This is a genomic window from Devosia sp. Z6_126, from assembly GCF_058133495.1.
In genome coordinates this window covers 1-178,294 of sequence record NZ_JBYUNO010000005.1, presented here as the reverse complement: position 1 = coordinate 178,294, position 178,294 = coordinate 1, and the positions used below count along the sequence as shown (strand labels likewise).

At 61.5% G+C, this 178,294-nt stretch carries 160 protein-coding genes, 6 pseudogenes and 1 riboswitch; of the genes and pseudogenes, 78 read left to right on the top strand and 88 right to left on the bottom strand.

Translation table 11 applies throughout. The features are described 5' to 3' along the window. Positions 1-153: 153 nt before the first annotated feature. On the bottom strand, positions 154-363 hold the full coding sequence (locus AC3YOG_RS19145; RefSeq protein WP_489936240.1) for a hypothetical protein: 210 nt from the start codon (positions 361-363) through the stop codon (positions 154-156). A gap of 822 nt (positions 364-1,185) precedes the next feature. On the opposite strand from AC3YOG_RS19145, the gene AC3YOG_RS19140 reads away from it, so the two are divergent. Together AC3YOG_RS19140 and AC3YOG_RS19135 are read left to right on the top strand one after the other, a co-directional pair. After that, complete coding sequence (locus AC3YOG_RS19140) at positions 1,186-1,917, top strand: alpha/beta fold hydrolase (protein ID WP_489936239.1); 732 nt, start codon at positions 1,186-1,188, stop codon at positions 1,915-1,917. Continuing rightward, positions 1,910-3,586 carry an ATP-binding protein gene (locus AC3YOG_RS19135; RefSeq protein WP_489936238.1) on the top strand — a complete coding sequence of 559 codons (1,677 nt, stop codon included), beginning with the start codon at positions 1,910-1,912 and terminating at the stop codon, positions 3,584-3,586. Before AC3YOG_RS19140 ends, AC3YOG_RS19135 begins: the two co-directional genes overlap by 8 nt. A 490-nt stretch (positions 3,587-4,076) precedes the next feature. On the opposite strand, the gene AC3YOG_RS19130 is transcribed toward AC3YOG_RS19135, so the two are convergent. Then, positions 4,077-4,331 (bottom strand): hypothetical protein, encoded by a 255-nt coding sequence (locus AC3YOG_RS19130; protein ID WP_489936237.1) that lies wholly within the window; start codon positions 4,329-4,331, stop codon positions 4,077-4,079. 623 nt (positions 4,332-4,954) lie between these two features. Between AC3YOG_RS19130 and AC3YOG_RS19125 the strand changes: the two genes are divergently transcribed. Together AC3YOG_RS19125 and trhA are read left to right on the top strand one after the other, a co-directional pair. Beyond that, positions 4,955-5,965: a sensor histidine kinase gene (locus AC3YOG_RS19125; RefSeq protein ID WP_489936236.1), complete on the top strand. Its 1,011-nt coding sequence runs from the start codon at positions 4,955-4,957 to the stop codon at positions 5,963-5,965. An 84-nt stretch (positions 5,966-6,049) separates the two neighbouring features. Next, positions 6,050-6,724 (top strand): PAQR family membrane homeostasis protein TrhA, encoded by a 675-nt coding sequence (trhA, locus tag AC3YOG_RS19120; RefSeq protein WP_489936235.1) that lies wholly within the window; start codon positions 6,050-6,052, stop codon positions 6,722-6,724. 725 nt (positions 6,725-7,449) lie between these two features. Here trhA and AC3YOG_RS19115 read toward each other — a convergent pair. The 5 genes from AC3YOG_RS19115 to AC3YOG_RS19095 form a co-directional block, all read right to left on the bottom strand. After that, on the bottom strand, positions 7,450-7,905 hold the full coding sequence (locus AC3YOG_RS19115; RefSeq protein ID WP_489936234.1) for a hypothetical protein: 456 nt from the start codon (positions 7,903-7,905) through the stop codon (positions 7,450-7,452). Further along, the gene (locus tag AC3YOG_RS19110; protein WP_489936233.1) at positions 7,902-8,291 is read right to left on the bottom strand and encodes a hypothetical protein; all 390 of its coding nucleotides are present in this window, start codon (positions 8,289-8,291) and stop codon (positions 7,902-7,904) included. Before AC3YOG_RS19110 ends, AC3YOG_RS19115 begins: the two co-directional genes overlap by 4 nt. A 156-nt stretch (positions 8,292-8,447) precedes the next feature. Next, on the bottom strand, positions 8,448-9,071 hold the full coding sequence (locus tag AC3YOG_RS19105; protein ID WP_489936232.1) for a hypothetical protein: 624 nt from the start codon (positions 9,069-9,071) through the stop codon (positions 8,448-8,450). A 513-nt stretch (positions 9,072-9,584) separates the two neighbouring features. Next, on the bottom strand, positions 9,585-10,712 hold the full coding sequence (locus AC3YOG_RS19100; RefSeq protein WP_489936231.1) for an amidohydrolase family protein: 1,128 nt from the start codon (positions 10,710-10,712) through the stop codon (positions 9,585-9,587). Positions 10,713-11,446: 734 nt separating this feature from the next. Then, positions 11,447-11,809, bottom strand: coding sequence for a winged helix-turn-helix transcriptional regulator (locus AC3YOG_RS19095; protein ID WP_489936230.1), 363 nt, complete (start codon positions 11,807-11,809; stop codon positions 11,447-11,449). Between the two features lie 125 nt (positions 11,810-11,934). On the opposite strand from AC3YOG_RS19095, the gene AC3YOG_RS19090 reads away from it, so the two are divergent. Beyond that, positions 11,935-12,876 carry an alpha/beta hydrolase family protein gene (locus AC3YOG_RS19090; RefSeq protein ID WP_489936229.1) on the top strand — a complete coding sequence of 314 codons (942 nt, stop codon included), beginning with the start codon at positions 11,935-11,937 and terminating at the stop codon, positions 12,874-12,876. Between the two features lie 274 nt (positions 12,877-13,150). On the opposite strand, the gene AC3YOG_RS19085 is transcribed toward AC3YOG_RS19090, so the two are convergent. Both AC3YOG_RS19085 and AC3YOG_RS19080 read right to left on the bottom strand, forming a co-directional pair. Next, a complete protein-coding gene (locus AC3YOG_RS19085) occupies positions 13,151-13,459 on the bottom strand; it encodes a hypothetical protein (RefSeq protein WP_489936228.1) in 309 nt (102 codons plus the stop codon). Between the two features lie 473 nt (positions 13,460-13,932). Beyond that, complete coding sequence (locus AC3YOG_RS19080; RefSeq protein WP_172122127.1) at positions 13,933-14,898, bottom strand: aldo/keto reductase; 966 nt, start codon at positions 14,896-14,898, stop codon at positions 13,933-13,935. Positions 14,899-15,030: 132 nt separating this feature from the next. On the opposite strand from AC3YOG_RS19080, the gene AC3YOG_RS19075 reads away from it, so the two are divergent. Next, positions 15,031-15,909 (top strand): AraC family transcriptional regulator, encoded by an 879-nt coding sequence (locus AC3YOG_RS19075; protein WP_173088661.1) that lies wholly within the window; start codon positions 15,031-15,033, stop codon positions 15,907-15,909. A 53-nt stretch (positions 15,910-15,962) separates the two neighbouring features. Here the strand turns inward: AC3YOG_RS19075 and AC3YOG_RS19070 are convergent, their stop codons facing one another. The 4 genes from AC3YOG_RS19070 to AC3YOG_RS19055 all read right to left on the bottom strand — a co-directional run bounded on the left by AC3YOG_RS19070 (position 15,963) and on the right by AC3YOG_RS19055 (position 20,162). Continuing rightward, positions 15,963-17,165 carry an MFS transporter gene (locus tag AC3YOG_RS19070; protein ID WP_489936227.1) on the bottom strand — a complete coding sequence of 401 codons (1,203 nt, stop codon included), beginning with the start codon at positions 17,163-17,165 and terminating at the stop codon, positions 15,963-15,965. Between the two features lie 4 nt (positions 17,166-17,169). Next, complete coding sequence (locus AC3YOG_RS19065) at positions 17,170-18,207, bottom strand: alcohol dehydrogenase catalytic domain-containing protein (RefSeq protein ID WP_489936226.1); 1,038 nt, start codon at positions 18,205-18,207, stop codon at positions 17,170-17,172. A gap of 233 nt (positions 18,208-18,440) precedes the next feature. Continuing rightward, a complete protein-coding gene (locus AC3YOG_RS19060; protein WP_172122119.1) occupies positions 18,441-18,914 on the bottom strand; it encodes a nuclear transport factor 2 family protein in 474 nt (157 codons plus the stop codon). Positions 18,915-19,574: 660 nt separating this feature from the next. Then, positions 19,575-20,162 carry a TetR/AcrR family transcriptional regulator gene (locus AC3YOG_RS19055; RefSeq protein WP_173088655.1) on the bottom strand — a complete coding sequence of 196 codons (588 nt, stop codon included), beginning with the start codon at positions 20,160-20,162 and terminating at the stop codon, positions 19,575-19,577. Between the two features lie 159 nt (positions 20,163-20,321). Here AC3YOG_RS19055 and AC3YOG_RS19050 point away from each other — a divergent pair, with 159 nt between their 5' ends. After that, on the top strand, positions 20,322-20,873 hold the full coding sequence (locus AC3YOG_RS19050) for a DUF1993 domain-containing protein (protein ID WP_489936225.1): 552 nt from the start codon (positions 20,322-20,324) through the stop codon (positions 20,871-20,873). Positions 20,874-21,385: 512 nt separating this feature from the next. Here the strand turns inward: AC3YOG_RS19050 and AC3YOG_RS19045 are convergent. From AC3YOG_RS19045 to AC3YOG_RS19035, 3 genes are read right to left on the bottom strand one after another with little or no spacing between them, the layout of a single operon-like run. After that, positions 21,386-22,624: an alkene reductase gene (locus AC3YOG_RS19045; RefSeq protein WP_489936224.1), complete on the bottom strand. Its 1,239-nt coding sequence runs from the start codon at positions 22,622-22,624 to the stop codon at positions 21,386-21,388. Further along, complete coding sequence (locus AC3YOG_RS19040) at positions 22,621-23,904, bottom strand: epoxide hydrolase family protein (protein WP_172122115.1); 1,284 nt, start codon at positions 23,902-23,904, stop codon at positions 22,621-22,623. The genes AC3YOG_RS19045 and AC3YOG_RS19040 overlap by 4 nt, the downstream gene beginning before the upstream one ends. Before the next feature lie 49 nt (positions 23,905-23,953). After that, on the bottom strand, positions 23,954-24,709 hold the full coding sequence (locus AC3YOG_RS19035; protein ID WP_172122113.1) for an SDR family NAD(P)-dependent oxidoreductase: 756 nt from the start codon (positions 24,707-24,709) through the stop codon (positions 23,954-23,956). 92 nt (positions 24,710-24,801) lie between these two features. On the opposite strand from AC3YOG_RS19035, the gene AC3YOG_RS19030 reads away from it, so the two are divergent. Continuing rightward, positions 24,802-25,710 carry a LysR family transcriptional regulator gene (locus AC3YOG_RS19030; protein WP_172122111.1) on the top strand — a complete coding sequence of 303 codons (909 nt, stop codon included), beginning with the start codon at positions 24,802-24,804 and terminating at the stop codon, positions 25,708-25,710. A gap of 353 nt (positions 25,711-26,063) precedes the next feature. On the opposite strand, the gene AC3YOG_RS19025 is transcribed toward AC3YOG_RS19030, so the two are convergent. Beyond that, positions 26,064-26,771 (bottom strand): RES family NAD+ phosphorylase, encoded by a 708-nt coding sequence (locus tag AC3YOG_RS19025; RefSeq protein WP_489936223.1) that lies wholly within the window; start codon positions 26,769-26,771, stop codon positions 26,064-26,066. After that, the gene (locus tag AC3YOG_RS19020; RefSeq protein ID WP_489936222.1) at positions 26,772-27,200 is read right to left on the bottom strand and encodes an antitoxin Xre-like helix-turn-helix domain-containing protein; all 429 of its coding nucleotides are present in this window, start codon (positions 27,198-27,200) and stop codon (positions 26,772-26,774) included. A 312-nt stretch (positions 27,201-27,512) separates the two neighbouring features. Between AC3YOG_RS19020 and AC3YOG_RS19015 the strand changes: the two genes are divergently transcribed. Both AC3YOG_RS19015 and AC3YOG_RS19010 read left to right on the top strand, forming a co-directional pair. Next, positions 27,513-27,953 carry a thermonuclease family protein gene (locus AC3YOG_RS19015; RefSeq protein ID WP_489936221.1) on the top strand — a complete coding sequence of 147 codons (441 nt, stop codon included), beginning with the start codon at positions 27,513-27,515 and terminating at the stop codon, positions 27,951-27,953. Then, a complete protein-coding gene (locus AC3YOG_RS19010) occupies positions 27,944-28,114 on the top strand; it encodes a hypothetical protein (RefSeq protein ID WP_489936220.1) in 171 nt (56 codons plus the stop codon). Before AC3YOG_RS19015 ends, AC3YOG_RS19010 begins: the two co-directional genes overlap by 10 nt. Positions 28,115-28,171: 57 nt before the next feature. Here the strand turns inward: AC3YOG_RS19010 and AC3YOG_RS19005 are convergent, their stop codons facing one another. Then, on the bottom strand, positions 28,172-28,351 hold the full coding sequence (locus tag AC3YOG_RS19005; protein WP_489936219.1) for a hypothetical protein: 180 nt from the start codon (positions 28,349-28,351) through the stop codon (positions 28,172-28,174). 738 nt (positions 28,352-29,089) lie between these two features. Here AC3YOG_RS19005 and AC3YOG_RS19000 point away from each other — a divergent pair. The 7 genes and pseudogenes from AC3YOG_RS19000 to AC3YOG_RS18970 all read left to right on the top strand — a co-directional run bounded on the left by AC3YOG_RS19000 (position 29,090) and on the right by AC3YOG_RS18970 (position 35,143). Beyond that, entirely contained in the window at positions 29,090-30,676 is a 1,587-nt protein-coding gene (locus AC3YOG_RS19000) for an amidohydrolase (RefSeq protein ID WP_489936218.1), read from the top strand. Between the two features lie 57 nt (positions 30,677-30,733). After that, positions 30,734-31,258 (top strand): ZrgA family zinc uptake protein, encoded by a 525-nt coding sequence (locus AC3YOG_RS18995; protein WP_489936217.1) that lies wholly within the window; start codon positions 30,734-30,736, stop codon positions 31,256-31,258. 6 nt (positions 31,259-31,264) lie between these two features. After that, complete coding sequence (locus AC3YOG_RS18990; protein WP_489936216.1) at positions 31,265-31,972, top strand: ATP-binding cassette domain-containing protein; 708 nt, start codon at positions 31,265-31,267, stop codon at positions 31,970-31,972. Next, a complete protein-coding gene (locus AC3YOG_RS18985; protein WP_489936215.1) occupies positions 31,969-33,228 on the top strand; it encodes an ABC transporter permease in 1,260 nt (419 codons plus the stop codon). Before AC3YOG_RS18990 ends, AC3YOG_RS18985 begins: the two co-directional genes overlap by 4 nt. A gap of 9 nt (positions 33,229-33,237) precedes the next feature. Next, positions 33,238-33,789 carry a DUF3299 domain-containing protein gene (locus AC3YOG_RS18980; protein ID WP_489936214.1) on the top strand — a complete coding sequence of 184 codons (552 nt, stop codon included), beginning with the start codon at positions 33,238-33,240 and terminating at the stop codon, positions 33,787-33,789. Positions 33,790-34,032: 243 nt separating this feature from the next. Further along, positions 34,033-34,929, top strand: a pseudogene (locus AC3YOG_RS18975) (IS91 family transposase); the annotation flags it as partial. Then, on the top strand, positions 34,916-35,143 hold the full coding sequence (locus tag AC3YOG_RS18970) for a hypothetical protein (RefSeq protein WP_489936213.1): 228 nt from the start codon (positions 34,916-34,918) through the stop codon (positions 35,141-35,143). The pseudogene AC3YOG_RS18975 and the gene AC3YOG_RS18970, both read left to right, overlap by 14 nt. A gap of 156 nt (positions 35,144-35,299) precedes the next feature. Here the strand turns inward: AC3YOG_RS18970 and AC3YOG_RS18965 are convergent, their stop codons facing one another. From AC3YOG_RS18965 to AC3YOG_RS18950, 4 genes are read right to left on the bottom strand one after another with little or no spacing between them, the layout of a single operon-like run. Next, on the bottom strand, positions 35,300-36,298 hold the full coding sequence (locus AC3YOG_RS18965) for an MsnO8 family LLM class oxidoreductase (RefSeq protein WP_489936212.1): 999 nt from the start codon (positions 36,296-36,298) through the stop codon (positions 35,300-35,302). 46 nt (positions 36,299-36,344) lie between these two features. Next, positions 36,345-37,304 (bottom strand): ABC transporter substrate-binding protein, encoded by a 960-nt coding sequence (locus AC3YOG_RS18960; RefSeq protein WP_489936211.1) that lies wholly within the window; start codon positions 37,302-37,304, stop codon positions 36,345-36,347. Beyond that, a complete protein-coding gene (locus AC3YOG_RS18955) occupies positions 37,288-38,058 on the bottom strand; it encodes an ABC transporter ATP-binding protein (RefSeq protein ID WP_489936210.1) in 771 nt (256 codons plus the stop codon). Before AC3YOG_RS18955 ends, AC3YOG_RS18960 begins: the two co-directional genes overlap by 17 nt. After that, positions 38,051-38,815, bottom strand: coding sequence for an ABC transporter permease (locus AC3YOG_RS18950; protein ID WP_489936209.1), 765 nt, complete (start codon positions 38,813-38,815; stop codon positions 38,051-38,053). The genes AC3YOG_RS18955 and AC3YOG_RS18950 overlap by 8 nt, the downstream gene beginning before the upstream one ends. A 524-nt stretch (positions 38,816-39,339) precedes the next feature. On the opposite strand from AC3YOG_RS18950, the gene AC3YOG_RS18945 reads away from it, so the two are divergent. Genes AC3YOG_RS18945 through AC3YOG_RS18935 form a run of 3 tightly spaced genes read left to right on the top strand, consistent with a single transcriptional unit; the run spans position 39,340 to position 41,366 of the window. After that, on the top strand, positions 39,340-39,747 hold the full coding sequence (locus AC3YOG_RS18945; protein ID WP_489936208.1) for a TlpA family protein disulfide reductase: 408 nt from the start codon (positions 39,340-39,342) through the stop codon (positions 39,745-39,747). A 3-nt stretch (positions 39,748-39,750) separates the two neighbouring features. Then, positions 39,751-40,467: a cytochrome c biogenesis CcdA family protein gene (locus AC3YOG_RS18940; protein ID WP_489936207.1), complete on the top strand. Its 717-nt coding sequence runs from the start codon at positions 39,751-39,753 to the stop codon at positions 40,465-40,467. 20 nt (positions 40,468-40,487) lie between these two features. Beyond that, positions 40,488-41,366 carry a sulfurtransferase gene (locus AC3YOG_RS18935; RefSeq protein WP_489936206.1) on the top strand — a complete coding sequence of 293 codons (879 nt, stop codon included), beginning with the start codon at positions 40,488-40,490 and terminating at the stop codon, positions 41,364-41,366. 467 nt (positions 41,367-41,833) lie between these two features. Here AC3YOG_RS18935 and AC3YOG_RS18930 read toward each other — a convergent pair. The 4 genes and pseudogenes from AC3YOG_RS18930 to AC3YOG_RS18915 all read right to left on the bottom strand — a co-directional run bounded on the left by AC3YOG_RS18930 (position 41,834) and on the right by AC3YOG_RS18915 (position 46,413). Continuing rightward, positions 41,834-42,249: pseudogene (locus AC3YOG_RS18930) on the bottom strand (RrF2 family transcriptional regulator). A gap of 335 nt (positions 42,250-42,584) precedes the next feature. Further along, positions 42,585-44,009 carry a sensor histidine kinase gene (locus AC3YOG_RS18925; protein ID WP_489936205.1) on the bottom strand — a complete coding sequence of 475 codons (1,425 nt, stop codon included), beginning with the start codon at positions 44,007-44,009 and terminating at the stop codon, positions 42,585-42,587. Continuing rightward, positions 44,006-45,199, bottom strand: coding sequence for an alkene reductase (locus tag AC3YOG_RS18920; protein WP_489936204.1), 1,194 nt, complete (start codon positions 45,197-45,199; stop codon positions 44,006-44,008). The genes AC3YOG_RS18925 and AC3YOG_RS18920 overlap by 4 nt, the downstream gene beginning before the upstream one ends. Before the next feature lie 155 nt (positions 45,200-45,354). Beyond that, a complete protein-coding gene (locus AC3YOG_RS18915) occupies positions 45,355-46,413 on the bottom strand; it encodes an alpha/beta fold hydrolase (RefSeq protein WP_489936203.1) in 1,059 nt (352 codons plus the stop codon). A gap of 124 nt (positions 46,414-46,537) precedes the next feature. On the opposite strand from AC3YOG_RS18915, the gene AC3YOG_RS18910 reads away from it, so the two are divergent. After that, entirely contained in the window at positions 46,538-47,437 is a 900-nt protein-coding gene (locus AC3YOG_RS18910; RefSeq protein ID WP_489936202.1) for a LysR family transcriptional regulator, read from the top strand. Positions 47,438-47,767: 330 nt separating this feature from the next. On the opposite strand, the gene AC3YOG_RS18905 is transcribed toward AC3YOG_RS18910, so the two are convergent. Continuing rightward, on the bottom strand, positions 47,768-48,682 hold the full coding sequence (locus tag AC3YOG_RS18905) for a LysR family transcriptional regulator (protein ID WP_127753291.1): 915 nt from the start codon (positions 48,680-48,682) through the stop codon (positions 47,768-47,770). A gap of 118 nt (positions 48,683-48,800) precedes the next feature. On the opposite strand from AC3YOG_RS18905, the gene atzF reads away from it, so the two are divergent. The 12 genes from atzF to AC3YOG_RS18845 all read left to right on the top strand — a co-directional run bounded on the left by atzF (position 48,801) and on the right by AC3YOG_RS18845 (position 61,320). Next, positions 48,801-50,672, top strand: a complete 1,872-nt coding sequence (gene atzF, locus AC3YOG_RS18900; RefSeq protein ID WP_489936201.1) for an allophanate hydrolase — start codon at positions 48,801-48,803, stop codon at positions 50,670-50,672. After that, positions 50,669-51,631, top strand: a complete 963-nt coding sequence (locus AC3YOG_RS18895) for an ABC transporter substrate-binding protein (RefSeq protein WP_127753293.1) — start codon at positions 50,669-50,671, stop codon at positions 51,629-51,631. The genes atzF and AC3YOG_RS18895 overlap by 4 nt, the downstream gene beginning before the upstream one ends. A 3-nt stretch (positions 51,632-51,634) precedes the next feature. Beyond that, on the top strand, positions 51,635-52,486 hold the full coding sequence (locus tag AC3YOG_RS18890) for an ABC transporter permease (RefSeq protein WP_489936200.1): 852 nt from the start codon (positions 51,635-51,637) through the stop codon (positions 52,484-52,486). Beyond that, complete coding sequence (locus AC3YOG_RS18885; RefSeq protein WP_127753295.1) at positions 52,479-53,258, top strand: ABC transporter ATP-binding protein; 780 nt, start codon at positions 52,479-52,481, stop codon at positions 53,256-53,258. Before AC3YOG_RS18890 ends, AC3YOG_RS18885 begins: the two co-directional genes overlap by 8 nt. A gap of 47 nt (positions 53,259-53,305) precedes the next feature. Then, on the top strand, positions 53,306-54,118 hold the full coding sequence (locus AC3YOG_RS18880; protein ID WP_489936199.1) for an alpha/beta hydrolase: 813 nt from the start codon (positions 53,306-53,308) through the stop codon (positions 54,116-54,118). A 35-nt stretch (positions 54,119-54,153) separates the two neighbouring features. Beyond that, on the top strand, positions 54,154-55,143 hold the full coding sequence (locus tag AC3YOG_RS18875) for an asparaginase (protein WP_489936198.1): 990 nt from the start codon (positions 54,154-54,156) through the stop codon (positions 55,141-55,143). Between the two features lie 10 nt (positions 55,144-55,153). After that, complete coding sequence (locus AC3YOG_RS18870; protein ID WP_489936197.1) at positions 55,154-56,062, top strand: polysaccharide deacetylase family protein; 909 nt, start codon at positions 55,154-55,156, stop codon at positions 56,060-56,062. Between the two features lie 1,131 nt (positions 56,063-57,193). Then, a complete protein-coding gene (locus AC3YOG_RS18865; RefSeq protein WP_489936196.1) occupies positions 57,194-58,144 on the top strand; it encodes a S1C family serine protease in 951 nt (316 codons plus the stop codon). A gap of 18 nt (positions 58,145-58,162) precedes the next feature. Beyond that, entirely contained in the window at positions 58,163-59,179 is a 1,017-nt protein-coding gene (locus AC3YOG_RS18860) for an AAA family ATPase (RefSeq protein ID WP_248305142.1), read from the top strand. Further along, positions 59,154-60,071, top strand: coding sequence for a DUF58 domain-containing protein (locus AC3YOG_RS18855; protein ID WP_489936195.1), 918 nt, complete (start codon positions 59,154-59,156; stop codon positions 60,069-60,071). Before AC3YOG_RS18860 ends, AC3YOG_RS18855 begins: the two co-directional genes overlap by 26 nt. Further along, the gene (locus AC3YOG_RS18850; protein WP_489936194.1) at positions 60,068-61,141 is read left to right on the top strand and encodes a VWA domain-containing protein; all 1,074 of its coding nucleotides are present in this window, start codon (positions 60,068-60,070) and stop codon (positions 61,139-61,141) included. Before AC3YOG_RS18855 ends, AC3YOG_RS18850 begins: the two co-directional genes overlap by 4 nt. 44 nt (positions 61,142-61,185) lie before the next feature. Continuing rightward, on the top strand, positions 61,186-61,320 hold the full coding sequence (locus AC3YOG_RS18845) for a hypothetical protein (protein WP_489936193.1): 135 nt from the start codon (positions 61,186-61,188) through the stop codon (positions 61,318-61,320). A gap of 493 nt (positions 61,321-61,813) precedes the next feature. Here AC3YOG_RS18845 and AC3YOG_RS18840 read toward each other — a convergent pair whose 3' ends face one another. Both AC3YOG_RS18840 and AC3YOG_RS18835 read right to left on the bottom strand, forming a co-directional pair. Beyond that, positions 61,814-62,161 carry a transposase gene (locus tag AC3YOG_RS18840; protein ID WP_489936251.1) on the bottom strand — a complete coding sequence of 116 codons (348 nt, stop codon included), beginning with the start codon at positions 62,159-62,161 and terminating at the stop codon, positions 61,814-61,816. Positions 62,162-62,409: 248 nt separating this feature from the next. Next, entirely contained in the window at positions 62,410-63,444 is a 1,035-nt protein-coding gene (locus AC3YOG_RS18835) for a family 43 glycosylhydrolase (protein ID WP_489936192.1), read from the bottom strand. Positions 63,445-64,012: 568 nt separating this feature from the next. Here AC3YOG_RS18835 and AC3YOG_RS18830 point away from each other — a divergent pair. The 4 genes from AC3YOG_RS18830 (at position 64,013) to AC3YOG_RS18815 (ending at position 68,368) form a co-directional block, all read left to right on the top strand. Further along, positions 64,013-65,098 carry an ABC transporter ATP-binding protein gene (locus AC3YOG_RS18830; protein WP_489936191.1) on the top strand — a complete coding sequence of 362 codons (1,086 nt, stop codon included), beginning with the start codon at positions 64,013-64,015 and terminating at the stop codon, positions 65,096-65,098. Positions 65,099-65,262: 164 nt separating this feature from the next. Next, complete coding sequence (locus AC3YOG_RS18825) at positions 65,263-66,540, top strand: type 2 periplasmic-binding domain-containing protein (protein ID WP_489936190.1); 1,278 nt, start codon at positions 65,263-65,265, stop codon at positions 66,538-66,540. Positions 66,541-66,602: 62 nt separating this feature from the next. Then, complete coding sequence (locus tag AC3YOG_RS18820; RefSeq protein WP_489936189.1) at positions 66,603-67,481, top strand: carbohydrate ABC transporter permease; 879 nt, start codon at positions 66,603-66,605, stop codon at positions 67,479-67,481. Positions 67,482-67,507: 26 nt separating this feature from the next. Beyond that, positions 67,508-68,368 (top strand): carbohydrate ABC transporter permease, encoded by an 861-nt coding sequence (locus AC3YOG_RS18815; RefSeq protein WP_489936250.1) that lies wholly within the window; start codon positions 67,508-67,510, stop codon positions 68,366-68,368. A 584-nt stretch (positions 68,369-68,952) separates the two neighbouring features. On the opposite strand, the gene AC3YOG_RS18810 is transcribed toward AC3YOG_RS18815, so the two are convergent. Beyond that, the gene (locus tag AC3YOG_RS18810) at positions 68,953-69,114 is read right to left on the bottom strand and encodes a phosphotransferase (RefSeq protein ID WP_172125475.1); all 162 of its coding nucleotides are present in this window, start codon (positions 69,112-69,114) and stop codon (positions 68,953-68,955) included. Positions 69,115-69,441: 327 nt separating this feature from the next. Here AC3YOG_RS18810 and solA point away from each other — a divergent pair, with 327 nt between their 5' ends. Further along, the gene (solA, locus tag AC3YOG_RS18805; protein ID WP_489936188.1) at positions 69,442-70,569 is read left to right on the top strand and encodes an N-methyl-L-tryptophan oxidase; all 1,128 of its coding nucleotides are present in this window, start codon (positions 69,442-69,444) and stop codon (positions 70,567-70,569) included. A 232-nt stretch (positions 70,570-70,801) separates the two neighbouring features. Here solA and AC3YOG_RS18800 read toward each other — a convergent pair whose 3' ends face one another. Beyond that, a complete protein-coding gene (locus AC3YOG_RS18800; protein WP_489936187.1) occupies positions 70,802-71,764 on the bottom strand; it encodes an aldo/keto reductase in 963 nt (320 codons plus the stop codon). A gap of 193 nt (positions 71,765-71,957) precedes the next feature. Here AC3YOG_RS18800 and AC3YOG_RS18795 point away from each other — a divergent pair. Beyond that, a pseudogene (locus AC3YOG_RS18795) lies at positions 71,958-72,797 on the top strand (gamma-glutamyltransferase); the annotation flags it as partial. 13 nt (positions 72,798-72,810) lie between these two features. On the opposite strand, the gene AC3YOG_RS18790 reads toward AC3YOG_RS18795, so the two are convergent. The 4 genes from AC3YOG_RS18790 to AC3YOG_RS18775 form a co-directional block, all read right to left on the bottom strand. Beyond that, positions 72,811-73,101 carry a hypothetical protein gene (locus tag AC3YOG_RS18790; RefSeq protein ID WP_127754397.1) on the bottom strand — a complete coding sequence of 97 codons (291 nt, stop codon included), beginning with the start codon at positions 73,099-73,101 and terminating at the stop codon, positions 72,811-72,813. A 211-nt stretch (positions 73,102-73,312) separates the two neighbouring features. After that, entirely contained in the window at positions 73,313-73,408 is a 96-nt protein-coding gene (cydX, locus tag AC3YOG_RS18785; protein ID WP_127754398.1) for a cytochrome bd-I oxidase subunit CydX, read from the bottom strand. Between the two features lie 12 nt (positions 73,409-73,420). Next, a complete protein-coding gene (gene cydB / locus AC3YOG_RS18780) occupies positions 73,421-74,569 on the bottom strand; it encodes a cytochrome d ubiquinol oxidase subunit II (protein ID WP_172125826.1) in 1,149 nt (382 codons plus the stop codon). Next, entirely contained in the window at positions 74,570-76,165 is a 1,596-nt protein-coding gene (locus tag AC3YOG_RS18775; RefSeq protein ID WP_489936249.1) for a cytochrome ubiquinol oxidase subunit I, read from the bottom strand. Between the two features lie 143 nt (positions 76,166-76,308). Here AC3YOG_RS18775 and cydD point away from each other — a divergent pair, with 143 nt between their 5' ends. Genes cydD through AC3YOG_RS18760 form a run of 3 tightly spaced genes read left to right on the top strand, consistent with a single transcriptional unit; the run spans position 76,309 to position 80,211 of the window. Further along, a complete protein-coding gene (gene cydD, locus AC3YOG_RS18770; protein ID WP_489936186.1) occupies positions 76,309-78,066 on the top strand; it encodes a thiol reductant ABC exporter subunit CydD in 1,758 nt (585 codons plus the stop codon). Then, positions 78,063-79,754 carry a thiol reductant ABC exporter subunit CydC gene (gene cydC, locus AC3YOG_RS18765; protein WP_489936185.1) on the top strand — a complete coding sequence of 564 codons (1,692 nt, stop codon included), beginning with the start codon at positions 78,063-78,065 and terminating at the stop codon, positions 79,752-79,754. Before cydD ends, cydC begins: the two co-directional genes overlap by 4 nt. Further along, positions 79,747-80,211, top strand: coding sequence for a hemerythrin domain-containing protein (locus tag AC3YOG_RS18760; protein ID WP_489936184.1), 465 nt, complete (start codon positions 79,747-79,749; stop codon positions 80,209-80,211). The genes cydC and AC3YOG_RS18760 overlap by 8 nt, the downstream gene beginning before the upstream one ends. A 40-nt stretch (positions 80,212-80,251) precedes the next feature. Here the strand turns inward: AC3YOG_RS18760 and AC3YOG_RS18755 are convergent, their stop codons facing one another. From AC3YOG_RS18755 to AC3YOG_RS18715, 9 genes are all read right to left on the bottom strand, one after another. Continuing rightward, positions 80,252-80,944: a response regulator gene (locus tag AC3YOG_RS18755; RefSeq protein WP_489936183.1), complete on the bottom strand. Its 693-nt coding sequence runs from the start codon at positions 80,942-80,944 to the stop codon at positions 80,252-80,254. Continuing rightward, positions 80,941-83,622: a DUF4118 domain-containing protein gene (locus AC3YOG_RS18750; RefSeq protein ID WP_489936182.1), complete on the bottom strand. Its 2,682-nt coding sequence runs from the start codon at positions 83,620-83,622 to the stop codon at positions 80,941-80,943. Before AC3YOG_RS18750 ends, AC3YOG_RS18755 begins: the two co-directional genes overlap by 4 nt. A 7-nt stretch (positions 83,623-83,629) precedes the next feature. Continuing rightward, complete coding sequence (gene kdpC, locus AC3YOG_RS18745) at positions 83,630-84,226, bottom strand: potassium-transporting ATPase subunit KdpC (RefSeq protein ID WP_489936181.1); 597 nt, start codon at positions 84,224-84,226, stop codon at positions 83,630-83,632. A 16-nt stretch (positions 84,227-84,242) separates the two neighbouring features. Next, positions 84,243-86,306, bottom strand: coding sequence for a potassium-transporting ATPase subunit KdpB (kdpB, locus tag AC3YOG_RS18740; protein WP_489936180.1), 2,064 nt, complete (start codon positions 86,304-86,306; stop codon positions 84,243-84,245). Between the two features lie 11 nt (positions 86,307-86,317). Next, complete coding sequence (kdpA, locus tag AC3YOG_RS18735) at positions 86,318-88,027, bottom strand: potassium-transporting ATPase subunit KdpA (RefSeq protein WP_489936179.1); 1,710 nt, start codon at positions 88,025-88,027, stop codon at positions 86,318-86,320. A gap of 304 nt (positions 88,028-88,331) precedes the next feature. After that, complete coding sequence (locus tag AC3YOG_RS18730; protein ID WP_489936178.1) at positions 88,332-88,508, bottom strand: hypothetical protein; 177 nt, start codon at positions 88,506-88,508, stop codon at positions 88,332-88,334. Next, positions 88,508-89,521, bottom strand: coding sequence for a GNAT family N-acetyltransferase (locus tag AC3YOG_RS18725; RefSeq protein WP_489936177.1), 1,014 nt, complete (start codon positions 89,519-89,521; stop codon positions 88,508-88,510). Before AC3YOG_RS18725 ends, AC3YOG_RS18730 begins: the two co-directional genes overlap by 1 nt. 54 nt (positions 89,522-89,575) lie before the next feature. Continuing rightward, a complete protein-coding gene (locus AC3YOG_RS18720) occupies positions 89,576-89,728 on the bottom strand; it encodes a hypothetical protein (protein WP_172125808.1) in 153 nt (50 codons plus the stop codon). Positions 89,729-89,923: 195 nt separating this feature from the next. Further along, positions 89,924-91,849, bottom strand: a complete 1,926-nt coding sequence (locus AC3YOG_RS18715; RefSeq protein WP_489936176.1) for a putative bifunctional diguanylate cyclase/phosphodiesterase — start codon at positions 91,847-91,849, stop codon at positions 89,924-89,926. Between the two features lie 719 nt (positions 91,850-92,568). On the opposite strand from AC3YOG_RS18715, the gene AC3YOG_RS18710 reads away from it, so the two are divergent. After that, positions 92,569-93,264: a L,D-transpeptidase gene (locus tag AC3YOG_RS18710; protein ID WP_489936175.1), complete on the top strand. Its 696-nt coding sequence runs from the start codon at positions 92,569-92,571 to the stop codon at positions 93,262-93,264. Positions 93,265-93,291: 27 nt separating this feature from the next. Here AC3YOG_RS18710 and AC3YOG_RS18705 read toward each other — a convergent pair whose 3' ends face one another. From AC3YOG_RS18705 to AC3YOG_RS18695, 3 genes are all read right to left on the bottom strand, one after another. Next, a complete protein-coding gene (locus AC3YOG_RS18705) occupies positions 93,292-93,714 on the bottom strand; it encodes a DMT family transporter (protein ID WP_489936174.1) in 423 nt (140 codons plus the stop codon). After that, positions 93,711-94,208: a DMT family transporter gene (locus tag AC3YOG_RS18700; RefSeq protein ID WP_127754413.1), complete on the bottom strand. Its 498-nt coding sequence runs from the start codon at positions 94,206-94,208 to the stop codon at positions 93,711-93,713. Before AC3YOG_RS18700 ends, AC3YOG_RS18705 begins: the two co-directional genes overlap by 4 nt. A gap of 208 nt (positions 94,209-94,416) precedes the next feature. Next, complete coding sequence (locus tag AC3YOG_RS18695) at positions 94,417-95,046, bottom strand: nuclear transport factor 2 family protein (RefSeq protein ID WP_206524648.1); 630 nt, start codon at positions 95,044-95,046, stop codon at positions 94,417-94,419. A gap of 462 nt (positions 95,047-95,508) precedes the next feature. Here AC3YOG_RS18695 and AC3YOG_RS18690 point away from each other — a divergent pair, with 462 nt between their 5' ends. From AC3YOG_RS18690 to AC3YOG_RS18665, 6 genes are all read left to right on the top strand, one after another. Further along, entirely contained in the window at positions 95,509-95,997 is a 489-nt protein-coding gene (locus AC3YOG_RS18690) for a winged helix DNA-binding protein (protein WP_489936248.1), read from the top strand. Between the two features lie 14 nt (positions 95,998-96,011). Then, positions 96,012-97,844, top strand: a complete 1,833-nt coding sequence (locus AC3YOG_RS18685) for an ABC transporter ATP-binding protein (protein WP_489936247.1) — start codon at positions 96,012-96,014, stop codon at positions 97,842-97,844. 29 nt (positions 97,845-97,873) lie between these two features. Then, the gene (locus AC3YOG_RS18680) at positions 97,874-99,409 is read left to right on the top strand and encodes an ABC transporter substrate-binding protein (protein WP_489936173.1); all 1,536 of its coding nucleotides are present in this window, start codon (positions 97,874-97,876) and stop codon (positions 99,407-99,409) included. Between the two features lie 69 nt (positions 99,410-99,478). Continuing rightward, complete coding sequence (locus AC3YOG_RS18675) at positions 99,479-100,402, top strand: ABC transporter permease (RefSeq protein WP_489890784.1); 924 nt, start codon at positions 99,479-99,481, stop codon at positions 100,400-100,402. Positions 100,403-100,460: 58 nt separating this feature from the next. Next, positions 100,461-101,264, top strand: coding sequence for an ABC transporter permease (locus tag AC3YOG_RS18670; RefSeq protein WP_489936246.1), 804 nt, complete (start codon positions 100,461-100,463; stop codon positions 101,262-101,264). Further along, on the top strand, positions 101,261-102,991 hold the full coding sequence (locus tag AC3YOG_RS18665; RefSeq protein WP_489936172.1) for a M14 family metallopeptidase: 1,731 nt from the start codon (positions 101,261-101,263) through the stop codon (positions 102,989-102,991). The genes AC3YOG_RS18670 and AC3YOG_RS18665 overlap by 4 nt, the downstream gene beginning before the upstream one ends. Before the next feature lie 55 nt (positions 102,992-103,046). Here AC3YOG_RS18665 and AC3YOG_RS18660 read toward each other — a convergent pair whose 3' ends face one another. After that, positions 103,047-103,730 carry a GntR family transcriptional regulator gene (locus tag AC3YOG_RS18660; RefSeq protein ID WP_489936171.1) on the bottom strand — a complete coding sequence of 228 codons (684 nt, stop codon included), beginning with the start codon at positions 103,728-103,730 and terminating at the stop codon, positions 103,047-103,049. Between the two features lie 207 nt (positions 103,731-103,937). On the opposite strand from AC3YOG_RS18660, the gene AC3YOG_RS18655 reads away from it, so the two are divergent. The 5 genes from AC3YOG_RS18655 (at position 103,938) to AC3YOG_RS18635 (ending at position 108,372) form a co-directional block, all read left to right on the top strand. Then, positions 103,938-105,389 (top strand): aldehyde dehydrogenase family protein, encoded by a 1,452-nt coding sequence (locus AC3YOG_RS18655; protein WP_489936245.1) that lies wholly within the window; start codon positions 103,938-103,940, stop codon positions 105,387-105,389. A gap of 104 nt (positions 105,390-105,493) precedes the next feature. Next, positions 105,494-106,453, top strand: a complete 960-nt coding sequence (locus AC3YOG_RS18650; protein ID WP_172125792.1) for a substrate-binding domain-containing protein — start codon at positions 105,494-105,496, stop codon at positions 106,451-106,453. A gap of 130 nt (positions 106,454-106,583) precedes the next feature. Continuing rightward, entirely contained in the window at positions 106,584-107,528 is a 945-nt protein-coding gene (locus tag AC3YOG_RS18645; RefSeq protein ID WP_489936244.1) for an ABC transporter permease, read from the top strand. Further along, complete coding sequence (locus AC3YOG_RS18640) at positions 107,525-108,253, top strand: ATP-binding cassette domain-containing protein (RefSeq protein ID WP_489936170.1); 729 nt, start codon at positions 107,525-107,527, stop codon at positions 108,251-108,253. Before AC3YOG_RS18645 ends, AC3YOG_RS18640 begins: the two co-directional genes overlap by 4 nt. Beyond that, entirely contained in the window at positions 108,250-108,372 is a 123-nt protein-coding gene (locus AC3YOG_RS18635; RefSeq protein WP_489936169.1) for a hypothetical protein, read from the top strand. Before AC3YOG_RS18640 ends, AC3YOG_RS18635 begins: the two co-directional genes overlap by 4 nt. Before the next feature lie 11 nt (positions 108,373-108,383). On the opposite strand, the gene AC3YOG_RS18630 is transcribed toward AC3YOG_RS18635, so the two are convergent. Next, complete coding sequence (locus AC3YOG_RS18630; protein WP_489936168.1) at positions 108,384-109,172, bottom strand: SDR family NAD(P)-dependent oxidoreductase; 789 nt, start codon at positions 109,170-109,172, stop codon at positions 108,384-108,386. A gap of 95 nt (positions 109,173-109,267) precedes the next feature. Between AC3YOG_RS18630 and AC3YOG_RS18625 the strand changes: the two genes are divergently transcribed. Next, the gene (locus tag AC3YOG_RS18625; RefSeq protein WP_489936167.1) at positions 109,268-110,161 is read left to right on the top strand and encodes a LysR family transcriptional regulator; all 894 of its coding nucleotides are present in this window, start codon (positions 109,268-109,270) and stop codon (positions 110,159-110,161) included. A 156-nt stretch (positions 110,162-110,317) separates the two neighbouring features. Here the strand turns inward: AC3YOG_RS18625 and AC3YOG_RS18620 are convergent, their stop codons facing one another. Then, the gene (locus AC3YOG_RS18620) at positions 110,318-111,439 is read right to left on the bottom strand and encodes an alkene reductase (RefSeq protein ID WP_489936166.1); all 1,122 of its coding nucleotides are present in this window, start codon (positions 111,437-111,439) and stop codon (positions 110,318-110,320) included. A 152-nt stretch (positions 111,440-111,591) separates the two neighbouring features. Between AC3YOG_RS18620 and AC3YOG_RS18615 the strand changes: the two genes are divergently transcribed. The 3 genes from AC3YOG_RS18615 (at position 111,592) to AC3YOG_RS18605 (ending at position 113,463) form a co-directional block, all read left to right on the top strand. After that, on the top strand, positions 111,592-111,951 hold the full coding sequence (locus AC3YOG_RS18615) for a winged helix-turn-helix transcriptional regulator (protein WP_127754427.1): 360 nt from the start codon (positions 111,592-111,594) through the stop codon (positions 111,949-111,951). A 223-nt stretch (positions 111,952-112,174) separates the two neighbouring features. After that, positions 112,175-112,873, top strand: coding sequence for a guanitoxin biosynthesis heme-dependent pre-guanitoxin N-hydroxylase GntA (gntA, locus tag AC3YOG_RS18610; protein WP_489890775.1), 699 nt, complete (start codon positions 112,175-112,177; stop codon positions 112,871-112,873). After that, positions 112,873-113,463, top strand: coding sequence for a DUF1989 domain-containing protein (locus AC3YOG_RS18605; RefSeq protein WP_127754429.1), 591 nt, complete (start codon positions 112,873-112,875; stop codon positions 113,461-113,463). The genes gntA and AC3YOG_RS18605 overlap by 1 nt, the downstream gene beginning before the upstream one ends. 32 nt (positions 113,464-113,495) lie before the next feature. Here the strand turns inward: AC3YOG_RS18605 and AC3YOG_RS18600 are convergent, their stop codons facing one another. Next, on the bottom strand, positions 113,496-113,954 hold the full coding sequence (locus AC3YOG_RS18600) for an NUDIX hydrolase (RefSeq protein WP_127754430.1): 459 nt from the start codon (positions 113,952-113,954) through the stop codon (positions 113,496-113,498). A gap of 27 nt (positions 113,955-113,981) precedes the next feature. Here AC3YOG_RS18600 and AC3YOG_RS18595 point away from each other — a divergent pair, with 27 nt between their 5' ends. Continuing rightward, positions 113,982-114,263: a M20/M25/M40 family metallo-hydrolase gene (locus AC3YOG_RS18595; RefSeq protein WP_489936165.1), complete on the top strand. Its 282-nt coding sequence runs from the start codon at positions 113,982-113,984 to the stop codon at positions 114,261-114,263. On the opposite strand, the gene AC3YOG_RS18590 is transcribed toward AC3YOG_RS18595, so the two are convergent. Further along, on the bottom strand, positions 114,257-115,195 hold the full coding sequence (locus AC3YOG_RS18590; RefSeq protein WP_489936164.1) for an aminoglycoside phosphotransferase family protein: 939 nt from the start codon (positions 115,193-115,195) through the stop codon (positions 114,257-114,259). The two genes, AC3YOG_RS18595 and AC3YOG_RS18590, sit on opposite strands and share 7 nt — an antisense overlap. 427 nt (positions 115,196-115,622) lie before the next feature. Between AC3YOG_RS18590 and AC3YOG_RS18585 the strand changes: the two genes are divergently transcribed. Next, positions 115,623-116,849 carry a PQQ-dependent sugar dehydrogenase gene (locus AC3YOG_RS18585; RefSeq protein ID WP_489936163.1) on the top strand — a complete coding sequence of 409 codons (1,227 nt, stop codon included), beginning with the start codon at positions 115,623-115,625 and terminating at the stop codon, positions 116,847-116,849. Between the two features lie 325 nt (positions 116,850-117,174). On the opposite strand, the gene AC3YOG_RS18580 is transcribed toward AC3YOG_RS18585, so the two are convergent. The 6 genes from AC3YOG_RS18580 to AC3YOG_RS18555 form a co-directional block, all read right to left on the bottom strand. Next, positions 117,175-118,221 carry an Ldh family oxidoreductase gene (locus AC3YOG_RS18580; protein ID WP_489936162.1) on the bottom strand — a complete coding sequence of 349 codons (1,047 nt, stop codon included), beginning with the start codon at positions 118,219-118,221 and terminating at the stop codon, positions 117,175-117,177. A gap of 7 nt (positions 118,222-118,228) precedes the next feature. Then, a complete protein-coding gene (locus AC3YOG_RS18575; RefSeq protein WP_489936161.1) occupies positions 118,229-118,957 on the bottom strand; it encodes an SDR family oxidoreductase in 729 nt (242 codons plus the stop codon). Then, entirely contained in the window at positions 118,954-119,634 is a 681-nt protein-coding gene (locus AC3YOG_RS18570; RefSeq protein WP_489936160.1) for a GntR family transcriptional regulator, read from the bottom strand. Before AC3YOG_RS18570 ends, AC3YOG_RS18575 begins: the two co-directional genes overlap by 4 nt. Before the next feature lie 81 nt (positions 119,635-119,715). Next, positions 119,716-120,996: a TRAP transporter large permease gene (locus AC3YOG_RS18565; RefSeq protein ID WP_489936159.1), complete on the bottom strand. Its 1,281-nt coding sequence runs from the start codon at positions 120,994-120,996 to the stop codon at positions 119,716-119,718. Positions 120,997-121,005: 9 nt separating this feature from the next. After that, a complete protein-coding gene (locus AC3YOG_RS18560; RefSeq protein WP_489936158.1) occupies positions 121,006-121,494 on the bottom strand; it encodes a TRAP transporter small permease in 489 nt (162 codons plus the stop codon). A 22-nt stretch (positions 121,495-121,516) separates the two neighbouring features. After that, entirely contained in the window at positions 121,517-122,506 is a 990-nt protein-coding gene (locus AC3YOG_RS18555) for a C4-dicarboxylate TRAP transporter substrate-binding protein (protein ID WP_489936157.1), read from the bottom strand. Between the two features lie 242 nt (positions 122,507-122,748). Here AC3YOG_RS18555 and AC3YOG_RS18550 point away from each other — a divergent pair, with 242 nt between their 5' ends. Then, positions 122,749-123,597, top strand: coding sequence for a sugar phosphate isomerase/epimerase family protein (locus tag AC3YOG_RS18550; RefSeq protein WP_489936156.1), 849 nt, complete (start codon positions 122,749-122,751; stop codon positions 123,595-123,597). 319 nt (positions 123,598-123,916) lie between these two features. On the opposite strand, the gene AC3YOG_RS18545 is transcribed toward AC3YOG_RS18550, so the two are convergent. The 8 genes from AC3YOG_RS18545 to AC3YOG_RS18510 form a co-directional block, all read right to left on the bottom strand. After that, complete coding sequence (locus tag AC3YOG_RS18545; RefSeq protein WP_489936155.1) at positions 123,917-124,114, bottom strand: LysR substrate-binding domain-containing protein; 198 nt, start codon at positions 124,112-124,114, stop codon at positions 123,917-123,919. A 489-nt stretch (positions 124,115-124,603) separates the two neighbouring features. After that, positions 124,604-126,190 (bottom strand): ABC transporter substrate-binding protein, encoded by a 1,587-nt coding sequence (locus AC3YOG_RS18540; protein WP_489936154.1) that lies wholly within the window; start codon positions 126,188-126,190, stop codon positions 124,604-124,606. A 101-nt stretch (positions 126,191-126,291) separates the two neighbouring features. Beyond that, positions 126,292-127,053: an ABC transporter ATP-binding protein gene (locus AC3YOG_RS18535; RefSeq protein ID WP_489936153.1), complete on the bottom strand. Its 762-nt coding sequence runs from the start codon at positions 127,051-127,053 to the stop codon at positions 126,292-126,294. Next, positions 127,041-127,877: an ABC transporter ATP-binding protein gene (locus tag AC3YOG_RS18530; protein ID WP_489936152.1), complete on the bottom strand. Its 837-nt coding sequence runs from the start codon at positions 127,875-127,877 to the stop codon at positions 127,041-127,043. Before AC3YOG_RS18530 ends, AC3YOG_RS18535 begins: the two co-directional genes overlap by 13 nt. Further along, entirely contained in the window at positions 127,867-128,775 is a 909-nt protein-coding gene (nikC, locus tag AC3YOG_RS18525; RefSeq protein WP_489936151.1) for a nickel transporter permease, read from the bottom strand. The genes AC3YOG_RS18530 and nikC overlap by 11 nt, the downstream gene beginning before the upstream one ends. Continuing rightward, a complete protein-coding gene (locus tag AC3YOG_RS18520; protein ID WP_489936243.1) occupies positions 128,772-129,788 on the bottom strand; it encodes an ABC transporter permease in 1,017 nt (338 codons plus the stop codon). Before AC3YOG_RS18520 ends, nikC begins: the two co-directional genes overlap by 4 nt. A 659-nt stretch (positions 129,789-130,447) precedes the next feature. Next, a complete protein-coding gene (locus AC3YOG_RS18515) occupies positions 130,448-130,654 on the bottom strand; it encodes a DUF6538 domain-containing protein (RefSeq protein ID WP_489936242.1) in 207 nt (68 codons plus the stop codon). A gap of 40 nt (positions 130,655-130,694) precedes the next feature. Further along, positions 130,695-131,579 (bottom strand): hypothetical protein, encoded by an 885-nt coding sequence (locus AC3YOG_RS18510; protein WP_489936150.1) that lies wholly within the window; start codon positions 131,577-131,579, stop codon positions 130,695-130,697. 667 nt (positions 131,580-132,246) lie between these two features. Further along, positions 132,247-132,425: riboswitch (cobalamin riboswitch) on the top strand. Positions 132,426-132,466: 41 nt separating this feature from the next. Here AC3YOG_RS18510 and bluB point away from each other — a divergent pair. Both bluB and AC3YOG_RS18500 read left to right on the top strand, forming a co-directional pair. Next, positions 132,467-133,165, top strand: coding sequence for a 5,6-dimethylbenzimidazole synthase (gene bluB, locus AC3YOG_RS18505; protein ID WP_489936149.1), 699 nt, complete (start codon positions 132,467-132,469; stop codon positions 133,163-133,165). A 316-nt stretch (positions 133,166-133,481) separates the two neighbouring features. Next, positions 133,482-134,651 carry a diguanylate cyclase domain-containing protein gene (locus AC3YOG_RS18500; protein ID WP_489936148.1) on the top strand — a complete coding sequence of 390 codons (1,170 nt, stop codon included), beginning with the start codon at positions 133,482-133,484 and terminating at the stop codon, positions 134,649-134,651. 821 nt (positions 134,652-135,472) lie between these two features. Here the strand turns inward: AC3YOG_RS18500 and AC3YOG_RS18495 are convergent. The 5 genes and pseudogenes from AC3YOG_RS18495 to AC3YOG_RS18475 form a co-directional block, all read right to left on the bottom strand. Then, positions 135,473-136,602 (bottom strand): annotated as a pseudogene (locus tag AC3YOG_RS18495) (iron-containing alcohol dehydrogenase). A gap of 128 nt (positions 136,603-136,730) precedes the next feature. Continuing rightward, positions 136,731-137,726: an AraD1 family protein gene (araD1, locus tag AC3YOG_RS18490; RefSeq protein WP_489936147.1), complete on the bottom strand. Its 996-nt coding sequence runs from the start codon at positions 137,724-137,726 to the stop codon at positions 136,731-136,733. 87 nt (positions 137,727-137,813) lie between these two features. Next, entirely contained in the window at positions 137,814-138,803 is a 990-nt protein-coding gene (locus AC3YOG_RS18485) for a TRAP transporter substrate-binding protein (RefSeq protein ID WP_489936146.1), read from the bottom strand. Between the two features lie 24 nt (positions 138,804-138,827). Beyond that, positions 138,828-140,105, bottom strand: a complete 1,278-nt coding sequence (locus tag AC3YOG_RS18480; protein ID WP_489936145.1) for a TRAP transporter large permease — start codon at positions 140,103-140,105, stop codon at positions 138,828-138,830. Continuing rightward, positions 140,102-140,614, bottom strand: coding sequence for a TRAP transporter small permease (locus AC3YOG_RS18475; RefSeq protein ID WP_489936144.1), 513 nt, complete (start codon positions 140,612-140,614; stop codon positions 140,102-140,104). The genes AC3YOG_RS18480 and AC3YOG_RS18475 overlap by 4 nt, the downstream gene beginning before the upstream one ends. Before the next feature lie 139 nt (positions 140,615-140,753). On the opposite strand from AC3YOG_RS18475, the gene AC3YOG_RS18470 reads away from it, so the two are divergent. Beyond that, complete coding sequence (locus AC3YOG_RS18470) at positions 140,754-141,722, top strand: LysR substrate-binding domain-containing protein (protein ID WP_489936143.1); 969 nt, start codon at positions 140,754-140,756, stop codon at positions 141,720-141,722. Between the two features lie 320 nt (positions 141,723-142,042). On the opposite strand, the gene AC3YOG_RS18465 is transcribed toward AC3YOG_RS18470, so the two are convergent. Next, positions 142,043-142,651: an NAD(P)-dependent oxidoreductase gene (locus AC3YOG_RS18465; RefSeq protein WP_172122601.1), complete on the bottom strand. Its 609-nt coding sequence runs from the start codon at positions 142,649-142,651 to the stop codon at positions 142,043-142,045. A gap of 56 nt (positions 142,652-142,707) precedes the next feature. Here AC3YOG_RS18465 and AC3YOG_RS18460 point away from each other — a divergent pair, with 56 nt between their 5' ends. The 5 genes from AC3YOG_RS18460 to AC3YOG_RS18440 all read left to right on the top strand — a co-directional run bounded on the left by AC3YOG_RS18460 (position 142,708) and on the right by AC3YOG_RS18440 (position 149,040). Beyond that, the gene (locus tag AC3YOG_RS18460) at positions 142,708-143,130 is read left to right on the top strand and encodes a winged helix-turn-helix transcriptional regulator (RefSeq protein WP_489936142.1); all 423 of its coding nucleotides are present in this window, start codon (positions 142,708-142,710) and stop codon (positions 143,128-143,130) included. A gap of 449 nt (positions 143,131-143,579) precedes the next feature. Then, a complete protein-coding gene (locus AC3YOG_RS18455; RefSeq protein ID WP_489936141.1) occupies positions 143,580-144,647 on the top strand; it encodes an HlyD family secretion protein in 1,068 nt (355 codons plus the stop codon). Continuing rightward, positions 144,644-147,403, top strand: a complete 2,760-nt coding sequence (gene rbbA / locus AC3YOG_RS18450; protein ID WP_489936140.1) for a ribosome-associated ATPase/putative transporter RbbA — start codon at positions 144,644-144,646, stop codon at positions 147,401-147,403. Before AC3YOG_RS18455 ends, rbbA begins: the two co-directional genes overlap by 4 nt. Beyond that, on the top strand, positions 147,400-148,509 hold the full coding sequence (locus AC3YOG_RS18445) for an ABC transporter permease (RefSeq protein WP_489936139.1): 1,110 nt from the start codon (positions 147,400-147,402) through the stop codon (positions 148,507-148,509). The genes rbbA and AC3YOG_RS18445 overlap by 4 nt, the downstream gene beginning before the upstream one ends. 204 nt (positions 148,510-148,713) lie before the next feature. Next, positions 148,714-149,040, top strand: coding sequence for a site-specific integrase (locus tag AC3YOG_RS18440; protein ID WP_489936138.1), 327 nt, complete (start codon positions 148,714-148,716; stop codon positions 149,038-149,040). A gap of 148 nt (positions 149,041-149,188) precedes the next feature. Here the strand turns inward: AC3YOG_RS18440 and AC3YOG_RS18435 are convergent, their stop codons facing one another. From AC3YOG_RS18435 to AC3YOG_RS18370, 14 genes and pseudogenes are all read right to left on the bottom strand, one after another. After that, positions 149,189-151,144, bottom strand: a complete 1,956-nt coding sequence (locus AC3YOG_RS18435; RefSeq protein WP_489936137.1) for an AAA family ATPase — start codon at positions 151,142-151,144, stop codon at positions 149,189-149,191. Positions 151,145-151,246: 102 nt separating this feature from the next. Then, complete coding sequence (locus tag AC3YOG_RS18430) at positions 151,247-152,416, bottom strand: DUF4357 domain-containing protein (protein ID WP_489936136.1); 1,170 nt, start codon at positions 152,414-152,416, stop codon at positions 151,247-151,249. A 512-nt stretch (positions 152,417-152,928) separates the two neighbouring features. Continuing rightward, on the bottom strand, positions 152,929-153,186 hold the full coding sequence (locus tag AC3YOG_RS18425) for a ribbon-helix-helix domain-containing protein (protein ID WP_489936135.1): 258 nt from the start codon (positions 153,184-153,186) through the stop codon (positions 152,929-152,931). After that, the gene (locus AC3YOG_RS18420) at positions 153,183-153,830 is read right to left on the bottom strand and encodes an AAA family ATPase (RefSeq protein ID WP_489936134.1); all 648 of its coding nucleotides are present in this window, start codon (positions 153,828-153,830) and stop codon (positions 153,183-153,185) included. Before AC3YOG_RS18420 ends, AC3YOG_RS18425 begins: the two co-directional genes overlap by 4 nt. Positions 153,831-153,951: 121 nt before the next feature. Continuing rightward, entirely contained in the window at positions 153,952-155,427 is a 1,476-nt protein-coding gene (locus tag AC3YOG_RS18415; RefSeq protein ID WP_489936133.1) for a hypothetical protein, read from the bottom strand. 739 nt (positions 155,428-156,166) lie between these two features. Then, positions 156,167-156,421 carry a four-helix bundle copper-binding protein gene (locus AC3YOG_RS18410; RefSeq protein ID WP_489936132.1) on the bottom strand — a complete coding sequence of 85 codons (255 nt, stop codon included), beginning with the start codon at positions 156,419-156,421 and terminating at the stop codon, positions 156,167-156,169. A gap of 219 nt (positions 156,422-156,640) precedes the next feature. Then, positions 156,641-157,057 (bottom strand): annotated as a pseudogene (locus tag AC3YOG_RS18405) (SDR family oxidoreductase); the annotation flags it as partial. A gap of 12 nt (positions 157,058-157,069) precedes the next feature. Continuing rightward, the gene (locus AC3YOG_RS18400; protein WP_489936131.1) at positions 157,070-157,216 is read right to left on the bottom strand and encodes a hypothetical protein; all 147 of its coding nucleotides are present in this window, start codon (positions 157,214-157,216) and stop codon (positions 157,070-157,072) included. A 345-nt stretch (positions 157,217-157,561) separates the two neighbouring features. Continuing rightward, positions 157,562-159,484: an ABC transporter substrate-binding protein gene (locus tag AC3YOG_RS18395; RefSeq protein ID WP_489936130.1), complete on the bottom strand. Its 1,923-nt coding sequence runs from the start codon at positions 159,482-159,484 to the stop codon at positions 157,562-157,564. A gap of 13 nt (positions 159,485-159,497) precedes the next feature. Then, entirely contained in the window at positions 159,498-160,400 is a 903-nt protein-coding gene (locus tag AC3YOG_RS18390) for an ABC transporter ATP-binding protein (protein ID WP_127754385.1), read from the bottom strand. Continuing rightward, positions 160,397-161,221 (bottom strand): ABC transporter ATP-binding protein, encoded by an 825-nt coding sequence (locus tag AC3YOG_RS18385; protein WP_489891217.1) that lies wholly within the window; start codon positions 161,219-161,221, stop codon positions 160,397-160,399. The genes AC3YOG_RS18390 and AC3YOG_RS18385 overlap by 4 nt, the downstream gene beginning before the upstream one ends. Continuing rightward, the gene (locus AC3YOG_RS18380; RefSeq protein ID WP_127754387.1) at positions 161,218-162,057 is read right to left on the bottom strand and encodes an ABC transporter permease; all 840 of its coding nucleotides are present in this window, start codon (positions 162,055-162,057) and stop codon (positions 161,218-161,220) included. The genes AC3YOG_RS18385 and AC3YOG_RS18380 overlap by 4 nt, the downstream gene beginning before the upstream one ends. A 4-nt stretch (positions 162,058-162,061) precedes the next feature. After that, positions 162,062-163,060, bottom strand: coding sequence for an ABC transporter permease (locus AC3YOG_RS18375; protein WP_127754388.1), 999 nt, complete (start codon positions 163,058-163,060; stop codon positions 162,062-162,064). A 3-nt stretch (positions 163,061-163,063) separates the two neighbouring features. Further along, entirely contained in the window at positions 163,064-164,179 is a 1,116-nt protein-coding gene (locus AC3YOG_RS18370) for a glycoside hydrolase family 172 protein (RefSeq protein ID WP_489936129.1), read from the bottom strand. 335 nt (positions 164,180-164,514) lie between these two features. Between AC3YOG_RS18370 and AC3YOG_RS18365 the strand changes: the two genes are divergently transcribed. Continuing rightward, complete coding sequence (locus AC3YOG_RS18365) at positions 164,515-165,519, top strand: LacI family DNA-binding transcriptional regulator (RefSeq protein ID WP_489936128.1); 1,005 nt, start codon at positions 164,515-164,517, stop codon at positions 165,517-165,519. A 204-nt stretch (positions 165,520-165,723) separates the two neighbouring features. On the opposite strand, the pseudogene AC3YOG_RS18360 reads toward AC3YOG_RS18365, so the two are convergent. Further along, a pseudogene (locus AC3YOG_RS18360) lies at positions 165,724-167,162 on the bottom strand (IS1182 family transposase). Positions 167,163-167,491: 329 nt separating this feature from the next. On the opposite strand from AC3YOG_RS18360, the gene AC3YOG_RS18355 reads away from it, so the two are divergent. The 8 genes from AC3YOG_RS18355 to AC3YOG_RS18320 form a co-directional block, all read left to right on the top strand. Then, positions 167,492-168,571 carry an ABC transporter ATP-binding protein gene (locus AC3YOG_RS18355; RefSeq protein ID WP_172124665.1) on the top strand — a complete coding sequence of 360 codons (1,080 nt, stop codon included), beginning with the start codon at positions 167,492-167,494 and terminating at the stop codon, positions 168,569-168,571. Between the two features lie 10 nt (positions 168,572-168,581). Next, positions 168,582-169,652, top strand: coding sequence for an ABC transporter ATP-binding protein (locus AC3YOG_RS18350; protein WP_172124667.1), 1,071 nt, complete (start codon positions 168,582-168,584; stop codon positions 169,650-169,652). Then, the gene (locus AC3YOG_RS18345; RefSeq protein WP_489936127.1) at positions 169,653-170,525 is read left to right on the top strand and encodes a carbohydrate ABC transporter permease; all 873 of its coding nucleotides are present in this window, start codon (positions 169,653-169,655) and stop codon (positions 170,523-170,525) included. Beyond that, positions 170,522-171,409, top strand: coding sequence for a carbohydrate ABC transporter permease (locus AC3YOG_RS18340; RefSeq protein WP_489936126.1), 888 nt, complete (start codon positions 170,522-170,524; stop codon positions 171,407-171,409). Before AC3YOG_RS18345 ends, AC3YOG_RS18340 begins: the two co-directional genes overlap by 4 nt. A gap of 10 nt (positions 171,410-171,419) precedes the next feature. Continuing rightward, a complete protein-coding gene (locus AC3YOG_RS18335) occupies positions 171,420-171,701 on the top strand; it encodes a DUF2160 domain-containing protein (RefSeq protein ID WP_489936125.1) in 282 nt (93 codons plus the stop codon). Positions 171,702-171,779: 78 nt separating this feature from the next. Further along, positions 171,780-173,525: an ABC transporter substrate-binding protein gene (locus tag AC3YOG_RS18330; RefSeq protein WP_489936124.1), complete on the top strand. Its 1,746-nt coding sequence runs from the start codon at positions 171,780-171,782 to the stop codon at positions 173,523-173,525. A gap of 659 nt (positions 173,526-174,184) precedes the next feature. After that, on the top strand, positions 174,185-176,563 hold the full coding sequence (locus AC3YOG_RS18325; protein WP_489936241.1) for a penicillin acylase family protein: 2,379 nt from the start codon (positions 174,185-174,187) through the stop codon (positions 176,561-176,563). Positions 176,564-176,785: 222 nt separating this feature from the next. Next, positions 176,786-178,294, top strand: a 1,509-nt coding sequence (locus tag AC3YOG_RS18320) for a sensor histidine kinase (protein WP_489936123.1), incomplete at its 3' end; no start/stop codon positions are given.

The following is a 178,294-nucleotide window of genomic DNA, read 5'->3' as shown; positions in this document are numbered from 1 at the left end:
GTATTGGGCGGTGCGCACCTGCTCAACCAAGTTGACTGCCATAGCGAAGAGCTTTCGCCATTCAGATGATCTACCCGACTTCGGTTTTAATGTTTCAGGAGAATATGCGATAGCTTTCGCCGCTCCAATCGGCAAATTCTTGAGCCGTTGCCCTCAAGGCGTCTTCTCTTCCGAAACACCGTGTGCCGCTGCAAATTGCAGTTGTCCATCCAAAGGGACTTCGCTGAGGAAGGAAGACACCTGCCCGGGGTACTTTTTGGCTAGATCGAGGTCAGTGAGGGCATGCGCCAGCTCGTCCCCAGTCAGCTGGTCGCTATAGGGCGCATTCACGATGGATAGGACGTAGGCAAACTTCTTGCTCATGGTGCAGGGCAAGATAGTGGTTCGTGGCGCAATAATCTAGTTGCCCAGCGGTGCAAGAATGACCGGGTTTTCGCCCTGAAACTCCGTTTGCCAGTAAAATCATCAATCTATGGTGTGTTAACGGCTACCGCCGGCATCTGTGTGATGGCCGGGGCACACTTTGCGCGACTCCGGACCACAACTTTGCGCGACAGATTCCCATCGCTCCAATGTGGTGGAATAACAAAGGGATGCCGGGTACCCCAGGGCAGAACTTTGCGAAGTTCACCAGTAACGATGTGGTTTCCTGGACAGTTTCCACATTAGGCCCGCCTGTTTCCGCATCCTGGGGTGCACACTTTTCACATTATGAGATGCGCCCAAAGATTTGAGACGTCCGTTAGGTTGAACGAAAGGACGCAACAGTTCCGCTCTCAACATTGAGCGTAAAGAAAAACCCCGGAAACCGGGGTTTTTCATTTTGTAAGTTCAGACCTATCTCCGGGGTGAAACCGACGCGGTTTCGCGTGACGTTGAGCAGGAACGACTACCATGGGGTGGGTTTCAGACCGACGGCTTTCGGACGTATAGCTCGGGTTAGCGGACGTTCGGTGTGCCCGTTGCATGGCAACATTGAAGCTTCATACGGCTGAGCTTCTGCGCTTGAAGCCCTTGCGGTGCAATCTTGATCGGCCGTTAAAGGAAGTGCGATGAGGCACTCAGGTGACGACGGAGCTCCTACCTGTTATCAGGACGATGCATCAGTAGAGGTGCTGGAGGTTGCACGTGTCCGCACTCACTCGAAACAACGTGTCGGTTAGAGGGTCAGGTAAGCGGCCCATCATGTTCGCACATGGCTTCGGCTGTGATCAGAACATGTGGCGGTTCGTGGCTCCCGAGTTCGAAAACGATTTCAAAATCGTCCTGTTCGATCATGTGGGTGCCGGTGGTTCCGATCTCTCGGCCTATTCCCGCGACAAGTACGCTCACCTCAGCGGGTATGCTCAGGACGTTCTGGACATCTGCGACGAACTTGACCTTGAAGACGTAACTTTCGTTGGTCACTCCGTAAGCAGCATGATCGGCGCACTCGCGGCCAAGCAGCGGCCTGAGCTGTTTGCTAATCTGGTGATGGTGGGGCCGTCCCCGCGATACATAAACGATGATGGGTACGTTGGTGGCTTTGCAGCCGAACAAATCGAAGAGCTCCTAGCATTTCTCGATTCCAACCACATGGGCTGGTCCCAAGCGATGGCACCCACCATTATGGGGAACTCCGAAAGGCCCGAACTTGGTGAAGAGTTGACCAACAGCTTCTGCCGTACAGATCCAGAAATCGCCAAGCACTTCGCCCGTACCACATTTACTTCCGACAACCGCGCCGATCTCGACGGCCTGACCACTCGTACGCTGATACTGCAGTGCAGCGAAGACGTGATTGCGCCACAGGAAGTGGGAGAGTACGTGCACGCCAAAATCCCAAACAGCCAACTGGTGGTTCTCAAGGCAACGGGTCACTGTCCAAATCTGAGTGCCCCTGCAGAGACCATAGAGGCGATCCGCGCCTTTGTCTGAAATCCTGCACTATCCGGATGAGCGTCAGCTTGCCGAATATATCGACTTCTTCGACCATGCTCCGTGCGGATATATCGTGGCTGGAGAGGGCGGCCGTATCGAGCGGGTCAATACGACGTTGGCAGAATGGATTGGCACGCCTGCCGATGAGCTAATCGGCAGACGCTTCCAGGACCTGCTCAATATCGCAGGCAAGATCTATTACGAAACCCACTTTGCGCCGCTGCTGCGCATGCAAGGGTACTTCAACGAGGTGGCGCTTGATCTGGCCATACCAAGCGGGGGCATCATGCCTGTGCTGGTGAACGCCAGGGAAAGTCGAGACGTTGACGGGAATGTCCAATCCCTGCGAATTTCGCTGTTCAATGCTACTGATAGGCGTCGATATGAGCGTGAACTGCTCCAGGCCAGAGGCGATCTGGAGCGAGCCAACGCTGCTCTTGCAGATCTCAATAGCGATCTCGAGCATCGAGTAGCAGAAGCACTCGCCCAAAGGATCGAAGCGGAAGAAAAGCTTCGGCAGGCGCAGAAGATGGAAGCCATTGGCCAGCTCACCGGGGGCGTGGCGCACGACTTCAACAATCTTTTGACGGTCATCATGGGCGGGCTGGATACCGTCGGACGGTATGCTTTGCAGCTCGCCGAAGACGAACCACGTAGAAGGATCGAACGCGCACAAAAGATGGCGATGCTCGGAGCGCAACGAGCGGCATCGCTTACAGCACGCCTCCTCGCATTCTCGCGGCGGCAGCCCCTGGACCCAAAGCCTCTCAACATCACACAGCTCATCCGAGAGACGTCAGACCTGCTCCAGCGAACCCTCGGTGAAACAATCGCATTGGAGTCGGTTGAATATGCTGGTTTGTGGCCGGCACTGGTTGATGTGTCGGAGCTCTCCAACGCCCTTGTCAACCTGGCGGTGAACGCTCGCGATGCTATGCCTTCTGGTGGGAGGCTGACCATTGAGACCAGCAACATCTATCTCGATGAGAGCTACCTAGCACCGTTTGATGAGCCGATCCCGCCAGGCCAGTACGTTTTGGTCGCGGTCTCCGACACCGGTACGGGAATGGACAAGGACACACTGTCCAGGGTCTTCGAGCCGTTCTTCACGACCAAGGAAGTGGGCAAGGGAACGGGCTTGGGACTCAGCCAGGTCTATGGCTTCGCGCGCCAGTCAGGCGGGCACATCCGCATTTACAGCGAGTTAGGCAACGGCACGACGGTCAAGCTCTACCTCCCGCGCGCTCAAGTCTCGGAAGATGCTCGTCCAGTGATGGATACGGCTATCAATCTGGGTGGACATGAGTCCATCCTGGTCTGCGAGGACGAGCCGGCCCTAAGGGCGTTTTGCGTCGAAGCGTTGAGAGACCACGGGTACCACGTGATCGAAGCGGGTGACGGACATGAAGCGCTTGAACGCCTTCGCGCTCACCCCACAACCGGTCTGCTTTTCACCGACGTTGTGTTGCCCAATGGGATGAACGGTCGCCACTTGGCCAACGCAGCGCGCGAAGCTGTCCCAGGTATCAGGGTTCTTTTCACCACCGGATACACCCGAAACGCCATTGTTCACCACGGTCGGCTTGATCCGGGAGTGGTCCTGCTTTCCAAGCCATACACAGTGCAGGCGATGCTGGCTAAAGTCCGATCGACGCTGGACAGCTAGTTGCGACATAACAAATCTGACCGCCTGTGGCTTTTCTCTCGCCTGTCTCGGGCTGTTGCTGACTTGCGCAGCGCTGCTCCGGACAATCTGTTTGTTGAACCTGGCTTGGCTGCTACGCGGTGGTCTGCGGACTGGCGGCTTACCATCAGCAAGTGACCAATTGCACGTCGGATCAGTCTGCTTACCGCAGGGTGCGGCGTACATGGTAACCACCTGCCGCCTGAGCGCCTCTGGTGCGGCCACGGCTACTGTGAAGCGGGAGCTTCACTTGCCGCAGGTGTTCATCCAACACGAACCCCCGCTAAAGTTCCGATGAACGTTTTGCGCTGGGACGCCGTTCCGGCGCAGATCCAGGCCAAGGGACAGCCGAGCTGCTTCCTCAGGTGAGCCCGCACTCTGGATGAACTCCGTGGCGGCACCCTCAGCCGGGGCACAATCCACAACTCGGTACTTCCGGCTCAAGGGCCTATTTCTCCCTCGTCAGGCTCAATTAGTTCACTTCTGGCAGGTCGCCGTGGCGGAATACGATGGTTCGCTCCGCCACCTCACCACCGGCAGCGTGTGTCGGTTGTGTCCACGCAATCACCGCCAGATAGGATCGCACCAGCTGCTCGGCGGCGTTGTACGCCGCTGCTTCATTCCGCATCTCACGGGGCGCGAACGCCGGCACCATCTTGCCCGCCTCGTCTTCTCGGAAGGCCTGTAGCAAAACCAGCTTTGACGAGGTGGGTTTTTTCGTATCCATGAGGCGTTCTATCGTAAACCGCTGCGAAGTAGCGAAGAACAGGACATTCTCAACAGCGTACGCAAACGCGGTGCTCGGGTGCACGTGGCCAGGCGCCAGCCCTAGCTACGGATCCGAGGGTTTCTTGTTTGGACTGGGAGGCGTCTTGGCTGGCTCCTCAACCGGGGTTGCATCGGCATCGCTACCTGGCTCGACGTCGGCGAGGGCGGGGTCGGGTTTCTTCTTCTCTGTGTCCTTCGGAGAATTGGGCATGGCTGACCTCATCTGAAACAGAACCAATCCGCGCTGCAGGTAGTTCGTTCCCCTGGGTCACTATGAGCCGGACGCCGGCGCGACGGCAAGGTTTCTGCGACCAATTCGACCCTGGTCTAGTTCCCGGTCGGGCCAGCTTGGCCCTATCGTGCCCCGCACTGCTCGAGGCACCCGGCACCTTCACGCAGGATATTCTTTGGCATTCCAGTCCGGCACACGCCACGCATCCATTCGAGGCGCACGGGCTGGATCGCATCTCGAGGTTAATGAGCAGCGTTTCGGGGGCGCTCCGATTCGAGCTCTTTACGATGATGCTGCCTATCCCTTAGAACGCGCGAACTGAGTTGGGCCCTGAAGGTGTCAGAAGCAATATGAGTGAAGCCGTCGAGAAGTCGAGTTCGCTCCTGCGGAATGCTAAGAATCTCGCACGCGCTGTAGACGCTGCTGGAATTGCCCTCTGGTCGTGGAACGTTGATAGCGACGCGCTCACCATGGACGATCACGCCTACGATCTATGGGGTTTGGGGAGGGGCGCCCAGGTCACGTTCGAGGATCTATCCGCCCATATCCACCCTGCTGACCGGGATCGGGTCCGAGCTGCCTTCACCGCTACACGGGCAATACTCGGCCCCTATGAGATCGATTTCCGCATCATGGTTGGTGAGGAGCTTCGCTGGATCTCGGCCCGTGGCAAGGGGGACGATGAGGGTATCGTCGAGCGCCTCATGTTCGGTGTTTTTCTGGATGTGACGGGCCGCAAACAGGCCGAAGAAGGGCGAGAACTCCTTGCCGGCGAAATGAGTCATCGCGTCAAGAACCTGCTGGCCATTGCCACCGGTCTGACTGCGATCACCTCCCGATCCACGTCCACCGTCACCGACATGGCGCGTGAGCTGACGCAGCGACTGACAGCCCTGGGACGAGCCCATGATCTTGTTCGTCCATTGCCCGGTCAGACCGAGGCCGCGGCAGCTTTGCTCGGCGATCTGCTTTCCGTGCTGCTCGCGCCCTATGACGACCTAGGGGCCTTCAGTGGGCGCATCCGAGTCTCGGTGCCTCGCATGATCGTGGGCGAAAGCGCAACGACCACACTCGCATTGATCGTGCACGAACTGGCAACGAACTCCCTCAAGTACGGCGCGCTCTCAACATCGACCGGTATGATCGATGTTTCCTGCTCGGCCAGAGACGAAGCGGTAACGGTGGTCTGGACGGAGCGCGGAGGTCCTGAGGTGGTACCGACCAGCGTCCCAAAAGGGTACGGCACCAAACTCGTCGAGCGCAGCATCACCAATGCGCTACGCGGGTCCATCCACTATGCATGGGAGGAAGATGGTCTCATCGTCACCCTAAAAATCGATCCCGCCCGCCTGGCAGCCTGAGCGTCGGTCAGTTGGTTAAAAGGTGCGATCGTTTTTGTTACGCATTCTGTAGAACCCGCGTGCCCCGCCTCCTATATACGGCAAATGGAAAACACAAACCGAGGCCGTCTGGAAGCCCGCCCGCATTATCCCAGCGTTCAGGCGCGCTCCGCGGATCTGTTTGTACATTTGCTGGGTCTCGGCCTGGCCCTCCTTGGCGGCGCCATCCTGCTTTGGATGGGCATCCAGGATCCAGCCCCTGGCAGGCTTGCGGTCATCGCGATCTATTCGCTTGGCGCGGTATGCATGTTCGGGTTCTCCACCGCGTACAACTTCGCGCCGGCTGAATGGAAGCCCGTGCTGCGCCGGCTCGACCATGTCGGCATCTTCCTGATGATCGCAGCCACTTATACGCCGTTCACCGCGTATTTGCTGTCCGGAGCCTGGGCCTGGTCGCTGACCACGACCCTGTGGGTGCTGGCCGGCGTGGGAATTGCCGGCAAGATCTTCCTGCCGCCGATCAGCCAGAAGGTCTGGGTGCCCATCTACCTGGGCTTGGCGTGGATCGGCGCCATCGCAGCAATCCCTCTTGCCGCGATAACCTCCGGGGTGGTGCTGTGGCTCCTGGCACTTGGCGGCGTTTTCTATTCAGCCGGTGTTCTCTTTTACGCCAACAAGCGCCTGCAGTTCGCCAAAGCAATCTGGCACGGCCATGTCGTGGCCGCGGCCGCGACGCACTGGGCAGCCGTGCTGGTGGGACTGTTTGTGGCACACTCCTGATAGCAGTTCCCCCAATCCGACTGGCGCAGCGTTGAGGACGGGACGCTGGGCTTTGGCAGTATTATAAGCGCTGCAGGTCCGCTCCGGGTCCAGATGTCGATAACGGGGCGGGAAGACCGTACGCTGCTAGCTCTGGAACAAAGCAAAGGCCAGCGGTTCTGCGCCTTTATGCAAGCAGCCGGAGCGAAGCCGTCTGCTGAAGTTGATCGCGAACGGCCTAATTCCAATCACCCAGATATACGACCGGCGGAACCACGAAGGTCGACCACAATGAAGCGCTACTCCCACTGCTTATTTCTGGGACCCTGGGCAACGTACGGCGCCCACCCCTTCATCGGTCTAAGTGGCGATAAAAGAGGCTATAGGCCCCCATGTCGGAGCTGAAGAGGTATCGTCCGTCGGTCCAAACCATGGCGTACCGCCGTCATCTCGGACGATCAGCAAAATGACTAGTGGCTCGATCGCGGCTTAGCTGCAGCAACGCGCTACTTCGCGGCAAGGCAGTGACGTCGGCTTTCAGGCCGCTGAACGAAGAGCGTGAACGGCAGAAAAGGGGTCGTTAGCAGCGCCCTACCCCACTTCGTATTGGGGTGGATTGCAGCTGGTCCGCTTCTGGCAATGGTGGAGCTGAACCGGACATTATTCGGCTTGGCCAGTCTATATCGCCATGGACATAAATAATGATCAGGGCCTAGCCGCACTAGGATCCCGAATGACCCCGTGCCCTACGCCAGAAAACCAATAAAGCGACCGGAGACGGCCGCGAGCACCCATAAAATCAATGAAAGTATCGCCAAGCCCTTGCGAAGCATTGATGCGAGGCGGTCTGCCAGCAAAGTGTAGAAAGTAGCATTGACGATCGCTGCGATCACAAGAGCGAGCTTCACGAGAAAGGCGGGGTTGCTAGCGTACTCCAGGGGTCGCACAGAAAACAACAAGCCTCCCGTGACAACCGCAGCGAGGAGGGCCATGCCAGTTATAGGCCTAACAATGTCCAAGACGAGCCTCATGGGCAACGCCTGGCCCAGGCCCAGGATCCGCAGGTCCATCAGAGCCGCGCAGGTCACCAAGGCCCCAATCGCCAGGATATGAGCTGCATTTACGATGGGGTAGGCAATAAAGGAACCGCGCAAAAAGGTCGCTAGATCTGACGCTTCAAGCAGCGCGAACAGTTCCGTCAAAGTCCCTGTGCTCGGCTGGGATAGAGGTCATAGGGCTGGCCGCCAATAATGATCCGGACCGCTTTCATGCGCGTTTCATTGGGATCGGCCGATCTGTTGCCGATCGCTATCACCTCAGTGCCTGGAGGCGCGACGTCCTCTGTGAACCCAGCCGCAACGGTCGGCCCGGGTGGTGCGAGTTCAACCCGCCAGATGGTTCCTTCAACATCGACGTCCAAAGTCCCATGAGGATTGCCGACATAGGTGGCGGTGATCACGCCTTCAATCTGAAAAAATCCGTCGGCTGTCCAAGACCAGCCGTGGTGAGCCAGCGACGGCGCGATCTGTGCTCCGACAAGAGCTATAGCGGCGCACAAAATCTTCACGACATGAAATACTCGAAGCATTAGGGTCTCCTCCTAACCACTCTGCGCACTGAGAAGCGGTTGTACCTGCGTTGCCTTGCCGAAGGCATGCTGACGTTCGTATGACGCTGACTGCTCCTCTGCCGGACCGAGAACCAAGCACCGCGGCAGCTTCCTGCCGCAGTGCCGATGGCAAACTCAGTCTGCCTTGAAACAATAGAAATACCCGTTGCCGCCAGTTCCAATCAGCGCGTCCTGACCGCAGCCCCGCGACGGATGAGCCGCGTTCCAGGAGGTGCCGGTAGGCAGGGTCTCCGGCCCCGCCCGATCATGGTGGCCGACCATTGCAGCGCCCTCGCCGCTCATGGTCCAGTCGCCACAGGTGTTCCCTGCCGACAGGGTCCCGTCGGCATTGGAACCCGTAAGGATATCATGTTGGTTCGGTTCCTCCCCGCGCCCACTGATTGGCTCGCCTGATTCAGTCAGCGCGGAAGCCTTGGTGATATTGTTGCTGTCACTGTGCAGCTCATCAAGGCTGTTAGCGACAACCTCGCCGGCTGCATTCGACCATGGACCCGAGCCAATCCGATCCCTGGCGTTGATGCCATCCGCACTGAGGTACGCGCGCCACTCTCCGCCGGAAGCTCCAGCGGCTTCCGCAAGCTGCAGACAGTGCGCGTCCGCGCCTTCCAGCCCCCCGAGGTTGGCTCCGTCACCCATGCCGACACTTGTAACGAAAAAGCTCATAGCATCCTGCGCAAACGCCGCAGGTGTGCCTGTCAGAATTAGTGCTGCAGATGCAGCCAAAACCACCGGCCTCATACTCAGTCCTCCGCGTCCCACCGTCGTGAACCTGGTGACCATACTCCAAAAGCAACACCGCATGAATAGTCCTACACGGTGAGACCTGCTGCCGGCTCTTTCTAGCAATCCTTAGTCAGAGCCAGCCGAGAGACAGCCACTACCGCCCTTGAACGCACTGACGGTGCCAGTTATCGTGGTGAATGTAGCCCGGGCCAATGGCAGAGACTTCAAGTGCGCTGGTGCCGAGTGTACGTTTCTGCACTGCTGGTCATCCTCATGCTTCGGGGATGGGTGGGCTAAACCTCTCAAGTGTCACGGCTTCAAACTCAGGCCCGTCGCGAACACCGGTTTCCAAGGCGTCAGTAGCGGCCATCTGGTCACGCGTGAGTTCGAGGTTGAAGACCGGCGATGCGGGCAGGTCTCGCCGATTTCGGGATGACTGAACGGCCCTGCTGCCCGTTGGGGCACCAAACCAACGCAAAAGCGTCTACAAGGTGGGGAAACTATACATTCATTGGCTAGGCCCCTGAGTTAAACTTCGATCCCAAACAATCTTTCGGCGTTTCGAAACGCGATCTTCTCCTTGTCGTCCCGAGGAAGATTCACCGCCCGAAACCAGTCGGTTGCGTGTTTCATGTTCACGAACGGATAGTCAGTTGCGAACATCAATCGATCCACGCTGATGTATTTCAACAGGAGATCGAGCAGTTCATCCTGGAAGAATGCGCTGGTCGTAAACCAAAAATTGTCCTGGAAATACTGCTCGAATGGCTTGTTGAGGCTACCCCGCGTGACCTGGCCCATCTTTTCTGCGATGCGCTTGTAAAAGAACGGCAGACCCTCACCCATGTGGCCGATGATGATCTGGAGATCGGGATATCTATCGAACACGCCGGAAGTGACCATCCGGAGACATTGCGTTACGACTTCCTGATGCCAGCCATATGCTGAGTTACTAAGAACCTGGTCCTGGTAATTCGCCTGATATTCGGGCCGCATATTGCTGTAGTAAATCTGGAACACTTCGTCAGGTGCCAGGCCTGGATGGATGTATATCGGCACAGCAAGGTTTTGGGCACGCGCCAGCAAGGGCTCGAAATCAGGATGATCGAGGAATTTCTTGCCGATGATTCCGTTGGTGAGGCAGCCAAGAAAGCCATCTTCCTCAACCGTGCGTTCAAGTTCGTCCGCTGCGGCTTCCGGTTCCTGCAACGGCAGGGTCGCGAATGCCTGAAACCTGCCGCGATAGGTAGCCATCGGGCCATCAACAAGCAGCTTGTTGAGGCGATACGCAAAATCGATGCCTTCCTGCCCCGGGATATTCTGCACACCTGGCGTGTGGGCGGAGAGAATCTGAACATTGATCCCCGCCTGATCCATTGCGGCGATGCGGCGCGGCCCGATCTCGGCGAGACCCGTATCCTCGAGGAACAGCCTGTTGTTCAGCGCCATCAGCTCATGGGTGGAAAATGTCTCTTCGGTACCGATAAATGGCAGGTCCTGATCTCGCAGCGCGATGTCCGAAATCTCTGCCGCGGCGGAGTGGGCGGCAATGGCTGGCGCGGACAATCCGGAACCAACACCAGCTGCAGCCGCGCCGCTCAAAATGCTGCGGCGTCCCGTCACCAGGCTCTTGGGCATCCGTTCGATCGGTGTCATGACCGTCCTGCTCCGATGCTGTGTTGCGTAAGGCGTGCAGGAGCATCACCGTTACGCTGTTGAAGCCCCCTCCGACCTCGTCGGCGGTACCTCCCTATGAGTGACTATAATTGCTCGAGGGTGGTGGGACATTGCCAATTGGCAACTGGTGAGACGATCCTAGTGATGGGGAACGCAAGTTATTGGTACGCTGGTGCGTGCACTATCGCTGCAAGTGGACGAGATCGGGCTGCGAGCTTGGGACAGGAGAGCATGGCAATGGCTGGAACATTGCCCCATATCGCGTCCACTGTTGGCTCCTCCTAGCGATGACGAGCTAATCCGGCTTGGCGAAGGTGGTCAGGGCTGCGGCGCCTGGAGGATCGACGGTGGCCGTCAGATACGTTCTTGAGGCGCCGGCTCTTATCGCGGTATCGCCGATCGACAGCGCGTTCGAGACGATCGAGAAGAAAGGTCCGCTTTTCGGCGGCCTACGTGTGACGATAAACGGCGAAGATGGGGTCGCCAGCGGTCCCCTGCCCCATTTCGCCAGTGGGGTGGTAAGCCGACGGGCAGCTTTTCGGCCAGAAGGCCTGACAAGCTGCCGCTCGATTATGCCTCATTCCTGGTTTCAACGGGAAGAAGAAGGCCCTCTTAGATGATATCGGCTGCAACAGCGCGTCCCGATCGCAAGAGGGGCGCGGTCCCAAGTGCCCGGCATGTAAGGACGCATTGCCGCCGAGGGGAATACCGCGTCATCGGGCGTTGTCGTAGCTGGCCCGCCTGTCGCGAATGAATTCCCGATGTTCAATGGCCCAAACAGCAAGATGCCGTGCGGTTTGAGCCAGGGACATTCCCGCGGCGCTTAGCGAATATTGCACCTGTGGCGGCGTGGTGTTGCGCACTGCCCGATGAACCAGTCCGTCACGTTCCAAGGCCTTTAGCGTCCGGGTTAGCATCTGCTGCGAAATTCCCGGCACCTGCCGCTTGATGCTGTTGAAGCGTTCCGGGCCGCGGCTTAGCAGCACCACAATCTGAACTGTCCACTTGTCACCAATCCGTGCGAGCACGTCCCCCACGCCGGCGCAGTTCGGAAGTTCGTCGAGCACATCAGTCATAACTGTAGGACCTGGTCACAAGAAAATGCGTTCTTGGAGCAGCATAAGAAGTCACATATCCTTAGCAAGTCTATAAATTAGACCTGACGCTCACGGATTGCGGGTCGAGGTAAAAGGAAGTTTGCATGATTGGCATTTCGACCCCCCGTGAAGCCAACATGGATGCGCCAATGCCTGTAGCGTCGGTCCGGGCACTGCGGTTGCAGTCTCCCGGCCGAGGTGAGGACCTGCAGTTGCGTGTGTCTGCACCGGTTGTCGGTAGTGACTTGCCTGTGATCCTGTTTTCACATGGCTTTGGGTCGTCCATGGACGCCTATGGGCCTCTGGCGGACTATTGGGCGGCACATGGCTTTGTCGTAATTCAGCCGACCTACCTCGATTCACGACGGCTCGGACTGGCACTTGAAGATGAATCGCAGCACTCGATCTGGCGCATCCGTGTGCATGACGCGAAGCGCATCCTCGACCATCTCGACCAGATCGAGCGAGGGTTGCCCGGCCTTGCCGGAAGGGTCGACCGCACCAATGTTGCGGCTGCAGGCCATTCTTTTGGCGGCCAGACAACGAGCATGCTGCTTGGCGCCCGCATGTTGGCGGGCGGTCTCGACGAGGACATGTTTGATCCGCGGATCAAGGCGGGCGTCCTGTTGGCATCAGCGGGTAGGGGCGGAGATGATCTAAGCGAGATTGGACGAGCCATCACGCCTTACCTCCACACCAGCTTTGACCACATGATCACGCCTACGCTCGTCGTCGCAGGTGATGCGGATCATTCCGCATTGACAACCCGGGGGCCCGATTGGTTCTACGAACCTTATCAGCTTGCCCCTGGGAGTAAGACGCTTCTCAACGTTTTCGGCGGCGAGCACATGCTGGGCGGCATTTCCGGCTACGCAGTTACAGAAACTACTGATGAATGCCCCGAACGTGTGGCGCTCATCCAGAAGGTCACCTTGGCCTATCTACGCCAGCAATTGCTCGGCGACGAGAAGGCGTGGTCCAGCATTTGCGCAGCTCTTAGTCACGACCCTGTCCCCAAGGGCCGTCTTACGACCAAGTTGAGTTGATGAGCAGGTAAGCGGAGCGGTACGTCCCAGAGGCTCTACAAAGGTGCGCTCCTCAGCGATGTGGCAGCTTGTCGCCTAGCGTGCGGCCACAAGCTGGGTGCCGTGAGCCAGATGATCCCCAGCCATCCATGGCTCGTCCTCAGGGGGCAGGCCCCGCCCATAGCACAATCTCAAGACGGCCGGGCGACATGTCCCACATTTGCATCAGCACACCCTGCATTTCACCGAGGCAGCATGCAGGAGTGATGTCCCCTGCATGCTGACATAGCCGGAACTAATGGGAGATACTCGCCGGAGCACTGTTCCGGGTCTCCATTACCGCCCCAGAGCTGAGAGGCTGAAGTGTGTCCTTGTCGAGGAGGAGGAAAGAGCCGTGTCCATCGGCGCCGCGCACGTCAACCCGAATGGCTTCGCCCCATTGCTCCACCGCGTCAGCATCAATGCCCCGGTGAGCCAGGCTCGTGATAACGCTGGACGCAGAACGCCCATGGACTTCCTGCTCCTCTTCCGTCAACGACTGCGCGGCCAAGGCACTTACGGGGAGCAGGGTCACTGCAGCTGCGAGGAGAGCTGTCGTCACCATGACTATGCTCCCGTTCTTGACCGTCTCGGCCGTCCGCCCGCTCGATTGCGCATAGGCCCCGGAAGCGCTTGGGGCGATGCACCCGATTGCCGAAATCTCTGGATCATTCGAAGTAAGTCTAAGTTTTGGCATGACAATTCCTTCTATCTCGAAGGCATTATAGCTAGGACGTTGGTGTCGCCGTTGCGTGCCGAAAACTCTCGGATGCCTGCCTATTCCTCTTGATCTCGCCGATCGATCGTGGTGGCTGGACACTGCTGCGGTGTGGCGAAACAGCGACCAAGAAAGCCGTTGTTCAAAGCCGCAGGCACTGAGCACCCAACCCTGAGCCGCTGCAACGAGCAGGCGCCCCGAGGCGGCAGCCGCGTGTCTCGCTTGTAAGCATTCGGAAACAAGTGGCCAAGCCGACGCGGATTGCTCGGCGGGATCGATTGGCATCCCTTTGGTGATCAAGCCACCAAAGGGACGACGCATCATTTCCACTCAGGGATCATGCTCGGCATGGCGTAGCGGGCGCCAGCAGCGCCCTCGGGCAGGATTGCCGTGATCCGGGCCAGATCTTCTGCCGTCAGCTGGACCGCAGCCGAGCCGATGTTCTCCGCTAGGCGTTCCTTGCGGCGCGTGCCCGGGATGGGAACGATGTCGTGCCCTTGCGCCAGCAGCCAGGCGAGAGCCAGTTGCGACACGGTAACGCCCTTTGACGTGGCCAGCGCCGTGAGCTGCTCGACCGCAGCCTTGTTCTTCTCGAAATTGCCAGGCTGCCAACGCGGATCGCTGCGTCGCAGGTCGTTCTCGGCATAATCTGCAGCCGGCTTGACCTCGCCCGTGAGGAAACCGCGACCAAGGGGAGAATAGGGCACAAAGCCGATGCCCAGTTCGCGCAAGGTGGGGAACAACGCCTCAACCTCCCGTTCGAACACCGAATATTCGGTCTGCAGCACGGCCACCGGCTGCACGGCATGGGCGCGACGGATGGTTTCGGGCCCCGCTTCGCTCAGGCCGAAATACTTCACCTTGCCGGCAATGATCAGGTCTTTGACCACGCCGGCCACGTCCTCGATCGGCACATTGGGATCGACCCGGTGCTGGTACATTATGTCGATGTGGTCCACACCCAGATTGCGCAGGCTCCTGTCGGTAAGCTCGCGGATGAAGTCGGGACGGCTGTCGATCCCCCAATCCTCGGTGAAGCCGAACTTGGAGGCAATCACGATCTCGTCGCGAAATCCTTTGACGGCGCGGCCGACAATCTTTTCATTCTCGCCCCAACCGTACACGGCGGCCGTATCGAAAAAGGTGACGCCCCGGTCAAAAGCATAGCGGATTGTCTCGATGCCCTGGGCTTCATCGCTGTCCCCATAGGCAATGGAGACGCCCATGGCGCCATAGCCGATTGCCGAAACTTCCGGACCATTCAAACCGAGTTTACGCTTTTCCATGACAATTCTTCCATCTTGCAGGCCTCATAGCTACGGCCTTGGCCTCACCACTGCGTGCCGAAAACTCCTGAATGCTTGCCTATTCCTCCTGATGCGTTGCGGTAGGCCGCTTGCCGGGACTAGTATCGCGAGATGAGCACCACCACAGACTTGAAGCGCCTGATCCGGCCATACGCCCTGCAACCCAAGACGGCGACGTCGATCGCCCGGCTGGAAATCATGCGGCTGGACCATCCCACGGATTTGCAGCCGGTGATTTACGAGCCTGCTGTTTGTCTCGTGCTGCAGGGTGCAAAACGGGCCGTAATCGGCGAAAAGGTCTTGGCTTATGGCGAAGGCGATTACTTCATCGCCGCAGCCGAGGTAGCAGCGCTTGGCCGGATTTCGGCAGCGACGCCGGATGAGCCTTATCTGGCTCTCACCCTGCTGCTCGAGCCGCAGGTGATCGCCGGCGTGCTGCTGGACTTGCCGAAAGGGATCGAGCCCCCGGTTTCGTCCGGGTTCTACACCAGCACGGCAGACAGCAAGCTGCTCGATGCCTGGCTGCGGCTGGTGAGTGTGCTCGAGCGACCCGACGAGGCCGCAGTGCTGGCCCCCATGATCGAGCGGGAAATCCTGTTCCGGCTGCTGCAGGGCCCGAGTGGCGTTCTGCTGCGCCAGATTGCTGGGAGCGACAACCGGCTATCCAGCATCCGCAAGGCAATGGCCTGGCTGCGCCAACACTACGCTGAGCCGGTCAGGGTCGAGCAACTTGCCGGTATTGCCGGGATGAGCCCATCCGTGTTCCACAAGCACTTTAAGGATGTGACGGCGCTGTCCCCCATCCAGTACCAAAAGCAGATCCGACTGCACGAGGCGCGCCGGCAACTGTCGCAGGCACCGGTGGACGCAGCCGGTGTGGCCTTTTCCATTGGCTATGAAAGCGCCTCCCAGTTCAGCCGAGAATACAAACGCTTGTTCGGTGCCTCACCCGTGCAAGATGCCAAACAATTGCAGAGCCTAATCGGTTAGGAAGTCGTTGGATCGCCATCAAATCCTCTAGTCAGCCCGTTGATACCCTCCAATTACCGGCCATCCGCGGGGTCAGAGGTCTTGTCGCCGCGCGAGCCGGCAAGGAAAGTCAGGGCGGCCGCGAGCGCGAGCAAACTCCCCGCAGTAAAGGCGCTGTTAATACCGTTGCCATCTACAAGAACGCCGCCAGTGAATGCGCCTAGCGCCAGAGCAACTTGGAACACAGTAACCATCATCGCCGAGCCAATCTCGAAACGCTCTGGCGCGGCCGCATAGAGCCAAAGTTGCACGCCTAATGGTACACCGCCAAATGCGAGACCCCACAGCGTTACAAATGCGATGGCGGCCAAACTGTGCCCGCCAAAAAGCATAGCCAGGAACAGGGCGACAGACAGCAACAGCATGACGCCCGCAAACCCCACGCGCAAACTCTGATCCAGCGCCTTTTCAGCTGCGAAAGTGCCCAGCAGTCCGGCCACACCATATGCCGCAAGGACGCCGCTGAGCATTGACGGGCTCAGGGCTACAACCTGCTTCAAGAACGGCTCAAGGTAGGTGTAGGCTGCAAAATGTCCGGTAACGATCAAGGCCGTCGCCAGCAACCCGATCCGCGCCTGGCGCACCGCAAACAGGGCGAAGATGTCACCCACCCTCACCACCCGGGTTGCTGGAAGCTTGGGCAGGAGCAAGGCCTGGCCGATCAGGGCGGCAACCGATAATACCGCCGTCGCCAGGAACGCCGAGCGCCACCCCGCCCATTCACCAATCAGCGCGCCGGCGGGAACACCGGCCACTGTCGCGACCGAGATGGAGGCAATGATAATTGCCGTCGCACGTCCGCCGGCGGACTCCGTGACAAGCCGCCTCCCGATCGCCGCTGAAAAGGTCCAAAACCCTCCAATACATAGCCCCAACAACACGCGGCCCAGCAGCATGACAGCGAAAGACGGCGCTAAGACTGCCACCACGTTGCTCAGAACAATCAGCGCGGTCAGCACCACAACAAAGATCCGGCGATCGATTGATCCTGCGGCAACTGTTAACACGGGGGCGGCAATTGCCGCCGCGATGCCGGGAACGGTCACCATCAAACCGGCAGATCCCTCGGAAACCCCCATGTCCGACGCTATGGCGCTCAACAGGCCAATAGGCAGGAACTCCGTCGTTACCATAGCAAATGCGCCGATGGCGATGGAGGCAACAGCAAGCCAAGGGCGAATTGATGGGCGATCCCCGATTGTGCTCGAGCTTGTCATCGGATCAATGCCCCCGACCAGCGTTATGCTTGGAAGTCAGCAGGACCGTGCCGAGCTTGCCCGAGCGTTCAGCTTCGCTGACAGCTAAGCCCACCTGGGCGAGATCATACTCAGCTGCGACTCTGAACAAGCTAGGGGCGTTCCGCGCCAAGCCCATCGCGAGGGCCAGGTCGGAAGCGCGCACTTCGTCGGGCAAATTGCTCCATCGTCCAACGGATACGCCAGTGATCGTTATGCCCCCTGCGGAGAAGGCAAGCGCAGGCACACGGATCGGCTCCCCGGAAAGGTCGCCATAGGAAATGACCGTGCCGCCATCCATGCCCGAAATGACTGTACTCAAAACGTCTCCGCCGACAGGATCAAGTACCATGCGGATGGGCCGGCGATCAGCGATTGTGCGCAACTCTTCCTGCCATTCTGGATTTTCGGTGCTCGCCATTGGCATACCGGCGAAATCGCCTTCGACCGCTGCCATGCTGATGTGGGAGCGGACCAAGCCGACAGGAAAGTAGCCCTTGTTCAGCAAAAGAGAGGCGGTAAGCTTTGCGACTTGAGATCTGGCGGCTGTCAGAACAACTGCGTCGCCTTGCTTAAGGCCAGTTTCCTCGGCAGCGCGCACGATCATGGCTGCAGTCAGCGGATTAACATGCAGTTGGGCGGCCGTCTCCGCAGCGATGTCGTCTGGGACCAGCGTAACAAAGCGGGCGGGAACCAAGACCTTCTCGCTCCAGGCGCCGCGCGCCGGGAAAAAGGCGACTCGCGCACCTGGCACAAGGCCGCTGGACGGGCTCACCTCCGGACCAATCGCCTCGATGGTTCCGGTCCCCTCAAAGCCAATCTGCGCGCCGGCCGGTCCAACCGGCGTTATGTTGCCGCGTGACCGGTAAAGCCCCCGAACGCCGATTAGATCTCCCGGACGAACGGGACGATGCGTAGCTCGAACCAGGACTTCTCCGTTTCCTGGCTCAGGTAATTCTGGCCTGTCCGTTAGTTGCAGCACGTCGGCCGGTTCGCCATAGCGGTAGTAGATGATGCTTTGCATGATATGCCTCAGCGCAATGATGGAATGCCAGTAAGAAGCTGCTCGGTAACAAAGGTGGGGGTTGGTCGGGCGCCGCGAAGTGCCTGCCTCGACGGCTTCGTTCCAGTAGATCAGCCTGGAATAGGTACGATTGCCCCCCAGAGCCTGAGCGGCCGGTACATTTCTCTAGGATAGACGCCGAGTGCCGCCGGAAGGTCCAGCATCTGCCTGTAAGGGCGCCGGCAATGCCGGGGTCAATTGTTGGCGGGAGCGGCGGGTTCTTTCGTTCTGCGGACGGTGTCGCCCCAATGGAACCTCGCCCGGTCACTGCTGGTGAAGTCCGGGTCTACATAGACATGGACGCGCTTGATAAGCAGGTCATCGAACACGAACACGTTGCAGAAGCGGCCTTCTGAGCGCTCCGGGTTCGGCCAAACCTTCCCATCCTTCGTTGTGCCTCCCTCGTAACCTTCCACGACGACGTAATCGCCACTGGTGATGAAGTTCAGGCGATCGAAGTCATGTTTGATAGTCGCAATCTCGGTCATGAGACCCGCGGCACTTTCCGCGACAGCAGCCTTGCCGTAGCCCACGCCAAACTTGGGAAAATAGAGCTGAACGTCGTCGCTCATCAGGTCGAGAACTGCGGGATCGCCGGCGTCCACCCTCCGGAAGTACTCAGTTGTTATTTCGATGCGTTGGGCGGTCAGTGCATCAGGCTGGTTCATTGTGGTTCCCATGTTTTTGCGAGTTAGCTGCGGCTACTTCGACCCACCAGAAGAATACCGTTCGGTAGGGTATCGATCAGTACTGAAATTGCATTTAGGTGTCAATGCCGCTCGTCCGCCCTCTTCTCGCGGCAGCCCCGAAGCAAAGCTTTCAGTTTTGCGTACGACAGCCGATAAACCTCTGGCCCCTTGTCACGGCTGGCGTGACCGCATTCTGGTCCGATGCAGCACAGCTGCTTCGTCTGGCCGATCGTTGACCATCGCGACGGTCCGGTGTCCGGTCGATATGCCCCCCAGTTCAACAACATCGATGCGGTGCATGAGGCGGTCTTGCGAGGCATGAAGGCCGTTCCACGCCAGTCTCCGCCACATTGCTGATCGAAGGCTCCCTCTTATGAGAAACCATCTCGACTGCCCGGACGGTTAGATGCTTTGCCCGTCGAGCGAATCTCTCTCGCCGGTGGTCCGCTTCTTGGTCGGTTGCCAAGGCATCTTCAGGAGCAGAAGTCCGATCCCCTACGTCCGCAGGCAAAGAATGGACGAGGGGCTGGATCGGCTTTCACCCGCCACCCACGGCCTCCAGAGCTGCATCGTTCCGGAGCGTGCCCGAAGTGACTCGCTGAAAATCTCGGCTCCAGAGCTTCAAATTGGCAGGCTTGCTCAGGCTTTGGTCGGCCAAGTTGTCAACACGTGGTCGATAACCAGATCGAGAGCACTTCTTTCAACCCCAGCCTTCGCCTGCACGGCCATGCCTTGGGTGACGATCATCACGAAGCGTGCCAGCGCGGCACAGTCAGCCGATGCCGGCAAGTCGCCTTCCGCACTTGCTCGCTCGAGTCGCTTACACAGAGCTGCCTCGTTGGCCGAGCGCCGGCGGATCAGTTCTTGCCGTACGGGTTCGTTCTGGTCCGAGCAGGCAAGAGCGCCGTTAACCCCGAGGCAGCCTGGATGCACTTCATACCGGGTCTGCTGCTCGGCTGAACCACGCAGAATGCGTTCCACCACCTTAAAGGAACTCGGCTCTGACAGCGCCTCGGTGATGAAAGACAGATATTCAGCTTCGTAGCGGTCGAGCGCCTGAAGGAACAGTGCTTGCTTGTTTCCGAATGCCGCGTAGAGACCGGGGCGGGCCACCCCGGTTGCGGCAGTCAGGTCTTCAAAAGAGGTGCCTTCGTAGCCCTTTTGCCAGAAAACACCCAACGCGGCTTCGAGCGCGTCGTTTACGTCGTACTGCTTGTGCCGGCCCATGGTCCGTCCCCTTCTTGCTCAGCTACGGCCATCATCTGCAGTTGACGACCGCTGCCCACATACTATACCGACCGTTATTGTACTTCTTGGTATTGAAATTGGCTAGCACCTTGATGCGAGGCCAATCGCAGAAGGCACTAGCGCAAGGATGAGGAAACCATGAACGATAGCCCGCTCGGCATGTATGAGGCCTCCGTGCCGCTGTTCCTTGGCGGCTTCCGAACCCTTTCCGGCCTGCTCACGAAGGCCAACGAGTACGTCGCGTCCGGCCGCATTGCAGAGCACGATCTCATCGAATCGCGGCTTGCGCCGGACATGGACCCGTTGCGTAGCCAAATCCAACGCGCGAGCGACACCGCCAAGGGATGCGCCATGCGGCTTGCCGGCCGGGACGTGCCGAGCATCCCGGACGATGAGACGACGTTGCAGGACCTTCAGGATCGCGTGGGAAAAACGCGGGCGCTGCTGCTTTCCCTGTCCCCGGGCGATTTCGCTGACAGCCATGCCCGCTCGATCAAGATCAACATGCGCCGCCGTTGGGTCACGTTTGATGGCCGGGACTACCTGCTGGAATTCGCGCTGCCAAACTTCTTTTTCCACGTCACAACCGCCTACGCGATCTTGCGTCACAACGGGCTAAAGATCGGCAAGCTCGATTACCTTGCGGATGTCCGCGAGCGCTGGCACAGCCAGCGAAACTCGGGCGCGTAACCTTCCCGCGCGCGCTTGGGCGCATTGGCAACCAGGTTCCACCGCAATCCCTTTGGGTGCGGGGAGCCGGTTTGAATGCGGACCGTCTCGGCCGCACGCCTACCCCCGCCCCGCGCGCCGGCCAATGCCCGCGTTGGATCGCGGCCCAAGATACAGGAAGGGGTGGTAAGCGGTCGGCTGGCTCTGGGCCAGAGGCCACCGGAAAGCAGCCGCAGGACGCTAACTTGCGGGACAATGAGACACCAGAGATCGAGCGCGCTGGGTGCTTGCAACGGCCTGTGATGCGCGGCTACGCTCGACTTCAGCTTGTATTAGGTAACACCGCGCCTTGAAGGTGATCGCCAAAGGGTCGTTGAAGCGTCCCCGAGTAGACTGTGGCGACGCTTAGATGCACGCTTGATGCTAGGAGTCATGGGAGATTGTCAGTCCGATGGCGGTCAATGCTTATGACTTCCTCTGATTGCTCCACTACCGCACTGCGCTAGTGTAGCAATGGTGTTGGTAATGGCGGTTTAGCTGGCGAGCTCAAGAAGAGGATAGTCGGTGTAACCGCGGGCGCCCTCGCCGAAGAAAGTCGTCGGGTCGGGAGTATTGAAGGCCGCTCCAACGCGTAGGCGCTCCACCAGGTCGGGATTGGCGAGGAAAGGCACTCCGAACGCAACAAGGTCCGCATGTCCGGCGGACAGGACTGCATCGCCCTTCGCCCGGTCAAAGCCGCCATTGACGACCAGCGTGCCCCGGAACACAGAACGGAATGTCTCAGCAACATTCCCAATCTCAACGGGCCCCGCGTCATAGGCGGCCTCGTTTGGCTCGGTGAGATGAAGATATCCAACCCCTAGGCGATCGAGTTCGCGCACGGCATAGCTAAAAGTCTCGCGCTTATTGCTGTCGTGCATGCCGTAGAGCACGGAAGAGGGAGACAGCCGAACGCCCACTCGTTCCGCCGACCAGGCCGCTATCATAGCCTCGGCCGTTTCCAGTAGGAGCCGGGCACGACCAGCGATGGACCCGCCCCAGCTATCGGTTCGGTGGTTAGATCCGTCCTGCAAAAACTGGTCCTGCAGGTAGCCATTGGCCCCATGCAGCTCGACACCGTCAAAGCCAGCCTCGCGAGCGTTGTGTGTGGCCTGCGCGAAATCCTCGATGATGGCGGGTAATTCAGTCGCGTGCAGTTCGCGTGGCTTGGGGAAATCTACCCTTCCGCGGGGCAGGAAGAAATTGCCAGACGCGGCGACCGGCGAAGGCCCGACAGGTAGTTCGCCTCCGCGGATTTCCGGGTGGGAGACACGGCCAGCATGCCAGATCTGGTTGTAGATCCGACCTCCCGCAGCGTGAACCGCATCGGTGACTTTACGCCAGCCGGCAATCTGGTCATCGCGATGGATGCCAGGGGCCCGAATGATCCCATGCGCTTGATCGGAGACCTGCGTGCATTCGGTGATGTTCAGTCCGGCACTGGCGCGCTGAACATAATAGTCGATCATCAACTCAGTGGGGACGCCGTTTTCCATTGCTCGGGTCCGAGTCATGGGGGCCATGACAATGCGGTTGGGCAGGTGCAGCCCGTTGAAGTCGTAGGGCGTGAATAGACTTGTCATTGTCTGTAGTCCTTGGTTCAGGTCAAGCATGGTGTTGCCGCCGCCGTCCGCGACGATGGCGTGGCCGGTGAAGAAATCGCTTTGGGAGAGGCGAGGAAGAAGACGATGCTGACGAGGTCCTGGGGGACCTCGTCGGACTTCAATCCTCAACGAATGATCCTGAACGCCTTGCGAAGTTCATCCGTGAATAGGGCCGGCTGCTCGAAAGCCGCGAAGTGGCCACCATGTTCTACCTCGTTCCAATAAAACAGGTTCGGCCACATCTGCTCCGCCCAGGATCTTGGCGCGCGCCAGATTTCACGTGGGAACACGGTTGCGGCCATTGGCAGCTCGATTCTGCCGAAATTGAAATCCGGTCCCGTGGGCGCATTCTCCCAATACGTGCGTCCAGAGGAGGCCGCTGTATTCGTGAACCAGTATAACGAAATGTCATCCAGCATCTCGTCGAGGGTGAGCGCGTCTTCCGGGTTTCCTCGATTGTCGGTCCAGGCATGGAATTTTTCGTAGATCCACATCGCTTGGCCGACCGGACTGTCAGCCAGGGCATAAGCGACCGTCTGTGGCCTCGTGCCTTCAAGGTGGAAATAGCCCGAACCATCACCCTTGAAGGCTGCAATGGCGTCCAGAGCGGTTTTCTCGACAGGCGTAGGATTGGTCCGGGGCATGTTATCATGGACAAATTGCCAATTCACATGTGCGGCCACCAAGCCTTGCGGTCTCTGGTTGGCAAGAAAATGCGTTACTGCGGCACCCCAGTCACCACCCTGCGCCACCCAACGGTCATACCCTAACCGTTGCATCAGAGTTGCCCAAGCACCTGCGGTGCGCGGGATGTTCCAGCCTGTTTCGCTTGGTTTATCCGAGAAGCCATAGCCGGGCTGCGAGGGGATGACGAGATGGAAGGCGTCCTCTGCTCTGCCGCCATGAGCCGTAGGATTGGTCAGCGGATCAATGACTTTGAGGAATTCGATAAACGACCCTGGCCAACCATGCGTCATGACCATAGGCAGGGCGCTTGCGTGCTTTGAACGCACGTGCAGAAAATGAATCCCAAGGCCGTCGATATTTGTCCTAAACTGGGGAAGCGCGTTGATTTTCCGCTCGAACCTTCGCCAGTCATAACCGCTGGCCCAGTATTCGACGAGTTCGCGTGCTTTAATTAATGGTACACCTTGGGACCAATCTGCCACCGTCTCCTTGTCGGGGAACCGTGTCCGAGCGAGCCGTGCCCTAAGATCAGAGATGCTAGACTCCGGCACATCGACCTTAAATGGTGTTACGGCCTCCGTAGCGGGGGGTAGCGCCATCTCGGCACGCGCTTCCAATGCCAGCGCCGCTCCCAGTGCAATAGCTGCCGGCGCCGCTGCCGCGTGCCTGAGAAAATTCCTGCGTGATGATCGAATAGCGTCGTTCGGAATATCGTTTCTCATAGTCTTATCCAAGGTTGGCATTAAGGGCAGGTAGATTGTCACACCCATGCTAGATCTGGGCGCTGCCACCGTCGGCGAAGAGCTCAGCGCCGGTTACGTAGCTGGAATCGTCTGACGCCAGGAACAGGGCGGCAGCCGCGATTTCGTCGGCTTCGCCGACCCGACCCATCGGAATGGTCGTGGCGAGGTAATCGAGAAGGCCCTGCTGCTGCACGGCATCGGGACCGGCAAGGTCGACGAGCCCGGGGGTGCGGGTAGCGCCTGGGCTGATCGTGTTGATGCGAATGCCGCGATCCTTGAGATCCAGGATCCAACTGCGGGAGAGGTTGCGAACGGCGGCCTTGGATGCGCTGTACACACTGAAAGCGGCAGTCCCCTTGCTACCGGTGCTCGAACCGGTCAGGATCACCGAAGCACGCTCGCTCAATAGCGGAAGGGCCTTCTGTACCGTGAACAGAACGCCCTTCACGTTCCGTTCGAACGTCGCGTCAAATTCGGCCTCCGTAATAGCGCCGAGCGGCTGCATTCCGCCGCCCCCAGCATTGGCGAACAGCACGTCGAGCCGGCCCTTCTCGTCCGAGATCACCCGGAAGAGGCGATCGAGATCGTCGAGTTTTGTGGAATCCGCGTTGATGCCACGGGCATTCGTACCGATCGCCGCCACGGTATCGTCCAGCGCCTGCTGCTGGCGTCCGGTGACGAACACGTAGGCGCCTTCCGCCGCGAAGCGCTTCGCTGTCGCTAGCCCAATGCCCCTTGTGCCGCCCGTAACCAGGGCGACCTTCCCTTCAAGTCTTCCAGTCATTTCAGTTCTCCTTGGTTGGATGGCAATGAGATATGGACGTGCGCGTGCATTCGAAATAGAAACGAATGCAAAGCATCGTTTCAGGAATGGTGATGTCCAAGCTGCCCGATCTCGAAGGCTTGGCGATCTTCGCTAAGGTCGCAGAGGAGCGTTCCTTCGCCCGCGCAGCGCGACTCATGGGACTATCGGTGGCCACGGTTTCCCGTTCCGTCGGCCGCCTGGAAGACCGGCTGGGAACCCGATTGTTCAACCGAACCTCGCGCCAGCTAGCCCTGACCGATATGGGAGCGAGCCTCGCGGCCCGGGCTAGCGCGATCTACGCCGACGCGGAGGCAGCCGAGAACCTTGTACTCGAACAGTCGAGCCAGCCTCGCGGTCTGGTCCGGCTGGCGATCCCCATGTCGTTCGGTTTGCGCTGGGTGACACCGCTGCTGCCTGCATTCTTTCGTCAGTATCCCGACGTCTCGATCGATCTCCATTTGAGCGACGCGGTGGTGGATATCGTGGGCGAAGGGTTCGACGCGGCATTGCGGATCGCCGTCCTGCCCGATTCCTCATTGGTCGCGCGGCATCTGGCCGATATCGGCGGGGCGGTAGTTGCCGCCCCCGCCTATCTCGAAACGCGTCGGCTGCCAGAGCGACCGGCCGACCTGGAGCCGGCGGACTGCCTCGGCTATGCGTATCGCCCTCGACAGGACGTGTGGCGTTTCCGCAGCCAGGCAGGCGAGGAGGAGTCGGTCACGCCGGCCGGCAAGCTGCGGGTCACAAACGTCGATGCGCTCCTCCCCATGGTGCTTGACGGTCAAGGCATCGCGGAACTGCCCGCCTTCATCGCCGATCCATACCTGGCGGAAGGGCGCCTCGTGGCCCTGGTACCCGGGTGGACATTGCCCCGGGGGGCGCTGTATTTCGTCACCCCTTCGGCCCGCGCTCGACCGGCTAAGGTCAGCGCTTTGCTGGAGTTTCTCGCCGCTCAGCTGTCACGACCGGTTTGGTCGTAGCTGCAGCAGGCTAATGCGCTCGCGCGCAGCCAGAACGAGACAAGGAAGCGCAGTTCTGGCGGGGCCTTCATCAAGAAGGCGACGGAGCCCGCCCGATATTCCCGCGTGGTGGCTTGGTACCAGCCGCTGCGCGCCAATCTCAATAGGGCCGGCATTGGCGGGTCTGCTGCTGGACGAAAGCGGAGGCCCGCTGATCGCTTGCCTCGCCTTTCTCCAGGCCAAGGTAGCGGAGAAGAACTGGCAATGGCAGCTTTCCGGATAGCCGCACGCCACTACGAACGGCAGAAACGGGGGTCGGTTGCGGCCGGACGGCAACGCGCCCCTGCCCTGCCTCCGTCCAACCATCCAACTGATCAGTGTCGAAGCGATCCCAGCGGCCCTTCGATCATTAGTCCTGGATCGCCCTTCCAAATCATGCGGTAGACCGCGCCCTGGTGAACGGACTGAACGGCGGCCGGGCGCAGGGCGACAATGCAGGTACCACCCGGGTGGCGTATGGATGGGTAGATGATGCCGTTGAGGCCAGTGGCCCGGGCGCGCTCCGCGAGCGCGTTGCCGACCGGGTAGGCTTGAACCGTGTCCGGACCGAGCGCAGGATGGTCGGGTACCTGCCTAAGGTCGAGGAACTCGCCGGCAAGGCTACAAAACAACTCGGCGTATTCGACAGTAGCGTGGTATTCCCCCGCGTCTGCCAGCATGTTGGTCAGGTGATATCCGACTTCGCTGATGCAGGTGGCGACATCCAGAGCGGCATACCAGGCACCCCGCTCGGCGCCGTTGAAGCGGTTCGGCTGCTGCGGCTTGGCATAAGCAAAGGACGCGTTGATAAAGTGCGCATGCGGCACGTCATAAACGAGCTCGTTGGCGGCAAGTCCGGCGATGCCCCGATCCTGCGCCATTAAGCGACTGCTCGTCGCGCCCTCGATCTCGGACAGCACGGCGAGATCATCCTCGTTGTCGACGAGAGGAGCCAACACGGCAGCACGCAGCCGCGCCGTTGTTACCAGCCGAACCGCCCTGGGAAAGGCTTCGGTGACGACCGGCACACCGCCAATCGTCAATCACAGTCCCCCGCGGACGGCGTCCACATAGCGGCGCACCTCGAGCATTTGCGGAATCCCGCCCTTGAGCATGGATTCTATCGGGCTCAACCCGGAAAACAGCGGCGCCTTATTGACCAACCAGGGCCAGCGATCGGCCATATCATCCGCGAACAAGAGATGCAGCCCCTTGTAGATACCGACCAGGGCGGAAATGCGCGTGAGCTGATCTTGGCTGAGGGACTTGTCCTTGCCCTCCTGCTTCATGCGCTCCCAGGTGCTCGTGGACACACCAAGCAGCGCCGCCGCCTGTTCACCCTTGAGACCCCACTCTTGGACGAGACGCTTGTAGGCTTTCAGGGCAACCTTCGACAACCGTGCGCGGTCACTGTCGGCCGAGAAGTCCTGCCGGTTGGGCATCGTCGGCATTGGAACATCGATCTGCAACACTCCGACCTCCATCATCTGATGATCAATAACTAACCATGTGATGGCCGTTTGTCCACAGATCAAGCTCTGGGCTTGCCATCAACCAAGGCAACCCCGTTCCTCTGAGGCAACATGCAACCGAAGTTGCTCTGCTGCGGCTCACCGGCGAGCCTAAGCCGAGACTGCAGCAGCACCGGCAGTTAAGGCAGAGGTGACACTATCGACCTTGTCGCCTCGTTCGGACCGGCCTGGAGATTAGGCCTTCGGTCGTGGGCTTGCTGCAAGGGTGATGGAGGCATTCAGCCGGTGTCGGGTCCCTGGAGTACAACTATAATGAAGCGCACTACACTGTTGACCGCCGTTACGGCCCTTCTGCTCAGCTCTTTGCCGGCCAGTGCTCAGCAGCAGGCACAGCCGCAGCTCAGCATGTGCGGCAATCAGCGAAACACCCCTACCAAGACATGCCTGGTGGATGGCGACACGTTATGGCTCCAAGGCGAGAACATCCGGCTCAAGGACTTCGACACGCCAGAGCCGCAAAGCAGCATCTGCGGCGGCGCCAGAGAAGTTGCTCTCGCTCACAAAGCAAGCGCCCGCATGCTAAAGCTGCTCAACAGCAACGACTGGACCATCGAACGCTTTGGGCTGGACAGCACCCGCAGCAAGCGCCGGCTGGCCACCATCAGGATAGACGGTCGTGATGTGGGTGATATCCTGATCGAGGAGCAGCTGGCGCGGTCCTGGCCGAACGGCAAAGAGTGGTGGTGCAACTGATGCGCGTATCGAGCATACCGAGGCGTAAACCGGATCTGCTGGACCAGGTGGAAGAGGCCATTGGGCCCGCCATCGTGGTCGAGGTTGAGGACCAGACATGGTCACGCCACTTCCTCAATGAGTTGGATCGCAAGGTAGATGAACTGGCCAAGCGGAAGTGAGCCCGGATGTTTGAGATTTGCTGGGAAATCGTCTCACGACTTACTCTCCTCCAAACCTTACTTCCCCTGACGGATGGTCTCGACTGCCCGCCAGTGGAGCAGCAGGCTGAGTGCGGCAGCGGGTACGAGGGCCCAGAGCGGAGCACCCGCCGTGACTGCTGACACGCTGCTCCCAAGCAGCGCCACGGCCAGGCCGTTGAGGTACTGGGCTTGAGCACGTTTGACTTCTTGTGACATGTTCACCTCCTGTTTGGAGGAAGAGTAACGCTGTTGCGAGTGCCGGGGATAAGCAGAGCAAGGGTGTCTCTGCCTCCGCTTTGATGCTGCCGAAAGCTGCCCATCGGCATTGCGCCCCTTTTCGGACGTTCACCCTGTCGGAACAGAGTCCTGAAAGCTGCCGTTCCAGCTACCCTTAGGAACGTCTCGTGGAGCGGTTCTCCGGACAAGCTGCGCTTGAAGAGTAGACGCACCGTTCTTACGAAGCCTGGAACGTCCCAACTTCTGGCATACGGGCGTATATTGCTGCCTCGCTTGATGCTCTCCATCTGTACCTTGCTTTCGGGGCCAGCGAGACGCTTAAAAGCGCGCTGCCCAGGATGTACGAGGGGGTGGTTTCCAAGCAGATTGGTCGGCTAGGACCTCATGGCGAGCACCAGTACCACTGGAGACGCGGCGCGCTTTCACGGCTGAAAATCAATCCCGTTAAAGGTCGGCAATTCCATGTTCTGGTCCATCTCGGTGGTCCGGTGAAGGAGTGAGCTGGGAGATCGGTTACCGTGTAACTGGCTGTCGCTGTGCCAGCACTCATGCGGCCAACCTTTGCGCGAATTTTGATCACTTCACGACTATGCCTCTAATTTGGACATTGATCGTTGACAAGTGAGGACCATGGCTTAGGCTGAAATAAAGCCTTCACGCCATCTCGATCCTAACAGGATCCGGCGCTGTCAGGCTTTCAGGAAACGGAGAGGAAGAATGACGCGCTTAGGTTCGCTTGCAGCCCTATTGCTGATAACGACCGCACCACTTGCAAACGCCCAGGATGTCGACGCCCTTAAGGCGCAGCTCGGTGAGTTGGTCGATGGCAAGGCAAAGCTCACGCAGGAGATCGTCGACTCGGTCTTCAGCTTCGCCGAAGTGGGGTTCCACGAAACCGAAACCATGCGCTACTTGACCGAGATGCTCGAGGCGGAAGGCTTTGAGATAGAGACGGGCATCGGCGGCATGCCGACGGCGTGGGTGGCGACCTGGAGCAACGGCGAGGGGCCGGCGATCTCCTTCAATTCCGACGTCGATGGCCTGCCCGGCCAATCCCAGAAGCCCGGCGTTTTGGCCCGTCAGCCCCTGGTGCAAGATGGCGACGGACATGGCGAAGGTCACAATACGGGCATCGCCGTCAGCGTTGTCGGCGCTCTGGCGACGAAGGAGTTCATGGAGAGCGAGGGCATTACCGGAACGCTGCAGATCTGGCCCGGGATCGCCGAGGAAGCCCTGGCGGCCAAGCAGTGGTTCGTCAAGGCCGGCATTCTCGACGATATCGACGTCGTCATTTCCAACCACGTCGGCAATGGGCTCAGCACCTCCTGGGGCCAGTCCAATTCAATGTCGATGATTTCGGCCGAATTCAGCTTTACAGGCGTTTCCGCCCACGGCGCGGTCAGCCCCTGGTCGGGTCGGTCTGCGCTCGACGCCGTGGAACTGATGAATGCGGGCTGGAACTTCCGCCGCGAGCATCTCCATCCTGATCAGCGTTCGCATTATGTGATCAGCAATGGCGGCCTGCAGCCCAATATCGTGCCGGACAATGCCAGCGTCTGGTACTATTTCCGCAACACCTCCCCGGATGCTGCCGTGGAAATGCTCGAGATCGCCGACGGCATCGCCGAGGGCGCGACACTGATGACCGGCACTTCCTATGAGCGCCGCATTCTGGGCTCCGCCTGGCCCTCACATGGCAATGAAGCACTCGCCAAGGCCATGTACGAAAACATCAAGTCCGTCGGCATGCCGGAGTGGAGCGAGGACGACCAGGCCTATGCCAAGGCCGTCCAGGAAGCGATCGGCGCCGCAACCATTGGCCTTCGCACCGAGATCGGCGACCTCGCCGGCCCCGTCGAAAAGGTCGGCTCCGGCCCCTCGGACGACATTGGCGCGGTGATGTGGACCAAGCCGACGGTGCGTCTGAGCTACCCCGCCAACATCGCCGGCACCATTACCCACAACTGGCAGGCTGCGCTCGCCGTAGCGACCCCCATCGCGCACAAGGGCGCTTTGGCCGGCGCCAAGGTAACCGCCCTCACCGCCCTCGATATCCTGACCGATCCGGAACTGGTCGAGGCGGCCGAAACCTATTTCACCGACGTGCAGACCAAGGACCTCAAGTACTACCCCTTCGAAAGCGAAACCGACGTCCCCTCGACCCACCTCAATGCCGAGACGGACGCACGCAATCGGCCCCGTCAGGCCGAGTTCTACTATGATCCGAGCCAGCACGAGACCTATCTCGACCAGCTCGGCATTGACTATCCGCAGCTCGAAGTGCCTGCACCGGCCACCAATTGACACTGCCGCCGGGGAGGAAACTCTCCGGCGCCACTTCGATCTCTATTGGGTAGACTGATGGTTGACTTGAACTGCCGCCTGCTCCTGCCTCTCGCCTTGGTGCTTGTCTCTGCATCGGCTCTATCAGCGCAACCACGCCACGCCGAGGCGCACGTGCACGGCACGGGGCACCTCATGATGGTGGTCGACGGCAGCACGGTCTCGATCGAGTTGACCATTCCCGGGTCGGACATTGTTGGCTTCGAGCGACAGGCGACGACGCCAGAGGAGCAATCGTCTGTCGAAAACGCCATCGCGACGCTGTCACAGCCAACCGGCCTCTTTGCGTTCACGCCTGACACCGCTTGCACAGTGAAAGCTGCCGCCGCTGAGTTCGGCGCGCACGACGACCATGACCATGCTGAGTTCACAGCCAGCTACGCTCTCGATTGCCCCGGGCTCGCTGCTGGAAATGTTGAACTCCGTACCGGCCTCTTCGATCAGTTCAACAGGGCTGAGGCGTTCAACGTGGATGGCCTGGTGGACGGTGTTGCACTATCCGGCACCCTCACCCGCCAGCAACCCGCCATGACCCTGCGTTAGGCGGCCATGGCGCAGTCCCCAGCCATATCGCTCAGCGGCATGCAATTTGCCTGGCAGGGACGCACGGGCTTCGCCCTTGCCGTCGATACATTCACCATGGCCCCTGGCGAGAGACTGCTGCTGGTCGCGCCGAGCGGCACCGGCAAGTCGACGCTCATCGGCCTCATTGCCGGAATCACACGCCCGGAAAAAGGGAGCGTATGCGTCCTCGGAACCGATCTTACCCGCCTTTCGCAATGGCGGCGGGATCGCTTCCGGGCCGAGCATATTGGCCTCATCTTTCAAAGCCTCAATCTCGTTTCCTATCTGACGGCGCTGGAAAATATCCTGCTGCCGCTGTCCTTCGCCCCAGCGCGCCTCAAGCGGGCCGGAGGCGTTGAAGGGGCTCGGACGCAGGCGCTGCAGATGCTCGATGCCATTGGATTGCCATCGGCCGAGGTCGCAGGGTTGCGCGCGAGCCAGCTTAGCCTTGGCCAGCAGCAGCGCGTTGCCGCGCTGCGGGCGCTGATCGGCGCGCCCGATCTCATCGTTGCGGATGAGCCGACTTCTGCGCTCGACCGCGATCGACAGGCCGCGTTCCTCCAGATGCTTCAGGCTCAGCTCGAAGGCACTGGGTCATCGCTGCTGATGGTCAGCCACGATCCAAGCCTGCCAGGGTTTGATCGCGTGGTGGCGCTGGCCGATTTTGCTCGAGCCAGCAGGGCGCTGGCATGATCATTCTTCGCCTCGCCCTTAAAAGTCTCCTGAACCGGCTCGCCCTCGTCACGCTGACGACGCTGTGCATTGCCCTGTCGGTTGGCCTCGTGGTCAGCGTCGAAAAGGTGCGGGACGGGGCGCGCGCCAGTTTTGCCGGCACAGTTTCCGGCGTCGACCTCATCGTCGGGGCGCGCAGTGGCAATGTGCAGCTGATGCTCTACGCCGTCTTCCGCATCGGCGACGCGGCCAACAATCTCACCTGGGAAACCTACTCGACGATCGCCGAACGGCCGGATGTGGACTGGATCATTCCTTTGTCGCTTGGCGATTCCCACCGCGGCTACCGTGTCGTCGGTACGGATCAAAGCTACTTCGAACATTTCCGCTATCGCGATGACCAGTCGCTCCGCTTCGGTGCTGGCGCCCCGTTCGACGATCTGTTTGATGTCGTGCTGGGGGTCACGGTCTCCGAAGATCTCGGCTACGAGATCGGCGACGTCCTGGTGCTCAATCACGGGCTGGGCAGCATCGGTCTAGCAGAGCATGGCGACCTGCCTTTCCGCGTCTCGGGCATTCTCGAACGAACCGGCACCCCCGTCGACAAGGCTTTGCATGTGAGCCTGTCGGCCATAGAAGCCATCCATGTCGATTGGCAGTCCGGCGGCGTTCCTGTCGGCGAGCGCACCGGAGCTGATGCCGTGCGGGCCATGGACCTGACCCCGCAATCGGTCACCGCGGCCCTCGTCAGATTGACCTCGCCGATTGCCACCTTCACCGCGCAGCGCGACCTCAACCAGTACCGCGAGGAGCCGATCAGCGCCGTTATCCCGGGATTGTCGCTTCTCGAACTCTGGTCGGTCGTCGAGATCGTGGAGGCCGCGTTGCGCCTCGTCGCGGCGTTGATGGTCGTCGCAGCGCTTGCTGGCATGATCGCCACGTTGTTGGCGCTGCTCAACGATCGGCGACGAGAGATCGCCATTCTGCGCGCTGTTGGTGCTGGCCCATGGCACGTCGTGGGACTGCTTGTCAGCGAGGCGACGTTGATCGGCACGACCGGCGCGCTTCTGGGTGTCGTCGCGGCCTATGCGAGCATGGCCCTCGCGGCGCCCTGGATCGAGGGCACATTCGGACTTGCCCTCGATATTGCCGCACCGGGTTCAGTCGATGGGCTGATCGTGTTGGCGGTGGCAGCGACCTCCGCCGTGGCTGGGCTCGTTCCAGCTTATTTTGCATACAGGAAATCGCTTGCCGATGGCATAGCGGTCCAGAGTTGAGAGGCAATCATGCAGCGCAGGACTTTCCTTCTTTCCGGAGCAGCCATGATGGCGGCCCTGCCTGCAGCTGCGGCCCAGGATATCGTCGATCTGGGCTGGGTTGAACTCCTGCCAGGCGGTGGCGATGTCGCTCGCCCCGTGCCGCTTCAGGAGCATGACGAAGGCCGAAACGCCCTGCTGGTCAATGACGGCGACGTACCGATCCGTGAAGACCTGAGCGGGCTCCGGGTCCGCATGGTTGGCTATGTGACCCCGATGGGCTTTGCTCCTGGCTCACGCAGCATGCGCGTCGACACATTTCTCCTCGCACCCTTCACCGGCGCCTGTGTGCACGTGCCGCCGCCCCCAGCCAACCAGCTTGTGCTCGGGCACTTCCCCGAAGGGATCGAACTGGCGACAAGGCTCTCGCTCGATCCCGTGATGATTGTCGGCGTCCTGACCGCCCAGAAAGCAAATGTGGATGTGACCGTTGCCGGCTACCAGGTTGCGGTCGAAAGCATGGAGTACGTTTCTGACGAGCGGTCGAGCAACATGGACAAATACGTCTGGGGAGCGAACTGAACCGGAACGGCAGCTTACGGTTTCGGTCGAGCAGCATTGCGCCCCATGCACGAACCCGCTTCGCGGGAGGGGTGCACGCGGGTGGTAGCGGGTGATATTTTGGGCCTTTGAGCGGAGGGCGGTTGCGATCTGAGCCTGGAGTTTCTTTCAACGAGAGGAACTTTCCATGGCGATCTTATCGACCGACGCTCCCGCCACGCCGCTTCGCCAACGCATGCAGCAGGACATGCTGATGCGCGGTCAGCTGAGATCGCCGACATCGCCTTCCACAACAAGGCGGAGGTCTACGATCTGCTGTTCAGGGCGGCGTCCGAGACCATGCTGACGATCGCCGCAGACCCGAAGCACCTGGGCGCTCGCATCGGCATCACCGCCGTGCTCCACACGTGGGGTTCGGCCATGACCCACCATCCACACATCCACATGATCGTTCCCGGCGGCGGCATTGCCCCGGATGGTCGGTGGATCTCCTCGCGACCGGCCTTCCTGCTGCCAGTGCGGGTGCTGGGTGCGCTGTTCCGGCGCTTGTTCCTGACTCGGCTGCTTGAGCTCTACGATGCCGGACGGCTCGCGTTCCTCGGCAGGCTGGCCGGCCTGAGCAATCGCCGGACCTTCGTCCGTCACCTCGCACCAGTCCGAAGAAAACGTTGGGTGGTCTACGCCAAGCCGCCCTTCGCCGGGCCTGAAGCCGTCCTTGCTTATCTCTCCCGCTACACCCATCGCGTGGCAATCTCGAATAGCCGTCTCCTCGGGTTCGACGGAGCCGAAGTGACCTTGTGCTACAAGGATTATCGCCGCAACGGCACCGACCGGCAGCAGGTCATGACCCTGGCCGCCGACGAGTTCATCCGCCGCTTCCTGCTGCACGTCCTGCCGCGGGGCTTCCACCGCATCCGGCACTATGGCCTGCTCGCCGGCTCCGCCCGCAAGCATTGCCTCGCCCGGGCCCGCGATATGCTGGGGGTGGCACCAGCGCCGGACGAGCCGGCGGCCGAGGAAAACGCCTGGGATCAGCGTGCGCCGTGTCCCTGTTGCGGCGGCATTATGGTGATCATCGAGACCTTCGCGACCTGGAGCCAGCCACGGGCGCCGCCGACCGGACGACCAACAACCCGGGAGACCGTCCATGACCCGGCATGATCCGCTTGTTCAAACGGCTGCGCCACATCGTGGGCCGACGGGATGGTTCGCGCTCGGCGCCTCAGCGACCATCATCATGCACGCCAATCTGATCGAAACCACCGCCGCTGACGCACAAGTGCAGCTCGAACGACGTCCACCTGCCGGCCCCGCCACGTTATACGCTGTGATTAGCGATCAGAACTCGGTCACGCCAAAACGGAAAACCCCATAGCGCAGCATATGCGGACCGCGGGTTCCTGCATGGGTGGCTTTGTGACGCCAAACGGCATCCCAAACCCTTCACCATGTCGGCCGTTCAGCAAACCTGCCCTACTCCCTAAAAGCGGCCGTCGTCCTGTGCTGCTGCATACCGTGGTAGCATCTGAGCTCACGAAAAGACCTGCGCCACATCGTGGTAATGGGACAGCCGTCTTTCGGGGTCTGGCAGGACGTCCTGCAGCATGATCTCGTCGGCGCCGCAGGCCTCGGCCATGCGCAGGAGGCGCCCTCGCAAATCTGCCAAGGCGCAGATGGTGTACATTGGCCAGTCGCCCGTTTCGGCGGGCCACACTCCGCCCGCCAGTTCGACTACTTCATCAACGCTCGGCAGCCTTTGGGGCATGATGTTGAAGCGCCGGCGCTGCTGGAACGCCCAGCGCATTGGCATGGCCAGTTTCTCGGCTTCCGCAAGAGTTGGGGCCGAGGTGACGCGCAGTGCGAGAAAGAGCTTGGGCGCCGGGGGCAGACCGGGGCGCGGCGATGGGCGAAACGCCTTGCGGTATGCCGCTGCTGCGGCTTGCGCCTCTTCGGGTCGGTGGAAGGCCGACAAGGCCAGCGGCAGGCCCAGCGTGCCGGCGCGCTCGGCCGAGGTCTGACCAACGGCCATGATCCACGGTAGCGGCGGCGCCTCGTCGGGCATGACCTTGAGCGGCGCAAAGGGGTGATCGGCAGGAAGATCAGCAAACAAGTGGCCGAGCACTTCCTCGACTTTCGCGGCTTGATCATGCGCCGGCTTTTGGGTGCGGTCCGGCTGCAAGGCCAGATCGGGCAGCGGCCCGGACACCGATTGCCCAAGCCCCAGATCGATACGCCCCGGTGCCAGCGCAGCAAGGGTCTTGGCGCTTTCGGCAATCTTGTAGGGGCTGTAATTGTTCAGCAGAACGCCGCCCACACCGACACGGATGCGGCTGGTCGCCTGCGCCAGGGCGAGCGCCATCACGATGGGATCAACGCAGGCCTCGTAAGGCACTGCATGGTGCTCCACGAGCCAATGGCGCTCAAAGCCCAGCTGCTCCAATGTCTGGGACAGCCTGATGGACTGGCGGATGGCCTCGCCCCCAGTGCTGCCGGGGGCAATCTGGACCTGGTCGAGGAGCGAAAGTTTCATGGGGCACCAAGATTGGAGGGGCGCCAGAGAGCGCCCCTCAGGGTGTTTACTGGATGGCAAAGGCCGAGGGCTCGATCAGGTCTTCGCGGATGTCGATGCGGCTGCCGGCTTCCAGCATGCCAGCCTCGATCATGAACTCTTGGTCGGCTTCCAAATTGGCGACATCCTCATCGGTCATGTGCGGGTCGAAATCGTACCAGCCAAGCTGCTTGGTCGCTTCCTCGACGCTGATGCCCTGATCCTCGGCCGCCATGGCGATTGCCGCTTCTGGCTCATCGCGCAGGAAAGCCAGCGCTTCCAGATGCGCCTTGAAGTAAGCGGCCACGTAGTCTGGATGCGCCTGGGCAAAGGCCTTGCTGGTGCCGATCACGGTCGTGGGCGCGATCAGCCCCTCGCCATCAACGATGACATGACCGCCAGCTGCTTCCACCTGCGTGGCGTTGGCGCCGGCCAAGGTTACGGCGTCGACCTGGCCGGCGAGGAGAGCGGCGCGGGCCGTCGGCAGGTCCATGTTGATATATTCCACATCATCGAGGGTCATCCCCTCGGCGGCCAGGGCCGCGGCCAGAAGCTGGTTGAGCACAGTACCCTTGGGCCCCGCGACCTTCTTGCCCGCCAAGGAAGCAATGTCGGTTGGTCCGCCTGCAGCGGCCATGATGAAATAGGCCTTGGGGGAGCGGGCATAGGCGCCGATGACGGCCACGTCAGCACCATTGGCGCGCGCGAGAATGGCCGAGGTGCCGCCGAGCACTGAAGCAATCTGCAACTCGCCCGCGGCAATGGCCTGGGTCTGGGCGGCGCCTGAAGTGATCTCGGGATGGGTAAGGGTCACGCTTAGTTCCGCGAAAGCGGCATCGAGCATGCCCTGCTTACGCATCACGATGGAGGGTACGTTGAAGGGCGCGGTCACATAGGACACCGCGACCTCTTCGGACTGCCCGGCCACGGGCGCAAATGCCGCGAGCGCGACTGCGGCGGCGAGTGCCAATTTAGTCAGTTGGTTCATGGAGTTCTCCACTTCTAGGGCCTGCCGCGGCGGGAATGCGCGTTGCAGGGAAAAACCGGGAAAAAAGCTGCTGGCGCGCGCTCTCGATCTCCGCGCCGCTGACCGGGCGCGGATACGCAGCAGCGAGCTTGAGATCGAGTGCGACCTGACCCTCTTCCAGCACCAGAATGGTGCGGCCCAGCCGAATGGCTTCCTCGATGTCGTGGGTCACGAAGACGATGGTCGAGCCGGTCGTTTGCCAGATCCGGATCAGCTCGTCCTGCATCTGCTTGCGGGTAAAGGCGTCCAACGCCCCAAATGGCTCGTCCATCAGCAGCAGCTTGGGGCGGCTGACCAGTGCCCTGGCAATGGCAACGCGCTGCGCCATGCCCCCGGAAAGCTTGTCGGGCCGCAGGTCGGCAGCGTCAGCCAGGCCGACCATGGCCAAAGCGCTGTCCACCCGCTGGCGCGTTTCGGACCTGTCGAGACGATGCGCCAACAGAAAGCCGGCGTTTTGCGCTACCGTTAGCCAAGGCATCAGCCTTGGTTCCTGAAACACCACACCAATAGCCGAGCGGTCACCATCGAGCGCACCATGCTCGGGAGTTTCCAGACCAGCCAGGAGCCGAAGCAGGGTGGACTTGCCGCAACCCGATCGCCCCAAAATGACGTGGAATTCGCCGCTCTCCAGCTTCAGGTCGAGCTTGCGCAGCACTTCCCGGCGGCCGCCAGTGGGCAGATCATAACCGTGCCGCACCTGATGGAAGCTAAGCATTGCCCAGTTCCACTTCGTTGCGCATCCAGGGAGCGATGGATCGGAGCAGCAGTTTGAGGCCGGTGTCGACCAGGATACCGATGACGCCGATGGTCAGCACGCCCACAAGGACGATGTCCGTACGCGCCAGATCCTGCGCATCGAGGATCATGTAGCCCAGCCCTGCCGAGGAGGCGATCAGTTCGGCGCCAACCAGCGCCCGCCAGCCGTAACCCAGGCCCACCCGCAGGCCGATCACGGCCGAGGGCAGCGCCGCTGGCAGCACGATGCGCCAAAGCAACTCCAGTTGGCTGAAACGGGCGGCGCGCCCCACTTCGATCAGCTTGGGATCAACCTGGGAAAAGCCGCCGCGAACGCCCAGAAAGATCGGAAAAAAGCAGGCGAGCATGATGATGCCCACCTTCTGGGTCTCGCCGATGCCCAGCCAGAGCATGGTCAGGGGCACCAAGGCGAGCGGCGGTATTTGCCGCAAGAATTCCAGTGGGCCATCCAGCACGACCGCGAGGGGTCGCAAGGTCACCATGATCAGCGTGAGCGAGAAGGCAAGCAGCACGGCGAAGAGGTACCCGATCCCCACGCGGCTCATCGAGATCAGGATATGGTCGAAGAGCTTGCCGCTGTTGATCAACGAAACGAAGGCAGACCAGACGCGCCAGGGCGGCGGCAAAAGGAAGGCATTCACGGTCCCGGTCACCGACACCGCCGACCATGCGAGAAGTATGACGATGAAGCCTGATAGGGGATAAAACTTTGACATGGCCGCTCTTTAGGAGAGCGTCATATACCTGACTATTTTTATCCACAATCATTGCTTGCGCGCTAAAGTGCCGCACAATCCTCTTTGAAGATTGGTCTGGAATAGGGTCGTAGCTGATGGGCAGGAGTGCGCCCATTCCAGCCATTTAGGATTAGGGCGTGAGTTCTTGAAAGCTGCCGTGCCGATTTATGCTCCGGAAATGCGTGGTAGCGAGTTGGGTGAAGGTGGATAACTGAGGCCGCACCAGTGACGTTGAAGCCACACTGCGCCGATTAAGGGAGCCGAGGCTGGTCGATGGTTTGGTGACTGCATCGGCCTCACACAGGAGGAGTATTGCACTAGCCACAGCAATTTGCTCCCACATGCGCTGTCGGCGTCCGCTCAGCACCATCCGGATCAGGCTTCTGGCCTTTGCGGTGCTTGTCGAATGATCTTCCCCTTTGGAAGCGCAAGTGAGGACGTTGTGGCTCGAAAACGGGGCGGCCGACCAGCTAGTCTAGCAACCTAGTAGAGACTAGGTCCCCATGCTCCGACGCGCTTTCCTCCTTGCATCCCTTGCCGGTACAGCCGGCCTCGTTACCACCAGGGCTTTCGGCCAGGCGGAGGAGCTAGCTGCCGATGCGGTGGCATTCGAGTCTCTAGAGCAGGTAAAGGCCTTCGCCGCGCAGCGGCCTACCATCGTGTACTTCCATGCGGAGTGGTGCCCCACGTGCCAGGCAACCATGGTGCAGTTTCAGGCGCGCTGGCCAGAAGTGCAGCCCGGCATCATGCTGGTCTTGGCCGACTACGACAAGGAGACCGAACTCAAGACGCTGTTCGGGGTCACCTACCAGAACACCTATGTCCAGGTTGGTTCCGAGGGCGAAAAGCTGCAGATATGGAACGGCGGCGGCATCGAGGCACTGAACAGCCGGCCGATCTTTCCTTCCTGATCGATGACCATTCTCCTCGCCTTTGTCGCCGGTCTTGTGACCGTGCTGTCGCCCTGCGTCCTGCCGCTGCTGCCGGTCATTCTGGCATCAGCGGTGCAGGAAGGGCGCTGGCGCCCCTTCGGGGTGCTGCTCGGCTTCGTGCTGAGCTTTGCCGCCATCACCCTGCTGCTCGCAACGCTGGTGTCCTCGCTCGGTCTTCATCCGGACGCGATGCGGCTGTTGAGCGGCATCATCCTGCTGGTCTGCGGCGTGTTCCTTGCCGTCCCGCAACTCAGCCACTGGTTCGAAATGCGCACCGGTTCGGTGGCGGCGCTGTCGACGCGCTTTCCCGACCATGGCGGCTTCTGGGGCGGGTTCGTGCTCGGCGCGGGGCTGGGTCTTGCATGGACGCCATGCGTCGGCCCCATCATGGCCTCGGTGATCACCCTGGCGCTCAATCAAACCGTCACCGGCAGCGCGGTGCTGGTGACGCTCGCCTGCGCACTGGGCACCGCCATACCGATGTCGGCGGTGATCTTCGGCGGCCGGGCGCTGGTCAAGCGCGTCGGCTTCATCCAGCGCCATACCACCCTGATCCGCGTGCTCTTCGGCGTGCTGCTGATCCTTGCGGCGATGCTGATCCTCACCGGCTTCGACCGCACCATCCAGACCTGGCTGCTGGTCACCTTCCCGCAATGGGAAGGGGCCCTTGTCGGCTGGGAACCCCAAACCACCCTCTGATCCCACCCAAGGAGACTGCCATGCGTATCAATCACACCCTGCGCGTCGGGCTTGCGGCCCTGCTGCTCTCGACCGTTGCGCTCACCAGCGCCAACGCCGTTACCCTCCCGGCCGTGTTCGCCGGCGGCGAAGTCGGCCAGGGCATCTATATCGATGCCGGGTATGCGGCGGGCCTGGCCGGCCAGCCCGGGGTCAAGATCATCGACATCCGTGCACCCGAAGCCTATGCGGCGGGCCACATCGAAGGCGCCATCAACATTCCGCTCACCTCGATCAGCATCGAGGCCAATGGCCTACGCAACCAGGTGCCGGAGCGGCCGGTGCTGGAATCGATCTTCTCGGCTGCCGGCCTCACCTATGACGACACGCTGGTGCTCGTCGGCGACGACCTGCCGGGTCGCAGCTACATCGCCTTCGACCAGTCTGGCTTCGAGAACATCCACATCGTCGAGGGCGGCATTGCCAGCTGGTCCGGTCCGCTGACCCAGGTTGCGGCACTCGTCACCCCCACCACCTTCGTGCTTGATCGCGCCAAGGCCGAAATCGTCGACAAGGCCTATGTGCTGTCCAAGCTCAACACTCCCGGTGTCGTCATTATCGACAGCCGCGGTGCGGACGACTTCAAGGCCGGCTCCATCCCGGGTTCGGTCAACATCCCGATCCACGTCTCCCACCAGGGGGCCGAGCTGTTCGAACCTGAGGCGCTGGTCGCAGCGCTCAACGCGCTCGGCATTTCCAAGGATGACGAGATCATCACCACCTGCGGTTCAGGCAATGTGGCCTCCAACCAGCTCGCCGCCCTGCGCGACCTCGGCTACACCAACATCAAGCTCTATGACGGCAGCTGGGGCGAGTGGGGCAGCGACCCCGCAACCCCCAAGGCAGTCGCCTCAAACTAAGATCATGAGAGCGGCTTTGCGGCCGCTCTTGTCCCACGCGGGCTGAGGCGAAGGTCCATGCTATTGCCGCGCGTATTCTCCAAATTGGGTGATTACCGACTTTTGCTACTTCGGTTCAGAGCAATGGGGCGAACTGGCCCGCCTGCCTCGCGAATTCCTGCTTCGCGCCCCATTCTGGTCCTTCAGACTGAAATTCACAATTCCCAGAAGCTGCCGTATACCTGCGGCTTAGCTCGTCGCCATTTCGGTGGTTTGCAACGTGAGGCTCTCGGCAGACGCGAAGCGCCTTCGATCTTCGGGAACACCTTTCGGTAGGGCTCGGATCCGTGTAGCGTCCTCTGCAACCGATCTGGTCTACTGCCGAACCGTAGCATCTCACGTGCCATGTCCATGCGGAGCCGCTGAACTCAAGAGAGCCCGCCACAGGTCAGATGACCACAAGCATCGGCTGCTCCTCCGGAAACTCCCTATCCAACGGCCAAGTCAACGACAAGGTTAGCGAGGGTGACTTTGGCTAGGTAGGAAGTGAACGCCTCCGAAGCACTTTCTAGCCCCTGCTGCAATGACTTGTTTGCTGATCGTTCCAGGCGGCACGAAGGACTGTCGATCGTTGGGCCAAGGGCGAACAAGGTAGGCTCGCCCAGCGCCTGATACACATCCAGAAGGCTTATCTGGTCAAGCGGAAGCGCAATGCCCACCCGCCACCATGGCCCTTGGCAGCGGTTACCAGACCAGCCTTCCGCAGATCTCCCATGGTGCGGCGCACTACGCCCGGATTGATGCCGAGCAATCCGGCTATCACGTCGGATGACAAAGGCTCTTGCCGCCCATTCATATGAAGAAGGACATGCAGCATCCTGGAGAGGCGGCTGTCTTGACGCATAGGACAGCCGGGTTCGCGGCAACCGCCTGGTCCACGACCTTGGTTGGTCCCCGACGCAGCCCGCGATTACCGAATGGATCGCCCACCACATGCGCCGCAACCCAGCAGCGCTCTAAGCCCCACCGCCCTCCTGGGTCAGGCTCGAGTGCTTCGGCGAGGGGCCTGTATCGTTCAGCCAAGGCTGATCGATAACCAAACCCCAAGGGGTTCAACCCGGCCTGATGGTGCCCTTCACCTGTGCGTGGCCGTTCAAGGACCGGCAGAACTGCTCGACTGTCCTAGGGTGAACAGATCTTCCGCTTGGGAAATGTTGCGGGGCACCAGATCCGCGTTGATCAGGCGCTCTGTGCAACCTGAGTGGGGATAACGGGAAGCGATATCTCGAACAGCGCACCGCCTCCGGGAGCGTCACCTACGGTGATTTTCCCTTTGTGCCTTAGCACAATATCCTTGACGAGGTTCAGGCCAAGTCCCGCTCCTTGGTCCAGCGGAACGACGCGGCAGAACGGCTCGAAAATTGCCTCCCTGTTTTCAACCGCTATGCCCGGTCCTGTGTCAGCGACCGTCAGCGAACCTTTGCGGCATACCGCCACCCGGATGTTCGTTTTCCGACCGCCATGGATAACGGCATTCTGGATCAGATTGATCAGGGCCCGCGAGAGCGAGGCCGCGTCCGCGGCGACAGTGACGCTCTCGACCTCGGCATCAAAGGAGATCTCATCGCCTGCTGCAATGGCGAGAGGGGCCATGTCGGCCGTGACTTGCGCCGCCAGGTCAACGAGATCCACCGGCTGCAAGATTGTAAGGTCAGCGTCGAAACGCTCCAGATCAAGCAATTGATTGGCCAGATTGGCCAGGCGCGCCACATCCAGCATCAGTCGGCTGCGCTGCTCATCGTGCGGCAGTAATTCGATACGCGTCTGCAAGATCGCCACTGGCGTTCGCAGTTCATGTGCCGCATCGGCCAGAAACCGTTGCCGGCGCTCAATGCCGTCATCAAGGCGCTGCAAGGCAGCATTCACAGCACGCACCAGCGAATGCAATTCATCGGGCACATGTTGGAAGGAGAGACGCATGCCGCGCCGGGCAATGTCGATCTGTTCAGCTTCTGCTGCCGCCTTGTTTACACCCCGGAACTGCAGCCTCACGATGAGGGGAATGACCAGAAAGGACACTGCAGTTAGCAGTGCCAGCAGTTGCAAGTACATCGGGCCGCCGGCGGCTGCAAACACTGCCCGGAGCGGTGTATCCGGTCCCCCGGCGGTTGCCACCCAAAGCAAACCTGCGGGGCTGTCCTGGCGCCGCACGATCGTGGCGGGCTGCCCCGGAACATCCATGTCGCCGATGTCGGCCGAATGCAACCGGGTGAGACCGGCAATCAATGGCGCCATCCATTCAGGGATGTCGCCCATCTGGACCGAGGTGCCGTTTGCATCGGCAGCGTAAAACCACATTCCAGGGTATTCAGCCGTCAATCGGATAAGATCCTCGCTGGGGACCAGATCCAGTTGACCGGGCCCCCGGCGCTGGACAGACTCAGCAAAGGACTGGATGACACTGTCATCCAGCCCTTGCTCTGAACTCATCAAGTTCGTCATCGGGATCGATGCAGCAAAGGTGAATGCGACCGACGCGATGGCTTGCACCAGGACCAGGTAAATGGTCAGCCTTGCGCGCAGGGAACCCAATCGCCAGATCATCAAGATGTCGCTCGCACGGCGCGCTGAGACACGGTTCGTCCCGAGCGCCGAACCGCTCATGTCCGCGAACTGCTTGAGGTCGCGCCAGCACCAGAAGAACCGGCCGTCGACCAGCCCTCGGAACAGCGCTGAGCGTCTCGATAGGCCGGGTAGTCGAGATATCCACGCAAGCCTCCCTGATAATAGGTATCGTGACTGGCTACCTCCAGCGGCCAGCCATGCCGAAGACGTGCTGGCAGGTCCGGATTGGCGATGAAAGCTTGGCCAAACCCGGCCAGGTCGATTACACCCTCGCCAATCAATCGGTCCGCCCGCTCGCGCGTCATGCCGCCAGCGAGGATAAGCGCCGTCTTCCCCATATACGGCCGCCACAATCCGAGCATCCGCTGGATGAGATCGCTCGTCGGCTCCATGCGGTCCGGTAGGTTCCACAGGCCGGTCTGGTCCATGACATGGACATAGGCGAGTCTGCGCTCACCCAGCCACTCGCCCAACGCGAGGAAGAGCTCCTCGGTGTCTGCGAACTGGCTGCCGCCGTTGACGATACCCCAGGGTGACAGGCGGATGCCGACACGTAGCGCTCCGATCGCAGCGGCGACCGCATCCACCGTCTCGAGGACGAAGCGCACGCGGTTCTCGATCGAGCCGCCGTATCGATCCGTTCGCGTGTTGATGTCGGGATTCAGGAACTGGTCGAGCAGATACCCGTTGGCGCCATGAAGTTCGACGCCATCGAAACCCGCGTCGATCGCACGGCGTGCTGCCTGAGCGAAGTCAGAGACAACGCGACCGACCTCCTCGGTGAGCAAGGCGCGGGGCGCGCCAGTACGAACGAAGCCTGGCACCCCGTCCTCGCCGAACCCGAATGCCATGGCATCCGCGCGAAGGTCAGACGGCCCGATGGGATCACGCCCGCCGTGCTGGATCGACGGGTGTGACACGCGCCCTACATGCCACAATTGCGCGAACATGCGTCCGCCGACGGCGCGCACCGAGTCGGTCACCAGCCGCCAGCCGGCAACCTGTTCCGGCGTAAAGATTCCGGGATTGTAGAGATAGCCCTGGCCTTCGTTCGACACGGGCGTGCCTTCGCTGACGATGAGGCCCGCCGTCGCACGTTGCGTGTAATAAAGGGCGGTATGGACATCCGCGATGTCCTCTGGACTCCGGGATCGCGTCATCGGAGCCATGACGATGCGGTTGGGCAGGGAAAGGTCGGCAAGGTTGAAGGGTGAGAATAGATCAGTCATTTGAGGGATCTCTAATGATTTGAAATCGGGTGTGCCGTCGCAGACAACCCAGGCAGCGCGGCATCCCGGCAGGCCGTCTGGGCTGGTGAATGAAAGGCAGAAGGTGCAAGCGGCGCTGACCGCGCTTAAAGGCGAGACTTCAGCGCACGCCTCGGTCATTCCCGCACGAAGCTGCGAATCTGATCGACGGCGAACTCAGGCTGCTCTATGGGAATGAAGTGGCCGCTGTTCTTCACTTCGACCAGGCGGAAGTCTGTGGCCTGCTTGCTCATGATCGGCAGCCAGCTCATGCCGGTATGGGTCGCCCCGAGCCCGAGAACCGGCATCGTCACCGGCTCATAGGCACGCCGTTCGCGGATGTCTTGGGGCCATGCGCGATACCACGCATGCCCAGCCCTGATGCGATCGGTGCTGGAGTAGCGGTCGCCGAACACCGCCAGATCAAGCGGCGTGATGCTGGCGTTGTCGTAAGACAGGTAGCTGTATAGATTCGCGATGTAGTCGCGCATGCCGTTGCCAGCGAGCAGCCGCTCCGCCAGTGGCCCGACATTATGGAAGGCGAACCACCAGGGATAGGGCGGATGCGACGCATCGACCTTGGGTCCAAAAGACCCTTCCGCCGGGAGCATCGTAAAGGTGAGCCAACTGTCGTCAGGGTGCGGCACATCCAGGAGGACCACTTTCCTTGTCGCCTCGGGATGGTTCGCCGCAAAAGAGAAGGCAACCATGGCGCCGATGTCGTGACCGACGATGTTGACCTGGTCATGACCCAGTTGCCGCACGAGCTGGTAGATATCCTCCTGCATCGTTTTCTTGTCGTAGCCGCCCGGCATCACCTGTGAGCTGCCCATGCCACGGATGTCGACCGCGATGACCGTGAAGTCGCGCGCGAGCAGAGGCATCATCTTGTGGTAGGCCCACCAGGTCTCCGGGTGGCCGGGAACTAGAACCAGCGGCGGTCCCTCGCCCCCGGTCACATAATGCAACCGGACACCGTTGGCGGTGGCGTAGGCGCTGCGGAATCCTGGCAAGCGCTTTACCAATGCTTCGTCGGATGTGTCGAACTGGCCCTGCGGTACGAACTGCAACGGCGGCTGATCGGCGGAATAGGGCTGGGAATGTGCCGGAACGACGAGAGCCGAAGCCATTATTAGACCGACGGCACCGGCCAGACCTAGCCGCTTGATCGCATTGAGGTCGGGAAATTGAATCATTTTTTGCTTATCCTTTCAGTGTTGCCGCCATCTCCGGAATGGCTTGGCAAGGCCGCAGTATAGATGCATGATGGTCCGCAATAAGCCCATACAGCATCCAAATAGTCCGGAGTAGCAGTCCGCAATGGCGCCTCTTGTTGATAGCTTCCTGTCCCTGCAGGCCTTCGTTCACGCGGCCGAACTGCGCAGCTTCAAGCTCGCGGGGCAACAAATGGGGCTGTCATCGTCCGGCATCGGTAAGTCGATGCGTAAGCTGGAAGAGCAACTGGGGGTCAGGCTGTTCCATCGCACCACCCGATCGATCACCCTCACCGAGGAGGGGCAGATGTTCCTCGAGCGGAGCCGGCGCGTGCTGGCGGAGATGGAGGGCGCCCAGGTCGATTTAGCCCGCTCCGCAGAGGCTCCGCGTGGCCGGCTCAAGGTGAGCCTGCCGGTGGCGAATTTCCTGTTCACGCCAATCATCAGCGCCTTCATGCAGGTATATCCCGAGGTGATCCTTGAAATCGACTTCAACGACCGCATCGTCGACGTCATCGAAGAGGGCTTCGACGTTGTACTGCGATCAGGTGAGCTGACTGACAGTCGTCTCCAGCACAAGCGGCTTGGTCACTTCGAATGGCGGATCGTCGCGGCGCCTTCCTACTTCGATCGCGCCGGAAAGCCTGCGTCGGTGACCGACCTAGTCGGTCATATCTGCCTGCGTCACCGCTTTCCCCACACAGGCAAGCTCGAACCCTGGCCGCTGGCCGCGCACCATGCGGACGTGAATGTCCCGGTCTCGCTGGCGACCACGATGGTGGATTCGCTGCTGATCCTGGCTGACGAGGGTGCGGGCATCGCCGCGCTCCCGAATTTTCTCGTCGAGCGACGGTTGGCCGATGGCAGGTTGGTCGAGATTTTCCCCGGATGCCTTGACGGCCGTGTCAGTTTCTCGCTGCTATGGCCGGGTAGTCGCTATCCGCTGCCCAAGGTGCGCGCCTTCGTTGACTTCTTCGCAGGGCGGCTCGCGCCGTCGTTGAGCTGATCTATGGCTTCGTGCACCCGATTTCCCAAAATACTTTGCGCGACGGAAGCGGTCGCGAACTGAACCGCCCCGGTTTGCCGGAGGCCGTGTGGTTTAAGTTATGCGGCCATGACCCATTCTTCCAGCATGCCGTAGTAGCGTTTTTCGGCTTCTGCCGGCGGGAAGTTGCCGATTGTCTCCAGCAGCCGGCGATTGTTGAACCAGTCGAATTTGCGGTCGAATCTCCCACGCGCGGTGTGAGCCGTCCGCGGAATAGCGGCATGGTGGCAGTTTTCGGCAACGCCGTCGCCAAGAGCAGACGGTCCGCTATCGGCCCCGCTTTAGACAAGCTTAGTCAGGTCGTCTCCTGCCGCCGTATCGCGTGTGCAGGCTACCTGAAATCTGGTCGACGAACTTGGAGGCAGCGACGGACAGCGATCGTCCCCGCAACTGGCCCAGCACCAATTGGGTCAGCGGCATGTCCCGGTGATCGATCTCGCGCGCCACAAGGTTGCTGTTTCCCTGAGGGATGCCCGGCCGTATCTGAAAGGAAATGACCTGCTCGCTTCCAGCATAGCTGCGCAGGACCTCGAATGAGTCGGACTCGACCACGGTATTGACCGGCAAGGCGGCGCGAACAATGGCGCCCTGCAACAGGTGCCGGATGGCCAGCGAAGGGCCGGGCATTGCGATTGGATATTGGAGGCATTCCCGCAATCGCAGGGTCCGGGCCGCGGCCAGGGGATGGTCCTTACTCATCAGGGCGCATAGCGGCTGGTGGATAACCAGCAGCGGCTGGAACTCTGGCGCCGGCGGCGGGGCGATCACCAGCGCGACATCGGCCTCGAAGGCGGTAACCGCTTCGACGGCGTGGATATGGTCGCGTACCAGCACCGAAAAAGAGACGAGCGCGTGCTGCGCCCGATAGACCGCAATTTCGTGGGGGATGAGATCGTGGGCGAAGGCCTGGCTGGAAGCGATGGTCACATGACCGCGGCGGATCCCTGAAAGATCAGCGATCTGCGAGCGCAACCGCTCGAAATCGGAGAGCTGCGCCCGGATGTGGCGCACGACCAGTTCGCCGGCCGCATTGAGCCGCATGCCTTGCGGCATGCGCTCGAAAACGGGCGTGCCCAGTTCGGCCTCGAAGTCCTGGATGCGGCGGGTCAAAGCCGATGGCGTGATTGACAGGCGCTCGGCGCTTCGGCGGATCGAGCCGCTGCCGGCCACATCGTCAATGCATTGCAGTGTCTTGAGGTGCTTCATCTGGATTCGCCTTTGACGTCGCGTTGACGATTACGCAACATGGCGGTCGGAAAATAGCAATAGACGGCAACGGCATGGGCGCTACGGTAGGGTCAGCAAACCGACAGGGACCGCCGCCTTGACCAGTCTCGCAACATCTTCACTTGCGGCTTTTTCTGAAATCTCTGAACAGGTTGCCGCGTACCGCGCCGGTCGCGACGTCTTCCGCGATCTCGATGCCACCCTTGACGCCGTAGAAGCCGAAGGGCTTCCCGTTTGGATTTCCGTGATGCCGCGCCACCAGGCGCATACATTGCTGGCAGCGGCAAAGGCTCGGCTCGATGCCGGCGCGTACATGCCGCTGTTCGGCATCCCGTTCGGGGTCAAGGACAACATTGATGTTGCGGGTCTCGAGACCACCGCCGGGTGCCCGCAGTTCGCCTATAAGCCCCAGGCATCCGCTTTCGTGGTCGACCGCCTGATCGAGGCCGGGGCGATCCCCGTTGGCAAGACCAATCTCGACCAATTCGCGACCGGGCTGAATGGGACGCGGTCGCCTTTTGGCATTCCGTCCTGCGCCTTCGACGCAGGCTATGTATCCGGCGGCTCGAGCTCAGGTTCGGCAGTCGCGGTTGCCAAAGGCTTGGTGCCCTTTGCGCTGGGTACCGATACGGCCGGATCAGGGCGGGTGCCGGCCGGTTTCAACAATATTGTGGGCCTGAAGCCGAGCAAGGGTCTGATCAGCACCCGGGGTGTGCTGCCGGCATGCCGCACGGTGGACTGCGTATCGATCCTGGCCTGCACGGCGCAAGATGCACTGAGCGTCCTGCACGTGGTAGCGGTGCCCGATGGCCAGGATGCCTATTCCCGGACGAGCAGCCAAGCCCTGACGGCCACCAGCGTGAACGGCTTCCGCTTTGGTATATTGAACATGACCGTTCGGGCGCGATGCGCGCAGGATGTGGTGGCGCGATATGAGGCCGCCATCGCCAGCCTCGAAGGTCTGGGCGGGGCGCCGGTCATGATCGACTACGCGCCATTCGAGGAAGCCGCCTCGCTGCTCTATGCCGGCCCTTGGGTCGCCGAGCGCTACGCTGCGATCAGCGACTTTGCCCAGAGCCAGCCTGAGAGCATTCATCCCGTCGTACGCGAGATCGTGACATCGGGCACCCAGTATTCCGCAGTCGATGCCTTCACCGCGCAATACCGCCTGGCGGACCTGGCGCTGAAGGTCCGCACGGCGCTGGACAATGTCGATTTTCTGCTGGTCCCCACGGCGCCCGAGCACCCGACGATCGATGACATGCTGGCTGCCCCGGTGGCCCTGAATTCCAAACTAGGCCTATTCACCAATTTCGTGAACCTGCTGGACATGGCGGCAATCTCCGTTCCGTTCGGCCGGGGCGACAAGGGGCTGCCTGTCGGCGTCACCCTTATTGGCCCGCAGTTCAGCGACGGCATGCTTGCCACAATGGGCGACCGTCTCCAGCGCACCGATCCCGCGGCAAGGCTCGGCGCCGGCTCGACCGCTCTCACGCAGTCCAGCGCTGTCGTTCCTGTGATCAACGAGCAGGAAAGCATTCGCCTCGCGGTTGTGGGCGCGCATCTGCAGGGCCAGCCGCTCAACAAGCAGCTGACCGAGCGCGGCGCGAGACTGATCCTCACCACGCGCACGGCAAACGGCTACAGCCTCTATGCGCTGCCAAATTCGACGCCCGCCAAGCCAGGCCTGTCGCGCGATGGCGGGCCTGGCGGTATTGAAATCGAGCTCTGGGACGTGCCGGCGCGGGAATTCGGCAGCTTCGTTGCCGCCATTCCCAGCCCGCTCGGCATCGGCTCGGTGGAGACCGAGGACGGCGAGGTGGTCAAGGGCTTCATCTGTGAACACTACGCCCTCGCCGGTGCCGAGAACATTACTGCATATGGCGGCTGGCGAGGCTATCTCGCAGCCAGCTCGGCCAGTCAGAACAACCCCACAACCGCCTTTGCCGCCCAGGAGTACAGGCTATGATGAACAGACGCAAATTTCTCGCGACTACCGCCGCCAGTGCCGTTGCCACCGCCCTCATGCCCATGCCCTTCGTGCGGGCACAATCGGAGACGGTGATCAAGATGGGCGCGCTCAAGCTCATCCATTCCATCGCGCCGCACTTCTACGACCAGTTCACCCCAGCCGGCTACAAGGTCGAGGTCATTCCCTTCGAAAGCCCAACCGAGGGCAAGAACGCCGTCGTCACCAAGTCGGTCGATTTCGGCATGTTCGGCATTGCGGCCGCAACGCTGGGTGCAGCGGCAGGCGAGCCGATCGTCGTCATCGGCGGCGCCTGCAACAAGGGTATGGGTGTGGTGGCTGGCAAGGACAGCCCCATTGCGAGCATCGCCGACCTCAAGGGCATGCGGGTGGCGATCTGGCCCGGCTCGACACAGGAGGTTTTCATCCTCGAGCGCCTGCGCATGGAGGGGCTCTCGATCACCGACATTACCCCGGTGCGCATCTCGTTCAGCGAAATGCACCTGGCGCTGGCGCGTGGCGACATCGACGCCTATGTCGGCGCCGAGCCGGCGCCGGGCGTCAGCCTGGCCTCGGGCGTTGGCAAGATCGTCGAATATCCCTATGGCACCGAGATGGGCGCGCTCAACATGATCTTCGGCGCCCATAGCGATACGCTCGCCGAACGCCCCGAATTGGCCAGTGTCATTCTCGACATTCATCGTCAGGCCTCCGAATACGCCATGGCCAACCCCGAGGCGATGGTCGAAATGGCGGTCATGAAGCTGGGGCAGCAGCGCGACGCCATCGAGCTGTCGGCACCCAATGTCGAGCTGACCTGGTATTTTGGCGAGACCGAACTGAACCAGTCCAAGATCTACGCCCAGCACATGGTCGAACTTAACCAGATACAGGCGCTCCCCGATTTTGAGACGCTTTTTGACACTCGCTTCGTCGAGGAACTCAAGCAGAAGGTCTAAGCCATGAGCATTGCGGCCGACCGGACCACCACCCCGCCCGCCGCTGCGGCAACTCGGAGGCAATCTGCCTTCGAGGGGTCCCGGCTCCGCGGACCCGCTTTGGCGTTGATCCTGCCACTGCTGCTGCTGGCGGCCTGGCACCTGGCAACGACAGGCGAGGGCTATAGTCTCATTCCCCCGCCCTCGGCGGTGGCGATCGCCTTCTATGACCTGGCCGTCGGGGGCGTGCGCAATGACCTGTTCAGCGGCACGCTGCTGAATCACGTCATTGCCTCGGTGTCCCGTGTCTATGGTGGCTTCTTCCTCGCCGTCATCGTCGCGCTGCCGCTTGGGCTGATGATCGGCCGCATCCCGACGGTACGGCAGATGTTCGACCCCATGCTGCAGATCCTGCGGCCGATACCAGTGACAGCCTGGCTGCCCCTAGCCATGATCATTTTCGGTATCGGGCCGACCTCGGCAATCTTCCTCGTCTTCCTAGGCGCCTTCTATCCGATCCTGATCAATACCGTGTTCGGCGTGCGCTCCGTCGAGTTGCGGCTGTTCGAGGCGGCCAGCATGCTCGGCTGCACCCCATCGGCCCAATTCACCAAGGTGGTGCTGCCGGCGGCTCTGCCGGCGATCTTCACCGGCCTGCGCCTGGGGCTCGGCTTTGCCTGGATGATCATCGTCATCGGCGAAATGACCGGTGTCTCGGTCGGACTGGGCGCCATCATCATGGAAGCGCGCCAGCTGTCGCGCACTGAGATCGTCATCTGCGGCATGATTGCGATCGGCGTGGCCGGTTTTATTTCCGACCGCATCATCCTGATGATCGGCCGCAAGCTTTTGTCCTGGAGTCCCAACCATGTCTAGCGCGACCCCTCCCATTCTTTCGCTGCGCAATGTCGGCAAGACCTTTGACGTGCAGGGCCGTCGCATCGAGGCGCTGCGGGACGCCAATCTGGACGTGATGCGCGGCGAGTTCGTCTGCCTCATCGGGGCCTCGGGCTGCGGCAAGTCGACCCTGCTGCGCATCGTGGCCGGCTTTGAGAGCGCCACCAGCGGCGAGGCGCTGATGTGGGGCAGGCCGATCAAGGGGCCGGACCCCACGCGCGGCATGGTGTTCCAGGATTATGGGCTGTTTCCCTGGCTCACGGTGCGCGACAATATCGGCTTCGGTCCCGCCTCGCGCGGCCGGCCCAGAAAGGAAATCAAGGAGACTGTCGATCATTTCATCGATCTGGTCGGGCTCGCCCGCTTTGCCGATGTCTATCCGCACCAGTTGTCGGGTGGCATGAAGCAGCGCGTGGCCATCGCCCGCGTGCTGGCCAATCAGGCCGAAATGGTGCTGATGGACGAGCCCTTCGGGGCGCTGGACGCCATGACGCGTGAACGGCTGCAGGACGAACTGCTTGAGCTGTGGGAGCGCACCAAGCTGACGGTGCTGTTCGTGACCCACTCCATCGAGGAGGCCATCGTGCTGTCCAACCGGGTCATCGTTATGAGCGCCGGGCCAGGCCGCATCGACAGCGACATCGCCATAGACCTGCAACGCCCCCGCGACGTTGCCGGAGCCGAGTTCAACGCCTTGCGCCGCTCGCTGGCGGGCAACCTGCATAGCCACCACGCCAAGGTTGCGGCGTGACCTCGAGCAGAACGGCATTGCAGGCGGCGCCACCGCTATGGCGGGACATGGACAGAGCCGAACTGGACCGCGCCTATGACAATACCGGCGCGGTCAGCACCAGTGCGGCGATGCTGGCGGACTGGACCCGGCGGAGTGTAGCGCTTCAGGCCCGGCTGCCCGAGCTGATTGGCCTGCCCTACGGTCCGCGCCAGCGCAATAGAATGGACGTCTTCCGCTCCGGCGCTGCCCATGCGCCGCTGCTGGTCTTCATCCATGGCGGCTATTGGCAGCGCAATTCCAAGGATGTGTTTTCCTGTATGGCCGAAGGCGTATTGGCGGCGGGCATCGATGTGGCGGTGCCCGGCTATACGCTGGCGCCGGCCGCGGGCCTCGGCCAGATCATGGACGAAATTGCCGCGGCGCTTGCCTGGCTGCGCCAGGAAGGCCCGGCCCGGGGCCTTGCGACCGGACGGTTGATCGTCTCGGGATGGTCGGCCGGCGGGCAACTGGCAGCGAGCGCCATGGCGCTGCCGCAGGTCGATGCGGGACTGGCCATTTCGGGCATATTCGATCTGGAGCCGATCCGGCTGGGCACGCTCAATGACAAACTGGGCCTGACCCCTGCCGAGGTGCAGCAGCTGAGCCCCGTCCACACCATCCCGTCGCGGGCAGGGCGGCTGGTGATGGCCTATGGCACGGCTGAATTGCCCGAGCTGCAGCGCCAATCGGTTGATTACGCGCAGGCCTGGCATTCGGCGGGCCATAACGGCACTCTGCTGCCCGTGGCAGGGGACGACCACTTCTCCATACTGGAGCAACTGGCGCAACCTGGTGGCGCCCTTGCCAAACAGGTGGTCAAGTTGGCCAGACGGGCCTGATAGGGCGCGGACTGCATGAAACGAAGGACGGAACTTTGACTAATGCCAGTTTGCCGCGCGTCCATGTGATCGTCCTGGGCGGCACCATCACCATGATGCCCGAGCCACAGGGCGGGATCGTGCCGGCGCTGGACGGGGCCATGCTGATCGCCGCGGTGCCGCGGCTGCCCGATATTGCCGCGATCACCGTGGAGACGCCGTTTCTGGTGCCGGGCGCGTCGCTGAGCTTTGCCCAGCTGCGGCAGGTGTCGCAGCTCATTGCTGCGGCCATTGCCTCGGGCGCGCAGGGCGTGGTGGTGGTCCAGGGCACCGACACGATCGATGAAACCGCCTTTTTGCTGGGTCTGGCACATTCCGCAGACGCGCCGCTAGTAATCACGGGGGCCATGCGCGGCGCCGCTGCGCCGGGTGCTGACGGCCCGGCAAACCTGCTCGCCGCAATCAGCGTTGCCGCCGCCGAGACGGCCCGGAGACTGGGCGCCCTGGTGGTGCTCAACGACGAAATCCACGCCGCCGCGCTGGTTGAAAAATCGCACAAGGGCCTGCCATCGGCCTTTACCAGCCCCTCGGCTGGACCGCTCGGCGCGGTGATCGAAGAGCACGTGCGCATCCTGCTCCGACCGCAGCGCCCTGATGCGCTCGGCGTGATGCCGGAATTGGCGCGGGTCGCGATGCTCAAGCCGGGCCTGGGCGATGAGGGCGATCTCATCGAGGCGGTCGCCGCGCTTGGCTATGGCGGCCTCGTTGTCGAGGGCATGGGCGCTGGGCATGTGCCGGCGGCGCTGCTGCCAGGCTTGGCAGTGCTACCAGCGACCCTGCCCATCGTACTGGCGTCGCGCGTGCCGGCCGGTCCGGTTTTCGAGAACACCTATGGCTTTGCCGGTTCCGAGCGCGACCTGATCGCCCGGGGGCTCATTCCCGCCGGCCTGCTCAGTGCCCCCAAGGCGCGACTGTTGTTGGCTTTCCTTGTGGCGCAGGGGCGCGACCGCGCCGCCGTCGCCCAAATTTTCCGCCACTATGCCTGAGACCAAAGCCATGACCGAACCTGTCATCGACCCCGCCATCATCCGTGGCCGCCTCGACTATTCCCCCATCGTAGACCGGCCCAAGCTGCGCCTGCCCAGGGGGGAGCGCATCGCCGTCTGGACCATTGTCAATGTCGAGAACTGGTCGCCCGCCGACCCCATGCCGCGGGCGGTGCTGCCGCCACCCATGGGACAGCCGCTGCTGCCCGATGTGCCGAACTGGGCCTGGCATGAATATGGCATGCGGGTGGGCTTCTGGCGGCTTCTTGAGGTGCTGGGCAGGCGCAATCTGCGCGCCAGCTTTGCCGTCAACGGTTCGGCCTGCACTGTCTACGAAGCAGCCTGCCGCGCCGCGCATGCAGCGGGCTGGGATTTCATCGGCCACGGCTTCGTGCAGCGGCCGATGCACCGCGTCGAAGACCAGGCCAAGGCCATCAGCGACACCATTGCGGCGATCACGGCCTTGACCGGCGCGCCGCCGCGCGGTTGGGAAAGTCCGGGGCTGACCGAAACCCTCGACACGCTCGATCTGCTGGCGGACGCGGGCATCGAATATGTCTGTGACTGGTGCCTCGATGATCAGCCCGTGACGCTCAAGACCACATCGGGCCCAATTACCTCGGTGCCCTACACAGTCGAGATCAACGATGTGGTTATGTCCGCGGTGCAGGGGCACCGCTCCGACGAGATCTACAAACGCGGCGTCGACCAGTTCGACCGGCTCTATCTCGAGGGAAGCGAGAATCCAAGGGTGATGGCCATTTCCATCCACCCCTATCTGACCGGGGCGCCGCACCGCATCAAATATCTCGAGATGCTCTACGACTATATTCTCGGCCACGAGGGGGTGGCGATGCTGACGGGCTCAGAAATTCTCGACTGGTTCAAGACCCAAAATACAAGCGACCAATTACCTTAGGGGTCACAGGCAGGTACCTCGCGCACTTAGCGCTATCGCCCGCAGTTCGACGCCGGAGTAACTGACGTGACTGTCAGATATTCCCTCAGTTGAGACGAAAGCAGCCATTCCGCTTCCGGCCCCATATCTGCCGTACGCAGATCCAGCCCAACTTATCTCGACCAAAACCAACAATGGTGCCTGCCCCAGATCTTGACCATTGGCCACCAGCATGGTCCAAGTGGCCAAGTTGGCCACTGGCAGCATCAATGCTTTCAGTGACTTACGGGTAACATCGACTTTTGCTGGGAATCCAGGTTCCCCAGCCAGTCCCTCAGCAAAACTGTTTGTTCCCGGCAAGTTAGCGCCGGCGCCGCCGGCCCAATTGTGTGGATTACCCCAGTTTGGCCACCGAACTGCCATCGGACACGATTCGGTTTGCGGATTTGCAGGGGAGCAATGTTCGCAGCCAAAGCTGTCGTTCCGGTCAGTTGGGGAGCCTGCATCGACATGCGCACCGGACACTACACGCGCCTGAAAGGTCGCGTGACCTACTTCCGCCGGAAGGTACCTAAGTTCCTCCAGGTAAGGCTTGCATCTACAGAGATCTGTTACAGACTTGGGGTCATCTTCAGCCTGCCCCCCATAAAACCCAGAAAGCTGCCAGGGAGGACCGGCAGCTTTGATCGCGTACTTGGAGAAGAGCACCTCCGGATCGGAGCGGACTTCTAGCCTAAAGCAAGCCCCGGTCAGACGCCCTGGTAGACCCAGCGATTAGTTGGAGTGAAGCCAACGCTCATCTGCCTCGGTGTTTGCAGTCCACCATCATCTCCCGATCATCCTGCTGTGGTTCAAAAGTCCGCTGCACGGCTCGGCCTGGCTGCGCTATCTGGGGTTCCTTGCCTTCACCGGCGCCTCCTCCAGGATCGGGCTTTCAAGCGGTGCGAACTACGCAGTAACCATTCACGAGGACGCCGGAGCGCACGTTTTTGAGAGAGGGTTCCATTCGGAGCGGGGAAGGCTAGGCTTGAGGGGTTAAGCAGCTGCCGGGCGCCTCCTGCGCCCGCTCAACGGGAGTGTCCCGGGGTGAAGCGACGACCGGTTTATATCGGATCGAACAAGGCGCGCACGGGCCAGCAGCCGGGCCCTGCTATGGCCACACGCCCGCTTCCCCATGCAGCTACGCCTGTTGCCCAAGAACCTAGCTTCTCCCACCGCGCGCGCCAGCACCTGCACCGGATCTACAACCAGCATCAAGGCAAGGTGCTGGTGCTGTCCTCGGTGCTCCTCGCCCTCTTGCTGGCGGGGCTTTACGAAGTGTTGCGTCCCCCCGGCCAGAACCTGAGCCAGGGCGACATCAACGACGCCGTGAACTTCGCCCTCGACGAGCGGGGACGGCCTCCTTCTATCGCTTCCCAGGCTTATGCTGCCATCATCCCGTCGGTGGTGCGGGTCAATGGCTATGATCCGGCTGCGGGTGAAGAACCGGGGGCGCCTGCCCAAGGCAGGGGGCCGCCGGCAGCCGAACTGCCCCAATCGGGGGAGATCGAAGAAGATTTCCATGAAGAGTTCACCGCCGTCGGCAGCGGCGTCGTCATCGACGGCCAGGGCACCATCCTGACCAATTTGCATGTGGTGCGCGCCGCCAAGCGGCTGCGGGTGTCGTTCTTTGATGGCACCGAAGCCGATGCCACGATCATTGGCGCCCGACCCGAACTCGACCTTGCCATCATCCGCCCCAGCGTGCTGCCCGATGACCTGCTCCCGGCAACGCTTGGCTCGAGCAGCAGTCTGCGCCCGGGGGACGATGTTGTGGCTGTCGGCTTTCCTTTCGGCATCGGGCCTTCCGCCTCGGCCGGCGTAGTGTCGGGCCTGCTGCGCATGCTCGAGCGGGAAGGCGAAAGCACAATGCGCAACCTGATCCAGTTCGATGCCGCCGCTAATCCCGGCAATTCGGGCGGCCCGCTGGTCAATGCCGATGGCGAGGTCGTCGGCATCGTCACCGCCATCCTCAATCCCTCGGGGCTGCGCACTTTTGCCGGCATCGCCTTTGCCGCCACCATCGAGGAAGCCGGGGGCGCCGTCGAAGAGTCACCGCTTTAGCCAGGAACGGAAGCACCCATGGACGATCCAATCGAGACCCCGACGCCAGCCGCTTCCCTGATGGAGCAGGTGCTCTATGAAGTCAAAAAGGTCGTGGTCGGGCAGGACCACTTCCTTGAGCGCGTGTTGATCGCCCTTCTGGCCAAGGGCCACCTCCTGGTCGAGGGGGTCCCGGGCCTCGCCAAGACACTGACGGTCAACACCCTGGCCCATGCGATCCAGGGGCAGTTCAAGCGCATCCAGTTCACGCCCGACCTGGTGCCTGCGGACCTGGTCGGCACCCGCATCTACAACAACAAGGATGGCGAGTTCACCACCTCGCTGGGGCCGGTGTTCTGCAATCTGCTGCTCGCGGACGAAATCAACCGGGCCCCCGCCAAGGTGCAGAGTGCCCTTCTCGAAGTGATGCAGGAACGGCAGGTCACCATTGCCGGCCAAAGCCACCGGGTGCCCGAGCCCTTCGTCGTGATGGCGACGCAAAACCCCATCGAAACGGAAGGAACCTACCCGCTGCCCGAAGCGCAGGTGGACCGCTTCATGATGAAGGTGCTGGTCGGCTATCCCTCCGAGGAAGAAGAATTCGTGATCGTCTCGCGCGTAACCGGGGTGATGCAGACCGTGGCTAAAGTGGCGACCACCGAGCAACTCATTGCCCTTCAGGCGCGGGCGCGGCAGCTTTACGTCGATCCGACGCTGATCCAGTTCGTGGTGCGGCTGGTTGCAGCCACCCGCAACCCCGAACTGGTCGGGCTCAAGGACCTGCAGCGCCTGATCACCTATGGCGCGAGCCCGCGGGCCAGCATCAACATGATTGAAGCCGGACGAGCGCTCGCCTTCCTGAGGGGCCGCGAGTATGTCTTGCCCCAGGATGTGATCGACGTGGCGGCCGATGTCATGCGCCACCGCATTGTCCTGTCCTATGAAGCGCTCTCGGAATCCATCGGTCCCGACGGGATCATCAACCAGATCCTTCGGGCCGTCCCGGCACCCGAACAACCCCTGCAAACCCATGCCCGCCTCGCCTCGGCAAGCTGAAGCGCTGCTCCAGCGCGTGGAATGGACCGTGGTGCGCCGCCTCGATGGCGCATTGCAGGGCAATTACCGCACGCTGTTCCGCGGCGCCGGCCTCGACTTCGCGGATTTGCGCGAATACCAAGCCCACGACGATTTCCGCCACATCGATTGGAATGTCACCGCGCGTACCCAGGTCCCCCATGTGCGCATCTTCCACGAGGATCGCGAGGTGACCGCCTGGTTTCTCCTCGATCTCAGCCCCTCGGTGGATTTCGGCTCGGGCGACACCAACAAGCGGCAGGTACTGGCCGAATTCACAGCCGCGCTCGCGCGGATATTCGTGCATCACGGCAACAAGGTGGGCGCCATTCTGTTTGATGGCGTCGACGAGCTCATCGTTCCCGCCCGCGGCGGCCGCCGCCATCTGCTGCATCTGATCGACAAGGTGCTCAGCCATCCCCGGCGCCTGCGCGCACCCCAGACCAATCTTGGTGGCTTTTTCCACCGCGCCGGCTCGGCGCTCAAACGCCGGTCCATCGTCTTTGCCGTATCTGACTTTGTGTCGCTTCCCGGCTGGCAATCCTCTCTTGGCGCGCTCGCGCGCCGCCACGAAGCCGTTGCCGTCCGGCTGGTCGATCCCCTCGAACAGGCACTGCCCGATCTGGGTTTGCTGGCCATTGAAGACGCCGAAACGGGCGAGCAGTTGCTCGTCGACACGGGCGACCGGACCTTCAGGGATCGGTTCAGCGCGCTGGCCAGGCAATGGGAAGAAGAGATCGTCGCCGGCTTCACCCAGGCTGGTGTCGATGCGCTTGAACTCTCGACGGCCGACGATCTGGCCGACGCGATCCTCAGATTCGTCACCATGCGCCGGATCAGCGCCAGTGGCGCCATAGCAGGAGCAACGGCATGACCTTTCTCTGGCCCGATATGCTCTGGTTGTTGCTGCTCCTGCCGCTGCTGGTGGGCGCCTATGTCTGGATCCTGCGCCGCCGCAAGAAAACGGCCCTGCGCTATGCCAATCTACCGCTCATCCGGCAGGCGCTCGGCAAGGGGCCCGGCTGGCGCCGCCATGTGCCACCGGCGCTGTTGCTGCTTGCCGTTGGCGTGCTGGTGCTGGCCGTGGCGCGCCCGGCGGCGGTGGTTACTCTGCCCAGTTCCCGCTCCACGGTGATCCTGGCGATTGACACCTCCGGCTCCATGCGCGCCACTGATATGTCGCCCTCGCGCATTGCTGCCGCGCAGGAAGCGGCCAAGGCCTTCATCACCAGCCAGCCCATGGATGTGGAGATCGGCATCGTGGCCTTTGCCGCTTCTGCCGTCCTGATGCAGGCGCCCACGCTCGACCGGGAACTGCTCACGGCCGCCGTCGATGGCTTTGACCTGCGGCGCGGCACTGCCGTTGGCGCGGGCGTGATCACGGCGCTTTCCACCATCTTTCCCGACCGCTCCTTTGAGATCGAAGGCTATGATCCGCGCGATCAGCTGGGGATGCGAAGCGGTGGCGTGGCGCCCCAGACCGGCCGTTCGCTGGACAATGCCGAGCCGGAGCCAGAACAGGCCGAGCATGTGCCGGTGGAGCCGGGATCCTACCAGAATGCGGTCATCATCCTGCTGACGGACGGCGCGACGACAACCGGCCCCGATCCCCTCGCGGCGGGCAAACTGGCAGCGGATCACGGCGTGCGGATCTATACGGTAGGCTTTGGCTCGACCGGCGGCGAAGTGGTCGATTTCGGCGGCCGCTTCATGCGCGCCATGCTCGATGCACCAACCCTGCAGGCCATCGCCGCTACCACGGAAGGTGAATATTTCGAAGCGCAGTCCGCCGAGGACTTGTCGGAGGTTTACGGAACGCTGGCGACCCGCCTGATCGAGGAAAAAAAGCTCACCGAAATCGCTTTCCTCTTCGCCGGCCTCGGCGCCCTCCTCACCCTCGCCGCCGCTGGCCTGTCCATGCTCTGGCTTGGGCGCATAGCCTGATCTTTGGCGCGAGCTCTGCGGGCAAAGCTTGGGGTCCCGAGTGTGTGGTCGGGGCGCCCTCGCTCGTGATGGAGCGCGGCACCATCGTTGAGCAGGGCACACATGATGAGCTGCTGGCCAAGGAAGCCGCCTACGCCAAGTTCTACAACGCCCAGTTCCCGGCGCAACCTATAGATTAGTCGATAGTTCGCCACTGGCGCGCCCGATTAGCGTAACAAGGCGACGTTCGCCTGCTGGGAACGTCTTACGGAACCGTACCGAAAGGGACCACGTAAGCTTTGCCATAACCCTTGCAGTCGAGCTGGCTTAGCAGCCTGTATGCTGTGGACCCACTCCCTGCCCTTGTGCCTCACGGCCTGCATCGACAGGAACGGGATGGAAGGGAGACGGGCAGCTTTTGGCAGATCAAAGTAGAAAGCAGTTGTTCATCGATCCTTGGAGGCCGCGTGCCTTGCACAGCCCGGAAGATCGCGCCAAAATGGCATAATGGAGACGAACGCGCCGAAAGTCAGACCTGCCGAGCGAAAGGATTTTCCCGCCCTTTTCGAACTGTACCAACATCTTATACCGGACCATGAGAAACCGGCACTGACATTGGCGCACGATGTCTTCGAGCAGTTCCACGCATATATTGGTGTAGTTCTTCTCCTGGGTGTTCACCGCACGCAATCGTCACCCGTCAATGGCCACCATGCTGCCGCCCACCAGGCCAAGAGCGCGGCAGACGGCAACAAAGCGCTGACGCGCCATCTGGATCGCGCTGGCATTGTCATGGCGGAAGCCAGCTATGGTCTTGAAGTCTGGCGCCAGCTTGCCGGTCAAACACATCACCTCGATATTGCGGCCGGCCTCGCGCTCCAACTTCCGGCTCGAGGTCAGCTGATGCAGATATTTATAGACGTAAAGCTTGAGCATCGTGCCCGGCGCGTAACCGGGTCTGCCGGGTCTGCCGGTCGCTGCTGGTTGCACGCGCTCGAAGCCGAGTTCGGCCAGATCGAGTTCATCGACGAAAGCATCGATGATGCGAATCGAATTGTCAGGAGCGACATAATCCTCTAGGCAGGCCGGCAGAAAGCTCGCTGGTCACGGTCTTCAAGGAAACGTCCCATCTGGCCCCCCGAAGCAGTGCCAGATCATAGCATCATCAGGAGTATTCACACAGCGTCGGGGCGGCACCTACCGCTGGTGACGTCACCAGAATCGTTTCTCTCACGGCCGCTTCGGCCGAAGAAGAAATTTACCAAGGCGCCAGCTGAGCGCCCTCGATTTTACTGAGACCGTTCGGAGAAGCTGAGGCTCCAACCGGGGTCGGCACCGTAGGAGACGTCGGGTACCCAGCGGAAGGTGCCGACGAACCATTCGCGGGCGGCCCAGAAGTTGTCCGGGGTCTTCATCGCGGGGACGCCGTGGTAGAGGAATGCAACAGCGGCACCTGCGTTGGTGGCCTCCGAAGGGCTGCCATGGGGCAGGACAAAGGTGTGGTGACCGACGCCCTTTGCTTCTCTGGCCAGGGTTCCGTTTTCGGCGAGGGTCTCCGGGTTTGCGCCGAACAGGCATCCGGCGGGCTCTTCCCAAGTGTGGGGGTCAAGTGGGTTGCCGTGGGCCTTGAGGCGCAGATCGGAAATACAGTAATCGGCTCCCCAAGAGCCGTTGGCCGAATAGACGATGTGCAGCTGACCAGCCGGATCAATGATGGGTTGCGGGCCTTCGTTGATCGAGGGAGTGTCGCCGGCAATGTTCTCGTAAGCTCGATCTGGTGAGGAGATCGTTGCTCGAGGGGATTGCACTTGGCCCCGTTCACTCATCGGCGCCAGAAAGATGTCTTGCTGCACATCGGTGTCACCTTGCCAGCCCGACCAGACGTAGTAATTGGCGCCCCCATAGGCGAACGGCAGGCCGTCAATCGACCATCTATCCTCCGGGAGCGCGATCTCGACCGCATGGCTGTAGCCAGCGAAGGGGTCGCTAGATCGGATGACAAACATGCGATGGTCGCTGCCGATCCCGGCGGCGAAGTGCACTTCGTATTGGCCGCCCCAGAAGACCATTTCCGGAGCCCAGACTTCACCGAGACGTTCACGATCACTCCAGATGCGCACTGGTTTTGCTTCCGCGAGTGCGGCAAGACTGGGCGCGGTGCGCACCAGCAGGGTGCGGCCAGCACGCGACTCGACCGAGACGAAACCGTCTTCGGTTCGAATGACGCTGGGGTCGGCGCCATTAATGCCCAAGGGATATGAAGAGACGGACGCGGTAAGGCCCCACACCATGACCGATGCCGTTAGGGATCGCTTGAGTGTCACTATAAGCTCCAGCCGGCGGGTAGCAGGTTTGTTTGGGCCAAACCTGAACTGATCACGATGATAGGTTTTTGCTAGCCGAAGCCTACCCCCTTTGACCAAAATCCTAAAAGCTGCCGTTCCGGTTGGCAGCTAAGGATCGGCACTTGGCGGAAAGGCCAGGCCGGCCACCAGCAGTGTTGCAACCAACAGCGATCTGCGCACCGCGATGCCGGTGGGCGAATTTCCCATCCAGCATCGTTGCATCGGCAAGACGTTCCGGCCAGCGCAGGACCAGCATGAACCCGGCATCAGCCTAGTCTTGCGCGAGGGCAGTATCTGGCAGGGCCGGTCTTTCCTGGGCTCTGTGCGACGGAGCGGCGGGCGTTCCGGGCGGGCTCATCCATGATCTGTCGACTTCCAACGGGTGCCTACCGTCGGCCGCTGCACCACGTCGGCCCTCAATAGCTCTTCAATTAAGCGACTATGGGATTGACTGCGAAAACTTTGCGCTGATTACTATCGTCAGTGTTGGCGAGCGACCGCAGAGTTGCCGCCGCGCGTTCGGGCCCCGCCCGGCAGAGGAGAAACCATGTCCGATATTGTCCTCAACGAGGTCAGCAAGTCCTTTGGGGCGGTGAACATCCTCGAAAGGGTGTCCATGCACATCCACTCGGGCGAGTTCATCGTCTTTCTGGGACCATCTGGCTGCGGCAAGTCCACCTTGCTGCGCATGATTGCGGGCCTTGAATCTGTCAACAAGGGCGAGATCTTCATTGGCGGCCAGCGGGTCGACCAGCTGCCACCCAATGAGCGCGGCGTCGCCATGGTGTTCCAGAACTATGCGCTTTATCCGCACATGACCGTGCGGGACAACATGTCCTTCGGACTGCAGAACATCGGCGCGCCCCGGGATGAGATCACCCGCCGCGTGGACGACGCCGCGCGCATGCTGGAAATCACGCCATTGCTGGATCGCAAGCCGGCCCAGCTCTCGGGCGGGCAGCGCCAGCGCGTCGCCATTGGCCGCGCCATCGTGCGCGATCCCAAGGCCTTCCTGCTCGACGAGCCGCTCTCGAACCTTGATGCCGGGCTGCGCGTGCGCACGCGCCTCGAACTCGCGCAGCTGCACAATCGCATCAAGGCCACGATGATCTTTGTCACCCACGACCAGACCGAAGCCATGACCCTGGCGACGCGGATCGTCGTCATGAACAATCGCGGGATCGAGCAGATCGGCTCGCCCATGGAGGTGTATTCGCGACCCGCCACCCGGTTTGTCGCCAGCTTTGTCGGCTCCCCCGCCATGAACTTTCTTCCCGTGAGCGCCCTCAGCGATCAGGGGGGACGCGCCAGCGTCAGCTTTGGCGGGCAGAACAGGCTCGATACGGCCGTTCCCATGAGCGGCCTTGCCGGACAGCAATACACGCTCGGCATCCGGGCGGAATCGGCTCGCATCACCGGTGAGCAAGGGGGCATCGAGGCCGTGGTGGACGTGGTGGAGCGCCTGGGAGAGCGCACGCTGGTTTATGCGCGCCTTGCCGACGGTGCACCCATCGTCGCGGAAGACGAAGGCCTCAGCCGGGTCAATGCCGGCGACAAGGTCCGCATCGCCCTCGACGGCGGTTCCGCCATTTTGTTTGACGAGACCGGAAAGGCTTTTCACGCCGCTGCCTGAGGAGGAGGCGGTCAATTTGGGGCGCGGGCTGCGCTGCAGCATCGGCGCCCCGAAACAAGAATTCAGCACCGCCTGGCGGTGATCTGAACGCAGGCGCGGCCCGCTTCGCCGGCGAGCTGTAAGGCCAAAAATGGCGCTGGGTTGAAACCCAAGGGAGGTTGCAAGTGAAGAATCTATTGAAGATCGCAATGCTGTCGACAGCGCTGCTGTCGGTTGGCGCTGTCCAGGCGCAGGAACCCGTCGTGTGGTGGGACTTCCTGGCCGGCGGCGACGGCGTGCGCATGAAGTCGCTGATCGAGCGGTTCAACGAGGAACATGCCGGCGAGATCACCATCGAGCCCACCACCCTGGAATGGGGCACCCCGTTCTACTCCAAGGTGCAGACCTCCGCGGCCGTTGGCGAAGGCCCGGACGTGATGACCTATCATCTCTCGCGCGTGCCGCTCGGGGCGGAATCGGGCGCTGTGGCGGAGCTGAGCACCGAAGATCTCGCCAGCGTCGGGCTCACCGCCGACGCATTCCAGGCTGCCAACTGGGAGGCCGGCCAGGCCGATGGCAAGCAATATGCCGTGCCTTTCGACATCCACTCCATCATCCTTTACTACAACAAGGACAAGCTGGCTGAAGCGGGCCTCTTGGGCGAAGACGGCAAGCCGATCGGGCTTGATGGCGTCGAGAACTTCACCGCGGCACTCGAGAAGCTTAAGCCCGGCTCGCAATATGCCGTTTCGCTGCAGACCTCGGGCGACGGCACGCCATGGCGCGTGTTTTATTCCCTGTTTGGCCAGCAGGACGGCGTGTTCCTGGCCGAAGACGGCACTTTCTTCCCTGAGGACAGCATCCCAAAAGCCGTCGAGGCGGTCGAGACCATGGCTGGCTGGGTCGAGGGCGGCTATGCACCGGCGCTGACCGAATATGAAGGCTCGGTGGCCCTGTTCACCACCGGGGATGCGGCTCTCCATATCAACGGCGTGTGGGAAGTGCCGACCCTGACCGACCTTGCCGCCAAGGGTGAGCTCGGCTTTGAATGGGGCGCCGTGGCCCTGCCGACCTTCTTTGACCACCCCGCCACCTGGGCTGACTCGCACGCCTTTGCCATCCCCAACAATGTCGGCAAGGAAATGACGCCCGAAAAGAAGGCGGCCGTGCTCGAAGTCATCTCCTGGATGAACGAGAACTCGCTCGCCTGGGCCGATGCCGGTCACATCCCGGCCTTCAACGCGACGCGCGAAAGCGAAGAATTCAAGACCATGGAGCCCAATGCGACCTATTCGATCCTGGCCGAAACGGCCGTGTTCGATCCCAGGTCGACCCTGGCTGGCGTGGCATCGCCCGTTTACGACGCCGTTGCCAACTATATCAGCCCCGCCATGAACGGTGAAATGGACGCGCAGGACGCCATCGACGAGATGAAGGCGGACCTGCAGGACCAGGCCGAATAAGCCATCAAGACCCATGGTCCGGCGGCCCGAGCCGCCGGATCACCTCCTAGGGTGAGAGCACGATGATCAGGAACCAACACCGCGAATGGACGATCGCTTTTCTTCTCGTCCTGCCGTTCTTGCTGACATACGGCGTGTTGTTCCTGTGGCCGACCATCCAGATGGTGCAGCTCAGCTTCACTGACGCGCCGCTGATTGGGCCCGGCGAATGGGTGGGCCTGGAAAACTACTTCGAGATGTTCGATGACCGGCGCTTTTGGACAGCGTTCAACAACACGGCCTATTTCGTTGTCCTGACGGTCATTCCCAACACCTTGATCGGGCTGGCGATCGCCATGATGGTGTCGCGCCTCAAGGGCTGGCAGCAGAGCCTGATCCTGGCCATGTTCTTTTTGCCCTATATCCTGCCGGTTTCGGTGGTCTACCGGATCTGGAACTGGATGTTCAACGTGCAGTTCGGCATCCTGCAATATCCCATCAGTGCCATTGCGGGGGAGCGCATCAACGTGTTCCGCACCCAATGGATGTTCATGCCGGCCGTGGCGCTGGTGACCATTTGGTGGACCTGCGGGTTCAATATCCTGCTGTTCCTGGCGGGGCTACGCTCTATTTCGAGCGACATCTACGAGGCTGCCGCGCTCGACAACGCCAATCGCTGGACGATTTTCCGCAAGATCACCTGGCCGCTGATCTGGCCCGTGACCGCGCTGGTGTTGACCATTCAGCTGATCCTGCAGCTCAAGATCTTCGATCAGGTCTATCTGTTCGTGCAGGGCGGGCGACCCGATCCATCCATGGTGATGGTGCAGTATATCTACACCCAGGCCTTTCAGAAAAATCAGGGTGGCTATGCCGCGGCCATTTCAGTGGCGCTGTTCGTGATCGTTATCGTGTTTTCCGCCCTGCAGTTCCGGGTGCTGCGGATCCGAGGTGAAAAATGACCATCGCACAGCAACAGGCGCCCGTGATGGCGTCCGCGCAAGCCGGGCGCGTCAAGACGGCACGGGCATTGGACATTGGGGCATTGGTTTTGACCCTCGTGACCGTCGTCTTCGCCATTGTCTGGGCATTCCCGATCTATTGGGCCCTGATAACCACGCTCAAGCCCGAGTCACAGGTCGTCGGCAAAAGCCTGGAGTTTCTTCCCCGCACCTGGACGATCGACGCCTATTGGCATGTGCTGGTGAATACCCAGATCGGGCGGTGGTACCTCAATTCGCTGGTGACTTCGGCGGCGGTCACGGTGCTGACGCTGGCGATCAGTGCGACAACTGCCTACGCCCTGTCGCAACTGAGGTTCCCCGGTCGCAAGCTGATCTACTACACGATCCTCGGCAGCTTCATGATACCGGTCGCCGCCCTGATCGTGAACCATTTCATCCTGATGGCGCAGTTCGGCCTGATCAACAATTGGCTGGGCGTGATCTTGCCGCAGCTGATCCACCCGGTGGTAATCATTGTCTACAAGAACTTCTTTGACTCCGTGCCCAAGGAGTTCCGGGAAGCGGCCAAGATGGACTCCGCCAGCGAATGGCGGATTTTCAGCCGCATCTACCTGCCCATGAACTGGGGGGTCACGACGGCCCTGGCGATCGTCACCTTTATCGGCGCCTGGAACAACTTCCTCTGGCCATTCCTAGCGGTCTCGAAACCCGACATGATGAACGTCGCGGTCGGCATCACCCAGGTCAACGATGCTTTCGGCGTGCAATATGCGCGCGAACTGGCCGGCGCCATTCTGGCGGCCTTGCTGGTAGCGGTACTGTATCTGATCTTCCAGCGCCGGGTGACGCAGGCAATCATGCTCTCGGCGGGCATCAAGGGCTGACTATAGCTCGGCCTGTCGGTCGTTTCGGCACGATCGCCTTGACTACGGATCCGCGGCCACACGCAGCGGCAATTGCCCTAGTGCGAGTCCGTCTTTTCTTTGGAACTCGCAAGAAAGCATGGCCCCCCGGTCAGAATAAAACAGCGAACACCTACCCTTTTCAAATACAACGATGAAATTGCTGAGCCGCATAGATCGGCGCCCAGTGCCCTCCTTGAACACCCTTGGCCGGCAGTGATCGGGTCGGTTCCTGCCTGGCGGCACAGCGCCCATTCCGGCCATTCAAAGTGCCTAACCAAGATCCTAAAAGCCGCCAGTCCGGTTCGCCGCCCCCGAACGTCTCTTCCGGAGCCGGAACAATGTTTAGCAACCAGGACAAGCACCTCGGCCAAGCGGCTGGCTGGGCCTAGTCGAGTGTGGGCTAAAGAAGCAGTCCCACCTTGAAAGCGTCTGTCGTGATTGACGGCAGAGTGCTTCATCCTTGCCACATCGATAGTAGCTCAGTGCGATAACGGCGCCTAAGGGCCCAGCCCTGCGAGCGCAGCCAATCGCGGTCATCAAGATTGAGCCTGTCCCGGAGCACGTCACGAGCCGCAGGGGCGACCCAGAACCATGCTGCCGCGTAGTCGGCGGCAGGATCGCCCACGGCGGATAGCCCCCAAATCGAGCACACCCGGCAAAGCACCACCTCGGACGATCAGGTTGTCAGCCTTGAGGTCACCGTGCAGCCAAACTGCCCGCCCCATAAACTCTGCGTGCAGACCTCGTCCGAAAGAGCATGCGCGCGTCGGGCGTCTATTTCGTCGGCGACAATGTCAACTCAAGTACCCGATGAGCACGCCCGGACGAGGACCGCAACTGCAAAAAACCGGGTCGCCGGGATTGCTGCTGAGGCGGCCGCGCCTGACCGACCCGGGATGTTTCCAAACGGCTGAGTAGAATAAACTGGGGAATGTCCCGGCTAGCCATATGCTAGTTAGGGCAACTCATTTTATTGCGCAGGCACGACTTCTTCCTGCTAGGTCTTAAGCTCGGCCCCGGCAGTCCAATTCAGCTATTTTGGAGCCTAGGCCATGTATGATGTTATCATTATCGGCCTCGGCGCCATGGGCAGCGCGGCGGTCGCCGAAATCGCGGCCCGCGGGCACAAAGTGCTTGGTCTCGAGGCGTTCCAGCCGGCGCATAAGCTCAGCTCTTCGCACGGCGACAGCCGTATCATCCGGCTCGGTTACCATGAGGACCCAGCCTATGTGCCGCTGCTACAGCGCGCTTATCGCAACTGGGCCCGCATGGAACGCCGGCTCCAAACCAACCTCCTGAGCAAGGTCGGCGTGTTGCAGATCGGCAAGCCGGGCAGCGACCTGATCGGGGGCATGTTGGCCTCCTGCGCAGAATACGGCCTCGCGCACGAGATTCTGGATCAGGCTGAAATGGCCGACCGCTATCCGGGCTATCGGCTGGCTGGGGACGAAATTGGCGTCTTCGATCCAGAAGGGGGTTATATTCGTCCCGAAGCCGCCATTTGGGGCAATCTCAAGCTGGCAACCGCCGATGGGGCCCATATCCATATCGGCGAGCGCATCACCAGCATCGAGCGAGGGGCAACGATTATGGTTCGCTCGCCCCAAGCGAGCTACGAAACGCGCAAGGTCATCGTTGCCACCGGCGCTTGGATATCGGAACTGGTCCCGGAGCTTGCGGCCCGCGCCGCGCCAATCAAGCAGGTCGTCGCCTGGTATCAGCCGGGCGATGGCTTTCTCGCCCAACCCAACAGAATGCCCTGCTTCCTCAGCGATGAAGGCGAAGACGGCACCTGGTTTGGTTTCCCGCAAATCGGCGTTGATGGCGTCAAGATCGGCAAGCACTGCCATTTTTTCGAGCCAATCGATCCAGACCAGGCCAATCCGGCCGTCACTCACGCGGACATGGATCTCCTCGACGCCTTCGCCGCACGCCGAATGCCGGAGGTCGCAACCACACGGATCAAAGCGGTCACCTGCCGCTACACCATGCTTCCGGGCGAAAATTTCCTCATCGACCTTCTGCCAGCCGATCCTCGCGTTATCGTGTGCTCCGCCTGCTCCGGCCACGGGTTCAAATTCGCCAGTGTCATTGGAGAAATCCTTGCCGATCTGGCGCTGGATGGCGGCACCACCCTGCCCATAGCGCCCTTCACGTTCGACCGGCACATGGTGGGGTAAAGCCTCCTACCCTGAGGAGGAGGTGACGTTTCTCGGAAGCATGAACCAGAGTGGCAGCTTTCCAGTACTGCACTGCACCGCACTGATTTGCTTTACGTCTGCAACCGGGGGCAAGCTGCCGAGCAGAAAAGCGCCCCCCTTCTTGGTCATTTTCGAGAGCTGCAGCTGGCACACAAAAGGGGACATAGACGTATTGCCGCCGAGTAGAGCGGATCAGGGCAATACCCAAGCTCTAGATCACCGCCGCCCTGGGCCGATAAGCCCCTTCCAGCTCCGCGACGTCTTCCGTGCTGAGCTTCAGCGCCAGTGCCGCAACGGCGTCGTCCAGGTGATGCGGTTTGGACGCGCCGATGATGGGCGCAGTGACGACGGGGTTTTGCAGAACCCAGGCGAGAGCGACCTGAGACATGGCGACGCCGTGGCGCTGGGCGACGCTCTGAACGGCGTCTACGATGCCATGGTCCATTTCGGCAGTGTCGCCATAGACTTTGGGAATGACATTGTCCGTCCCTGAGCGACCGGTGACCTGGCCCCATGGTCGGGTGAGCAGCCCCCTGCCCTGCGGGCTCCAGGGAATGACGCCAACGCCCTGATCCGCGCAAAGCGGCAGCATCTCACGCTCTTCCTCGCGGTAGAGGAGGCTTAGCTGGTTCTGCATCGAGACGAACGGCGTCCAGCCGTTCATTTTGGCGACATACTGGGCCTTGGAAAATTGCCAGGCCGACATGGATGAGGCTCCGATATAGGTGGCCTTTCCCGAGCGCACGGCGTCGTGCAGCGCCTCCATCGTCTCTTCAATGGGGGTGTCATTGTCCCAGCGGTGGATCTGATACAAGTCGACGTAATCGGTCTGGAGGCGGGTAAGTGACGCATCGATCTCACGCATGATTGCCCGGCGTGACAGTCCGGTGGCGTTGGCATCGGTTCGACGGGTTGCGCCGTTGACCTTAGTGGCAAGGACCACGTCCTCCCGTCGCACAAAGTCCTTCAACGCGCGCCCCAGGATTTCCTCGGAACTGCCGTCGGAATAAACGTTTGCCGTATCGAAAAAGGTGATGCCGAGGTCAAGCGCTTGGCGGATAAAGGGACGACTTTGGTCCTCAGGCAGCGTCCATGGGTGGTTCCCCTGGTCAGGTGCCCCATAGGTCATGCAGCCGAGGCAGAGCCGCGAGACTTTGAGACCGCTAGTGCCCATTCGCTTGTGGTCCAAAGTCGCTCTCCCGATACTTGTGTTTGGTCCAGGCAAGGGTAAGGCTTAGTGGCGCCGGATGTATAGGACTATTCAGCGGGCCAGCGTGGTCCGCCTTCCAAGGACACGGTTGTTTCGGGACAGAACCAGCTTAGAATGGCGGAACATGCGCTTGGCGCCGCGCAGCGGCGGATGAGAGTACCGGGGGTTGCAGCTCCTTGCGCCGCCAGCGCCCACACAGGGTCTGACGACACTGGGCATCATGGGCATTCTCTCCCATTTTGATTTCTCGTCCATTGCCGAGGACAGCGCCGAGCATGTTCACCTGGTGGTGGAGGCGGTCAAACATGCCTTTCTCGATCGCCACATGATCGCCGATCCAGATAGCTGCGATGTCGATTTCGTTGCCATGCTCGATCCGGCGCGACTTCGCGCCAAGGCGGAGACTATCGGCAATCGCGCCATGGCCTGGCCGCAGGTTTTTGCCCCCGCCGACACTGTTTATTTCGCGGCGACCGACCATGAGGGTCGCTGTGCCTCGGTGCTCCAGAGCATCTACTTTGATTGGGGAAGTGGGGTGGTTGCCGGTGATACCGGCATTCTCTGGCAGAACCGGGGGGCGGCGTTCGATCCCGATCCCAGCCACATCAACGGCTTTCGACCCGGTAAGCGACCCTTTTACACCCTCAATCCGGGCATCGCTTTGCGCAACGGCAAGCCAGGCTTGCTTTATGGGACCCAAGGGGCGGACGGGCAGCCGCAAACGCTCGCCATGCTGCTCACGCGCCTCATTGATTACGGCAGACGGCCAGCCGAAGCGTTGGCGGGGGGGAGGTTCTTGCTGGGACGGACATTTTCGGACAGCCGCGACACGCTTAAACTTGAAGGTCAGTTCCCACCATCAGTTCACCAAGAACTCGCAAGGCGCGGCCACGAAGTGGCGCCGATCCCCGTGTTGAGCCCACTATCAGGACAGGCCGGCGCGATTGCCATCGACATCGATGGCTCGCTCGATGGAGGTCACGATCCCAGGGGGTGAGAGGTTTGGAGAGCTAGAAGATGCCGACGGCCAGTTGTGCCCAGATGGCAAGAAGAGCAATGAGCGCTAAGCTTGTGCCCATTAATCGTGCGCGGACAGTTTGAACCGCTCTGAAAAGAACTTCGATTGCAGCCCAAGCTGCCGCCAATAGGCCCGCTGCTGCAAAGAAATCCTCGGCGCCCCAGTTCACTTCGCCAGACACTTGCGTGGCTACGGCCGGGAGCAAGAGCACCGCGAAGGCAGTGCACGCAAATGCCACCCGCCACTTCCAGGTGACGCCAGTCCGATGGGATAAGCGATCCATTGCGAGCCTCCACGAGCAGGCATCTGACATGGACTTCAGGCAAGCTATGGTAGCAAGCTAAGCGGACCGGTAGCAATCAGGAATCGAAGATGGCCTGGACGACCGAATGAGGGGCATTGAAGCCAGGGGCGGACTGCCCTTCGGTAGGTTCGGCGGGTAGAGGCCACAATGAAAAAGCGGGACATGCAAGCACGTCCCGCCAAGCGCTCTCTCAGAAGCGATCGTCGCGCATCTCGTACCACATGGCATTGAGGATGGCGAAAGAGCAGGCGAGCCCTACCCCGAGGATCCAGGCGAAGTACCACATTGAACTGAACTCCTAGTAAGCGTTGGGATTGCGGCCAAGGCTGGCGGTGGTGACAGGCCCGCGCATGACGCTGAAGACCCAGCTGGTGTAGCCAAGGATGATGGGCAGGAAGATGATCGTCATCACCAGCATCAGGAACAAGGTGAGCTGGCTCGACGAGCTGTCCCAAACCGTAAGGCTCATCGAGGGATCGAGCGAAGACGGGAGCAGGAACGGGAACAGCGACAATCCGGCCGTGCTGATGATGCCGAAAATGGCAAGGCTCGAGCCGATAAAGGCGGCAAGCTTGCGCCGGGCGCCAAGGGCAAGAAACGCCGTGGCCGAGCCAAGAATGGCCAGAACCGGAGCGATCATCATCCAGGGATAGGCGCTGTAATTGGCCGCCCAGGCGCCACGCTCGACCACAACGGTCTTGCCCAGCGGATTGGAGGGGCCGGCCAGGTTCTGGATGCTCGTGACCCGATAGCCATTCAGCAAGAACAGCGCCGCGATCCCGCCGACCACAAAGAGAATGATGGTGGCAAGGGCGGCCCAGCGGCCATAAAGGCGTGCCCGCTCGGCGGTGATGCCTTCGGTGCGCATGGCGATATAGCTCGCCCCCTGGGTGAGGAGCATGCAAAGGCTGACGATCCCCGCTAGGAGGGCAAAGGGCGTCAGTAGGCCAAAGAAGTTGCCGGCATAGCTGATGCGCATATTGGCATCAAAACCGAAGGGAGCGCCGAGAAAGACGTTGCCTACGGCCACGCCAAACACCACCGCCGGCACGAAGCCACCGAGGAAGAGGCCCCAATCCCAGGCCTTTTGCCAGCGCGGATCCTTGACCTTGCCGCGAAACTTGAAGCCCACCGGACGCAGGATCAGCGCCAGCAGAATGGCAATCATCGCGATGTAGAAGCCGGAAAAGCTCACCGCATAAAGGGTGGGCCAGGCGGCAAAGATCGCGCCGCCCCCCAGCACGAGCCAGACCTGGTTGCCTTCCCAGGTCGGGCCGATGAGATTGATGAGGACGCGCCGCTCCTCATCGGTGCGCCCCACCGCGGGCAGCAGGGCACCCACGCCCAGATCCATGCCACCCATGATAGCGAAACCGATCAGCAGGGTGCCAAGCAAACCCCACCAGATGAGGCGCAGCACTTCGTAGTCGAGAGGAATAGCACTCATTTAAGCTGCGATCTCCGCATTGGGGCTGGGTGCAGGCGGCGTGCGCCGACCCGTGAAATCCTCTTCGGGAAGGCCAAGCCCGAGCTTGTCGGAAGGGCCCGCCTTGATCACCCGCACCATAAGCCAGGTCATGATGACGAAAAGGACGGTGTAGACGATCATGAAGAAGGTCAGCGAGATGGCCAGGTCCCACCAGTTGAGGCCCGAGGCCGCGTAGAAGGTGGGCAGCACGCCCTCCACCACCCAAGGCTGGCGGCCATATTCGGCAATGATCCAGCCGGCTTCGATGGCGATCCAGGGCAGCGGGATGGTCAGGACGGCCGCCCACAGCAGGACACGGTTGGTGTGGAGCCGGTGCTGGCTGGCCTTGAGGAACCATAGCGCGAAAAAGACGATGTAGAACATACCCACAAAGACCATGACGCGGAAGCTCCAGAAGAGCGGCCAGACATCGGGCACGGTATCGAGGGCTGCCTGGGCGATTTCCTCGCCCGTGGCGTTCTGGACGTCGTCGCGATAGCGTTTGAGCAGCAGTGCATAGCCAAGGTCGCGCTGGTGTTCTTCGAAAAGGGCACGCGCAGTACCGTCTTCGGGATTGGCCCGGATGCCCTCGAGCCCCTTATAGGCTTCAACGCCACTGGTGATGCGCACCGCCGCATGCTCCACCAGCTCGGTGATGCCAGGCAGGTCGCGGTCGAGCGAGCGCGTAGCGATCAGCCCCAGCACCCAGGGCAGCTGGACAGTGAAGGCTGGGCGGTTGTCGGCGCCAGGAATGGCGAAGAGATTGAGCCCGGCGGGAGCCGGTTCGGTCTCGTACATGAGCTCCATGGCCGCGATCTTCATCTGCTGGTGCTCGGTGGCGACGTAACCCGACTCATCGCCCAGCACCACGACCGACAGGGCCGAGGCGAGCCCGAACGAGGCGGCAACCGTCATCGAACGCTTGGCGAGCTCCACATGGCGTCCCTGGAGGAGGAACAAGGCGCTTACCCCCAGAACAAACACCGAGCCGGTGACATAGCCGGCCGAGACCGTATGCACGAACTTGGCCTGCGCCACGGGGTTGAAGATCACCTCAACGAAGTTGACCACTTCCATGCGCATGGTGTCGGGATTAAAGAGCGCCCCGACCGGATTCTGCATCCAGCCATTGGCGATGAGGATCCACAGCGCGGAGAAGTTCGCGCCCAAGGCCACGAGCCAGGTGACCACCAGATGGGTGACCGGCTTGAGACGATCCCAGCCGAAAAAGAACAGGCCGATAAGGGTCGCTTCGAGGAAGAAGGCCATCAGGCCCTCAATGGCGAGCGGGGCGCCGAACACGTCCCCCACATAATGGCTGTAGTAGCTCCAGTTCATGCCGAACTGGAATTCCATGACGATGCCGGTCGCGACACCCATGGCGAAGTTGATGCCGAACAAGACGCCCCAGAACAATGTCATCTGCCGCCAGATCGGCCGGCGGGTCATGACATAGACGCTCTCCATGATCGCCATGAGGAACGACAGTCCCAGGGTCAGCGGCACGAAGATGAAGTGGTACATCGCTGTCGCCGCGAACTGCAGGCGCGACAGATCGACGACTGTCATATCAATCATGCGAAAAGCCCCTAATCAAACCGGCACCTGCCGGCATGAGCGCCTCGATAGGACCGGCGGGGGCAAATTACCTTGACCTAGATCAAGGCGGCGGGGGGCACGGAGCACCTAGATGGGGCCATCCTATCGAAGGCCCCGTAATGACCGACACTCCCCTATCCGAACGCGATCGCAGCCGCTGGATCACCCGGCTCTACCGCCAGGCCGGCGGCGCCGCCGTTCTGGCGCTGGCATTGCCGCTGCTGGGCGGCGCGCTGCTGCTGGGGCAAGCCTGGGTGCTGGCCGATGTGATCCATCGCGCGGTGGTCGAGGGTGCGGGCCTGACGGAGCTGGTGCCGTCCATTCTCGTAGTCGGCGGGCTGATCGGCGCGCGGGCAGCGCTAGCCGCCATGAGCGAGATCGTCTCGGTGCGCGCCAGCGAGGGGCTCAAGGCCAGGCTGCGCCGCGAACTTTTGCGCACCGTCCTGGCGCGGGGGCCCGTCTGGACCGCCCGGCAGTCTTCGGGCGCGCTCAGCACCGCTCTGGTCGAGCAGGTCGAGGCGCTGGATGGCTTTTTTGCCCGCTACATGCCGGCCATGGTGCAGGCGGCGGTGCTGCCGCTGGCCTTTGCCATTGTGGCCTTTCCCATCGACTGGGTGGTAGCGCTGCTGTTTCTGTTCACGGCACCGCTGATCCCGGTCTTCATGGCCCTCGCCGGCTGGGGCGCCGAAAGCGCCAGCAAGGCCCAGGCCCAGGCGCTGAGCCGCCTCACGGGGCGGTTCGCCGACCGGCTGCGCGGCATCGTGACCCTTAAATTGTTCGGACGCGAAGCAGCCGAGACCGACGATATCTTCAACGCCAGCGAAGAATTGCGCCTGCGCAGCATGCGCGTCATGCGCATCGCCTTTTTGTCCTCCGCCGTGCTCGAATTCTTCGCCGCACTCGGAGTTGCCGGTGTCGCCCTTTATGTCGGGCTGACCTTTCTCGACCTCGTTTCCCTGCGCGGCAGCGAGCTGACTTTGCAGGCGGGGCTGTTCTGCCTCCTCATGGCGCCTGAAGTTTACCAGCCGCTGCGCCTGATGGCCGCCCACTACCATGACCGGGCATCGGCCAAGGCAGCGGCCGGGGAGATCGCCCGACAATTGGGCGACTTGCCCGAGCTGACCACGCCAGAAGAGGACCAAGGCCTGCCCACGAACGCACCATCACAACGTCCCAGCATCTCGCTGCACGCGGAAAGCCTCACCATCGCTTCGCCCGATGAGCAAAGGGTCATCACCGAGGCGGCCCTCAAGGTTCCGGCCGGCGCGCATTACGCGATCCTGGGGATGAGCGGCATTGGCAAGTCGACACTGCTGGAAGCCTTTGCCCGCCTGCGCCCATTCGAGGGCACGGTGATGCTCGATGGCATCCCGCTCGCTGCGGTGCCTGAGGGTGAACTGCGCCAGCGCGTGGCGATGTTGGGCCAGCGCCCGCGCATCTTTGCTGGGACGGTTGCCGACAATATCCGGCTGGGGTGCGCGGACGCCGACAATGCAGCCGTGCGGCGGGCGGCCGAACGCGCCAAGGTCACCGCCTTTACCGATGCGCTGCCGTTTGGGCTCGACACCCTCGTGGGCGAAAATGGCCTCGGGCTCTCGGGCGGTGAAGTGCAGCGGCTCGCGCTGGCGCGCATCTATCTGCGCGATCCTGCCCTGATCCTGCTTGATGAGCCTACAGCCCATCTCGATGCGCAAACCGAAAGCCAGGTGCTCGACGGACTGCTCGACTTTGCCGCGGGGCGCACGCTCCTTGTCGCCACCCACTCCCATGCGGTCGCCGAGCGGATGGACAAGGTCTTCCGCATGGCCGGCGGCAGCATCCTGGCCGCACCCCACCCTGCCCGCACAGCTCTTGTTTCCCGGAAAGGCGCCGCATGAACGCGCTCCTGCACTTCGCGCCGCTGTTCGCGCGGCAACGCCGGCGCCTCCTTGTCGCCCTGCTCCTCTCGCTCGTGACCCTTGCGGCCGGCATCGCGCTGTTGGGCCTGTCCGGCTGGTTCCTGACCGCCGCCGCCATCAGCACCGCCGGGGCAGCCTTCAACCTCTTTGCGCCTTCAGCGGGTGTCCGAGGGCTGTCCTTTATCCGCATCCTGTCGCGCTATGGGGAAAAGCTTGCGGGGCATGACGCAACGCTGCGCCTTCTCAGCGACATCCGTCACTGGCTGTTTGGCAAGCTCTTTCCCATCCTGCCGCTGGGTCGCCGCCATGGCCGGGCCGACCTCGTCAGCCGCCTCACCGCCGATGTGGAAGCACTCGATACTGCCTTCCTCGTGGCCTTGGGACCGATCACCACGGCCGTGCTGACGGGTCTCGCAATGAGCCTGGGCTTGAGCGCCGTGTCCGGTATGGCTGGCCTTGTTTATGCCGGGGCGTTTTTCACCGCGTCCGTGCTCGTACCGGTGATGCTGATCCTGGCTTCCCGCCGCAGCGGGGAGGAAGCCGTGCGCGCTTCGGCAGCCCTGCGCCAGGCCGTGCTGGATGGCCTCGACTGCCACCAGGACCTGGTCCTCTTCGGGCAAACCGATCAGGCCAGCAAAGCGGCGTCCGCTGCGGGCGAACGGCTGGCCCGGGCGCGCCGGCGCCTGGGGCTTTATGGCGCACTGGCTTCGGCCACGGTGCAGGTGGCAACAGGCGCTGCCATTATCGGCACGCTCCTGGCGGGCATTCCGGCCATGCAGGCCGGGGTGCTGAACGGCCCCTTGCTTGCCGGTCTCGTCCTGGCTGTCGTGGCGAGCTTTGAAGCCTGTGCGGTACTGGTGCGCAGCGCCACTCGGCTCGCCTCGGCTGCCGCTGCGGCCGAACGGCTGCGCGATCTAGCCGAGGAAGCGCCCGGCATACGCGAAGCCGCCAAGGCTGTCGCCGTGCCCGCTGGTGGCACGCTGCGCTTCGAGAACGTCACCTTCGGCTATGACGCCGACCGGCCAGTGCTCAAGGATGTCAGCTTCACTATCCCCAGTGGCAGCGTGGCGGCGATTGTGGGGCCCAGCGGCGCCGGCAAGTCGACCATCGCCCAGCTGCTGGCGCGTCTTTGCGATCCGCAGGCAGGTTCCGTGCAGCTCAACGGGATCGACCTGCGCGCCATCCGCACTGCGGACTTGCACCGGCGTCTGGCTCTGATGACCCAGGATGCCCCTGTTTTCCTCGACACCGTGCGCGAGAACCTGTGCATCGGCGCGCCCGAGGCGAGCGACGCGGCTTTGTGGGACGTGCTGCGCGCCGTCAAGCTCGACGGCCTCGTCGCGGGCCTGCCCGAGGGGCTCGACAGCTATCTGCGCGAGGCGGGCCTGAGCCTTTCTGCCGGGCAGGCGCGCCGGCTTTGCCTCGCGCGCACCCTCCTCTCAGGCGCCGATGTGATCGTGCTGGACGAACCGACCAGCGGCCTCGATCGCGAAACCGAAGCTGCCTTCCTCGCCGACCTACCTGAGCTTGCCGGCGGACGCACCGTCATCGTCATCACCCATGCGAGCCTGCCACCCAGCGGCTTTGACACCGTGCTCAGCCTCAAGGCCGGCCGCCTCGTGCCGCTGCGCCGTACCCCATCAATCGCGGAGAACGCCCATGCCTGACCATAACCGCGCCGCAGGATTTTCCACCCAGCATCGTCGCCTCCTTGCCATGTGCGACGAACTCGAGACGGTGGCCGATAGCCTGCCCAACAATGTCGACCGGCACAAATGCCTGGCCCTCGCCCGGGCGCTCGGCCCCCTTTTGGCAGAAGCCCAGGAACTCGAGGAAGGCGAAATCTTTCCCGCGCTCCTTACCCTTAGACCATTGCAGGCAGAGCTGGGCGGAACGCTCAAGCAGCTGCGCTTTGATCACCAGCTCGATCTGTTCTACGCCGAGGAAGTGCAGGAAATGCTGCATTCCTGTGGGGAAGGACGGCGCCGCGTCTCGCCCGAAGCCGCGGGCTTCATGCTGCGCGGGTTCTTCGAGGGCTTGCGTCGTCACATCGCCTTTGAAGAGCATCTGCTAGTGCCCCTGATGCAACTGGTGGAGAAACAGCCGCGGGCGGCGCCCATCTAGACCTTGCCCGCTGCCACCGTTTGGCGCCAGACGGCGCCGCTCAATCCAGCAGCAGGCGGTAGCCAATACCGGGTTCGGTGATCAGATGCGCGGGCTGGCTCGGGTCCCGTTCCAATTTTTGCCTGAGTTGGCCGATCGCCACGCGCAGATATTGCGTGTCCTCGACATGGGCAGCGCCCCAAACTGCACTCAGCAGTTCCTTGTGGGTCAACACCTTGCGCTGCCCCGCGATAAGGCGGGTCAGCAAGGCATATTCCTTGGGTGGCAGACGGATCGGCTCGCCGGCGCGGGTCACATAGCGCAGATCGAGGTCCACCACGATGTCGCCAAAGGACACCTTGGCCTGCGAAGGCTGCACCGCTCCTCGCTGCCGGAGTGCGACGCCAATACGCGCCAGGAGTTCACCAATGCCGAAAGGCTTTTCCACATAGTCATTGGCACCCTTTTCAAGGGCCTCGATCTTTTCGCCTTCCTTGTCGCGCGCGGAAAGGATGATCACCGGGCCATCGTAGAAGGTGCGGGCTTTGACCAGCACATCCTTGCCGTCCATGTCGGGCAGGCCAAGGTCGAGGATCACCACATCGGGGCTGCGCAGCACGATTTCGCGCAAGCCCTGCGCGCCGTTATCTGCCCGCAGATGCGCATAGCCTGCCGCCTCAAGTGCCGGACCCAAAAAGCGATGCATCTGCGGCTCGTCATCGATCACGAGGACGCGTTTGCCGATTTCGGTCATGGCTTGATCCAGTGATCCTGCGGCGATTTGTTGAGGCCGATCAGCATGCGGGTGCCCTTGTCGCCATGGATGGGGCTGGCGGCGTGAATGGTGCCGCCCATAGCTTCGATAAAGCCCTTGGTGATGGAAAGGCCAAGGCCAACGCCCTTGCTGCGGTCGGTAGGTTCTTCAAGCCGCCGGAACTTGTCAAACACCCGCTCCAGCTCGGCGGTGGGAATGCCGCGGCCCTCATCCTCGATGCTGATCACGATCTTGGAGCGGTCCTCATAGGCGGCAATGCTGATTTCGGTGTTGTCGGGGGAATAGGCAATGGCGTTTTCGAGGATATTGACCACGGCTTGTTCCAGCAGCCCGGGATCGACGATGACCATGGGCAGCGCCGTGGGGAAATCATAGGAAATGGAATGCTCGCCCAAGCGCCGGCTGAGGCGGGCGGCGGCGGCCCGCAGAATGGCTTCCACATCGCAGCCTTCGAGCCGGAGCGTCACGCCATTGCCCTCGAGCCGGGTCATGTCGAGGAGGTTGCGGATATAATGGTTGAGGCGCTCGGCCTCCTCGCGGATGGAGTGGAGCAGGTCGAGCTTGACCGGGGCTTCGAGCTTGTCGCCCAGTTCTATCAGCGTCGAAGAAGCGCCCAGCACTGTCGAGAGGGGTGTGCGCAGGTCGTGGCTCACGGAATTAAGGAGAGCGGTGCGGAAGCGGTCGGAGCGGCGCAGGGTTTCGGCTTCCACCGATTGGAGCACTAGATCGGCGCGTTCCAGCGCCACGCCGCCGCCATCGGCCAGCGCGGTCAGGAGTTTTTCGCGGTCTGAGCCTGGCAGCGGCGCCTGGGCCTCCACGCCCAGAACGCCGGTGCGGCTGGCGACGCCCTGGAGGGGCCGGAAGGTCCAGCTGGTTTGCGGCAGCGTGCCGGTGCCCTGCCCTGCCAGCTCGCCCCGTTCCCAGGACCAACGGGCGGCGGCCATGGCACCGGCGCCGAGCTGGGCCAGATCGGGCGCGCCGGCCACCAGTTCCAGATCATCGCCCCGGGGCAAGAGCACCACCGATTTGGCCCCGGTCACTGCCGTGGTCTGCTCCACCAAGGCCTTGGCCGCGTCGAGGCGGGTGGGCGCGCGCGAAAAGGCGCGGCTGGCCACAAGGAGCGAGGCGACGTCCCCCGCGCGGCGCTGGGCATCCCGGGTGCGGTCGCGCGAGCGGCCGGCGAGAATGCCGGTCGCCAATGCGACGGCCAGGAACACCAGCAGCGTGAGAAGGTCCGTGGGCGAGCCGATGGCAAAGCTGTAGCGGGGGCTGAGGAAAAGGAGGTTATAAAGCAAAAAGGCGAATACCGCGGCTACGAGGCCGGGCCACAAGCCATGGAGGATCGCGGCGGCGAGAATCGCGGCCAGATAGATCATGCCCAGATCGGCGCGTTCGAAGCGCTGATCCAGCAGATGGGCAATGCCGGTGGCCGCGGCCACATAAACCATTCCCACAAGATGCGACGGCCAGCTATGGCGCAGGCCGCGCAGCCACCACCAGCGCCGCTGTGCCGGAGCACTTTCCCCCGGCTCGGTGACCACATGGATGGAAACGCCCCGGGCGGCGCGCAGCAATTCGGCGGCCAAGGACAGGCCCAACAGTTCGCGCAGGCGGCTATCGGGGCCCTTGCCGATCACGATCTGGGTGACGTTGTTCTGGCCGGCATATTGCAGGGCTGTAGCAACCAGATTGTCGCCATTGAGCACGACGGTGGTGGCGCCCAGCTGTTCGGCGAGCTTGAGCGCATCGTTCAGGCGCGAGGTGGTGCCGGCATCGCCGTCTTCGTGGCGGCCGCGGGAAATATGGGCGACGATCCAGGGGGCGTCCTTCATTGTGTCCGAGAAGCGTCGGCCCTGCCGGACCAGGCCGCCCGCCATGGCATCATCGGCCACCAGCACCAGGATGCGGTCGCCCGCGGCCCAGGGTCCTTCGAGCCCTTTGACGCGCATGGCGGCATTGAGCTGGTCGTCCACGGTTTGCGCGGCGCGGCGCAGGGCCAGTTCACGCAAGGCGGTGAGGTTTTCGGGCTTGAAGAAGTTGTCGGCGGCGAGGCGCGCGGTTTCGGGCACATAAACCTTGCCGGCAGCCATGCGCTCGCGCAGCTCGGCCGGGGTGATATCGACCACTTCGATATCGTCGGCGCGCGAGAGGGCACTGTCGGGCACGGTTTCGCGCTGGCGCACGCCCGTGATCTTGAGCACCACATCCACCAGGCTTTCCAGGTGCTGGACATTGAGCGTCGTCCACACATCGATGCCGGCGCAGAGCAGTTCTTCCACATCCTGCCAGCGCTTGGGATGGCGCGAGCCCGAGGCATTGGTGTGGGCATATTCATCAACGATCAGCAGTTCGGGCCGGCGAGCCAGCGACGCGTCAATGTCAAATTCAAGGAGTGTGCGGCCCCGATGGTCGATGGGCTGGCGTGGCAGAACTTCGAGCCCGCGCAAGAGGCTCTCGGTTTCCTTGCGGCCATGAGTTTCCACAAGGCCCACCACCACGTCGAGGCCCTCCGCCTTGCGGCGGCGGGCCTGGCGCAGCATTTCATAGGTCTTGCCGACGCCCGGGGCCATGCCCAGGAACACTTTGAGCTTGCCGCGATGCGCGTTTTGCGCGGCGGCGAGCAAAGCTTCGGGATCCGGGCGTCGGTAGTCTTGCAAGGCGGGTTTACTCCGTGGGGGCCGGCGCCGGCAGGGGATAGGCGCTGTCGAGTGCGAGATTGGTCAGCAACACATTGACCCTGGGCTGGCCGATAAAGCCAAGCAAGGGGGTTTCGGTGTTCTGGGCAATAACCGTGCGCACCGCTTGGGCGTCGATGCCCCGCGCTGCCGCGATGCGATCGGCCTGCAGGGCGGCAAATTCGGGCGAAATCTCGGGGTCGAGACCCGAGCCCGAAGTGGTGACCGCATCGGGCGGTACGGGGGCACCGGCGGGGGCATAGTCCCGCACCGCCGCCGCATCGCTCGCCACCCGCTCAAGGAGAGCGGGATTGAGCGGCCCCAGATTGGAGCCCGAGGAGCCGGCGGCATTATAGCCGTTGCCGGCCGCCGATGGGCGGGGCCACAGATAATGGGGGGCGGTGGTGACTTGCCCGATCAGGCGCGAGCCGATCACGACGCCCTCATTGTTGCGCAGCAGCGAGCCCTCGGCCTGGGCGGGGAACAGCGCGCCCCCGGCGGCGGTCACCAGCGCGGGGTAGGCGCCGCCCAGCAGCAGCGAAAACAGCAGCATGGAGACAAGGGCGGGTCTGGCTTGGTTCAGCATTTTCTCGGTTCCTTTTCTATACCAAGCCCACGGCGGTGAGCACCATGTCGATCAGCTTGATGCCGATAAACGGGGCCACGAGACCGCCAAGGCCATAGATCAAGAGATTGCGCGACAAGAGCGCTCCGGCCCCCACCGCGCGGTATTTGACGCCGCGCAGGGCCAGCGGGATCAGCGCCACGATCACCAGGGCATTAAAGATCACGGCCGAGAGAATGGCGCTTTCGGGGCTTTGCAACGCCATGACGTTGAGGGCCTGCAGCTGGGGCAGCACGCCCATAAACAGGGCCGGGATGATGGCGAAATACTTGGCCACGTCATTGGCGATGGAGAAGGTGGTCAACGCACCGCGGGTGATTAGCATCTGCTTGCCCACTTCCACGATCTCAATGACCTTGGTGGGATCGCTGTCGAGATCCACCATATTGCCCGCTTCACGGGCCGACTGGGCGCCGGTCTGCATGGCCACGCCCACATCGGCCTGCGCGAGGGCTGGAGCGTCATTGGCGCCGTCGCCGCACATGGCAACGAGCCGGCCCTTGCCCTGTTCTTCGCGGATCAAGCGCAGCTTGTCCTCGGGGGTGGCCTCGGCCAGGAAGTCGTCGACGCCCGCTTCCGCCGCGATGGCGGCGGCGGTGACCGGATTGTCGCCGGTGATCATCACGGTGCGCAGGCCCATCTTGCGCAGATCGGCAAAGCGGGCGGCAACGCCAGGCTTCACCACGTCCTTGAGGTGGATGACACCGAGGAGATTGCTCCCTTCGGCCACAGCCAGCGGCGTGCCGCCCGAGCGGGCGATGCGTTCCACGGCCTGGCGAAAGGCGGCTGGGGTTTCGGCTTCGCTCTTGCCGGTGAAGCGCAGGATGGCGTCCACCGAGCCCTTGCGCCAGTTCTTGCTGTCGGCATCGAGGCCCGAAAGGCGGGTGGTGGCCGAGAACGGTATCACATTGGCGCCGGCCGGCACGTCGGTGACGACGCCCTTGTTGCGCCCGAGTTCGACAATGGAGCGGCCCTCGGGTGTTTCATCGCCAAGCGAGGCCATCACCGCGGCCTGGAAAGCCAGGTCGTCGCGAATGCCAGGCGAGGCGATCACTTCGGTGGCCATGCGGTTGCCAAAGGTGATGGTGCCGGTTTTGTCGAGCAGGAGCGTGTCGACGTCGCCCGCCGCTTCCACCGCGCGGCCAGAGGTGGCCAGCACATTGACCTTGAGCAACCGGTCCATGCCGGCAATGCCCACGGCCGAGAGGAGCCCGCCGATCGTAGTGGGGATCAGGCAGACAAACAGGGCACCCAGCACCACGGGATCGAGCGCCAGGCCCGAATAGGCGGCAAAGCCCAGGAGGGTGACGACAGCGATCAGGAAGATCAGCGTCAAGCCGGCCAGCAGCACCGCGAGGGCGATCTCGTTGGGGGTCTTGCGGCGATCAGCGCCTTCCACCATGGCGATCATGCGATCAAGGAAAGTGGAGCCGGGCTGGGCGGTGACGCGCACCTTGATCCAATCGGACACAACCGTGGTGCCGCCGGTCACGGCCGAACGGTCGCCGCCCGACTCGCGGATCACCGGAGCCGATTCACCGGTGATAGCCGCTTCGTTGACTGAAGCGATGCCCTCGATGATTTCGCCGTCCACGGGGATAACGTCACCGGCCTCAACCAGGATGATCTGCCCCAGTCCCAGTTCATGGGCGGGAGTGGGGATGACCAAGCCCTGCTTTTCATCAACGATCAGCTTGGCCTTGGTGGTGGTGCGGGTGGCGCGCAGGCTGTCGGCCGCCGCCTTACCGCGTCCTTCGGCGATGCTTTCGGCGAAGTTGGCAAATAGCACCGTGGCCCAGAGCCAAAGCGCGATGGCGGTGGCAAAGCCGCCATTGCCGCCCGAGGTAAAGGCTACCACCGCCGAGATGCTGGCCAGCACCGCCACCAGTTCGGTGGCGAGAATAACCGGGTTGCCGAAGAGCTTGCGGGGGTCGAGCTTGCTGAAGCTCTCACCCACTGCCCGGCCGAGCATGGCCGGCGAAAAGCTGCTGGCCAGGCGCCTCGGGGTCGATGACTCGGAGTTGAAATCCACTGATGTCATGATGAGAAACCTTAATTGGCACCGAGCGTCTCAAGCACCTGGAGGTGCTCGACGATCGGGCCGAGGGCGAGTGCAGGGAAATACTGCAGGGCACCCAGGATGATGATGATGCCGATCAGCAGGCCGATAAACAGCGTGCCGCTGGTGGGCAGCGTGCCGGCGCTGGGGGCCAGCTTGGGCTTGGCCGCAATGCTGCCGGCGATGGCAAGCACCGCCACGATGGGAATAAAGCGCCCCATCAGCATGGCCAGGCCCAGCGTGGTGTTCCACCAGGGCACATTGGCCGAGATGCCGCCAAAGGCCGAGCCGTTATTGGCCGTGGCCGAGGTATAGGCATAAAGCAGCTCGCTCAGGCCATGCGCACCGGGGTTGAAGAGGCTGGGCAAGCCGCCGGGCCACACCACGGTGAGCGCCGCCCAACCCAGGGTCGAGAGTGGCACGATCAGGAGCGCCACCATGGCGAACTGGATTTCGCGCGCCTCGATCTTCTTGCCCAGATATTCGGGCGTGCGCCCGACCATGAGGCCAGCCACAAACACCGAGAGCACGGCCATGACGACCATGATGGCGATGCCCGAGCCGATGCCGCCGGGCAGGATTTCACCCAGCATCATCAAGAGCATGGCCATGCCGCCGCCCAGGGGCGAGAAGCTGTCATGCATGCCGTTGACCGAGCCGTTGGAAGCGCCGGTGGTTTGGGCGGCCCAGGCGGCCGTGCTGGCGATGCCGAAGCGGGTTTCCTTGCCCTCGAGGTTGAGGGGGTTCTCGATCCCGGCGGCAACCAGGGCCGGAGCGGGCTTGGCTTCGCTGTGGTATATCACCGCCGCGCCGGCGGCGAGGATGATGATGGCGGCCGTGGCGAGCGCGCGTATATCCTTGCGGGCAATGGCCGTGCGGCCAAAAGCGAAGAACGCGGCCCAGCCCAGTACGTTGATGGCCACAGCGGTCAGCAGATTGGTGAGGGGGGTGGGGTTTTCGAAGGGATGGGCTGAGTTGGCGTTGAAAATGCCGCCGCCATTGATGCCCAATTGCTTAATGGCGAGCTGGCTGGCGGTGGGCGCCACCGAAATGGTTTGGCTGGCGCCTTCCAGCGTGGTCGCCGAAACGGTTGCGGCCAAGTTTTGCACGACGCCGATGCCAACGAGGCCCACGGCAAAGACCAGCGACAGGGGCAGCAGCACGTAAAGCGTGGTGCGCACCAGATCGGCCCAGAAATTGCCGATGCCCGCTTCCTTGTTGCCCGCGAAAGCGCGGGCCAGCGCGGCAGCGATGGCGGCACCGGTGCCGGCAGAAACGAAGTTCTGCGTGGTCAGGCCCACCATCTGGGTGAAGTGGCTCATCGTGGTTTCGCCGGCATAGCTTTGCCAATTGGTGTTGGACACAAAGCTGACCGCCGTGTTGAAGGCGAGATCCGGAGTCACCCCGGCAAAGCCCTGCGGATTGAACGGCAGCACGCCCTGCAGGCGCAGCATCGTATAAAGCAGCAGAAAGCCGACGAGGTTGAAAGCGAGCAGCGAAGCGCCATAGCCCAGCCAGCCCTGCGAGCGGTTGGGGTCGATGCCGCAAGCGGCGTAAAAGCCGCGCTCCAGAGGCTTGAGCACGGGATCAAGCCAGGTGCTTTCCCGGTTCCAGACGCGCGACATGAAAATACCCAATGGCCAGCCCAATGCGAGGGCGAGACCAAGGGTCAGGGCGATTTCCGCCCATCCTTGCCAGTTCATTTTGGTGAGTTTCCGCTAAAGTTTGTCAGGCCGGAACAGGGCGATAACCATGTAAACGGCAATGGCGAGGGCGCCGGCGCCCCAGAGCAAGAACAGCATGGCGCTACACGCGAGCCAGCAGCCGGGCCAGGGCATAAGTCAGGGCAAAAAACCCCAGGCCAAGGGCCAGAAAGAAGATGTCGAACATATCGAGCCTCCGGAAAGAGAGGCCCGGACATTCCTCCCGCGGAGCGTAAAGTTTCCATACGAAAAGCAGTCATGCCGCATAAGGCCGCCATAAAGAAAAGAGGCGCCGGGAGGCGCCTCAAAACAATAGGGTGGCAAGGACCACAAGGCCGCTGCAGAACGGCAGTCCCACCGCGCTTACCAGCAGCAGCACGTCCCGTTCGGCCTCCCGGTCGCGCTCTCGCCGCGACCGTCGCACCGGGGCGGCGCCACGAACCACCCGCGCCCGCGCCCGGCAAAACAGCATCCAGGCCATCACGCCACCCTGGAAAGGATCAGGGCGTCATCGGGTTCGCAATCCTGCAGCGCCAGGCGCATTTCAGCGGCCGTGACCACATTGCGCCGATTGGCGAGGCTGTCCCCGGTCACGTCATGGAGGCGGAACAGAAAGCCGTCGAAACCGGTCACCAGATACCAGCGCGGCTCGGTTTCCGCCGCCAGGCGCGGCAGATGAAGGCGCATGATGCAGATCTGGCGGCGTGCGAGATAGCCCAGGATCATTTCGGGCGTGCCGGGCATGGGCTCCTCGATGAGCCGATCGGCGAGATCGGGCGCCAGCAAGGCGCCCGTGGCTTGAAACCCAATGCGGACCACATAACGGCGCCGCGCCGCGGCAAGCGCCATGGCATGCGCCACGGGCAAGTCAGCGCCTTCCGAGTTCAGTTCATGGGCCACGACCTGGCGGGCGCGCGGCGTCAGCAGCATGGCAGGCTCCAATGCGCCCATGGCCACCAGCAGGCACTGGGCGGCCGACTCTTCGGGGGCAACCGGATCGTGCCAGGGCACGGCAATGTCACTATAAGAGCGGGACTGATGACCGTTCCAGAGCCCGAAGGCCCATTCGCCCGAGCCCAGATCGAAAAAGCCGTGCTCGGCATAAAGGCGCGCCAAGGCATCGGCGCGCTCGGGCACAGCGGCATAAAGCACGGCGCCGCCTTCGGAGCGGGCACGGCCCACGAGGGTTTCGAGCAGGAGGTGCCCAATGCCACGGCAGCGTACATCGGGGCTCACCAGCAGGAATGGGAGGGAGGCCTCTGCAGCGCTATAGCCGTGCGCCAAGATGCCAACGCCAACCACGAGGTGGCATTCGGTGGCCACCAGCACATAGGCACCCTCCCCTTGCAGCAGTTCGGGCCAATCGAGGGCGGTGTGCTTGCCTTCGCCACAGGCTCGCTCGCTCAGGGCCCGCAATTGCGGCAGGTCCGCTTCCCCCGCTTGGCGCAAGCGGGCAAAGGTGGAAAAATGAGCGAAAGACGCATGAGCCGACATTGGTGTCGTTCTCCTTGAAACAAAATGGGGGCTGGTGGTGGGGTGCGCGGCCGATCAGGTCAGCAGGACGAGGGCCCCGACCACTGCAATCGCGTAAAGCAGGGCCACCACGACCAGGGTGATCCGCGCGCGCCGCCCAAGCGCCGCACCCTCGCATTGCGCGGCACCGCCGAAATGGCGATGCAGATACCAGTTGTACCGGTACATCTCGAAACTCCACGAACGAACCGGCGCGAAGATGCTCCCGGGGCGCGTAAAGTTTCGATGTGAATTGGGGGTTAGGTACGTAAAGCCGAGCTAAAGATGCGGTGCCCACACGGTCCACAGCACAGCGCCACGGTCTGCTGAAGGTGCACTCTCTGCCTTTAGGGGGCGGACCGTGCTTGTGTCCGGCCCTGCTCGTTATCGCAGATTCTGCAGCAAGTTTCCCTGTTTGCTTGATGCCACTATCTCGATCAAGCGATCGCCGGGGATGGGCCGCGACAGCAAATAGCCCTGGAAGCTGGCGCAGCCCAAGTTCCTCAGCCGTTGCAGCTGCAGATCGTCTTCCACGCCTTCCGCAGTCACGCTCACGCCCAAGGCATGCGCCATTTCTATGATGGAACGGACAATCGTGCTGGTGGCCGTATCCCGCAGGAGGTCACGGGTAATCGATTGATCGATCTTGAGCTTGTCGACGCTGTGGTGCCGCAAATGGCTGATGGAGGAATATCCGGTGCCGAAATCATCGAGTGCAATTCTGATCCCGGCCGTTCTCAGCTTTGCCAGCGTATCGCGCACCATTGGCGAATTTTTCAGCAGGATACCTTCGGTAATCTCCAGTTCAAGCCTGTCAGGCTGCAGATGCTGGTTGGAAAGAACGTCGAGGATGCGATCGGCGAGGTTGGGATCATCGAACTGGAGGGGGGACACGTTAACCGCGATCCAGGGCAGCTCGGCAATGGCTGCAAAGCCGCAGGCTTGTGCCAAAACCCACAGACCAAGCTCGTGAATGACACCCCGCTCTTCGGCATCGCCAATGAAGCTGTCGGGCGAGAGCGGGCCGCGCACCGGATGGTTCCAGCGCACCAAGGCCTCGGCCCCGACGATCTCCCCGCCTAGTGCGCCGTAAATGGGCTGATAAAGCAAATGGAGCTCGGTTCCTCCGAGAATGGCATTGCGCAAGTCAACTTCCAAGATCCGCTTCTCCCGCCGCAACTGGTCCATCGAGAGATCGTAGATTCTGAAGCAGTTCCGGCCGGCAGCCTTGGCGGCATAAAGCGCCACATCGGCACACCGCATCATTTCAGCGGTGGATACCGCGTCACCTGCTTCAAGGGCGACACCGAGGCTTGCCGTGACATTGACCGCCTCGCCGCCAAGCACAAAGGGATCGTGGAAGCTGTCCAGCATCGATTGACACAAGAAACGAGCATGTCCGTCGCTGACAACGCCAGGCTGCACGAGCGCGAATTCGTCGCCCCCCAGACGGGTCAGCGTCGCTCCTTCAGGGAGGGTGGCAGACAAGCGGCGCGCAACCTGCTTGATAAGCTGGTCGCCGGCTGCATGGCCGAGCGTGTCGTTGATCTCCTTGAATTTGTCGAGGTCAATGCAAACCAGCGCGACTTTGGCCTTGGCCAGATACTCATACTGCAGTGCCTCCTGCAGCCGAACTTCAAAGAGGGCCCGGTTGGCAATGCCGGTCAAGGGGTCGTGGAAGGCCAGGAACTCGATCTGGGCTTGGCTTTGCTCCAGTTGTAGCGTGGTTCGCCGCAGCCACACCAGCAAGCCGCCCATCCCGGCGGAGCCCAACAGCAACAAGCCCAGCGCGGCAGGGGCGCTATCCTTCAACAATGCCAGTGCCGGTTTTATTGGTGTCCAAACAACAAAGCCAACTATGCGGCCAGCATTGCTGAGCAGCGGTAGTGTACCGCTACCCTTCCCGGGTCCCCCGATCCGAAGGTCAGTCAAGCCCGCTTGCCGGCCGAGCTGGTCGAGAAATCCCGAGCCTAGCAAGACAACTGAAACATGCAGGAACTCACTGCCTGGAGTCTGGGTTACGGCGCGGCTTGTTGGAACAACGGGCCTGATGCTCACAAACGCCAGTTGCCCGTCGGTTAGGCGGGCGGTTTCAGACAGTCCCAAGCCAGTAATGGCGGCAGTTGAGTCGCTCATGGCTGCTGAAACGGCGGCCATCTCCTGACGAAGCAACTGCGTTAGTGCTTCGACGGTGGGCAAGTCACGGGGGTCGACCTCGGGTTCCGCCGTCACGCCCTCGTTGGCGGCCCGCACCACGCGGTTATCCGGTGCAATGACGTAGACGCGATCGTGCTTGAAGAAGGTCCCCATCCACTGACCAGATTCTGGGCGATCCAGGTCTGGTTCGCCGCCCGTAGGTTGACGACGGCATCGTCTCCGGCAGCGGAGCTGTCCTGCTCCATAGCGATGCGCTCTTTGCGAGCAGCAATTCCGGCGGCAATATAATGCTGTTCTTCCACCAGTTCCCTGGTGTCTATTCTATGAACTGCCCACCACGCGGCCACGGCAAAGGCAAGCACAAGCGCCAAAGCTAAACAGAGCGAAACCGTCGCCACTGGCCTTATGCTGTGCTCTTTGCCGTGTTGAAGTCTATTCATGACGCGGATGCCGATTTACGCACACGTTAGTCGGCCAACCTGGCAGCCGCTTTCGTAAGGATCTCTGCCGCACATCAAACTATCAAAGTAGTTACGGTCACATTACTTTCGCCCTCTTAAACGCTCTGCTGGAGAAATCTGAATTCTCCATGGATCATTTCAGGCCTTGTGCGCTCAGTAGCGAGCCCCAATTCCCCACCGCAGCCTTATAAGGTTAGTTGACTGGCAGAAGTATCAAGAAGAGCCTGCCCTGAAACAGGGCTACTTACCTTCCAGTACTTGGGCCCGGACCATCGAAGGATCGTGAACTGCTCGGCCGCAGGAGCAAGACCATGCTTGCCAACTGCCATCGATGAGAACAAGCTGCCTCGGCCGGACCGGTGGATGCAGTTGGACAGACCCCCGCGGCCGGCATGGGGAGGTTGGAACATCATGGACGATGGATTTTCCGGTGCCGGTGAAATGACCACCGCAGCGGGGGTATGTTCGCTCAGCCGCCGCCGGTTCCTGGTGGGCGCTGCGGCCGGTCTTGGCGCTCTGGGGCTTGCCGGCTGCGCCAGCTCGGGCACCGATATGAGCCTGGCTGAAGCCAAGCTCGCCTATGGCCCCCTTCCCCAGGAACGCTTCCCCGTTCCGGCGGTCAATGTCAGCAAGATCAACCCGAAATATCTGCGCCGCATCGTGCGCTACGACACGGCGGAAGCCCCTGGCACGATCATCATCGATCCGCGCAATTACTACGTCTACCGCATCGAGGGCGAGGGCAATGCCACGCGTTATGGCGCCAATGTCGGCCGCCAAGGCTTTTTGTGGAACGGCGACGCCTATATCGGGCGCAAGGCCGAATGGCCGGTCTGGACTCCACCCCGGGAGATGATCGCGCGCCAACCCGAGGTCGCCATGTATGCCGGCGGCATGCCCCCGGGCCTCGGCAATCCTCTAGGCGCGCGCACGCTTTATCTTTATCAGAACGGCACCTACACGCTTTACACCATCTACAGCACGATCATGCCTGAAACCATCGGCAAGGGCATTTCCAGCGGCTGTATCGGCCTGCTGACGCAGGACATGGTCCATCTTTATGAGCGGACCCCAATCAAAACCAAGGTCGTGGTCCTCAAGGCCTGAAGCTGATGCGGCAGGCGGCTGGAGCGATCAGCGCCGCCTCTGCGTCAGCGCCATGCCCGCCAGGATCATCACCACGCCAAGGCTTGCCGCCCACAGCGTCACCGGTGCGCCGCGTAGCATGTCGAAAATGACGCCGCACACCATCTGCCCGGCGATCACGAGGAGCGTCGAATTGACGGCACCGATACGTGGCAAGAGCCAGGAGCCGGAGGCGACAAACACCACCCCGAGCCCGCCGCCCGTGAAAACCCACCACGGAATAGCGGCAAGGTTGCTGGGAATGAGCCCGCCGATCACCAGGGCGATGGCACTGAGGAAAACAAAGCCGACGCCGTGATTCCAGAAGGAGGATATCAGCGGCGTGCTGGACAGGGACAACCGCCCATTGACCTGGCGGCTTAGGATCACGAGCAGACCCGCGACGAAAGCGAAGGCGCTGGACGTAATCATGCGCCACCCAGTCCGAACAGGATGATAACCATGCTGCCGCCCCCGATCAGGAGCACGGCAGCGGCATCACGCCACTCAAGGCGTCGCCGCGGCAGGCCGAGCAAGCCCCAGAAGTCCGCGGCCAGGCTAAGTACCACCTGACCGACTAGGCCCAGCGCCAGCGTGCCCGCGAGGGCGAGCGGCGAATTTACGGCCGTGGAGGTCAGCATCACTGTCGCGGCGCCCAGGATGCCCCCGAGATAAGCCCAAAGGGGTGCCTTGCCCGCTTTTTCCTGCGCAGCTTGGCTTGAAGCGCGTTGTTGGCGCCAAACGATCGCCAACACCGCTACGGAAACAACCATGCCGACGCCATGGGCAAGCCAGGACGAAAACATGGGCCCGCCATAACGCCCCGCTTCGCCATTGATGAACACGGCGAGCGACAGCAAACCCCCGGTCGCAAAGGCTGCGATCAGGTGCAGCGGATTCAGGCGCTGCGCACCAGATGACGACATGACAAGGACCGACTCGGGTTGGGATCAACAGCTCTAATCGTTGTGAGGCGCCGGTAGAAGTGCAAGCCACCGGGTGCCCTATCCGTGCGGACAAGAAGCAATAGAACGCCCACGTCATGATGTTGCGTTGCGTCGCAGAGCACAGGATCTGCGGCAAGACCGAAGCATTGGGGTTGGGCGCGCAGCAAGGCAAGCTGCGCGCTCAAAATTATTGTGCCGGGCACATATTGGTGGGCTCGACCTTGAGAACGGGGAAGCAATCCTTCCACTGCTCGGTGCGAGTCGGCCACGGGGTCAGGAACTCCGGCGATTCTTCGTATTCAAGCACGCCCTGCGCCTGCAGGTTTTTGACCCGCCCATCGAGATATTCCTTGAGCACGGCGACCTTACCGTCGACAACCGTGGCGATCCAGACATCGTTGACCACCTGGCGGCTACCGCGCTGGATGGTGCGGAACTGAATTTCCATGGCGACCCGATTGGCTTCGGCATCAATGTAGAAAGCGTCGGCCGGCAGGAAGAAGCTCGTATCCTCGGCCTGGCCGCAAAACAGTTCGAGATCGGCGACCGCCGCATCAATGCCAAGCACGCGGCTTGTAGGATAGGAAAAGTCCACGTCCTCCGCCAAGGTGGCCCGCATCAGATCTGTATCGCAGGTGGCCCACGAACTGGCGAGGTCAAGCATCAGCGCTTGCATCTGAGCGCGGGCCGATCCTTCGGACTCGATCGTACCGGCGAACTCCACGCCCGGACGAACTTCGGCGGCCACAAGACTGGCAGCAGGCAAGCTTGCGAGAAGGGCAAGACAAGAAACGGCGAGGCACTTCAAATTACGCATTATAGTGTTGTCCCATTGAGCAAACATCTGTTCGCCCGCTTACTATGGCTGTGGCACATTCCTCCGGCAAGATGACCGGGGGCCTGCGAGGCCTTCCTAGTCCAGCGAGACGTCGCTTACAGGGACGGGTTGGGCGATCCGCTACTCAAGTGCCTGGCCGTTTGCCCCAAAGCCGGCATCAAAAATGGCAGCCCGAGGCCGAGAGCAGGACGGGCTGTGTGGAGCTCGATCTCCCCGAACTGAAGCCTGACCATGCATGAGCTCAACACAGCTGAGTGCTATCAAGGCATGGACCATTTTGTGCGGAAAAAAGATGCAACTTTGTTGACACGACGTAGATAAGATGTTGCAGGTGCGGCAAGCAGACATGCAAGGACCGCGAGTTTGACGGGTTCACCGAAGTCCACACGGACGACACCGCATCCGCCCCGGACAGCACAGGGCGACAGAGCCTTTGGCCCAATTGTTTCCTCCCAGCATCTGGCTGAGGGCTCATCGCCGGGGCTTTCGGAACTGGAGTTCGGGGTGACGCAGGTCTTTCATGCCTTTTCGCGGTGGATGGTGCGCTGCATGACCGCAGCAGGTCAGCCGGGTTTGTCGGCTATGGAGATCCTGATCCTTCATTCCATTCGCCATCGCGACCGTCCCAAGACACTGGCCGATATTTGCCTCGTGCTTGATATCAACGACACGCATGTTGCCAGCTATGCCATTCGCAAGCTCGAAGCCGCAGGCCTGGTTCATGGCGGTCGGGCCGGCAAGGAAAAGACAGTGCGAATTTCTCAAAACGGGATCGAGCTGTGCGGTCGCTATGCGCGTATCCGGGAGGAGCTTTTGGTGCGCGTCACCTCTGCTGGTCCTACCCAGGAAGAGCTGTCGCATATGGCCAGCGTGCTGCGGCATTTATCGGGATCCTATGACCAGGCAGCACGGGCAGCCGCAACGATATGAATACAAACGACGCCATGCTGGCGAATACCGGCTCCCCTATTCTGGAAGTCAGTGGCCTTTCGGTCGACTTTGGCGCCAACCGCGTCGTCAATGATCTATCCTTCAGCGTAAGTCCTGGAGAAACGCTCGCCATTGTCGGGGAATCGGGCTCCGGCAAGTCGGTCACCTCGCTTTCGGTGATGCGTTTGGTCGAGTACGGCAATGGACGCATCGTGAGCGGCGAGATCCGCTTTGATGCCGGCAACGGCGCCCAGGACCTCGCCCAGGCCAGCGACGCCGATATGCGGCGCATTCGCGGCAATGACATCGCGATGATCTTCCAGGAGCCAATGACGTCGCTGAACCCCGTTTATACCGTGGGCAATCAGATCAGCGAAGTGTTGACGCTCCATCGCGACCTCAGCCGGAGCGCGGCCCGCATGGAGGCCGTGCGCCTGCTGTCGCTGGTGCGCCTGGCCGACGCCGAAAGCATGCTGGACCGCTATCCCCACCAGCTGTCAGGGGGCATGCGGCAACGCGTCATGATCGCCATCGCCTTGGCCTGCCAACCCAAGGTGCTGATCGCCGACGAGCCCACCACGGCGCTCGACGTAACCATTCAGGCGCAGATTCTGGCCATTCTCGCCGATCTGCAGCGCGAACTTGGCATGGCCGTTGTTTTCATTACCCACGACATGGGCGTGGTCGCTGAGATCGCCGACCGGGTCGTGGTGATGTGGCGGGGCCGGAAGGTCGAAGAAGGTGCTGTAACCGAAATCTTCGCCAATCCCCAGCACCCCTATACCAAAACGCTTCTTGCCGCTGTTCCGCGCTTAGGGGCGATGACGGGCCGCGACTTGCCGCGGCGCCTAGCTTTGACGGTAATGGATGGTGAAATCCCCCGAACGATCGGCGAGGATCGCGATCACCAAACAGCCGAACTGTCCGCCGCTGCCATCGCCGAAATCCGCGATCTCACCGTGCGATTCGACGTTGGCAAAACGCTGTTGGGCCGCGTCACGCATCGGGTCCACGCCGTGGAACATGTCAGCCTCGACCTCCGGCCGGGCGAGACGCTTGCGCTGGTGGGAGAATCCGGCTCGGGCAAATCCACCATTGGTCGCACCCTGCAGGGCCTGCAGCCCGCCACATCGGGACAGATCTTTTATCAGGGCCGTTCCGTGGCCGACCTGACCGGCGCCGATGCCATGCGCCTCAAGCGGGAAATCCAGTATATCTTTCAGGATCCCTTCGCTTCGCTTGATCCGCGCAAGAGCGTTGGCTTCTCCATCGCCGAGCCGATCCGGACCCATGGCCTGATCAAGGACGAGAAAGCGTTGCAGGCACGTGTCGCCGAGCTTCTGGTCAAGGTTGACCTCGACCCGAGCGTCGCCAGCCGCTATCCGCACCAATTCTCGGGCGGCCAGCGTCAGCGTATTTCCATCGCTCGGGCACTCAGCTGCGATCCCAAGCTGATTATTGCCGATGAGGCGCTTTCAGCTCTCGACGTCTCCGTACAGGCCCAGGTTATCGAGCTGATGATGGCGCTGCAGGAAGAGCGTTCCCTAGCCTACCTGTTCATTAGCCATGACATGGCCGTGGTCGAGCGCATGGCACATCGGGTCGCGGTGCTTTACCTCGGCCAGGTGGTGGAAATCGGCACGCGCCGGCAAGTGTTCGAGAACGCTACGCACTCTTATACGCGCCGCCTTCTCGCCGCCGTGCCGCGCGCCGAACCGGGAAAGGATTGGGGACGGACCCTGATGGAAGGGGAGATTCCCAGCCCCGTGCGACCCGTCGGACAGGAACCAACAGCGCTGAGCTACCGCGAAGTCGCGCCCGGGCACCTGGTTGCGATTGAAGACTGATCGGCCCCAGATTCAACAGGAGAGAGAGCATGAAACTTTGGCACAAAGCCCTGAAGGGAGCGCTCTTGTCGAGCGTCCTGGCGCTCAGCGTGACCGGCGCTGCCTTGGGGCAAGGAGCGGGCACCCTCAACATCGCCACCCCTCAGGATCCCGGCAGCTGGGACCCGATCGACACTTTCCTTGTTAACTGGTCCGCCGTCGCGAACAATGTTTTCGATGGCCTAGTGGCACGCACGCCTGAGCTTGAGATCGTGCCGGCGCTCGCGACCGAATGGGAGATCAGCGAGGACGGGCTCACCTACACGTTCAAGCTGCGGGATGGCGTGAAATTCCACAATGGCGAGGCGTTTGACGCCGATGCTGTCAAGTTCACCTTTGATCGCCTCCTGGGCGAAGAAGGCGCCGTGGGGCCGCAGCAGTCCAACTACAACTCCATCGAGAGCGTCGAAGTGGTCGACCCGATGACGGTGGTTTTGCATCTGTCGCAGCCCGACCCGGTCCTGCTCACCAAGCTGACCGGTTATGGCGCGATGATCGTGCCGCCCGACTATATCGCCGAAAAAGGCGATGAGGTCTTCAACACCCAGCCGGTCGGCACCGGGCCGTTCCGCATGGCCTCCTACGAGGCACGCAACCAGGTGACTCTGGAAGCTTTCCCCGAATTCTGGGGCGAAGCACCCAAGCTGCAAAGCGTGGTGTTCCGCTTCATCACCGAGCCCTCCACCGCTGTAGCCGAACTGCAGTCGGGCCGCATCGACATGGTGATTCCGCCTTCCGTTCCGGTCGGCTCCATCCCCACCATTGAACAGGCCCCTAATCTCAAGGTCGTTTCGGTCCCCGGCCCTACGGTATATTCCCTGCGCTTCAAGACCGATGAAGGCATTACGGCCGACGAGCGCGTGCGCCGCGCTCTCGTGATGGCTGTCGATCGCGACACCATTATCGAAGCGATCCTCGCGGGCCAGGCGACCCCGATCTCGTCGTTCCAGTCGGCTCAGACCTTTGGTAACGACCCCGATCTGGAGCCTATTCCGTTTGATCCCGAGGGCGCCAAGGCGCTGCTAGCCGAGGCGGGTGTCGAACCCGGCGCCACCGTCCAGATCGACGTGCGCGGCAACGACGCCACCTTCAACGAAGTCGCTCAGGCCGTGGCCGCCTATCTATCCGCTGTTGGCATCACGGCAACCATCCAGCCCTATGAAACCAATGTCTTGCTCAACGACATCATTCCCGCCGGTCGCACTGGCGCTATGTGGCAGCAGTCCTGGGGTGCATGGACGTTCGACTACGACAACACCGCCTATCTGATGTACCACGAAGGCGAAAAGTGGAACCCGTATGGCAACGACCCCGAGTTGGACGCACTGCTGGAATCGCAGCGCAGCATGACCAATGTCGCCGAACGCGAGACCGTGCTGAAGCAGATCGCGAAATATGTTGCCGACCAAGCGCTGGAAATGCCGCTCTACAACGTCAACCAGATCTACGCGGTCAGTGACCGGGTTGGTAATTTTGTCGCCCCGCCCGATAGCCGCTTGCGCCTGACCGACGTCACCGTCGAATAGTCCGAGACTTTTTAAACTCGCCGCTCCGCTATCGAGGCGGGGCGGCTCATGCACTTCCGGGGTGAAGCGATGGCAGGTTTCCTTATCAAGCGGTTGTTGCAGGCAGCCTTCGTCGTCTTCGCCGTCACGTTGATCGTCGCCTTTGCCATTCGGCTCACCGGCGACCCTGCCCTGATGCTGAGCCAAGGGGCCGGCAGTATCACTGAAGCCGATCTGCAGCGCATTCGGGTGGGCCTTGGCATCGATCGGCCCTTCCTGGTGCAGTATTTCGATTTCTTGGGCGGCATTTTCACCGGCGATCTCGGCCGCTCTTTCATGGGCGGTACACCCGTCAGTCAACTCATTGGCCGGGCGTTGCCCGCAACCTTGTCCCTGGCACTCACCTCCCTCGTCGTTTCCATCCTGGTCTCGATCCCGCTGGGGGTGGCTTCAGCAACCCATCGTGGCAAATGGCCCGATCAGCTTATTCGCGTGTTGTCGCTGGTTGGGCTGTCCTTTCCCAATTTCTGGCTTGCCATCATGCTGGTGCTGCTGTTGTCCATCACCTTCCAATGGCTGCCGCCAAGCGGCCTCGAAGGTTGGCAGAGCTTCATCATGCCAGCGCTCACCATGGCCATCATCCTGACGGCAACCAATGTGCGCCTGGTGCGCACCTCCATGCTGGAGATCTTGCAGCAGCAATATGTGCTGGTCGCTCGGGCAAAAGGGCTGTCCGAGCGAGCCGTGCTCTACAAGCATGCACTGCGTAACTGCGCTATTCCCCTGATCACCTATCTGGGCCTGCAATTCGGCGGCCTGCTGGGCGGCATCGTCGTGGTGGAGCGCGTGTTCAACTGGCCGGGCATGGGCACGCTTGCCTTTGATGCGGTGTCTGCGCGCGACTACCCGGTACTGCAAGGCGTCATAGTGGTGCTCTCGCTGATGATCGTGCTGGTCAACCTTCTGGTCGACATCGCTTATGGCCTGGTCGATCCGCGCATTCGGACGGAGTAGAACCGTGAGCGAAATTGCACTCAAGCCGCATCCGCTTTCCGCCTTTCGCTCGGTCGAACTGCTGGTGGGTCTCGTAATTGTCGGCAGCATTGCGCTAGCGGTCATCTTCGCTCCCCTGCTGTTTCCCGATGGTGGGACGGGCGTGAACCTGATGGCGCGTCTCACGCCGCCCTTCACGAACGCGGCCCATCTCTTTGGCACCGACCCTCTTGGTCGTGACGTTCTGGCCCGCGTGGTATGGGGGGGCCGCATATCGCTCCTTGTGGGCGTGGTTTCGGTTGCCGGCGCGGTTGTCATCGGGGTCGTCATGGGCCTTGTTGCCGGCTATTACCGCGGCATCTGGGATATCCTCGTCATGCGCTTTGCCGATATCCAGCTGGCGCTGCCCTTTATTCTGCTCGCCATCACCTTCATGGCCATCATTGGCGGTGGGCTGACCAACATCATCATCCTCATGATCGTCTCCCAATGGGTGCAATATGCACGCATCGTGCGCGGCCAGGTGCTGACGCTGCGCGAGCGTGAGTTCGTGCTGTCGGCTCGCTCCTTTGGCGTGTCGGGGTTCAACCTGATCCGTCATCACCTGCTGCCCAATCTGCTGGGGCCCGTCGTCGTCCTGATGACGCTCAACATCGCCAACAACATCCTACTGGAATCAAGCCTCACCTTTCTCGGGCTCGGCGTTGATCCATCCACGCCCTCTTGGGGCGGCATGCTGGCCGATGGCCGCACTTACCTGCAGACCGCATGGTGGGTTAGCGTCTTTCCCGGCCTTGCCATCTTCCTGACCGTGCTCGGCCTCAACCTCCTGGGTGACTGGCTGCGCGACCGTCTCGATCCCACTGGAAGAACCAGCCGATGAGCTTCCCACTTCGCCAGACCTTCCCGTCCACCATTGAGGAGATCACCGCCCGCTTCGCCGATGCCACTGACATCGAAGCTTGGCTCTTTGCCGACGAAGCCTCGCGCCGCGCGGCGGAATTCAAGCTCGCGGCAAACGGTGTTCGAGCGCGGTTTCGCTCTGCCTACAAGCCGCTGGTCCACGCCTTTCTGGAAGAGATCGACCTGGCTGGTGTCACCGCGGTGGAAATAACCTATCCTGTTCACCCTCAAGGGGAGCCTGGGCGATTCCTGCTCGAAGCTTACCCGCTCGCCGGTCTTTTGGCCGTGCCGGTCCGCTTCACCCCCCGAGCTGACGCCGACCTTCACTATGACGTCGTTCTCCTGCACGAGGATGGCAGTTCGGCAAGCCTGGAGGTACAAGCGCCAAACCGTGTCCATGTGGATCACACGGGAGCGCAGGTGCTTTCTCCCACAGGTTGGGTGCGGGTGGAGCGCGCGGGTGTAACGGTAGCTGACGAGCAGATTGAAACCGACTTTGAGGCGGTGTTTGCAACAGCGATCAAAGCAATTGTTGAGCATGCGTGGGGCCCTACCGAGCCATTCTTTGACGAGCTACGCATTGCCGTGACATTGCCGATTGCCGACCGGCCCCTGCCCCTTGGCGAGGAGGTGATCAGCCTGACCGAAGCACTGCATGAGGATCTTTACTTCTCAGGTCTCGAGATTTTTCATAGCAAGTCTGGTCGGCCGTCTGGGGACCGGGGCCTGCAGCCCGGCCGCATTGTCCCGGTGGTCAGCTATGGGCTTGGGCCAGCGCGCCTCGATATCTCCTTGCGTCATCATAGTCACGCCCTGCCCTCGGCACCCCGCCAGTCCTTGGAAACCGCGACGGCTCCGATTGCCTTTGATGATGTCAATGAGGGACTTGAAGCGGTCGGCGGCGAGGTTTTTACCGGCACCTCCTACTGCGGGCGCACTGTATCGGGACGCTATCACCTCGGGTCAGATGCTCCTGTTCTTGTTTCCGGCGGCCAACATCCCAATGAGCCAACCGGCGTGGTCGGCGCCTTGCGGGCGGCTCAACGCCTTGCCGGCCGCAAGAATGCCCACTTCAGCGTCGTGCCGCTCGAGAACCCCGATGGTTATGCCCTCGCCCGTGAACTTTACGAGGTCGAGCCGCGCCACATGCATCACGCCGCCCGCTACACGGCGCTCGGCGACGACCTAGAATACCGGCAGGCCGGCCCACTCTATGAACGCGACGTCCGCGAGCAGATGCTGGCGCTTTGCAGCCCTGCCCTGCATGTCAACCTTCATGGCTATCCCGCTCACGAGTGGACGCGGCCGCTGACCGGATATGTGCCACGCAATTTTGCCCTATGGACCGTGCCAAAAGGCTTCTTTCTGGTCCTGCGGCACCAGCCCGGCTATCGCGCCCAAGCCGAACGTCTAGCGCGCGAGGTAGCCCATCGACTCGCTGGGGTTCCTGGACTCGCCGAACTCAACGCGAGGCAGATCGAGCTTTATCGGGCCCATGCCGGGGAACTAACCTTCGACATTTACTCCGGCTTTCCGGTGAACATCACTGAATTCCCTGACCTGAAAGTGCCGGTGACGCTCATCACGGAATACCCCGATGAAACCATCTACGGAGACGCTTTCCAGCTGGGCCATGAAGCCCAGACCCAGACCGTTCTAGCCGCCTATGATGTTTGGCAGGAGATCGCAAACGACCGGCGGCAATAACGGTCGCCTCCAATCGCAGCCGAAGTAAACCTTCGCCTCGCTGAGGCGCAGAGGCTTACATAAACATGCTGGAGTGCTGATTTTCCAGATCGGGTAGATCGTCCAGTATGCTCCCCAAGTGCTCGGCCATGGCCGTCTGGGCCCGCTGCACATCATGGGCGTCGATGGCCTCCATGATCGCCTGATGCTCGCGCACCCGGCGTTGCATGTCGGCTTCCCGCTGCAAGGTTAAATTGCAGACCCGGTCCATATGCGTTTTCATGTCCGCGATGGCTCTCCAAGCCATGCCGAGGCCAGCCCCAGTGGCCACGGCAATATGGAACGCCTCATCATGCTCGCGAAAGGCGGCGTGATCGAGCCGGCTGGATGCCTCCTCCTGCTTCACCAGCAGATTGGCGATGCGCTTGCGTTGCCAAGGGTCGAAGGACTGCGCCGCCCGAGCCACGACAGCAACTTCCAAGGACTGCCGCACGAACAGCGCTTCGGTCATTTCCTGAGCTGAGATGCGAGCAACCACGGTGCCTCGATGGGGCCTTATCTCGATCAGCCGCGAATTAGCCAACCGGATCAGCGCCTCGCGGACAGGCTGTCGTGACACGCCCAAGCGGGTGGCGATCTCCTGCTCGGAGAGGCGGGAGCCAGGCAGCAGCTCCAACTCGATGATGGCGCGGCGAAGGTCTTTTTCGATGGTCACGGCGGCGCTCTCGCCGCTCTCGGCCATCTGGATATCCAAGGTCATCGTACAAGTCTCATCCCGATTGACAGCTCACATGCACACGCCATACGGTACCATACAATTCCATACAGGGCGCAATGAACGTCCGGCACATCTGAGGAGAGGCGGGTTTGACCCGCAATGGCGATGAACATCCAGTCCCGCTTTCAGCCCAATTTCGTATCGCCAAACCTTAGTGATCCGCGACTGGCGAGTAAACGTAGCTATCGTATGGTGATCGATGGCGTGCCTTGCGATGCTCAGTCGGGCAGGGTTTTTGAGCGGGACAGCCCGGGCCACCGGGGCAAAGTTGTAGGCGTGTGGCCCGCGGGTGGCCCAGCAGACGCGGCTTTGGCTATCAGCGCTGCCCGTCGGGCTTTCGACGATGGTCCCTGGCCGCGCATTAGCGGAGCGGAGCGCTCAACCATCTTGCACCGCGTGGCCGCGGGGATCTTGGCTGATCTAGACGAGTTGGCGCTGATCGAATGCCTCGAAACGGGCAAGCCGCTGAGCCAGGCGCGTGGCGAGATCGGATACTGCGCTGATTTGTGGACCTATGCGGCTGGTCAATGCCGCGGCCTTGAGGGGGACACCCACAATTCAATCGGCGAAAACCGACTGGGACTCGTGCTGCGCGAACCTGCTGGGGTGGTTGGCATTATTACCCCTTGGAATTTTCCATTCATCATCGTGTCCGAGCGCGTTCCGTGGGCGCTGGGTGCCGGCTGCACCGTTGTCGTGAAGCCCAGCGAATTCACCTCTGGCACCACAATTCGTTTGGCCGAAATTGGCCTCCAAGCTGGGCTGCCCCCCGGTGTGTTCAACGTCATAACCGGATATGGCCCCGAAGTTGGACAGGTCCTGGCGGAAGATCCGCGAGTGGACGTTCTGGCCTTTACCGGATCGGTTCGGGTCGGCACCGAGTTGGCGAGCATTGCTGCGGGCAGTGTCAAGCGAGTGGGCCTGGAACTGGGTGGCAAGGGACCGCAGATCGTCTTTGCCGACGCAGACCTTGAGGCTGCGGCCGACGGGATCGCCTATGGCGTATACCACAATGCCGGACAATGCTGCATTTCCGGCAGCCGCCTTATCGTTGCTAATGCCATCCGCCCGGCGCTGCTGGAGCGCCTACTCGACATTTCGCGGCGCCTGCCCTTTGGCGATCCCCTCGGCGCAACCACACGATTTGGCGCCATGGTTTCCCAGCAGCATACCGAGAAGGTCTCTAGCTATGTGGCGGCAGGGGTGGCGGAAGGAGCCGAATTGCTGCTCGGCGGCGACATGGTCGATGCCAAGTCGGGCAATTTCTTTGCCCCAACCGTGTTCGACCGGGTGCGCCCAGACATGCGCATTGCCCAAGAGGAGATCTTTGGACCCGTTCTGGCAACCATAGGTTTTGACACGCCCGAGGAAGCCGTTGCCCTTGCTAATGGGACCCCTTTTGGGCTGTCGGCCAGCGTCTGGTCGCGCGACCTTGAAACCGCCATTCAGACCACGCGCAAGCTGCGGGCGGGCCGCTGCTGGATCAACTCCGTTATCGACGGAACACCCGAACTGCCGATCGGTGGCTACAAAAAGAGCGGCACTGGCCGGGAACTCGGCCGCTATGGCTTTGACGAATATTCCCAGTTCAAGGGTCTGCATATGACCCTTGGACGCGGGCAACCGTGGTTCGAGCACTGAGGAGCGCTGCACGACCGAAAACTGGCGGCGGGCTCCGGATCGGAACACGCCGTTCGACCCGGACCTGAGGAGGACCCGGGGCAATTCAAAGGGAGGACTAATCCATGAAACTGACTAAGTTTAAGTGCGCCTTGCTGGGAGGCTGCGCCCTGTTCGCCAGCCTAGGAGGAGCGATGGCGCAGGATCAGGAGCCGGTTAAGGCGACCATGATCATCTATCTCGATCCGAGCGTGCAGTTCTTCAATCCCGTGGTCAAAGGCGCGCAAGACGCTGCCGCCGCGTTCAATGTTGATCTGGACGTGCAATATGCCAACAACGACCCAGTGCGCCAGAATGATCTGATCGAAACGGCCGCGGCCACGGGCGTGGATGGGATCGCCGTGTCCATCTCCAGTTCGGATGCATTCGACGACAGCATTTGCGCGGCAGTCGAAGCCGGCATCGTGGTGATCGGCTTTAATAATGACGACCTGGAAGGCCGCGATGGCAATTGCCGGCAGGCCTATGTTGGCATGGATGAGTTCGCCTCCGGCTACGAACTGGGCAACCGGATGATCGAGGAATTTGGTCTCAAGGAAGGGGACACGGTCTTCAACCCACGCGAAATTCCCGAGGCAAGCTTCGCCGTGGCGCGCGGCGGCGGCATCGAAAAGGCTATGGGGGAACACGGTATCACTGTTGAAACGGTGCGTGCCGGCCTGGACCCCGCAGAAGCTCAGAACATTATGGCACAGGCGCTGATCGCCAATCCAAACATCAAGGCGGTATTCGGCACTGGTTCGGTCACCTCCACTGTTGGGGCTGGCGCCATTCGCGACGCTGGGGTGGACGTGCCGTTTGGCGGCTTTGATCTGGCGATCGAAATTGCGGACGCGGTGGAAACGGGCGCGATGTTCGCCACCATGGACCAGCAACCCTATCTCCAGGGCTACTACCCCATCGCCCAGATCGCCATGGCCAAGCGCTATGGTTTGACCCCGACAGATGTCGACACCGGACAGGGCGCGTTCCTGGACCAAGGCCGCATTGGCGCCGTCAAGCCACTGATCGGTACCTATCGCTAACGGGATCTGCCCCGGCCCACATGGCCGGGGCTTCCCTTCAGAACTGGATATCACCGTGACCGAACTTTCCCCTGCTCGCGCCCTTGCGCCGAGGCGGACGGCAGCGACGTGGCTGCACGATTTGCTGTCGATGCCTGCAGGTGCGATCCTGCTGGTGTTTGTTGTTGTGCAACTCGCCTGCATCATCGCCGGGCTTTGGTTCCCTGACACCTTCCGCTACCTGTCGCCGCAGAACATGGGCATCATGATGCGCTCGGTCCCCGTACTGGGTTGCCTGGCGCTTGGCGCCGGTGTGCTGATGATCGCCGGGGAGTTCGATCTATCCATCGGTTCGGTCTACACGTTAACTGCCGTGGTCATGGCGGTGCTGGTGGGCCATGGCGTGGACGCCTTTCTTGCCGCCCCTGTGGGCCTGCTGGTCGGTGCTGCGATCGGGTTGGGCAATGGAGCGCTGACGCTGCGCTTCAATCTGCCATCCTTTATTGTTACCCTTGGTGGCTTGTTGTTCTGGAGGGGCGCGGTGCTGCTGATCAACGGCGCCGTGCAGGTGCGCTTTGATCCCAATCCGGTGTTCCAGGCCTTGTTTGGCGGCACAGTACTCGGCATCAACGCCGCATTTATCTGGTTTGTCGGGCTCTGCCTGGTGTTCTGGGCCATGCTGCACCGGCACCGTTTTGGCAATCATGTGTTCGCGACAGGCGGCAATCGCTCGGCAGCAACAGCGATCGGCGTCAACACCGCCCGGGTCAAGCTGATGGCCTTCGCCCTTGCCGGCTTCATGGCCGCGTTTGCCGGTATCCTCGCGACCACCCGCGTTGGTAGCGTGCAACCGGGACAGGGAGCCGGGCTGGAGCTGCAGGCGATCGCCGCTTGCGTCATCGGTGGGCTATCCCTACGCGGTGGACGCGGCTCAATCCTGGGCGTGTTCCTCGGGGTGATGCTGATCTTCACCATTACCGACGTGCTGCTGCTGATGCGCGCGCCTGGCTTTTATCTCGACATGTTCATCGCCACGCTGATCGTGGTGGCCTCGATCTTCAACCATGGGCTCGATCGCCGGGGAGCTTCCATATGAGCCTGTTGGCCCTGCACAATATCAACAAGTCCTTTGGCCCCCTCAAGGCGCTGACCGATCTCAGCTTTGAAGTCGGGCATAGTGAGGTTGTGGGCCTGCTTGGCGATAACGGCGCGGGCAAGTCGACCACGGTCAACATGATCTCGGGCATCCACCAGCCGAGTTCGGGCTATATCTCGGTGGAGGGGCAGCGGCACGAGTTTACCTGCCGACGCGATTCCGCTGAGGCGGGCATCGAAACCATTTACCAGAACACCGCTCTGGTGGATTGCCTGTCCATCTCACGCAACATTTTTCTCGGGCGAGAACTCACCGACCGCTTCGGGTTTCTTGACCTCAAACGCATGCGCGAGATTGCCATGCAAGTGCTTGAAAGCGCCGTGCATATTTCGGGTATCGACAGTCCCGACAAGCTGGTGGGCGATCTCTCGGGCGGCCAGAAACAAGCGGTCGCAATTGCTCGCGCCGTGTTCTTCAAACGACGCGTCCTTCTCCTCGATGAGCCCACCTCAGCGCTTTCCGTGCGTGAAACCGAAGCCCTCCTGCATCAGGTGCTTAAGCTCAAGGCAGAAGGGGTCTCGAGCGTGCTCGTGACCCACAACCTCTACCACGCCTATCAGGTCTGTGACCGCTTCGTGATCATGAGCCACGGCACCAAGGTTTGTGACGTGGCAAAGGCGGACACCACCATCGAGGAACTGACGCAGCATGTGGTGCTGACATGAGTATTCCGCTGCCTGCCGGTTTCATCGAAAAAGACTGGAACCACTGCCTGCTCCCTCAGCGCCAGACCACTTTGCCGCAATTCTGCCTGCAAGATGAACGGGTTCTGAACGACAGATGACCGGGGTCTTGTTAAACGCGGTAACGAGGCGCGGGGGAGCCGGTTTGACTGGCGGCGAACAGTGCCTGGGAGGTTGCGGCGTATCGGTGCCAGAGCTCGATGTCCGCCACTGACGGCAAGGTGACCGCTTCGCCGCTATCCAGACCCGCCAGAGCCGCGTCGACCATCGTATCTGCGCTCATGATCAGTTCTGCGGGGATTTGGTCGAGCGGCATGATCGAGCCATCGTAAATCTCGGTGGCGACACCGGCGGGCAGCACTGCCTGCACCTGGATGGCTGTGTCCCTGAGCTCCTGCTGCAGTCCGCTCGTGAACAGCAAGACGAAAGCCTTGGTTCCGGCATAGATGGAGGAGAGGGGCAAAGCCCGGAATGCCAGCACCGAGCTGATATTGATGATGGTGCCGCGGTTGTGGGCAATGAAGCCAGGCAGGGCGGCGTGAGTGAGACGCGTGAGCGCGGACACGTTCAGCGACAACATGGTGCTGATCCCCTCGGACGACAGCTCGGCCGTGCCCCCGATGTGGGTCAGGCCTGCATTGTTGACCAGCATGTCTATAGACGTATCGGACGCCAGAACTTCGGCCACCCGTGTGATGCCGTCATCGGTGGCGAGGTCGGCAACCAGTGGTCGTGCGCTGATGCCGTAGCTGCTGATGAGTTCGGCGGCCAACTGCTCGAGCCGTTCGGCGCGGCGCGCGACAAGGATGAGGTCGTGCCCACGGGCTGCCAATCGGCGCGCATAGGCAGCTCCGATGCCGGAGGACGCTCCGGTAACAAGAGCAGTGCTGGAAAGGGACATGATTGAGCTCCAAGGTTGATGCCGAGGAGATAGACCCGAATTGGCTTCTGCATTAGGCTGATAGATCTGATAGGGTTCATTGGCTAGGCCGATAGATGAAACGCCAGGATTTGAGCGACCTCCTTGCCTTCCAGGCTGTCGCCGAAGAGCAGAGCTTTACCCGGGGCGCCAAGCGCCTTGGCTTGTCGCAAGCGACGCTCAGTCAAACGATCAGCAAGCTTGAGCAACGCCTTGGCTTCAGGCTTTTGGCGCGCACAACGCGCAGCGTTCGGGCCACCGAGGCGGGACAGCGCTTGCTCGACACCCTTAGACCGGCACTCGCCAAGCTTGAAGCAGAGATCGAGGCGCTCGCGGGGTTAAGCGATACGCCATCCGGCACCATCCGCCTGACGACCATCCGCTATCCCGCCAAGTCCCTGGTCCTGCCAGCCCTCGAGGCGTTCCGGATGGCTTATCCCAGGGTGAAGGTTGAGATATTCGCCGACGACGCCTTTGCCGATATCGTCGCCGGCGGTTTTGATGCCGGAATCCGGTTTGGCCACCAGATTGAACAGGATATGGTGGCAGTGCCGATCGGGCCGGACGCCCGCGCTGCGGTCGTGGCGACACCGGACTATTTCGCCCGCTATCGGGTTCCCAAGGACCCCTGGGATCTCGCCCGCCACGACTGCATCAACTTCCGCATGGCAAGCGCTGGAAACATCGCCAGGTGGCACTTTTCGCAAGGCGGGCGCCCCCTCGACGTCACGGTGGACGGCACCCTCGTGGTCAACGACGGGGACACTCTGGAGGCAGCCGCTTTGGCCGGATACGGGCTGGCTTATGTTTTCGAGGATCAAGTCGCCCGTCACCTCAGCGACGGGCGGCTCGTGCGGTGTCTCGAGGATTGGTGCCCGCCTTCGCCGGGCTATCATCTTTACTATCCATCGCGGCGGCAACGGACCCCCGCACTGATCGCCCTGGTCGACATGCTGCGTTACCGCCCCTGAGTGGAGGGAAAAGCGGACAATGCCCCTGCCAGCACGGGCAAGCTCGAGGGCATTTCGATCAACCTCCAGCACAGTAGGCTTTCGCATCTGGCGGGCCGCAGGGTTGATGATTGGCGGGTCAGCAGGCCCGCCAATCCTTGGGGTGTAACAGCCCGATCACACAGCCACGACAGCTTCGGCAGCCCTGGAGTAATCGACATATCCAGCGGCTCCGCCGCCATAATAGGTTGCGCGATCACTCGGGCTCAGGCTTGCCCCGGTAGCGAAGCGTTCGACCAGGTCCGGGTTCGAGATAAACGGAGCGCCAAAGGCAATGGCATCGGCAAAGCCATTGTTGATCAAAGCATTGCCGGCCTCGAAGCTATAGCCGCCATTGGCGATCAGCGGGCCGGAGTAAAGGGGCCGAAAATGCTTGGCAATATCGGCTCCAAGAGCTTCCAGCGGCGTGCCTGCCAGATTGCTGATCGGGTTCATGAGGTGCAAGTAGGCCAGGTTGCGCTCTGACAGCTGGCTAACCAGATGCTCAAAGGTCTTCAGGGTTTCGGCTCCCGCAACGAACTTGCCGACGCCGGTCAGGCCTGGGCTGAGCTTGATGCCGACGCGACCAGGAGCCCAGGCATCGGCAAGGGCGTCGATAATTTCCAGCGGGAGCCGCGCCCGGTTTTCAACCGAGCCGCCATAGTCATCCGTTCTGAAATTGAGGGTTTCGTAGAGGAAGGCCGGGATCAGAAAGGTGCTGATGCCATGCAGTTCAACTCCATCGAAACCGGCAATCTGCGCCAAACGAGCGGATTTGGCATAGTCGTCCACCGTGCGGGCGATATCGCTGAGGTCCATGGCTCTGGGGGTTACGGTTTCCTGAAAGCCGGCATTGGTAAACGTCTGCACACCAGGGTTCACCGCCGATGGAGCGAGCGGCAGTGCGCCGTCCAGCATATCAGGGTGCGAGGAAGGGCCGGTATGACCGAGCTGGACGAAAATCCGCCCGCCTGCTTCATGAACGGCATCGGTGACGCGACGCCAGCCTTCGGCCTGCTGCTGCGTGTAAAGTCCGGGTACATTTATGAAGCCCACCCCATCGCGGCTGGGCCAGGTCCCCTCGGTCAGAATGAGGCCCGCCGAAGCGCGCTGGGCGTAGTACTGGGCTTGAAGCGCATTGGGGACCAGTTCAGGATTGTTGGTCCGCGCACGGGTCATTGGCGCCATCACAATGCGGTTGGGGAGTTCGAGATCGCCCAAACGGATTGGGCGCAAAAGGACAGGGTTTGACTCGGTCATGTTCGCTCATGGGGCAAGGCGAAGCGCCAACCGCGGATCGGGCTTCTGGAGGAGGACGATGCCCGTCGACATCATTGCCCAACCTAGCTATAACCGTGCGCACCTAGAGACAAGTACCGACCTTTTAGTAAGTATGGGTGGGCGGGGAAGAGATGACCCAAACCAAGTTCAGATGCGGCCTGGAAGCGGTGCTGGAAATTCTGGGCGGCAAGTGGAAGCCGCTTATCCTGTTCCATCTAGCCAGTGGCGCGAAGCGCACAGGACAGTTGCGCGGCCTTGTCACCAATGTGAGCGAGAAGATGCTGATCCAGCATCTCAAGGAGCTGACCAATGACGGCATTATTCGCCGCATTGATTTCCGGACGGTCCCCCCGCATGTCGAATACGAATTGACCGAGTTTGGCCAGAGCTTGGCTCGTGTTCTGGCGCCGCTGTGCGAATGGGGAACACAGCATGACGGTGAAATCTCGGTTATCGTACAAAAGCGGACACTTGCGGCAGACGCGGCATAGTCGGTGGGTGTTCTGGCGATGACCGCCCTGGCACCTATCCAGCCCAAGACCGATGGCCGACTGGAGGTCGGCTGCCCACCGGCCACTTCGGGGTGGGAAGGGGCCGGAGCTGCCGGTGTTTAAGTGTTTCCCTTCGCACGAGTTTGGTGGCGTTCTGGCTTGTGATGGAACGCGATCGCGGCACAAGCCTTAGCTGCATAGTTGCATCAAATGCCGTGGGCTCATGCTTTTCGACTCTGAACGTGCCTTGGAAGAATTTATCCGGGATCCATCCTTTCCCTGCGTTGGCGCCAAGTCCGCCTTGGGAAAAGACCAGTTGACCACTTATGTGGCTCGCAGCCTCGACAGCGCCTGGAACGATGTCGAAATCCAGGACCAGCTCATGCGGTTCGCCTGGCGCTATCAAGAACATCCCACGCTGTTTACGAGCTTTGCGGTGATCTTCGAGGGCCCTGATGACCTTGATGAAGCGCGGTTCGAGCGGCACATGTGGGAGCGGATCCAGTCTCTGACCGCAAAGGACAGCTGGCGCGGACAAACATCGGACCCACGCGTCAGTGCAGATCCCGATGATCCGCATTTTTCGCTGAGTTTCGGCGGCCAGGGGTTCTTTGTGGTGGGCCTGCATCCCGGGGCGAGCCGCCCGGCCCGCCGCTTTGCTTATCCGACCATGATCTTCAACCTGCATGATCAGTTCGAAGCCTTGCGCGCGCAGAACCGCTACGAGAAGCTGCGCGGCTCGATCCTGGAGCGTGATCTGGAACTTGCGGGCAGCATCAACCCAATGCTGGCTCGCCATGGCACCGTTTCCGAAGCCAGGCAATATAGCGGCCGCAAAGTGCCCGATGGCTGGAGCTGTCCTTATCATCGCGAGGAAATTCCAGCCGCGGCCGACCCTTTGGGCGAAACGGAGCATTCCTGATGGACCTTGGCATCAACGAAATTGCGCCACGCTCAGGTACGGCCTTCGAGCTCAGCGCGGGGCAGATCCTGACCGTTATCGATCCGCTGGGGGGCCAGGTCGCGGACCTGTTGGCGATTTCCCGGGCCGATACTGCCGAGATGATCTCCTCGGGCCGCACCCTGGATTATGCCGAGAGCATCTATCTCACCACCGGCAATATGCTGTATTCGAACCGTTCCAACGTGATGCTCGACATCATCGAGGACACGGTCGGCCGGCACGATTTCCTGCTGACCCCGTGCAGCGAAGCAACCTTTCGCCTGTGTTACGACAATGAGCCACCCCACCAGGGCTGCCATGGCAATCTGCACCACGCGTTGATGCCCTATGGCATCGCCGAAGACGCTATTCCCGTGGCCTTTAATTGCTTCATGAACGTGCCGGTGGATGGGGTAACGGGCAAATTCAACGTGCTGCCCCCACTGAGCAAAGCGGGAGACTTCATCCGCTTCCAGGCCCGGATGGACCTCATCATCGGGCTCACAGCATGCTCGGCGCCGGCCAGCAATGGCGGCAGCTTCAAGCCAATTCATTATTCCATCGGCTGATCGTTGGATTTTTTGCCGGTGCCAGGGCCGGCTCAAGCAACGCCGGCAGCCCGGAGATAGTCGAGGAGGTCCTCGGGAAACACCTGCTCGCTTGTTGTGGCAAGCTCCTTGTGGCTCCACCAGCGATGCTCCGCCATCACTTCGCGCTCGAGATCGGTCCAACCTTGCCGCGAGATGTCCTGGCTCGGCGCCCGAACCAGGAAATATCGCTCATCGGCTTCGACCATCTGACCCGAGGCCAGGGGGAATGTGGTTCTGCGCTGGCCCACCTCCTGCCCTACCTCCAGGATCAGGCCAGTTTCTTCATCGAGTTCGCGCCGGGCGGCCTGTTCGAAGCTCTCGCCCTCGTCCACTGCGCCGCCCGGCGTCGCCCAAAAAGTTCGCCCGGCCAGCGCGCCCGAACGGTGCACGAAGCGAAACAACAGCAGGCAACCGCTGGGATCGACAACCAGGAGCCGCGCTGAAGGGCGCTGAACGAGATCAGGTTTCATGCAAGCCGCCCCCCTGTCGTCAATGCTGTGCTAAAACGAGCCCAGTCCCAACGGAAGCGATTTCCGAACGGGACCAGTGTCGGTTCCACCTTCCGCCAGGCAGCGGCGGATCAGGGCGTGCCCACCCTCACCATGGCGAGCGGCGCGGGGCACGACACCCAGCAAATGGCCAAGATCGCCAAAACCGTAATGATCTTTGTGCGCTCCGAAAAAGGGCGCAGCCACACGCCTGAGGAGTTTTCAACCATCGCCGACATTGTCGCGGGCATCCAGGTGCTGGCCGCCGGGCTATATAAACTTGCTTACTGATCGTGGGATTTCGCCCATCGCCACGAGCTGACGAGGCGCCGGATGGCAGCTTGTGCTGGTGGGCCCCAGGTCGCCTTCCCGCCGGGTCGACCGTGAACACCATCATCGCCGATAATCAGGCACACAAGGGCCTTGCCGAGTGCCCAACCGCGGGCACGGCGCAGGGTAGCTGCGTCAATCGCCGGGCGATAGCTGTCCCAGAAGCGACCGATCGCGCCATCAGGCAGCAGCAGCCACGCGGCACCCAGGTCGCAGGCAGGATCGCCTGCACACATGTCGCCAAAGTCAACGACGCCGCAAAAATCACCCCCTCTGGTCAGCAGATTGGCCGGGTGTAGGTCCCCATGAAGCCACATGGCTTGGCCCGTCCACGCAGGGGCGGTCACGGCGTCAGCCCAGATTTCACGCAGATCATCCGGATCGGCGATCAGCCGACGATCGGTTGCCTCTTTCAGGAACCGGGCAACACCTTCGCTGGATGTGGCCAGGGATCCGCCTCTGCCGTGTCGCCCGATTGGTGCAGCAGGAGGCGCGGGGTGGTGAAGCGCTGCCAGGAAAGCCGCAAGGCTGTCTGCGGCTTGAAGGCCAGGAGTCGCAGGGGCGCGGTCCGCAGGCTCGCCAGGAACCCAGGTCGTGACGATCCATGTGCGCGGGAACAGCTCGGAAGGTTGCCCAAGTCTTTTGGGAACAGGTATCGGCAGCGGGAGACGCGGGGCCATGGCAGGCAAGAAAGCGTACTCCTTGAGGAGCAGCTCATCCGCATCTTGGGTCGACCAGGGCAAACGAACTGCGAGTGCGTCCCCGAGCCGCCACATCTGATTGTCCCAACCCAGAGCCCCCAAAGCCAGCGGCAACTCGGCCAAGTCCGGGTGCTGTTCGCCAAGCAGCTTCGCGATCAGGTCCGCGTCGAGTGCCGCCTTGGTATCGCTCATCTGGACGCCCTTGTTGGATGATGCTCGCCGCGCAAATAATGCCGCTGCTGGTAGGCAGCAGACTAAACAGCACAAATTGTGGCCGCCCTGGGGACCCGCCAAGCAAGCGGCCGAGATGTCTGCCCTTTGCCTCCTGCTTCACCCTCGACAGCTGAAATGGGGTCGCAGCGTTCGGGGCAGTGAGTGCGCCGCAGTCGGTTGTTCTCCGCGGGGTATACGGTTTGGACGCTGCCCCAGCCGGTTGCCAGCCGATCGACCCCGCTCGCCCGAGTGCCGTGTTCAATGGAGGACCCGCTGCAACCGGTCAAAATGTATTGACCCCGTTGATGCAACGGGAAGGAAGGTCGGGGATTGCTCCAACCAGGTGGTCGTTGCCGGTCGCCCGGAAAACGCCGCCTTCCTGCAGTTATCACAATGGGAGTTCTCGATGCCTCGCCTTTCCCTTTTGCTTGTCGGGACCGTACTCTCCACGGCGGCACTGATGCCCCCTGTATTGGCGCAAGCGCCCACCGTGCAGACGCAAGCCCCAAATGCGCCTGATCAGGAGCCGGCCTTCGCCCAGCAGACGCGAGCACCACTGCCGGAAAACCCCGCTGCTGTTGAAACGGAAGTGGTGGCAAGTGATCTGCCGCAACTTTGGGCGCTGGAATTTCTTCCGGACAACCGCATGTTGGTGACGGCCAAAGCCGGGGCGCTGCACATCATCAGCGAAGATGGCAAAGTGAGCGCGCCGGTCGAGGGTGTTCCCGCTGTCGACAGCGAAGGACAGGGGGGGCTGCTCGACGTGGCGCTGGCGCCGGACTTCGAGAGCTCAGGCCTGATTTTCTTTTCGTTCTCCGAACCGCGGGAGGGCGGCAATGGCACATCCGTGGCCAAAGCCCGACTGGTAATGAACGATGATGGGGGCGCCGGCCTCGAGGATATGGAGGTGATCTTCCAGCAAATGCCCACCTATGACGGCACCAAGCACTTCGGCTCTCGCCTCGTGTTCGGCACCGACGGATCCTTGTTTGTTACCGTGGGCGAGCGTTCCGACGTGGAGCCACGGGTGCAGGCACAGGATCTGGGCTCTGGCTTGGGCAAGATCTTCCGCATCGACCAGAATGGCGATCCGCTTCCCGACAATCCTTTTGTGGATGTGGAGGGCGCCCTGCCCGAGATTTGGAGCCTTGGGCACCGCAACATGCAGTCGGCGGCGCTGGACGGGCAAGGCCGTTTATGGGCAGTGGAACATGGGCCCAAGGGCGGTGACGAACTCAACCGTCCCGAGCCTGGCACCAATTATGGCTGGCCTGAAGTCACCTACGGGATTGACTATAGTGGCAAGCCGATCGGTGAGGGCATCACCCAGGACGCTGAAACCACCCAGCCGGTCTATTATTGGGATCCGGTGATCGCGCCATCGGGCATGGCCTATTACGAGGGGGATGAATTCCCGCAATGGCAGCGTGCGTTTCTGGTCGGTGGGCTGGTGGCGCAATCCATTGTTGTCCTGCACCTCAACGACAAAGATCAGGTCGAAACCGAGGAATGGGTGCCGCTCCAAGCCCGGGTCCGGGATGTCAAGGTCGGGCCTGACGGCGCGGTCTATGCGGTAACCGAAGATGCCGAACGGGGCACCTCCGAGATCGTCCGCATCACCAACGCGTCGTAAGCTCGACCGGAGCTTGCATTGGCACGGCGTGATAAACCCGAGGTGCCGGCACGTCCTTTGCGGCCGGCACCTCGAGAACCGCGCTCTTGCCGGCCGCCAACCCTCTACTCTGCGCCCCGTTTCGGTTGGGCGCGCTCGTTTGAGGCTGTCTCAGAACCCGCCCGTCCGCCGACGCATAGTCGGAATCGAATTGCCAAGCAGCTCGCCGAACGCCGTGATGCGAGATGCCAGAATGCACCTTCGAGCCTATCCTGCAGCTAGCCGCTCCCGAAAGCTTCGGGCACTTACGAACACTGCGGTATCGGCATGGCGTTTCGGACAACCATCAAGCGCGTGCAAACCCGAGGAACCGGGCCGTGTCTAGATCGATGGGCACGCCGTTCGACCTACGGGTTTCCGCCTCTCGCCATTCCCGGTCGCCCGGAGCCATGACGGGGCCGCCGCCGGATCGGGCAGCGGCGCTGCGCAGGGAGGCCAGATAGCTGCCGATGGCCAGACCGAACAACTCGGCACCCACAAACTTGCTGGGATCAATGACCATCACGAAGTGCCCCATATTGCGCGGCTCGTGGATGTTGTCGGTGTCGTACATGGGAATAAAATCGGGATCGAGGGTCGTTCCGGTCAAAAGCGCTGAAAACAGGGTAGCGACGCCGGCAAGCCCCGCACCTTTGTAGCCATATTCCTCGCCCCCGAGCGGCAGCAGCATTTGAGCCTGGTGCGGATCGCGCGTCGCGCCCCCCTCAGTATCGGCGGCCACCCCCGCAGGCAGTTGGGCTCCCAGCGAGCGGTGCAGCAGCACCCGGTTCATGGGGATTGATGAGGTCGCCATGTCAAGCAGCCATGGGCGGCTATTGGGAACGGGTGCGGCGAAGGCGAGGGGATTGGTGCCGTGAAAGCGCTGCGCTCCGTCAAACAGGGCGACCATGGCATCGGTATTGGTCGTGGCAAAGGTGACAAAGCCCTGCTCGGCACCAGCAACGGCATAGGCGCCGGCGGCCCCCAAATGGGAGGAGTGCTCGATGCCCACTGCCGCGATGCCGCTTTCCCCGGCAATGTCGATCCCCACCTGTACTGCCTGGTAGGCGGCGTAATGCCCCAGCCCATGGTCGGCATCGACCATGGCGCTGGCCGCCGCAGTGCGCCGGACACTGATCTGAGGGTTCTTGTTGATGCGCCCACCAGCCATCATCTTGCAATAATGCTCGGCGAGCCGCACGCCATGGCTATCCACGCCAACCATGGAGGCGTGCATCAGGGCGCGCAGGGCGGCCTCGGCCGAGGCCGGGCTCGCGCCTGCCTCAATCAGTGCTGCCAGCACCCGCTGTTCGAGTTCCTTGGCGGGGACCAGGATCTGATTGTTGCTCTGCATTGTCTACTCACATGGTTACGCCACCATCGGCGATATAAACCGCGCCGGTGGTGTAGGCTGATTCATCGGAAGCAAGGTGCACGGCAAGCGCTGCGATTTCTTCAGGGCGCCCGAGGCGGCCCAGCGGCTGTCGGGCGACAAAGGCGGCACGGGCCGCGTCATAGTCGCCGGTGGCGCGGGCCCGCTCGTTAAGCGAGGGGCTATCGGTGGTGCCGGGGGCGATCAGATTGGCGCGGATGCCGCGGCCGACAAAGTCGGCGGCAAGGCCCTTGGTCAGGCCCACCAACGCCGCCTTGCTCGCCCCATAAGCAAAGCGGTTGGGCGTGGCTTTGATCGCGCCTGCAATCGAGCCCACATTGATGATGTTGCCGCGTCCGCGCTCCAGCATGGCGGGCAGCAATGCCTTGATCAGGCGAAAAGGCGCGGTGACATTGACATCGAGCGATGCTGCCCATTCTTCCTCATCGCAATCAAGGATGGTGCCGGCATGAACATAGCCGGCGACATTAACCAGCACATCGATGGCGCCGACGTCGCGGGCGAACTCGGCGATCCCCCCACTGTCGGTCACATCGAGCAGCCGCGTGGCAATGGGCGCGGGCAGCTCAAAGGGCGAGCGGCTGGTCGCCAGAACAGCGGCACCCTCCTGGGCAAAGGCAATGGCGATGGCACGGCCGATGCCGGCTCCCGCCCCGGTAACCACGGCCGATTTGCCGGCCAGCCGCGGCGCGCTCAATCGACAGCCCCCGACTGAAAGGCAGTGCCTTCGCCAATCACCTGCAGATAGGCCATCTTGGTTTCCCCGATATGGGTGGCGAGCAGCTCGCGCAGCCCCGCGATGTCTCGCCGCCGCACTAGCTCCAGCATCCTGCGGTGCTCGGCCACGGAGCGGGAATTGAGATCGGCGATATTGGACAGGCGGGAGCGTAGCGCCTGGATGCGAAAACCGATCTGGCTGAACGCCTCCCCCAGAAACGGATTGCCACACAGCTCGATGAAGGCTTGGTGGAAGCGCCCGTCCAGCTTCTGATAAGCGACGGTGTCGTTGCGATCATAGGCCTGCTGCATCTCGTCCATCAGGCTTGTCATGGTGGCGAGCAGCGGCTCGTGGTTGTGCTCAATGGCGAGGCCACACGCGGCAAGCTCGAGAATGCTGCGCAACTCGCTGATCTGGACCACCTGCTCAGCCTCGATGCGGAACACATAAGTGCCTTTTTGGGGCAGCACCTCGACCAGCCCTTCAAGACGCAGCTGCTGCAAGGCCTCGCGAACCGGGGTCTTGGACATGCCCAGATCGGCGGCCAGCGCGTTTTCGGATAAGGACGCGCCCAATTGGATGCGGTTGTCGATGATCCGATTGCGCAACTCGTCGACCACCAGTTCTTTGAGCGATCTTGGCCGTTCGATCTTCATGTAAGCCCCCTCAGCTGCCCTGGCGATCAGACAATTGTTGCCGTGAGCACCCAATTGTCCGAGCCACGGCTCGCCTTGGTCTCACCCGAAGATGAGGTTGGGAACAAACAGCACGATCTCTGGAACAAAGATCAGCAGCATAGTGACCAAGCAAATCGCCAGCAGCAATGGCCAACCTTCCCGGACATAGTCTTTCACCGAGACTTTGAGGATCGAGCAGACCGTGTACATCGCGGCGCCTACCGGTGGGGTGAAGTTGCCCAGCGTTGCGGCAATAACAAAGACGATGCCGAAATGGACGGGGTCACCGCCCAGCTTGGTCACAACGGGCAGCACGATGGGCGTCATCATGATGATCAGCACAGTGGCATCGATGAAGCAGCCGGCAACGACCACCAGCAGGACAATGAGCACCATGACCATCTGCACGTTGTCAGTCACGTTGCCCAGGCCGGACGCCACCAGTTCGGGCAGCCGCTCAAAAACGATCCCGTAGCCAAAAATGGCCGAAAGGCTGATCAGGAACATCACCGAGCCGACATCGCCAAGGCTGGTTTCCAGGGCCTCAAGAAAGCTCTTCACCTTCATCTGCCGGTACACGAAAAAGCCGATGAACACGGCGTAGACCACCGCAAAGGCGCCGATCTCGGAGGGCGTGAAGATGCCCGCGCGAAGGCCCAACAGCAGGATAACGGGAAACAGCAAGGCCCAGATGCCCCCGCGGAACGCCGTCGTGGTTTCCTTGAGCGTTGGCCGCGTGCTCCTTTCAGGCGGATAGCCGCGCTTGGTAGCGGTGATCCAGACCGACAGGCTCATGGCGAGCCCGAGCAAGATTGCGGGAATGATGCCGCCGGCAAACAGCCGGCCGATGGAAACCGAGCCGATGGTTCCGAACAGGATCATGCCGATGCCGGGCGGAATGATGGGCGTAAGGAGCGAGGAAAACGACAGCACCCCGGCCGCAAAGCCCTTGCTCATGCCGCGGTCGATCATTTGCTGGCCGAGAATCCGCGACTGCATGGCGGCATCGGCGATGGCCGAGCCCGAAACGCCCCCCATCAGCGCGGACAGCACAATCGACACTTGGGCGAGGCCACCGCGCAGGCGCCCCGTCAGCACCGAGGCCAGATTGAGCAGGCCCTCGGTGATGCCCGAGCGGTTCATCAGATTGCCCGCCACGATAAACAGCGGCACCGCCAGAAGGGAGAAGTTCTGCGTTGTGGAAACGGTGATCTGTAACGGGATCGAGATCGGCAGCTCGGGGTGCTGCAGGAAAAACATCATGCCCGAGATCCCGATGGCAAATGCCACGGGCATGCCGATCACCAGCAGAACGGCAAAAACAATCGTAACGAGTAGCATCGGGGTTTCTCAGCTCAAGGAGGCCGTTGCAGGAGCATGGCCCATGCGCATGTTCCGCAGTTTGATGAGAGTGGTCAGCAGCATCAGGGCGCAGCCCGCCGCAATCGAGCTCGTCACCCAGGAATAAGAGACGCCCGGAATGCCATTAAAGGCCCGCGCGCGGCTCGCCCATGCCAGCGAAATGCCGTACCAAACGCCGTAAGCCAGAAACACGGCGATGATCACCAGATTGATTGCGTCAAGCACGCGCCTGGTCTTGTCCGAAAGCTTCTCGGTGAACAGGTCGAGCGCCATCAGCGTATTGCTGCGCCAGGCGATATCGGCGCACAGGAACACGGCCCAGGCAAAAAAGCAGGTGGAAAGATCGATGGTCCAGTTGAGCGGGGAGCGCGCCATGCGCGCCACCCCGCCGAGCAGCACCATCAGGATCATGGCAACAAGAAAGAACCCGGCAAGGACTGTTTCAATGCGGATCAGTGAACGGTAGAGCGTTTGCATGGCGGTCCTTGCCGGCTAGATGTTACTGGCGTCCCAAGTCCTGGTAGAGCGCATCGCGCACTTCGAGGAGACCCAACGCTTCGTAGGCTTTGACGCTGGCGGCGCGGAAAGCTTCGATGTCGACATCCTCGACCACGGTCATGCCCGCCTCGATCAAGGCCGCCTTTTCGCTGACCGCCTGCTCCTGCAGCACTTTGGTGGTTTCCTGGCCGGCAACGCGACATTCTTCCACCAGCGCGGTCTGGTAATCGGGCGGCAGGGAATCAAACCAGGTGGAGGAAACCACCTCAAAGTTCAGCAGCAGGATATGCCCGGTTTCGCTGACATGGGTCAGCACTTCCTGCAGGTTATTGGGGCGGATATTGGCGTAAGTGACCTCGGCGCCATCGATGGCGCGCTGCTGCAGGCCAGGATAGATCTCGCCGAAGGCCATGGCGGTCGGTGCAGCGCCCAGGGACCGGGTGGCTTCCTGCCAGATTGGGGCTGGCGGGGTGCGGATGCGCAGGCCGGAGAGTTCCTCGGGGTTGCGCACGGCCTGGTTGGTGAAGACGTGCCGCAAGCCCTGCGAGAAATCAAAGCAGACAACCTTGAGGCCGTGCTGGGTGGCCAGCTCATCAACCCAGCCCTGCACCACCGGCAATTCGGCCAGCTTAAACGCCTCCTCAAAGGAGTTCACGAGGTAGGGCCCGTTGAGCACGGCGATGTTGGGCACATAATTGCCCAGGCGGGCAGAGTCGGTGTTGAGGCCCAGATTGGCGCCCATGCGGACCTGCTCGATGATGTCTTCTTCCACGCCCAGCTGGCCGGAGTGAAACACCTCGATCTTCAAGCCGCCATTGGTACGCTCAAACACCCGGTCGGCCCAGTTCTGGAAGCCCTGATTGTAGGCTTCGGCGGGCGTATGCACATGGCTGAACCGCAAGGTGTAGTCCTGCGCGGCAACGGAACCGGCGGCAAGCACGGCCAGGCCCGTGGCGCCCAGAAGGGCGGCGATGCGCTGCTTGATGGTCATTTTCAACTCCCAAAGACACGACCTTGCACCCGCAAGGCGGCGGAAAACTTCAACGAAGGGCAAACCCTTCTCCCGTGGAACAGCACCGCTGGGGCGCTACGCCGCCTTGCTGGCGGTCTGTCATGGGCCGGCAGTTGCTCGGCGGCTTGATCTTGCACACTGGCATATCAGATGCAAGACAGCAGATATCACTTGAATGGAGCGCGAGACCTGTTCCAAACTGGTGCAAAGGAGAACACCGCATGAGCCAACGCGCCGTACACGCCTATACCTGGGCCCCGATGTGGACCAACGAGCATGGAGCCCAGGCCGTTAGCCGCGCCGCGGCGCTGGGGTTCGACTATGTCGTGGTGCCGATCCGCAACCACGAGAACATCGACCCTAAAACGATCGCCGCCATGTTTGCCGATGCGGGCATCAAGCCGGTGACCACCTCGCCCTTGCAGGCCGAGAACGACATTTCGAGCACCGACCGCGCGGTCTGGCAGCGCGGGGTTGATCGCCATAAGGCGGCGCTGGACCTCGCCGCCGCGATGGGCGCGGACCGGATGGGCGGCATTCTTTACTCAGCCTTTGGCAAGGCCGCGCGAGTGGCAAACGAGGACAACTTCAAGGCGGCGGCCGACGGACTAGCCCTGGTTGCGGAAAAGGCGCGTGGGATGGACATGATTCTCTCGCTTGAAGTGGTCAATCGTTACGAGACCAACCTCATCAACACAGCGGCCAATGCCGTGCACATGGTGGAGGCGATCGGGGCGGAGAATGTGAAGATCCACCTCGACACCTTCCATATGAACATCGAGGAAGACGACATGATGGGGGCGGTTGAACTCGCCCTGCCCCATCTCGCCTATTTCGAGATCGACCAGAACCATCGCGGTCTTCTCAGCCGTGGCACAATCGATTTCTCGCCTTTCCTGCAGCGCCTCAAACAGGCCAATTATTCCGGGCTGATCGGTGTGGAGGCCTTCTCCGCGGCCATCTCCCATCCCGACATCACCGCCGGCGTTGGCGCCTGGCGCAACATGTTCGAGAACGGCGACGATGTAGGCCGCGAGGCCATCGAACTGCTGGCCCGCCACGGCTTCTGATCGAGCCGAGCCACCAGGATCCCAGCGCCCGGCATTGCTGCCCACTCCTAGGCGATAGCCACCCGCTCTGGAGCGGCGTCGGGGACGGGAGACAGGCCGCTGCGGCTACCTTGAACCCGGCATGGTGCTGCAGGACGTGGGCGGACGCCGAGTGAAAGGTACCCATCCATGGCACGCCGTGGCGGCCATCCTCAGGCATGGTGTCGAGCCTTGGTTCTACCTTCTCGAGCGCCGCCAGAAGGCAACTGCCATCGAGCAGCATAGGCGAGCAGACGACCTGGATCCCTTCGCTCATGAGCGGGTCGACCAGCGCGTCGGGCTACTGGCCGTGGCCAAACCGAATGGCAATGTCGATGCGCCCGTTGATGAAATCGAGCTCGCCATCGGTGGAGACGACGTTCACCGAGATATCGGGGTAGAGCTTTTGGAAGGAGGGCAGACGCGGCAGGAGCCAGCGAGTGCCGAAAGTGGGAAGCATGCCGACCGAGAGCGTGCCCTGTCCTGCCCTCGATGACAAGCCCTTAGCTCGCCATCCCACCGGGACTACTCATCCTCTTCACGGTACTCGCCGTGAACTTCCTCGGCGACGGGTTGCGAGACGCCATGGAGCCGCGGGAGTAAACAAGAGCGGGCTTGGGATCTATATCGCCACTACGGCGGGCGCACCGCTGCATGGATCAGGGGCAACTACACCAGTAGCCCCTGCGTGGTCGGGATGCTCTGGCAGGAAATCGCTGCAGGTCGCGGTGCCTTTGCCATCCAGGGACGCTCCGGCAGTTGCCGCGAACTGCGCATCAGGGATGGCGCAGCGGATCCTGCCGCCACGCCATTCGCCGCGCCCGTCGGGACCCGACTGTCCGTCATTTGGCCTTCGACTTGGGCAATTCTGTACGGACCGGCTCTCCCAAGTCCGCACAGCCGTTGTCATTGTGGACGCCCCGCTTGCCGTCGGGGGTGGTGCGGACCGAAACACAGCCCTCGGGCAACATGCCGGCCTGTCCTCGGTCTACTTGGTCGTGAGATTATAGTAGGTGACGTCTGCCGAGGAGCCCTGCACGAAGCCTTCCACATTCGCCCGATCGGCCCGCTGCGAGGTGGCCTGGAACATGATGACGTAGGGACCCTCATCCAACAGCCGTTTTTGCAGGTCGATATAGGCCTGCATGCGCGCCTCCGTGTCGCTCTCCTCGGCGGCGGCCTTGGTCGCGGCGGTTAGCTCAGGCGACTCCCAGGCATTGCGCCAGGCCAGCGGCTTGGCCGTGGCTTCGTCCGAATTGTCGTTGTTGGTGATGAAGCCGTCGGCATTGGTGTGCGGGTCCATGTAGTCGGGGCCCCAATAGACCATCAGCGCCTCGTGCTCGCGCGCGCGATACTTGGTCAGCATGGGCGCCATTTCCGAGGACACGATGTTCACGGTGACACCGGCTTGCGCAAAGGTCGACTGCACCGATTGGGCCATGTTGACAAAGGGCGAGAAATTGGGCGCATCGAGGTCAAGGGTGAAGCCGTCAGGCAGGCCGGCTTCCGCCAGCAGCGCCTTGGCTTTTTCCGGGTCGAAGTCATAGGGGTTCTCGTTATAGGAGGCCCAGAAGCCCTCCGCCCAGAATGACTGGTGCACCTGCGCGGCCCCTTTGAGGAAAGAATTGGCTATGCCCTCGTAATCGATGAGGTGGCGCAGCGCCTGGCGAACTTTTGGATCCTGCAGCTCCGGGGTCTTTTGGTTGAGGCCGATATAATAAAGCAGCGCCTGCGGGACCGTGGTGACTTCGATGTCGGCATTGCCTTCAATGGAGGCAATCTGGTCCGGGCTCAGGTTCATTGCAATGTCGACATCGCCCTTCTCCAGCGCGAGCCGCTGGGCCGAGGCTTCGGGAATGTGCTGCACCACGACGCGCTTGAGATTGGCCTCGCCGCCGCGATAGTTCGGATTGGACGCCAGAACAACGGCCTCATTGGGCGTCCAGGAGCGGATCACATACGCCCCCGACCCGGCCGAAGTGGTCTTGAGCCACGCATTGCCCAGGTCACCATCAACTTCATTTTCCAGGGCGAGCTTGCTGTCCACAACGGAGCCGACCACGGAACCAAGGAGCGCATAAACCAGCGAGGGCGCGAAATCGACGCCGATCTGGACCACCAGGGTCGACTCGTCTGGTGCAGTCACCATCGTGTCGACATTCTCCTTGGTCCAGCCCAGTTGCGAGAGCAGAAACACCGGCGACTTTTCGAGCTTGATCACCCGTTGCAGCGACCATGCGGCGTCGCCCGCAGTCACGGGGTTGCCCGAAGCAAAGGTCTGGCCCGGCCGCATCTTGAACGTAAAGGTTCTGCCGTCTTCGCTGACTTCAACGCTCTCGGCGGCGCCGGGGACCAGACTGTTCACGTCCGTCGGCTCGAACCGCATGATGCGGTCATAGGCATTGGCGAGCACCTCGATGCCGGAGAGCTCATACGCCTCGGCCGGATCAAGCGAGATCAGATCGTCGATCTGTTTGGCGATCACCAGCGTATCGGCCGGTGTCGCGGCAAACGCGTGAGGCATGAGCGCCAACAGCGCCCCCGTAACAAGACTATATTTCAGGCCGTTCCACATGCACGTCTCCCTATGGAAGTCCTTCGCGGTCGTTTGCGAGCGAGGATCTTACCGCAACCACGTCATGTGAAGTGCTTTTGCCTAAAAAGACAAGAGACTGGCTAGGCCCCTGCCCGCGTAAAGCCACGGCTTGCTTGAACCAGGTTGCGCGTGTACTCGACTTTCATCTTGCCTGCCCGCAGGTCATCGGCGCTGATCACTTCAACCACCCGGCCGAGCTGCATGATGGCAATGCGGCTGCAAAGATGCGCCACCACCGCAAGATCGTGGCTAACCAGGATGGATGTGAGGCTGTAGCTGCGCCCGAGCCGCCCCAGCAGATTGAGGATTTCGGCCTGGATGGATACGTCCAGCGCCGATGTCGGCTCATCCAGCAGCAGGATTGGCGGCTTCAGCATCAGGGCGCGGGCAATGGCTACCCGCTGGCGCTGGCCGCCGGAGAGCTGGTGGGGATAGCGGAAGCGCTGCGTGGCTTGAAGCCCGACATCTGCAATCGCTTGCGAGACCTTTGCGTCGATATCGCTTTCCCGGTGGATCTCAAGCGGCTCCCTGAGGGTGTCGTCGACGGTCTTGCGGGGATGCAGGGAGCCGTAGGGATCCTGGAACACATATTGCAGCAAGCGCCGATCGGAGCGTCGTCGACTGCCAGCGGGCTGGCCGTTGACCTCGATGGTTCCATCACTGGGGGGCACGAGGCCCGCAATCGCCCGCAGCACGGTGGACTTACCCGAACCGGACTCGCCAACAATGCCAAAGCTTTCACCCGGCGCCACCGCAAAGGAAACGCCCTGCACGGCGCGGATTTCCCGGCTGCCCACGCGAAAAATGACGTCGAGATTGTTGACCGAGATCACGTGAGCCACTCGGGATCGCGGACCATGGTCGCAAGTTCAGCCTGTTGAGCATCGAGTGATGGGGTCGCGGCCACCAGCGCCCTTGTATAGGGATGGCGCGCATTGTGAAGGTCCCTGGCCGCGCATTGCTCGACAATGCGGCCGCCATACATGATCAGCACGCGGTCGCAGAAGCTCGCCACCATGGTCAGATTGTGGCTGATCATGATGAGCCCCATGCCGCGATCACGCACAAGATCATCCAGGATGCGCAGAACTTCGTTTTGCACGGTGACGTCAAGCGCCGAAGTCGGCTCGTCGGCGATCAGCAGGTCAGGTTCGGCCACCAGCATCATGGCAATCATCACGCGCTGGCCCATGCCGCCCGAGAGCTGGTGGGGGTGCAGCCCATGGACCAGTTCGGGGTCGCGGATCTGCACTGCCTCGAGCATCGCCAGCGTCCGCTGCCGGGCGTCGGCTCGGGATGCCTTGATGTGCAGCAACAAGGTTTCCTCGATCTGCTTGCCGACGGTCTGCACCGGGTTGAGCGAATATTTGGGATCCTGCATCACCATTGACATACGGCGGCCGCGCAGTTCGCCCCATTCACGCTCGGTGCAACCCAGCAGGTTCTTGCCGGCGTAGGACATTGTTTGCGCCGTGACAGTGGCCGAGCGCGGCAGCAGGCCGAGAAGCGCGCGTCCCATTGTGCTTTTGCCTGATCCGGATTCCCCCACGACACCGAGGCGCTCCCGGCCCAGGGTGAAGCTGGCGTCCCGGACCGCGCGCGTCACGCCGGACCGTGTGGGAAAACTAACCTCGAGGCCTTCGACGACAAGAAGATTATCGGTCATTGGATTTCGGATCAAACACGTCACGCAGCCCGTCGCCCAGCAGATTGAACCCCAAGCTGACGATGAAGATGGCAAGCCCGGGAATGGTGGCCACCCACCACTGGTCAAGAATAACTTCGCGCCCCGCCGAAACCATTGCCCCCCATTCAGGCGTCGGGGGCTGGGCGCCAAGGCCAAGAAAGCCGAGACCGGCGGCGGTGAGAATAATTCCAGCCATGTCGAGCGTGAGGCGGACGATCACCGAGGACAGGCAAAGCGGCACCACGTGTCGAAACAAGATCCGCCCGGTCGAAGCGCCCTGAAGGACTGCCGCCTGGATGAAGTCGCTATGGGCGATCGCCATGGTTTCCGAGCGCGCCAAGCGGGCATAGGCAGGCCAGGACGTCAGAGCAATGGCGAGCACTGCGTTTTCAATGCCCGGCCCCAGGGCCGCAGCAAAGGCGAGTGCCAAAATCAGGCGGGGGAAGGCCAGGAATATATCGGTGATGCGCATCAACACCACGTCCACCCAGCCACCCGCATAGCCTGCCGCGGTGCCCAGCGCGAGGCCAATCGGCACAACCACAACCGAAACCAGAAGCACGATGGTCAGCGTCGCCCGTGCCCCGTACAGCGTTCGAGTGAAGATGTCGCGGCCCAACTCGTCGGCACCAAACCAGTAAGTGGCGGAGGGCGGTGCAAGCCGGTCGCTGAGCACTGACTCGAACGGTGACTTGCCCATGGTCAACAAGGGCGCGAACACCGCCAGCAGAACCAACACCGTGACAATCACCAGCCCGATCAGCGCCGTTGGATTGGCGACAACGGCGCCGAAGCTGCGGTAAACGCTACCGAATATGGCCTGACGCCGGGACTGGGGCGCGTCGCTTGCCAGCCACTGTCCAATGGTGTCGCTCATGAGCGCCTCAGCCGCGGATCGAATAACTTGTAGAGCATGTCGGACACGACGTTGATCGTGATAAAGACAGCCCCAACCAGCACCGTCCCGCCCAGCACGGCGTTCATGTCGCTGTTGAACAAGGCGCGGGTGATGTAGAGACCCAGCCCCGGCCAGGCGAACACGGTTTCCGTAAGCACGGCTCCTTCCAGCAGCGAGGCATAGCTCAGCCCGATCACGGTGATCAGCGGCACCATGATGTTGGGGAATGCGTGCCGCCAGACTGCACCCCAATAGGAGTTGCCCTTGATGCGCGCCGCGATGACATATTCCTGGCTTAACTGGTCGATCATAAAGCTGCGCGTCATGCGGGCGATATAGGCAAGCGAGAAGTAGCCCAGCAAGCTCGCGGGCAGGATCAGGTGACTGAAAGCATTCGAGAAGATCTCCCAGTTTCCTTCCAACGCTGCGTCGATCAGGATCACGCCGGTGCGGTGCTCGAGGACGCCCTGGTAGAACACATCCAATCGACCAGTTCCTGCCACCCAGCCGAGCTTGCCATAAAACAGGAAAAGTCCAACCAGCCCGAGCCAAAAGATCGGGACGGAATAGCCGAGAAGACCCACCACCCGGATCAATTGATCCGGCCAGCGGCCCTTGGCTGCAGCTGCAACAACCCCCATTGGGATGCCGAGCACCACCCCGATGATGATGGCGATAGTTGCAAGTTCAAACGTGGCCGGAAATACGCGCAACAGGTCGCTAAGCACCGGGCGCGAGGTCAGCACCGAAACCCCGAAATCGCCGGACACGAGGCGCTTGAGGTAGATGCCGTACTGAACAAACACCGGTTGGTCGAGCCCGAGCTCCTTGTAGACCGCATCATAAGTTGCCGCGCCCACCCGGTCGCCCGTCACAGCGAGCACCGGATCGATATTGGTCAGGCGGCTGATCAGAAAGGTTACCGCGGTCAGGCCAACAAAAGTGATCGCGAGGGTAAGTACAAGTGAGGCAATCCGGCCCAGAACAGCCATCGGCCGCTTGCCGCTGACGCCTCGCGCAGCACTTGGCCCGGTTTGGACCTGAACTTCGGCCCTCACGCTACGGCGTCCACGCGCATAATACCCCGAAGGCGAGTTGGGCTGCAAAGGCTAGCCGAGATTGCAAACCAGTCCCCAAACCTAGCCCAGCGCGGCCAGTGGCTCAGAGGCGGGAGTGGGCAGTAACCGTTGGTACGCAGCATGAAACCAATAGCCATGTCGACGGCCGTAACCCTGAAAAGCATGGCATCTACCATTCGCGTAGGCGAAACTTCCGCGTCCGCCGACACGATCCGAGGCTCCGCGTTGAGACGGTCGCGGTTACGCATGCGCCTGCCGCCAACATAGTTCACCCCTTTGATTGATCAATACTTGCCACCCATTCAAACTCGGCGCAAGGGAAGCCCGATAGACAGTTTACCTTTATATACAGGGCGCGCACTCAGCCCATGTGCACGTCCGTAGCTAATCCAAGGATGAACTTGAGCACAAAGCCAATCCGCGACCCACAGTAGCAATGGGGCACGATCCTCAAGCTTTATGTCTATGGCTCCCTGCACCGGCCGTTTCTGGGGAGGAAGCTAGACGCAACATTGACCCCATGTTGGCTGACCGGCAAGCTGGTGCGGGCTTCAACACCACTTGGACTGCACTCAACGGGTCGCGCAGGGCGTCAGCCCTGCGTTGCGCAATATCGCGAATGCGTCCTCGACCACCAAGATCAGTGCCCACACCCTCGGCCGGGCCACCCGGTCATTGCACGTGCGCAATGACCGCCGGATGTCTGAACTGCCAAGACGGTCAATCAGGTCGACAGGCACCGATTTGCGGGACCAGTGAACTGAACCTCGCCGGTGCACCAAGGATGCAATGGGCTTAAGCAATGAACAAACGCTCCCGTCACATGCGACGGGATACTATGAGAGAATCCGCTTTTTGATTGGGACTCTGCTTCTGCAACTTCAGCGGCTTAGGAATGGCGGAGAGGGAGGGACTCTGCGCGAATTCCACGTTTTCGCCCGGATATTGGCGGTTTGCACGCGGCACAAACGCCGGTTGGTACAAGCCGAGGTACAATCGCGGATCCAGCTCGGCTTTGCAAGGGGTCTGCATTGTGACCCTCACGTCCAATGACGCACAGGCTGTCCCGGTGGCTGAAAGACCTGTGCAGCACCCCTGACCCTCTCTACGCTTGCCGGCGAGGGTCGTCCTGCCAGCCTGAAGTCCCACCCAACCTGTCCTGCGCTTGGCATAATGCGTCATGGCAGTGTGGACCGAGGCATGATCCGCCGAGGCGGCGACCTCCTCGGGCGCCATCCAGCTCTTGGCCGTAGCCATCCCGACATGGCGCAGGGTGTAGAGGCTGACCCGCGCGATGCCGAGGCATTTGCAGATGCGGGCCAGTCGCGAAGCGAGCCGGCTATGGAGCTTCTTCCAGGCGCCGGCTTCATGGACCGCTGCACACAGGCGGTCCAGGAACTTCACTAGCGGGGCAATAGCCTTCTTGCCCATGGGTTCAAGATCACGCTCGCGTTCCTCACCATTTCCCCGCCCATTGGTGGCGTTGGCGTTCTGCACCATCAACATCATGCCCTCCACCCGAGCGTTGAGATATTCGACGGGCCGCAGGAAGAGCGCTGCCCCGAAGACCAGGAAGCCCCGGATCAGCTTGTCATCTGACCGACCCGAATCATGGAGGAACTGCTCCAGCCGGGTGAACTGCGCGATGGGTAGGCTCTTGCGCTTCTTTGCCGAGGTCTTTCGAGGTCCCGACCTCTTCGGCAAGGGCCCCCTGTGCAAGCGCTCTACAGGGAGCGTACGCGCTTTAGGATGAGACGGTAACGTCTCCAGTGCCATCAGGATGGCGGCCCGATACTGCCGCACGGTGCTGGGTGCCCAGCGTTCATTCTGGGCACAGAACCAGCCGGTGAGTCCAGCATATCCCCGCCGGCCCGATCTTCCCGCTCGGCCATCAGGCGTAAGTTATGGACCCTCTGGCGATAGGCCGTTATTGTCTGTTCGCTACGGCTGGCGATCCGCCCGGTGCAATCGGTGGTCATGGTGACCGTCTCCCCTTGTTACTCGACGCTTCGCGAACACCCTGTCCACGAACGCGGCAAGCCACAAGCTCACAAGCCGGTGATCGATTCCGGCCATCTCTGGTGGGGCCTATATTCGTCCCTGGCGCGGCCATGGACGAACCCGATGGTCAATTCCTACAAGTGCACCGATCGGCCGCACACCACGTCGAGGCCACCTGGGCGCCCAATTGATGGCAATCGCGCGGCACCAAACCCACGCGTGCAATACGGGTGTCTGCTTAATCCCTCCTTCCAGATGCGGCGCTGTGCCTGCGGCGACCTTGATCGATATCCGCTGCATGTTGCGCGCTGCTAGCGGGATCCTGGTCCGTCGGCGAACTTTCGAAGCTGGACAAGAACGGAAACCGGCTCTAGCAATTTGTTGCCTCGGTGCCCGCGCTTGCGGGAGAATCGGAAACGCGGTGCAAAACCGCGGCGCGCCCAGCGCTGTAACGGGGATCCTCGGGAACTATGCCACTGGTCTTGGCCGGGAAGGCTCCCGAAGGAGTTGAACCGGAGCCAGAAGACCGGCCAGGCCTATATCGGTCGCTGTGTGGAGAGCAGCCCCTGTCAAACCACAGGAGCATCGCCATGCCTGCCAGTTTTGATCGCCCCGCCGCCCTTCAATATGCACCGTTAGGTCCGTTTTCCGCCGAGGAGAAGGCCGCGGTTTACAGGGCCATCCAGACGCGCCGTGACGTGAGACGGGATTTTCTGGCTGACGCCGTTGCGGAGGCGGTGTTATGGCGCATGCTAGAGGCCGCCCACCATGCTCCCTCAGTCGGGTTGATGCAGCCCTGGAACTTCCTGATCGTCACCGCGCCAGCACAAAAAGCGCGGATCAGGGCCATTTTCGAGCGCGCCAATGCGGAGGCGATGGCCATGTTCCCGCCTGAGCGCAGAAGAGATTATGCGGCCCTCAAGCTTGAGGGCATTTTGCAAGCGCCAGTCGGGATCTGCGTGACCTGCGACCCGGGCAGGGCAGGTCCCGTGGCGCTTGGGGCGACCCATATGCCCGACATGGCCGTGTTCAGCACGGTTTGTGCCATCCAGAACCTGTGGCTGGCCGGACGCGCAGAAGGGGTTGGTGTCGGCTGGGTGAGTATTCTCGATGAAGGAGCTCTCAAGGAGGTGCTGGGCATTCCCTCCCAGCTACGCGTAATCGCCTATCTCTGCGCGGGGCTGGTAGAGCAGACAATGACGAGCCCAGAACTCGAGCAGCGTGGATGGCGCCAGCGCCTCCCGCTCGAGCAGCTGGTCTATCGTGATCGCTGGGGTGAGCCCGCCTAAAAGCGCCGTATGTCCAGCCGGAGATTGTATTGATCGGCAAAGCCTGTTCCCACTCTGCCATTGATTATGGGGCGCCGTGACACAGCAGCCTATTTGGCCGAAATTTCTTAAAGAACATGAGTTACGGTCCATCACGCAGTACTGAGGGGCCAAGGTGAAGTTGTTCGACATGCGACCGCCACACGCAGCTGTCCCTGAGCGAAAGCTGGGCAGCAGGTTGGATCGCATTCGCTCCTTGCTGGGTCTATCCTCCGCCAGTCTTCGCTGTTTAAGGACCGGCGGTTCAACTCCAACGGTTCAGAGTGGATCCTCCCTTGTGTTGAAAGGTGCCGCTTTGGACTTTGAGCGGCGCGCGCGGACAGTCCGGCTACCCTTGGTGCTGGCCAACCTCTATGCCAACGAGACGCTCGCTCGCGACCAACTAAGGTTTGCTGACGGCAATCCCGTTGGCTTCCTTGCTTTTCTGCCGCTTGGTGGGAACGCCCACTCTCCCAGCCATCTGCTGACGTTGGGTGATAAAACGCCACGGAGCCTCGGCACGGCGAACCAATTGGCCATGATTGCGCTCGAGGCCTTTCATCCCGGACAGATTGAAAGTGGAAGTCCCGCATCATTCGACCTGAGCGACGACCTGATACTCATAGACCAGGCTACAGCGAGCGCCGGTTTGGGCATTTGGCAGTTTCGTCTGGCTGAGAATGCGCTTCGGTGGAGTTCTGGAGTTTATGACCTGTTTGGTATCGAGCGAGGTACCCCTCTGAACCGGGACCGCACGGTCAGTCACTATTCGGATACCTCGCGGGTCGCAATGGAAGAATCCCGCGCGCGGGCTATCGAAACCGGAGGCGAGTTCACAATGGACGCGGAGATCATCCGAGCAGATGGTCAAAAGCGATGGATGCGTCTTTCAGCAGGGGTGCAGCTGGCCAACGGCCGCCCTGAAAGGCTTTTTGGCACCAAGCAGGATATCACCGAGGACCGTCTTCTGATCGACCGCCTGCGTCATCTTGCAGAGACAGATGCCATGACGGGTTTAGCCAACAGGGCACTCCTTGAGGCTCGCCTAGATCGGCCCCAGGGTATTAGTGCCTTGCTGCTCGTGGATCTCGACGGCTTCAAGTCGATCAACGACACTTATGGTCACGCCTTTGGTGATGCATGTCTTAGAGAGGTAGCGCAGCGGTTGCGTGCTTGCTGTGTTGACGTTCCGCTTGTCGGCAGACTTGGAGGCGACGAGTTCGCGGTAGTTTTACACGCTGAGCATGGGCCTGAGTATGCTGAGCGATTGGCCCGTCAGATAGTGGAGGTCATGCAGTTGCCGTTTGAATATTATGGTGCAAAGGTCCAGCTGGGCGCCTCCGTGGGGCTGGCCTTTCGTTTGGAAGAGGCAGGAGAGGAGCTTTTCCGGCAGGCAGACCAGGCGCTATATGCCGCGAAAGCCGAAGGTCGCGGAACAAGCCGCAGTTTCAGCCGAGCCGGTCGCTAACGCTCGAGGCAACTCCATCGTCGTCGTCGCTCCGCTGCTGGATCAGCGTTGCGGCAGAGAAAAACCCAAGGGCTGTCGCTCGCGCGCATGGGGCCGACATGTTGGCCATCCCGGGTGCGATAAAACTTGCCGTCCTCGATTGTCACTACATTCTCTACCATCGTGTACCTCATCCGGGATTTCGGCGCTCAAGATTCGACCTTAGTCGAGACATGTGGCTCGATGATGTATCTCCGGTAATGGTTGGCGACCGATGACATGTCGCTTTGAGCGTCGCGGCGCCCTTGTTGATGCTCCAGCGGGGAGCGCTTAGCTGCCACAGCAGCCTTCTGGTCCAACTCATCGGGGAAGTGGCGCGACCACGTTTGGTTTTCAACCTTGAATACGCCGAGGCGACAAGCTTACCCACCTCGTTCAGCGCGTCGCAGGCTGCAGCGGCGACGCGTTTGCCGATTGAAGCGGATTAAGATCCATTTGGTCGGGAGCAATTCAGAATACAGGTTGTGGTGGAAGGCACCAACCGCCCGTCTCAGTAGCAACCGAACTGATGCAAGTCTTGTAGAAACTGCTGCCCGAGGAGTCGCGGCCGCTGTGCGTGGTGCCGAACGAGTGGTTCTGCTGCGTCGAGTTCCAGCTGTTCCTTCGGGGAAAGCAGACGTTGCTGGTCTGGCAAAATGGGGCTGCATGTGGCTTGGCAGCTTTCGGCCTGCGTGGACCAATAGCGATCATCAGCTCCAGGGCGGGAGGGTCGACAGCGGCCCTGGCGACCATGTTCGAACACGACAGATGATCGACCCGCGGGCTGCTCTGTGGCGTTATGCTTAAAGGCTGTCCTCGAGAATCTTGAGGAAGTCGGGCGCGCCGACCGGTCGCGAATTGGAAGCGGTCGAGTGATCCTTGACCGCGTATTGCGCGATCTGCTCGAAGCAGTCGGGGGTTACGCCCATCTGGCCGAGCGTCGATGGCAGTCCCAGCCGTTGCGCAAGCGCGGCCATCTCAACGGACAGATCGACATGTTCCGACAGGCGCAGCGCGGCCCGAAGGCGCACATACTTTTCTTCGCTGCCCACGGCGTTGTAGCGCAGCACCGCCGGCAGCAGCACGGCGTTGAGCGTACCATGGTGAAGCCTGAGCGATTTGAGTCCACCGAGCGGATGGGACAGCGAATGCACGGCGCCCAGCCCCTTCTGGAAGGTCAGGCCGCCTTGCAGCGCCGCCATCATCATTTCACGCCGCGCAATAGGGTCGGAGCCAATCCGCGTGGCAGGCTCAATCCATCTCGCCGCTCGGGCGAGTCCATCAAGGGCAATCGCATCGGCCACCGGGTTGAATCGGGGGCTGAGAAAGGTCTCGATACAATGGGTGATGGCATCCATGCCAGTCGCCGCCGTGAGGTAGGGCGGCAGCCCAAGGGTCAGGTCCGGATCGCAAAGGGCAACGTTTGGGATCATGTAGGGGGAAATGAAGCCAAGCTTGCGGCCGTCCTCAAGGGTCAGCAGCGCCGCGCGTCCGACCTCGCTGCCGGTACCCGCCGTGGTGGGCACCGCAATGACCGGAGGCTTGTTCCCGTAATCCGGTCCATGCCCCCCAGAATGGCAGCATAGTGTTCCAGCGGCCCAGAGTGGGTGGCGAGGAGCGAGACCGCCTTTCCGAGATCGACAGCCGAGCCGCCGCCGACAGCCACGATGCTGTCACAGCCGGCGGTCTCAAACAACTCGACTGCTTTATAGGCTGCCGCTTCTGTCGGATTCTCAGGCGTATCATCGAAGACGGCTATGCCTTGCTGCAAGCCTGACTTGGCCAGAACGGTTGCGAGCAGACCGGCGGCAACAATTCCCTTGTCTGTAACGACGAGGGGCCGTGACACGCCGAGGAGCTTTAATTCATCGGCGAGCAAGGAGATGGCTCCCGCTTCGAACTGAATGCGCGTCAAGTATTGAATCAGGGCCATCTGGTTTCCCCTAGCGGTCGCCCAAAGGCTTAGGCCCTATGCGACGGCGCGGAAACCCGGCTGGGCCGCCATCGCCAACAAACGTCGGGGTTGGCCCCGCACCCCAAACCGATGCGAAGCCAACATTGTTATAGCGACCTGATCGGGCTGAGGCCGTTCCTAGAGGGGGCCAGGGAAATGGCATTGCTCAGCGGACGGCCGAATTCGGGGATGCTGATCTCGAACACATCGCCGACCTGGGTCTTGATGCCATCGCCGAACGAGGCGACCGAAGTGCCCATGAACTGCACATGCACATCGCCAGGGCGCAGAAACTGGTCATACTTGAAGTGATGGTATTCGAGGTTGGCGAGGGAGTGGCACATATTGTCCTCCCCGGTGGGGAACGACTTTTCCCACAGAGTTGCGCCGTCACGCAGGATACGGACATGGCCGACAAGATTTGACGGCAGGTCGCCGATAAACAGCTCCGGGCCGTAGGCGCAGAAGCGCAGCTTGGAATGGGCCAGGTAGAGGTAGTTCTTCTTTTCGGTGACGTGGTCAGTGGTCTCATTGCCCACCGCAAAGCCGACGCGCCAGGGCGCGCCATCAGGGGCAATAACATAGAGCCCAACGACTTCGGGTTCTTCGCCCGAATCTTCGGCAAAGTCTGGCATCGGCAGCGGCTGGCCCGGACGGGACACGATAGCGCCGTCCCCTTTGTAGAACCATTCCGGCTGAACCCCGGCCTTACCGGCCTCGGGCTTGCCGCCTTCGACGCCCCACTTGAAGATGCGCATGGAGTCGTTGAGTTCAGCTTCGGCGCCAGCGATCTTGGCGTGCATCTGGCTGCGGGCCGCGGCGCTGCCCGTATGGGTCAGGCCAGTGCCGGCTATAACCGTATGGGCCGGATCTTCATGGTCGAGCGGCGGTAGGACGCGACCGGCTGCCATGAGCGCATCGTAGTCATGCGTTTCGCCCGTGCCCCGGACCTCGACCTCTTCGGAGAGCGAACGGCCGGCAGCGATGGCGTTCAGGGCTAGCTGGCGGACCGTGGCCGTGCCGTTGAGGGTGAGAATGGCATTGCCGTCAACCACGCCAACGGCGCGCGCGCCATCGCTAAGCTCGAACTGAATCAGCCGCATGAAATATACTCCGCTATCTGTAAAAGGTGGTGGCCCGTTGCGGCCGCTAGGTGGGAGGCGGTCAGGCGCCTCCCGGTCCGGGCTGCCTTAGTTGGCAGTGCCCATGTCTTCGCGCGCCTGCTGGATGAGGTCGGCACCGATGGTTTCAGCGAATTCCTCGACGACGGGGGCGACGGTATCGCGCATGCGGGTCATTTCCTCATCCGACAGACGGGTCACTTCCATGCCTTCTTCATCTAGCAACGCGACCAGCCGGTCCGCGTCGCTGCGCGAGAGGTCACGCTGATAGACAGCAGATTCCTGCGCAGCTTCCATGACGAGCCCCTGGTCCTCGGCGGAAAGACCATCAAACCAGGCTTTGCTGGCGAGCAGCAGGTAAGGCGTGTAGACGTGGCCGGTCAGCGCCAGATGGTCCTGCACTTCGTAGAAGCGGCTGGAATGGATCAGTCCGACCGGGGTTTCCTGGGCATCGACCGTGCGGGTCTCGAGCGCGGCAAACAGCTCTGGATAGGGCAGCGGCACGGGATTGGAGCCTAGTGCGGTGAAGGTCGCAATGAACAGCGGGTTGGGAATAACGCGGATGTTCAGCCCGGCGACATCATCGACCGAGTTGATCGGGCGCACCGCATTGGTCATGTGGCGGAAGCCGTTATCCCAAAAGGCGAGGCCAACCATGTTGAGCGCGTCGAGCTTTTCGAACAGCGCGTCACCGACGCGGCCGTCCATGACCTTATCCACCGCCTCGAAATCGGGGTAGAAGAAGGGCAGGTCGAAGATCAGATATTCGGGGATCGAGCCGACGAGGTTTGAGGTCGGGCCGACCATGATCTCAAGGATGCCGCCCTGGATGGACGACTGCATCTGCGGCTCGTTGCCGAGCGTGCCATTGCCGAACTTCTGCAGCTCGATGCGACCCTCGGTCTTCTCGGCGAGCAGTTCGGCGAACTTGTTGACGCCCTTGCCGACGGGATGTTCCTCGACCGGCACGTAGCCGATACGGGCGGTCTGGGCTGCTGCGGGCAGGCTTGCCGAGACCAGCACCAGGGCGGTTGCAGCAAGCAGTTTGGTAAATTTCATTGTTTTCCTCCGGTTATTGTTGATTCAGTAGAACAGTTCGAGCGGGCCCGTGACGATACCTGGAAACAGGATCAGCAGGATCAGCACGGCAATTTCCGCAAGCAGGAAGGGCATCACCCCGACCACAGCCTTTTCGAGCGGTATGCGGGCGACGCCGCTGACGGTGTTCAGCACGGCGCCGACCGGCGGGGTGATCATCCCGATGGCGGCACAGATGATGAAGACCACACCGAAATAGATCGGATCAATGCCGGCCGCGTTGACCACCGGCATTAACACCGGCACGAGGATGGTGATGGCTGGCGTGAAATCGAGCACGCTGCCGATGATGAAGACGCCAAGCATCATCAGCGCCATAAGCAGGATGGGCTGGTCGATGAAGGGTCCGAGGAAGCCGATCACCTGTGCCGGAACATTGGCGACGGTGATGAGGAAGGCCGTGACGCTTGAGGCGGCGACCAGCAGCATGATGATCGCTGTCAGCTTCGATGATGCCAGGAGGCAGCCATAGAGATCCTTGAGCGTCAGCTCACGGTAGATAACCATGCTGACGAACAGCGCATAGGCGGCGGCCACGATGCCTGCTTCGGTAGGGGTGAACACGCCCATGCGCAGGCCCACAATGATGATGACAGGCAGGAACAGTGCCCAAACCGCGTCCCGCAGCGACCGGAGCACGTCCTTAAAGCTTTTGCGCGGCAGGGTCGGCGTGTTGTCGCGGCGCGAGATGATGAACCAGGCTACGACCAGGCTGAGCGCCATGAGCAGGCCTGGCACGATGCCGGCCAGGAATAGCTGGACGATGGAAAGGTTGGCGGTGACGCCGAGGACCACGAAGCCGATGGAGGGCGGGATGACGGGGGCGATGATGCCGGTTGCGGCCATCAGGCCTGTGGTTCGACCGACTGGATAGCCGGCCTTGAGCATGATGGGCAACAGCATGATGGCGAGGGTGGCGGTATCGGCGATGGCCGAGCCGGACAGGGTCGCCAGCACCACGCCGGTGCCGATCACCACATAGCCCAGTCCGCCGCGCAAATGGCCGAACAGAGCCATGGCCACGTCAACGATGCGGCGCGACAGGCCGCCGGCGGTCATCAGCTCGCCGGCGAGCATGAAGAACGGAATGGCCATCAGCGGATAGCTGTCGGCGCCGTCGATCATCTTCTGGGCCAGGATTTGGGGGTCCATCATGCCCAGCATCCACATCATGGCGATGGCGCAGACCATGAGAGCGAAGGCAACGGGAATGCCGATGGCCATGGCGGCCCCTAGCGAGCCGAGAAAGATTAGGGCACTCATGGCGCGGATCCTTCGGCGGGCAAAGCGTTGGGCTGCAACTGGTTTTGATCGCCGCGTGCGGAGCGGTAGAGATTGAAGATCAAGATCGCGGCCCAGAACACGGCGGCAGCGATGCCGGCGGCATACATCCAGCCCACCGAAATGCCCGAGAGCGGCAGGTTGTTGCTCCAGTTCACCTGGGCCTGGCGGAGGCTGCCCTGGAAAACCAGCCAGCAGCACCACAGCATCAAGAGATGCGCCAGCCACAGGGACAGCACGCGGAACCTTGGTGAGAGGCGGTTGATCATGGCGTCGACGGAGATATGCATGCCCTCACGCAGCGCCACGACACTTCCGAGCATGATGATCCAGACAAAGATCAGGCGCGACAGCTCCACCGAAATGGGAATGCCGGAGCGCAGGCCATAACGCAGCACGACGTTCCAGAATACGAGCAGGCACATCACGGTCATGCCCAGGACGAGCAGATGCTCCATCCAGCGGAATACGAAGAATTTGGGTCTTCCCACCAGCAGTCTCCTCATGCGCGAAGGGGTACGCCTTACTATGGCGGTTCTCGGCGTTCGTGCATGCGGGTTCTTCTAGCGGCGCATGGAAGAGCTGTATAATGAGGTGTTCTGATAAAGGTATGAGGAGGAGTTATACCCCGTGCTGCCAAGTCTCGATTCGATGGCTGCCCGCCTGCGGCTGCGTCACTTCCGTCTGCTCATCGCCATAGACGATCACGGCTCGGTGCAAAAAGCGGCGGAGGCCGTCGCGTTGACACAGCCGGGCGCCACCAAGGCATTGCAGGAAATCGAGGCCGCCATGGGCGAGCAGTTGTTCGTCCGCAATCATCGCGGGCTCGAACCGAACGAGCTGGGTCATTGCGTGATTCGCTATGCGCGGATGGTGATGATGGACATGCAGCACCTGCGCGAAGAGATGAAGGCAGTACTTGAAGGCGTGGGCGGCAGGCTTTCGATCGGCATGATCATGGGCGCGGTGCCGCTGGCCACGAAGGGCCTGTCGCGCCTGCTGCAGAAACAGCCCCAGCTCTCGGTCCAGGTGCACGAGGATACCAGCGCCCGGCTGCTCCATCTCATCGATGACGGAAGGCTCGACATTGCCATTTGCCGCACCAGCGTCAGTCACCGGCCGGAGCAGTATCGCACCGTTAAGGTCAAGGATGAGCAGTTGTGTATCGCGGTCAGCATCGAGCATCCCTGCGCCAACCTCACCGCGGTGACGCTGGAGGACGTGGCCGACTACCCATGGATCGTGTGCTCGGCGAATATGCCGATGCGCCGGCTGCTCGAGCGCGAGTTCAACGAATATGGACTGCAGTTCCCCACTAACCTGGTCGAAACCACGTCGGCCTTCGCCACCATGTCACTCATGAGGCACAGCCACCAGATGGTGGCCCTGCTGGCCACCGATGTGGGCAATTTTTTTTCCCAATCGGCCGCGGTCCGCGTATTACCGGTCACCCTGCGCACACGTTCGGAGCCCTATATGCTGGTCACGCGTTGGGATCGTACTGAATCCCCTGTCATGCGAATGTTCATCGAACAGCTTATTGATGCCGATGCCCTCCCCGAGCCGCAGTCGAGCAGGGCGGAACCGATGCTGGCATGACGCGGAGCGGCCGACATCGGCCTTCGCGTTGACGTCCGTGCAGATGAACTTTATTCCAAACCAGTAGGGCGTCAGCTTCCGAGGCTTCGGCAGGGTCTTCGCTATGGCGGAAATGGGGCGCGAAGCTGATGCTGCCTTGAGGCAACAAATGGCAGCTTGCCGGAGTTCGCGAGCCAGCCACGAACGACCAAAATGGGGTCGGTTGCCGCCTCTGATATTCTCGAGCAAAGTCCTCTATAAACGGCACAGCCTACCTGCACATCAAAGGTGTGCCGGGCGACACATAGGTCGCCCGGTAAAGGTCCGAACAGAGAATCCGATCAGTAGGCGGCAGTGAACCGCACGCGACTATGCCGATGTTGTTCAAGTTCGTCGACCATGGCGATTGCATAATCCGCAAAGCTGATTTTGCTGACACCAGCCTCATCAACAACCAGCTTGTCATCGCCCAGGCGGTAGTGACCAAGACGCGGGCCAGCAAAAAAGTCAGCGGCCGGCGAAAAGAAGATCCAGTCGATATCTTGCTCGGCACGAAGGTCTTCAAGGAAGGTGATGCCACCCTGCACAAAGGGTTTGGCTTCCTCGGGAAAGTCGGGCGCATCGATAAGCCGTACACCTGGTGCAACTTCCAGACTCCCTGCGCCCCCGGTGAACAGTACCCTGCCTATTCCAGCCTGCTTGACGGCAGACAATAGAGTTGCGGCAGGCACGTCGAAGCGCAAGGCGCTGATGACAGCGTCACTTCCGGCAATAACCTTGGAAAGCGCTGCAGGATCGAATGCGTCAGCACTGACTGCGGTTACTTCCGGAGCACGGGGCACGGCATCCGGGTTCTGGTCCACTGCGAGCACCGCGTGCCCCCGGCGTGCAAGCTCCTTGGTGATTTCCGAACCGGCGCGTCCGCTTGCTCCGAGTACTGCGATTTTCATTTGTCGTCTCCTGTGGTAGTAACCATTGGAAACTTAGTTATAGGTAGAAACGACACATGCAAGACGGCACTTTCACCACATCAGGTTACGCCGGGGAAACCCGAACGGCACGCGGAACCGTCTTTGCCAGTGACTGTTCGACACGAAAGCTGCTCGACCGCATCGGTGACAAATGGAGCGTCCTGATCCTGCTTGTGCTGGGAGATTCAGAAGCCCGGTTCAACGAACTGAGGCGGCAAATCGGCGGCATTTCGCAGAAGATGCTAAGCCAAGCCCTTCAATCGCTTAGACGGGACGGGCTCATCACCCGCGAGGTTGAACCTACTACGCCGGTAACGGTCACCTATGCCATTACACCCCTTGGCGGTGAGCTCCTGACCGCACTGCGCTTGATGATCGACTGGGCCGAGACGAGGCTGCCGGAGGTTGAGGCTGCGCAGCGTATTCACGATGAGGCATCACGGTCGTCAGACCGATAAAACTATCGGATCGTTAGCTATTCCTAGCGGGATAAGCCGGTTCATAGACCGGAACCCATGCCAGCGAATGCCGGCCCACATGCAGCTCACTGAAGTGCACGTGTGACCGCTTTTGCGTTTCTCGTTCTCAACGACGAGCGTCTTGAATGGGGTCGTGAACTGCCGGACAAAGAGCCGCCATTCCTGGCTCGCGGATTGTTGCTCTTGCAGCTCGCTTTGGCTGAAGAAGAAACGAAGTGCGTAGCTCACAGAAGATCCTGCAGCCGCAGGAGGGCCCGCTTTCCATGCCGGCACTTCGCTCGTATTCGCGACTGAAACACCCTCAATAGCTCGATAAATTGTTAAATCGGGCTGCACCCCTTTCGGATATCTCTCCGGCGTGAAAAGCCGAACTTGAAGAACTTAGACAGGCGCAAGAACTCAGTCACTCCGTGATTAAAGGGGGCGCGATGGCCAAGATCCGATCTTGGTGGGCACTGGCGTTGGTGGTCGTCGTCCTGGGTGCAGTGGGGTTTCTGGCCTGGCAAAGACTATCCGCCGAAGACGAGTTACAAGGCATCGCCTCGGGCAACGGACGTATCGAGGCGACCGAGATCGATATCTCGGCGCTGTCGGCAGGCAGGATAGACCGCATCGAGGCGGAGGAAGGCGAGTTCGTGCACCAGGGCGATGTCCTGGTGCAGATGGACCTGATGCAGCTCGAGGCCCGCAAGCACCAGGCTGAGGCAGAGCTGCGCCGTGCAACGATTGGCGTGGAAACGGCAAACAACCTTGTCACCCAGGCCGAGGCCGAGCAACGGGCGGCGGCTGCTGCCATCGAGCAGGCCGAGGCAGCGCGGGCAGCAGCGGCAGCGCGGCTAGCACGTACGGAGGCGCTGGCCGGAAAGGACGTCGCAACGCAACAGTCGCTGGACGATGCGACTGCCCAAAACCAGCAGGCCGAGGCCGCAGTGGCCTCGGCCGAGGCGGCGCTGGCGGCCAGCGAGGCCAAGATCAACACCGCCCGCGCCCAGGTCGTGGACGCAGAAGCCGCGGTCGAGGCGGCACAGGCTGCCCTTGAAGCGGTGCAGGTCTCCATCGATGACGCCACCTTAGAGTCCCCGCGCGACGGCCGGGTTCAATATCGCATCGCGCAAGATGGAGAGGTGGTTGGAGCTGGCAGCCGCATCCTTAATCTCGTCGATCTCGAGGATGTCTACATGACCTTCTTCCTTCCAACCGCCGTAGTAGGGCAGCTGGATGTCGGGGCTGAAGCCCGGCTGGTTCTGGATGCTGCACCCGAATATGTCATTCCTGCCCGCATCTCCTATGTCGCCGATGTCGCGCAGTTCACCCCCAAGACCATCGAGACAGCCGATGAGCGCGAAAAGCTGATGTTCCGCGTGCGCGCCCAGGTTGATCCGGCGTTGCTTGAAAAATACAGCAACTTTGTTAAGACCGGCATGTCCGGCACGGCCTACGTCCGCATTGATCCCAATGTCGAGTGGCCACAGTCCTTGGACAACCTGCTCCAATGAGCGCCCCGCAACGACACGCAGAGCCGGTCGTTGCCGTCGCCGACGTGTCGCACAGTTTTGGCAAGACCATTGCCCTCGATCAGGTGACGCTGGACATACCTCGGGGCCGAATGGTCGGCCTGATCGGTCCCGACGGCGTCGGCAAGTCCACATTGCTCTCCCTGATCGGCGGTGCACGAACCATCCAGCAAGGAAAGGTGATTTGTTTTGGCGGCGACATGGCGGATGCCCGGCACCGTCGCCGCACCTGCCCGCAGATCGCCTACATGCCTCAGGGACTGGGCAAGAACCTTTATCCGGCGCTGTCGGTTGGCGAGAACCTGGATTTCTTCGGCCGGCTTTTCGGCCATGAACCGGCCGAGCGTGAGCGGCGCATCACCTCATTGCTGGCGGCGACAGACATGTCCCCCTTCCGCGACCGTCCGGCGGGCAAGCTTTCAGGGGGAATGAAGCAGAAGCTGGGTCTCTGCTGCGCGCTGATCCACGACCCCGATCTTCTGATCCTGGACGAGCCCACGACGGGGGTCGACCCGCTGTCGCGCCGGCAGTTCTGGGAGTTGATCAAACGCATCCGCCGCGAGCGGCCGACCATGAGCGTTATCGTGGCGACCGCCTACCTGGAGGAAGCGGGGAGCTTTGACTGGCTTGTGGCGATGGACGCAGGGCGCATCCTGGCCAGGGGAACTCTTGGCGAGCTGCTGGCAAGCACCGGGACCGACGACTTGGACGCTGCCTTCGTCGCGCTGCTGCCCCCAAGCAAGAGCGCGGGCCACGAACCGGTGACAATCACTCCGCGCCCGCCCAGCCCGGAAGTCGCCATCGAGGCGCAGCACCTGACCAAGCGCTTCGGCGACTTCACCGCCGTGGACGATGTCAGCTTCAGCATCGGCAAAGGCGAAATCTTCGGCTTTCTGGGATCCAATGGCTGCGGCAAGACGACCACCATGAAGCTACTGACCGGGCTTCTCGAACCTTCGGAAGGCAGTGCCGAGCTTTTCGGCGAGAAGCTGGACTCCGGGGACATGGCTGTCCGCCGCCGGGTCGGCTATATGAGCCAGTCCTTCTCGCTATACTCGGAACTGACGGTTCGGCAGAACCTTATTCTGCACGCACGCCTGTTCGACCTTGCAGCGGACACAATTCCGCAAAGGGTGGAAACAGTGCTCGATCGGTTCGGCCTCAGGGACGAGGCCGAAGATCTTCCCGGCGATCTTCCCCTGGGAATCCGGCAGCGGCTGTCGCTGGCTGTGGCGATGATGCATGGACCGGAACTGCTGATCCTCGATGAACCTACCTCTGGCGTCGATCCGATTGCCCGAGACGGCTTTTGGCGCATGTTGGGCAGGCTCTCGCGCGAGGATAGGGTCACGATCTTCGTGTCTACCCACTTCATGAACGAAGCGGAGCTTTGCGACCGCATCTCGCTGATGCACGCCGGGCGCGTGTTGGTCAGCGATAGGGCGGACGCGATCAAGCAAAGCAAGGGGGCCGGCACGCTGGACGAGGCTTTCATAGCCTATCTGCAGGAGGCCATGGGTCCACAACTGGATGAAGGGGCCAAGACGGAAGATGCCGCGTTGACCTTGTCACCCGGCGAGGCCTCCCTTGCCCCCGGTTCGAAGTCGCCCGGCTTCAGCCTGCGGCGGCTGTTCAGCTATTCGTGGATCGAGGCGTTGCAACTGCGACGCGACCCCGTCCGTCTGACCATGGCGGCGATCGGGAGTGTGATCCTGATGTTCGTGATCGGCTATGGCATCAACATGGATGTCAAGGACCTGAACTTTGCGGTCCTCGACCGCGACCAGACCAGCGCCAGCCGCGACTACATCCTCGACCTCGCGGGATCATCCTATTTCAACGAGACCGAGCCGCTGACGAGTTATGAGGACCTTGATGCCCGGATGAAGACCGGCACCCTAAGCCTTGCTATCGAAATCCCCCCCGGCTTTGCGCGCGACCTGGCTCGTGGCCGTCCGGTCGAGATCGGGGCCTGGATCGACGGGGCCAATCCAAGTCGCGCCGAGACGGTGCAGGGCTATGTGCAGGGGATCCACGCAGACTGGCTGACGCGACAGGCCCGCACTTTGTACGGCGATGCAGCCGTGCAGGGCGATTTCGCGATCGAAGCACGCTTCCGCTACAATCCCGACGTCAAAAGTATCGTCGCCATCGTTCCGGCCGTGATCCCGCTGCTGCTACTGGTCATCCCGGCCATGCTGACCTCCCTCAGTGTTGTGCGGGAAAAGGAACTTGGCTCGATCATCAATTTCTACGTCACTCCCGTGACCAGGGTCGAGTTCCTGCTGGGCAAGCAGCTACCCTATGTGATCCTGGCCATGCTGAACTTTCTCACCCTGACGGCTTTGGCCATGCTGGCGATGCGCGTGCCCTTTACCGGCAGCTTTCTTGCCTTCTCGCTGGCTGCCTTGCTGTATGTCATCGCCGCGACAGGGCTCGGGCTGCTGACCTCAACCTTCCTGCGCAGCCAGGTCGCGGCGCTGTTTGCGACCGCGCTGATCACGATCATTCCGGCAGCCCAGTATTCCGGCTTGATCAACCCGGTATCGTCCCTGCAGGGGGCGGGCCGCATCATCGGCGAAATCTTTCCGACGACCTGGTTCATCATCGTTTCGCGCGGTGCCTTTGCCAAGGGACTGGGGCTGGACGATCTCGGAATGTCGCTTGTCGCCCTGGCAGCCGCAGTACCGGTGATCCTGGGATTGAGCGTCCTTTTGCTGCGGAAACAGGACAGATGAGGCTGAGCAACATTTGGAACCTGGGTGTCAAGGAGTTGCAGGGGCTGTGGCGCGATCCCGCACTGCTGCTGCTGATCGTTTATGCCTTCTCGCTCTCCATCTATACAGCCGCCCGCGCCTCCCCGGACAACTTGTCGAATGCTACCATCGGCATTGTTGACGAGGACCGCTCGACGCTTTCCGATCGCATCGCCGCCGCATTCATGCCGCCCCACTTCGTGCCGGAGCAGATCACCACGTCCGAGATGGACAGCCGTATGGACCAGGGCCGCGACACCTTTACGCTCGACATCCCTCCCGATTTCGAACGCGATCTGCTGGCAGGTCATGCGCCCGCGATCCAGTTGAACATCGATGCCACACGGATGAGCCAGGCCTTTACGGGCAGCGGCTATATCCAGCAGATCCTCAACGCGGAAGTCGCGGAATTCCTAGCGGGCTACCGCGCGCCGACCTCTCTGCCAGTGGCACTGGAGCTGCGGTCGCGCTACAACCCTGAGCTTGATCCAGGCTGGTTCGGGGCCATTTCCAGCGTGATCACCTCGATAACCATGCTGTCCCTGATCCTGACGGGAGCCGCCCTGATCCGTGAAAAGGAGCATGGCACCGTCGAGCATCTGCTCGTCATGCCCGTCACGGCGGCCGAGATCATGCTGTCCAAGATCTGGTCGATGGGACTGGTTGTGCTTCTGGCATCGGCCTTTGCGATCATCGTCGTGGTGCAGATGCTTCTGCAGGTGCCGGTGGCGGGCTCACTGCCCCTGTTTATCCTTGCCTCGGTGCTGATGCTATTTGCCATGACCTCGATGGGCATCTTCCTTGCCACGGTCGCCGGCTCGATGCCGCAGTTCGGCCTGCTGATCATGCTGGTGCTGCTGCCGCTGCAAATCCTGTCGGGCGCCATGACCCCGCGTGAAAGCATGCCCCGGATCATCCAGGACATCATGCTCCTAGCACCCAACACGCATTTCGTAATACTCTCGCAAGGCATCCTGTTCCGCGGCGCTGGCTTGGACGTGGTCTGGCCCAATCTGTTGGGGCTTGCGCTCATTGGAGCCGGACTATTCGCCCTTGCATTGCGTCAGTTCCGCCGCTTCTTGACGTGACCCGCGCCCAGCCGCTTTCAGACAAACTTGACAGTGCGCTATATCTTAAATGCGCTCATTTGCCGTCGGGCTGAAAGGCGCCCCATGCACGAACCCGCTTCGCAGGAGGGTGAGCGCGGTTGGTTCAGCGTCATCATTTAAGCCTTTGAGCGGCTGAGGTCGCAATCGGAGCATGGAGTTCCCCTTCAACGAGAGGAACTCCCCATGGTTACGTCATCGATCGATGCTCCCACCACGCCGCTCCGCCAACGCATGCAGCAGGACATGCTGATGCGTGGTTTTGGCATCCACACCCAGCACGATTATGTCCGTCACGTTCGGCGCTTCGCCGTCTTTCTGGGGCAGAGCCCCGATACGGCCACCCCCGATGATATTCGCCGCTACCAGCTTTCTCAGCATGAGAGCGGTGTCAGCCCCTCCACGATCAATGGTGCGGTCTCGGCATTGCGCTTCCTGTTCAAGCATCCGTTTCCCCTAATTGGATTTCTGCAGCACGGCTTCGGAAATAAGACCAATCGCCTTTTCCTCTGAATTATCTATGGCATCTCTCGCCTGCTGCAGAAGTTTGGCATTCAGACGAAGCTCACGCTGGGCGTATCTAAAGCTGAGCTTCTGGAATTGACTGTACGGGGCACAATGCTGGCGATGATCGCAGGCACGGCAGCGCAAGGGGAAAGCTCTACCGATCATGACGCAAACTCGGCTTGGGTGCCTTGGGAAGCGCCTTGGACGGACGCTTACGCAACCGGTTCCGCGGTGCCGGCCGGGAGGATTGGTCACCCAGCACGCCGACAACATCGACCCCGGACAGCACTCTGTCGGCGATCAGCCTGTCGGCCAGGTGCAGCACCAGACCGCGGTCAGCCTCGACAATGGCAATGGCCCGCTTGAGCAGGCGACGCAATTCAGAGTTGACTGCCATGAATGCATCGGCCGGCCGGATCCCCAGCGCTGGTGCGAATACCAGGTTGTCGCGCAGACCCTGGCGCTCATGAGCCGCCATGAGCATTTCTGTGGCAGTGGCCAGGTCCCCTTCGGCCCCTGCGTTGGCCCCCTCCCCCAGAACGATATCCGCGGCCCGGCCACCAAGCGTAACTGTCACCATGTCCAGAAGGCGCTCCCAGGTCGGCACGACCGTCGTCAGCCTGGTCCATGTCCGACCGCCCGAAGCTCCGTCGGGAATGATGGAGACGCTTTCGACCATCTGACCGAGCCGATGGGCGACCACGGCGTGACCGATCTCGTGCAGGGCGATGGCGCGGATATCGGCGGGCGTACGGTCGTCCTCCGGCACCATTTGCCCAAGAATGTCGCCTAGCTCGAGTGGACGGTCCTTGTTGCGTGCCGTGCCGCGCGCCTCCTTCAGCCACCCTTCGACCATAGCAGGCGTGGCACCACGACCCGCTCGACCCAGCCTACCCAGATCGATGTCGCCCAGATCGTCCTTGAGGTAATAGCGCAAGAGCGCAATGACCTCGTCCTCGGTCTGCGGTGGGAGAACCGAGACACGCTGCTGCAGGCGGCCGGGACGCACCAGAGCGCTGTCGAGATGAGCATAATAGTTGGTGGCACCGAGCAGCAGGACCTTCCTGTTGGACTTTCTAAGTCGGTCGATCTCCGTGAGGAACAGGTTGATGACCGGGGTCCACCAATCCCGGCCGCGATTGTCCATGGTGGCGCGATTGGGAAGGGCATCGAGTTCGTCCATGAATCCGACGGCCGGTTCGGAGGCCAGGATCTGATCGATGAAGCTCGTCAGGTTCCGGGCCACGCCGCCAAGCGCGCCGTCGCCAATGGTGAACCAGGTGCCCACCGATGTGGGCACGAAGCTCCAGTCGGCGGTCCGCGCCAGGCTTTCGGCGATCAGCGTCTTTCCGGTCCCGGGCGGGCCCTCCAGCATGGCAAACACCAGTTGGTCCGGCGGCAAGGCTCCGGTCTTGACCGCCTCCAGATCGGCCAGGACGTCGGTCGTCCACTTGCGCACGACATCGGTCAGCGGCAATGTTGACAGCAAGGGAACAGACGAGACCTGACGATGAGGCCGGCGGGCAACCGCGCGTAGCAGATTGTCCACGCATTGCCGCGCCGTCAGTTCCTGACGCACCACGCTGGTAATCACCGGCAGGTCGAGACCGGCCATCTCGCCGGTGACGCCACGTGCCACGCCGCCGGTGACCCGACGGATAACCTTGCCCAGCAAAGCCGGGGTCAGGGCGGGAATGGTGATGGTGATATCGGCAGCCGCCAGCACGGCTTCGTCGAGTAATTCTTTCGGATCCTGGCAGATGTAGAGCACGCTACGCCCCTGCCGGAGATACTTGAGCTCGTCGTCACCGACGCGATGGAGAATACCACCCTGCTTGACGCGCTCGGTTACCGTCCTGACGGCCGGCGCACGCTCCATGTGCTTGATCCTGGAAGCAATGATCCCGACCCAGTTCTTGCCGGGCACCTTGACGATGATGACGCTGGGATGGCGCTTGAGAACGGCGCGACTCCTGCGGGTCAGAGCGGCCTCCATTGCGGTGAGCGCCAGCGCCTCGGCGGCGTTTTCCCGTGCCGGTTGGGGCGTGTCGGGATTGTCGAAGTCGGGAATTTCGTCGTCGATATCGTCAGTGTCGAACAGGTCGGACATGGCGGCAGTCTCCTGGCGCCGGAGCGGTCCTGCTGGACCGATCCGCGCGGAATGGTTCTCGGGAATGGAGGAGGTCGAGCCGAGCGAGGCTCCGTCAGGACGCTATGAGCGCCGCGGTGTCGGGGTCATAGCCGCCGTCGGGATCGATAGGCGCCAGCCGGCCAGCCCCTTGCCTTTGGAGCCACAACAGAACTGGGCCGCCGCGCTGCCGCTCGGGAACACCAGGTCGCGGCTGGTCATGTAGCTCTGACCATCGACCGAGGACACCAGCAGGCCGGCATGCAGCCAAGCCGAGCGCAGAAAGCGCGCGCTGGCATTGGCGCTGGCCACGGTCTCGGGCCGCACTTCGGATCCCTGCAGCAGCACCCAACGATCTTCCGACTGCCGCGCCGCCAGGGCGATACGCCCGCCGCCGAAGCCAAGCTCCAGGACCTCGCCGTCCGGAATGTCATGCAGTGGGCGCAACGGCTCGACCCGGCCCGGTTCGGTGCGAGGACCGGCCAGCACGGAACGGGCCGAGCCGGTAGTGAACAGGATCCCGTGATGCCGCAGGGCGAGGCAGGCCTGGGCGACGAAGGCGTCCAGCTCGCTGTAGCGCTGCGGATCGACCGGGGCGCCATCAGGCACGCCATTGAGGACAACCCGCTCCCGGCTCGCGGCGACCCGCGACCACAGCATCCGCTCGGCGGCACTGGCGTCGGCCTCGGTCAGGTTGCCATTGGCATCAGGGATCACAAAGATGGTGTCGATGGCTTCGATCGGTTGCTGGCCTGCGGCGATCCGCATGCCGGCGTCGCTGCCCATGCCGATATAGCAGGAACTGCCGTTGATCAGGCCATAAATGCCGGGCCGCCGCAAGGCGTCCATACGGGCAAAAGCGCGGCGCGCGACGCCGGATCCGACCACGAGCGTGGCCGAGAACGGGTTGACGTCAAGCCGGTCCAGCCCCGCCGGAACATTGACGTCAGCTGTCGGTGCAGCTGCGGCACGCCCCAACCCGTCTGGCAGGTTGGGGACTGGCTCGACGCTGCCATCGGGATCCGGCTCGGACTCGGCCCGGCGCACGACTGTGTTGGCGTCCAGCACGCCACGGACCTCCACGACCAGGATATTGAGCCCGACCAGGACCATGATGGCGCCCACCGGATCGGGATGGCCCGGCAGTTCGGCGATGATGTCGCCAATGCTGGCGCTGCCGGCCGCGTCGACGATGCTCAGGATCTGGACCTGGACCGATGGCGACACCAGCGCATGCTGCACCAGTCCGCCCATCAGCGGCGGCGCTTAGGTCTGGAAAGGATGCGGATAGGACTTGCCCGACGCACCGGCGCCGGTAAAAGAAGAGTTAGCCATGTTGACCTCTGTGTCTGCAGGGGAGGCATGGTCAGGCTGGCGGAAGTGTTGGAAGCGCTTCCGTCGGCCGCCTGTTGGAAGCAGGTGGACCCGACCAATCGAGCCAGTTCGGCGCGACGCCTTCGAACATGAGGATCCGTTTCGTCTAGTCAAGCGGACCTCTGCAGTTAAGGTTAATGGCCGCATTCAACGTCCGCACTGCCGGTGACCTGATCTCTTAGGTACGCCGTTCACTGAAGCAGTGCATGAACAACGCACGATCGTTGTTCAAAAACGGATCCACAATCCGCCCATAAGAGCCGCGAAATTGCAGCGGGTGCCCGACATCCAAGCCCCTTGTCAGCGTGCTCACATTTGCACTTGTCAGCAAAATAGCTTGCTGACTTGCTAGCTTGTTATCAAATAAACAATGCTTCTGTCCGAAGGGCTCCTTATGCCGTCGGCTTCCGGCCGTGGCGCACCAGGATATCGTTGATCGCCTGCACCAGAAGCCCTTGCATGGACGTGTCCAGGTCGATCGCCAGCCGCTTGAGATCAGCCCGCGCGGTCTTGTTGACCCGGACCAGGATGCCCTTCGAAGTAGGCGACGGTTCCTGATCGGACATATTGTCGAAGGGGTCGGAAGCCGGATCCCACATGGGGGAGAGCTCGGCTCTCTTTACGGCCTCGGCCAAACTCCTCGGCTTCATGATACCTTCCTTTCGTCGCCCACAGCCTTGCCAAGGCTGTCCCACAGCGCCTCGTATTCCCTGGCCGCCGCGCCTACCGGAACCAGCTCGGCCACGCTCCTGCCGCTTGCTGCGGCCGCGATAATGACGTGGCGCTGGGTAATCTGCTGCCGCCACACCGCTGCACCGGCGGAGTTCAGCGCACCGCGGGCATCCCGGACCAGCGGACTCTCCTGACCTTCGCGCATGGCGGGCGCGGCATTGATGACGACCGCGGACCGCCGACCCACTGTTTGCAGCCACGACACCCAGTCGAGCGCGACGCGTAAATCGAAGAAGGATACCCGGGTCGCTACGATCACGAGGTCGGATCGCCGCGCGATGGCAGCGCTATGGGCATTAATGACCGGCGCATTGTCGATGATGGCGAAGTCGTAGCCGAACCGCTCGGCCTTGCGCAGCAGGGCTTCAACCTGTTCCGGTGTGGCTGGTTTGACCCGGATATCATCGCTGCCGCGCAGACTGCTCCAGGCCTTGAGCGAACCCTGCGGATCGGCATCGACCAGCAGCACCCGATATCGTCGGGCCTGGCCCGCATAGGCGAGATGGAAGCCGGTCGTGGACTTGCCCGCGCCACCCTTCCCCATCATCGTCATCACCTTCATTCTCGTCCTCCATAGTTTTGACGGACACTGCAGAGGTGTTCTGCGCAAGTCGCTTGCGGACGCTCACTTGCTAGCAAGTGAGCAAGCTTGGTGCCAAAGCGGCGGTCAAAACCAAATCGCGTCATTGGGCGCCTCCGGACTTCTTTCGTCCGCGTGATCGCCGCGCCTTGGCCAGCGCGTCGAAGTCAAGCTCGTGGAACACCGTCCAGTCGATAGCCTCAGGCAGTTCACGATTGAACAGTCGCTGACTTTCCACGGCATTGATGGCCTTGTGGCCATAGTCGTCATGGACATCAGCCAGTTCGTGTCCGACCTGCAGACGCCGCGCCCTCGCATCGACTTCACCTTCGCGGAAATCGTCGATGGCATCGCCGCGCAGGCTGTGAAAGGTCTCGGTGTGGGCGCCATGGGCGCCGGCCTTGCGCAGCAGGACGTTCAAGACCTTGGAAAGGTATTTGGCCGGATCGAGATGTTCATGGACGGCCGCAAAAATCCATCCCTGTTGGCTCATGGCCCAGTCAACGAAGCCGATCTCAACCAGCAGGCTGTGCAGCACGAAATAGGTCATGCTTTCATCGGTCTTGATCGGCACCCGCTGCCACGACCGGCCGTCGAATGCGATGCCGCTGGACTGCGCAACATAGACGCCGTGCTTGAGCCGGATGTCCTGTCCTTGCAGGAACAGCAGCTGGCCTAGCCGCCGCCCGGTCAAATAGCTGAGCAGGGGAATGACAGCCTCGTCGAGCAGGCCGGACTGCGTTCCCAGTGCAAAGGTCCGGTCCAGCACGTCGAGGCCGATGCCTTCGCAGGGCGTCGACGGCTTCAGACTTGCGGGCCAGCGAATGCGCACGCCCACGAACGGGTCCCGGAAGCCGATCTCCTCCATGCGGTAGCGGACGACGGTGCGGACATTGGCGACATAGCCATCCTGCAAGGTCTTGCGGGCGATCGGCAGCGCCGTGCGGTTTCGGCTGCCCGCAATGATCTGGGCGGTTGACAGTTCAGCCATGCCGGCGCGCTTGGTGACATTGCCCGGCCAGTACTGCATTTCCGAAACATGGTCCTGCAGGTGCTTGCCGGTATACTGGTCAACAGGCAGGTCCCCCGCCAGCTCGAGGAAAGTCCTAGCACGCAGGCGCAACGACTTGAGCTCGGCGTGCTCCTCGCCGTCCGCCGCAATGCGCATCGTCAGATAGGCGGCCAGGTTTTCGCTGAAGGTAGGAACGCCGGACGCCCGATGGATTGCGGATGTAGCGGGCACCATTGGCGGCGGGGCCTGAACAGGGAGGATATCGCGGGAAGCGGTTGCGGTCAGCACAGCGGCAGCCCGTTCCCGGTCGCCGGCATGCTGCAGCACATCCTCCAGCGCCCCGCGCACCAATGCATCGGCATTGCCGGTGACTGCGGCGAGGCCTCCGGTACCCTTGCCGACCTCGCCTTCCACCAGGCGGAGCGTATCAAGAGCGGCCCCAAGGCCCCGGGCAATGCCCAATGCCTGCGACGGCTCGGCCATGGCTTTGCCGATCGCCGCCTGGCAGGCCGCCACCACCTGGGCCAGAATATCCTGGCCCTCGTCAACTGAACGCGTATTTTCCATCGCAACATGCTCCTTCGTCTCGGCCACTGCGAAGATCGCCCGACACATGGCGGCGAGCTGCAAGGCGAGACGCTCGGCATCGCGGCGCGGACGCGCCCCGATTGCCACACGAAGGATAGGGGTAGGCCTCGCAAGAACAAACCGAGATTTTACCAGGCTTGCCGGAAGCCGGATCTGGAAGCGCCATCCGGCCGGCGATCCGGTCAGGTGCCGGGACAGCCGTTGCCGCTTGGGCCGGTCCGGGGATGGTACATTGGGTGGTACAATTGGCGAATGGGACACGAACGACACCGTTGTGAGGGCGTCTGCATCGCGCGTAGTCCCGGAAATCGGGGACTTTTCAAACCGGGAGTCCGGGTAAGGAAATGGCGGAGAGGGAGGGATTCTCACCCCTTTTTCCGATAAGCCATTGTCCCATCATGAAATAAGAACAATAACGACTGTCCGTTGTGACAGTCAGCTGTGTCAGTAACTGCGCATCATGGTCTTCAAGTTTCCTTTTTTCCCAGGGTCCTGTTACCCCGCAGTATTGAATTGGATGCTGGAACCGGCGCCTACGAGTGGGAAGCCGGACGAGTGAAGGCCAACGCGAGCATAGCGCGATGGTGGCATCCGGTGTGATCATATCGAACTTGGAGCCTTGCTTGCTGATGTTCCAAAGCGTCAGGAGGCATTGCCGAGGCGCCGTCGGGTGACGCATCCCGGCGAGCGGCCCGTGCCCGACCCCGGGTGGGAGCGGTCAATGCACTTGCGACAGCACCTCGCCGCAGGCCTGCTTGCAGGAGCCGCGCGCTTCGGCGCAGAAGCGGCAATGCTCGTGTATCCCGGCACCCCGGCCGCATTCCTCGGCACAAGCATGGCAGACTTCGGCGCAGGCCGTTATGACGCCTCTGAGCACCTCGACATTGGAGCCGGTGCGCCGCGGCGCTATCGCCCCGGTGGCCGCGCAGATATCGGCACAATGGAGATTGATACACTGGGTGAGTTCGGCCACCCTGGCTTGACCTAGGCAGGCATCGGCACAGCTCATGTTTGAGCGCAGGAAAAGCACTCCTCAATGCAGCGCAGCAGCGCATCGGCGGTGCTGCGCTGAACATGTGGGTGGATGCTGATCATCTGGCAAACTTGCATAGCTTAGCTCCTCGGTTTGTTTGACCCTCCATGCCGAAGGGAACAGTCTCCCGAAGGTTGCCGAGCCCTCGTCCAGGCCAGTTCAGTTGCTCAGGCATCCTGCCCCCCAATTGAGCTCGGGCCCTCCATCAATGGTGAAGCTCTGGCCAGTCACATAACCCGCTTCACTGGACGCGAGATAAGGCGCTAGGCGCGCCACTTCCCAGGGCTCGCCAGGCCGGTGCCACGGAATTCGCCGCATTTCTTCCTCACGCTTTTGCATGTCGTCGGTGCGCTCTTGAGTCACGGGAGTGCGGATCAGCCCGGGCGCAATGGCGTTCACATTGGTGCGCAAGTCGGCGACTTCTAATGCCACGCTGCGGGTGAAGGTGAGCAGGCCCCTTTGCAGCGCCAAAGGATGAAGCCCCGGGGTCCGGATCGCCTCATGCACGGAGGTGATGTTGATGATCTTGCCGGCACCCCCCGTGTCGCGGCGGCGCCTAATGAACTCTCGGCTACAAAGGAACGCACCTTAGAGATCGGTCTTGATGACACTGTCGAACTCCGCCGTTTCCATATCGGCCACCGATGTACCGCTGGTGCCCTTGCCGGCATTGTTGACGAGAATTGCCGGGACACCCAGTTCCCGCTCCACGCGGCGGAAGAGCGCACCAGCCATGGCTCTTCCTGTCCCAGGTCAGCTATGCGGCGGCCTTCGCATCTTGGATCGGGACCTGTCCTGGTCGATCTGGCGCGATGCGTTGGCACCTGACCCGGATCCGAGTTCGGCACGAAAGCTGCCGGTACGCCAAGTGAGCAGCAAGGTCTCAATGGGGTGGAGAGCCGTCAGTCGGCTTTTGGTGGCTTTGGCAAGTTAGCAGACATTTGGCACGCCGAAGTCGTTTCGCCGACCAATCCCGGCCGAGCGGCGGGTTGGCAAGCCACACCTTACTTCTGTGGTAGCAGGTCCTTCGACGTTACGACCAGACAGGCGGAGGGGATTTCTGCCCCTCCGCCTTGCCGGTTACTGTGCCGCTGCCGGTTCCAGCTTGGCGGCGATGAACTTGAAGTTGCTCCACCACCACCATGGCCCCTCATAATAATTGTCGGCCGAAGGGTAATTGGTCCAGTAGGTCTCGTTGACCGGCACGAATTTGGACGTACCGAACAGCTCGATGCTCGGCATGCCTTGCACCAGTTCCTTGAGCATATCGGTGCTCAACCCCACGACGCGCTCGTCATTGGCCGGGACCGCCCGCAGTTCATCGATAAGGGCGCTCAGTTCCTCGTCGACATATCGGCCCTGGTTGGAAGACGCAGGCGTGCCGTTCTCGCGGACATAATCCTTGTGCCAGCCTTCCAGCCGCACGAACAGATCGGGCGTGATCGCACAAGACGAGCCCCAATAGGAGCCAACGTCGTAGTCGCCCGTGTTCTCGGCGGTAAAGAATGCACCCGACTGCATTTGCTGGACCTGCGTCGGGATGCCGAACTGCGTCCATTCATTGGCGACGGCAAAGGCGAGGCGCTGCGACTGCACCTCGAAATCGGCCGGAGCCAGGATGTTGATCGTCCACGGCGTGCCGTCCGGCTTGAGCCACTGCCCGCCAGTATTGGTGAAGCCGGCTTCGGTCAGCAGCTTTGTTGCCTGTTGGGGATCATGCTTCCACCACCCGACCCCGAGGAGTTCGCGCAAGGCGTCTGGATCTTCGGGAATGCTTTCGACCCCTTCCGACCTCAGCCGTTCGCCCAGGCGCAGGGCATAGTCGGGATCGAAGGGCTTGTAGCCATCCTCCATGGTGAACTCGGCCAGCCACTGCGCCATCGGCTGATGATAGGTATCCATCAGCACCGTCGTGGGTGGAATGGCGAGTGGCGAAGCCCTCAGCATGCCCGAGAACGTTGCGATGCTGGCCTGCTCGGCATTGATGGCCAGCGCCAGCGCCCAACGTGTCTTGGGATTGTCGTAGGGGGCCTTGGAGGTATTGAAGTGCATCCCCCGCTCGCATGGATCGTCGAGATTGGCATAGGGGAAATCAGTAAACCAGGCCCGGACCGCCGGGTTCTGGTTGCGCAGGATGTCGAGGCTCTCGGGCGAGATGTCCGTTAGGATGTCGATGTCATTGGCGGCCATCGCCAAGACCCGTCGCTCTTCCGTGCCGTAGGAGCGGAACAGCACGAATTGAGGTTTGGGTTCGCCAATGATCTGGCCGATATCGGAGTTCTGCCAGTCATCCCGCTTTTCCCAAAGAAACCAGGTGCCGTTGGGGTCATAGTCCTTGAATTTGTAGGCACTGATGGAAACGGGCGGGAAATTGGCGAAGGTGGCCGGATCCTCGTTTTCCCAGATATGCTTGGGCACCACGTGGAAATTGTTGCCATAGATCACCGAGCCGAGCACCACCGCGAGGCGAGCTGTGGGCTTGGTGGTCGTCACCTCAACGGTATGATCATCCACCTTGGTCATCGAGGCGATCTGGGCCGCATAGGCGGCGCTATAAGCGAGGGCCGAGGTGTTGCGGATCATGTTGTCGGTGAAGATCACGTCATCGGCAGTGAATGGCTGGCCATCGCTCCAGGTCAGGCCCTGCCGCAAGGGAACGGTGAACACGGTGAAGTCTTCATTGGCGATCGGCATTTCGGCCGCCAGATCAGGGAACTGCGAACCCTTGGCCGTGTCGATATCGTAGAGCAAGGCGCCGGCCATCTGGTGGTAGCCATGGTTGATGGTCACGCCCTGCTGGTACATGTTCATATTGGTCGGATTGCCGACGCGGGCGTTTAGCATGTCTACCACGAGGGTCTGCTCGCGCGGGGTCCCCACATCGGTCATCTGCTGTGCCCATGCGGGCAGCGTCGTGCTGGTCAACATCGTGCCGCCAAGGGCCAAAACAAGCCCGAGGCTGAATAGGGTGGTTCTGGCGCCGAGGCGCAGGGAACTGGTCAACAAGATCTCCTCCTCATTTGGATGCTTGATGCGCGTTGGGGTGCACGAGTGCACCGGGCTTTCTGGTCTGCTCGGATCGATAGCGGGCATCGATGGCGGCCAGTTCGCTCCAGCGCTCATCAACGGTTGGAATGGCGGCCATCAGTTCGCGGGTATAATCCTGCGTTGGATGGTCGAGGATGTCGGTGGGCACGCCACTTTCGACCACGCGCCCCCGGTTCATGATCGAGACCTGATCGGACAGGTAGTAGGCGGTGGACAGGTCATGGGTGATGTAGATGAACGACACACCCTGCTCTTCCACGATCTGGCGGAACAGGTTGACGATGCTCATGCGCAGTGAGGCGTCCACCATGGACACCGGCTCGTCGGCAACGATCAGCTTGGGTCGCGGAATAAGCGCGCGCGCGACGCTGATGCGCTGCAGCTCTCCGCCCGAGAACTGACGGATATACTTGCCCCGAATGCGCTCCAGAGAGAGACCCACCGAGCGAAGCGCCCGGTCGCAGATTTCGCTGGCATTCCCCCTTTCCCCGGCGATCTTGAGGTTGATGGCCGTGCGCCGCAGATAGTCCTCGACAGGCAGGTAAGCGCTGAAGGCCTCAAAGGGGTTCTGGAAGATCGGCTGCACCAGGCGGCGGAATTCCAGGTCGTCCACCCGGTCCTGGTGTCGGCCGGTCAGGGGGCGCCCCATGAGCCGGATACTGCCCGAACTCGGCTCGACCAGCCGCAGGACCATGCGCGCCAGCGTCGTCTTGCCCGATCCCGATTCTCCGACCACGGAGAACACCTGGGGCGTCTCGGGCAAGCAAAACGAGACATTGTCCACCGCCGAAAAACGACTGCCCGAAAACAGGCCGCCCTTGCGATAGACGCGGCTCACGCCCTCCACTTCCAAGATAGGGACCCCGCTCATGCCAGGGCTCCCACGGGGTCGGCCGATCGCCTTCCATGCAGTCGCGGCAACGAGGCAATGAGGTTCTTGGTGTAGTCATGCTGGGGATTGGCAAAGACCTGGGCCGTCGGACCCTCTTCGACAATCTTGCCCTTGTACATGATCACCAATCGGTCGGTGATCTGGTAGTGCACGCCCATGTCATGGGACACGAGCACCAGCGTATTGCGCTGGCTGCGTTGGATTTCCACCATCATCAGCAGGATCTTTTTTTGCACCACCACGTCTAGAGCCGTGGTGGGCTCGTCGGCGAGGATCAGCTTGGGGTTCACAAAGGCGGCAATCGCCACCAGCACCCGCTGCCGCATGCCCCCGGACAACTGGTGCGGATAGGCATCGAGCACGCTTTCCTCAAGGCCGAACCCGCCGAGGAAATCAACGATCCGCTGGCGCAGTGCCGCGCGGCTTCCGTGCCGCTCGCGCTGGGGCAAGCCATCGATGACCTGCTTTTCGACCTTCATCAGCGGGTTGAGAACGCTCATCGAGCCTTGGGGAATATAGGTGATCTGGTCCCACCAAAGCTTTGCGAAATCGCTCGATTGCGCCTCGACGAGTTGGCTTGTCCTTGGGTCGGTGAACTTGCCCGAAACGGTGCCGCTCTGAATCCGTAACCCGGTGGAAAAATCACCATACACTGCCCGCATCAGCGTCGACTTGCCCGACCCGGACTCCCCGGCAATACCCAGGATTTCATTGCTGTTGATGGCAAGGCTCACCCCATCCACCGCGGTTATGAACCCGGCCGTGCCATAGCCGACGGTTACATTGTCGATGCTGATCATACGCTCATCCTCCGGGCAGATGATCTCATCGACAGGCCCGAGGACACGAGGAACAAACCGATGAACAGCAGGACGATGGACACCACCGGAGAGCCGACCCAGACATACTTGCCCGCCAGCAGCGCCTGGTAGTTGATGGCCCAGTAGATCATCGTTCCGAGCGTCGCCTGCTGCGCGCTCGACAGTCCGATCACGGCCACGGCGCTTTCCGTCGAAATGCCGACAAGGACGGTGTTGATGAAGTTGGCCGCCGACCAGCCCGCGATATAGGGGAAGATGTGGCGCATCAGGATGCGAACACTTGATTCCCCGCTGAACCAGGCGACGTTGACGAACTCACGTTCGCGCATGGTCAGGGCCACGGCCCGGACCTGGCGCGCCGGATAGGGCCAGTTGAACAAGATCAGGATGAAGCCGATGATGGGCAGCGCCAGTTGGCCGCCGAACAACGCGGCCATCAGGATGAGGATGGGCAGGGTCGGGATGCACAGCAGCGCATCCATGAAGAACGACAACACCCGGTCGAGCCACCCGCCGGCATAGCCTGCAGCAAGGCCCAGAAACACGCCGATCAGCGTGGAGAATGCCGCAACAACAAGCCCCAGGATCAGGGAATTGCGCAAGGCATAGGTCAGGAGCCAGAACACGTCCTGCCCGAGGCTGGTCGTACCCAGCCAATGGGCGGCGCTGGGGTTCTGGTTTCGTGGCGCCGTATACCAGACCAGCGGGTCGGTCGGCGCGAACCAGGGCAGGATGCCGCCCAGCACTACGAACACCACGACAAGGAAGATGCCGAGATAAAGTCGAAACGGCGCATGGGTAAAAAAGCTGCGCATGGGTCTATCTGTGCCGAATTCGAGGGTCGATCAGCGGGTAGAGCAGGTCGATCACCATCGTGGCTGTCGCCACCGCAATGATGGAAAGACTGATCGTGCCCATGAGAAGGTTGAAGTCGCCCTGCAAGACGGCCGAGTAAATCAGCAGGCCCAGGCCCGGATAATCGAACAGGATCTCGGTGATGAGCGAGCCGTTGAACATCAGCCCGATCTGGAGGGCCAGAAAGGTGATCTGCGGTAATATTGCGTTGGGCAGCACGTAGCGACTCAGGATTCGGGCATCGCTGAGCCCCTTGAGGCGAGCGTAGCGGACAAACTCTTCCTCTCGCAGCGCCGTGGTCTGCGCCTTGACGCTGATCACCCACCAGCCGAACACCACGATCACGATGGACATGGCCGGCAGGAACGAATTCCAGACGATGCTAGCGATCAGGTCCCAGCTCCAGGGCGCACCCCGGATCGTGGTCGTCAGCGGGAAGATCTTCCACACATAAGAGAACAGGATCGAGAGCACGAGTGCCAGGATGTAATAGGGGATCGGGTAGAGGCAGATCGCAATCCCTTCCATCACCCGGGAGCTGTTGCTGGTTGGCCGCCAGCCCGAGAGCAGGCCGACGAAATTGCCGAGGATCCAGGCAATCAGCGTTGAGGTCAGCAACAGCCCGAAAGTCCAGGGCAAGGCGTTCCAGATCAGCTCCATCACCGGCGTCGGATACATCGAGAGCGAAGGGCCGAAATCGGCGGTGATGACGATGCGCTTGATGAACGCCCAATATTGCTCGAGCAGGGTCCCGTTGAGCCCGAACGTGTCCGAGAGCGACTGGCGCAGCATGTCTACCTGTGCCGCGTCCATATAGGCGCCCTGGGAAGCAACCTTAGCCAGCATGGCCTCCACCGGGTCGGTCGGTCCAAGCCGAGGCACAAAGAACAGCACGGTGAGCGCGAAGATGATCACCAGTGCGTACACCACGAGCCGTCCGGCGATGTAGCGAAGCAGGTTCATGGGTCAGATGACTTCAAGGTAATCGGCGGGCGCGAGTTCCGGGAACGGCGCCGTCGGCAGGTTCTGATACCAGAAGGCCACCGAGGCGATATCGTCTTGCAAGGGCAGGTAGCGCCGGTTCTTCTTCTCCGTCCGCCAGCCCAGCGCTTGAATGGTTACCCGCAAGTCCTGGTCGAACCGGATGGGATCGGGGATGTGCCAGCGATACATGCCGAAGCGTAACTGGCTTTGGTAAACCCCGTCGGGCCGCAGCACCTGCGGCAGCCCCGCATAGGGCGTGGTGAACTCGCGATAGGCGCTTTCCATGGTGTCATCCACCACGCCGCCATCGAAGTTGTAGGCGCCGCAGAAATAATCCTCAGTGCCTGTGCCGCAGATGGTCGGAAACTCCTGGTCACCGTCCATGAAGAACTTGATCTCGCCCTCGCCCCACCAACCTGAATTGTTGGTGCCCCAGGCCATATAGGTGCCGACATAGTGCCCCCTGCCCTGCACGCCATCGAGGATCGTGTAGTCCTGCATGAACGGCAGCGGGTTGGTGCGGCGGAACTGAGCATGGAAATAGGCAGCGTCTGGCGGCACCTCGGTCAGGGCATAGTTGATCTGATAATAGATGATGCCGTGCTCTGCAGGATCGCGGTTCTCGATAGTGATCCGGGCGCGCTGGCGGAACGGCATCTGCCAATAGCAATTGAAGGCCCGGCCCGGATTGACGCAAACAGCCAGCGAGGTCACCTGCGCAAATCGGTTCCAACCCGAGCAGAAGAAGTCCCCGATCGGCGACTCCACTGAGGGATGCTCCTGGTCGTCCCAGTAGATCCGCAGGATCAGGTCCCGCCAGCGCAGATGGGCCGTGGTCAGCCAGATCTGCTGGATGGCACCCGGGCCTTCGATGTCGGCGAGCACGCGGGTTTCACCCGGCTCGATGCGGATCGACGGCGAAACCTTCCAGCCCTGCCCCAGGCCGCGCGCGCAAACGGCACCCGTGCCCTCGGTTGCCATCCCGCCCTTGCCCTTTTCTCCGCTGAAGTTCTCCGGCGAGATCGAGCGGGTTTTAGCATCGGACAGCCGATACAAATTGCCGATATTAAGGTCCAGGCCGGAAAAGGGTGCGTTCATTGTTCTTGCCGAGGTAAAGGTCAAAATGAGGGCGAGCATCGTCCCGCAGGCGGACGGCGCATGAGCCCGGATCGAAGCTGAACGGCACGCACACCCTCGCCCCTGCCGGTTTGGCCGGGCGGCTCAGCGTGCGCATGCAGGCGCGCCTAGGCGCTTTCGAATTGGCGCATTCATGATTCTCCTCGCTGGCTGGGCACCGAACTGGCGTCGCTTTTGCCCTTTGCCGCCGGAGTTCTGGGCTCCGACGCCCAAACCGTAGCACCAAAAAATCGTTTTGCAAATGCATTCACAAACCGGTTTGCCAACGACGTTGCCGGGTGCTAGCGAATGGCTCCATGACAACCATTTCTAAGGTAGCCGAACGAGCGGGCGTGTCCCGCACCACGGTTTCGCATGTTCTCAATCATGCGGACCGCGTGTCCCCGCATCTGCGCGAACGGGTGATGCAGGCGGTCGCCGAACTCAATTACTTCCCCAACCCGCAGGCACAAAGCCTGCGCACCGGCCGCACCAATATGGTGGCCATGGTGATCCCTGACATTCGCAACCCGTTTTATCCCGAACTGGTCAAGTCGGTGCAGACCGATCTGGAAGCGGTTGGTCTGGACACCTTGATCTTCAACACCGACGTTCCGGGTGGCCACAGCCAGGAACACATCTACGAATATCTCCGGCAGATCCGTAGCAAGCGGGTCGACGGGCTGATCATCGGTGATTTTGCGCTGCACGGCATGCACGACGCCTTGCTCAGCATCGACATTCCCACGGTGTTCATCGGCAAGCTGCCCAATCGGGCGGTCGACAGCGTGCGCGTCGATGATGAAGGAGCCTGCTACGAAATGGGATGCTATCTCGCAAAGCGGGGGCACCGCAAAGTTGCGCAGATTACCGGACCCCGTTTCTTCGCTGAAGCCATGGATCGCGCACGTGGCTTTCGAAAGGGCCTTATCGACAACGGCGTTTCGCCCCAAGATGTTTGGGAATGGGAAGGCACCTTCCTTTCGCCATCAGGCACCGAAGGTGTCGACTGGCTGCTTAAGAACCACAAGCAGGACATGCCCACTGCTCTATTCTTCGGCAACCACCTGATGGCGCTCGGCGGCATTGCTCGTCTTTTCGATCTGGGCGTACGCATCCCTCAAGATCTTTCAGTTGCCGTTTACGGGGATCAACCCCAGATGAATTATATCCGGCCGCGACTTACGAGGGCGGGCGTGCAGCCCGCAGAACAGGCGCATGTCGCTACAAGGATGCTGCTCGAGCGTCTTGATGGTTCTTACGTCGGCGGAGCCCGAAGCGAAGTTCTCAAGGGGGGCCTCTATCCAATGGACAGCGCCTGATAACGACACCCATCTACCGCAATAGGATCGGCAACTGCCAGGCTGGAAGGCGCCCATTTAAGCCATTCAGGGGGGAGGCGACCACTTCCCGAAAGCGGCCGTTCCGAAATCCAGAAAGCTATGGCCGAGATGGGGTGGAGGCTGTGTGAGAACTCGCGGCGGCGTCTGGCCTGAGCGTGATGCGTTGGCACCAGCGGGACCGCTTCATCCCCTTAAAGCTTGGAGGATTGGCACCACGCCGGCGACAGCGATGGCGCGCTTGATGTTGTAGGCCAGGATCGTCAGGCTGGCTTCGGTAGCGACGTTCTTAAGCCCCCGCGTTCGGAAGTGGGTGGCACCCATCCAGCCCTTGATGGTGCCGAAGACGTGCTCGACAGTACAGCGGCGGACCGCCATCGCCTCGGGCATCGTTTCGAACCTGCGCTCCATCTCATCGAGCACCGCCTCATGCTCCCATCGCCGGATGCGCTTTTCCTTGCCGGCCGTGCACAGGGGACGCGAGGGGCATGCGCTGCAGGCCTTCTGGTTGAAGTAGACGCTGATGAGCTTGCCTCCCTCCACTCGGGCGAAGCGCTTCTGCAACTGCTGGCCGGCGGGGCACCGATAGGTGTCGGTCTCAGGCTCATGCGCGAACATGGCCTTGCCCCAAAAGCCACGCGCTTGAGCCGGTGAGGTATTGGGCTTCGGCACCATCGGGATGATGCCAGCTTGGGCGCAGGAGCGGATCTGCTCGCCCTCATAGTATCCTCGATCGGCAAGGGCGATCATCCCGGCAGCGCCCGTTCGGCCTGTGCAGCCTTGGCCATCTCCAGCAGATGCGAGCGGTCATGGCCCCGGTTGGTCACCGCATTGGCGACGACGATATGGTGTCTGGTATCGACCGCAGCCTGCACATTGTAGCCGACGACGCCGCGATGGTCGCTGCCGGTCGCCATGGCCCGCGCGTCCGGGTCGGTGAGCGATATCTGCTCCTCGGGAGCGGCTTGCAGTTGTCGCCCGATTGCCTCGAGCTCACCAAGCCGCCCACGCAGCGACGCCAGCCGTTCGGTCAGGTGCTCGATGCGCGGCGTCGCGGGGCCGGTCTCCGCACTGTCAGCTTCCTCAAGCTCGGCGAGATAGCGCGCAATGCTCTCCTCGACATGGCCTTTGCGCCGCGCCAGCTTGCCCTTGGTGTAGTTCTTCTCGTGCGTGTTCACTGCCCGCAAGCGTGAACCATCTATGGCGACCATACCGCCGCCGACCAGACCAAGAGCGCGGCAGATGGCAACAAAGCGCTGACATGCGATCTGGATCGCGCTGGCATTGTCGCGGCGGAAATCGGCAATGGTCTTGAAGTCCGGCGCCAGCTTGCCGGTCAGCCACATCAGCTCGATATTGCGCCCAGCCTCGCGCTCGAGTTTCCGGCTCGAGGTCAACTGATGCAGATAGCCATAGACATAGAGCTTGAGCATGGTGCCGGGGGCGTAGCCGGGTCGGCCAGTCGCGGCCGGCTGCACGCGGGCAAAGCCGAGTTCGGCAAGATCGAGTTCATCGACAAATGCATCGATGATGCGGACCGGGTTGTCAGGGTCAACATAGTCTTCAAGACAGGCCGGCAAAAAGCTCGCCTGGTCACGGTCAACAGCTTCAACGAAACGTCCCATATGGCACCCCGAAGCAGTGCCAGATCATAGCATCATCAGGGGTTTTCACACAGCCTCGGGTGGCAAGCGGTCTGTCCGTTTTAAATCGTCGACACCGGAAAACGGACAGCTCGGATCTACCACTTCGCCAAACTCCAGGTACTTCGCTGACCGTGCTGTTAAGGTGGACGGGTACATCAAATGGATCAGCGCCACTGACTCTGCCTCGGGTATGATTGTCCCTGAAGACCGGAAAACCGGCGAGGGTACTGGAGGGGTTTGTGGAGATACTCAGCATCAACGAGGCTGATGTTGTGCAGACTTGCCTTATGAAGGCCGGGTGAAGCTTCATGCTAGAACTGCGCAACATAGGCAAGCGGGCCGGCGCCGAGCAGCATTTGAGCGACATCTCGCTTAAGTTGGAGCGGGGCACACTGAACGTCCTGCTGGGGCCCACCCTTTCGGGCAAGACCAGCCTGATGCGCATAATGGCAGGTCTTGACCGGCCATCCAGCGGCACCATTCATTCCGACGGACAAGACGTGACTGGCGTGACGCCGCAGAAGCGCGATGTAGCGATGGTGTTCCAGCAGTTCATCAACTATCCGACGATGACCGTTTACGAAAACATTGCTTCGCCCATGCGGGTGGCAGGCGCCGATCGCAAAGCCATCGACGAGGCAGTGCAGCGCGCTGCGGGCCTGATGAAGCTTACGCCTTATCTCAGCCGCATGCCGCTGAACCTCTCGGGCGGCCAACAGCAGCGCACGGCCCTGGCGCGGGCGATAGTCAAGAATGCCGCCCTTGTGCTGCTGGACGAGCCATTGGCCAATCTCGACTACAAGCTGCGGGAGGAATTGCGCGCCGAGTTGCCGCGCATCTTTGCTGAAAGCGGCACGATTTTTGTTTATGCGACCACCGAACCGTCCGAGGCCCTGCTGCTGGGGGGCAATACGGCGACGCTTTCGGAAGGCCGGGTCACGCAGTTCGGCCGGACCATCGATGTGTTCCGGCGCCCCAATGACGTCGTGACGGCACGCACTTTTTCCGATCCACCGCTCAATTCCATCCTAGCGCGCAAGATGGATGGGCAGTTCATACTGGGCGAGCGATTAACACTGCCTGTGCCGGCGGAGCTTGGGCTTGAGGATGGCGAGTACACCATCGCGTTCCAGCCGCACCATCTTTCGCTTGGCCAATCCAGCCCGAACGCTGCAGCGTTGCGCGCCGAGGTTTCAGCGATCGAGATCACCGGATCGGAAAGCTTTGTGCACCTGCGCTTTGGGGATGCACGCTGGATCATGTTGACGCCCGGGGTGCAGAGCTTTGCCGTGGGGCAACCCATCGAGGCCTTCCTCGATCCCCGCCTGCTGATGGTGTTCGACGAGCAGGGCCGGCGGGCCGGCAATATTCAGGCTGAAGCGGCATAGGGGAAGAGACATGGCACGCATCGATCTCGATCATATCCGCCATTCCTATCTTCCCGATCCCCAGACCGATGATGATTTTGCGCTGAAGGAATTGCACCATGGCTTTGCCGATGGCGGGGCCTATGCCCTGCTGGGTCCATCGGGGTGTGGCAAGACAAGCCTTCTCAATATCATCTCGGGCCTGGTGGCGCCCTCGCGCGGGCGGGTGCTGTTTGGCGGCAAGGACGTGACGGATTTGCCGACCGAGCGGCGCAACATTGCCCAGGTGTTTCAGTTTCCGGTGATCTACGACACCATGACGGTGTTCGAGAACCTAGCCTTTCCCCTGCGCAATCGTGGCGTAGATGAGGCCGATATCAAGCGGCGCGTGTCGGAGACGCTCGACATCATCGGGCTGGCGGATCGGGCTCACAAGCGCGCCCGCAGGTTGACTGCAGACCAGAAGCAGAAGATCTCGCTTGGCCGCGGGCTCGTGCGCCAGGACGTCAATGCGATCCTCTTCGACGAGCCGTTGACGGTGATCGATCCCCATATGAAATGGATGCTGCGCAGCCAGCTCAAGGAACTGCACCAGCGCTTTGGCTACACTATGGTCTACGTCACCCATGACCAGACCGAAGCTCTGACCTTTGCGGAAAGTGTCGTGGTGATGTTCGAGGGCCAGATCGTGCAGATCGGAACGCCGGCGGAATTGTTCGAGCGGCCCAGCCATACTTTCGTCGGCTATTTCATCGGGTCGCCGGGAATGAATGTCCTGCCCATCAAGCTCGAGGGGCAGACAGCGCATCTTGGTTCGCAGCAGATCAGCCTGCCCCGATCAGCACACCCGCAGGGTGGCGCACGCATGGAGCTTGGGATCCGGCCCGAATATGTGCGCGTGGGGGATCAGGGCATTCCGATCCAGGTGCGAACGGTGGAAGACATTGGGCGGCACCGGATCGTGCGCGGCGTGGTGGAAGGGAGCGACATAGCGGCCATCGTGCCGGAACATGACGAGATCCCGGCCGAGCCGCGCGTCATGTTCGATCCCAAGGGGATAAACATCTATGCCGATTCCTGGCGCCAGGCGCTGGAGGGGTAAATGGAAAAAACCTGGAACAACAAGGCCTGGTTTCTGGTGCTCCCCGTTCTGGTGCTGGTGGCGTTCTCGGCCATCATTCCGCTGATGACGGTGGTGAATTACTCGGTCCAGGACACCTTCGGGAACAACGAGTTCTTTTGGTCAGGGCTGGACTGGTTCGACGAGACGCTGCACTCGGACCGTTTCTGGGAAGCCTTGCAGCGCAATCTGCTGTTCTCGGCCATTATCCTGGCCATTGAAATTCCGCTTGGCATCTTCATAGCCCTCAACATGCCCAAGCGCGGCTGGGGCGTGCCGGTGTGCCTGGTGCTGATGGCATTGCCGCTGCTGATCCCGTGGAACGTGGTGGGCACGATCTGGCAGGTGTTCGGGCGCGTGGATATTGGCCTGCTGGGGCGTGGACTTTCAGGCCTGGGCGTGGACTACAATTATGTGCAGGACCCATTCGACGCCTGGGCGACAATCATTCTCATGGATGTGTGGCACTGGACCAGCCTTGTGGTGCTGCTGTGCTATGCGGGACTGGTGTCCATTCCCGATGCCTATTACCAGGCCGCGCGCATCGATGGGGCCTCGCACTGGAGTGTTTTTCGCTTCATCCAACTGCCCAAGATGCAGCGGGTGCTGCTGATCGCAGTCCTGCTGCGGTTCATGGACAGCTTCATGATCTACACCGAGCCGTTCGTAGTGACCGGCGGCGGACCGGGCAATGAAACCACGTTCCTGTCGATCGACCTGGTCAAGATGGCGATCGGGCAATTCGACGTGGGCCCGGCGGCGGCCATGTCGTTGATCTACTTCCTGATCGTGCTGCTGCTGAGCTGGGTGTTCTACACCGTAATGACCAATTACGGCCAAGGGAGCGAGGCATGACGGACCGCCCGATCACAGCGGAAACCATGACGGTCCGTGCGCGCTCTACCGCCCCAAGTGCAGCGGTCAACCGGCTGCGGCGACCGCTGCGGCTCGGCTGGCTCGTGCCCACGTTTTATATCATCTTCCTCTTGCTGCCGATCTATTGGCTCCTGAACATGAGCTTTAAGACCAACCAGGAGATCACCGGCGCCTTTACCCTCTGGCCGCGCAACTTCACCCTGCGCAATTACAGCGTCATCTTCACGGATCCCAGCTGGTACTCGGGCTACATCAACTCGATCATCTATGTGGTGCTTAACACCATAATCTCGCTCGCGGTGGCGTTGCCGGCCGCCTATGCCTTTTCGCGCTATCGGTTCCTGGGCGACAAGCACCTGTTCTTCTGGCTCCTCACCAATCGTATGGCCCCACCAGCGGTGTTCGCCCTGCCGTTTTTCCAGCTTTATTCGGCATTCGGGCTGATCGATACCCATATCGCCGTGGCGCTGGCCCATTGCCTGTTCAACGTGCCCCTCGCGGTGTGGATCCTGGAAGGCTTCATGAGCGGGGTGCCCAAGGAGATCGATGAAACGGCCTATATCGATGGCCACTCATTTCCGCGGTTCTTTGTGCGCATCTTCATGCCGCTCATCGCTTCGGGGATCGGGGTGGCTGCGTTTTTCTGCTTCATGTTCTCCTGGGTCGAACTGCTGCTGGCGCGCACGCTGACGACAACGGATGCCAAGCCGATCTCGGCCATCATGACCCGCACGGTATCTGCCTCGGGGCTCGACTGGGGCGTGCTGGCGGCCGCCGGGGTGCTGACAATCATTCCGGGCGCGCTCGTCATCTATTTCGTTCGCAACTACATCGCCAAGGGCTTTGCCCTGGGCCGGGTTTGAGGAGAGTGCGATGGACTTTTCCTGGATGGCATGGACCTGGCCGACAGCCGCTTTCTTCGGGATGATCGCGATGCTGCTGATCGGCACGGGGATCTGGGAGTGGCGTGTTCCGGGCGGCAGTCCGAGGGTCGGCCTCCTGCGCTTTGAAACGACGCGTGGCGATCGCCTGTTCATATCGCTGCTCGGCAGCGCCTTTATCAATCTTGCATGGCTGGGGCTGCTCGGGCCCGAGCTGTGGTGGGGTCTCGCCCTCTCGGTGGCCTACGCAGTGTGCGTATTCCGCTTTGTCTAGGGAGAGTTCAGGCCGGAGATAACAGCCAAAAGATGCTGGTCTGCGGCGTCGCATAGCAATCCAAGGGAGGATGAACGAATGCGTAGGCATCTACTGAAATCAACGGTGGCGGTGATGGCGCTGATCGTGGCCAGCCCCGCCTGGGCGCAAAGCATGGACGAAGGGATCAAGTTCCTCGATGCCGAAATTGCCGACATGTCCACGCTGAGCCGGGAGGAGCAGGAAGCCGAGCTCAAATGGTTCATGGATGCGGCGGCGCCGTTTGCGGGCATGGACATCAAGGTGGTGTCCGAAACCATCACGACCCATGAATATGAATCCAAGGTCTTGGCGCCAGCCTTCACCGCGCTCACCGGTATCCGGGTGACGCATGACCTTATCGGCGAGGGCGACGTCGTCGAAAAGCTGCAAACGCAGATGCAGTCGGGCGAGAACATCTACGACGCCTATGTCAACGATTCCGACCTGATCGGCACACACTGGCGCTACAAGCAGGCACGCAGCCTGACCGACTGGATGGCAGGAGATGGCGCGTCCGTCACCAATCCAAACCTGCATCTGGACGATTTCATCGGCATCGACTTCACGACAGCCCCGGATGGCGAGCTCTACCAACTGCCCGACCAGCAGTTCGCCAATCTTTACTGGTTCCGCTACGACTGGTTCAACGATCCGGCCATCCAGGCCGAGTTCAAGGAGAAATATGGCTACGATCTAGGCGTGCCGGTCAATTGGAGCGCCTATGAAGACATCGCCGAGTTCTTCACCGGCCGTGACATGGGCGACGGCCCGATCTTCGGCCACATGGACTACGGCAAGAAGGACCCTTCGCTGGGCTGGCGCTTCACCGACGCCTGGCTGTCCATGGCCGGCAACGGCGACAAGGGCATTCCCAACGGACTGCCGGTCGATGAATGGGGCATCAAGGTCGACGAGAACTCGCGCCCAGTCGGCTCCTGCGTGGCGCGCGGTGGCGACACCAACGGACCGGCCTCGGTTTATGCCATCACCAAATATCTGGAATGGCTCAAGGCCTATGCGCCCCCTGAAGCACAGGGCATGACCTTCTCGGAGTCCGGACCGGTGCCGAGCCAGGGCAAAATCGCCCAGCAGATGTTCATGTACACCACGTTCACCGCTGACCTGGTCAAAGACGGCCTGCCGGTGATGAACGAGGATGGGACACCGAAATGGCGCTTTGCCCCCTCCCCGCATGGCGTTTACTGGAAGGACGGCATGAAGCTGGGCTACCAGGACGTGGGCTCATGGACCATCCTAGAGTCAACTCCGATGGATCGCGCCCAGGCGGCTTGGCTTTATGCGCAGTTCGTGTCGTCGCAAACCGTGGACGTCAAGAAATCGCATGTCGGTCTGACCTTTGTGCGTGAATCCACCATCCGGCACGAAAGCTTCACCGAACGCGCACCTAAACTAGGGGGCCTCGTGGAATTCTACCGCTCGCCGGCGCGCGTGCAGTGGTCGCCCACGGGCACCAACGTGCCTGACTATCCTAAGCTCGCACAGCTGTGGTGGCAGGCGATCGGAGATGCGTCCTCGGGGGCCAAGTCACCCCAGGAAGCCATGGACAGCCTTTGCGCCGAACAGGAACGCGTGATGGAGCGCCTGGAGCGTGCGGGCGTGCAGGCCGATAACGGACCCGCACTGGCCCAGGAGCATGACCTGGCCTATTGGAACGCCGATGCCGTCCAGAAGGGCAATCTCGCCCCGCAGCTGGCGATCGAAAACGAAAAGGAAGAGCCGATCACCGTCAATTACGACGAGCTGGTCAAGAGCTGGGCCGACGCTAGCGCCGCATCTAATTAGATAGAAATAGAGGCGGGATCTCAAGATGCCGTCTCTTCATCACTGGTGAAGGGCCCGCTGAACCGCTGAACAGCCGGGCCCGAACGGTGCACAATGACATCACGCCCCCGCACACCTCCTGCTCTTGCTAAGCAGTACATCAACTCAATCATTAGGGTCATAGGCTAGGAATACATAGCAGCGCCTTCCTGGTGAATGGCGGCTTTGGGAACTTGCGAATTCCACTGAACGACAGACATGGGGTCGACTGCTGCCGGGCGGTAGCGGGGTGGGAAGCGGGCCGGCAGCATTCAGCAGTTATGCGCGAGATAGCTGCCGGCCTTATCCGCAACGTGAATGTACTTACGGGCGCTTCCAAGCAAATCGATTACCATTACAGCTCCAGAGTGAGATGCGTCCAAAAGCTGGCCCGGATCTTTAAACCGAGTTCCTGGGTGGATTTCCACCCACCCAAATACGGCGGACGGGTCGTCTCCTTCCCATTCGGGAAACAAGCGATTACGAAATCGTACTCCGGGGTTCCCCGCCGGCTTGTTGCGGTGCTCCAAACCCCTTCATTCTCCCTTTGGCAGCTTAACGAAGCGGCCCTTTAGAGGAGGACAAGGATGACTTTGCGAGGGAATGCGTGGCTGAGGCGAGTCGAGCTCGTGGCAGCGTTGATGGTGGGCGTTTCGACACCTGCGCTTGCCGAGTTGTCGACCGCTGTTCGCACGACAAGCCACGATATCGATGGCCTGGAAGCGCCCGCCGAGATCATAGTTGATCACTGGGGCATTTCCCACATCTATGCCGAAAACGAGCGGGATGCTCTTTTTCTCCAAGGCTACAACGCCGCACGCGATCGGCTCTGGCAGATTGATCTGTGGCGGAAACGCGGTCTGGGGCAACTGGCTGAGAGTTTCGGAAAAGAGTATCTCGAACAGGACAAAGCAGCCCGCCTGTTCCTCTACCGGGGTGACATGGACGCCGAATGGGCCGCCTATGGTGACAAGGCCAAAGGCTACACGGAAGCCTTCGTTCAGGGCATCAACGCGTATGTTCAGGAGATACTCGATGGCGAGCGAGAGATGCCCGTCGAGTTTGAAATCTCTGACAGCGCACCGGCATTATGGGCCCCCGAAGACGTGGTTCGCATCAGGAGCCATGGCTTAACACGCAATGTTTCTTCGGAGGTGCGCCGCGCTCAGGTCACTTGCGCTGCAGGGCTGGAAGCAGATGCGCTTCGCAGCAAGCTGGAACCTGAATGGAAGCCGCAAGTCCCCGAAGGGCTCGATCCTTGCTCCATCCCATCCGACGTTCTGAAGCTCTATAGCCTGGCTACGCAGAATGTGAGTTTCCAACCGCGCAGCGGCGGAGTCGCGATGGTGGATCACGACGCCTTCCTGCGCCAGTCGGAAGCGAATACCCACATCATCGGCTCAAACAACTGGGTGGTGTCGCCCGAGCGCACGGAAACGGGTCGCCCACTTCTCGCCAATGACCCCCATAGAGCCCATGGCGCCCCCTCGCTGCGTTACATTGTGCATCTAAACGCCCCCAACATGTCGGTCATAGGCGCAGGCGAGCCCGCTTTGCCCGGGATCTCGATCGGGCACAACGGAACGATCGCTTTCGGGCTCACGATCTTCGCGATCGACCAAGAGGACCTGTACGTTTACGAGCTAAACCCGGACAACCCCAACGAATACCGGTATGGTGACGGTTGGGAGGCGTTCGAGACCATGGAGGAAACGGTTGCTGTAAAGGGCGGTGGCACTGAAACGGTGCAGCTCAAGTTCTCACGCCATGGGCCCCTACTCGACATTGATGAGGAAAACAATCGTGCATTCGCGATGCGCACGGTGTGGCTTGAGCCCGGCACATCAGCCTATTTCGGTTCTGCCGACTACATGGCTGCAAAGAACTGGGACGAGTTCCTGTCTGCAATGGATCGCTTTCAGACGCCATCTGAGAACCAGGTCTATGCTGACGTGGAAGGCAACACCGGCTGGGTGCCTGCGGGCATGACGCCCAAACGCGATAATTGGGACGGCTTGATGCCGGTACCTGGTGACGGCCGCTACGAATGGGGCTTTTTCACCCGCGCCGACCTGCCTGTGGAATTCAATCCCGAAAAAGGTTGGTTCGCAACAGCGAACGAAATGAACCTTCCGCCGGATTATCCGATTGACGAAAAGCGAATTGGCTTCGAATGGTCCGATCCCTCCCGCGTTCAGCGCATCGCAGAGGTGCTTAGCGCGGACGACAGCTTCTCGCTGGCCGACGCCATGGATCTGCAGACGGATGATACGAGCATGCTTGCTCGGCGGGTCATCTCGCTTGTCCAGGATCTAGAAGTGCCAGAAGGGACGCCGCAGAATGTTATGCAGGCGCTCGAGCTACTTCGTGGTTGGGACGCTGAGCTAGACGCGGATAGCCCGGAGGCCGTCGTTTACGAGATTTGGCTTGGCCGCTACCTAGGCAAGGCCACCGTCGCCGTTGCCTCGCCGGAAGAAGCGCGCGAGATCATTGGGGCGGGAAGCACAGGCGCGGTGCTTGATCTGCTCGAAAACCCCAATGAACGGCTTGGCACAGATTCAGCAGCATCCCGCGACGCCATACTGGTCGAGAGTTTGGCCAGCGCACTTGAAGAGGTTGAGGGCCTACTCGGTCCGGACCAGTCGCAATGGGCATGGGGCAAGCTGCACCAAGCCGAGTTTGTGCACGAGCTGACCCCCTTGGCAGACCAAGCGCTTAAGGACCAGATGCGAGTCGGTCCGCTTGCAATGGGTGGTTCGGGGAGTACCCCACGGGCAGCAAGCTACAACACGGACTTTACCGTGACGGCGGGTGCCTCGTTCCGCATGGTGCTCGATGTAGGCAATTGGGACGCGAGTCGGACGATCAACACGCCCGGTCAATCAGGAAACCCGTTCAGCCCGCACTATCGAGATCTTGCGCCATTGTGGGCGGCTGGTGAGTACGTACCCCTGCTGTATTCTCGCGCACTGGTGGAGCAGAATGCCAGCCAGCTGATGCAGCTCAAGCCGGCCGAATAACGAAGTCTGGTACAAAACGGGCGCCTGAATGATGGGGTGCCCAAGCCAGGCTGCTATCATTCCCTCTCAATATGACTGGGCCCGCCTCACCGGCGGGCCTTTTTTCCTCGGGGTAGAACCCCTCTGAATCTCTCGGCTGGCTACCGTCTCATACGTCTAGCTTGGATGCTTGGCGGAACCGAGAATCGCCCTATAGTGCGACAAAGACGGGGAGGAACGTGGGTGTGGAAGAGCCTGCGAGGCCGAGCCGCCATCCTGGCGGTGGTGTTGCTCGCCGCACTGCTGAACTGGGTTGTTGTGCAGCGCTATATCTGGCCCGTCTACCTAGACGAGGCCGCTTCACGCGGGCTTTCAGCACTGCGCCTGTCGGTAGCCGGCATGCTTGGCACAGTGCAACAATATGAAAAGCTGCCCGAACTGTTCGCCGATGATCCTTTGCTCAAGCGATTGCTACAGGACCCCGACGACACCTCTATTTTGAACCAGGCCAACCGCGCCCTATTCGACGCTAATGAACTGCTGGGCTCGTCGGACATCTATGTCCTTAACCGCGAAGGGATGACCGTCGCGGCCAGTAACTATGCCAGTGAAACCTCGTTCGTCGGTGAGGATTTCAGCTTTCGACCTTATTTCCGCACGGCGTTGGAAGGCGGGAAAGGAAGCTACTCCGCTCTGGGCGCGGCTTCTTCCAGACGAGGCTACTATTTCTCTTCGCCTATAAGAGAGGGCAATAGCATCAAGGGGGTCGTGGTCTTCAAGGTCAACATCGATGAGATGGAAAGTGCCTGGAGCGGCAGCCGTGAGCAGGAGATCATAGTCACTGATCGTAATGGCATCATCTTCATGTCGAGCGAAAAGGACTGGTTGTTCCGTTCGCTCTCGCAACTCAGCGCCGAGCGAGTGCAGCAGATCGCCGACAGTCGGCAATATGCCGACACTTCAGTGACCAGGCTGCCGATCACTGCACAAGGGACGCAAGCTGGGCACGATGTGATTGCAATCGCCGAACACGGGGAGACCAGGCAGTTCATTGAGGTCACTGAGCCGATGAGCCAGACCCACTGGTCGGTGCACGTCCTGTTCGACACAAAGGGCGCTGTTACTCAAACGTTGATGAGCGCATTGGTACTGGGCTTCGCCCAGGCATTGGCAGCAGGATTGATCGTTGCAATTTATTTCCGTCAGAAGCGACTGGCCCACCAGATAGCGGTGCAGCAGCAAGTTCAACATGACCTGGAGGTGCGCGTCCAGGCGCGAACAGCTGATCTGACGGCGGTGAAATCTGGCCTTGAACGCGAGGTTCAGGAGCGCAAGGAGACGGAAAGAGCGCTTCGCCAAACTCAATCCGATCTCATCCATGCAGGCAAGCTGGCGGCGCTTGGCCAAATGTCTGCGGCGCTGTCTCATGAATTGAACCAGCCGCTCACCGCTATTCGCGCCTATGCTGACAGTGCTTTGGTGCTGCTGGAACTCAAGCGGCCCGATGAGGCAAGTTCAAACCTCACCCGCATCATTGCCATGGCGGACAGGATGGCAGAAATCGGTAAAAGTCTGCGTGTCTTCGCGGGCAAACCAGACAATGTCGGTCCGATAGATCTCGCCATAGTGATCGGGGAGTCAATCGAAGTTGTAGCCCCGCGCTTGAGAGCGGTAGCGGCTGAGCTCAATGTTGATGTGCCGCCAGGGAGCTCGGTCGAAGCTAACTTGGTTCGCTTGACTCAGGTTTTCGCC

What these genes read in the sequence shown, in the direction of transcription:
- AC3YOG_RS19145 (WP_489936240.1), bottom strand. Translation starts at nt 363, where the DNA reads ATGAGCAAGAAGTTTGCCTACGTCCTATCCATCGTGAATGCGCCCTAT.
- AC3YOG_RS19140 (WP_489936239.1), top strand. Translation starts at nt 1,186, where the DNA reads ATGTTCGCACATGGCTTCGGCTGTGATCAGAACATGTGGCGGTTCGTG.
- AC3YOG_RS19130 (WP_489936237.1), bottom strand. Translation starts at nt 4,331, where the DNA reads ATGGATACGAAAAAACCCACCTCGTCAAAGCTGGTTTTGCTACAGGCC.
- AC3YOG_RS19125 (WP_489936236.1), top strand. Translation starts at nt 4,955, where the DNA reads ATGAGTGAAGCCGTCGAGAAGTCGAGTTCGCTCCTGCGGAATGCTAAG.
- trhA (WP_489936235.1), top strand. Translation starts at nt 6,050, where the DNA reads ATGGAAAACACAAACCGAGGCCGTCTGGAAGCCCGCCCGCATTATCCC.
- AC3YOG_RS19110 (WP_489936233.1), bottom strand. Translation starts at nt 8,291, where the DNA reads ATGCTTCGAGTATTTCATGTCGTGAAGATTTTGTGCGCCGCTATAGCT.
- AC3YOG_RS19105 (WP_489936232.1), bottom strand. Translation starts at nt 9,071, where the DNA reads ATGAGGCCGGTGGTTTTGGCTGCATCTGCAGCACTAATTCTGACAGGC.
- AC3YOG_RS19100 (WP_489936231.1), bottom strand. Translation starts at nt 10,712, where the DNA reads ATGACACCGATCGAACGGATGCCCAAGAGCCTGGTGACGGGACGCCGC.
- AC3YOG_RS19095 (WP_489936230.1), bottom strand. Translation starts at nt 11,809, where the DNA reads ATGACTGATGTGCTCGACGAACTTCCGAACTGCGCCGGCGTGGGGGAC.
- AC3YOG_RS19090 (WP_489936229.1), top strand. Translation starts at nt 11,935, where the DNA reads ATGATTGGCATTTCGACCCCCCGTGAAGCCAACATGGATGCGCCAATG.
- AC3YOG_RS19085 (WP_489936228.1), bottom strand. Translation starts at nt 13,459, where the DNA reads ATGGTGACGACAGCTCTCCTCGCAGCTGCAGTGACCCTGCTCCCCGTA.
- AC3YOG_RS19080 (WP_172122127.1), bottom strand. Translation starts at nt 14,898, where the DNA reads ATGGAAAAGCGTAAACTCGGTTTGAATGGTCCGGAAGTTTCGGCAATC.
- AC3YOG_RS19075 (WP_173088661.1), top strand. Translation starts at nt 15,031, where the DNA reads ATGAGCACCACCACAGACTTGAAGCGCCTGATCCGGCCATACGCCCTG.
- AC3YOG_RS19070 (WP_489936227.1), bottom strand. Translation starts at nt 17,165, where the DNA reads ATGACAAGCTCGAGCACAATCGGGGATCGCCCATCAATTCGCCCTTGG.
- AC3YOG_RS19065 (WP_489936226.1), bottom strand. Translation starts at nt 18,207, where the DNA reads ATGCAAAGCATCATCTACTACCGCTATGGCGAACCGGCCGACGTGCTG.
- AC3YOG_RS19060 (WP_172122119.1), bottom strand. Translation starts at nt 18,914, where the DNA reads ATGAACCAGCCTGATGCACTGACCGCCCAACGCATCGAAATAACAACT.
- AC3YOG_RS19055 (WP_173088655.1), bottom strand. Translation starts at nt 20,162, where the DNA reads ATGGGCCGGCACAAGCAGTACGACGTAAACGACGCGCTCGAAGCCGCG.
- AC3YOG_RS19050 (WP_489936225.1), top strand. Translation starts at nt 20,322, where the DNA reads ATGAACGATAGCCCGCTCGGCATGTATGAGGCCTCCGTGCCGCTGTTC.
- AC3YOG_RS19040 (WP_172122115.1), bottom strand. Translation starts at nt 23,904, where the DNA reads ATGAGAAACGATATTCCGAACGACGCTATTCGATCATCACGCAGGAAT.
- AC3YOG_RS19035 (WP_172122113.1), bottom strand. Translation starts at nt 24,709, where the DNA reads ATGACTGGAAGACTTGAAGGGAAGGTCGCCCTGGTTACGGGCGGCACA.
- AC3YOG_RS19030 (WP_172122111.1), top strand. Translation starts at nt 24,802, where the DNA reads ATGTCCAAGCTGCCCGATCTCGAAGGCTTGGCGATCTTCGCTAAGGTC.
- AC3YOG_RS19015 (WP_489936221.1), top strand. Translation starts at nt 27,513, where the DNA reads ATGAAGCGCACTACACTGTTGACCGCCGTTACGGCCCTTCTGCTCAGC.
- AC3YOG_RS19005 (WP_489936219.1), bottom strand. Translation starts at nt 28,351, where the DNA reads ATGTCACAAGAAGTCAAACGTGCTCAAGCCCAGTACCTCAACGGCCTG.
- AC3YOG_RS19000 (WP_489936218.1), top strand. Translation starts at nt 29,090, where the DNA reads ATGACGCGCTTAGGTTCGCTTGCAGCCCTATTGCTGATAACGACCGCA.
- AC3YOG_RS18995 (WP_489936217.1), top strand. Translation starts at nt 30,734, where the DNA reads ATGGTTGACTTGAACTGCCGCCTGCTCCTGCCTCTCGCCTTGGTGCTT.
- AC3YOG_RS18990 (WP_489936216.1), top strand. Translation starts at nt 31,265, where the DNA reads ATGGCGCAGTCCCCAGCCATATCGCTCAGCGGCATGCAATTTGCCTGG.
- AC3YOG_RS18985 (WP_489936215.1), top strand. Translation starts at nt 31,969, where the DNA reads ATGATCATTCTTCGCCTCGCCCTTAAAAGTCTCCTGAACCGGCTCGCC.
- AC3YOG_RS18980 (WP_489936214.1), top strand. Translation starts at nt 33,238, where the DNA reads ATGCAGCGCAGGACTTTCCTTCTTTCCGGAGCAGCCATGATGGCGGCC.
- AC3YOG_RS18970 (WP_489936213.1), top strand. Translation starts at nt 34,916, where the DNA reads ATGACCCGGCATGATCCGCTTGTTCAAACGGCTGCGCCACATCGTGGG.
- AC3YOG_RS18965 (WP_489936212.1), bottom strand. Translation starts at nt 36,298, where the DNA reads ATGAAACTTTCGCTCCTCGACCAGGTCCAGATTGCCCCCGGCAGCACT.
- AC3YOG_RS18960 (WP_489936211.1), bottom strand. Translation starts at nt 37,304, where the DNA reads ATGAACCAACTGACTAAATTGGCACTCGCCGCCGCAGTCGCGCTCGCG.
- AC3YOG_RS18955 (WP_489936210.1), bottom strand. Translation starts at nt 38,058, where the DNA reads ATGCTTAGCTTCCATCAGGTGCGGCACGGTTATGATCTGCCCACTGGC.
- AC3YOG_RS18950 (WP_489936209.1), bottom strand. Translation starts at nt 38,815, where the DNA reads ATGTCAAAGTTTTATCCCCTATCAGGCTTCATCGTCATACTTCTCGCA.
- AC3YOG_RS18945 (WP_489936208.1), top strand. Translation starts at nt 39,340, where the DNA reads ATGCTCCGACGCGCTTTCCTCCTTGCATCCCTTGCCGGTACAGCCGGC.
- AC3YOG_RS18940 (WP_489936207.1), top strand. Translation starts at nt 39,751, where the DNA reads ATGACCATTCTCCTCGCCTTTGTCGCCGGTCTTGTGACCGTGCTGTCG.
- AC3YOG_RS18935 (WP_489936206.1), top strand. Translation starts at nt 40,488, where the DNA reads ATGCGTATCAATCACACCCTGCGCGTCGGGCTTGCGGCCCTGCTGCTC.
- AC3YOG_RS18925 (WP_489936205.1), bottom strand. Translation starts at nt 44,009, where the DNA reads ATGAGCGGTTCGGCGCTCGGGACGAACCGTGTCTCAGCGCGCCGTGCG.
- AC3YOG_RS18920 (WP_489936204.1), bottom strand. Translation starts at nt 45,199, where the DNA reads ATGACTGATCTATTCTCACCCTTCAACCTTGCCGACCTTTCCCTGCCC.
- AC3YOG_RS18915 (WP_489936203.1), bottom strand. Translation starts at nt 46,413, where the DNA reads ATGATTCAATTTCCCGACCTCAATGCGATCAAGCGGCTAGGTCTGGCC.
- AC3YOG_RS18910 (WP_489936202.1), top strand. Translation starts at nt 46,538, where the DNA reads ATGGCGCCTCTTGTTGATAGCTTCCTGTCCCTGCAGGCCTTCGTTCAC.
- AC3YOG_RS18905 (WP_127753291.1), bottom strand. Translation starts at nt 48,682, where the DNA reads ATGAAGCACCTCAAGACACTGCAATGCATTGACGATGTGGCCGGCAGC.
- AC3YOG_RS18895 (WP_127753293.1), top strand. Translation starts at nt 50,669, where the DNA reads ATGATGAACAGACGCAAATTTCTCGCGACTACCGCCGCCAGTGCCGTT.
- AC3YOG_RS18890 (WP_489936200.1), top strand. Translation starts at nt 51,635, where the DNA reads ATGAGCATTGCGGCCGACCGGACCACCACCCCGCCCGCCGCTGCGGCA.
- AC3YOG_RS18885 (WP_127753295.1), top strand. Translation starts at nt 52,479, where the DNA reads ATGTCTAGCGCGACCCCTCCCATTCTTTCGCTGCGCAATGTCGGCAAG.
- AC3YOG_RS18880 (WP_489936199.1), top strand. Translation starts at nt 53,306, where the DNA reads ATGGACAGAGCCGAACTGGACCGCGCCTATGACAATACCGGCGCGGTC.
- AC3YOG_RS18870 (WP_489936197.1), top strand. Translation starts at nt 55,154, where the DNA reads ATGACCGAACCTGTCATCGACCCCGCCATCATCCGTGGCCGCCTCGAC.
- AC3YOG_RS18865 (WP_489936196.1), top strand. Translation starts at nt 57,194, where the DNA reads ATGGCCACACGCCCGCTTCCCCATGCAGCTACGCCTGTTGCCCAAGAA.
- AC3YOG_RS18860 (WP_248305142.1), top strand. Translation starts at nt 58,163, where the DNA reads ATGGACGATCCAATCGAGACCCCGACGCCAGCCGCTTCCCTGATGGAG.
- AC3YOG_RS18855 (WP_489936195.1), top strand. Translation starts at nt 59,154, where the DNA reads ATGCCCGCCTCGCCTCGGCAAGCTGAAGCGCTGCTCCAGCGCGTGGAA.
- AC3YOG_RS18850 (WP_489936194.1), top strand. Translation starts at nt 60,068, where the DNA reads ATGACCTTTCTCTGGCCCGATATGCTCTGGTTGTTGCTGCTCCTGCCG.
- AC3YOG_RS18830 (WP_489936191.1), top strand. Translation starts at nt 64,013, where the DNA reads ATGTCCGATATTGTCCTCAACGAGGTCAGCAAGTCCTTTGGGGCGGTG.
- AC3YOG_RS18820 (WP_489936189.1), top strand. Translation starts at nt 66,603, where the DNA reads ATGATCAGGAACCAACACCGCGAATGGACGATCGCTTTTCTTCTCGTC.
- AC3YOG_RS18815 (WP_489936250.1), top strand. Translation starts at nt 67,508, where the DNA reads ATGGCGTCCGCGCAAGCCGGGCGCGTCAAGACGGCACGGGCATTGGAC.
- AC3YOG_RS18810 (WP_172125475.1), bottom strand. Translation starts at nt 69,114, where the DNA reads ATGGGGCGGGCAGTTTGGCTGCACGGTGACCTCAAGGCTGACAACCTG.
- solA (WP_489936188.1), top strand. Translation starts at nt 69,442, where the DNA reads ATGTATGATGTTATCATTATCGGCCTCGGCGCCATGGGCAGCGCGGCG.
- AC3YOG_RS18800 (WP_489936187.1), bottom strand. Translation starts at nt 71,764, where the DNA reads ATGGGCACTAGCGGTCTCAAAGTCTCGCGGCTCTGCCTCGGCTGCATG.
- AC3YOG_RS18790 (WP_127754397.1), bottom strand. Translation starts at nt 73,101, where the DNA reads ATGGATCGCTTATCCCATCGGACTGGCGTCACCTGGAAGTGGCGGGTG.
- cydX (WP_127754398.1), bottom strand. Translation starts at nt 73,408, where the DNA reads ATGTGGTACTTCGCCTGGATCCTCGGGGTAGGGCTCGCCTGCTCTTTC.
- cydB (WP_172125826.1), bottom strand. Translation starts at nt 74,569, where the DNA reads ATGAGTGCTATTCCTCTCGACTACGAAGTGCTGCGCCTCATCTGGTGG.
- cydD (WP_489936186.1), top strand. Translation starts at nt 76,309, where the DNA reads ATGACCGACACTCCCCTATCCGAACGCGATCGCAGCCGCTGGATCACC.
- cydC (WP_489936185.1), top strand. Translation starts at nt 78,063, where the DNA reads ATGAACGCGCTCCTGCACTTCGCGCCGCTGTTCGCGCGGCAACGCCGG.
- AC3YOG_RS18760 (WP_489936184.1), top strand. Translation starts at nt 79,747, where the DNA reads ATGCCTGACCATAACCGCGCCGCAGGATTTTCCACCCAGCATCGTCGC.
- AC3YOG_RS18755 (WP_489936183.1), bottom strand. Translation starts at nt 80,944, where the DNA reads ATGACCGAAATCGGCAAACGCGTCCTCGTGATCGATGACGAGCCGCAG.
- kdpC (WP_489936181.1), bottom strand. Translation starts at nt 84,226, where the DNA reads ATGCTGAACCAAGCCAGACCCGCCCTTGTCTCCATGCTGCTGTTTTCG.
- kdpB (WP_489936180.1), bottom strand. Translation starts at nt 86,306, where the DNA reads ATGACATCAGTGGATTTCAACTCCGAGTCATCGACCCCGAGGCGCCTG.
- kdpA (WP_489936179.1), bottom strand. Translation starts at nt 88,027, where the DNA reads ATGAACTGGCAAGGATGGGCGGAAATCGCCCTGACCCTTGGTCTCGCC.
- AC3YOG_RS18730 (WP_489936178.1), bottom strand. Translation starts at nt 88,508, where the DNA reads ATGGCCTGGATGCTGTTTTGCCGGGCGCGGGCGCGGGTGGTTCGTGGC.
- AC3YOG_RS18725 (WP_489936177.1), bottom strand. Translation starts at nt 89,521, where the DNA reads ATGTCGGCTCATGCGTCTTTCGCTCATTTTTCCACCTTTGCCCGCTTG.
- AC3YOG_RS18720 (WP_172125808.1), bottom strand. Translation starts at nt 89,728, where the DNA reads ATGTACCGGTACAACTGGTATCTGCATCGCCATTTCGGCGGTGCCGCG.
- AC3YOG_RS18715 (WP_489936176.1), bottom strand. Translation starts at nt 91,849, where the DNA reads ATGGGGACCTTCTTCAAGCACGATCGCGTCTACGTCATTGCACCGGAT.
- AC3YOG_RS18710 (WP_489936175.1), top strand. Translation starts at nt 92,569, where the DNA reads ATGGACGATGGATTTTCCGGTGCCGGTGAAATGACCACCGCAGCGGGG.
- AC3YOG_RS18705 (WP_489936174.1), bottom strand. Translation starts at nt 93,714, where the DNA reads ATGATTACGTCCAGCGCCTTCGCTTTCGTCGCGGGTCTGCTCGTGATC.
- AC3YOG_RS18700 (WP_127754413.1), bottom strand. Translation starts at nt 94,208, where the DNA reads ATGTCGTCATCTGGTGCGCAGCGCCTGAATCCGCTGCACCTGATCGCA.
- AC3YOG_RS18695 (WP_206524648.1), bottom strand. Translation starts at nt 95,046, where the DNA reads ATGCGTAATTTGAAGTGCCTCGCCGTTTCTTGTCTTGCCCTTCTCGCA.
- AC3YOG_RS18685 (WP_489936247.1), top strand. Translation starts at nt 96,012, where the DNA reads ATGCTGGCGAATACCGGCTCCCCTATTCTGGAAGTCAGTGGCCTTTCG.
- AC3YOG_RS18680 (WP_489936173.1), top strand. Translation starts at nt 97,874, where the DNA reads ATGAAACTTTGGCACAAAGCCCTGAAGGGAGCGCTCTTGTCGAGCGTC.
- AC3YOG_RS18675 (WP_489890784.1), top strand. Translation starts at nt 99,479, where the DNA reads ATGGCAGGTTTCCTTATCAAGCGGTTGTTGCAGGCAGCCTTCGTCGTC.
- AC3YOG_RS18665 (WP_489936172.1), top strand. Translation starts at nt 101,261, where the DNA reads ATGAGCTTCCCACTTCGCCAGACCTTCCCGTCCACCATTGAGGAGATC.
- AC3YOG_RS18660 (WP_489936171.1), bottom strand. Translation starts at nt 103,730, where the DNA reads ATGACCTTGGATATCCAGATGGCCGAGAGCGGCGAGAGCGCCGCCGTG.
- AC3YOG_RS18655 (WP_489936245.1), top strand. Translation starts at nt 103,938, where the DNA reads ATGGTGATCGATGGCGTGCCTTGCGATGCTCAGTCGGGCAGGGTTTTT.
- AC3YOG_RS18650 (WP_172125792.1), top strand. Translation starts at nt 105,494, where the DNA reads ATGAAACTGACTAAGTTTAAGTGCGCCTTGCTGGGAGGCTGCGCCCTG.
- AC3YOG_RS18645 (WP_489936244.1), top strand. Translation starts at nt 106,584, where the DNA reads ATGCCTGCAGGTGCGATCCTGCTGGTGTTTGTTGTTGTGCAACTCGCC.
- AC3YOG_RS18640 (WP_489936170.1), top strand. Translation starts at nt 107,525, where the DNA reads ATGAGCCTGTTGGCCCTGCACAATATCAACAAGTCCTTTGGCCCCCTC.
- AC3YOG_RS18635 (WP_489936169.1), top strand. Translation starts at nt 108,250, where the DNA reads ATGAGTATTCCGCTGCCTGCCGGTTTCATCGAAAAAGACTGGAACCAC.
- AC3YOG_RS18630 (WP_489936168.1), bottom strand. Translation starts at nt 109,172, where the DNA reads ATGTCCCTTTCCAGCACTGCTCTTGTTACCGGAGCGTCCTCCGGCATC.
- AC3YOG_RS18625 (WP_489936167.1), top strand. Translation starts at nt 109,268, where the DNA reads ATGAAACGCCAGGATTTGAGCGACCTCCTTGCCTTCCAGGCTGTCGCC.
- AC3YOG_RS18620 (WP_489936166.1), bottom strand. Translation starts at nt 111,439, where the DNA reads ATGACCGAGTCAAACCCTGTCCTTTTGCGCCCAATCCGTTTGGGCGAT.
- AC3YOG_RS18615 (WP_127754427.1), top strand. Translation starts at nt 111,592, where the DNA reads ATGACCCAAACCAAGTTCAGATGCGGCCTGGAAGCGGTGCTGGAAATT.
- gntA (WP_489890775.1), top strand. Translation starts at nt 112,175, where the DNA reads ATGCTTTTCGACTCTGAACGTGCCTTGGAAGAATTTATCCGGGATCCA.
- AC3YOG_RS18605 (WP_127754429.1), top strand. Translation starts at nt 112,873, where the DNA reads ATGGACCTTGGCATCAACGAAATTGCGCCACGCTCAGGTACGGCCTTC.
- AC3YOG_RS18600 (WP_127754430.1), bottom strand. Translation starts at nt 113,954, where the DNA reads ATGAAACCTGATCTCGTTCAGCGCCCTTCAGCGCGGCTCCTGGTTGTC.
- AC3YOG_RS18590 (WP_489936164.1), bottom strand. Translation starts at nt 115,195, where the DNA reads ATGAGCGATACCAAGGCGGCACTCGACGCGGACCTGATCGCGAAGCTG.
- AC3YOG_RS18585 (WP_489936163.1), top strand. Translation starts at nt 115,623, where the DNA reads ATGCCTCGCCTTTCCCTTTTGCTTGTCGGGACCGTACTCTCCACGGCG.
- AC3YOG_RS18580 (WP_489936162.1), bottom strand. Translation starts at nt 118,221, where the DNA reads ATGCAGAGCAACAATCAGATCCTGGTCCCCGCCAAGGAACTCGAACAG.
- AC3YOG_RS18570 (WP_489936160.1), bottom strand. Translation starts at nt 119,634, where the DNA reads ATGAAGATCGAACGGCCAAGATCGCTCAAAGAACTGGTGGTCGACGAG.
- AC3YOG_RS18565 (WP_489936159.1), bottom strand. Translation starts at nt 120,996, where the DNA reads ATGCTACTCGTTACGATTGTTTTTGCCGTTCTGCTGGTGATCGGCATG.
- AC3YOG_RS18560 (WP_489936158.1), bottom strand. Translation starts at nt 121,494, where the DNA reads ATGCAAACGCTCTACCGTTCACTGATCCGCATTGAAACAGTCCTTGCC.
- AC3YOG_RS18555 (WP_489936157.1), bottom strand. Translation starts at nt 122,506, where the DNA reads ATGACCATCAAGCAGCGCATCGCCGCCCTTCTGGGCGCCACGGGCCTG.
- AC3YOG_RS18550 (WP_489936156.1), top strand. Translation starts at nt 122,749, where the DNA reads ATGAGCCAACGCGCCGTACACGCCTATACCTGGGCCCCGATGTGGACC.
- AC3YOG_RS18540 (WP_489936154.1), bottom strand. Translation starts at nt 126,190, where the DNA reads ATGTGGAACGGCCTGAAATATAGTCTTGTTACGGGGGCGCTGTTGGCG.
- AC3YOG_RS18530 (WP_489936152.1), bottom strand. Translation starts at nt 127,877, where the DNA reads ATGACCGATAATCTTCTTGTCGTCGAAGGCCTCGAGGTTAGTTTTCCC.
- nikC (WP_489936151.1), bottom strand. Translation starts at nt 128,775, where the DNA reads ATGAGCGACACCATTGGACAGTGGCTGGCAAGCGACGCGCCCCAGTCC.
- AC3YOG_RS18520 (WP_489936243.1), bottom strand. Translation starts at nt 129,788, where the DNA reads ATGGCTGTTCTGGGCCGGATTGCCTCACTTGTACTTACCCTCGCGATC.
- bluB (WP_489936149.1), top strand. Translation starts at nt 132,467, where the DNA reads ATGCCTGCCAGTTTTGATCGCCCCGCCGCCCTTCAATATGCACCGTTA.
- araD1 (WP_489936147.1), bottom strand. Translation starts at nt 137,726, where the DNA reads ATGCGGCTGATTCAGTTCGAGCTTAGCGATGGCGCGCGCGCCGTTGGC.
- AC3YOG_RS18485 (WP_489936146.1), bottom strand. Translation starts at nt 138,803, where the DNA reads ATGAAATTTACCAAACTGCTTGCTGCAACCGCCCTGGTGCTGGTCTCG.
- AC3YOG_RS18480 (WP_489936145.1), bottom strand. Translation starts at nt 140,105, where the DNA reads ATGAGTGCCCTAATCTTTCTCGGCTCGCTAGGGGCCGCCATGGCCATC.
- AC3YOG_RS18465 (WP_172122601.1), bottom strand. Translation starts at nt 142,651, where the DNA reads ATGAAAATCGCAGTACTCGGAGCAAGCGGACGCGCCGGTTCGGAAATC.
- AC3YOG_RS18460 (WP_489936142.1), top strand. Translation starts at nt 142,708, where the DNA reads ATGCAAGACGGCACTTTCACCACATCAGGTTACGCCGGGGAAACCCGA.
- AC3YOG_RS18455 (WP_489936141.1), top strand. Translation starts at nt 143,580, where the DNA reads ATGGCCAAGATCCGATCTTGGTGGGCACTGGCGTTGGTGGTCGTCGTC.
- rbbA (WP_489936140.1), top strand. Translation starts at nt 144,644, where the DNA reads ATGAGCGCCCCGCAACGACACGCAGAGCCGGTCGTTGCCGTCGCCGAC.
- AC3YOG_RS18445 (WP_489936139.1), top strand. Translation starts at nt 147,400, where the DNA reads ATGAGGCTGAGCAACATTTGGAACCTGGGTGTCAAGGAGTTGCAGGGG.
- AC3YOG_RS18440 (WP_489936138.1), top strand. Translation starts at nt 148,714, where the DNA reads ATGGTTACGTCATCGATCGATGCTCCCACCACGCCGCTCCGCCAACGC.
- AC3YOG_RS18435 (WP_489936137.1), bottom strand. Translation starts at nt 151,144, where the DNA reads ATGTCCGACCTGTTCGACACTGACGATATCGACGACGAAATTCCCGAC.
- AC3YOG_RS18430 (WP_489936136.1), bottom strand. Translation starts at nt 152,416, where the DNA reads ATGGGCGGACTGGTGCAGCATGCGCTGGTGTCGCCATCGGTCCAGGTC.
- AC3YOG_RS18425 (WP_489936135.1), bottom strand. Translation starts at nt 153,186, where the DNA reads ATGAAGCCGAGGAGTTTGGCCGAGGCCGTAAAGAGAGCCGAGCTCTCC.
- AC3YOG_RS18420 (WP_489936134.1), bottom strand. Translation starts at nt 153,830, where the DNA reads ATGAAGGTGATGACGATGATGGGGAAGGGTGGCGCGGGCAAGTCCACG.
- AC3YOG_RS18415 (WP_489936133.1), bottom strand. Translation starts at nt 155,427, where the DNA reads ATGGAAAATACGCGTTCAGTTGACGAGGGCCAGGATATTCTGGCCCAG.
- AC3YOG_RS18400 (WP_489936131.1), bottom strand. Translation starts at nt 157,216, where the DNA reads ATGGCTGGTGCGCTCTTCCGCCGCGTGGAGCGGGAACTGGGTGTCCCG.
- AC3YOG_RS18390 (WP_127754385.1), bottom strand. Translation starts at nt 160,400, where the DNA reads ATGAGCGGGGTCCCTATCTTGGAAGTGGAGGGCGTGAGCCGCGTCTAT.
- AC3YOG_RS18385 (WP_489891217.1), bottom strand. Translation starts at nt 161,221, where the DNA reads ATGATCAGCATCGACAATGTAACCGTCGGCTATGGCACGGCCGGGTTC.
- AC3YOG_RS18380 (WP_127754387.1), bottom strand. Translation starts at nt 162,057, where the DNA reads ATGCGCAGCTTTTTTACCCATGCGCCGTTTCGACTTTATCTCGGCATC.
- AC3YOG_RS18375 (WP_127754388.1), bottom strand. Translation starts at nt 163,060, where the DNA reads ATGAACCTGCTTCGCTACATCGCCGGACGGCTCGTGGTGTACGCACTG.
- AC3YOG_RS18370 (WP_489936129.1), bottom strand. Translation starts at nt 164,179, where the DNA reads ATGAACGCACCCTTTTCCGGCCTGGACCTTAATATCGGCAATTTGTAT.
- AC3YOG_RS18365 (WP_489936128.1), top strand. Translation starts at nt 164,515, where the DNA reads ATGACAACCATTTCTAAGGTAGCCGAACGAGCGGGCGTGTCCCGCACC.
- AC3YOG_RS18355 (WP_172124665.1), top strand. Translation starts at nt 167,492, where the DNA reads ATGCTAGAACTGCGCAACATAGGCAAGCGGGCCGGCGCCGAGCAGCAT.
- AC3YOG_RS18350 (WP_172124667.1), top strand. Translation starts at nt 168,582, where the DNA reads ATGGCACGCATCGATCTCGATCATATCCGCCATTCCTATCTTCCCGAT.
- AC3YOG_RS18345 (WP_489936127.1), top strand. Translation starts at nt 169,653, where the DNA reads ATGGAAAAAACCTGGAACAACAAGGCCTGGTTTCTGGTGCTCCCCGTT.
- AC3YOG_RS18340 (WP_489936126.1), top strand. Translation starts at nt 170,522, where the DNA reads ATGACGGACCGCCCGATCACAGCGGAAACCATGACGGTCCGTGCGCGC.
- AC3YOG_RS18335 (WP_489936125.1), top strand. Translation starts at nt 171,420, where the DNA reads ATGGACTTTTCCTGGATGGCATGGACCTGGCCGACAGCCGCTTTCTTC.
- AC3YOG_RS18330 (WP_489936124.1), top strand. Translation starts at nt 171,780, where the DNA reads ATGCGTAGGCATCTACTGAAATCAACGGTGGCGGTGATGGCGCTGATC.
- AC3YOG_RS18325 (WP_489936241.1), top strand. Translation starts at nt 174,185, where the DNA reads ATGGTGGGCGTTTCGACACCTGCGCTTGCCGAGTTGTCGACCGCTGTT.